This is a genomic window from Vibrio sp. KUL80, assembly GCF_059725495.1.
In genome coordinates, this window is record NZ_AP045841.1 from 230,687 (window position 1) to 461,372 (window position 230,686).

192 protein-coding genes, 12 tRNA genes, 6 rRNA genes, 1 other RNA gene, 4 pseudogenes and 1 riboswitch (2 of these 216 cut by a window edge) are annotated in these 230,686 nt (G+C 47.2%); of the genes and pseudogenes, 135 read left to right on the forward strand and 80 right to left on the reverse strand.

Features of this window, described 5'->3' with window-relative positions; all coding sequences use genetic code 11:
• Positions 1-944 (forward strand): annotated as a pseudogene (locus AC6I8U_RS01075) (ISAs1 family transposase); it begins 185 nt to the left of the window's first position.
• A gap of 128 nt (positions 945-1,072) precedes the next feature.
• Complete coding sequence (locus tag AC6I8U_RS01080; protein WP_498017511.1) at positions 1,073-2,242, forward strand: nucleotide sugar dehydrogenase; 1,170 nt, start codon at positions 1,073-1,075, stop codon at positions 2,240-2,242.
• A 126-nt stretch (positions 2,243-2,368) separates the two neighbouring features.
• Here the strand turns inward: AC6I8U_RS01080 and istB are convergent, their stop codons facing one another.
• The 8 genes from istB to AC6I8U_RS01120 form a co-directional block, all read right to left on the reverse strand.
• A complete protein-coding gene (gene istB, locus AC6I8U_RS01085) occupies positions 2,369-3,109 on the reverse strand; it encodes an IS21-like element ISVch3 family helper ATPase IstB (protein WP_498017512.1) in 741 nt (246 codons plus the stop codon).
• 10 nt (positions 3,110-3,119) lie between these two features.
• Positions 3,120-4,652 (reverse strand): IS21 family transposase, encoded by a 1,533-nt coding sequence (istA, locus tag AC6I8U_RS01090; RefSeq protein WP_498017513.1) that lies wholly within the window; start codon positions 4,650-4,652, stop codon positions 3,120-3,122.
• A 415-nt stretch (positions 4,653-5,067) separates the two neighbouring features.
• On the reverse strand, positions 5,068-6,375 hold the full coding sequence (locus AC6I8U_RS01095) for an ATP-binding protein (protein ID WP_498017514.1): 1,308 nt from the start codon (positions 6,373-6,375) through the stop codon (positions 5,068-5,070).
• A gap of 245 nt (positions 6,376-6,620) precedes the next feature.
• Positions 6,621-7,196 carry a hypothetical protein gene (locus tag AC6I8U_RS01100; protein WP_498017515.1) on the reverse strand — a complete coding sequence of 192 codons (576 nt, stop codon included), beginning with the start codon at positions 7,194-7,196 and terminating at the stop codon, positions 6,621-6,623.
• Positions 7,193-8,356 carry an Arm DNA-binding domain-containing protein gene (locus AC6I8U_RS01105; protein WP_498017516.1) on the reverse strand — a complete coding sequence of 388 codons (1,164 nt, stop codon included), beginning with the start codon at positions 8,354-8,356 and terminating at the stop codon, positions 7,193-7,195. Before AC6I8U_RS01105 ends, AC6I8U_RS01100 begins: the two co-directional genes overlap by 4 nt.
• Positions 8,357-8,743: 387 nt before the next feature.
• Complete coding sequence (locus tag AC6I8U_RS01110; RefSeq protein WP_498017517.1) at positions 8,744-10,105, reverse strand: hypothetical protein; 1,362 nt, start codon at positions 10,103-10,105, stop codon at positions 8,744-8,746.
• 54 nt (positions 10,106-10,159) lie between these two features.
• The gene (locus AC6I8U_RS01115) at positions 10,160-13,213 is read right to left on the reverse strand and encodes a hypothetical protein (protein ID WP_498017518.1); all 3,054 of its coding nucleotides are present in this window, start codon (positions 13,211-13,213) and stop codon (positions 10,160-10,162) included.
• A complete protein-coding gene (locus tag AC6I8U_RS01120; RefSeq protein ID WP_498017519.1) occupies positions 13,197-14,819 on the reverse strand; it encodes a hypothetical protein in 1,623 nt (540 codons plus the stop codon). The genes AC6I8U_RS01115 and AC6I8U_RS01120 overlap by 17 nt, the downstream gene beginning before the upstream one ends.
• Before the next feature lie 992 nt (positions 14,820-15,811).
• Here AC6I8U_RS01120 and AC6I8U_RS01125 point away from each other — a divergent pair.
• From AC6I8U_RS01125 to AC6I8U_RS01135, 3 genes are all read left to right on the forward strand, one after another.
• Entirely contained in the window at positions 15,812-15,982 is a 171-nt protein-coding gene (locus AC6I8U_RS01125) for an acetyltransferase (RefSeq protein WP_213970557.1), read from the forward strand.
• Positions 15,982-16,377: a type II toxin-antitoxin system death-on-curing family toxin gene (locus tag AC6I8U_RS01130; RefSeq protein WP_498017520.1), complete on the forward strand. Its 396-nt coding sequence runs from the start codon at positions 15,982-15,984 to the stop codon at positions 16,375-16,377. The genes AC6I8U_RS01125 and AC6I8U_RS01130 overlap by 1 nt, the downstream gene beginning before the upstream one ends.
• 1,106 nt (positions 16,378-17,483) lie before the next feature.
• A complete protein-coding gene (locus tag AC6I8U_RS01135) occupies positions 17,484-19,154 on the forward strand; it encodes an SWIM zinc finger family protein (RefSeq protein ID WP_498017521.1) in 1,671 nt (556 codons plus the stop codon).
• Positions 19,155-19,410: 256 nt separating this feature from the next.
• On the opposite strand, the gene brnA is transcribed toward AC6I8U_RS01135, so the two are convergent.
• Together brnA and AC6I8U_RS01145 are read right to left on the reverse strand one after the other, a co-directional pair.
• Positions 19,411-19,653 carry a type II toxin-antitoxin system BrnA family antitoxin gene (gene brnA / locus AC6I8U_RS01140; RefSeq protein ID WP_498017522.1) on the reverse strand — a complete coding sequence of 81 codons (243 nt, stop codon included), beginning with the start codon at positions 19,651-19,653 and terminating at the stop codon, positions 19,411-19,413.
• On the reverse strand, positions 19,640-19,906 hold the full coding sequence (locus tag AC6I8U_RS01145) for a BrnT family toxin (RefSeq protein ID WP_498018296.1): 267 nt from the start codon (positions 19,904-19,906) through the stop codon (positions 19,640-19,642). Before AC6I8U_RS01145 ends, brnA begins: the two co-directional genes overlap by 14 nt.
• A gap of 600 nt (positions 19,907-20,506) precedes the next feature.
• Between AC6I8U_RS01145 and AC6I8U_RS01150 the strand changes: the two genes are divergently transcribed.
• Positions 20,507-20,728, forward strand: coding sequence for a TA system antitoxin ParD family protein (locus AC6I8U_RS01150; RefSeq protein ID WP_498017523.1), 222 nt, complete (start codon positions 20,507-20,509; stop codon positions 20,726-20,728).
• Positions 20,721-21,008 carry a type II toxin-antitoxin system RelE/ParE family toxin gene (locus tag AC6I8U_RS01155; RefSeq protein ID WP_498017524.1) on the forward strand — a complete coding sequence of 96 codons (288 nt, stop codon included), beginning with the start codon at positions 20,721-20,723 and terminating at the stop codon, positions 21,006-21,008. Before AC6I8U_RS01150 ends, AC6I8U_RS01155 begins: the two co-directional genes overlap by 8 nt.
• 140 nt (positions 21,009-21,148) lie before the next feature.
• Here AC6I8U_RS01155 and AC6I8U_RS01160 read toward each other — a convergent pair.
• Positions 21,149-21,334: pseudogene (locus tag AC6I8U_RS01160) on the reverse strand (AAA family ATPase); the annotation flags it as partial.
• Between the two features lie 1,362 nt (positions 21,335-22,696).
• Here AC6I8U_RS01160 and AC6I8U_RS01165 point away from each other — a divergent pair.
• Positions 22,697-23,107, forward strand: coding sequence for an HI0074 family nucleotidyltransferase substrate-binding subunit (locus tag AC6I8U_RS01165; RefSeq protein ID WP_498017525.1), 411 nt, complete (start codon positions 22,697-22,699; stop codon positions 23,105-23,107).
• Positions 23,097-23,420 carry a nucleotidyltransferase family protein gene (locus tag AC6I8U_RS01170; RefSeq protein WP_498017526.1) on the forward strand — a complete coding sequence of 108 codons (324 nt, stop codon included), beginning with the start codon at positions 23,097-23,099 and terminating at the stop codon, positions 23,418-23,420. Before AC6I8U_RS01165 ends, AC6I8U_RS01170 begins: the two co-directional genes overlap by 11 nt.
• Positions 23,421-23,555: 135 nt before the next feature.
• Here AC6I8U_RS01170 and wecA (AC6I8U_RS01175) read toward each other — a convergent pair whose 3' ends face one another.
• Together wecA (AC6I8U_RS01175) and wecA (AC6I8U_RS01180) are read right to left on the reverse strand one after the other, a co-directional pair.
• Positions 23,556-24,635 (reverse strand): UDP-N-acetylglucosamine--undecaprenyl-phosphate N-acetylglucosaminephosphotransferase, encoded by a 1,080-nt coding sequence (gene wecA, locus AC6I8U_RS01175; RefSeq protein WP_498017527.1) that lies wholly within the window; start codon positions 24,633-24,635, stop codon positions 23,556-23,558.
• A gap of 204 nt (positions 24,636-24,839) precedes the next feature.
• Entirely contained in the window at positions 24,840-25,922 is a 1,083-nt protein-coding gene (gene wecA, locus AC6I8U_RS01180; protein ID WP_498017528.1) for a UDP-N-acetylglucosamine--undecaprenyl-phosphate N-acetylglucosaminephosphotransferase, read from the reverse strand.
• A 1,428-nt stretch (positions 25,923-27,350) separates the two neighbouring features.
• Here wecA (AC6I8U_RS01180) and AC6I8U_RS01185 point away from each other — a divergent pair.
• Positions 27,351-28,331, forward strand: a complete 981-nt coding sequence (locus AC6I8U_RS01185) for an alpha/beta hydrolase (protein WP_498017529.1) — start codon at positions 27,351-27,353, stop codon at positions 28,329-28,331.
• Between the two features lie 9 nt (positions 28,332-28,340).
• On the forward strand, positions 28,341-29,717 hold the full coding sequence (locus tag AC6I8U_RS01190; protein WP_498017530.1) for an MBL fold metallo-hydrolase: 1,377 nt from the start codon (positions 28,341-28,343) through the stop codon (positions 29,715-29,717).
• 49 nt (positions 29,718-29,766) lie between these two features.
• Here the strand turns inward: AC6I8U_RS01190 and AC6I8U_RS01195 are convergent, their stop codons facing one another.
• Positions 29,767-29,997 (reverse strand): hypothetical protein, encoded by a 231-nt coding sequence (locus tag AC6I8U_RS01195; protein ID WP_498017531.1) that lies wholly within the window; start codon positions 29,995-29,997, stop codon positions 29,767-29,769.
• Between the two features lie 520 nt (positions 29,998-30,517).
• Between AC6I8U_RS01195 and AC6I8U_RS01200 the strand changes: the two genes are divergently transcribed.
• From AC6I8U_RS01200 to AC6I8U_RS01280, 17 genes are all read left to right on the forward strand, one after another.
• Positions 30,518-31,708, forward strand: a complete 1,191-nt coding sequence (locus tag AC6I8U_RS01200; protein WP_498017532.1) for a UDP-N-acetylglucosamine 4,6-dehydratase — start codon at positions 30,518-30,520, stop codon at positions 31,706-31,708.
• 13 nt (positions 31,709-31,721) lie between these two features.
• Positions 31,722-32,870, forward strand: coding sequence for a LegC family aminotransferase (locus AC6I8U_RS01205; protein WP_498017533.1), 1,149 nt, complete (start codon positions 31,722-31,724; stop codon positions 32,868-32,870).
• Positions 32,867-34,036, forward strand: coding sequence for a UDP-N-acetylglucosamine 2-epimerase (neuC, locus tag AC6I8U_RS01210; RefSeq protein ID WP_498017534.1), 1,170 nt, complete (start codon positions 32,867-32,869; stop codon positions 34,034-34,036). Before AC6I8U_RS01205 ends, neuC begins: the two co-directional genes overlap by 4 nt.
• A gap of 38 nt (positions 34,037-34,074) precedes the next feature.
• Positions 34,075-34,923 carry a methionyl-tRNA formyltransferase gene (locus tag AC6I8U_RS01215; protein ID WP_498017535.1) on the forward strand — a complete coding sequence of 283 codons (849 nt, stop codon included), beginning with the start codon at positions 34,075-34,077 and terminating at the stop codon, positions 34,921-34,923.
• Positions 34,920-35,588 carry a PIG-L deacetylase family protein gene (locus AC6I8U_RS01220; RefSeq protein WP_498017536.1) on the forward strand — a complete coding sequence of 223 codons (669 nt, stop codon included), beginning with the start codon at positions 34,920-34,922 and terminating at the stop codon, positions 35,586-35,588. Before AC6I8U_RS01215 ends, AC6I8U_RS01220 begins: the two co-directional genes overlap by 4 nt.
• On the forward strand, positions 35,585-36,658 hold the full coding sequence (gene neuB, locus AC6I8U_RS01225) for an N-acetylneuraminate synthase (RefSeq protein ID WP_498017537.1): 1,074 nt from the start codon (positions 35,585-35,587) through the stop codon (positions 36,656-36,658). The genes AC6I8U_RS01220 and neuB overlap by 4 nt, the downstream gene beginning before the upstream one ends.
• Positions 36,651-37,298 (forward strand): acetyltransferase, encoded by a 648-nt coding sequence (locus AC6I8U_RS01230; RefSeq protein ID WP_498017538.1) that lies wholly within the window; start codon positions 36,651-36,653, stop codon positions 37,296-37,298. The genes neuB and AC6I8U_RS01230 overlap by 8 nt, the downstream gene beginning before the upstream one ends.
• A gap of 33 nt (positions 37,299-37,331) precedes the next feature.
• Positions 37,332-38,390, forward strand: a complete 1,059-nt coding sequence (locus AC6I8U_RS01235) for a nucleotidyltransferase family protein (protein ID WP_498017539.1) — start codon at positions 37,332-37,334, stop codon at positions 38,388-38,390.
• On the forward strand, positions 38,390-39,088 hold the full coding sequence (locus AC6I8U_RS01240) for an acylneuraminate cytidylyltransferase family protein (RefSeq protein WP_498017540.1): 699 nt from the start codon (positions 38,390-38,392) through the stop codon (positions 39,086-39,088). Before AC6I8U_RS01235 ends, AC6I8U_RS01240 begins: the two co-directional genes overlap by 1 nt.
• Positions 39,089-39,092: 4 nt before the next feature.
• Entirely contained in the window at positions 39,093-40,301 is a 1,209-nt protein-coding gene (locus AC6I8U_RS01245) for a glycosyltransferase family protein (protein WP_498017541.1), read from the forward strand.
• Positions 40,301-41,779: a murein biosynthesis integral membrane protein MurJ gene (gene murJ / locus AC6I8U_RS01250; RefSeq protein WP_498017542.1), complete on the forward strand. Its 1,479-nt coding sequence runs from the start codon at positions 40,301-40,303 to the stop codon at positions 41,777-41,779. The genes AC6I8U_RS01245 and murJ overlap by 1 nt, the downstream gene beginning before the upstream one ends.
• Before the next feature lie 7 nt (positions 41,780-41,786).
• Positions 41,787-42,599: an aldolase/citrate lyase family protein gene (locus tag AC6I8U_RS01255; RefSeq protein ID WP_498017543.1), complete on the forward strand. Its 813-nt coding sequence runs from the start codon at positions 41,787-41,789 to the stop codon at positions 42,597-42,599.
• Entirely contained in the window at positions 42,599-43,153 is a 555-nt protein-coding gene (locus AC6I8U_RS01260; RefSeq protein WP_498017544.1) for a sugar transferase, read from the forward strand. The genes AC6I8U_RS01255 and AC6I8U_RS01260 overlap by 1 nt, the downstream gene beginning before the upstream one ends.
• A 1-nt stretch (position 43,154) precedes the next feature.
• Positions 43,155-44,924 carry an asparagine synthase (glutamine-hydrolyzing) gene (gene asnB, locus AC6I8U_RS01265; RefSeq protein WP_498017545.1) on the forward strand — a complete coding sequence of 590 codons (1,770 nt, stop codon included), beginning with the start codon at positions 43,155-43,157 and terminating at the stop codon, positions 44,922-44,924.
• 4 nt (positions 44,925-44,928) lie between these two features.
• On the forward strand, positions 44,929-45,666 hold the full coding sequence (locus AC6I8U_RS01270) for a hypothetical protein (protein ID WP_498017546.1): 738 nt from the start codon (positions 44,929-44,931) through the stop codon (positions 45,664-45,666).
• A 281-nt stretch (positions 45,667-45,947) separates the two neighbouring features.
• Positions 45,948-47,870, forward strand: coding sequence for a nucleoside-diphosphate sugar epimerase/dehydratase (locus tag AC6I8U_RS01275; protein ID WP_498017547.1), 1,923 nt, complete (start codon positions 45,948-45,950; stop codon positions 47,868-47,870).
• Positions 47,870-49,036, forward strand: coding sequence for a nucleotide sugar dehydrogenase (locus tag AC6I8U_RS01280; RefSeq protein WP_498017548.1), 1,167 nt, complete (start codon positions 47,870-47,872; stop codon positions 49,034-49,036). The genes AC6I8U_RS01275 and AC6I8U_RS01280 overlap by 1 nt, the downstream gene beginning before the upstream one ends.
• 108 nt (positions 49,037-49,144) lie before the next feature.
• Here AC6I8U_RS01280 and rraA read toward each other — a convergent pair whose 3' ends face one another.
• Together rraA and AC6I8U_RS01290 are read right to left on the reverse strand one after the other, a co-directional pair.
• On the reverse strand, positions 49,145-49,660 hold the full coding sequence (gene rraA, locus AC6I8U_RS01285; protein ID WP_498017549.1) for a ribonuclease E activity regulator RraA: 516 nt from the start codon (positions 49,658-49,660) through the stop codon (positions 49,145-49,147).
• Between the two features lie 79 nt (positions 49,661-49,739).
• Positions 49,740-50,657 (reverse strand): 1,4-dihydroxy-2-naphthoate polyprenyltransferase, encoded by a 918-nt coding sequence (locus AC6I8U_RS01290; protein ID WP_498017550.1) that lies wholly within the window; start codon positions 50,655-50,657, stop codon positions 49,740-49,742.
• A 194-nt stretch (positions 50,658-50,851) separates the two neighbouring features.
• Here AC6I8U_RS01290 and AC6I8U_RS01295 point away from each other — a divergent pair, with 194 nt between their 5' ends.
• Positions 50,852-51,142, forward strand: coding sequence for a GIY-YIG nuclease family protein (locus AC6I8U_RS01295; RefSeq protein WP_498017551.1), 291 nt, complete (start codon positions 50,852-50,854; stop codon positions 51,140-51,142).
• Positions 51,143-52,605: 1,463 nt separating this feature from the next.
• On the opposite strand, the gene hslU is transcribed toward AC6I8U_RS01295, so the two are convergent.
• The 5 genes from hslU to priA all read right to left on the reverse strand — a co-directional run bounded on the left by hslU (position 52,606) and on the right by priA (position 59,177).
• Positions 52,606-53,940, reverse strand: coding sequence for an ATP-dependent protease ATPase subunit HslU (gene hslU / locus AC6I8U_RS01300; protein ID WP_252012695.1), 1,335 nt, complete (start codon positions 53,938-53,940; stop codon positions 52,606-52,608).
• A 213-nt stretch (positions 53,941-54,153) separates the two neighbouring features.
• Positions 54,154-54,696, reverse strand: coding sequence for an ATP-dependent protease subunit HslV (hslV, locus tag AC6I8U_RS01305; RefSeq protein ID WP_252012694.1), 543 nt, complete (start codon positions 54,694-54,696; stop codon positions 54,154-54,156).
• Between the two features lie 374 nt (positions 54,697-55,070).
• A complete protein-coding gene (locus AC6I8U_RS01310; RefSeq protein ID WP_498017552.1) occupies positions 55,071-55,616 on the reverse strand; it encodes an SPOR domain-containing protein in 546 nt (181 codons plus the stop codon).
• A gap of 81 nt (positions 55,617-55,697) precedes the next feature.
• The gene (gene cytR, locus AC6I8U_RS01315; protein ID WP_234495057.1) at positions 55,698-56,705 is read right to left on the reverse strand and encodes a DNA-binding transcriptional regulator CytR; all 1,008 of its coding nucleotides are present in this window, start codon (positions 56,703-56,705) and stop codon (positions 55,698-55,700) included.
• 270 nt (positions 56,706-56,975) lie between these two features.
• The gene (gene priA / locus AC6I8U_RS01320) at positions 56,976-59,177 is read right to left on the reverse strand and encodes a primosomal protein N' (RefSeq protein ID WP_498017553.1); all 2,202 of its coding nucleotides are present in this window, start codon (positions 59,175-59,177) and stop codon (positions 56,976-56,978) included.
• A gap of 283 nt (positions 59,178-59,460) precedes the next feature.
• On the opposite strand from priA, the gene rpmE reads away from it, so the two are divergent.
• Together rpmE and AC6I8U_RS01330 are read left to right on the forward strand one after the other, a co-directional pair.
• Complete coding sequence (rpmE, locus tag AC6I8U_RS01325; RefSeq protein WP_006071169.1) at positions 59,461-59,679, forward strand: 50S ribosomal protein L31; 219 nt, start codon at positions 59,461-59,463, stop codon at positions 59,677-59,679.
• Positions 59,680-60,007: 328 nt separating this feature from the next.
• On the forward strand, positions 60,008-61,267 hold the full coding sequence (locus tag AC6I8U_RS01330) for a malic enzyme-like NAD(P)-binding protein (RefSeq protein WP_042477146.1): 1,260 nt from the start codon (positions 60,008-60,010) through the stop codon (positions 61,265-61,267).
• A 267-nt stretch (positions 61,268-61,534) separates the two neighbouring features.
• Here the strand turns inward: AC6I8U_RS01330 and metJ are convergent, their stop codons facing one another.
• Entirely contained in the window at positions 61,535-61,855 is a 321-nt protein-coding gene (gene metJ / locus AC6I8U_RS01335) for a met regulon transcriptional regulator MetJ (RefSeq protein ID WP_006071165.1), read from the reverse strand.
• Positions 61,856-62,126: 271 nt separating this feature from the next.
• Between metJ and AC6I8U_RS01340 the strand changes: the two genes are divergently transcribed.
• From AC6I8U_RS01340 to metF, 3 genes are all read left to right on the forward strand, one after another.
• Positions 62,127-63,296, forward strand: a complete 1,170-nt coding sequence (locus tag AC6I8U_RS01340) for an O-succinylhomoserine (thiol)-lyase (RefSeq protein WP_498017554.1) — start codon at positions 62,127-62,129, stop codon at positions 63,294-63,296.
• A gap of 6 nt (positions 63,297-63,302) precedes the next feature.
• Positions 63,303-65,738, forward strand: coding sequence for a bifunctional aspartate kinase/homoserine dehydrogenase II (locus AC6I8U_RS01345; RefSeq protein ID WP_498017555.1), 2,436 nt, complete (start codon positions 63,303-63,305; stop codon positions 65,736-65,738).
• A 237-nt stretch (positions 65,739-65,975) separates the two neighbouring features.
• Positions 65,976-66,866, forward strand: a complete 891-nt coding sequence (gene metF / locus AC6I8U_RS01350; protein WP_042477154.1) for a methylenetetrahydrofolate reductase — start codon at positions 65,976-65,978, stop codon at positions 66,864-66,866.
• A gap of 77 nt (positions 66,867-66,943) precedes the next feature.
• Here the strand turns inward: metF and AC6I8U_RS01355 are convergent, their stop codons facing one another.
• The 3 genes from AC6I8U_RS01355 to argE form a co-directional block, all read right to left on the reverse strand.
• Entirely contained in the window at positions 66,944-67,483 is a 540-nt protein-coding gene (locus tag AC6I8U_RS01355; protein ID WP_042477158.1) for a PadR family transcriptional regulator, read from the reverse strand.
• Between the two features lie 458 nt (positions 67,484-67,941).
• On the reverse strand, positions 67,942-70,575 hold the full coding sequence (ppc, locus tag AC6I8U_RS01360; protein WP_498017556.1) for a phosphoenolpyruvate carboxylase: 2,634 nt from the start codon (positions 70,573-70,575) through the stop codon (positions 67,942-67,944).
• A gap of 182 nt (positions 70,576-70,757) precedes the next feature.
• Positions 70,758-71,897 carry an acetylornithine deacetylase gene (argE, locus tag AC6I8U_RS01365; RefSeq protein WP_446568971.1) on the reverse strand — a complete coding sequence of 380 codons (1,140 nt, stop codon included), beginning with the start codon at positions 71,895-71,897 and terminating at the stop codon, positions 70,758-70,760.
• Positions 71,898-72,065: 168 nt separating this feature from the next.
• Between argE and argC the strand changes: the two genes are divergently transcribed.
• The 3 genes from argC to AC6I8U_RS01380 all read left to right on the forward strand — a co-directional run bounded on the left by argC (position 72,066) and on the right by AC6I8U_RS01380 (position 75,189).
• The gene (gene argC / locus AC6I8U_RS01370; RefSeq protein WP_498017557.1) at positions 72,066-73,070 is read left to right on the forward strand and encodes an N-acetyl-gamma-glutamyl-phosphate reductase; all 1,005 of its coding nucleotides are present in this window, start codon (positions 72,066-72,068) and stop codon (positions 73,068-73,070) included.
• 14 nt (positions 73,071-73,084) lie between these two features.
• Complete coding sequence (gene argB / locus AC6I8U_RS01375) at positions 73,085-73,873, forward strand: acetylglutamate kinase (RefSeq protein WP_498017558.1); 789 nt, start codon at positions 73,085-73,087, stop codon at positions 73,871-73,873.
• 98 nt (positions 73,874-73,971) lie between these two features.
• Positions 73,972-75,189, forward strand: coding sequence for an argininosuccinate synthase (locus tag AC6I8U_RS01380; protein ID WP_042477170.1), 1,218 nt, complete (start codon positions 73,972-73,974; stop codon positions 75,187-75,189).
• A 98-nt stretch (positions 75,190-75,287) separates the two neighbouring features.
• On the opposite strand, the gene AC6I8U_RS01385 is transcribed toward AC6I8U_RS01380, so the two are convergent.
• A complete protein-coding gene (locus tag AC6I8U_RS01385; RefSeq protein WP_498017559.1) occupies positions 75,288-77,498 on the reverse strand; it encodes a DUF7151 family protein in 2,211 nt (736 codons plus the stop codon).
• A 466-nt stretch (positions 77,499-77,964) separates the two neighbouring features.
• On the opposite strand from AC6I8U_RS01385, the gene argH reads away from it, so the two are divergent.
• Together argH and AC6I8U_RS01395 are read left to right on the forward strand one after the other, a co-directional pair.
• Complete coding sequence (gene argH / locus AC6I8U_RS01390) at positions 77,965-79,839, forward strand: argininosuccinate lyase (protein WP_042502697.1); 1,875 nt, start codon at positions 77,965-77,967, stop codon at positions 79,837-79,839.
• Positions 79,840-80,215: 376 nt separating this feature from the next.
• Entirely contained in the window at positions 80,216-80,569 is a 354-nt protein-coding gene (locus AC6I8U_RS01395; RefSeq protein ID WP_042477174.1) for a RidA family protein, read from the forward strand.
• Between the two features lie 130 nt (positions 80,570-80,699).
• On the opposite strand, the gene AC6I8U_RS01400 is transcribed toward AC6I8U_RS01395, so the two are convergent.
• The gene (locus AC6I8U_RS01400) at positions 80,700-82,136 is read right to left on the reverse strand and encodes an IS1182 family transposase (protein ID WP_498017560.1); all 1,437 of its coding nucleotides are present in this window, start codon (positions 82,134-82,136) and stop codon (positions 80,700-80,702) included.
• Positions 82,137-82,255: 119 nt separating this feature from the next.
• Complete coding sequence (locus tag AC6I8U_RS01405) at positions 82,256-82,984, reverse strand: redoxin family protein (RefSeq protein ID WP_042477176.1); 729 nt, start codon at positions 82,982-82,984, stop codon at positions 82,256-82,258.
• A 163-nt stretch (positions 82,985-83,147) separates the two neighbouring features.
• Between AC6I8U_RS01405 and oxyR the strand changes: the two genes are divergently transcribed.
• Positions 83,148-84,035 (forward strand): DNA-binding transcriptional regulator OxyR, encoded by an 888-nt coding sequence (oxyR, locus tag AC6I8U_RS01410; protein WP_498017561.1) that lies wholly within the window; start codon positions 83,148-83,150, stop codon positions 84,033-84,035.
• 60 nt (positions 84,036-84,095) lie between these two features.
• Here oxyR and AC6I8U_RS01415 read toward each other — a convergent pair whose 3' ends face one another.
• Positions 84,096-86,744 (reverse strand): penicillin-binding protein 1A, encoded by a 2,649-nt coding sequence (locus AC6I8U_RS01415; protein WP_498017562.1) that lies wholly within the window; start codon positions 86,742-86,744, stop codon positions 84,096-84,098.
• Positions 86,745-86,890: 146 nt separating this feature from the next.
• On the opposite strand from AC6I8U_RS01415, the gene pilM reads away from it, so the two are divergent.
• From pilM to AC6I8U_RS01510, 19 genes and pseudogenes are all read left to right on the forward strand, one after another.
• Entirely contained in the window at positions 86,891-87,868 is a 978-nt protein-coding gene (pilM, locus tag AC6I8U_RS01420) for a pilus assembly protein PilM (protein WP_498017563.1), read from the forward strand.
• A 1-nt stretch (position 87,869) separates the two neighbouring features.
• Positions 87,870-88,511, forward strand: coding sequence for a PilN domain-containing protein (locus AC6I8U_RS01425; protein WP_498017564.1), 642 nt, complete (start codon positions 87,870-87,872; stop codon positions 88,509-88,511).
• On the forward strand, positions 88,511-89,089 hold the full coding sequence (locus AC6I8U_RS01430; RefSeq protein WP_498017565.1) for a type IV pilus inner membrane component PilO: 579 nt from the start codon (positions 88,511-88,513) through the stop codon (positions 89,087-89,089). Before AC6I8U_RS01425 ends, AC6I8U_RS01430 begins: the two co-directional genes overlap by 1 nt.
• Entirely contained in the window at positions 89,086-89,595 is a 510-nt protein-coding gene (locus AC6I8U_RS01435; RefSeq protein WP_498017566.1) for a pilus assembly protein PilP, read from the forward strand. Before AC6I8U_RS01430 ends, AC6I8U_RS01435 begins: the two co-directional genes overlap by 4 nt.
• 89 nt (positions 89,596-89,684) lie before the next feature.
• Positions 89,685-91,334, forward strand: a complete 1,650-nt coding sequence (locus AC6I8U_RS01440; protein ID WP_498018297.1) for a type IV pilus secretin PilQ — start codon at positions 89,685-89,687, stop codon at positions 91,332-91,334.
• A 185-nt stretch (positions 91,335-91,519) separates the two neighbouring features.
• Positions 91,520-92,038: a shikimate kinase AroK gene (gene aroK, locus AC6I8U_RS01445; RefSeq protein ID WP_042477283.1), complete on the forward strand. Its 519-nt coding sequence runs from the start codon at positions 91,520-91,522 to the stop codon at positions 92,036-92,038.
• 29 nt (positions 92,039-92,067) lie between these two features.
• Positions 92,068-93,153 (forward strand): 3-dehydroquinate synthase, encoded by a 1,086-nt coding sequence (gene aroB, locus AC6I8U_RS01450; protein WP_498017567.1) that lies wholly within the window; start codon positions 92,068-92,070, stop codon positions 93,151-93,153.
• 100 nt (positions 93,154-93,253) lie between these two features.
• Positions 93,254-94,753, forward strand: a complete 1,500-nt coding sequence (locus AC6I8U_RS01455; RefSeq protein ID WP_498017568.1) for an SPOR domain-containing protein — start codon at positions 93,254-93,256, stop codon at positions 94,751-94,753.
• Between the two features lie 157 nt (positions 94,754-94,910).
• Complete coding sequence (locus AC6I8U_RS01460) at positions 94,911-95,735, forward strand: Dam family site-specific DNA-(adenine-N6)-methyltransferase (protein ID WP_498017569.1); 825 nt, start codon at positions 94,911-94,913, stop codon at positions 95,733-95,735.
• Between the two features lie 80 nt (positions 95,736-95,815).
• Positions 95,816-96,493: a ribulose-phosphate 3-epimerase gene (gene rpe, locus AC6I8U_RS01465; RefSeq protein ID WP_042477203.1), complete on the forward strand. Its 678-nt coding sequence runs from the start codon at positions 95,816-95,818 to the stop codon at positions 96,491-96,493.
• A gap of 12 nt (positions 96,494-96,505) precedes the next feature.
• Positions 96,506-97,186 (forward strand): phosphoglycolate phosphatase, encoded by a 681-nt coding sequence (locus tag AC6I8U_RS01470; protein ID WP_128648105.1) that lies wholly within the window; start codon positions 96,506-96,508, stop codon positions 97,184-97,186.
• A gap of 172 nt (positions 97,187-97,358) precedes the next feature.
• Positions 97,359-98,375 carry a tryptophan--tRNA ligase gene (trpS, locus tag AC6I8U_RS01475; RefSeq protein WP_128648092.1) on the forward strand — a complete coding sequence of 339 codons (1,017 nt, stop codon included), beginning with the start codon at positions 97,359-97,361 and terminating at the stop codon, positions 98,373-98,375.
• A gap of 274 nt (positions 98,376-98,649) precedes the next feature.
• Positions 98,650-101,268 carry an ExeM/NucH family extracellular endonuclease gene (locus AC6I8U_RS01480; RefSeq protein ID WP_498018298.1) on the forward strand — a complete coding sequence of 873 codons (2,619 nt, stop codon included), beginning with the start codon at positions 98,650-98,652 and terminating at the stop codon, positions 101,266-101,268.
• A 141-nt stretch (positions 101,269-101,409) separates the two neighbouring features.
• Positions 101,410-101,991 (forward strand): aminodeoxychorismate/anthranilate synthase component II, encoded by a 582-nt coding sequence (locus AC6I8U_RS01485; RefSeq protein ID WP_498017570.1) that lies wholly within the window; start codon positions 101,410-101,412, stop codon positions 101,989-101,991.
• Positions 101,992-102,372: 381 nt separating this feature from the next.
• Positions 102,373-103,584, forward strand: coding sequence for an aspartate aminotransferase family protein (locus AC6I8U_RS01490; protein WP_498017571.1), 1,212 nt, complete (start codon positions 102,373-102,375; stop codon positions 103,582-103,584).
• A gap of 81 nt (positions 103,585-103,665) precedes the next feature.
• Positions 103,666-104,685, forward strand: a complete 1,020-nt coding sequence (gene astA, locus AC6I8U_RS01495) for an arginine N-succinyltransferase (RefSeq protein WP_446568985.1) — start codon at positions 103,666-103,668, stop codon at positions 104,683-104,685.
• Between the two features lie 100 nt (positions 104,686-104,785).
• Positions 104,786-106,251: pseudogene (gene astD, locus AC6I8U_RS01500) on the forward strand (succinylglutamate-semialdehyde dehydrogenase).
• 10 nt (positions 106,252-106,261) lie between these two features.
• A complete protein-coding gene (locus AC6I8U_RS01505; RefSeq protein ID WP_498017572.1) occupies positions 106,262-107,053 on the forward strand; it encodes a DUF1338 domain-containing protein in 792 nt (263 codons plus the stop codon).
• Positions 107,054-107,537: 484 nt separating this feature from the next.
• Positions 107,538-108,737, forward strand: coding sequence for an IS4 family transposase (locus tag AC6I8U_RS01510; RefSeq protein ID WP_498017573.1), 1,200 nt, complete (start codon positions 107,538-107,540; stop codon positions 108,735-108,737).
• Positions 108,738-108,880: 143 nt separating this feature from the next.
• On the opposite strand, the gene crp is transcribed toward AC6I8U_RS01510, so the two are convergent.
• The 5 genes from crp to AC6I8U_RS01535 form a co-directional block, all read right to left on the reverse strand.
• Positions 108,881-109,513: a cAMP-activated global transcriptional regulator CRP gene (gene crp, locus AC6I8U_RS01515; protein WP_004410522.1), complete on the reverse strand. Its 633-nt coding sequence runs from the start codon at positions 109,511-109,513 to the stop codon at positions 108,881-108,883.
• A gap of 243 nt (positions 109,514-109,756) precedes the next feature.
• The gene (locus AC6I8U_RS01520; RefSeq protein WP_042477219.1) at positions 109,757-110,626 is read right to left on the reverse strand and encodes a phosphoribulokinase; all 870 of its coding nucleotides are present in this window, start codon (positions 110,624-110,626) and stop codon (positions 109,757-109,759) included.
• A 127-nt stretch (positions 110,627-110,753) separates the two neighbouring features.
• Positions 110,754-110,966: a YheU family protein gene (locus AC6I8U_RS01525; protein WP_498017574.1), complete on the reverse strand. Its 213-nt coding sequence runs from the start codon at positions 110,964-110,966 to the stop codon at positions 110,754-110,756.
• 73 nt (positions 110,967-111,039) lie between these two features.
• Positions 111,040-112,017 (reverse strand): hydrolase, encoded by a 978-nt coding sequence (locus tag AC6I8U_RS01530; RefSeq protein WP_498017575.1) that lies wholly within the window; start codon positions 112,015-112,017, stop codon positions 111,040-111,042.
• Positions 112,014-113,402 carry an aminotransferase-like domain-containing protein gene (locus AC6I8U_RS01535; protein ID WP_498017576.1) on the reverse strand — a complete coding sequence of 463 codons (1,389 nt, stop codon included), beginning with the start codon at positions 113,400-113,402 and terminating at the stop codon, positions 112,014-112,016. Before AC6I8U_RS01535 ends, AC6I8U_RS01530 begins: the two co-directional genes overlap by 4 nt.
• Positions 113,403-113,529: 127 nt before the next feature.
• On the opposite strand from AC6I8U_RS01535, the gene AC6I8U_RS01540 reads away from it, so the two are divergent.
• The gene (locus AC6I8U_RS01540; RefSeq protein ID WP_498017577.1) at positions 113,530-114,126 is read left to right on the forward strand and encodes a LysE family translocator; all 597 of its coding nucleotides are present in this window, start codon (positions 113,530-113,532) and stop codon (positions 114,124-114,126) included.
• Here AC6I8U_RS01540 and AC6I8U_RS01545 read toward each other — a convergent pair.
• Positions 114,116-114,595, reverse strand: a complete 480-nt coding sequence (locus AC6I8U_RS01545; protein WP_498017578.1) for a TIGR02444 family protein — start codon at positions 114,593-114,595, stop codon at positions 114,116-114,118. The genes AC6I8U_RS01540 and AC6I8U_RS01545 overlap by 11 nt on opposite strands.
• Positions 114,592-116,514, reverse strand: a complete 1,923-nt coding sequence (locus tag AC6I8U_RS01550) for an ABC transporter ATP-binding protein (protein ID WP_234495082.1) — start codon at positions 116,512-116,514, stop codon at positions 114,592-114,594. The genes AC6I8U_RS01545 and AC6I8U_RS01550 overlap by 4 nt, the downstream gene beginning before the upstream one ends.
• 300 nt (positions 116,515-116,814) lie before the next feature.
• Between AC6I8U_RS01550 and kefG the strand changes: the two genes are divergently transcribed.
• From kefG to rplI, 8 genes are all read left to right on the forward strand, one after another.
• Positions 116,815-117,429, forward strand: a complete 615-nt coding sequence (gene kefG / locus AC6I8U_RS01555) for a glutathione-regulated potassium-efflux system ancillary protein KefG (RefSeq protein WP_498017579.1) — start codon at positions 116,815-116,817, stop codon at positions 117,427-117,429.
• Positions 117,413-119,209 carry a glutathione-regulated potassium-efflux system protein KefB gene (gene kefB, locus AC6I8U_RS01560; protein ID WP_498017580.1) on the forward strand — a complete coding sequence of 599 codons (1,797 nt, stop codon included), beginning with the start codon at positions 117,413-117,415 and terminating at the stop codon, positions 119,207-119,209. Before kefG ends, kefB begins: the two co-directional genes overlap by 17 nt.
• 33 nt (positions 119,210-119,242) lie before the next feature.
• Entirely contained in the window at positions 119,243-119,446 is a 204-nt protein-coding gene (locus AC6I8U_RS01565; RefSeq protein WP_042477233.1) for a YheV family putative zinc ribbon protein, read from the forward strand.
• A gap of 118 nt (positions 119,447-119,564) precedes the next feature.
• Positions 119,565-120,152, forward strand: a complete 588-nt coding sequence (slyD, locus tag AC6I8U_RS01570) for a peptidylprolyl isomerase (protein ID WP_042477236.1) — start codon at positions 119,565-119,567, stop codon at positions 120,150-120,152.
• Between the two features lie 85 nt (positions 120,153-120,237).
• A complete protein-coding gene (locus AC6I8U_RS01575) occupies positions 120,238-121,179 on the forward strand; it encodes an isoaspartyl peptidase/L-asparaginase family protein (RefSeq protein WP_252012649.1) in 942 nt (313 codons plus the stop codon).
• Positions 121,180-121,367: 188 nt separating this feature from the next.
• A complete protein-coding gene (gene rpsF / locus AC6I8U_RS01580; protein ID WP_042477242.1) occupies positions 121,368-121,757 on the forward strand; it encodes a 30S ribosomal protein S6 in 390 nt (129 codons plus the stop codon).
• Between the two features lie 77 nt (positions 121,758-121,834).
• A complete protein-coding gene (gene rpsR / locus AC6I8U_RS01585; protein ID WP_000090472.1) occupies positions 121,835-122,062 on the forward strand; it encodes a 30S ribosomal protein S18 in 228 nt (75 codons plus the stop codon).
• Positions 122,063-122,092: 30 nt separating this feature from the next.
• Complete coding sequence (gene rplI, locus AC6I8U_RS01590; protein ID WP_042477246.1) at positions 122,093-122,545, forward strand: 50S ribosomal protein L9; 453 nt, start codon at positions 122,093-122,095, stop codon at positions 122,543-122,545.
• A 107-nt stretch (positions 122,546-122,652) separates the two neighbouring features.
• Here rplI and AC6I8U_RS01595 read toward each other — a convergent pair whose 3' ends face one another.
• Positions 122,653-123,423, reverse strand: a complete 771-nt coding sequence (locus tag AC6I8U_RS01595; protein WP_234495086.1) for a DUF481 domain-containing protein — start codon at positions 123,421-123,423, stop codon at positions 122,653-122,655.
• Between the two features lie 178 nt (positions 123,424-123,601).
• Between AC6I8U_RS01595 and AC6I8U_RS01600 the strand changes: the two genes are divergently transcribed.
• Positions 123,602-124,996 carry a replicative DNA helicase gene (locus AC6I8U_RS01600; protein WP_156111084.1) on the forward strand — a complete coding sequence of 465 codons (1,395 nt, stop codon included), beginning with the start codon at positions 123,602-123,604 and terminating at the stop codon, positions 124,994-124,996.
• A gap of 12 nt (positions 124,997-125,008) precedes the next feature.
• Positions 125,009-126,100, forward strand: coding sequence for an alanine racemase (alr, locus tag AC6I8U_RS01605; RefSeq protein ID WP_498017581.1), 1,092 nt, complete (start codon positions 125,009-125,011; stop codon positions 126,098-126,100).
• Positions 126,101-126,202: 102 nt separating this feature from the next.
• Here the strand turns inward: alr and AC6I8U_RS01610 are convergent, their stop codons facing one another.
• Complete coding sequence (locus AC6I8U_RS01610; RefSeq protein WP_498017582.1) at positions 126,203-126,625, reverse strand: secondary thiamine-phosphate synthase enzyme YjbQ; 423 nt, start codon at positions 126,623-126,625, stop codon at positions 126,203-126,205.
• A 303-nt stretch (positions 126,626-126,928) separates the two neighbouring features.
• On the opposite strand from AC6I8U_RS01610, the gene pgi reads away from it, so the two are divergent.
• Entirely contained in the window at positions 126,929-128,581 is a 1,653-nt protein-coding gene (gene pgi / locus AC6I8U_RS01615) for a glucose-6-phosphate isomerase (protein ID WP_394153333.1), read from the forward strand.
• A 65-nt stretch (positions 128,582-128,646) separates the two neighbouring features.
• On the opposite strand, the gene AC6I8U_RS01620 is transcribed toward pgi, so the two are convergent.
• A complete protein-coding gene (locus tag AC6I8U_RS01620; RefSeq protein WP_498017583.1) occupies positions 128,647-129,120 on the reverse strand; it encodes an RDD family protein in 474 nt (157 codons plus the stop codon).
• A 192-nt stretch (positions 129,121-129,312) separates the two neighbouring features.
• On the opposite strand from AC6I8U_RS01620, the gene AC6I8U_RS01625 reads away from it, so the two are divergent.
• The 13 genes from AC6I8U_RS01625 to AC6I8U_RS01685 all read left to right on the forward strand — a co-directional run bounded on the left by AC6I8U_RS01625 (position 129,313) and on the right by AC6I8U_RS01685 (position 144,168).
• Positions 129,313-129,397, forward strand: a tRNA-Leu gene (locus AC6I8U_RS01625).
• 171 nt (positions 129,398-129,568) lie between these two features.
• On the forward strand, positions 129,569-130,510 hold the full coding sequence (locus tag AC6I8U_RS01630) for a hypothetical protein (protein ID WP_498017584.1): 942 nt from the start codon (positions 129,569-129,571) through the stop codon (positions 130,508-130,510).
• A gap of 104 nt (positions 130,511-130,614) precedes the next feature.
• Entirely contained in the window at positions 130,615-131,343 is a 729-nt protein-coding gene (locus AC6I8U_RS01635; RefSeq protein WP_419153432.1) for a hypothetical protein, read from the forward strand.
• Positions 131,344-131,490: 147 nt separating this feature from the next.
• The gene (locus tag AC6I8U_RS01640) at positions 131,491-132,741 is read left to right on the forward strand and encodes an HD-GYP domain-containing protein (protein WP_498017585.1); all 1,251 of its coding nucleotides are present in this window, start codon (positions 131,491-131,493) and stop codon (positions 132,739-132,741) included.
• A 618-nt stretch (positions 132,742-133,359) separates the two neighbouring features.
• A 16S ribosomal RNA gene (locus AC6I8U_RS01645) occupies positions 133,360-134,911 on the forward strand.
• Positions 134,912-134,975: 64 nt separating this feature from the next.
• A tRNA-Glu gene (locus tag AC6I8U_RS01650) sits at positions 134,976-135,051 on the forward strand.
• 285 nt (positions 135,052-135,336) lie between these two features.
• Positions 135,337-138,225 (forward strand): 23S ribosomal RNA (locus AC6I8U_RS01655).
• A gap of 129 nt (positions 138,226-138,354) precedes the next feature.
• Positions 138,355-138,470: ribosomal RNA gene (rrf, locus tag AC6I8U_RS01660) — 5S ribosomal RNA — on the forward strand.
• 368 nt (positions 138,471-138,838) lie between these two features.
• Positions 138,839-140,390: ribosomal RNA gene (locus tag AC6I8U_RS01665) — 16S ribosomal RNA — on the forward strand.
• Positions 140,391-140,469: 79 nt separating this feature from the next.
• Positions 140,470-140,545, forward strand: a tRNA-Ala gene (locus tag AC6I8U_RS01670).
• A gap of 374 nt (positions 140,546-140,919) precedes the next feature.
• A 23S ribosomal RNA gene (locus AC6I8U_RS01675) occupies positions 140,920-143,809 on the forward strand.
• 126 nt (positions 143,810-143,935) lie between these two features.
• A 5S ribosomal RNA gene (rrf, locus tag AC6I8U_RS01680) occupies positions 143,936-144,051 on the forward strand.
• Together the 16S, 23S and 5S rRNA genes with 3 tRNA genes alongside form the textbook arrangement of a ribosomal RNA operon.
• A 40-nt stretch (positions 144,052-144,091) precedes the next feature.
• Positions 144,092-144,168 (forward strand) — tRNA-Asp (locus tag AC6I8U_RS01685).
• Positions 144,169-144,355: 187 nt separating this feature from the next.
• On the opposite strand, the gene lysC is transcribed toward AC6I8U_RS01685, so the two are convergent.
• Complete coding sequence (lysC, locus tag AC6I8U_RS01690) at positions 144,356-145,705, reverse strand: lysine-sensitive aspartokinase 3 (RefSeq protein WP_498017586.1); 1,350 nt, start codon at positions 145,703-145,705, stop codon at positions 144,356-144,358.
• Positions 145,706-145,804: 99 nt separating this feature from the next.
• A riboswitch (Lysine riboswitch) is annotated at positions 145,805-145,979 on the reverse strand.
• Between the two features lie 215 nt (positions 145,980-146,194).
• Between lysC and AC6I8U_RS01695 the strand changes: the two genes are divergently transcribed.
• A complete protein-coding gene (locus AC6I8U_RS01695; RefSeq protein ID WP_498017587.1) occupies positions 146,195-147,313 on the forward strand; it encodes a pyridoxal-phosphate-dependent aminotransferase family protein in 1,119 nt (372 codons plus the stop codon).
• Positions 147,314-147,382: 69 nt separating this feature from the next.
• Here AC6I8U_RS01695 and AC6I8U_RS01700 read toward each other — a convergent pair whose 3' ends face one another.
• The 3 genes from AC6I8U_RS01700 to pepA all read right to left on the reverse strand — a co-directional run bounded on the left by AC6I8U_RS01700 (position 147,383) and on the right by pepA (position 152,376).
• Entirely contained in the window at positions 147,383-150,241 is a 2,859-nt protein-coding gene (locus AC6I8U_RS01700; RefSeq protein WP_498017588.1) for a valine--tRNA ligase, read from the reverse strand.
• Positions 150,242-150,339: 98 nt separating this feature from the next.
• Positions 150,340-150,795 (reverse strand): DNA polymerase III subunit chi, encoded by a 456-nt coding sequence (locus AC6I8U_RS01705; protein ID WP_498017589.1) that lies wholly within the window; start codon positions 150,793-150,795, stop codon positions 150,340-150,342.
• A 72-nt stretch (positions 150,796-150,867) separates the two neighbouring features.
• Positions 150,868-152,376: a leucyl aminopeptidase gene (pepA, locus tag AC6I8U_RS01710; protein ID WP_498017590.1), complete on the reverse strand. Its 1,509-nt coding sequence runs from the start codon at positions 152,374-152,376 to the stop codon at positions 150,868-150,870.
• A 191-nt stretch (positions 152,377-152,567) separates the two neighbouring features.
• Between pepA and lptF the strand changes: the two genes are divergently transcribed.
• Complete coding sequence (gene lptF / locus AC6I8U_RS01715) at positions 152,568-153,683, forward strand: LPS export ABC transporter permease LptF (RefSeq protein ID WP_042473175.1); 1,116 nt, start codon at positions 152,568-152,570, stop codon at positions 153,681-153,683.
• Positions 153,684-153,685: 2 nt separating this feature from the next.
• Positions 153,686-154,756 (forward strand): LPS export ABC transporter permease LptG, encoded by a 1,071-nt coding sequence (lptG, locus tag AC6I8U_RS01720; RefSeq protein WP_498017591.1) that lies wholly within the window; start codon positions 153,686-153,688, stop codon positions 154,754-154,756.
• A gap of 54 nt (positions 154,757-154,810) precedes the next feature.
• Here lptG and mgtE read toward each other — a convergent pair.
• The 12 genes and pseudogenes from mgtE to AC6I8U_RS01780 form a co-directional block, all read right to left on the reverse strand.
• A pseudogene (gene mgtE / locus AC6I8U_RS01725) lies at positions 154,811-156,168 on the reverse strand (magnesium transporter).
• Between the two features lie 123 nt (positions 156,169-156,291).
• A complete protein-coding gene (locus tag AC6I8U_RS01730; RefSeq protein WP_042473181.1) occupies positions 156,292-156,567 on the reverse strand; it encodes an HPr family phosphocarrier protein in 276 nt (91 codons plus the stop codon).
• A gap of 8 nt (positions 156,568-156,575) precedes the next feature.
• Positions 156,576-157,433: an RNase adapter RapZ gene (gene rapZ / locus AC6I8U_RS01735; protein ID WP_446570135.1), complete on the reverse strand. Its 858-nt coding sequence runs from the start codon at positions 157,431-157,433 to the stop codon at positions 156,576-156,578.
• Positions 157,434-157,451: 18 nt separating this feature from the next.
• Positions 157,452-157,898: a PTS IIA-like nitrogen regulatory protein PtsN gene (gene ptsN / locus AC6I8U_RS01740; protein WP_042473185.1), complete on the reverse strand. Its 447-nt coding sequence runs from the start codon at positions 157,896-157,898 to the stop codon at positions 157,452-157,454.
• A gap of 1 nt (position 157,899) precedes the next feature.
• Positions 157,900-158,187, reverse strand: coding sequence for a ribosome hibernation promoting factor (gene hpf, locus AC6I8U_RS01745; protein WP_042473188.1), 288 nt, complete (start codon positions 158,185-158,187; stop codon positions 157,900-157,902).
• Positions 158,188-158,212: 25 nt separating this feature from the next.
• Positions 158,213-159,679, reverse strand: a complete 1,467-nt coding sequence (locus tag AC6I8U_RS01750) for an RNA polymerase factor sigma-54 (protein ID WP_498017592.1) — start codon at positions 159,677-159,679, stop codon at positions 158,213-158,215.
• Between the two features lie 46 nt (positions 159,680-159,725).
• Positions 159,726-160,451, reverse strand: coding sequence for an LPS export ABC transporter ATP-binding protein (lptB, locus tag AC6I8U_RS01755; RefSeq protein ID WP_042473193.1), 726 nt, complete (start codon positions 160,449-160,451; stop codon positions 159,726-159,728).
• A gap of 8 nt (positions 160,452-160,459) precedes the next feature.
• Entirely contained in the window at positions 160,460-160,957 is a 498-nt protein-coding gene (gene lptA / locus AC6I8U_RS01760; protein ID WP_042473195.1) for a lipopolysaccharide transport periplasmic protein LptA, read from the reverse strand.
• On the reverse strand, positions 160,938-161,501 hold the full coding sequence (lptC, locus tag AC6I8U_RS01765) for an LPS export ABC transporter periplasmic protein LptC (RefSeq protein WP_252012629.1): 564 nt from the start codon (positions 161,499-161,501) through the stop codon (positions 160,938-160,940). Before lptC ends, lptA begins: the two co-directional genes overlap by 20 nt.
• The gene (gene kdsC, locus AC6I8U_RS01770) at positions 161,498-162,055 is read right to left on the reverse strand and encodes a 3-deoxy-manno-octulosonate-8-phosphatase KdsC (protein ID WP_498017593.1); all 558 of its coding nucleotides are present in this window, start codon (positions 162,053-162,055) and stop codon (positions 161,498-161,500) included. Before kdsC ends, lptC begins: the two co-directional genes overlap by 4 nt.
• A complete protein-coding gene (locus tag AC6I8U_RS01775) occupies positions 162,055-163,023 on the reverse strand; it encodes a KpsF/GutQ family sugar-phosphate isomerase (RefSeq protein WP_394150914.1) in 969 nt (322 codons plus the stop codon). Before AC6I8U_RS01775 ends, kdsC begins: the two co-directional genes overlap by 1 nt.
• 10 nt (positions 163,024-163,033) lie before the next feature.
• Positions 163,034-164,005 (reverse strand): calcium/sodium antiporter, encoded by a 972-nt coding sequence (locus AC6I8U_RS01780; protein WP_128650060.1) that lies wholly within the window; start codon positions 164,003-164,005, stop codon positions 163,034-163,036.
• 289 nt (positions 164,006-164,294) lie between these two features.
• Here AC6I8U_RS01780 and mlaF point away from each other — a divergent pair, with 289 nt between their 5' ends.
• The 8 genes from mlaF (at position 164,295) to AC6I8U_RS01820 (ending at position 169,679) form a co-directional block, all read left to right on the forward strand.
• Entirely contained in the window at positions 164,295-165,089 is a 795-nt protein-coding gene (gene mlaF / locus AC6I8U_RS01785) for a phospholipid ABC transporter ATP-binding protein MlaF (protein WP_498017594.1), read from the forward strand.
• A gap of 1 nt (position 165,090) precedes the next feature.
• On the forward strand, positions 165,091-165,879 hold the full coding sequence (mlaE, locus tag AC6I8U_RS01790; protein ID WP_252012623.1) for a lipid asymmetry maintenance ABC transporter permease subunit MlaE: 789 nt from the start codon (positions 165,091-165,093) through the stop codon (positions 165,877-165,879).
• A 29-nt stretch (positions 165,880-165,908) separates the two neighbouring features.
• A complete protein-coding gene (gene mlaD, locus AC6I8U_RS01795) occupies positions 165,909-166,394 on the forward strand; it encodes an outer membrane lipid asymmetry maintenance protein MlaD (RefSeq protein WP_128650063.1) in 486 nt (161 codons plus the stop codon).
• A gap of 4 nt (positions 166,395-166,398) precedes the next feature.
• A complete protein-coding gene (gene mlaC, locus AC6I8U_RS01800; RefSeq protein ID WP_446570131.1) occupies positions 166,399-167,037 on the forward strand; it encodes a phospholipid-binding protein MlaC in 639 nt (212 codons plus the stop codon).
• Complete coding sequence (locus AC6I8U_RS01805) at positions 167,037-167,339, forward strand: STAS domain-containing protein (protein ID WP_498018299.1); 303 nt, start codon at positions 167,037-167,039, stop codon at positions 167,337-167,339. Before mlaC ends, AC6I8U_RS01805 begins: the two co-directional genes overlap by 1 nt.
• 9 nt (positions 167,340-167,348) lie before the next feature.
• Entirely contained in the window at positions 167,349-167,603 is a 255-nt protein-coding gene (ibaG, locus tag AC6I8U_RS01810) for a BolA family iron metabolism protein IbaG (protein ID WP_042473211.1), read from the forward strand.
• Between the two features lie 9 nt (positions 167,604-167,612).
• Positions 167,613-168,878, forward strand: a complete 1,266-nt coding sequence (gene murA, locus AC6I8U_RS01815) for a UDP-N-acetylglucosamine 1-carboxyvinyltransferase (RefSeq protein ID WP_042473215.1) — start codon at positions 167,613-167,615, stop codon at positions 168,876-168,878.
• 72 nt (positions 168,879-168,950) lie between these two features.
• Entirely contained in the window at positions 168,951-169,679 is a 729-nt protein-coding gene (locus AC6I8U_RS01820; protein WP_446570129.1) for a 1-acylglycerol-3-phosphate O-acyltransferase, read from the forward strand.
• A 49-nt stretch (positions 169,680-169,728) separates the two neighbouring features.
• Here the strand turns inward: AC6I8U_RS01820 and AC6I8U_RS01825 are convergent, their stop codons facing one another.
• The 5 genes from AC6I8U_RS01825 to arcA all read right to left on the reverse strand — a co-directional run bounded on the left by AC6I8U_RS01825 (position 169,729) and on the right by arcA (position 174,256).
• On the reverse strand, positions 169,729-170,118 hold the full coding sequence (locus tag AC6I8U_RS01825; RefSeq protein WP_042473220.1) for a RidA family protein: 390 nt from the start codon (positions 170,116-170,118) through the stop codon (positions 169,729-169,731).
• A 129-nt stretch (positions 170,119-170,247) separates the two neighbouring features.
• Entirely contained in the window at positions 170,248-170,709 is a 462-nt protein-coding gene (pyrI, locus tag AC6I8U_RS01830) for an aspartate carbamoyltransferase regulatory subunit (RefSeq protein WP_498017595.1), read from the reverse strand.
• Between the two features lie 14 nt (positions 170,710-170,723).
• A complete protein-coding gene (gene pyrB / locus AC6I8U_RS01835) occupies positions 170,724-171,653 on the reverse strand; it encodes an aspartate carbamoyltransferase (RefSeq protein ID WP_042473226.1) in 930 nt (309 codons plus the stop codon).
• Positions 171,654-171,908: 255 nt separating this feature from the next.
• The gene (gene argF, locus AC6I8U_RS01840) at positions 171,909-172,913 is read right to left on the reverse strand and encodes an ornithine carbamoyltransferase (protein WP_498017596.1); all 1,005 of its coding nucleotides are present in this window, start codon (positions 172,911-172,913) and stop codon (positions 171,909-171,911) included.
• A 122-nt stretch (positions 172,914-173,035) separates the two neighbouring features.
• On the reverse strand, positions 173,036-174,256 hold the full coding sequence (gene arcA, locus AC6I8U_RS01845; RefSeq protein WP_042473228.1) for an arginine deiminase: 1,221 nt from the start codon (positions 174,254-174,256) through the stop codon (positions 173,036-173,038).
• 562 nt (positions 174,257-174,818) lie between these two features.
• On the opposite strand from arcA, the gene rraB reads away from it, so the two are divergent.
• Together rraB and AC6I8U_RS01855 are read left to right on the forward strand one after the other, a co-directional pair.
• Entirely contained in the window at positions 174,819-175,232 is a 414-nt protein-coding gene (rraB, locus tag AC6I8U_RS01850; protein ID WP_042473231.1) for a ribonuclease E inhibitor RraB, read from the forward strand.
• A gap of 110 nt (positions 175,233-175,342) precedes the next feature.
• Entirely contained in the window at positions 175,343-176,143 is an 801-nt protein-coding gene (locus AC6I8U_RS01855; protein WP_498017597.1) for a glycosyl hydrolase 2 galactose-binding domain-containing protein, read from the forward strand.
• A gap of 83 nt (positions 176,144-176,226) precedes the next feature.
• Here the strand turns inward: AC6I8U_RS01855 and mutS are convergent, their stop codons facing one another.
• Positions 176,227-178,788 carry a DNA mismatch repair protein MutS gene (gene mutS, locus AC6I8U_RS01860; protein WP_498017598.1) on the reverse strand — a complete coding sequence of 854 codons (2,562 nt, stop codon included), beginning with the start codon at positions 178,786-178,788 and terminating at the stop codon, positions 176,227-176,229.
• 147 nt (positions 178,789-178,935) lie between these two features.
• Here mutS and pncC point away from each other — a divergent pair, with 147 nt between their 5' ends.
• The 22 genes from pncC (at position 178,936) to luxS (ending at position 197,446) form a co-directional block, all read left to right on the forward strand.
• Positions 178,936-179,436, forward strand: coding sequence for a nicotinamide-nucleotide amidase (gene pncC, locus AC6I8U_RS01865; protein WP_394150909.1), 501 nt, complete (start codon positions 178,936-178,938; stop codon positions 179,434-179,436).
• A 203-nt stretch (positions 179,437-179,639) separates the two neighbouring features.
• Positions 179,640-180,677, forward strand: coding sequence for a recombinase RecA (recA, locus tag AC6I8U_RS01870; protein ID WP_498017599.1), 1,038 nt, complete (start codon positions 179,640-179,642; stop codon positions 180,675-180,677).
• Positions 180,678-180,754: 77 nt separating this feature from the next.
• Complete coding sequence (recX, locus tag AC6I8U_RS01875) at positions 180,755-181,219, forward strand: recombination regulator RecX (protein ID WP_446570123.1); 465 nt, start codon at positions 180,755-180,757, stop codon at positions 181,217-181,219.
• Positions 181,220-181,378: 159 nt separating this feature from the next.
• On the forward strand, positions 181,379-183,964 hold the full coding sequence (alaS, locus tag AC6I8U_RS01880) for an alanine--tRNA ligase (RefSeq protein WP_498017600.1): 2,586 nt from the start codon (positions 181,379-181,381) through the stop codon (positions 183,962-183,964).
• Between the two features lie 217 nt (positions 183,965-184,181).
• A complete protein-coding gene (locus AC6I8U_RS01885; RefSeq protein WP_498017601.1) occupies positions 184,182-185,369 on the forward strand; it encodes an aspartate kinase in 1,188 nt (395 codons plus the stop codon).
• 92 nt (positions 185,370-185,461) lie between these two features.
• The gene (csrA, locus tag AC6I8U_RS01890) at positions 185,462-185,659 is read left to right on the forward strand and encodes a carbon storage regulator CsrA (RefSeq protein WP_004415691.1); all 198 of its coding nucleotides are present in this window, start codon (positions 185,462-185,464) and stop codon (positions 185,657-185,659) included.
• 210 nt (positions 185,660-185,869) lie between these two features.
• A tRNA-Ser gene (locus AC6I8U_RS01895) sits at positions 185,870-185,962 on the forward strand.
• Positions 185,963-186,007: 45 nt separating this feature from the next.
• A tRNA-Arg gene (locus tag AC6I8U_RS01900) sits at positions 186,008-186,084 on the forward strand.
• A 27-nt stretch (positions 186,085-186,111) separates the two neighbouring features.
• Positions 186,112-186,204: transfer RNA gene (locus AC6I8U_RS01905), tRNA-Ser, on the forward strand.
• A gap of 69 nt (positions 186,205-186,273) precedes the next feature.
• Positions 186,274-186,350, forward strand: a tRNA-Arg gene (locus AC6I8U_RS01910).
• A gap of 102 nt (positions 186,351-186,452) precedes the next feature.
• Positions 186,453-186,529 (forward strand) — tRNA-Arg (locus AC6I8U_RS01915).
• Between the two features lie 79 nt (positions 186,530-186,608).
• Positions 186,609-186,685: transfer RNA gene (locus AC6I8U_RS01920), tRNA-Arg, on the forward strand.
• Between the two features lie 67 nt (positions 186,686-186,752).
• A tRNA-Arg gene (locus AC6I8U_RS01925) sits at positions 186,753-186,829 on the forward strand.
• Positions 186,830-186,897: 68 nt separating this feature from the next.
• Positions 186,898-186,974: transfer RNA gene (locus AC6I8U_RS01930), tRNA-Arg, on the forward strand.
• A gap of 409 nt (positions 186,975-187,383) precedes the next feature.
• Positions 187,384-187,641, forward strand: coding sequence for an oxaloacetate decarboxylase subunit gamma (locus AC6I8U_RS01935; RefSeq protein ID WP_042473248.1), 258 nt, complete (start codon positions 187,384-187,386; stop codon positions 187,639-187,641).
• A 36-nt stretch (positions 187,642-187,677) separates the two neighbouring features.
• Complete coding sequence (oadA, locus tag AC6I8U_RS01940; protein ID WP_498017602.1) at positions 187,678-189,468, forward strand: sodium-extruding oxaloacetate decarboxylase subunit alpha; 1,791 nt, start codon at positions 187,678-187,680, stop codon at positions 189,466-189,468.
• Between the two features lie 9 nt (positions 189,469-189,477).
• Entirely contained in the window at positions 189,478-190,608 is a 1,131-nt protein-coding gene (locus AC6I8U_RS01945) for a sodium ion-translocating decarboxylase subunit beta (RefSeq protein ID WP_234495114.1), read from the forward strand.
• 210 nt (positions 190,609-190,818) lie between these two features.
• On the forward strand, positions 190,819-191,769 hold the full coding sequence (locus AC6I8U_RS01950) for an NADP-dependent oxidoreductase (protein WP_498017603.1): 951 nt from the start codon (positions 190,819-190,821) through the stop codon (positions 191,767-191,769).
• The gene (locus AC6I8U_RS01955) at positions 191,763-192,218 is read left to right on the forward strand and encodes a YqaA family protein (protein WP_128649347.1); all 456 of its coding nucleotides are present in this window, start codon (positions 191,763-191,765) and stop codon (positions 192,216-192,218) included. Before AC6I8U_RS01950 ends, AC6I8U_RS01955 begins: the two co-directional genes overlap by 7 nt.
• Before the next feature lie 26 nt (positions 192,219-192,244).
• Positions 192,245-195,103, forward strand: coding sequence for a M16 family metallopeptidase (locus AC6I8U_RS01960; protein WP_498017604.1), 2,859 nt, complete (start codon positions 192,245-192,247; stop codon positions 195,101-195,103).
• Positions 195,104-195,208: 105 nt separating this feature from the next.
• On the forward strand, positions 195,209-196,798 hold the full coding sequence (gshA, locus tag AC6I8U_RS01965) for a glutamate--cysteine ligase (protein WP_498017605.1): 1,590 nt from the start codon (positions 195,209-195,211) through the stop codon (positions 196,796-196,798).
• A gap of 129 nt (positions 196,799-196,927) precedes the next feature.
• Complete coding sequence (gene luxS, locus AC6I8U_RS01970; RefSeq protein WP_498017606.1) at positions 196,928-197,446, forward strand: S-ribosylhomocysteine lyase; 519 nt, start codon at positions 196,928-196,930, stop codon at positions 197,444-197,446.
• A 108-nt stretch (positions 197,447-197,554) separates the two neighbouring features.
• Here the strand turns inward: luxS and ruvX are convergent, their stop codons facing one another.
• The 8 genes from ruvX to metK all read right to left on the reverse strand — a co-directional run bounded on the left by ruvX (position 197,555) and on the right by metK (position 204,105).
• Positions 197,555-197,980, reverse strand: a complete 426-nt coding sequence (gene ruvX, locus AC6I8U_RS01975) for a Holliday junction resolvase RuvX (RefSeq protein ID WP_234495117.1) — start codon at positions 197,978-197,980, stop codon at positions 197,555-197,557.
• Positions 197,981-198,045: 65 nt separating this feature from the next.
• A complete protein-coding gene (locus tag AC6I8U_RS01980; RefSeq protein WP_128649352.1) occupies positions 198,046-198,615 on the reverse strand; it encodes a YqgE/AlgH family protein in 570 nt (189 codons plus the stop codon).
• A gap of 32 nt (positions 198,616-198,647) precedes the next feature.
• The gene (gshB, locus tag AC6I8U_RS01985) at positions 198,648-199,595 is read right to left on the reverse strand and encodes a glutathione synthase (protein WP_234495118.1); all 948 of its coding nucleotides are present in this window, start codon (positions 199,593-199,595) and stop codon (positions 198,648-198,650) included.
• A gap of 13 nt (positions 199,596-199,608) precedes the next feature.
• A complete protein-coding gene (gene rsmE / locus AC6I8U_RS01990) occupies positions 199,609-200,340 on the reverse strand; it encodes a 16S rRNA (uracil(1498)-N(3))-methyltransferase (protein ID WP_128649346.1) in 732 nt (243 codons plus the stop codon).
• Positions 200,341-200,419: 79 nt separating this feature from the next.
• Entirely contained in the window at positions 200,420-201,127 is a 708-nt protein-coding gene (locus tag AC6I8U_RS01995) for an endonuclease (RefSeq protein ID WP_498018300.1), read from the reverse strand.
• A 69-nt stretch (positions 201,128-201,196) separates the two neighbouring features.
• The gene (locus AC6I8U_RS02000) at positions 201,197-201,706 is read right to left on the reverse strand and encodes a SprT family zinc-dependent metalloprotease (RefSeq protein WP_498017607.1); all 510 of its coding nucleotides are present in this window, start codon (positions 201,704-201,706) and stop codon (positions 201,197-201,199) included.
• Positions 201,707-201,778: 72 nt separating this feature from the next.
• Positions 201,779-202,573, reverse strand: coding sequence for a DUF2189 domain-containing protein (locus AC6I8U_RS02005; RefSeq protein WP_498017608.1), 795 nt, complete (start codon positions 202,571-202,573; stop codon positions 201,779-201,781).
• Between the two features lie 380 nt (positions 202,574-202,953).
• A complete protein-coding gene (gene metK, locus AC6I8U_RS02010) occupies positions 202,954-204,105 on the reverse strand; it encodes a methionine adenosyltransferase (RefSeq protein ID WP_234495121.1) in 1,152 nt (383 codons plus the stop codon).
• Between the two features lie 310 nt (positions 204,106-204,415).
• On the opposite strand from metK, the gene tkt reads away from it, so the two are divergent.
• The 5 genes from tkt to mscS all read left to right on the forward strand — a co-directional run bounded on the left by tkt (position 204,416) and on the right by mscS (position 211,271).
• Entirely contained in the window at positions 204,416-206,428 is a 2,013-nt protein-coding gene (gene tkt / locus AC6I8U_RS02015) for a transketolase (RefSeq protein WP_498017609.1), read from the forward strand.
• A gap of 156 nt (positions 206,429-206,584) precedes the next feature.
• Positions 206,585-207,610, forward strand: a complete 1,026-nt coding sequence (epd, locus tag AC6I8U_RS02020; RefSeq protein WP_498017610.1) for an erythrose-4-phosphate dehydrogenase — start codon at positions 206,585-206,587, stop codon at positions 207,608-207,610.
• A 152-nt stretch (positions 207,611-207,762) separates the two neighbouring features.
• A complete protein-coding gene (locus AC6I8U_RS02025) occupies positions 207,763-208,926 on the forward strand; it encodes a phosphoglycerate kinase (protein WP_498017611.1) in 1,164 nt (387 codons plus the stop codon).
• Positions 208,927-209,065: 139 nt separating this feature from the next.
• Positions 209,066-210,142 carry a class II fructose-bisphosphate aldolase gene (gene fbaA / locus AC6I8U_RS02030; RefSeq protein ID WP_498017612.1) on the forward strand — a complete coding sequence of 359 codons (1,077 nt, stop codon included), beginning with the start codon at positions 209,066-209,068 and terminating at the stop codon, positions 210,140-210,142.
• Between the two features lie 265 nt (positions 210,143-210,407).
• Positions 210,408-211,271, forward strand: coding sequence for a small-conductance mechanosensitive channel MscS (gene mscS / locus AC6I8U_RS02035; protein ID WP_042473269.1), 864 nt, complete (start codon positions 210,408-210,410; stop codon positions 211,269-211,271).
• A 37-nt stretch (positions 211,272-211,308) separates the two neighbouring features.
• Here mscS and AC6I8U_RS02040 read toward each other — a convergent pair whose 3' ends face one another.
• Both AC6I8U_RS02040 and AC6I8U_RS02045 read right to left on the reverse strand, forming a co-directional pair.
• A complete protein-coding gene (locus tag AC6I8U_RS02040; protein ID WP_498017613.1) occupies positions 211,309-211,806 on the reverse strand; it encodes a YbaK/EbsC family protein in 498 nt (165 codons plus the stop codon).
• Between the two features lie 6 nt (positions 211,807-211,812).
• Positions 211,813-212,433: a LysE/ArgO family amino acid transporter gene (locus tag AC6I8U_RS02045; protein ID WP_042496218.1), complete on the reverse strand. Its 621-nt coding sequence runs from the start codon at positions 212,431-212,433 to the stop codon at positions 211,813-211,815.
• Between the two features lie 121 nt (positions 212,434-212,554).
• Here AC6I8U_RS02045 and AC6I8U_RS02050 point away from each other — a divergent pair, with 121 nt between their 5' ends.
• Positions 212,555-213,451 (forward strand): LysR family transcriptional regulator ArgP, encoded by an 897-nt coding sequence (locus AC6I8U_RS02050; RefSeq protein ID WP_234495124.1) that lies wholly within the window; start codon positions 212,555-212,557, stop codon positions 213,449-213,451.
• Positions 213,452-213,559: 108 nt separating this feature from the next.
• Entirely contained in the window at positions 213,560-214,255 is a 696-nt protein-coding gene (locus AC6I8U_RS02055; protein ID WP_498017614.1) for an oxidative stress defense protein, read from the forward strand.
• 212 nt (positions 214,256-214,467) lie between these two features.
• Here AC6I8U_RS02055 and serA read toward each other — a convergent pair whose 3' ends face one another.
• The 5 genes from serA to zapA all read right to left on the reverse strand — a co-directional run bounded on the left by serA (position 214,468) and on the right by zapA (position 217,870).
• Positions 214,468-215,697, reverse strand: a complete 1,230-nt coding sequence (gene serA / locus AC6I8U_RS02060; protein ID WP_042473278.1) for a phosphoglycerate dehydrogenase — start codon at positions 215,695-215,697, stop codon at positions 214,468-214,470.
• Between the two features lie 292 nt (positions 215,698-215,989).
• The gene (gene rpiA, locus AC6I8U_RS02065) at positions 215,990-216,646 is read right to left on the reverse strand and encodes a ribose-5-phosphate isomerase RpiA (RefSeq protein WP_234495126.1); all 657 of its coding nucleotides are present in this window, start codon (positions 216,644-216,646) and stop codon (positions 215,990-215,992) included.
• A gap of 136 nt (positions 216,647-216,782) precedes the next feature.
• Positions 216,783-217,370, reverse strand: a complete 588-nt coding sequence (locus AC6I8U_RS02070) for a 5-formyltetrahydrofolate cyclo-ligase (RefSeq protein WP_498017615.1) — start codon at positions 217,368-217,370, stop codon at positions 216,783-216,785.
• A 3-nt stretch (positions 217,371-217,373) separates the two neighbouring features.
• A non-coding RNA gene (ssrS, locus tag AC6I8U_RS02075) (6S RNA) lies at positions 217,374-217,557 on the reverse strand.
• Between the two features lies 1 nt (position 217,558).
• A complete protein-coding gene (gene zapA, locus AC6I8U_RS02080; RefSeq protein WP_042473283.1) occupies positions 217,559-217,870 on the reverse strand; it encodes a cell division protein ZapA in 312 nt (103 codons plus the stop codon).
• Positions 217,871-218,145: 275 nt separating this feature from the next.
• Here zapA and AC6I8U_RS02085 point away from each other — a divergent pair, with 275 nt between their 5' ends.
• From AC6I8U_RS02085 to AC6I8U_RS02095, 3 genes are all read left to right on the forward strand, one after another.
• Entirely contained in the window at positions 218,146-218,727 is a 582-nt protein-coding gene (locus AC6I8U_RS02085; protein ID WP_252012599.1) for a YecA/YgfB family protein, read from the forward strand.
• 73 nt (positions 218,728-218,800) lie between these two features.
• A complete protein-coding gene (gene ubiH, locus AC6I8U_RS02090) occupies positions 218,801-219,952 on the forward strand; it encodes a 2-octaprenyl-6-methoxyphenyl hydroxylase (RefSeq protein ID WP_498018301.1) in 1,152 nt (383 codons plus the stop codon).
• Positions 219,953-219,959: 7 nt separating this feature from the next.
• Positions 219,960-221,180 carry an FAD-dependent 2-octaprenylphenol hydroxylase gene (locus AC6I8U_RS02095; protein WP_498017616.1) on the forward strand — a complete coding sequence of 407 codons (1,221 nt, stop codon included), beginning with the start codon at positions 219,960-219,962 and terminating at the stop codon, positions 221,178-221,180.
• 186 nt (positions 221,181-221,366) lie between these two features.
• Here the strand turns inward: AC6I8U_RS02095 and AC6I8U_RS02100 are convergent, their stop codons facing one another.
• The 3 genes from AC6I8U_RS02100 to ygfZ form a co-directional block, all read right to left on the reverse strand.
• Positions 221,367-221,573 (reverse strand): DUF1107 domain-containing protein, encoded by a 207-nt coding sequence (locus AC6I8U_RS02100; protein ID WP_042473288.1) that lies wholly within the window; start codon positions 221,571-221,573, stop codon positions 221,367-221,369.
• A 673-nt stretch (positions 221,574-222,246) separates the two neighbouring features.
• Positions 222,247-222,711, reverse strand: coding sequence for an aminoacyl-tRNA deacylase (locus tag AC6I8U_RS02105; RefSeq protein WP_498017617.1), 465 nt, complete (start codon positions 222,709-222,711; stop codon positions 222,247-222,249).
• Positions 222,712-222,714: 3 nt separating this feature from the next.
• A complete protein-coding gene (gene ygfZ / locus AC6I8U_RS02110) occupies positions 222,715-223,686 on the reverse strand; it encodes a tRNA-modifying protein YgfZ (RefSeq protein WP_498018302.1) in 972 nt (323 codons plus the stop codon).
• A 227-nt stretch (positions 223,687-223,913) separates the two neighbouring features.
• Between ygfZ and AC6I8U_RS02115 the strand changes: the two genes are divergently transcribed.
• The gene (locus AC6I8U_RS02115; RefSeq protein ID WP_042473291.1) at positions 223,914-224,174 is read left to right on the forward strand and encodes an FAD assembly factor SdhE; all 261 of its coding nucleotides are present in this window, start codon (positions 223,914-223,916) and stop codon (positions 224,172-224,174) included.
• A 446-nt stretch (positions 224,175-224,620) separates the two neighbouring features.
• Here AC6I8U_RS02115 and nadB read toward each other — a convergent pair whose 3' ends face one another.
• The gene (gene nadB / locus AC6I8U_RS02120) at positions 224,621-226,228 is read right to left on the reverse strand and encodes an L-aspartate oxidase (RefSeq protein WP_042473293.1); all 1,608 of its coding nucleotides are present in this window, start codon (positions 226,226-226,228) and stop codon (positions 224,621-224,623) included.
• Between the two features lie 372 nt (positions 226,229-226,600).
• On the opposite strand from nadB, the gene rpoE reads away from it, so the two are divergent.
• The 5 genes from rpoE to lepA form a co-directional block, all read left to right on the forward strand.
• Entirely contained in the window at positions 226,601-227,179 is a 579-nt protein-coding gene (gene rpoE, locus AC6I8U_RS02125; RefSeq protein ID WP_103882021.1) for an RNA polymerase sigma factor RpoE, read from the forward strand.
• Between the two features lie 14 nt (positions 227,180-227,193).
• Positions 227,194-227,820: an RseA family anti-sigma factor gene (locus AC6I8U_RS02130; protein ID WP_498017618.1), complete on the forward strand. Its 627-nt coding sequence runs from the start codon at positions 227,194-227,196 to the stop codon at positions 227,818-227,820.
• Complete coding sequence (gene rseB, locus AC6I8U_RS02135; protein ID WP_234495132.1) at positions 227,817-228,797, forward strand: sigma-E factor regulatory protein RseB; 981 nt, start codon at positions 227,817-227,819, stop codon at positions 228,795-228,797. Before AC6I8U_RS02130 ends, rseB begins: the two co-directional genes overlap by 4 nt.
• On the forward strand, positions 228,794-229,264 hold the full coding sequence (locus tag AC6I8U_RS02140) for a SoxR reducing system RseC family protein (protein WP_498017619.1): 471 nt from the start codon (positions 228,794-228,796) through the stop codon (positions 229,262-229,264). Before rseB ends, AC6I8U_RS02140 begins: the two co-directional genes overlap by 4 nt.
• A gap of 112 nt (positions 229,265-229,376) precedes the next feature.
• A protein-coding gene (gene lepA / locus AC6I8U_RS02145; protein WP_042473300.1) for a translation elongation factor 4 crosses the window boundary here: on the forward strand, positions 229,377-230,686 show its 5' portion. Its footprint extends 484 nt past the window's final position; the window shows 1,310 of its 1,794 coding nt (coding positions 1-1,310); its start codon is at positions 229,377-229,379; its stop codon lies beyond the right edge, outside the window.

Below are 230,686 nucleotides of genomic sequence, written 5' to 3' on the forward strand. Positions count from 1 at the left end.
TGATTTTAGTCATGATGGCGTTCCATCTACTTCGACGATAGCAAGAGCGATGAGTATGATTAGTGCAATTCGCCTACAAAAGTGCTTCATTGAGCGGATGAAAGATTGCCGCAGGCTAACCAAAGGTGAAGTGATTACCATTGATGGTAAAACCGTTAGGGGCTCTTATGATGACTCTCGTGGGCTCGGTGCTATTCACATGGTAAACGCTTTTGCGACTGAAAATGGTGTCAGTCTCGCACAGCATAAAGTTTACGAAAAAAGCAATGAGATCACTGCTATCCCAGAGTTGCTTGAACTTCTTGATATATCAGGCTGTTTGGTCACTATTGATGCGATGGGATGCCAGAAGAAAATTGCTCAAAAAATACTAATCAAAAATGCGGACTATCTACTTGCGGTGAAAGGCAATCAAGGTCGTTTAGAGCAAGCGTTCGATAATTATTTCGATATGAGCAAGTTACAAAAACACGATGGTGATTCTTACAGCACACAGGAAAAATCTCGTGGCAGACAAGAAACTAGACTGGCTCTCACGAATAAGGATTTAGGTGTTCTAGGTAACTTAGCGTTTGATTGGCCAGAGCTAAAAAACAATGGGTATCGTTGTCTCTGTAAGACAGGAAGAAGCGGTGGCGAAAGAGTCAGAAGTCACGGTGAGATACTACATTAGTTCGAAGGATTTAACTGCTAAGGAATTGTTAAATGCAACGCGTTCACATTGGTTGGTCGAGTCGATGCATTGGTCTCTAGATACAACATTTGGTGAAGATGGTAGCCGAAAACGCGCAGACGAGAGCGCAGAAAATTTTGCAAGGATCAGGCAGATGTGTTTGAACATGCTGAAGAGTGAAACGACTTTGAAAGCGAGTATTAAACACAAAAGAGCGATGTGTGCGATGGATTCTGAGTACCTTTTGAAGGTTCTGGCGAGCCTTTATTGACGGGGATGTTCATGAATTTTCCGTGCTTCCTCAGTCCTACCAATGAAGTGTCGCACTTATTATCTGAATTCGGGTGTACACATTACTTATTGAATTCAATATTACTTATTTGAAGTTGGCTTATTATTATGAAAATTACTATTGCAGGAACGGGTTACGTAGGCCTGTCTAATGCAATGCTGTTAGCTCAGCATTGTGAAGTGGTCGCATTGGACGTAATCGCGGAAAAAGTAGAGCTGCTAAACAATAAAAAATCTCCTATTGTGGATGCAGAGATTGAAGCATTTCTCAAAGAAAAAGAACTCAATTTCACAGCTACTTTGGATAAGGAGTTAGCCTATAAAAATTCAGACTATGTGATTATTGCTACACCAACAGATTACGACCCTGAGACTAACTATTTCAACACAAAATCGGTAGAAGCCGTCATCTCAGATGTACTCGAACTGAACCCAAATGCAACAATGGTAATCAAATCGACAGTGCCTGTAGGTTTTACTCAGTCGGTTCGTGAAAAGTTTGCTACTAATGACATTATTTTCTCGCCAGAGTTTTTACGTGAAGGTACTGCATTGTTCGATAACTTGCATCCTTCTCGTATCATTGTTGGTGAGCGCAGTGAACGTGCAGAAATTTTTGCAAATCTGTTGGTTGAAGGTGCAGAGAAAGAGAACATCGACGTTCTATTTACCGATTCGACTGAAGCTGAAGCGATTAAACTATTTTCAAACACTTATCTTGCAATGCGCGTGGCATATTTCAATGAGCTAGACACTTATGCCGAGACGCATGGCTTGGATAGCCGTCAAATTATCGAAGGTGTCGGCTTAGATCCTCGAATTGGAGTGCACTATAATAATCCGTCATTCGGTTATGGCGGTTATTGTCTTCCTAAGGATACTAAGCAGCTTTTAGCTAACTACCAAGAAGTGCCGAATAACCTAATTCGAGCGATTGTTGATGCTAATACCACTCGTAAAAACTTTATTGCAGACAGTGTTCTGAAGCGAAATCCAAAAACTGTTGGTATCTATCGCCTTATCATGAAGTCGGGCTCCGATAACTTCCGTGCATCAAGTATTCAAGGAATTATGAAACGCTTGAAGGCCAAAGGCATCGAAGTGGTGGTTTACGAGCCGGTCCTTCAAGAAAAAGAATTCTTCCATTCAGAAGTTTTGACTGACCTAGTGGAGTTTAAGTCTCGCTCCGATGTCATTGTTTCAAATCGCATGGCGCAAGAGCTTTTAGATGTGGAAGACAAAGTCTATACGCGCGACTTGTTTAATGGTGATAAATAATCCCCAACAAAAAAAGTCATATGTAAAAGAGAGGATCCTTCGTTATCTGCGTATTTCGGTGATTGCGATCGCTCGTTTCGGTTTATTCCGATCACCTGTGCCTGCCTTTTTTCTCTCTTCCTATTTCTACTCTAAGTGATCGGATTGCGCCAGTTTTCTCATTGACTCACCTCCCAGTTCTATTCGATGGCTATTGTGTACAAACCGATCCATTAGAGCGTCTGCAACGGTGGCATTACCGATCATGTTGTACCATTCCTTAACGGGTAGTTGGCTGATGACGATCGTACTGCTGTTTTGGTAGCGGTCTTCCAGCACTTCCAGAAGGTGGCCCGCATGCTCTTGAGTCAGTTTTTCCATTCCCCAGTCATCAAGGATAAGCAGTGCTTTTTTAGCCAGGGATTGAAGTTGCTTTTGATAGCTGCCATCCAGACGACCAGCGGTCAGGTCGTCCAGCAGTCGGCTTAGTCGGTAGTACCTTGCTGTTTGCTGTTGGTCACAGGCACTGGTTGCTAGTGCGCAGCCAAGATACGTTTTGCCTGCTCCTGTTGGGCCTGTGATCAAGATGTTCTGGTGTTTGTGTAGGTAACTGCCCGTTAGCAGTTCGCTCATCTTTTTGCGATTAAGATTTCGTCCTTCTTTGTAGATGAGTTGGCTCGGCTGAGCATCCACTCTGAGCTTGGCTTGCCGTTTTAGCCGTTGGATTTTGGACTGATTGCGGTTCAAGATCTCGCTTTCCAGAAGCAGGCTTAACCGTTCCTCGAAGTTCAGCTCTGCGTAGGTGGTCAGTTGCTCTTGTTGCTGCTCTAACGCTTTCGCAGCATGGCTCAAGCGCAGGGTTTTGAGTTGGTCGTTAAGTGCATTCATCTTTCTTCTCCTAGTGGTAACAGTTCGGGCCACGAACATTGCTATGAACGAGGTTTGGTGTGCTCTCTTTGTCTTTGCTTAGTTGGCCTTCACGATTGTTCTTCAGCAGATTATTGACGAAGGTGTAGTTGGGTTTTGTCAGCATCAGCGCATCTTTACAGGCTTGCTCTAGGCGCGATTCGCCATGCGTTTTACTCAGATTGAGCAACCCAAGGCAGGAACGATAAGACTGCTCTGGATGAGGCTTGGAGTTAAGCATCTTATTGACGACTTCTCGTGTGGCTGGGCCGATATTGGCTCCCCAGTTGAGCAAGCGTCCAGGCGACCACTTTTGATGTTGATGATTACTCGGCATATGCTCTGGTTGGGTGCTGTTTCCGCGCTCTCTTTGGCTGCGTGGATGCTGGGCGACCAAGTTACCTTGATGGTAGATCTGCACCAGACGGTTGGAGGCTTCCAGTTCGACATGGTGACCAACAAGTTGATGGGGAACCGAGTAGTAATGACGGCGATATTCGATGTGATAATCAGGCCCAACTTTGGCTCGCTTGGTTTCAGTATATAGATATCGCTGCTTAGGCAGAGGCTTTAACGCGGGTTTATCGAGTTTGTCGAACAGCGCTTTGCGGCTCGCACCATACTGCTTCATCTCACGTTCATTTAAGTCATTCATAAGCTCACGGATGGCGAGGTTCAGCTCTTTGAAGGTATGGAAGGTTTGATGGCGCAGCCGCATCATGATCCAGCGTTCCACTAGGAGCACGGCATTCTCTGCCTTGGCTTTGTCTTTCGGTTTGTAGGGGCGAGCTGGCATCACTGCGGTTTGGTAGTGGTTTGCCAGTTTTTGATAGCTGTCATTTAGTCTCGGCTCATAGCGATTGGGTTTGGTGACCGCGCTACGCAGATTATCGGGAACCAAGAGTCGTGGTACGCCGCCGAAGTGCTCGAACGCATTTGCATGCGCCTCTAACCAGTAAGACTTACCTTGACTCGGGAAGGCTTCAACATAGGTGTAATTGGACGCACCTAAGGTCGCCACGAACACTTCTGCTTCGCGCACTTCACCTGTATCAGGGTTGACCACTTGAAGCCGAGGCCCACAGTAATCGATAAACAGCTTATCACCTGCAACATGGAGCTGACGCATGCTGCGCTTTTGGGTTTTGAACCAACGAGTGAAGTGCTCGCAGAACTGAGTGTAAGCGTAAGCTTGTTCTTGATATTGCTCATGATACTCCTGCCAGAGCAGCATCTTCGTCATACCTTTACGTCTGAGTTCGACAGCGTATTGAGTGAAGTCTGGCATGACTTTGTCGCGATTGGCTTTCTTCGAGTGATACAGAGCTTTAGTGAGGTCTGCATCACTGCAACCTTCGGGCAAAGGCCAGCCAAGTTGGCTTTGTTTAAAGCGAGTCAGGAGTTCCGATATGGTGGAAGGGCCGAGTTTAAGGCAAGAAGCGATGCTGCGATTTGAAAGACCGCAATCGTACTTAAGGCGTAATACCTCTTTGATTTTGTTCATTGGAGTTCTCTTTTTTGCCATGGTCGCTTCCTTACCTTCTTGTTTAAGACGTAAAGAATAGCGAGCTATTGATCTAAAAGAGAAAAAGGAAGGATTTCGGACATTCCGATCGCGGTTTTCGCTATTCCGATCACCGATTTCGGAGTTAGGCTAAAAGTGATCGGATAATCGCGGAATCAGTGATCGGTTTAAACCGAAATGGGTGATCGGATAATCCCGAAATGACTGATCGGAATGCTCCGAAATATGCAGTTATCCTCTTCTTTATAATAACAGCAATAACTTAGTCTGATGAGTGTCTCAGTGCTGAGACGGAATTGAGACAGTTTTCATCTTTGTTAGCGAGCCTTTAGGTGGGAAATAGCCACCTATTGAGCTCACTGCTCAGCCTCACGGTATTTTAACAGCTTGCTACCCAGCTCTGTGTGAGCGGAACTTATCTCAAATCTTCTAAACTCATGCCCCGATAGCTGATGTTATAGTCTTTAAACTTCGCTAATAATTTTTGTGATTTGGCAATTAGTTGAACTTGACTGTAGCGCTTGATGTTTCGCTTCACCTCAATAAACACCACTTCTTTATTCATCTCATTAACGGCTACAATGTCAATTTCGTTTTGGTTGCCCTTTTCCCAATAGGTTCCAATTTGGTTGTACTCTCCGGATTCGGCGAGTTGCAATCTGATTACCCTTTCTAGCCATGCTCCGCTGTATTGTTCAAAGTCACGCTCAATCACTTGTTGTACATACCTTAAGTTGCCTACCTCCACGCTGCTTTGGTTTTTGTAGACGTAACGAAACCAAAAATTGAGAAAGGCGTCTTTTATTTGGTATTTTACGATGCGCCCACCAGGCTTGCTGAAAATGGGCACAATTCTTTCAATAATATCAAATTCTTCTTCCAGTTTTTTAAGCTGCGGACCAACGGAATACTGTAGTATAGATTCGATATCACTTCGGCTTGTTTTTCCTGAGGCAATCGCTTGTAGGATTGAGAAATAGTTACTTTGATCGCTCCCAAACTCTTCTGTCAATCGATACTTCCCTTCATCAAGGGTCAGTGAGAATTCACTGATCAACTGAGGCCATAAGGGCTCCGCGGGATCGCATTGCACGAGCCATTCAAGATATTTTGGTATTCCGCCACTAAAACAATACCATTGGAGCAATGCCTCAGGACTGAAGCATGAGTGATCATGCATCATTTCTTTGATAAATGTTGGCTTAAGAGGCTGCAGATTGATCCGGTGATCAGCTCGGCCAAAAAGGGGTTGTTTGCTGTTTTGAAACAGGTGCGTCATCATTGAATAGAGCGATCCACAGCAGATAAGGTGCATCTTGGAATCAAGTCTGTGGCTGTCCCACAGGTTTTGCATGTCCGAGAAAAAGCTAGAGTTTATTTTCTGAATATCTTGAAACTCATCGATGATCACCGTGATGGGCTGGGATTTTGCAAATGTTAGGAGGATCTCAAGGAGCGACTTTAAAGAATCGGGTTGACCGTAAATTTGCAGATTTAATTGAGTTTTTATTTGTTCGGCGAACTCCTCACAAAGAAGAGGTTCGGCTTTTCTTGAGACAAATAGATACACAACATTGGTTCCAGCAAACGCTTTTTTGAGTAACGTGGTTTTACCCACCCGCCTGCGTCCGACCATCATTGTGAGTTGGCTATGTTCCGTGTGCGCAATATCCGTCCATCGTTTCAGGCTTTGTAACTCAGACTGGCGGTTGTAGAATCTCATTACTTACCTCATTAGATTGTTTGTTTTTACTGTACTAATTATTACAGTAATTTTAAGTACGGTAAACTAATTATGGCTTAGCTGTCAGCGTCGATGTAAAAATGACCCTCCAGCGCCGATTTAAAATTGACCCACCTGAGGCAAACCATACGTTCGTAAAATGGACAAAGTGGTGGATTATGATCAAGCCACCACAATGCTCTCGTATCGTTACCATTAGTAAACCTCAGCAATTGAAGCTCCAATCACTCCCATGGCATGGGGAGCAAAAAGTAACGCCAAGACCCCATATGAAAGCAGTGTGCGGCCGCTTTGTATTGAAAGCAGACGCATGCTTTTTTCTCAAAAGTTGTGGCCAAGATCGAGCTGGCACTGTAGCAAAGCTGCGCGTCAGGTGAGCGCGAATATTCATGCAGAGCCAAAGACAAACTGCGGCAATAAATGAGATGGCGTCGCCAAAGTTGCCCTCTGTCCTGCGTGGTGTTCACTATCGCACCGTAATATTTGAGTAAAGGGAGCTCGGGGTGCGCAAGATGAAGCGCGATGTCTTCAAACGTGAGGTTGCGCGAGCCCAAAAGCGCGGCGGCGTGTCGTCCAATGGTGTCTTTCAGGGCGCTGTGACAGGACACGCGCTGCCAATAATACTGGGCCACTGCTTCAAGCTGCGATTGACCGGCAAGCGTGTTTAGCGCATCGGGCGTAGCTTGAAGCAGTGTATTGAGGTTGGGATGCTGAGCGCCCAGAGCAAAAGCACGAAGCGATTGGGAATCGTGCTGGGTGCGGTACAGCGCATCTGAGCCAAAAAAAGTTGGGATAGTCATACCTCACCTCCCATTAATGCATCGAAAGCGCGGCCATCTTGGCGCGACGCATTCGCCACATAAGGTGCGTACACCTCAAAGAGCAATTTGGTGTTGCTGTGTCCAAGCATGTGGGAGATATACAACGGATTTTCGTGCGCGGCGATGTGCAACACGGCCGCAGTATGACGCGTCTCATAGGGACGGCGTTTTTTAAGGCCCGCCTTGCAAAGCGTGGGGTACCACAGCTTTTCGCTGACATAATGCGTATCCAGTCCACCGCCATTTGGGTGGGGAAACACAAACGCGCGATTATTACCCTCAGACCGCTGTTGTTGACGTCTCAGCGCGTCATACACAGCCTCACTCATTCTTAGCTCTCGCCTTGATTTTGGCGTTTTTACTTCCCCTATCTCACCATTGACATAGTTTTGCCGGATACGTATCAAACGATGGTCAAAATCGATGTGCTCCCAGTACAAGCCGTGGATTTCACAGCTTCGAAGCCCAGTCCAAAACCGCACTAAGAAATAGTCGTGCCAGAGTGGGTCGACAGCGTCTAAAAACGTACGCACTTCTTCAATGGTCATGGGGCTCGATTCCGCCCGCTCTTCTTTGAGCGCTTTGTAGCGGCGAAATGGGTAAGCAAACTGATACTCTTCAGCGCCTAAACTCATAATGGCGATCATAGGCCATAATATGTGGTTAATGCGCTTGTTCGTTAGCGGCGTTTTTCCGTCCCGTCCACAGCAGTCTTTCAAATCGTGGCGAAAATACTCCACGTGAGAAAGCTTGATATCAACGATGAGCATATCGCCAAACTCGGCAATTAAGTAGCGATCAAGCGTATTGCGAACGGTGGCTTGATAGCTCGGCTTCCATTTCGCTTTGTTGCGCTCAAACCATTCATTGGCGTAGTTAGAAAAAAACGGGTAGTGATAGTCAGGACAGCGCTCGCGATGCAGCGCTTCAAATTTGGCAACTTTTTTACTGTCGGGGAAGTAGTCTCGGTATTGAAACGTGCCCAAATCCATCTCAGCGTTCATTTGTTTCAGCTGCACCTGGGCCGCGCGAAGGTTTTTGGGGGTGGCGAGCATTTTTGTACCTTCACGAAAGCGCACGCCAAAAATATGCAGATCGAACTGAAGTCGCCCATTCGGGCGGATGCGAATATGAGCCATGATGGCCTCCATCAAAAAAGCGATCCATCTCCCCTGCCGTTACGTTGGCGTGGAATAGATCTGTCCCTTACCGATGAAGTTCGCTAGAATGGCGCCATCGGCTGGGTCTCGTTAAACATCGTCGCAGCCGGTACGGGGTAGGGTGGTTGCCGCCACTCTGCCCCAACTGCTTGTTCACTTTATACTCACTTATCAAGCTATCACTTCAAAAACTGTATAAAGTTTCATCTATCACCTTAGTTTTATACTGGATTAATGTCCAGTATTATCTGTCTCATCTTGCCATTTTCTTTGGGTCCTTTGTTCAGTGGCAGTTGGTCAGCAGCAATTGGTCAGTGACAATGAGAAAGCGCAAAGGAACATAGCCTCACCAAGAAGCGCTCACATTCAGAACATACTTTCCAAATCGAGTTCAAGGTTTTGCTCTTTTGGCGCGGAAATGGATGAGTCATCCAGCCTATTTTCCTGATAATCAGCAATCAATTGCTCGATTTTTTTAAGGTTTTTTTTGTCGTCAATCAGCACAATAGGGAGCGATTGCGCCGGTGTTTTGTCTTTTGAATCTTTATAGAACCCAAGGAAATGCTCGCCTGAGTTGTCTTTATAGAGGCTGACTTTCGTCTGTTTCATGGTTGTGATATCTCGCACTTTCAAGTCAACAAACGCTTTGAGGTGAAACTGCACAACGCATTGCTCATTCGCATCAAGAGACAAGCTCGAGACTTGAATCGGCTTGATATGATTTCCTTCCTCGATGATGGACGTGATGTAGGATTGCGCTTTAGTTAACACGAACATGGCCATGTCGTAGGCTCGAATATCATCGTAACCACGAAGAGCCTCAACCTCGGTCTTGAATGGAACAAAATCAATGGTAAAGACTTCAATGACATCGGTTGTTGCCTCGACTAATTCTCTGAATTCATTGATCATCGTGAGCGAGATGAGGGAACATTGCTCCGAGGTTTTGATAAAGAGGTTATCGTTTTCTTGCACCAGAGCAACGCTGCGATCGGCGGTGTTGCCAATAGCCCGACCGAGCAATATCAACCCTTCTTCCGTACTTACAAAGCGGTGGTCAAGTTTGATCGGCATCTGAGCCGTTATGGTTTCAATTTTATTATCTCGCATGATTTTCAACTTATTCACACTCGGATCGAACTCAATCATTTGCAGTGGAATGTGCGGTTTCGCTTCCTCAAGCAACGTATGGCAGGTTGCCACAGTGACTTCCTGATAGTGTCGATGGCGGTCATTGCTGACAAACTGGACATGGCGCTCGAGCGCGGGTTGGGTTGTAATATCTCGTTGGCACGCGTGGCGCAATATGGCGGCATTGCGGGCATGGATATCTTGAGTCCGCGAGTCCAAAGGGAGTGACACCGCTTTGGTATCAAAGATAATGATGTGGGAGGTCATGGCTTTTGCGTTGTAGTGAATGGGGAGTGTGATGAATGGGTCGTTGGTAATGCTTTGCAAGGCTTGCGCACAATGGTACCAGTTAATGAAAACATCACCGGGCAACGAAAAGTCGCTCAGCTTCCGGTGCGTCTGAATCTCACTGTTCAGTTCAACGGAGGCAGAAGAGTAGTTCGGTTCACATCCACCAATGATCTCACAGCGGTTGTCATCGAAGTGGAATAAGAAACTGACCGCAAAGTCATCGCTTTTCTTTTGGATACGGTCTTTTATCTGTGCCAGCAGGGGTAACCGGTTACTCGGTATGTGAAGTGCGGTTTTTTGTATCATAGCGAATCCTTCTTAGGTGAAATGATCAATCCTGATATGTGCGATCTGGTCACATTAGGCTCTCGTCGTGCTCTGGTAATAGTGAATAAACTCATAAAGGTGTCGAAAGGTACCCATGGCCAAGTAGACGTTGGGTTTGAGTGTGACATCAATGTAAAAGCAAGAAGGGCCCTCTCCTTTGAGTCTCTTCACGATAATGTCGTCGCGTGGGTCTGCAAAATCGCGTTCAATGAGCTGTTTTTTTCTCTCTGGGTTTGTTTTTCGATTGTGCATTAAATGAAATGCGGTCTGAAGAAAGCCCCACTGCGGGCATTTGAACGCAATGCGAAAATCCTTAGCACGGTTTTGATTGCATGCCATGCCAACTCGAATGATGGCGCGCTCGCCATCGTCGACCCACTTCATCGTGTCTATGGCTTTCAGTGATTGTATCCATTTCTTGTCGACGTCTTGATGTTTGTGTTTGTTAGAGTGATGCCAAATCGTGCTGAGATCAGAGAACATGAGCGTCTTTTTATCTTCGTTAAATTGCTTGGCAAAGAGACTTTTAAGAACACTTTTTTGTATGACAGGAAAGGAGGAACTCTCCGGCTGACCCGCGGTAAGCTCTTTATCGACGAGCTCTGAGAGGAGCGTGCTGAGGTGCTTGTACTTTGTCTCGACAACAGGGTGTGTGGGTAAACGGTCTTTTTCGGCGCGCTTTAAAAACAGCCAATGTCGTAGGGTCTGCTCAGATAAGTACACCTCGGCCGTTTTGCGCTCTTTCACGCTCAAGGCTCGGTAATGGCCACTCATTTTAGCGATGTGGCGAGACAAATCGTTAGAGCCTTGTTTTAAGCCCAGCAGATAGCGCAGTTCATGACGGGAGTAGCATCGCTCGCGCTCTTGATGACCATGTTGACGATAGAACGGATACAACCACTCGATACCGTGTATGTAGTGTTTTCGAGTCGTATCGAACGACACATGACCTATCTCTCTTGCAAGCTCATCAAAAAGTAAGCTGTCGTTCATGTCAATAAAGGGTTGCCTTTCTAGCCAGTGCTGAAACCGATGATTGAGCGCCTTTTTGCTGACAAGCTTTTGAAGTGATATCGGTAAATTTGAGCAAGATCCATTGTAGCCAAAGGCCAAATGCAAGCCTTGTATCAAGGAGAGAAACGCGCCCGAATGTCTTAAGTGATGGAATCGTGCCTCAGAGCCTGCCACCGCTTTGATCGCGCGCGTGACCGGTAAGAGGTAATGCAACTGCCTCGAAGAAGGACGTTCATTCTCAAAGCCTATCAGTGGCGTCTGTGAGGAGCGATTATTGAGACCGTTACGCTCTGAAATGCGCGGCTTGATTTGAATGCACATCCGCACCAGAGTGGCAAACTCTTCGGGCAAATAAATACGAACCCAGCGCTGATGCTTGCTCTTTGTGTTGCCCTCGGCGGTATTGGTGATGTGCAAAGTGAAAGACCGACCATCGTGCTCGCAGGTGTAGATGTCTTTGATGCGAAGGCGGGTGATCTCTCCTCGGCGCAGTGTCGCAAAGTAACTTAATATGGCGGCGACGGCGCAAAATAATCGTTGAAAGAAATGACCTCGCCTATCTGATAGCAATGCGTCGACGATCTCATGTAATTCCTCTATCGAGATGCAGTTGGCGTCCACATTGACCTCGGATGTCGGGCTTTGAAGCTCGCTTAGGTCGATATGATCGGTGAGATCTTGGGTGCTCAAGAACTTAAAAAAACGCATCACTTTTTGCTGCGCACTGAAGGTGGCTAATCCGTCATACACGTCGTGCGCCCAATGCATCAGCGCAAGGTGATCGTGGGCTCGTTCAAACGACAAAGGATGGGGGTGAAGCAACGTTTGCAATGAAGAATAATCGGCGACCGTGCTTTTGGCTAGGTTGGTTTTGCGCGCGCCACCATCAAGTATCAAGCTTTTCACGAACAAACAGACGAGCTGAGGTAAGACATTGTCGATGTGCCACTGAGTGATCTGGTAGTGAGTAGGACGCTTGTTATTTTTGGTGTAGTCATCCACGAGTGCGCGATGTGGCCACTTTTTCGATGCGCTCTTCTCTCGCTTTTCATACCACCGTTCATCCCAATTTTGGCTATAAATATCGTTGAGTGCAGCCTTTTTTTCCTGTGCTGTGATGGTGTGCTTATCAAAGGCAACGTGACGTTGAGGGTAGGCGATGTCTTTTAGAAACATAGGAGGCACATCGTCTCGAAAATACCAGACCGCTTGCAGCAATAGATGAAGAGACGCGGGTGAAAAGTGTGCCGTCTGTTCGTTTGCGGCAGACGGTGGATGCGTGAGGTCGTGGCTACGGGGCAATGTACGGACGAGATGGACTAATCGGGTGGTGAACGACTGAGCATTGAGGGCTGTGTGGCTTTTTGAGGTTTGATGATAGTCACGCAGTGCGCGATACGCGAGTAGGGGTAAATGGTAACGAGTAAACGGTCTCGTTTGCTCTTTCGTCGTGTTGACATTGATGTGCTCTAACTTCAAATAGGTGTTTGCGCCACGTTGCTCGATACACGTTGGAGAGCTGACGGCTTGCAGCAGATAGTCCACTGGCAAGGGCGCCACTTCCATCGCAATGATAAGCCCCACCCACTCCGCGCAAAGCGCTTCACGTTTCTGATAAAAAGACTCAAGTGAGGCGTCATACGCTTCTATCAATGCGTGCGCGTCATGGGCGTAGGCGGTGATGTTCACAAACAGCTTGGCATCATGGTCAATGAGTTTTTTCTTCTCGATCTCAGGAACCTGCCACCCAAGTCGGTGGTGCAAATACACAAGGATGCATTGAAGTGCTTGTCGGTATTGCAAAGTATGCTTGAGTGGGAAGTGCTGCCAGCACATTCTTAGCTGAGAAAGCGTGTCTAATGTGACTTCTCTTGCGTGGTTTTGCGTGTTCGGCCAGTGTTCAAGTACCCACACAACGCTGCCGACACGTGCCACTAAATGATGGTTTTCAAGCGCGTAGTCAATGATGCGTTCGGGAGAGAGGGTTCGCAGCAGCGAAGAGTGTGATGACGTTTTGGTCATGTCATCACGTTTGTGGACATCAATGGTATTCGCATCAATGCACTCTGTCATAGCAAATGTCCTTGAGTTGAAAGTTGACCGTCAGTGCATTTAAGTGGCGAACAAGCTGCTGTCTATGCAAAGGGAACACGTTGTCGTTGCCGAGATCTTCCCCCATCGTCGCGTGCCCCAAAAGGCGATCTAATTGTGAGTTGGTTAATCGAACGTCGATGGAGACTAATGCGTATTGCGCAAACGCATGACGCAAGGAATAGGCATCAAAGGGGGCGTTGTGATGCTCTAAAAATTGATTTAAGAGACTCGCATTTACTGGCACAGCTTGCCGGTTGCCGTCAATCAAATGCCACAACAGTGCCGGCGTACCGTGCTGGCGTAAATCGAGATTCACTTTTGGAACCTGCTGCTTGAGTCTGCGTTTAAGTCGCCGGTAGTGAGAGATTTGCCGAGCGAGATGTTCATTGATAAGGATCTCGCGATACCGACCTTTGTCTTTGATCGTGGCCTTCTTACTCATGAAGTGGCGAGCCTGCTCAATACTAATATGATGCGTGGGCCGAGCGCCGGTACAAAGAATGAAGGTTAAGGCGAGGTGATAGGTACAAAGATTAAAGTAAGCAATGAAAGCCTCGGGACGGTCATACATGGATGGAGACTGCGTGTTTATCTCGTCGTGCAGTGTGTTGAAAAGGCGTTTAATGTTCGGCACGGCGGCCATTCGTTGGCTTCCGATCAGGATTGGCGTGTCGGTTGAGGTGGGTTTTGAATGACCTTGATGATAAGAAAGCTGGGGAATCGTATTTTGCTTCAGTTCTTTGGGCATATTGAGTGTTATTGATGCATCAATGAAGTGATGGTGCTCGGTGTTTTGATTGTTTTTTGCTTTCATGACGTACGTGAATTTTTCTTTCCATCCAAACTCATGTATCCCTTCTATCAAACGATCAATATAGCGGTTGTGTGCGTTGAAAATCTTTGCTCGAATTCTGTCGCTATTTTCGGTTTGATAAAAGCGAGCGCTTTTGTGATGTCTGGCTTGATGTAGCAGGACAAAGCGGGGTAGGGCGGAAAGCAAGTTATCATTGGCAATGCACACATTGAAATAGTTGATAAGATTATCCTTGCGCGCAACCGCGTGCTCGAGTTCGTGCAATCCATGGTATTTCCAACGTTTTTCAATAATGGCTTTGAGCTCTGACTTTCCCTTTTCACTGAGAAAAGGGCGTTCGTAGCCTTTTTTTGAAATGAAACGTTGAAAAAAGGCGTTGAACCGTGCTGGGACCGGTTGCCACAGATACACCGCCCCGTTTTTTGTAGGGTAGCCGAGGGCATATTCGACCCATGACGTTTTACCGTGCATGACGGTTCGAAAGGCATGCCTCTCGCAGGCTTGATGACCTCTAAGTCGATACAAGTCGGGAAGGTCGTAGTCAGAGATCTTGGCGCTCTTATCTTGTTTTCTCATTCTGGCGAGCTCTCCCGTAAACCAGAGATAAATAAAGGAGACAAAGAATGATTCTTTTTGATTGGTCGTTAATTGAGTGCGATTGAGATCTTTAAAAATACGAGTCAATGAGGTGAGAGTGGTGGCGATGGTCGGGTAGCGGCCACCGCTTTGCCGAGATCGGTTCTCACATTTTTCGTTCGCGATACGTCCCATAAACGCTCCTTCATTGTGGGAATAGACACTGCGCTGTCTGCGTCTCAATCGGTCACGCGGTGTTGTTGGCCATGAGCCCGCATTGAGGGCACTGAAATACCGTATATAGTATGTTCTTGCTGTTTTTACTCAACATCTAGTGTTTATTATAAGCGCGTTGGTGGTTTTTTCGCCAAGGGTGGAAAGGGGAATCGTGGCATAAAATTTTGATGGACATCACACATATTAACAAAAGTGGTCTCGATATTGAGATTGGCAGACAGAAAGGCGGTGTTTTGGATTGCTTTTGATTGGAGGGATGTTCATCTGGAATAACTTGAACAGTCGTGAACCCATTCCTTTTCCTCTCGTTATCGACAGCGGCAAGACCATTGCTGGGTCTCGCATCGGCGAATGATGGAGTGTATCGAGTGCATAGACAGGAATGATGCATGGGGGCATGGGCATGCCGTCGGTTGTGATGCGCACCGTCTCAAAAGCCCCTTAATCTCCCCTATTGTGTCTCAGGGTGAAATGCATTTCACTTTAAGGCTATGATTCAATTAGAGTTTTTTGCTACGGTTCCAAACCGTCCTAAGGGCTGACACCCTCGGTTTTTGATCCTTTTGATCAACATTTTTATTCTCAATTACAATAATTTAAACTCAACTCGCACGAGCAAGATCCTTTTTTGAGACAGTGGTTTGGTGCATAAAGTGTCTCAGCCGTTGATAAAGACGCAGTCATTGACGGTTGGGTAGCGATGGATTTGCAGCAATGCCTTATTCCAATCATAAAGGATTTAAACATAAACGCGTTATTGGATCAGAGAGGCGGGCGTGAATATAGGGGCGATGACGGTTAACCATCGTTTCAATGGAACTGAACGTGAATGGTCCCCATATAGCCTGAGACGTACAGATGCTGCCTTAGTAGAGATAAAAAGCCTTAAAGCATCTTAGGAAAAACAGTAGTATAATGTAGGAACTTAAGCTGTATGGAGAGAAAACGTCATGAGCAAAGACTTGACGGCCTATGGGGTGCCACAAGTAAAGCGACCGAAAGTCAAAGCGACCAAGCAATTAGACCTGAGTGGTATGCAGGGGCGGCAAATTGTACGTTCTGAAGCCAAGTTAGCGCTGCGAACGCATCGTAAGACGTTCACTAAACTAGCGGATATGTGATGGATATCATTTGTTTTCCATTCGAGCGGGTGATTGAAATCAATTCGTTTATATTAGCGACAGAGCCAGGTATGCAGGGTGAGGTAGATATACCAAAGCTACAAGGTGCATTAGGTCGGATTGACAATGCGATCGCATATGATGGTTTGGAAGATGTTTTCGATATTGCAGCTAAGTATGCGGCAAGCATTGCTGTCGCACACGACCTACCTGATGCAAATAAACGTACAGGGCTGATGGTTGCGCTTGAATATTTGTCACTTAATGAGTTTGAAATTGTCATCGATAACGCCCTACTTGCCGATGCTGTTAGAGATCTTTTACTTGGGGTATTATCCGAAGCGGATTTCGCAGATATTTTGTATGCACAGTACACAGCGGGACTTGAGCGTTAAATTAGGACTGAGCCACAGAAAATTACTTTCAGAGAGGGTTATAGCTGGATCAAGACTCTTTTTGATACCCCCTCCCAATAGGTAGTCCCTCGGTTTTTTATCCTTTTGATCAACCTTTTATTCTAAAATTACAATAATTTAAACTCCACTCGCACGAGCAAGATCCTTTTTTGAGACAGTAGTTTGGTGCATAAAGTGTCTCAGCCGTTGATAAAGACGCAGTCATTGACGGTTGGGTAGCGATGGATTTGCAGCAATGCCTTATTCAAATCATAAAGGATGAAAAAATAAGCGCGTGATTGGATCAGAGAGGCGGGCGTGAATATAGGGGCAATTACAGACTCGCCATCGTTTCAATGGAACTGAACGTGAATGGTCCCCATATAGCCTTAGACGTACAGATGCTGCCTTAGGAGTATAGAGGCACTCAGGAAGTTGCATTGGCCTTAAATGAAAAAACCGCCCATATGGACGGTTTCTATTCATTGTAAACCTCGCGGGTAAAAGGTTTACAAGGGTTTGTACTTGTTCGTTTGTGGGTCAAACTTCACAAGGGCACTCTTGACTTTGCCCTTACAGTGTTGCCCTAGTACGAACAAAAGTCAACATGTTCGGTTCTAAGTTGCTGTAATGGCATGAATAAATCTATCTGCTCATTATATATAAACCAATTGATTTTGTACGCTTTATCTACGGTAATCAGCCTTTCTAATTTGCGCAGGTTCTTACTGTATCTGGCTGACATTGACTTGGTTTAGTCGCTGATGGACACCACCAGTTTTAATGCTAGACGTTATTTGTGTTCTTGTGGAGCTGCGGTGCACAAGCGTTTTGTCGTGAAGTTTCTTCGCTATAAAAAAGCCACTGAGTGGAGGCTAATTCACAAGTATTTTACCGTGAAATTTTATGTTTTTCTATTTTTAAATCATAGGTTTGATCTGAAAAAGTTTGTGGCGAAATTAGTTGGTTTTGTAATACTCATCAAAGTACTTTTTGCCGCGAGGTGCTGTGTGAGAATGTAGAGGCAAGCATGCAACCTACTTTTAGATTGTGGTAAAAAAGAAAAGTATAAAGAAAAAGACAACGAGTGAGTGGAAGAAGAGACGTTGACATTTGATATTGACGAGCTGCGACAACGGGCGGGAAGCGCGACATTTGCTAAAGCGATCCAACTGGTAAAAAGCGAGAGTGTGCATCATTTGCGAGTGGAAGAGGGGGATGTGCTCGCGACCGTCGAGGGCACATTTCCTTATCAAGTCCAATTAATCAAAACCACTCCAATCATCTGTTATTGTACTTGCCCAGCGGCGGAGTATCAGGAAGTGTGTAAACATGCAGTGGCGGTAGCGATGCAAGCCAATGTGGCACCTCCAGAGACCAGTGATGAGAAAGCTATCCTATATCGCTACTTTGTTCAGCAATCACCACAAGCGCTGACGGAGATCATCCTAGACGGATTGAGAAAATCGGATGTGCAGTGGAACCGGTGGTTGACGTTGGCCCAGTTGGATGAAGATTCAGTGACACTTGCTCAGTTAACTCACCGTGTGGATGACGCACTTCCACAGGTTACGCTGTGGGGGTGGGGTGAATCCCAAGGCTATTTTGACGACGCAGACATCCAGTTGGAAGTCGTTTGGACAGCGCTTGAGTCGCTTTCGCCAGAAGAACAGTGGTCATTGATTCTTTATGTAATTGAACGCTTGAACTTGGTGCTGGAGGACATCGACGACTCTGACGGGGCCAGATCCGAGCTAGAGCGGATCATCAGTGAAAAAATGCCGGTGATATTTGAACAATTGGACTGGGGGGAGCGCCGAAAAGCCCATTGGCTGTTTGAGCATCTCACTCAGACTGAATTTGATGTATTTCCTGATCTCGAAGACGCCTTTTTTACCTGTTATGCGAGTAACGCGACTTTTCTTGCCCTTTGCCAACAGAGACTTGATGAACTCGTGGTCTCAGAAGGAGTCCGTTGGCGTGCCGAGCGCATTGCCGCGCCCTTAATTTACGTCGCCAGAGAGGCGGGGCATTGGCAAGAAGAAGTGCGGATCAACGCCCTACTGGCTGAGCGATGCCATCACTTTATCGAGCTAAGTCGCCTGTGCCTTCGTCATGATGAAGCGTTGGATGCGGAGCGCTGGTTGATGAAAGCGCGTCATGTCATCGAGCACGATTATGAGCGTGAGCGCTGCGACAGGCAGGAAGTTGAAATTAGAGAGGCGCTAGGCGAGTATCACAGTGCTTGGTCGCTGGCCAGGCGCCTCTTTAGTGCGTCACCAAGTTACCAGGAGTACCTAGCGCTGTGTCAGCTAAAAATGCGAGGTGATATTGATGACCCCACCTTTTTAACCCACGTTGAGCAGACGTTTAAAACCGCTTATGAGCCTCCCGAAGGGAGATATGTCTCCGCTAGAAGTGATGATTTACTTCGTTTCTACATAGAGCAGCGCCGCTTGGATGCGGCCTGTGCTTGGGTTGATACGCGCAAAGTGAGTACCGACGCATTGATTGAACTTGCCAATGAAGTGGTCACCGACAAGCCAGATACAGCTCTGATGTATTACTCTCGGGTGGTGTGTGTAACGATTGAACAAACCAATAATAGTGCTTACGAGCAAGCCCTCCGTTATCTACAATCTTTCGAAAAGCGGCTAGCACATTCGCCAGAAACGATGGCGCGCTTTCACGCCGAAGTTCGCCGCATCGCTCGGACGTACAAGCGAAAGCGAAACATGCTTGCGCTACTCAAGCAGCACTACGTACATTGTCTCTAACAGAAGATTGCCAATAGAGGATCTTATTAGGTGGAGGAGCAAAGCAAATAGCTCCAAACCCCATCAAGACTACAGGTACGATGGCTATCGTTTTGGGTTCAGTCCGAAGCGATAGTTGTATGCTTCAGTTAATGCTATAGGGAAAAGGGTGAGATGGAACGAGCAAGCACAGGTGTACTGGAGCAACACAGCCTCATACTGAAAAAGGCAACGATTCGATCTCGCTGCCTTTTGATGTTGGCTCTTAGTTAGGCGTTTAGCTTGAAGAGTGGGTATGGGCTACATTTTCAAGCCTTTCTGCCAACCAAATCTTTATGATCGACTGTCGTGTAACGCCTACTCGACTCGCTTCACGGTCTAATGACTCTAGCATCCATGCAGGAAAATCGACATTAACTCGTTTCTGCTTTTGCATAGGACGTTTTGCTTGAGATAAATCGAGATCACCTAAGATGTCTTCGTCACTATCAAATTTATTATCAAAATCATGTGCTTTCATACAGATTGACCTCCGCTTTGCGTGAACGTCTGACTGAAATGATCCTAATATTTAACCCACGATATGTAATGACACCAGACCAATGCTTGCCACTGAGCATACCGATAACTAAATATCTAGGCTCATCGCTTGTGTTTGCAGGGATCTCAATGAGATCAGAGTCGTTCCACAAACCTTGAGCTGTATAGAAATCAATTCCATGTTTTTCAAAGTTAGACCTGCTTTTACTTTCATCAAATTCAAACGTAATCATGAGTAAAAAGTATATCATTTTTACTCATTTGGCAAGTTGTACATTTTTTTAAGATGGTAGCAGCGGTTGACCGACGCCTTCCACTTGTAGAGGCTGAGGTAGTATGAAACCTTATTACTCTACTTGAGCTGTTTTTTGGCAGGGATGACAGTTTCAGTAGGATAGTTTGTTTTTCTAAATTTAATTTTTCATTTTAATTCGACTACTTAACCTAGTTTTAGCATGAAGATATTTTACTCGTGCACAACAAAAGCGAGCGTGTGATTGGATCAGAGAGGCGGGCGTGAATATAGGGGCGATGACGGTTAGCCATCGTTTCAATGAGACTGAACGTGAATGGTCCCCATATAACCTGAGACGTACAGATGCTGCCTTAATAGAGACAAAAAGCCTTAAAGCCTCTTAGGAAAAACAGTTTCGCTGTGCAGTGGGATCAGCGCATGAGCTCGAACGATATGCGCTTCATACAAGTCGAGCGTGGGTGTCGAGTAAGTCTCTGATGCAAGCTTTAGCTAAGCATAATAAAAGTGCTCCCATTTGAAATGTTTGTCGCAACTTACTACAGTAGTGGCAAGTTGGATCTATTTGTGAGGCTATATTATGGCAACTGTATGCGTACGTATCGATCAAGAGCTTTTTGAAAAAGCAGCGATTATGGCAAAAGCACTCAACCGAACTACGCCTAAGCAGATTGAGCATTGGGCGAAGATTGGTGAAATGATGGAAGACAACCCCGATCTGCCTTACGAGTTTGTAAAGCAAGCCATTATTGCGAAAGCAGAAAAAGAAGCGGGTAAGTCAGAGGCATACAGCTTTGACTAACATCACCTCGGTTCTCCAAACGCCCAGTTTTAAAAAAGCGGTAAAAAAGCTGCACAAGAACCAGAAAAAAGATCTCGATGATACTATTCGGGAGCTAATGAAAGATCCGTACTTGGGGGAGCAAAAGAAAGGCGATCTCTCCTTTCTGCGTGTACATAAGTTTAAAATGGTCAAGCAGCTCACTTTGCTTGGTTATAGCTACGAGGATGGTACAGTCACTTTAGAGCTGATGGCTCTCGGGTCTCATGAAAACTTCTGTCGAGATGTAAAAAGGTTCTAGCAAGTCTTTATTAACGGGAATTAACAATACGGCCGCCAGGTTTGCTCAAAATAGAAATACAGGACCCGTGTGTTTGACTCCTTAGTCTAATTCAGCGATAACACATCCTCCAAGCAAACCCCTTCGCAACAATTTACGTGTTAATCAGCATCGTTTATATGATCCAAAAGATATTCCGCAAAATAAAGCGGCACTACCATGTGGCCCTTCTCTATATGGCTTGAGCCTTGAGTGCCCGTTAGCTTTAGGGTTTTATGTGGAGAGTATTTGGTGATAAAGGACTGAAGTGACTTGGCTCGAGTGCGTTTGCCACTGTTTGGTTCGATAACACCGCTAGAAATCGCGCATGAAGAAGAGTCCTTATGGACGCCGCATGACTTTTGAGTCTAGCCGAGTAGACCAAAGCTTAATTGATCAAGTCCAAGCGCTGGTTAAGCAGAAACTAGGTTAACAAGGGCCGCTATGTGGCGGTTTTTCTAACGAAATATGCCCAGACAAAATATTTATTTAAGATTATGATTTATAAGATAAAGTTAGGGTGTTTTAAGAAAAAACAAGGGGGTTGTGCCCAGAAAAATACGACCGATTTATGCTAGTTCTTCGCCACCACTACCACTAATCAAATTGAGTCGTTAGCGTCAATAAATTGGTTTTCGTAACCTACTTTCAGGGTGCCCAGGTCACATCTGCTGCTTGACTGACTTCATACCAAAGCTTTTCTCCCCCCAAAATGCAAAGCACCAGATACCGCCTTACCTTCCGTTCAAAATGAGGGACGAGCAACGTTTTTAAGCCTTAGTATGTACTCAGTGATTAATGACGGTATGCATCTAAAATACGTGCAGATTTCACTCAATGAAGGTTGAGTTGGGGGGGTAAGTCCCTACCCGATATAATCAAGGTGATTGAAATGGAAACGATTGAGGTGCAAAAAACAAACTAAATGAATGTCCCAGATCTGATCGTAAGATTTTGATTGAGTTCATTCGACTTCAGCAACCAAGTCCCCATCGGTGATGAATCTGAAAAGAGCCGATTGACATCGTTGGTTTTACGTGTGAAGTTTGTATTTTGCTCTGTGGGGAGGTGTATAAAGGAACTCGGGGAGTTGCGCTGGCCTTAAATGAATAGAAACCGTCCATATGGACGGTTTCTATTCATTGTAAACCTCGCGGGTACAAGATTCACAAGGGATTGTACTTGTTCGTTTGTGGGTCAAACTCACAAGGGTGCTCAAATTTTGCCCTTATAGTATTGCCTCAATACGAACGAAAGTCAACATGAACGGTTCTAACTTGCTGTATTAAAATGAATAAATCTATATGCTCATGATATATCGACCAATTAATTTTGTACGCTTTATGTACGGTAATCAGCCTTTCTAATTTGCGCAGGCTCTTACTGTCTCTGGCTGACATTGACTTAGTTTAGTCGCTGGTGGACACCACCAGTTTTAATGCTAGACGTTATCTATGTTCTTGTGGGCCTGTGGTGCACGAGCGTTTTGCTGTTAAGTTTCATTGCACTGCTGCTTTGTAAGGGCGCTAGAATTTTAAGCGCTTCACACTAGTCGAGCTTGGGTGTCGGGTAAAAGACAGATGTCAGTGAAACGCTGATATTGCTTGATTGATTTGGTTGTTTAGGGCTCAATGTAGCGTCAAAGATTCTTCGACTTTTAGGTGATTACTATGAATTCGAATCCAGACCGCTGGAAGCAAAGACTGCAAAACTTGTTGAGAGCTCAACAAAGGCTTAGAAGGGCGTGTGCACAAGAGAGCTACAATGAGCTAGAACTGGCTGGACTTGTACAAACCTTTGAATTTTCTTTCGAGCTCACTTGGAAAACGCTTAAAGATTTACTTGAGTTCGAAGGCTTTGATGTCGCTTCCCCAAGAAGCGTGTTCCGCACAGCACTGGAGGCTAGGCACCTTTCTTCACAACAATGTGAAACAATGCTTGAGGCGCTAATAAAACGTAATTTACTGTCTCACACCTATGACGAGGAAAATGTTCTCGAAGCTCAAGCGCTGATTTTAGATTCGTTTTCACCTGTAATAGAGCAAATTACGCAGTATTTAAAGGTGAAAAGTGAACGATAATGATTTAACAGTGCCCACTTCGTTAGGCCTAAAACCTCATCATTACCAACTGATTAAGGATGTGGTTTTGAAGCACGAGTTGGTAACTCATGCTTGGATTTTTGGGTCAAGGGCGTTGGGAACGTACAGAGACAACTCTGATATCGATATTGCCATAGAAGGCACTGCAATCACATTGACGGTCGTTGCTGATATGCAAGATCGATTAGAGCAATCTTCACTCCCTTTCAAGGTGGATTTTGTTGTAAAGCATCGAATTACATCGAGTGAGTTACTCGCTCATATTGAAAACTATGGGCTTCAGCTTAAGTAGCTGCTTCAATACTTTTGAACCGTTCAAGCAGTAGTTTGAGCGTTGCTCGTTAACACGAATGCCTGAAGCAAAGCGCAGCTGAGAACTCGGCCTTTAACTTAAAGGGAGTCGAAGGCCGATTGATAGAGGTCGGGTTTACTTAGACTCTGCGGCCTCAGCTCCTACGTCTTGTCCCAGCTTGTTGCGCACAAAACGCGTAATACGCCAGATATACGACAGACACAACGCATATCCCACAAAACACGCAATAAATCCATAGAACATAATCGGCTCTGGGATCTGCGCCATCTCGCCATACAACCCAAACCCAGTCAGCGCCGAAGCAAGCACACAGATCGCCAGCAGTGTTTGTCTCGAGCTAAGCCCTAAACGCTGACATATATGATGCAGGTGCTCACGGTCTGGTTTAAACGGCGAATCACCACGACGAACACGGCGAATCATAATCGCCGCCATATCCATCAGAGGTAGTGCAATCAACCAAAGTGCTGTTACCGGTCGCATAATCGCACCCGACTCATCCTGGCTTCCGCTAAGAAGCAGCCAAATGACGGTAAAACCAATCATCATACTTCCCGCATCACCCATAAATACTTTACGCTTGCGTCCTAACAAACCTAGGTTCATACCGATATACGGCAGTGCGGCAGCGATAAAGATAAGGCAGAGTAGGCCAAGACCTGAGTGTCCGTCTTGATAAAGAAGAAATGCTAAAGCACCGAAAGAGACAATCGACAGCCCGCCAAGTAGCCCATCAATCCCATCCACCATATTGAACGCATTGATTGCGCCAATCACACCCAACACGGTAATCAACACTGCGAACCCACCTAGCTCGGTATGGCCCAAGCCAAACATGTTCCCTAGTGTATGCAGCTCAAGCTCTGCGAAATGCATCATGGCAAGTGAAAGTAGTGCTTGGCACAGCATACGAGACTTAAAGCTAATATCGTATTTGTCATCAACTGCACCTAACAGGGTGAGAGTACAGATAGAGAACAAAAACAAGCCTGCATGGTCAAGATCTATATCAAACGCGAGTACTGTGATGGTCACGGTGATACAGATTGAGATACCACCGACCAATGGCACTACGCCTTGGTGATGCTTTCTTACATTGGGTTTGTCAACAAGACCGATGACCTTCGCCAGTCGTCTTGCAAAAAATAACGTGATGAAGGCGGTGACCGCCACAAAGCCGAGGAGTAAAGTCATGTATCCTACTGAGTAACATTTTTTATGTAATTAGAAATTGTTGGGTTCTTTTTTTTGTGACCCATCGCTTAATGTTACTGGAGTTTTGGTCGTATATGAAGTTGGGCTTGCATATATTTTTTGCGTATTACTTCGATTTTCAGATAATACTGACCAATATCACGAATTGTGCATCTATATTCACATTGTGTTACTCATGATTAATCAGCCAGCAGAGGCTTCTTGAGGTTGATTTCGTCTCATTAGGCGAATGTAGGCGGTAAGGCGGAAGATCTTTGAAAGGCTCCAATAGTAGCCACCAAATAACGCCAAAAACAGATAGAACATGGTGGATTCTTGGGCATCAATCAGCTCGCCAATAATGCCTATTGAAGCAAACAGCGTAGCGATAGTCGTGATGATAAAGAGTGTCTGTTTGGAGTTAAATCCAACGCGCTGAAAAATATGGTGGAGATGCCCTCTGTCTGGTGTCATTGGTGATTGGCCTTTTTTGATGCGCCTAACCATAATAGTCACCATGTCCATAAGCGGGACGGCAATCAGCCATAGTGCTGTCACAGGGCGCACGGAATTATCAATGGTTGAGATGATGGATGATTCCGCTTGTTGGGTTAGGGTGAAGAGTAGCCATACCACCACAAAGCCAATCATCATACTGCCGGCATCGCCCATAAAGAGTCGATACTTGCGGCCGAGCAGACCTAAGTTAAAGACAAGGTAGGGACCAATAGCGCAAAGCAGTAGCGAACACAGTTGTAAGTGCGCCATATCACCTTGCAGTGCAAACAAGAGGCAAAGCGCGAGGAGTGTGACACTTGCTAAACTGCCAAGCAGACCATCAATACCATCTACCATATTAAAGGCATTGATAGCGCCGATAACGGCAATGATCGTTAACGGCAGCGATAGCCAATCAAACGTGACATAGCCAAAGCCAAAGGCACCGCCAAAAGTAACTAGCTGAACGTCTGCAATTAAAGCAATGAGAGTGGCGATAAAGGCCTGTACGATTAGACGACTTCGGCAGCTAAGGTCGTAGCGGTCGTCAAGGACGCCAAGTAGCACTAACCCTGCGATGGATGCCACAAGCAGACTTTGAAAGGGAATGATTTCGGGTATGAGTATGAGTGCGGCGCAAAATGATATGGCTATGGACACACCGCCTACGAGAGGGATCTGTCCTTTGTGTCGCTTACGTGAATCTGGGTTGTCTACCAAGCCTAGATAAGGCGCGAGTTTGTGTGCGATAAGCAACACTGCAAACGTGCTTATTACTACACTGATCATTTGCCAAGCCATAACTATTCCAACTGTTTTGCTGCTAACTCGCGGCCACGATTGTTGTTGTGTTTTGTTGTTTAAGCCGAACACTGTCCTTAGAAACCCGGTCATTCTGTTTGTTAGTACTCGGGTTGGTAGGGTGATTTGTGGTGGTCGCGATCCCTGTTTAACTAGGTTATGACGATCACATAAATATGCAAATGGGTGAGATGGCGGAATACTGTAGAGTGATGATTATAACTGGTTGAAAATTAAGCGGTTGGGAGACGGTAAAAGTGGGCTGGTTAATTTTTATGCATTTTTGTTTGTTGAGATCTTTGTCACAAGATATGTGAGTGTAGTTGCGTAGTGGGCTGGTGGTTGGTTTTTGGTTGGTCACGCGCGGTTGGAGATCCTCACTTTCGTGAGGATGACGGAGGAAGTAAGGGTGGTGGGGAAGTGAGAGTTACGGGTGGAAGTGAAGATTACGGGTGTTGGGTTAGGATGACGGATGTTGGGTGAGGGTATCTAGTCATGGGCGGGAGCGACAGTTGGGAGGTTGGTGTGTTTCAGGTTCTGTCATTCTCGTGAAGACGAGAGTCTTGTGAGGCGCGCGGTGCGGTTTGTTGGTGGGCGTGAGTGAGTCACTTGTGGTGGGAGATCCTCACTTTTGTGAGGATGACGGGGGAAGTGAGGGTTACAGGGGGAAATGAGGGTTACGGGTGGAAGTGAAGATTACGGGTGTTTGGTTAGGATGACGGATGTTGGGTGAGGGTATCTAGTCATGGGCGGGGGCGACAGTTGGGAGGTTTGGTGTGTTTCAGGTTCTGTCATTCTCGTGAAGACGAGAATCCTGTGAGGCGAGTGGTGTGGTTTGTTGGTGGGCGTGAGTGAGTCACTTGTGGGGGAAGATCCTCACTTTCGTGAGGATGACGGGGAAGTGAGGGGGGGCGGGGGGAAGCGAAGATTACGGGTGTTGGGTTAGGATGACGGATGTTGAGTGATGGATGTTGGGTGATGGATGTTGGGTGAGGGTATCTAGTCATGGGCGGGGTGACAATTGGGAGGCTTGGTGTGTATTAGGTTCCGTCATTCTCGTGAAAACGAGAATCTTGTGAAGCGCGCGCTGTGGTTTGTTGGTGGGCGTGAGTGAGTCACTTGTGGTGGGAGATCCTCACTTTCGTGAGGATGACGGGGGAAATGAGGATGACGGGGAAATGAGGATGACGGGGAAGTGAGGATGACGGCGAAGTGAGGGTTACAGGGGGAAATGAGGGTGGTGTGTATTTGGTGAGGGTGGGGAATTTAAATTAGAGAGTTATCTTTATTTTCAATGTTGCGTGTGTAAGCACTAACCTTTGAGTGCATCTTGCCTCGCAAATACAGGCTTCTTAAACGCAAATAACCAAGAAGCTTCGTATGCTCGATGGTTTTTATGAGCAATAAGGGGGCCGCATGTTATTTATCACTAACCGAATACCCATACAGTCAGCACGTTCTAAAATGAATCGTGCTATCTCATTTGATACTCAAAATACCGACATTTCAAAATGGCTCTATTTCTGCGAGCGACGTGGGGAGGGAGAATACGTTGAGATGCTCTCTTCCACGTTGTTCGCAAAACTCAAGGCCTTACCAGAACAAACCCAGCTACTTTTCTATCTACACGGATTCAATAACAACATGGAGCCGGAGGTGTTTGAGCGTAGTGCTCAGTTGCAAGTGTTACTGGATAAACAGCAACCTGGTCTGGCGCTCGTGATACCGATTATCTGGCCTTGTGATGATGACCATGTTGTCGCGATAGCGGACGACTACTGGGATGACCAAAAGGCAGCAGAGCACTCTGGTGTGGCGTTTGCTCGGTTGTTTTATAAGTTTGATATGTGGCGTCGAGAGGCTTCACAGCAGCAGTTTCCGTGTCTAAAGCGGATGAATGTTGTAGCGCACTCGATGGGAAATCGAGTGCTGAAAAGTGCCATGTCATCATGGGTAGAAGATGAGCGCCTTGGTGGTATGCCTCTTCTGTTTCGAAACGTGTTTATGGTTGCGGCTGATGTGGAGAATCACTGTTTAGAGGAAGGCGAAGATGGCCGACATATTGTCGATTCGGCGAAAAATGTGTTGGTGTTTTATGCCAGTGATGATCTCGCTATGTCGGCTTCGAAAGTTGCCAACCTCAAAAATATCACTGCATCGCGTCGTCTTGGAATGACAGGCCCTGAACAGCTCAGTGCTTTGCCAAAAAACGTGTTTGAGTTTGATTGTGACAGTTTCAATCAGCGTTTTGATTACCCCGTCGGACACAGTTATTTCTTGGTGAACAGTGAAGGAGAAGTGAGCCCAATTATTTCGCAGCTGGTGAGCGCAATGAAAAGTGGTGTCGTTGAGGGTGAGCGAAGCCAGGCATTGAGTGTGGTTGAATCAACGAGCTGAGGTAATGTTATGCGAAAGGAGAGTAAACAGATATCACTGACCGATGATGTTCATGCCACACACCATGGTGGTAAAAATTCCGTCACTGGATCGTGTCATGAATTGACTATCCATGGTGATGGGCTGCTAATTGATTGTGGTTTGTTTCAAGGAAGTGATACAGAAAATAAGTCGCTAGAGATAGAGTTTAAGACCTCACACATTCGTGCGTTAGTGCTTACTCATGCTCATATTGACCATATAGGTCGGCTACCGTGGCTGCTCGCTAAAGGGTTCCAAGGTCCGATCTATTGCACACACGCGACAGCGCACTTAGTACCGCTCATGCTTGATGACGGATTAAGGTTGCAGCTAGATTTAACCCGTGTTCAGCGAAGTCGCATTCTGGAGCGAATCAAGCGCCAACTTCGACCTATGGAGTATGGTTCTTGGGTGCCAATAAAATCTCAACAGCAAGGCTACTTCACTTACATTCGCCTTAGCCCCGCGGGACACATTTTGGGGAGTGCGTACGTTGAAGTTAAGCTGCCCAATCAAGAAATAGCGGTATTTTCTGGTGACCTTGGACCTAAGAGTACGCCGCTACTGCCAGACCCTCTGCCGCCAAAGCGGGCCGATTACCTTTTTATCGAAACCACGTATGGCAACAAGCAGCATGAAAGCGTTGAGGCAAGAAGTGAACGACTGCTCACTATTATAATGAAGAGCCTGCAAAATGGCGGGACTATTATTATTCCTGCCTTCAGTGTTGGCCGAACTCAAGAGCTGCTGTATGACATTGAATCTCTGCTGCACCAAAAACAGCTATCAGATTCTCTCCCCATCATCGTTGATTCCCCCATGGCTGCCAAGATAACGAAAGCCTACCGCCAGTATCGAAAGTTGTGGACCGCTGAGGCGAAAGGTAAACGTGATTCAGGGCGCTATCCGCTTGGGTTTCGTCAGTGCGTGGTCATCGATAGCCATAAAGAGCACATGGCGCTGGTGAATCGTCTCGCGTCGACCGGTGAGCCTGCCATTGTGATTGCTGCATCGGGTATGTGTATGGGCGGGCGCGTGATGGACTACTTACAAGCTTTGCTACCTGATGCCCGTAGCGATGTAATTTTTACTGGCTATCAAGCGAAAGGCACTTTAGGAAGGCAGTTACAAAATAAAGTGAAACGTGTTGAGATAGATAATGAGAGTGTTGCTGTACAAGCTTGCATACATACTATGTCGGGGTACTCAGCGCATGCTGATCAGCAGGATTTGATGGGCTACATAATGGGGTGTAAAGACCATTTGGAGCAGCTTCATCTTATTCATGGAGAGAAGTACGCGAAAGAGGCTCTGGTGGCGTGTATTTCACCCTACCTAGAGCCTTCTACTCGTATTGTTTACTAGCGTGTGTAGGCCAATTGCTTATTTCTAAGCGATACTGTACATGCGCGATTTAGTCAGGCATAGAGCGGCGCATGTCGTCCGATTTTTTGAAAAACCAAAATGAACCGATACAAAAGGAAAGTGCACCAAGTGATGCCAAAATGAGTTGGATATTATCGGTTGTTAACAGTGCGCCAATCGCCACCATTGCGATTGCAATCACAGCAAGTTCAAGAACGCGACCTGCGCCTTTGTTTTTATGACGAAACGACGCATAACGAAGGGTTAGAGCAAATGCCATTGAAGATACACTCCCAGTGTTAGTTGCTACTCACTTCTTCTGAGCAATGCTCATTCAGAGAGTGATGAATTTAACAGGTGATGCTAATAGAGTACGGCAGCGCGATTAATGTCATTAATTCAGCTTTCGAAAAGTGGAATCAACCTCTAAATAATAATATTGTCAATTGCAGGGGCGAACGAAAAATAGGCGAAGAATGGTCTGACTTTTTTTGAGGTAAGCATGTTTTTTGTCAAGAGAGCGTAACATCAGTTTGAGGAAGTGCACAACAGCAAGAGGGAGTAAAGTCAAATATATCGACCACTGACTGAGTAAGGCATTTTTGATTTGATGTGGCTGAAATGTCAGTGGCTGGAGGGCCATTTAGGGATATCGCACTACGGCTAATCCTAATGTACAATACACGGCTAAATATGGAGTCGCCTCTTCTCGTGAGGCACTAGCCTCAATGTAATATTGGTGTCGCTGCTATGTCTGGTGCGTTACGGCAGTATTTGTTGTTTTTAAAGGTGTTTTTCTTATGAACCAAATTTTGCCATTAATTGGCCGTGAGCAAGAATTGTTTGAACAGGATATTGATAAACATGATCAGGAACTTCGACGTATTGTTTCGGAATCTCGATTTCTTGTTCTAGGTGGCGCAGGCTCGATTGGTCAGGCGGTCACAAAAGAGATATTTAAGCGTCAGCCAAAGAAGCTTCATGTTGTTGATATTAGTGAAAATAACATGGTGGAGCTGGTGCGCGATATCCGCAGCTCATTCGGTTATATTCAAGGCGATTTTCAGACATTTGCTTTGGATATAGGGTCGATTGAATATGATGCGTTTATCAATGCGGATGGTGCATACGACTATGTTTTAAATCTATCTGCACTTAAGCACGTCCGAAGTGAAAAAGATCCATTTACCTTAATGAGAATGATTGACGTCAACGTGTTTAACACGGATAAAACGATTGAACAATCATTACAAAGTGGGGTAAAGAAGTATTTTTGTGTCTCTACGGATAAAGCCGCAAATCCAGTGAATATGATGGGCGCTTCTAAACGCATCATGGAGATGTTTTTGATGCGCAAGAGTGAGCAAATGGCGATTTCGACCGCTCGCTTCGCAAATGTCGCTTTCTCAGATGGCTCACTGCTTCACGGTTTCAATCAGCGTATCCAAAAACGTCAGCCTATCGTCGCCCCTAACGACATTAAACGCTACTTTGTTACTCCGAAAGAGTCCGGTGAGCTATGCTTGATGTCGTGTATCTTTGGCGAAAACCGTGACATTTTTTTCCCTAAGTTAAGTGAATCCTTGCACCTAATTTCGTTTGCAGACATTGCGGTGAAGTATTTAGCGCAGCTCGGTTACGAACCGCATTTATGTGGGTCGGAAGAAGAGGCTCGAAGTCTTGTTCACACGCTACCCAAGCAAGGTAAATGGCCTTGCCTGTTCACGGAGAGTGATACTACGGGTGAAAAGGACTTTGAAGAGTTTTTCACTGATAAAGAAGTGCTCGATATGTCGCGCTTTGACAATTTGGGCATTATCAAAAATGACCCAGACTATGACCCTGAATTGTTGTCGCTGTTCGAGCAAGAAATAAGTGACATGAAAGATCAAAAATCATGGACCAAGGAGCAAATCGTGGCGCTATTTTTCTCGATGATTCCTGATTTTGGGCATAAAGAAACTGGTAAGTACCTAGACAGTAAAATGTAACGGAAGGGAAGTCATGAATCCAACTCACATTGTTGAATTTGTACGTGATACCTACAAAACAGATGAATTTATCCCGCTTCATGCTCCTGCTTTTGATGGTAATGAGAAGCAATATGTGATGTCTACGATAGACAGCACGTTTGTCTCGAGTGTCGGTCGCTATGTTGATGAATTCGAAGCAAAGATGGAAGTCTATACCGGAACCAAGAAAGCGGTAGCGACGGTTAATGGGACCGCAGCCTTGCATGCGGCCTTGTATATGGCGGGCGTTGGTCGTGGTGATTTAGTTATCACACAAGCACTGACTTTTGTCGCCACTTGCAATGCTTTATACCACATGGGTGCCGAGCCGATATTTGTCGATGTGTCGCCGGTAAGCCTTGGTTTGTGTCCGAACGCGGTTGAAGCTTATTTGGCTGAGCATGCTGAACTAACTGAAAAAGGGTGTATTCATAGAAAGACTGGGCAGCATATTAAGGCTGTTGTGCCAATGCATACCTTTGGTCATCCCGTTGAGTTGGATGAGTTAATATCAGTGTGTCTGAAGTGGCAGCTTACTTTAGTCGAAGATGCCGCTGAGAGCCTGGGTTCATTCTATAAAGGTAAGCATACAGGGACGTTCGGTGAGTATGGCGCTTTTAGTTTCAATGGCAATAAAATTATTACAACCGGAGGCGGTGGTATGGTGGTTTGCCAAACGAAAGAGGCAGGTATGAAGACCAAGCATGTGACGACGACGGCAAAAGTCCCTCACCCCTATGAGTTTTATCATGATGAGCCCGGGTTCAATTATCGTATGCCGAATCTTAATGCGGCCCTAGGCTGTGCTCAAATGGAGTCATTGAGTGCATATTTGGCACAAAAACGTGAGTTAGCGATGGGCTATAAAGATTTGTTCGAAAACAGTGATTATATGTTTGTCGAGGAGCCAGATTATGCTTCATCAAACTATTGGTTAAATGCGGTAGTGTGTACATCGCAGCTTGAGAGGGACACGCTTATTCGAATCACGAATGATGCAGGTGTCATGACGAGGCCAATTTGGCAATTGATGATTAAACTCCCTATGTTTGCCAATGCCTTATGTGGAGATTTGACGCACTCGCGATATTTTGAGTCTCGAGTTGTTAACCTACCTAGCTCCCCTGTGAGGATTGGATGAAGAAGATAGCAATATTTACCGGAACAAGAGCTGAGTACGGTTTGTTGTATTGGGTTATTAAAGGGTTACATGAGTCCCCCGATGCAGAACTCCAGCTTTTTGCGGGTGGAATGCATTTGTCACCAGAGTTTGGTAAGACGATTAACCAAATCGAAAAAGATGGTTTCCCTATCACCGAAAGGCTGGAGTTCTTGCTCTCGTCTGACACGCCAGTTGGGATTGCCAAGTCTATGGGCTTAGCGCTTATTTCTGCTGCTGACGCGTTTGCGCGAAACCAACCTGATTTATTGGTGGTATTGGGTGATCGTTTTGAGTCTATGGCCATCTGCCAGGCCGCTATGGCTGCTCAAATTCCCATTGCACATATACATGGTGGGGAGACGACAGAGGGGTTGATTGACGAGGCCGTTAGGCACTCAATTACAAAAATGTCTCACATTCACTTCACTGCCACGGAAGAGTATCGACAGCGAGTCATTCAACTTGGTGAGCAGCCAGATCGAGTGTTCAATGTCGGCGCTCCTGGCATTGATAGTATTGTTGCGTTGGATCTACTTGATATTGATGAATTATCGCAATCTATCGAGTTTGATTTGACTAATGCGCCCTATATGGTTGTGACGCACCACCCTGTGACATTAAGTAATGATGGCGCTATTAGTGAGCTAGAAAATTTATTGAGTGCTCTTCGTCGTTATCCAACACACCGATTTGTTATCACTTACCCTAACGCGGATACGCATGGGCGTGCATTAATTAAGGTGTTGGATGAATTTAAAAGTGAGTTTCCTGATAGAGTATTACTCGTGACCTCGCTCGGGCAGTTACGTTACTTAAGCGCATTGAAGCATTGTGATTTGGTGATTGGTAATTCCTCTAGTGGGCTTATTGAGGTCCCTACATTTGGAGTACCAACGATTAATATTGGCGATAGGCAGAAAGGGCGTCTTGCAGGGCGAACGGTTGTACACTGTGAAGGCAGCGAAAGCTCGATCGTAAAGGCTATCGAGAAAGCGCGCAGTTCATTATTTAAGGCTCAATGTAAGTCTGAACAAAACCCTTATGGTAAGGGGGATAGCTCAGCTAAAATTCTAAACCAGTTATTAGAAGTGGATACTGCTAACCTTATTTACAAACAGTTTTATGACTTAGGGCAGGAGAAATAATGCGAGTTGGCTTTATAGGTTGCGTTGATTCGAGTCGAATGGCACTCGATACTCTACTTAAAGTTCCAGGACTAGATGTTGTAGCGGTCGTGACAAGAGAAAGTTCTTCTGTCAACGCAGACTTCTGTAATTTGACCGATCTTTGCATTGATCACGATATACCATACCATTTTGAAGAACCAAAGCAGAGACAGCTATCTACTGAATTTCTTCGCCAATTTAACCTAGATGTTATTTTCTGTGTTGGGTGGAGTTACTTGCTTGATGAAGAAGCGCTGTCAATCGCACCTTGTGGAGTTATCGGTTTCCATCCAGCTAAGCTTCCACAAAATAGGGGGCGCCACCCTATTATTTGGGCGCTGGCTCTAGGCCTGACTGAGACGGCTTCTACATTTTTTAGAATGGATAGTGGAGCGGATTCTGGTCCCATTGTTTCTCAGCAAATTATTAAAATAGACTCACAAGATGATGCCGCATCTTTATACAGTAAAATTCTTGTTGCGGCGCAGGCGCAAATTGAGAACATAGGTTTAGACTTGGTCGCCAATAGAGCACAGTTTGTCGAGCAGGATCATAGTCAGGCGACATATTGGAGAAAGCGCACTCGTAAAGATGGTCTCATTGACTTCAGAATGTCAGCTGTAGCGATTCACAATTTAGTGCGAGCCCTAGCGCCACCATACCCAGGTGCTGAGTTTCAGTGCGACGATGAGTACGTTACTGTAAAAAGCAGCCAGTTACTTGCACATGAGTACCCGGAAAATATTGAACCAGGAAGAATAATTGATACTACGTCGGATTCGATTGTGGTGAAAGCTTCTGGGCGAGAGGCGATTAAGTTAACGATAGCTGACAGTAAAAAGTTTAAAATAGGGCAGTATTTATGAAGAAGGTGTTGATCGTTGCCCCACACGCTGACGATGAGACATTAGGGTGTGGTGGCACCATTTTAAGGCTGCGCTCCGAAGGTTGCGAGCTTCACTGGTTATTGGTAACAGGTATGAGTGAGTCTGCTGGGTTTACTCAACAACAAATCACCATTAGAGCACGGGAAATTGAGAATGTTGCAAAGCGTTATGGTTTCTCGGGTGTACACGAACTTGGTTTACCGCCAGCGATGCTAGAGACTTTACCTCTTGGTGAGATTATTGGCCCAATATCCAATATCGTCTCTACTATTCAGCCTGAACTGGTATTTACAGTTTATCGCAATGATGCTCACAGCGACCATGAGATTGTGTTCGATGCTGTTATGTCTGCGACTAAATCATTTCGATATCCTTTTGTAAAAAAGGTTATGGCTTATGAAACGATGTCTGAAACTGAGCATGGCTTTAAGCCCGAAGATGGCGGTTTTCGACCGAATATCTTCGTCGATATTTCAAGTACATTGTCAGGCAAACTCGACATATTGGAAATGTTTGAGTCGGAAGTTCACGACTTTCCGTTTCCTCGCTCTAGAAAGGCGCTTGAATCTTTAGCTTATGTTCGAGGTACTCAATGCAATGCTGAAGCAGCTGAGGCGTTTATGCTCATTAAGGAAATATTATGACACTGATTATTGCTGAGGCGGGTGTCAATCACAACGGTAGTGAAGAACTCGCATTCAAATTAGTAGACGCGGCGCATAAAGCTGGTGCGGATGTCGTTAAATTTCAAACTTTTAAAGCGAAGAATCTCGTAACAGAAGAGGCTAAGCAAGCCAAATACCAGGTCGCGAATACCAAGAAGGAAGAGTCTCAGTTGGCTATGCTTAGCCGGCTAGAGCTATCTTATGAGGCCCATCATAAGCTGTTGGCACATTGTGAGTCGCTCGGTATTGAGTTTTTATCTACGGCATTTGATCAAGAGAGTCTTTCATTCTTAGTGGAAGATCTTGGCCTGAAGCGATTGAAGCTGCCTTCAGGAGAAATTACTAACTTCCCTTTAGTGCTGGACCACGCACGTTCGGGTTGTGATCTCATTGTATCAACGGGAATGGCGACACTCGCTGAAGTTGAACAGGTGTTAGGTGTTATTGCATTTGGTTATGTTGCTGATAAGGAGCAAACCCCAAGTGAGCTCGCTTTCCAAATGGCCTATGCATCAAGCGAAGGACAGAAAGCTCTCAAAGAAAAGGTGACATTACTGCACTGTACAACTGAATACCCAGCGCCCTTTGATGAGATAAACCTGAAGGCTATGGATACTTTACAACAGTCTTTTGAGTTACAGGTTGGATACTCGGATCACAGCAAAGGCAATACGGTGCCTATTGCTGCTGTTGCTCGAGGTGCTTGCTTGATAGAAAAGCACTTCACTCTAGACAAGAATATGGAAGGCCCTGACCACAGAGCATCGTTAGAACCGGATGAGCTAACTGAAATGGTGACCTCAATTCGTCAGGTTGAACTAGCGCTGGGTAATGGTGTTAAAAAACCTACCTTGTCTGAGGTGAAAAATAAGCCGATTGTTCGAAAAAGTATCGTAGCATGCGCAGCGATTAAGGCGGGTGAGGCGTTTACTAAGGAGAACTTGACAATAAAACGTCCGGGTGACGGTTTATCTCCAAGTCAATACTGGTCTCTGCTAGGCACTGTAGCAACCAAGGATTACCGCTCGGGAGAGCTTATCGTTGGATAATGTTGAGCGACAACCCATCATTATGATAGGGGCTGGTGGCCATGCTACCGCTCTAATGGATATCCTGATAGAGCAAGGTAGAGAGGTGGTTGCTTTTGTAAGCCCTGACAAACCGGTATCCCCTTTGTTTGAAACAATTAGGCACTTAGATTGTGATGCAAAAGTGCTAAGTTATTCAGCAAAAGGGGTAAGGCTAGTAAATGGTATTGGTCAGTTGCCAAACTCCAGGGTGAGACTTCGAGTTAGCCAATACTTCCTAGCTAGAGGCTATCATTTTGAGACGGTCATAGCGGACTCAGCTCTCGTTTCTAAGCACTCCGTCATTGCTGATGGGGTACAAATTTTTCCAGGTGCCATTGTAAATACTGGTTCTAAAGTTGAGAGCATGTCGATTGTTAATAGTCGAGCTATCGTTGAGCACGATTGCCTCGTCGGTAGCAACAATCATATTGCTCCGGGAGCTATATTATGTGGCCAAGTGAAAACGGGTGATAATGTCTTTGTGGGTGCTGGTGCCACGGTGATTCAAAATATTGAAATTGCTTCGGGAAGTACAATTGGAGCGGGCGCCGTCGTTACTCGAAATCTTGAACAAGGGCAAATGTGTTTACCTTGTAAGTCTTTGTATATTAGTAATTAATTGTAGTAAATCGTATTGTTGGGAATGTAGTTCATGAGTCACTGTTGGGAAAATGTTTTAATCGCCCCTACCAAGTCACTTCGCGATGCTTTAGAAATCATTAACACAGAAGCGCTGCGGATTGTCGTGGTCGTTGATGACGCCAATCGACTTTTGGGGGTTGCTACTGATGGTGATATTCGCCGAGGTATACTTGATGATGTACCTCTGTCAGCAAGTGTTGCATCAGTTATGAATACGAACGCTACGACTGCTGATGTGAGCACTTCAAAAGAGGTGCTGGCAAAGATAATGGAAAAAAAGGGTATCCTATCTATTCCATTGTTGAAAGATGGCATCGTTGTTGGGCTAGAAACACTTCATGGCGCTCTGAGCCAACCGAATTATGAAAACCCAGTTTTTATTATGGCTGGAGGATTCGGCACACGATTGAGACCCCTTACAGATGACTGCCCGAAACCTATGCTGAAAATAGGTGGAGTGCCGATTTTGGAGACAGTGCTTCGAAGCTTTATTCGAGCTGGTTTTGTTAATTTTTATGTTTCAACGCATTATATGCCCGAACAGATTGAAGCACACTTTGGCGATGGTCAACGTTTCGGTGTAAGTATTAGCTATGTCAATGAAAAAGAGCCTCTTGGAACTGGAGGGGCTCTAGGTTTGTTGCCAGATGCTCTTTCTGACGACTTGCCATTAATTATGATTAATGGTGATGTTCTAACAAAGGTCGATTTTGAGAGGTTGCTTGAATTTCACAACGAAAACCAAGCAGACGCTACCATGTGTGTTCGCGAGTATGATTATCAAATCCCTTATGGCGTTGTTGAGGGTGAGGGAAACATGATTACCAAAATGGTTGAAAAGCCAATCCAACGTTTTTTTGTGAATGCAGGTATTTATGTAGTTGCACCAAGTATTTTCAAGGCCGTGCCTAAAAATGTCAAAATTGATATGCCTACACTTCTTGAGCAACAGATTAGTAATCAACAGTCTGTGCTGATGTTCCCTATTCATGAATATTGGTTGGATATCGGTCGTATTGATGACTTCAATCGTGCTCAAACTGATATTCATACCTTAGGATTGCTTTAATGATTCACGGTCAAAGAGTCTTTGCCATAGTACCAGCAAGGGGCGGCAGTGTAAGACTACCAAGGAAAAACGTACTTCCGTTGGCAGGTAAGCCGCTCATAGCTTGGACTATTGATGCCGCATTGGGTAGTCAATATGTCGATGATGTGTTTGTGAGCACCGATGATACAGAGATAGCGGCGGTTGCCGCTGATTGTGGAGTGCCGGTGCCTGAGCTTAGACCTGAGGTGCTTGCCACAAACACAGCCACAACAAAAGATGTGGTTATTTATACACTTAACCAATTTGGGCAAAATAGCGACATTGTTGTACTGCTTCAACCAACTTCTCCACTTAGGAACTCTCAACATATTGATGAAGCTCTAGAGTACTATTTTGAAAAGAGGGCCACCTCAGTTGTTTCGGTAGCTCCTTGTGAACACTCGCCACTTTGGGCAAATGTTTTGCCAGCTGATGGTTCAATGGGAAGCTTTTTGAAAGATGGTGCTGCGGCGCGATCTCAAGATTTAGAGCAGTATTATCGACTTAACGGTGCGCTTTATATCTATGATGCAGATGAGGTGAGGCAAACGAAGGAGCTTGCATATAAAGATACGACCTATGCTTATCAGATGCCATCTGAGTGCTCGATTGATATTGATAATCAATTGGATTTCGATATTGCGGATTTTTTGATTAGAAAATATCAAGGAAGGTAACGGTTTGAAGAAACAAATACTGATGGTCTGCTACGGTGGTGGGCATGTCACGATTGTTGAGTCGCTTTACCAAAGACTTAAGCAAGACTATGCAGTGACTATATTGGCATTGACTATGGCTGCTCCTTATTTGAAAAGTAGAAATGTACCTTATGTTACGTTCAGCGATTTTAAGCATCTGTACGACCCTGCTGTTGAAAAGTATGGAAAAAAACTTGCTAGGGGCATTGCTTCAAATGGTCCGGTAAGTCTCGAGGACAGTATTTTTTACATGGGATGCTCTTTTTTTGATCTAGTTGAAACATGCGGTGAGCAACAAGCGGATGCTCTTTTTCAGAAACAAGGTAGGGCGGTGTTTTACCCTGAAGGTACACTTGAGCGCATTATTGCGGCTCTAGAGCCCGATATTGTTGTTACTACTAATGCCCCTAGAGCGGAGAGAGCCGCGCTATCCGCTGCGAAAAAACACTCTATTCCATCGCTATGCATTAATGATGGTATCTGGATTGAAGGTGGAACTTCTGGTGTGCTTGATGTTGCGAATGATGGTCTAGCTGATACCATCTGTGTGCTCTCAGAGCCTGTTAGACAGAGTATCATTAGTCGAACTACGAACCCAAACGCTCAGATTGTTGTTACAGGTACCCCAGTATTCGACGGTGTAAAGCAAACTCAACGCCAACCTGACGGTTCGAAGACGCGAATTTTATTCGCTGACTGTCACTTGCCTGCAAGTTTACCTCAATATCCAGGCTTTGAAGCTGACGGTAGTTTTGGGGATAGAGTACGTAAAGAACTGAATGAACTCGCAGAAAAGCATTTGTGGGAAGTCTATTTTAGACCTCATCCAAATCAAGACGTCGATTACTCCTTATATCCAAACATTAAGGTTTCAGACAGAAATGATCCATTGCATGATCGATTAGCTCATAGTGATGTGGTCGTCACCAACATAAGTACCGTGGGCTTAGAAGGCAGGGCTATGGGGCTTGGTTTAGTGAGTCTTGAGGGTACAGTTTACAATCAGTTTAACTCGTATTTTAACCTTGGCATGTCTAGCCCTGTGTTTGACGAAGAGGACTTGTATCCAGCTATAATCAATGAGCTGGATAAACTGAGCGATGATTTTGTTCTCTATGACGGTGTTGCTGTGAATAACATTTCTGATGAAATTGAAAAGCTGTTGTTTTCCTCGCTAGCCGATACTAAATAATGAACGTTAAAAACATCGCATTAAGTGCAGCTATTGTCTCTTTCGGGCTTCTGATCGGTCGAATCAGCGGCTTTTTCAGAGAAATAGTCATAGCCAATGCCTATGGAGCGACCGAGCGCAGTGACTTCATCGTTATTTTGCTCACGACACCAGATTTTTTGGTGAGCTTATTGATGGGCGGCGCCTTAAGTATGGCGCTTATCCCAGAGTTCAAGCGCCTAGAGCAGTCTAGTGCGAAAGCGCTGTTTCAGCAGGTCAGTTCCATCATGCTTCTGCTTGGTTGCGTGCTAGTTGCCGTGGGGTATCTGTTTAAGGGGGAATTGCTAGGCTCATTAGCGCTTGGTATGGACAATAATTTTGTCGAACATAATCAAGGTATGTTCTTTTTAAGCTTGTTGGCGTTACCGTTTTCTTTAGCGACAGGAGCTTCTTTGGCTTACCTGAACGCGCAAGAGCGATTTACGGTGACCTCGCTTGGCACATTGATTGTTAATTTGACTATTATTGTCGCCATTGTTCTCACAGTCAGTCTTGGGGGAGGGTTTGCCTACATTGCGCTGAGTGTGGTTGCTGCTGCTTTGCTGCGCTGGCTATCTCAGGTGGTTTCAATTGGAAGTTTCCCTCTTTTCATCTCCCATCGAATGGAATGGCTCATTACTCCAGAGTTGGTAAAGCGCTATGCTTATGCCTTGTTTTCCGGGGGGATTATTTTTGCTCTTCCCGTTGTTGTCAGAACGGTAGCTTCGATAGAGGGAGAGGGGGCACTCTCTTTAGTCAACTACACGATCAAGCTAGTAGAATTGCCACTTATCGTATTATCGACGGCATTTAGTATCGTTTTACTACCAAAACTGTCGGGTGTCTATGCCGACGGTGACGAAGTACGATTCTTCAAGATGGCCTCAATTGTCGTTTGTTTGGTACTATTTATGTCGTTGTTAGTACTGATTCCATTGCGTGAGCATAGTGAACTGGCCGCTCAAGTTGTATATGGGTGGGGGGCGCTCAGAGAAGAGCAACTTGTAAGCATAGGTCGCTATTTGTCACTCTATGCATGGTGTCTACCTTTTCAGTGTATAAACGGGATATTGTTAGCGATTTATTCTGCGAGAAGAGATACGAAAACGCCATTCTTGATTACAACGTTGCTAGGTGGGGGCTTCTTTGGCTTTTTACTACTCTATCAACCGAGTATTTCGCAGCTGCTGTATAGCTTGGTGTCATTTTACGCAGCGATGACCTTGAGCCTTATCGGGATGATAAAAAGAAAACATCAATATTGGTTGTTTTCCGGTATTTCGAAACTGACTGTTGCCGGCTTAGGTGTCTTAGCGCTGGTTTACGTGTCAGTTTTGGCGAGCAAAAGCTGGGTGCTGAGCTTTGCGCCTTTGGTGAGTGTGACATTAGTAGGCGTGTCAATAGGCCTCATCATGGTGAGCGTACTCTTGTTGATTAAACGAAGAATGAGTAAGTGGTAGAGATAAAATGAAGTTGATGTTTATCACCAATAAGGTGGATATTGCACGCTTTGCCGTTGATTGTCAGATTGAGCGTATTTTCGTTGATCTTGAGATAATGGGTAAGTTTGAGCGTCAAGGGCATTTAGATACGGTTATTAGCCAACATTCCATGAAAGACGTGGGTGATATCCGACATGCTGTTCCAGAAGTCGAACTGTTAGTCCGTATTAACCCTCTGCACGATGGGACCTCTACGGAGGTGGATAACGCAATTGATAATGGCGCTGATATTATTATGCTTCCGATGTTTGAAACCGCAGCAGACATTGATGCAGTTGGTAGAATGATCGATGGCAGAGCAAGGTTTATTCCCCTAATTGAAACGAAAGCCGCAGCTGAGAACCTAGCCGATTACGTCGAGAGCCCGTATTTTGATGAGTGCTACATTGGATTAAATGATCTCCATAGGCAGCTCGATATGACGTTTATGTTTGAGCTTCTATCGTCAGGGTATGTTGAAAAGTTGACCAGTAGAATAAGAGGCGCTGGTAAGAAGTTTGGTTTTGGGGGAATTGCTCGAATTGGTGAGGGGACGTTACCTGCGCGATTAGTGTTGGCGGAGCACGTCAGACTGGGCTCTTCTGCAGTGATTTTGTCTCGAGCGTTTCATCAGCGCTCTCAGACGCTTGCCGAGCTACAATCTAAAGTTGAGCTTCGGAGCGAAGTTGAGAAATTGTATCGGGAGCTTGACTCTTTGGAAAAGAGAAATCAGCAAGAAATTGAGAGTGACCGCCAAGCTCTAGTTAGTATTGTGGAACAGATAGCGAAAGAGATGTGATGAAGAAAGTGTTTGATGTTTTCGTGTCAGTCATGGTTTTGCTGTGTTTGTCACCTGTCCTTGTCGTAGTGGCAGTGCTCATCATGATAGATGACCCTGGTACGCCATTCTTCCGTCAAAAACGTGTGGGTATCAACGGAAAAACGTTTGGTATGTATAAGTTTCGCAGTATGAAGCTCAATGCTTCTGAAACAGGGCCTTACTACACACAAGCTAATGACCCAAGAATCACGAAGGTTGGCCGTTTTATTCGTCGTACGAGTATCGACGAGCTACCGCAACTATTAAATGTGTTGTTTGGCGACATGAGCATTGTCGGTCCTAGACCTGACGTTCCGGTACAAGAGCAAAATTACACACAAGAACAGTGGAAAATGCGTACGAGTGTAAAACCCGGAATCACTGGGCTTGCACAAGCAACAGTTCGTTCCGATGCGACCCATGAACAGCGCACTCTATTAGACTTACAATATGTGCGTGAACATAGCTTCATGCTAGATATGAAAATAATCTTGATGACGGTGCAACAGATCATCAAAAAAGGCGGCAACTGATATGTGTGGAATTTTTGGTTACTTCGATTTTTCGAATCGCTCAATTGATGACGCTAGAGTCAAAGCGATGGGAGATGTGATTTATTATCGTGGTCCAGATGGAATGGGCTATTATCACGCTGATGGGCGAGCTCTCGGCAATCAGCGCCTAGCCATATTAGACATTGCGCACGGGCAGCAGCCTTTTTACTCTGAAGACCAACAAGTTATCGTCGTTCAAAACGGTGAGATCTTTAACCACGTTGAGCTTGCAAAAGAACTAGAGGGTACGAAGTTCGCCTGTAAGACAACCTGTGATACTGAGGTAATTCTTCAGCTCTATCTAAAATACGGTATCGACTTTATACCTATGCTAAATGGTATGTTTGCTATCAGTATTTATGACAAACGTATCGACAAGATGTTTCTGATTCGAGATCGAGTCGGGGAGAAGCCATTCTATTACCACCAAGATGAAGGACGGCTTACGTTTGGCTCTGAAATTAAGTCTATTTTAGAGGTTGGAGTTGAACGCCAACTCAACCACCAAGCGCTAGATAGCTTTATCTCATACAACTATGTGGTGCCACCATTGACGATGTTTAAAGGTGTATTCCATGTAATGCCGGGAACGTACCTTACGGTATCAAATGGACATGTTGACGAGACTGTATGGTGGGACTTAGCGGCAGTGCAACCAGAAGTTAAGTCAGAATCCAAATGGATTGAGCAACTTAACACCACAATTGATGATGCGACAAAAATACGCCTTAGAGCCGATGTTCCCTTCGGCGCGTTCTTATCGGGTGGTGTCGATTCTAGTACTGTAGTTGGCTTTATGAGTCAGAATCTTGCTCGCCCTGTAAAAACGTTTTCTATAGGATTCCATGATAAAAAATATGATGAATCCCCTTTTGCGCAGATGGCTGCTGATAGGTTTGGTACTGAGCATGTCTGTGAAAAGGTAGAGGCCAATCTTCTCGGTTTGTGGAGTAAAGCGACTTATCATTGTGACCAGCCGCATGGCGATGTTTCGTTTATGCCAACTTATAAAGTGGCGGAACTTGCCTCACAGCAAGTCAAAATGGTTCTAACGGGTGATGGTGCAGATGAACTGTTTGCTGGTTACGATAAGTACAAGCATTTTTTCGCACAGGATTTGAACGGTCTCAATGATAGTGAGTTCCAGATAAAGTATCTGGAGAGTATTTCTTTATTTCAGCAAGGACAGAAGACAGAGCTATACAGCGACGCAATGAAGCAAGCTGTTACCGGTTTTGACAGTCATGAATATGCTGTTGAGTTGTTTGCCAGTGTAAAGCATCACGACAGAATTAATCAGGCGCTTTATGTGGATACAAAGCTTCTATTGTCAGGAAACAACCTAGTAAAACCTGATCGCATGGGGATGGCTGTATCTATTGAGAATCGCGCTCCTTTCTTAGATTTTCGAATGATCGAGCTCGCATTCTCTATTCCTGGTCCCCTAAAGCTCAATGACGGAGAAACAAAGTACATTTTCAAAAAATCTGTTTCTAGTTTAATCGGTGAAGAATTAGCGTACAGAAAGAAGCAAATGTTTACAGTGCCTATTGGTAATTGGCTGAAACACGAGCTAAAAGATATGGTTAATGACTTATTGTTCAGTGACAAAGCGCGCTCAAGAGGGTTGTTTGACGAAGAGTACGTGAGCTGGCTGTATGAAAAGCACTGTTCAGGTGAAGAGAACCATACGCGAGAAATACGCGCACTTATGGCCGTAGAGCTTTGGTTCAGAGAGTTCTTAGATTAATTGCATGAGTAGTAAAGATTTTCCAATAAGCAGCACGGAGAAGGCTGCAGTCGTTTTGTGTCTTTTGGGGGGGCTGGCTCTTGGTGATTATTCGATGCCAGCACAAGTAAAAGATTTTATATTTAACTTCAATGAAGCTTGGTCTGGCGGGGAGATGTACTATCACGTCCATGTCATCCGCTTCTTAATGTTGCTGCCACAAGTTATTCTGAGTTGGGTCACTGGGCTAAACTACGATTTAGCGTTTTATTTATCCGTGCCCATACTACTTCTGGGTTTGTTCAAGTATTTGAGGGAATGTGCCATTCATTTGCTTGGTCGGTTTGAAAAATATTATGCGTTGCTCTGGCTTACTATCGGTTTTTTGGTTATCCATGCTAATGGTCGCGTTTTGTATGCCTTCATTGCTATAACCCTGCTCCTAAAGGTGACGTACGAGATGGTGGAAGGGAGACCAATTAAGAGCATCGATATTATTGCGTCACTCTTCCTATCTAGTATTAGCAGCGGTGTCAGTATTATTGTTTTCACCTGCTTTATATCTAATCTGCTTTTCATCAAGTCTAATAACACTAGCTTCAAGAAGAATAGTCAAAAAGTAAAGCGGTGCCTTTGCGCGTTCATTCCAATTTTAGCAATATGGTTAATCAAGAACCTATTGTACTTTTTTGAAGATACTTCTTTCTGGGAGGGAGTGGAAAAACTTCTCTCTCACGGCTGTTTAAGCTTAGTCCGACAATGATTATCGTGGCGTTTGCTGCTATGTTGATTGCCATATGTGTACTTTTGAAACATAAAAGCTTGGTGCTCAATACGCTATCACTATGCCCTCCGTTGTTGCGTTATACTGCGCTTATCGGCTTCTTATTTATGGCCGGGGGACTCTTTGGCATTCTAACGATGTTATCGGCGATTCCCGTTTACCTTCTTGGGTTAATGTGGGTAATAGATAATTCGATGCGTGGGAAGCTCAAGCTTAGTTGAGCTGAGTTTTTAATATGATTTACTTAGGTTGATGTTCTTATGCTGCCTCCTTTTACTGTGACCAGACGGTTGAAAGATACCTTTTTGTTCCTTTCTGATTTGGTTTTAGTCAATGTTGCTTTCTGGTTAGCACTGTACACCAGATTCTATCAATTAGAGTTTTTGATGGATCACGACGCCTACATATTGACGTCATTGGTTATAAGTGTGGTTTTCATTGTTACTGGAGCGGTGATTGGTACTTATCAACAGATAATGCGACTTTCCTTCGAAAACCTGCTCAAAATGCACTTTATAGCAATTTTAGTGACTGCTTTCGCAATGGTTGCTTATACCTATTTTAACAAAATCATGTTGCCTAGGACGGTTCCGATTCTGTTCTTTGCTTTCTCTCTGATTTTTCTTATTTTTTCTCGTTTTATTGCCGCATACTTTATTGCTCTATTCCAGAGAGATGACAGGCAGAGTGTTATCGTTTATGGGGCAGGGTTAGCTGGGCGGCAACTTATAAGTATGCTCCAGAAAGGTCATACTTATAATGTGAAAGCTATTATCGATGATGACAAAAAGCTACACAAACGATCTATGCTTGGTGTTAGAGTCTATGGACGCAGTGCAATGACGTCGTTAATCGAGCGCCAAAAAGTGAGTAAAATCATCTTTGCTATTCCATCGATATCAAAGGGAAAACGAAAGGAAGTATTCTCTTTTTTATCTCAGTTTGATATCAATGTGCTCTCTATTCCTAACTTTGATGATTTGGTTAATGGTGTCGTCACTATCGACAGTCTAAAAGAAGTCAGTGTAGATGATCTGTTGGGACGAGATAAAGTTATGCCTAACAAGGCATTGCTCGAGCGCAATATCAAGGGACAGGCCGTCATGGTTACTGGGGCTGGGGGATCAATTGGGTCGGAGCTTTGTCGGCAAATAGTAAAGTTCAAGCCAAGTACTATTGTTCTGTTTGAAGCTAGCGAGTTTTCTCTATATAAAATTGATAGGGAGCTTAGGCAGCTAAACTTGGAGCCTTCTATCAATATCGTTCCTCTGCTCGGTAATGTGCAAAATCAACAACGATTGGTGCAAACCATGCGCTCTTTTGCTATCAATACCGTCTATCATGCAGCGGCATACAAGCATGTTCCTCTTGTGGAATATAATGTGGTTGAAGCTGTTCAGAACAACGTGTTCGGAACGTATTACACGGCTTGTGCTGCTATTGAAGCGGGCGTGGATGCGTTTGTGCTCATTTCAACAGATAAAGCGGTTCGCCCAACAAATGTGATGGGTACGACAAAGCGTTTAGCCGAGCTTGGTTTGCAGGCATTAGCCAAAGGCTATCAAGTTGAACACTCTACGATGCTTTCGATGGTAAGATTCGGTAATGTACTGGGCTCTTCCGGTTCGGTGATCCCGTTATTCAAGGCGCAAATAGCAAAAGGTGGTCCGGTTACAGTTACGCACAAAGACATCATTCGCTACTTTATGACAATTCCTGAGGCTGCTCAGCTAGTCATTCAAGCTGGTGCTATGGCAAAGGGAGGTGATGTATTTGTGTTAGACATGGGTGAGCCTGTACGTATTGCAGATCTTGCGAAGAACCTCATCCATTTATCAGGTTTAGAGGTCAAAGGTGACCATAACCCTGAGGGCGATATTGAAATTCTCTATACTGGACTTAGACCGGGTGAGAAGCTGTTTGAGGAGCTGCTTATCGGAGATAGTGTGACTCAAACGTCACATTCGCGAATCATGACAGCACAAGAATTATCAATGAGTGAGTCTGAGTACAGTGAGCTCTTAGACTTACTTATGCAAGCTTCGAATGACTATGACTTGCAACGACTGCGTGAGCTTATGCTCTCTGCTCCCACAGGCTTTATTCCGACTGATGGTATCGGGGATTTGGTTTGGCAGCAGGAACAATCAATTCAATCACAAATTAACTGTAAGACGGAATAATGAAAATAGCGGTTGCTGGAACAGGCTATGTAGGCCTATCAAATGCGATGTTACTGGCTCAGAATCATGAGGTAGTGGCGGTTGATATTAATGCTGAGAAAGTTGAGATGCTATGCAATGGGCAATCGCCGATTGTTGATGCTGAGATTGAGGCATTTCTAAAGCGTGACGATCTGAACTTCACTGCGACGCTGGATAAAGCGCTAGCGTACTCTGGTGCAGAGTATGTAATTGTTGCGACGCCAACAGACTATGACCCGCAAACCAATTACTTCAATACTGGCTCTGTAGAGGCGGTGATTAAAGATGTCTTGGCGGTAAACAAAGATGCTGTGATCGTTATTAAATCGACGATTCCTGTGGGTTATACATCTCGCGTTCGTGAAGAGCTGGGCACAGAGAATGTCTTTTTCTCGCCAGAGTTTCTGCGTGAGGGCAGCGCGCTCTACGATAACCTCAACCCTTCTCGCATCATCATTGGCGAGCGCAGTGAGCGAGCTAAAGTGTTTGCAGACATGCTGGTGGAAGGTGCGCAGAAAGAAGAGATTGATGTGCTGTTCACTGACTCCACTGAGGCCGAAGCGGTGAAGCTATTCTCAAACACGTATCTGGCGATGCGTGTGGCCTACTTTAACGAGTTAGACTCTTATGCTGAAGCCTTGGGTCTGGATACGCGTCAAATCATCGAAGGCGTCGCGCTTGACCCACGAATTGGTGGTCACTACTGTAACCCTTCGTTTGGCTACGGCGGCTACTGCTTACCGAAAGATACCAAGCAGCTTTTGGCGAACTACCAAGAGGTACCAAACAATATTATTGGTGCTATCGTGGATGCGAACCGCACTCGTAAGGATTTCATTGCTGAATCGATCCTAAAGCGCGAGCCGAAAGTTGTTGGTGTTTACCGTCTTATCATGAAGTCTGGTTCTGATAACTTCCGTGCTTCGAGCATTCAGGGCATTATGAAGCGCCTGAAAGCGAAAGGCATCGAAGTGATTGTGTATGAGCCTGTATTGAAAGAAGAGCACTTCTTCCATTCGCGCGTGGTTCGCGATGTGGATACGTTTAAACAGGAAGCGGATTTGATTATCTCGAACCGTATGTTGCCTGAACTCGAAGACGTAGCTGAAAAGGTTTATACGCGAGACCTGTTTGGTAACGATTAATCTCTGCTGGTTTAATAGCTGAAAGAGTTAATGTAAAAACGGGAGCCAAATGGCTCCCGTTTTTTATGGACTTCAATAAGTTGTTAATCGATGCGAGACAGAGGCTTGTTACTCTTCGATCTCATCAGACTCTTCATCGAAACTCACATCCAGAGGCTCTTGAGATAAGATGATGCCGGTATTGTCGGCATACACATAGTCTTCTGGTAGGAAGGTTACGCCACCAAAATTCACTGGCACATCGACTTCACCAACATCAGACTGAGCGGCGCCAACAGGAATAGAGGCGAGTGCTTGGATACCCAAATTCATATCTTCGAGCTCGTCTACTTCGCGTACGCAGCCGTAAACTACAATACCTTCCCATTCGTTGTCTTCCGCAAGCTGGGCTATCTCAGCGTCAATCAGCGCTTTTCGTAGCGAACCACCACCGTCGATAAGCAAAACGCGACCTACGCCATCTTGCTCTAGCATCTCGCGAATTACCCCGTTGTCTTCAAAACACTTTACCGAGGTAATTTGACCTGCAAACGAGGCTCTGCCGCCAAAGTTACTAAACATTGGTTCAACAACGTCTACTTGATCTAAGTAGATATCACATAGGGCTGAAGTACTGTATTCCATGGCGACTCTTCTATGCAGTTTACAAAAAGTATAAATCGAGTATATCGGGTGAATAGGTCAATGCAATGACAAGGCTCAATTAAGTGATCAGAGTTTGAGCTATAACCACTCCAGAAAACAGGATATTAGTAACTAATGAGCACTTCACCACGATAGGCATCATAGGGGCGATTTGCGCTGGTTGCGTTGTTTGCCATACGGCTTTGCCGTGTTTGAGTACGACCACAAGACTGAGCACAAATGGCAGGCTAATCCAAAGCGGTGACTGCTGAACCGATAGGTAAATAGCAAAAGCCGCTACCGCAGCCATAAGTAGAATAAAGTGATACAGCTTCGCTTTGTGCTCACCTAGTCGAACGGCGACGGTGCGTTTGCCACACGCGCTGTCATTTTCGATATCACGCATGTTGTTGACGTTGAGAACCGCAACCGCCAGCAGTCCGCAGCCAATTGCTGGTAAGAATAGCAAGGTATCGAGGTATCCAGTGTGCAGGAAATAGGTACCAGAGACGCCTAGTAAGCCAAAGAAGATAAAGACGGAGATATCGCCAAGACCAACGTAACCATAGGGCTTGTTACCTACGGTGTAGGCGATAGCCGCAGCGATGGCTAACACGCCCAGCCCAATAAAGGCGAGAATGTTCTGCAGTGACTCAAGGGCATGCAACACCAAAAATAGACCGGAAGCGATAGTCAGTACAACATTCAAAATAATCGCTTTTTTCATGTCTTGCTGCGTGACTTCACCAGACTGTATCGCACGCATTGGACCGAGACGGTTTTCGTTGTCGGTGCCTTTTACCGCATCACCATAATCGTTAGCGAGGTTGGACAAGATTTGCAACAGCGTGGCCGTGAGCAGGGCGAGCACTGCAACACTCCATGACATCTCTCCTTTGGAGAAGGCGAGGGCGCTACCTGTCACAATCGATACCAGCGCAAGTGGAAGCGTTTTAGGTCTGGCGGCGTCTAACCAGATTCGAAAAGATGAGTTCATGTGCGATTTTTAGTTTAACAGTTTGTTTTAGTATACGGGAAAAGCAGAACAGGCTAAACACGCGTGAACTATAAGGTCGTAGTATGAGATTAGTATGATATTGGGAAAGGCGTGAAGTGCGCCGTAAATCTAATTCCAGAAACACTTTAGCATGGATGTGTTTTAACCCAATCAAAAGGAAAAAAGGATTTAGTATGACAAAGCAACCATGCGTCTACATTACCACTTCAAAGGGTCGCGGCGTTATTTATATTGGAGTCACTTCAAACTTACAGCAACGTATGTGGAAGCACAGGCATGGCGTGACGGATGGATTTGTTAAAAAGTACAATGTCAGTTTGTTGGTTCACTACGAACTCTTTGATTCAATGGAAGATGCCATAGCACGCGAAAAACAGCTTAAACATTGGAATCGAGAATGGAAAAACGAACTAGTGACGAGTAACAATCCCTATTGGCGAGATTTGACAACAGATTTGTGGTAGCCGTTGTCAACTCCACCACGTTCGTTATCTTCACTACTCTTGTTATCTTCATATCTCCGTCACCCTCGCCATATTTCCTACCTACGCCATACTCCCTACCTACGTCATCTTCACGAAAGTGAAGATCTCCCAACGCGCGTGACTAACACGATAGTGACTCGATCCTAAAGTACTGTGGTGAGAGGGTCTGCGTACACGGCGTAGTCGGTGCGCGCTGTAAAAGATCCCCTTTTTCAAGGGGATGACGACCTATTTTTTCTTGTTTATATCATAAGTTCCATGAGCTTTATTCTCGCAGCCCTTCACTCGAACCTTAATCGCCGATTTCACCACCGTCACTATACTCAGCTACCTTGCTATCTTCGCCACTTTCGTCATCTTCACGAAAGTGAAGATCTCCCGACGCGCATGACTAACATAATAGTGACTCGATACTAAAGTACTGTGATAAAAGGGTCTGCGTACATGGCATAGACGGAGTGCGCTGTAAAAGATCCCCTTTTTCAAGGGGATGACGACCTATTTTTTCTTGTCTATATCATAAGTTCCATGAGCTTTATTTTCGCAGCCCTTCACTCGAACCTTAATCGCCGATTTTACCACCGTCACTATACTCAGCTACCTCGCTATCTTCGCCACACCCGTCATCTTCACGAAAGTGAAGATCTCCCAACGCGCGTGACTAACATAATAGTGACTCGATCCTAAAGTACTGTGATGAGAGGGTCTGCGTACACGGCGTAGTCGGAGTGCGCTGTAAAAGATCCCTTTTTCAAGGGGGATGACGACCTATTTTTCTTGTCTATATCATAAGTTCCATGAGCTTTATTTTCGCAGCCCTTCACTCGAACCTTAATCTCCGATTTCACCACCGTCACTATACTCAGCTACCTCGCTATCTTCGCCACTTTCGTCATCTTCACGAAAGTGAAGATCTCCCAACGCGCGTGACTAACATAATAGTGACTCGATCCTAAAGTACTGTGATGAGAGGGTCTGCGTACACGGCGTAGTCGGTGCGCGCTGTAAAAGATCCCCTTTTTCAAGGGGATGACGACCTATTTTTTCTTGTCTATATCATAAGTTCCATGAACTTTATTTTCGCAGCCATTCACTCGAACCTTAATCGCCGATTTCACCACCGTCACTATACTCAGCTACCTCGCTATCTTCGCCACTTTCGTCATCTTCACGAAAGTGAAGATCTCCCGGCGCGCGTGACTAACATAATAGTGACTCGATCCTAAAGTATTATGACTACAGGGTTCTGCGTACATGGCATAGACCGTACGCGCTTCAAAAGTTCATCTTTTTCAGGGGGATGACGGAAGTTTGATAAGTGAATAGTAGAAGGTGCTTAGACGACAATAGTAGAAATAGATTTTAGGATGAGTTCCAGTCTATATACTTGAATCGAAAACGGCGCTCGAAGAAAGCGCCGTTTAAAGTAAGCCTATAAACCACTACAAAATAAAGCGGCTCAAATCCTCATCTTCCACAAACTCACCAAGCTTAGACTTCACATAGCCAGAGTCGATCACCAGCTTAGAGCCAGGCTTGTCTGTTGCTTCAAATGAAATCTCATCCATTAGGCGTTCCATAACGGTATGTAGACGTCGAGCGCCGATGTTCTCGGTGGTTTCGTTAACTGTCCATGCTGCATCTGCGATCTGTTGGATGCCGTCGGTTGTGAACTCTACGTCCACTTCTTCGGTCTTCATCAGGGCAATGTACTGCTCCGTTAGCGACGCTTTTGGCTCAGTTAGGATGCGTTTGAAGTCATCGCTGCTTAGCGCTTCTAGCTCAACGCGGATCGGTAGACGACCTTGCAGCTCAGGAATAAGATCCGATGGTTTAGCCACTTGGAATGCACCAGATGTAATAAACAGAATGTGGTCTGTTTTCACCATGCCGTGCTTGGTAGAAACCGTGCTGCCCTCGATAAGAGGCAGTAAGTCACGCTGTACACCTTCACGAGACACATCAGGGCCAGACGCTTCGCCGCGCTTACAGATTTTGTCAATCTCATCGATAAACACGATGCCGTTGTTTTCAACGTTGTAGATCGCTTGTTCTTTTAGCTCTTCTTGGTTAACCAGCTTCGCCGCTTCTTCTTCTGTTAGCGCTTTGAATGCTTCTTTAATCTTTAGTTTGCGCTTCTTCTTAGTGTCGCCACCAAGGTTTTGGAACATGCTTTGCAGCTGATTGGTCATCTCTTCCATACCAGGAGGAGACATGATCTCCACACCCATCTGCGGAGCCGCAGTCTCGATGTCGATCTCTTTGTCGTCTAGCTTGCCTTCACGCAGTTTCTTACGGAAGATCTGACGTGTATTCGATGAAGTCTCTTCAGGTTGCTCGTTTTGACCCCAAGCATCACGCGCTGGTGGCAGTAGGGCATCAAGGATGCGCTCTTCAGCTTGCTCTTCTGCACGGAATTTTACTTTTTCCATCGCTTGCTGGTGGGTCATTTTGATCGCTACATCGGTAAGATCGCGGATGATGGTCTCCACTTCTTTACCCACGTAACCCACTTCAGTGAATTTGGTCGCTTCTACCTTGATAAACGGTGCATTGGCAAGTTTAGCTAGGCGGCGCGCAATCTCGGTTTTACCCACACCTGTTGGACCGATCATGAGGATGTTTTTTGGTGATACTTCGACACGCAAGCTCTCTTCAAGCTGCATGCGACGCCAGCGGTTACGCAGGGCAATAGCCACAGAGCGCTTTGCTTTGTCTTGGCCAATGATGTGGCGGTTTAACTCATGAACAATCTCGCGAGGAGTCATCTCAGACATAATCAATTCCTTACAAAACTTCTGACTTTAAATCTCGTCAGTTTGAAATTCGACTCATGACCTAGTTAGTTTCAGTGTCATGCTTAAAAGCACGTCATTCCTGTGAAGACAGGAATCTACTCAAAGGCTTGGTGCTTGCTAACAATAGATCCCCGCTTATGCAGGGATGACGTACTTCGTCAGCAGCCTGGGAAATTCTATTTTTAGTCGACGTTACTTGTTTTCTGAAGCGTCGCTATCGAGTTCTTCAATTGTGTGGTGATGGTTAGTGAAGACACATATATCACCAGCAATCTTTAGGGCTTTTTCTGCGATTTCACGTGCATCGAGCTCTGTGTTTTCAAGTAGTGCTGTCGCAGCCGCTTGTGCAAAGTTACCACCAGAGCCAATTGCAATTAGGTCATTCTCTGGCTGCACGACATCACCGTTACCAGTGATGATAAGCGAAGCGGTTTCATCGGCAACGGCCAATAGTGCTTCTAGCTTACGAAGTGCGCGGTCGCTGCGCCAATCTTTAGCAAGCTCAACCGCGGCTTTAGTCAGGTGACCTTGATGCATTTGCAGTTTGCTTTCAAAGCGCTCAAATAGAGTAAACGCGTCAGCGGTACCGCCAGCGAAGCCTGCTAATACTTGGTTGTTGTAGAGTCTACGAACCTTACGGGCATTCCCTTTCATTACGGTGTTGCCAAGGGATACTTGTCCATCACCAGCGATCACGACTTTGTTATTACGGCGTACAGATACAATAGTAGTCACGACGTTTGCCTCTTATTGGTTTTAATTCGGTTATGGAATGGATATGTGGACGCAAGGAATGGAATTCAAGGGAGGGAAGAGCGGGACTGGGGAAAAGATGGCTCTAGGCCCTAGGGAAGTGTTTAACTTAGGGGGCGAGAAAAATAGCCTCTACACGAAGCAAGAAATATCATCACATTATATCGTCATCTCCTTGAAAAAGGAGATCTCCCACAGCGCTTAGCAAACTCGATTGATTTGAGTGAGTCAAGCGCTTCAGGAGATCTTCACTTCCGTGAAGATGACGGAGTGGGCGTGAAGAAGCTGAGTGGGTGTGAAGATGCGGTGGTGAAGATAACGAAGCAATGGTGAACGTTATTGAGCCGCGGAGGAGCTTACTGCGCTTCTTTCCAAATAGCACAAGGTTCAATCTTAGCGCGCTGCAACTTATGCTTATCACGCTCGGCATCACGCTTTAGTTTGTATGGTCCAAGTACCACTCTAAACCAGCTGCTGCCTTCTTTTTTGCGGATCTGGCTAGAAATGCCCTGGAAGGCGATATCGAGCTTACGTGCCTCGGCTTGGGCCAAGGTTTTGTAAGCGCCACACTGCATGATGTATGGGATCTTAGAGACCACCTGCTCTTTAGCTTGTACCTCAACCTCGCGCTTTGGCAGCGTTTCGACGTAGTCCCATTTCTCTTCAGGAGGCGGTGGAATCGGCTTAGCTTGCTTTGGTTTCGGCTTAGCGGGCTTGGTGACTGTGGGTTGTGGCTTTGGTGGCTCTGGGTCATTACTGAGTATGTATAGCCCGTAGCCAAACGCGCCGGCTAAGATAATTGCCAGCAGACCACTGCGCCACGGTTTTTTACCGGAAGTCTTCTTTTTTGCAGGTCGGCGGCTGGTGCCTTTGCCCCGTCTTACATAGTCTCGGTTTGCCACTTAGATAGGTTCTGATTGAAATAACTTACTGACCTCATGGTAAATTCCACAAGGTCAAGTTGCAAGTCAGTATCGTGCTAACTACAGGATTCTTGGAGGAGCCGCACTGTCGCGGATCACAAGTTCTGTATCCAGAAGACGAGAGCCCGCTCTTACATCGGCGCCTTTTAGCACTTCGAGCATCATGTACATAGCCTGTCGCCCAATCTCATAGCGAGGCTGTGAGACCGTCGTTAGCGGTGGATCGCAGTACTGAGCAAATTGGATATCATCGAAGCCGACGACCGAGAGGTCTTGAGGCACACGCAGCCCTAATTTCTTCGCTTCTTGCATAGCACCAATCGCCATCACATCATTGTGACAGAATATTGCGGTTGGTGGCTCTGGCAGTGCCAAAAGGGTTCGAACAAGTCTAGCACCTGCTTCAAAGGTGAAATCACCCTTCACGGTGTACGCTGGGTTCATTGGCAGGCCGGCACGGCGCAGCGCTTGCTGGTAGCCTTGCTGTCTAAAGCGGCATAAGAACGCTGAGTCTGGACCGGCAATTTGAGCGATTCGCTTATGCCCAAGGTTTGAGAGATAGTTCACCGCTTCAAACGCAGAGGTCAGGTTATCAATGTGAACGGTTGGCAGCTCAAGCTCAGGCGCAAACTCACACGCCATGACGATTGGTGGCAGGTTCTTTTGCTCTGGCTTACTGATGTCGAAAGGAAGATCCGTTCCTAACAGCAACATACCATCAGCTTGTTTGGTGAATACGAGGTTCACAAACGAGGTTTCACGTTTTTTCGACTGACCGCTGTCCCCCAGTAATACGAGATAGCCATGCTCCATAGCGGCATCTTCAATACCACGAATGATCTCGGAGAAATATGGGTCACAGATGTCAGGTACAATCGTCACAATGGTTTTAGATTCATTTCTGCGAAGATTGCGTGCGAGTGAATTTGGAGAATAGCCAGCTTCTAAAACCGCATCTTCAACTCGCTTTCGAGTAGACGATGAGACTTTTTCTGGGTTCATCAGAGCTCTTGATACCGTAGCCGTAGAGACGCCTGCAAGCTGGGCAACATCCTTCATTGTCGCCATAAACGTTTGTCCTCTTTTAAATGTCTAGACCTATCGAATAACTATTATTATTTAGTGCTATGTTTCGCGATGGGTTATTGCTGTGTTAAATGTTTAATTTATCTAATAAATAGATTTTCAAAATCCGTTTTTATAATCATGAACTAATAATAAATATTATTCATTTATCGAATGAAAGTTACGGTCTGATTAACAGATTTTGCAATACAATTGTGAAGCATATCACAACTCGCGGCGGTTATCGTTTTGTTATTAATCAAATTTTACTGATTAACTTAAATCTTGTGGCTCGATATCCAACGACCAGCGTACCTTTTTCGCGAGCGGTAATTGCGCGATAACCGGCTTGGCTGCGGTGATGATTTTTTGCATCTGTGGTCTTGAGGGCACTTGAAGCATGAGTTGCCAGCGCGCTTTTCCTGCGCGTTTGGCTATTGGTGCTGGGGTCGGTCCTAGTACCATACAAGCGCTATCAAACAGTGGATGAGCTTCTAATGAATAGCGGACCTGACGCAAGAAGGTCTCAACATCATTGCTGTTATTGGCCTCGGCGCGAACTAAGGTTAAGAAGCTAAACGGAGGCAGCTGTGCCAGTTTACGCTCTTCAATCACGGTCTCGGCAAAATGGCGATAGTCTTTATGAAGTAGGCTTTGCAGCAGTGGGTGCTCTGGGTGGTGCGTTTGCAGCAGCACTTCTCCGGGCTTGCTTGCGCGTCCGGCACGTCCAGCTACCTGAATAAATAGCTGCGCTAAACGTTCTGAAGCGCGAAAATCGCTGCTATAAAGAGACCCGTCTACGTCAAGCAGTGCGACTAATGTGACGTTAGGGAAATGGTGCCCTTTGGCCAGCATCTGGGTACCGATTAAGATCTGGTACTCATTGTTCTTGATGGCATTGAGCGCGGCTTCTAGGCTGCCTTTGCGTCTGGTGCTGTCTCGGTCAATACGAATGGTATTGTATTCGGGAAATAGGCTTTCTAGCTGAGCTTCAAGCTGCTCTGTACCTACACCGACGGTAACCAGTTGATGCGAGCCGCAGCCTTCACACTGATGAACGATAGGGCGCTGTGAGCCACAATGGTGGCAGCGGATCTCGTTACTCGACTGATGATAGGTGTAATAAGCGTCACAACGGTGACACTCTGCTGTCCAGCCACATTCGTGGCACATCAGGGCAGGGCTAAATCCACGGCGATTGAGGAACAGCATCACCTGGTTGCCTGCTTCTAAATGGCGGCGCAGCTCAGCAATCAGTGGCGCTGATAATCCAGCTTCCAGAAACTGACCTTTGACGTCAATGACCTTATTGGTCGTCGGCACCGCAAGGCCTGCTCGTTGGCTCAGTATTAAATGATGATACTTGCCCGCCAGTGCATTTTGCAGCGTTTCGATAGACGGCGTGGCAGAGCCAAGAATAATTGGGATCTGCTCTTTGTTAGCACGCATCACCGCGACGTCACGGGCATGGTAACGCAGACTGTCTTGCTGCTTGTATGAGGTATCGTGCTCCTCGTCGACAATAATAATGCCGAGGTCGGCAAATGGCGTGAGTAGCGCCGAGCGCGTACCGATAACAATACCCGCTACTTTGTCGCGTGCACTTAACCACGCGTTGAGTCGCTCAGTATCATTAAGACCAGAGTGGATAACCTCAATGGGCACATTAAAGCGTTTACGAAAGCGATTAATGGTTTGCGGCGTTAAGCCAATCTCCGGCACCAACACCAAAGCTTGCTGTCCGCGCTCCAGTATGGGCTTAATCATCTGCAGGTAGACTTCGGTCTTGCCTGAACCCGTGACCCCTTCAAGCAAGTAGCATCCAAACTCAGTCTGACTGTTGACCGACGCTATCGCCACGGCCTGTTCGGCATTTAAGCGAAGATCGATAGGATCGTTGCAGATCGCCTCTGGCCAATGAGTTTGCTGGGTTTGTCTCTCTATCGACGTGATCCAGCCTTTTTCTGTCAGTGTCTTGAGTACGCTAGTGCTGACGTCACTGTCGATAAACAGCTGATGCGAACACGGACCAGATTCCAACATATGCATGACTTTGGCTTGCTTCACCGCTCGCCCAAAGCCGGACATTAATTGAGTCTTGCCAGCTTCTGTGATCTGCCACTCCACGGTTGCGGCAAATTCAGCAGGCTTGCCTTTTCTAAGGGCTGCGGGTAGCGCGTTACTCAAGGTGTCGCCGAGTGGATGCTGGTAATAAAGGCTGCACCATGAGATAAGGTCAAAAAGAGGCTTAGACCAAACGGGAGCCGTATCTAACGCCGCCTTTATCGGCTTGAGTTTGTCTATCGGAAACTCAGACTCATGACTAAATTGCATCACAATACCGACGAGCGTTTTTGGTCCAAATGGTACAGACACGCGCCCGCCAACCACAGGAAAAAGGTGAGCAGGGACGAGGTAGTCAAACTGTTTATCAAGTGGGACGGGAAGAGCCACTCGAGCGACATTTGGGCGCATAGTTAGGTCGATATTGATAAAGAAGACGTCTATTCTAACGGTATGGGTCGCCTTGTATAGACTGGATAATCAATTTATCGGCTAAGGCTCACCGAAGGTGGCGAAAAAAGTCGCAATTTTAGTTGATTCCCTTGGCACTATTCATTACTATACTGCGCCTTGATGGCATGGCTTCTTGCTTTCATATTGAAATGCAAAGCGATGGTATCATCTATTTATTAACTACGTGTGGTGTCCGGCTTAGAATCGGATGGCGACACGGCCTAAATTATTGAGGTTTCCCATGAAAGCTGGTATCCACCCAGAATACAAAGCTGTAACAGCAACTTGCTCTTGCGGCAACACATTCGAATTCAACTCTACTCTAGGTAAAGATTCTATCCACCTAGACGTATGTGATAAGTGCCACCCATTCTACACTGGTAAGCAACGTATCGTTGATACTGGCGGCCGTGTTGATCGCTTCAACAAGCGTTTCGGTGCTCTATCTAGCAAGAAGTAATGATTACTTTTGCAGATTAAAAAAGGACGCTTCGGCGTCCTTTTTGCTTTTTAGCTGTTTGTTTACCTGTCAACATCCGCTTGCATAACGTGCTACCTATCTCTACTTTTTTCTTCGCTTCATCACTTCCATCCATTCAAAAGCCTAATAAACTCGCGTAGTATTAGTTCGTCAGAGTAATGAACATCAGAGATACCTCCTCTCCGTTCAAATGTCCCCACTCTGTGTGTGTAACCCTTTAGAAGCAACGCGAATAAAAATAAACGGGCTTATACTCATAATTACATCTAAGTAACTAATCAGTCTTATAAAAGCAGGATAGCTAACCATGTCCGATGACCATCAAATTGACGAATTTCGCCAGCAAGCGCTTGATTACCATGCCAACCCTGTACCTGGAAAAATCGAAGTAGCATTAACTAAACCCGCCAACTCAGCCGCTGATCTCGCACTGGCCTACAGCCCTGGTGTGGCAGAACCTGTACGTGAAATCGCGCAAAATGCCGAGAATGTTTATAAATACACTGCGAAAGGCAATATGGTTGCAGTGATCTCTAACGGTACCGCCATCCTAGGTCTTGGTAACCTAGGTCCAATGGCGTCTAAGCCAGTTATGGAAGGTAAAGCGTTACTGTTTAAACGCTTCGCGGGTCTAGATTCCATTGATATCGAAGTAAAACACCGCACTATCGATGAGTTCGTAGATACTGTTGCGAACATTTCAGACACCTTTGGTGGTATCAACCTAGAAGATATTAAAGCGCCAGACTGTTTTGAGATTGAACGACGCCTAATCGAACGTTGTGATGTGCCGGTATTCCACGATGACCAGCACGGCACGGCGATTGTTACTGCAGCAGGTATGCTCAACGCTATCGAGCTTCAGGGTAAAGATCTAAAAGAAACTACGATTGTCTGTCTAGGTGCAGGCGCGGCGGCGATCGCGTGTATGGAGCTGTTGATCAAATGTGGCGCGATGCGTGAGAAGATCTACATGCTGGATCGCAAAGGTGTGATCCACACTCGTCGTGACGATCTTAACGAATACAAAGAGCTGTTTGCCAACAACACAGATAAGCGCACGCTAGAAGATGTGATTGAAGGTGCGGACCTATTCCTAGGTGTATCCGGTCCTGATCTGTTGCCACCAGAAGCGCTTAAGCTGATGGCGGACAAGCCAATCGTATTTGCGTGTTCAAACCCAGATCCAGAAATCAAACCTGAGCTTGCTCATCAGGTTCGTGATGACCTAATTATGGGTACAGGTCGTTCAGACTACCCGAACCAGGTAAATAACGTGCTGTGTTTCCCGTTTATCTTCCGTGGCGCTCTTGATGTGCGTGCGAGTGAGATTAATGATGAGATGAAACTGGCAGCGGTAGAAGCGATTCGTGAGCTAGCGAAAGAGCCAGTACCACAAGACGTACTGAATGCCGCAGGTGTTGAGGCGTTGACCTTTGGTAAGGACTACATCATTCCAAAGCCAATGGACCCGCGTTTGCTTCCTCGTGTGGCTAAAGCGGTAGCGAAAGCAGCAGTTGAATCTGGTGTGGCGCGTATTGAGTTGCCTGATAGCTATATGGCTTAATAGTTCAACAGCTTATTGTTAGCTCTGCACTGTTTAGTTTCGCTGTTGCTCATCATCCAGTCTCATTTTCGTCATCCCCTTGAAAAAGGGGATCTTTCATAGCGAGTGACTCACACAAATTGAGCACCATACGCGCTGATAAAGATCCTCACTTTCGTGAGGATGACGAATGAAAAAGGATGACGAGAAGAGGTGCTAGTAATAGCACGAACTTAAAGTAATAAAAAAGACGGTATCAATACCGTCTTTTGTATTTCCGTTTAATACTTACTCTTCATCAAACGCTTCAAACTCAATCCCCATCGCCGTCATCAGCTCTTTCGCTTCTGTTGGGATATCATCAGGACGGTCTTTTCTTAAATCTTCGTCGGTCGGAAGCGGCTGGCCAGTGTACGCGTGCAGGAAAGCTTCGCACAATAGTTCACTGTTGGTTGCATGGCGTAGGTTATTGATTTGGCGACGAGTACGCTCATCGGTCAATACCTTTAGCACCTTCAGCGGGATAGACACTGTGATTTTTTTTACTTGCTCGCTTTTCTTACCGTGCTCCGCATATGGGCTAATGTATTCACCATTCCAATCTGCCATTACACACCTTCGCTCTGTTAATCATAAATAGTAATAATAAGAATGCTGCAATTTTAGCGGGATTTACTGCCATAAGCAAAGACATATAGACGTCTAGAAGTGTTGACGTCTCACATTTTGGAAAGTAAAGTGGGACAACGAATGTGGACATTTATTTTAATGCAATGTTAATTCTTTAACGTTTGTGGCGTTTGCCGGTTCCCATATTACCGGTAAAAGTAGACACTGTGGTTACACCAACTAGCCATGCGATCTGAGAAAGGAAGTTTCTATGAGCAATCGGAAGCCAGCGACAATAGCCGTACGTACTGGTATCGAATCGGATACCCAGCATCACGCTGTGGTGCCACCTATTTATCTCTCTACTAACTATGGTTTCCCTGCGTTTGGGGAAGTGCCGACTTACGATTACACCCGCTCAGGAAACCCAAACCGAGGTTTGTTGGAAACCGCTCTGTATGAGCTGGAATCCGGTAAAGGCGCGGTAGTGACTAACTGTGGTACTTCTGCACTCAACCTTTGGGTGTCTGCTTTCTTAGGTCCAGAAGACACGATTATTGCTCCCCATGACTGTTATGGCGGCACGTACCGCTTGTTCAACACGCGTGCGCAAAAAGGGGACTTCAAGGTTAACTTTGTCGACCAAAGTGACGAGCAAGCCTTCGATGCCGCGCTTGAGCAAAAGCCAAAACTGATCTTACTTGAAACGCCGTCTAATCCACTTGTGCGCGTTGTCGATATTGCCGCCGTGTGCGAAAAAGCGAAAAAGGTCGGTGCGCTGGTAGCGGTAGACAACACCTTTTTGACACCAGTGTACCAAAAGCCTCTCGAGCTTGGCGCAGACTTTGTGATTCACTCAACGACCAAATATATCAACGGTCACTCTGACGTGATTGGCGGTGTGGTGATCACTAAAACCGAAGAGCATGCTGAAGAGCTCGCATGGTGGGGCAACTGCATCGGTGCGACGGGCACGCCATTTGATAGCTACATGACGCTGCGTGGTATTCGTACCCTTGGCGCTCGCATGCGCATCCATGAAGAGAGCTCGCAACAGATCCTAGATTTTCTTAAGCCGCAACCATTGGTGAAAGTGATTTATCACCCAAGCCTGCCTGAGCACCCAGGTCATGAGATTGCCAAGAAGCAGCAATCTGGCTTTGGCTCTATGCTGAGCTTTGAGTTTGCTGGTAGCTTTGAGCAGCTTAAGTATTTTGTTGGTGAGCTAGAGCTATTCTCGCTCGCTGAGTCTCTTGGCGGCGTCGAAAGTCTGATTTGCCACCCTGCTTCTATGACGCATCGTGCGATGGGTGAAGAAGCGTTAGCCGAAGCGGGCGTTTCTCAGCAGCTACTTCGCCTTTCGGTTGGTCTAGAAGACGCGCAAGATCTGATTGATGACCTTGCCCAAGCGTTTGAGAAAGCATCTGCATTTAGAGGATAAGCCGGCATGAGTCAAAGCAGTACCCTGAATAACAGACAAGGTAAGCAGTTGCACAAATTTGGCGGCAGCAGCTTAGCAGACCCTGAATGTTATCGCCGAGTGGTCTCTATCTTAAAAGACTACTCTAATGAAGAAGACCTTATTGTGGTCTCGGCGGCGGGTAAAACCACTAACCGTCTCATCGAATTTCTAGATGCGCTCAATAAAGATGGGCGTATCGCTCACGAGCACCTGCAGGCGCTTCGACAGTTTCAGATTGAGCTGGTGGAGTCACTACTAACAGGTGAAGAAGCCGAAGGTCTGGTCTCTCAGTTACACGACGAATTTAGCACGCTTGGTGAGCTTAGCTATCCGCTCACAGACGCTGAGCGCGCATCGGTATTAGGGCACGGCGAGGTGTGGTCTTCACGCCTATTGGCAGCACTGCTTAGACAGAGCGATTTGCCTGCAGTGGCACAAGACGCAAGAGCCTTCCTTCGCGCTGAGTTCGGCACTCAGCCAGAGGTAGACCGCGCTAAATCATACCCGCTAATCAAAGAAGTATTGGCGCAGCATGCGCATCACCGTGTGGTGATCACTGGCTTTATGGCACAAAGTGAATGCGGCGAAACCGTGCTGCTGGGTCGTAATGGTTCTGACTATTCAGCTACTGTCATTGGCGCATTGGCGGAAGTGTCATGCGTGACGATATGGAGTGATGTGGCTGGTGTATACAGTGCGGATCCACGTGTGGTGAGCGATGCATGTCTATTGCCTCTGCTGCGTTTAGATGAAGCCAGCGAACTGGCTCGTCTTGCAGCACCTGTGTTGCACAGCCGCACGCTTCAGCCTGTTGCTCAAAGTGCGATGGACTTGAATCTACGCTGCAGCTATCAATCTGAGTCTGGTTCAACACGCATTGAGCGTGTGCTTGCATCAGGGCGCGGCGCAAAAATCATCACGTCACTCGATGAAGTTCTGCTTATTGAACTGGCATTTGGTGCGGGTCACGACTTTGAGCGTGCACAGACTGAAGTGCTTAATAGTCTTAAGCGTGCACAATTGGCACCGTTAGCGTTCGAAGCGCAGGCGGACCAATCTCGACTTCGTCTTGCTTATACCGCTGAAATTGCCTCTGGCGCGCTTACTGAGCTGCAAGACCTGGCGATTGAAGCTGAGATTAAGCTCAAAGAAGGCTATTCCATGCTGGCTGCGGTAGGGGCGGGCGTGACTAAAAATGCCAACCACTGCTTTGGCTTCTATCAGCAACTTAAACATGCGCCAGTTGAGTTTATTTCAGAAGCTGAGTCTCAGTTGAGTCTTGCTGCTGTGCTACGTAAGTCAGACATTCAACCTCTCGTGAAATCGGTCCATACTCAGCTATTCCAAGCGCAAAAGCGTGTTGCGGTGGCTCTGTGTGGTAAAGGCAATATTGGCTCAAGCTGGCTATCACTATTTAAAGAGCAGAAAAGCGAGCTCGAGAAACGTCGTGGTATGAGTTTCAACTTAGTCGCGGTTATCGATAGCCAAACCTATTGGTTTGATGAAGATGGCATCGACGAGCAGCAGGTACTTACGCGTTACGAAGACGAAGCGATTGAATACCAGGGTGATATCTGGTTACAACGCCTAGCGGCACTCCAAGGCTATGATGAAGGCGTGGTGTTAGACGTGACGGCGAGTGCGGCACTGGCGGAAAGATACGTCAGCATCGCAGAGCATGGTCTCCACCTCATCTCAGCGAACAAGGTTGCGGGCTCTGCTCCAAGTAATGACTATCACGCCGTGCAAGATGCGTTTTCGAAAACCGGTCGACACTGGCTCTACAACGCCACTGTGGGCGCAGGGTTACCAATAAACCATACCGTTCGCGACCTGCGTGAAAGTGGTGATGACATCGTTGCGCTTTCAGGGATTTTCTCGGGCACCTTGTCGTGGTTGTTCCAGCAGTTTGACGGCTCTGTACCTTTTGCAGAGCTTGTCGACCTAGCGTGGCAGCAGGGCTTAACCGAGCCAGATCCTCGCTCAGATCTCGATGGCTCTGATGTGATGCGTAAGCTAGTCATCCTGGCTCGTGAGTCAGGACTCGATATCGAGCCTGACGCCGTCGAGGTGGAGTCTTTGGTGCCTGAAGAGCTTGCTGAGCTATCACTCGAGGGCTTCTTTGAAAAAGCCACGCTGCTTAGCGAAATCTTGCAAGAGCGTTTAGAGAAGGCTCAACGTGAAGACAAAGTGCTGCGTTATGTTGCTCGTTTAGATCGACAAGGTAAGGCTCGTGTAGGGATTGAAGCGCTGTCAAAAGAGCATGCGCTGGCAAACCTTCTGCCTTGCGACAATATCTTTGCGATTGAGAGTAAGTGGTATAAAGACAATCCGCTGGTTATCCGTGGTCCTGGTGCCGGTCGAGAAGTGACTGCAGGGGCGATTCAGTCGGATTTGAATTTGATGTCGAGCTTCTTCTAAACAAAAACAGGGAAACGAGAAATCGTTTCCCTGTTTTTGTTTGTGATCTTCAATTTCCCTAACTCTCCACATGAAAAAAATTCATAATCCCTCTATTGACTTTAAAACCCATTCATTTCATTCTGTAGACATATAGACGTCTAAACGTCAAAAATTAAAAAATCATCATTTAAAGACAGACAGGTTTTAATCTGAGATTGGATGGGATAACCAATCTTGGTGATTAGGGAGAGGACCATGGGATACACACACGCAGGCCACATTGATGCTTTGAACCAGAATATTGCTGAGCTATCGGACAATATTAATGTTTCATTCGAGTTCTTTCCGCCGAGCACGCCGACAATGGAAGAGACGCTGTGGAAATCGGTTCATCGCCTAAAAACACTCAAGCCTAAGTTTGTCTCAGTGACTTACGGTGCTAACTCTGGTGAGCGTGACCGTACGCACTCTATCATCAAAGAAATTAAATCAGAGACAGGCCTTGTGGCAGCGCCGCACCTAACTTGTATTGATGCGTCACGTGATGAGCTTATCGATATCGCCGAAGATTACTGGGCGAATGGCATTAAGAACATCGTTGCTCTGCGTGGTGATATTCCAGAAGGCGGCGGTCAGCCAGACATGTATGCGTCTGACCTAGTTGAACTACTAAAATCTCGCCATGATTTTGATATTTCAGTCGCTGCGTTCCCTGAGGTTCACCCAGAAGCGAAGAGTGCACAAGCGGATCTTCTTAACCTAAAGCGTAAAGTGGATGCGGGTGCGAACCGTGCGATCACTCAGTTCTTCTTTGATGTAGAGAGCTACCTACGCTTTCGTGACCGCTGTGTAGCGGCTGGTATCGATGTAGAGATTGTTCCAGGTATTCTGCCTGTGACCAACTTTAAACAAGCGTCACGCTTTGCAGCGATGAACAAGGTGAAAGTACCAGGTTGGATGCAAAAACAGTTTGAAGGTCTAGATGACGACCTAATGACTCGCCAATTGGTGGGTGCGAGCCAAGCGATCGATATGGTGCGTGTACTGAGCCGTGAAGGTGTAAAAGATTTCCACTTCTACACCCTAAACCGCGCAGAAATGACTTACGCACTGTGCCACACACTCGGCGTTCGCCCTGAAGCATAACCGAGAGTTTTAGTCCCAAACAAAAAACGCCAGTCTTTGTAGACTGGCGTTTTGCTATGCGTTGAATCAGTAGTTGATTACGCGAGTGCTTCTAGCTCAGCAAGCGCTTCTTCGGCCCAGTCTAACCATGCTTGACGTGCAAGTAGGTTGCGACGAAGAGTCAGACGCTCAAGGCGTGCGTGCTTCTCTAGCGTGCTTGGTGTTGCGTAGTAGGCTGCTTCAATCTCACGGTAGTGTGCAACCAGCTTTTTAGACTCTTCGATAAGCTCTTCGAGTTGGATGCGGAACGCCGCTGAAGGCTGAACTGCACAAGCCGCTAGCTTCGCTGAGAACTCATCACGAACGGTTGGGTGTACGGTTGGTTGCTCAAACCACTCGCCAAGCGCCCCGCGGCCAGCGTCAGTGATTGAGTAAACCTTACGGTCTGGTTTGCCTTCCTGAGGCTCAAGTTTACAGGTAACGAGGGCTTTATCAGCCATCTTGTTTAGCTCACGGTAAACCTGCTGGTGGCTTGCCTTCCAGAAGTAACCGATGCTAGCAGAAAATTCCTTAGTAATGTCGTAGCCAGTCGCGTCACGAGTGCTTAGGACAGTAAGGATAACGTGTGGTAGTGACATGTCTTAAATCCAAATGGTCAAAATCTTAGTAATAGTTATATTGTTCTTATAAGTGCGTTTGCGGTTAACCGTGTGAGCACCGAGCAAGCGCCCTGGAATCTGCCGTGATTCCGGGAAACTCGCGCAAAGTGCATTTGTCTCGCAAAGAGCTATGCGTGTTACAAAGCACTGTGTATCGCACAAAAGAACAGCGCACCGCACAAATGTGGGCACTAATAACCGTGTTTAAAGCCTTTGTCACCTAGACAGCCACATGAACATGTGACCCGCGCTGCTGACGTCGTGTTTTTTTATTTATCGAACAGCGGAATGTAATTATATCTGAATTATATAAGCAAAAAGTGGAATAGAATGCGATACCACTTCAAAAAACTAACAAAACTCTCAGTAAGTATGCCAGTAAAAAGAAAAGGCCGCAATGTGCGACCTTTTGTCTCTTTTGTAAAATAATATATCGTTTAGCCAGTATTTCGCATACCAGCCGCGATGCCAGCGATGGTTACCATCAGTGCTTCTTCTAGCTCAGACTCGGTTTCTTCGCTTTGACGAGTACGATATAGCAGCTCGGCTTGCAGCATGTTGAGAGGCTCAACATAGATGTTGCGCAGGCGAATCGATTCTTGACCCCAAGGGTCGCTTTGCATCAGGTGGTTGTGGTTTTCTACGTTCAGTACCGCAACAATGTCTTTTTGCAATTGACCACGCAGCTTGTCACCAAGCGGCAGCAATTCTGGATCCGCTAGACGCTTGTCGTAGTATCGAGAGATTTCCATATTACACTTGGTGTAAACCATCTCTAGCATGCCTAGACGCGTTGAGAAGAATGGCCATTCGCGACACATCTCTTCAAGCAGTGCTTGGTGACCTTTATCGATAGAGTATTGAATTGCCTCACCAGCACCAAGCCATGCAGGAAGAACCAGACGGTTTTGGCTCCATGAGAAGATCCATGGAATCGCACGCAGGCTTTCTACGCCGCCATTCGGGTTACGTTTCGCAGGGCGAGAGCCAAGAGGCAGTTTGCCCAGCTCCAGCTCAGGCGTTGCTTGGCGGAAGTAAGGAACAAAGTCCGGCTCGCCGCGAACCACTTTACGATACGCATCGCATGATACTTCAGAGAGCACTTCCATTAGGTCGCGCCAATCTTGTTTCGGCTCTGGTGGCGGCATTAGGTTCGCTTCCAGAATTGCACTTGCGTATAGGTTAAAGCTGTTAACCGCAATTTCAGGTAGACCCAGTTTAAAGCGGATCATCTCGCCTTGCTCAGTCACACGCAGGCCGCCTTTTAGGCTCTTAGGTGGCTGAGATAGCAGGGCTGCGTGTGCTGGCGCACCACCACGACCAATCGTACCGCCACGGCCGTGGAATAGGGTGATGTCGATACCCGCTTCTTCACCAACTTCAACCAGTTTTTCCATCGCGCTGTACTGTGCCCAGCCTGCCGCCATCACGCCGGCGTCTTTTGCTGAGTCAGAGTAGCCGATCATGACCATTTGATGGTTTTGGATGTAGCCACGATACCAGTCGATATCGAACAGCTGCTTCATCACTGCTTCAGAGTTGTTCAGGTCATCAAGGGTTTCAAACAGTGGGCAAACGTCCATACGGAACTTACAGCCACACTCTTGAAGAATAAGGTGCACAGCTAGCACGTCAGAGGCCGTGCGGGCCATAGAGATAACATAAGCACCAAACGCTTCACGTGATTGTGATGCAATCACTCGGCACGTATCGAGCACTTCTTGAACTGGCTCTGAAGGTTCCCAATCGCGTGGTAACAATGGACGCTTTGAGCTTAGCTCGTTGATAAGGAAAGAAACCTTGTCTTGCTCGCTCCACTGGTCGTAGTCGCCTAGACCAAGGTGGCGCGTTAGCTCAGAGATAACATCTGAGTGACGTGTGCTTTCTTGACGGATATCGAGACGTACTAGGTGAACACCGAACGCCTTCACGCGGCGAAGAGTGTCAAGTAGTGAACCATCGGCAATGATGGCCATACCACTTTCACGAAGTGACTTGTAGCAAGCCATGAGCGGTTCCCATAGCTGGGAGATGTCTTCAAGGATTGGCTTGTTCGGCACGTCTTGTTGATTGATTTGTGCTTCTAGCACTTCCAATGTATCAATCAATAGCTTACGAACTGGTTTCAAAATGGCGCGGTATGGTTCGTGTTCGTCACCTGCAAGGTCACGAACCTGATCGTTACACTTAACCATAGAAAGCTCAGTGATAAGCTCTTGGAAATCTTTTAGATAAAGCTCAGCCGCTTTCCAGCGAGACAGTAGCATCACTTCACGCGTGATTTTATGCGTCACGAATGGGTTACCGTCGCGATCACCACCCATCCAAGATGAGAAGTGTACTGGGCGTGCATCGATCGGCAGTCCTTCGTCTAAATAGCCTTTTAGGCGCTCGTCAAACTCACGCAAGAACTCAGGAACCGCATCCCATAGTGAGTTCTCAACCACGGCAAAGCCCCATTTCGCTTCATCAAGCGGCGTTGGGCGCTGCTGACGGATCACATCTGAGTGCCAACTTTGCGAGATGAGCTGCTCCAGGCGACGTTCGGTTTTCTTGCGCTCTTTATCAGACAGCTCGTTAAGCTCTAGCTTAGAAAGACACTCGTTAATTTTGACCAGCTTGTTGATCATGGTACGGCGAGTGATTTCTGTTGGGTGAGCGGTCAGTACAAGCTCGATGTTGAGATCGCGAACGGCCTGAACGGTATCAAACTTGCTGACATCTTGCTGGCTAAGTTTAGAAAATAGGGTGTAGATTGGGTCTGGTTCACACACATCGGCTTCGCAGCTGCGCGAGATCGTATGGTATTGATCGGCGATGTTGGTGAGGTTTAGGAACTGGTTAAATGCGCGAGCGACTGGGGTCAGTTGCTCATTTGGCAGGTTTTTAATCTCTTCAATGAGAATGTCACGATCGGCTTCATTGCCTGCGCGTACTACGGATTTAGAAAGCTTACGAATCTTCTCCACTTTCTCTAGGATCTCGTCTCCATGCGCTTCCCTGATGGTGTTACCCAACAGGTGCCCTAGCATCCTAACATTGCTCTTCAATGGGGCATATTTTTCGTTCATAGTCGTCCTGCCTTGTAATTTAACTACATCCGTTATTCCTTATCAGCCTCACAATCTAGCGAAAAATGTTAGTGCGAGTCAAATAAAGTAAACCAAGTTTGCATTTATCGTGCTGGCACGAAAAACGCACACTTGGTCGAGTTAAAAGGTTGAATTGTTGAAAATTTATTACAGAATATCGATCACTCGAAGCAATATTGGCGCATTGCTTTGGCTAAAATATCTATGGTCGGGTCAATAAAATCAAAGCTTAAGAACTCATCTGGCTGGTGAGCTTGGTCTATTGAGCCTGGGCCGAGCACCAAGGTTGGGCACAGCTGCTGCAAAAATGGTGCTTCAGTACAATAGTTAACCGTTTCTGATGGGGTTTCACACAATGTTTCCATTCCACCAACAAATGGGTGTTTATGATCGCACTCATAGCCAGGAATTGGCTCGTGTAGCGCGGTAATGGTTAAGCGCCCCGGCCATTTCGCTTCCACTTCTTTGAGTGCATCACGCAATAGGTTATCTAAACCATCTAAGCTGATACCCGGCAGCGGTCTCACATCGTAATGCAGTTCACAGCAGCCACAGATCCGGTTAGCGCTGTCACCGCCATGAATATGGCCAAGGTTAAGGGTAGGGCTAGGGATGGCGAAACCAGGGTGGTGATACTCTTTCACTAGCTTGTCGCGCAGTTTCATCATTGCGTACATGACTTCATGCATGATTTCGATGGCGTTAACGCCCAATGCCGGGTCTGAAGAGTGACCCGATTTACCCGTCACTCGAATCGCATTGGCTACATGACCTTTATGGCCACGAATAGGCACTAGGCTGGTGGGCTCGCCAATAATGCAGTAATCCGGTTTGAACGGTGCGTTGTCGGTAAAGTGTCTTGCACCCAGCATCGTGGTTTCTTCATCACAGGTTGCCAGCACGTAAAGTGGTTTGGTTTGCTTGCTCCAGTCGATTTTCTTGACGGCTTCGTAGATAAACGCGAAGAAGCCTTTCATATCTGCAGTGCCCAAGCCGTAGAAGCGGTTGTTGGCTTCGGTCAGATCATGCGGGTTGAAACTCCAGCGACCTTCATCAAATGGCACGGTATCACTGTGACCTGCCAATAGTAGACCGCCTTCGCCTTGCCCCTTCTTGGCAATCATATTGAACTTGTTCGGTTCAACCTCGATAACCTCAACCTCAAAACCTAGGTCTTTCATCCATGTCGCCAGCTTCTCAATAACTTTCTCATTGCCATGATCCCAGCTTGGGTCCGTGGAGCTAATCGAAGGTGTGCTGATCAGGCCTTTATAGACCTCTAAAAAACTAGGTAATTGCATATTATCTTCGCTTCTACTGTTGACAGATTAATCTTAAGACTGTAAAACACATATTAAATCATAATTAATGAATAAAAAATCAATTAATGGCATTTTTTCTATATTTATAATCATTAATTGCAAGTTTTACTAACAACGTTAAATCGACTTACTTACGGAATCAGAGTCATGCTAAAAACCACTATTATTGGCGCATCAGGATACACAGGAGCGGAACTGGCTCTCATGGTGACCAAACACCCAGAGCTCACGCTATCAGGTTTGTACGTGTCCGCCAATAGTGTCGATGCACGCAAGCCGATTTCTCAGTTGCACGGTAAGTTGGCAGGCTTAGTTGAAATGCCAGTACAGCCGCTGGTCGATGTGCAAAAAGCAGCAGGCGAGTGTGACATTGTATTTTTGGCAACAGCCCACGAGGTGAGCCATGATTTGGCGCCAGTGTTTTTAGCACAAGGTTGCCAAGTGTTTGACCTATCAGGCGCTTACCGCGTGAAAGCCGATGACTTTTATACCACCTTCTACGGCTTTGAGCATCAGCACGAAAACTGGTTGGACAAGGCGGTGTATGGCCTTGCAGAGTGGAACGCAAAAGAGATTGAAAGCGCGCAGCTCGTGGCAGTACCAGGTTGCTACCCAACCGCTTCACAGTTGGCAATTAAACCGCTGCTAGAAGCTGGTCTTGTCGATAGCACTATGTGGCCAGTTATCAACGCAACGAGTGGTGTCTCTGGCGCAGGACGTAAAGCGTCGATGACCAACAGCTTTTGCGAGGTTAGCCTTCAGCCTTATGGGATTTTTAATCACAGACACCAACCAGAGATTGCAACGCATTTGGGTTGTGATGTGATTTTTACTCCGCATTTAGGCAATTTTAAGCGTGGCATCTTGGCGACCATCACCATGAAGCTTAACGATGGCGTGACTGCGGAGCAGGTTGCATCAGCATTTGCAACGGCTTACGAAGGCAAGCCAGGTGTGCGCGTTAAAGGGGAAACTATCCCAAGAATTCAAGATGTTGAGAACACACCGTTCTGCGATATCGGTTATAAGGTTCAAGGCCAACACATCATTGTGGTGTCGGCAATTGATAACCTGCTAAAAGGTGCATCGAGTCAAGCGATGCAGTGTTTGAACATCAAAAATCAGTTTGCACAGCTAACCGCGTTGGTTTAGTCGAGGAGAGCAGCATGAGTCAGCAAAATACACCATTAGTGATCAAGTTGGGCGGCGCGGCACTGTCGTGCTCAGATACGCTTGGACAACTATTTAAGGCTATCTCTGATTACAGCCAGCAGGCGCAGCGAAGCATCGTGATTGTTCACGGTGGCGGTTATCTGGTAGACGACCTAATGAAGAAGCTCGACATTCCTACTGTTAAGAAGCAAGGTTTGCGCGTGACACCTTATGATCAAATCCCTTTGATTGCGGGCGCGCTAGCGGGCACAGCAAACAAGCTACTGCAAGGTGATGCAATTAAAGCGGGTCTTAATGCGGTAGGTTTGAGCCTTGCTGACGGTGGTCTTTGTGAAGTGACTGAACTCGATCCTGAACTTGGCGCGGTAGGCGATGCTAAGCCAGGTAACCCAGCGGTTTTACAGGCGATTTTAGCTGCAGGTGCATTGCCAATTATTAGCTCAATCGGTCTTGATAGCCAAGGTCAGCTGATGAACGTTAATGCCGACCAAGCAGCAGTCGCAGTGGCTGGTGCATTGGACGCAGAATTAGTGCTGTTATCTGATGTAAGTGGCGTGTTGGATGGCAAAGGCCATCTGCTACCAAGCCTGACGAAGCAAGAAGCGGATGCGCTGATTGAAGGCAAAGTCATTACCGATGGCATGATTGTTAAGGTACAAGCCGCACTGGAAGCGGCTAACGACCTAGGTCGACCAATAGAAGTGGCGACATGGCGATACCCAGAAAAATTAGTCGAATTGTTTGCAGGTAAGAGTATCGGCACACAGTTCGTCCCAAACTGAATTATCAGAAAGTAAACCAAATTTACGATTAACGAATTTAAAGTGAAGTAACCCCGAGAAGCTGACCGCCAAAATCAGGCTCGGACAAGGAGAGAGACATGAGTAAACCATCTGTAAAAAAAGTTGTTGTTGCCTACTCTGGCGGTCTAGATACGTCAGTGATCATCCCATGGCTAAAAGAGAACTACGACTGTGAAGTTGTGGCATTCGTTGCTGATGTAGGTCAAGGCGAAGAAGAGCTTGTGGGTATCGAAGAAAAAGCGAAAGCATCAGGCGCATCTGAGTGCTACATCGCTGACCTGAAAGAAGAAATGGTCGCTGACTACATCTTCCCAACACTCAAAACGGGTGCGTACTACGAAGGTAAGTACCTACTAGGTACATCAATGGCGCGTCCGATTATTGCTAAGGCTCAGGTAGAAGTAGCGCGTAAAGTGGGGGCTGATGCACTGTGTCACGGCTGTACAGGTAAAGGTAATGACCAAGTGCGTTTCGAGGGTGCATTTGCAGCTCTTGCCCCAGACCTAACCGTGATTGCGCCTTGGCGTGAGTGGGATCTCGTCAGCCGTGAAGAGTGTCTAGATTACCTAGCGGAGCGCAACATCCCTTGTACTGCTTCACTCACTAAGATCTATTCACGTGATGCAAACGCATGGCACATCTCTACAGAGGGCGGCGTTCTAGAAGATACATGGAATGCGCCAAACGATGATTGCTGGGCATGGACAGTGGATCCTGAGCAAGCACCTGATCAAGCAGAATACGTGACGCTAGAAGTAGCAAAAGGCGAAGTAGTTGCCGTTGACGGTGAGAAAATGACGCCATACAACGCTCTGGTTTACCTTAACGAGAAAGGCGTGAAGCACGGCGTTGGTCGTATCGACATCGTTGAAAACCGTTTGGTCGGTATGAAGTCTCGTGGCTGCTACGAAACCCCAGGGGGCACAATCATGATGGAAGCACTGCGTGCGGTTGAGCAGCTAGTGCTAGACAAAACATCGTTTGAGTTCCGTGAAGAGCTAGGTGTGAAAGCCTCACACCTTGTTTATGACGGTCGTTGGTTTACACCCCTTTGTAAGTCTATCTTGGCAGCGTCGGAAGAGCTGGCACAAGACGTGAACGGCGAAGTTGTGGTTAAGCTATACAAAGGTCAGGCAATTGTGACTCAGAAACGCAGCGTAAACAGCCTGTACTCAGAAGAGTTCGCAACGTTTGGTGAAGATGAAGTGTACGACCAAAGCCATGCTGAAGGCTTCATCCGCCTTTACTCGCTATCAAGCCGTATCAGAGCATTGAACGAAGCAAAGAAAAAGTAGCGTTGGTTGACCGTTTTTAACGTTCAATAGAAAGAAGCCCTCAGTTGTGTCGACCAACTGAGGGCTTCTTTTTTTAGAATTACCTAATAGTACAACAACTAGTTACTTTGCTGTGTTTCTACATACTGGTAGGCAATACTGATGTTTTCCCCTTCATTGGGGATAGCTGATCCGGTAAACACTATTGATTTTGATAGTGGGTAATACTGCCAACCGTCGGCTGAGTCTCTATCGACAGAAACGCCAGCAACTTTGACCGCGATAGATGAAGAGAGTATTTGCTTCGTTTTAGCTTGGGTCAGTTCGTAACCTGCACTTGATGCCCCTGCATTTTGAGCCATCGTTTCAACAAATGAACCATATTCATCGGTTACATTGATGTTGAGTGTTTTACCTAATGTTCTAGTAGCGAGATCATCATACTGGCTGTACGATGCATCGTTAGGGTTTACAATAGAATACACGCGATAACCCTTATCAACGAAAATGTTACTGTCTACATCAAACTTCCCATTGATCGATGTTGGATATTGGCTCGGCTCATCACTCATGATGACTACGGATAATGATGCCCCCGCCCTTGGATAGCCAGCGGCTTCAACTGTCCCACCGGGTAGCAACGCCTTCTCAGAGTAATAAATCCCCCTTTCGGTAGCACTACCCCATGTGCCAGGTTTGAAGTCTTGGGCTATTTGCGCAATATCATTGGTGAAACCTTCGCCGCGTAACTCATCAGTATCCGTAGTGATTGTACCTACCATGAAATCGACACTGGCGTTTAGCATTGTGTCAGTAAAGGCTTTGGTTAGGTCACTAATGGCTTGTTGCTCATCAGACATGCTTCCTGAGTTATCGATAACAAACAAGAAATCTGCTTTGGACACTGTCTGATTCACGGCAGTAAAACTATCGTTTTGCAATAAGAGTTTTGCCTGCTTAGATGAGGTAATGCTTTCTGATGTAGTCGACACTATAAGGTCCGAATATAGAGTTGCTTTGTCTTTTGCTACTAGTGTTGACGTAAGGACCGCTCCACCCGAATCAGGAGCGTAGCTTAGTGTGATGTCTAGCTGATATTCTTTTGCTGCGATCTCTGTTGCAGCAGGAACAAGGGCACTAGCAGTACCGCCGACTTTGTCGATAGCAGTCTGTTGGATCAGTGTTTGCAGCAATGCTGTTAGTGTTTCTTCGGTGCCTAGTGTGATTTTGTATGATGCATTGATATCACCATTTTCAAGAATAGTTTGTGAGGTTTGCACTAACGGGGACCAGCCTGAGAGCTGAGACGCAAACGCGCTCATCATTGACTGTAGCACGACTTCTGTACTTAATCCTTTATCCAATGTTGTCCTCTCCGCTACGAAGCCAGCAAGCTGAGTGTCTTCAGGTGTCGGTATCCCGCCAGACATGGCGGCTGCGCTAGTTGGTTGAGGTTTGGCATAGATAATACTACCGTAAACATCGCCGGTTAGTTGACTGGTGTTGTATCCCTCAGGAAGGAAAACCTGCTTAGTGTTTAAAGACACTGCTTGGGTTGGAGCAGGGGCATCAGCAACAGTAATTTGAACATCTTTATGTTGGACAATGCTCTGTCCCTGTTCGTTAGTTGTGTTGATCTCAAGTGTGTAAGTTTCTGTTCCGGAGATAGCACCCGCTGTAATGGATAGAATGTTCGGTGCATTAACATCTTGTGGTGTCAATACATTACCTCGACTGTCCTTCCATACAAGAGTGTCATTATCGGTCATATTGGATACCGTAGCTGTTAATGTCGTAGTTGAACCTGTGGCCACAATCGCAGGGTTTGCTGTGATAGCGTTGATCACTGGACTAGGTGCGAAGTCAGCACCTAAGCTACATAAGATTTCGTTTTCTAAAACTTCGCTACTATCGAGCAGTCCATTGTTGTTTTGGTCGATGCCTACGAGGACTTGTTGGCCTCCAGCGGAGCATCGATTATCGTCTTTTGAAATAAGAACAGTAGAAACAAGAGCTTGATCAAATATTTCATCGCCTTCGTCTGAAGTCTCGCCGGTACCATCATTGCATATTGTTTTGTTTGAAACGTATTCAATTTCCTCTAGCGTTCCATTTTCATTTTCGTCGTAACCAGCTAGAACTTTTAGACCACCAAAGGCACATTCGGCGCTATCCAGCTCGAGCTTCTCCACTAGCACGACTGCATCTTTTGGTTCAGGGGCTCCAGCACTTGGTGCGCCATCCGAAGCGTCATCACCACATCCCGTAATCAAGAGCGTCGCTATTGCACTAGCCAAAAGCGTTTTGTTATATGTTTTTGTAGTATTCATTCTGATTTCCCTATTATTTGAATTAGCAACCAGTAGTTATAAAATCGGAACCGACATCACCAATTTAAGTTGCAGTGCGTTATGATGCACATCGATTGTTGAGTGTTCTATAGAGAAATTAATAACGTGTGATGTATATCTTGAATTGTTCAATTTGTTGATAAAATTACATTTTATTTGTGAATGGTTTGGGTTGTATTGAGTTGCTTGCTGATTGTTTTAGAGATGAAGAGTATTTTCTACCGATGGTCGTGAGAGGGATAGAAAGGATACATGAACAACCCTATGAATATTTATGTAAAAAATATGAATTTTTACTTTATTTTTAATTCGGTTTGTCGTACCTTGAACCCTATCAACAAAGACACTGAGTTGCATTCAATTCACTCAGCGAGAATAGCGGTTTATTCTTACAATAAGTAACCACAGAAGCAGCGACGCAGACTGAGCAGTTAGGAGAGACACGATGGCATTATGGGGCGGAAGATTTACCCAAGCAGCAGATACGAGATTCAAAGACTTTAATGATTCATTGCGCTTTGATTACCGACTTGCTGAGCAAGACATTGTTGGCTCAATTGCTTGGTCAAAGGCATTGGTTTCGGTGGGTGTTCTTACTGAAGATGAACAGCAGAAGCTAGAGCTAGCACTGAACGAGCTTAAACTCGAAGTGATGGAGAATCCAAAACAGATCCTAAGATCGGATGCGGAAGATATCCACAGCTGGGTTGAGCAACAGCTGATTGGCAAAGTCGGCGACCTAGGTAAGAAGCTGCACACCGGTCGTTCTCGTAACGACCAAGTGGCGACCGACCTGAAACTTTGGTGTCGTCAGCAAGGTCAGCAACTTCTGCTTGGTCTCGACAGACTGCAATCGCAAATGGTTGAGGTCGCAAGAGCCCACCAAGATACCGTTCTTCCTGGTTATACCCACCTTCAACGCGCTCAGCCTGTGACGTTTGCTCATTGGTGCTTGGCTTACGTTGAGATGTTTGAGCGTGATTACTCGCGCTTGGATGACGCCATTAAACGTTTAGATACTTGCCCTCTGGGTTCAGGTGCGCTAGCGGGTACGGCTTACCCAATGGATCGTGAGCAGCTTGCTCATAACCTAGGCTTCAGAAGAGCAACCCGCAACAGCTTGGACTCGGTATCTGATCGTGACCATGTGATGGAGCTGATGTCTATCGCCTCTATCTCTATGCTGCACCTATCGCGTCTGGCTGAAGATATGATCTTCTACAACTCAGGTGAGTCGAACTTTATTGAGCTTGCGGATACTGTGACGTCTGGATCTTCTCTGATGCCTCAGAAAAAGAACCCAGATGCCCTAGAGCTTATCCGTGGTAAAACTGGTCGTGTCTACGGCTCGCTAGCTGGCATGATGATGACAGTGAAAGCACTGCCACTTGCGTACAACAAAGATATGCAAGAAGACAAAGAAGGTCTATTTGATGCACTCGACACTTGGAGTGACTGCATGGAAATGGCCGCGCTGTGTTTCGATGGTATCAAGGTAAACGGCGAGCGTACGCTAGAAGCGGCGAAGCAAGGTTATGCTAACTCTACCGAGCTTGCGGATTACCTAGTTGCTAAAGGTATTCCATTCCGTGAAGCGCACCATATCGTCGGTGTTGCGGTAGTCAGTGCGATTGCCAAAGGCTGCGCACTCGAAGAGCTCTCCATTGAAGAGCTCAAAGAGTTCTCGCCAGTGATTGAGAACGATGTTTACGACATCTTGACGATTGAGAGTTGTCTAGAGAAGCGTAATGCTCTTGGTGGTGTAGCGCCGCAGCAAGTCGCTTACGCGGTAGACCAAGCAGAGAAACGTCTCACAGCGCGTGATAACTCGGCGGTGAAAGTGCGCTCTGCTCGCCTGACGGACATTGATGCGCTAGAGAGCATGGTGGCTTACTGGGCGAACCTTGGTGAAAACCTACCTCGTAGCCGCAATGAACTGGTGCGTGACATTGGCTCGTTCGCCGTCGCAGAGCATCATGGTGAGGTTACCGGTTGTGCGTCGCTCTATGTGTATGATTCAGGACTGGCTGAGATCCGCTCTCTAGGTGTTGAAGCGGGCTGGCAAGGTCAAGGGCAGGGCACAGCGATTGTTCAGCACTTGGTAGAGAAAGCACGTAAGATGGCGATTAAGAAAGTGTTCGTTCTGACTCGTACGCCAGAGTTCTTTATGAAGCACGACTTCATCCCAACATCGAAGACGCTGCTGCCTGAGAAAGTGCTGAAAGACTGTGACCAATGTCCACGACAGCATGCTTGTGATGAGGTAGCGTTGGAAGTGAACTTGGTAGAGCAAATTATTGCCAAGATGAACGTTGCGTAACTTGTTGAAAAATAGGCGAGTAACGAAAAGATCGGAAAAGTTTTAAAAAAAGTTCATTTTTCTGGGAACAAACAAGAAAAGGCACGGTCTATTAAAGTACCACTGCTTTTTCTTAGAAGAATCTAAGAAGGCCCCGAGTCAAGGTTGACTACGGGGCTTTTTTCTTTTTAGTGCTTTTCAAATCTCTTCCCCTTTCAATCTAAACTTCGCACTGTCGATGAATCTAAACATTTGCTTTTACCAGTAGCGGAGAAAAACTGCGGTTCGCCAAGCATGTCACAATGTTCGCGTGTTGCTTGCGCTTGGTATCCGATAGAATAGGCCTTCCTGTTTCAGCCCTATCGTTTGGATAGCCAAATAAAAGAGCAATAACATTATGATTGAACGCCTTCATACTAAAGAGCGCATGAGCCGCATCGTTAAGCACAATGGCACTATCTACCTTTGTGGTCAGGTGTGTGCAGATGCCACTAAAGACATTACTGAACAGACGCAAACCATGCTCGATAAGGTCGAGGCTCTGCTACTTGAAGCGGGCAGCGACAAAGAGCACATGCTGTCTGCGACCATCTATCTTAAAGACATGCAAGATTTCCAAGCAATGAACGCGGTATGGGACGCATGGGTACCCGCAGGCCATGCGCCAGCACGCGCTTGTGTGACTGGAGATATGGCTCGTGAAGCACTGCTGGTGGAGATCTCTGTGATTGCTGCTGAGATTGCTAGCTAGCCATAAGTTTGCAGAAAAACAAAAAATGCGAGCCCATTTGGCTCGCATTTCAGATTGATGACGAACCCCACTTTTTAAGGTGGGGTTCTTTTCTATGAGCGACCGTAGGTCGCGATCGCGATATTTTTTGTCAAGTAACCTGCGGGGCGTTAGTGTTCTTAAAATGGCGTACGTAAGCGAGGATTTGCGCTATTTCACTTCGATTTAGGCCGAGTTTACGCAGATAGTTCACCACCAACGCTATCTTTTTGATGTTTTGAGCAGTTGCCGCCATCCAGCACTGCATCTGTACCTTGGCTAGCCCTCTAAAGCGAGCGTATCGATGACCGTGATGTTGTTTTGCATCCGCGAAGCTTCTCTCTACCGTTTCGCTTCTGCGCCTGTAAGTTTTCTTTCCATAAGCAGAGAGTCGCATCTGGTTGGCTCTCTCCATCGCTTCCGTATAGATATGCCTTGTGATGACCTTCTTCATGTTTTTACTTTGAGTGCAGTCATCTCGCATTGGGCAGAACGCACATTCTTTAGGGTCTGAGTGATACTCCCTGTAAGCATCGCGTGACGTCGTCTTGTAGATAAGTTTCTGTCCGTTGGGGCAACGATAGCTGTCTTTTTCTTTGTTATAGGTAAAGTGTTTCTTCTTGAAGGCATTCTTTGTTCGTGATGGTCTGCGATAGCCGAACACGCCAAGTATCCCTCGACGCTCAAGAGATTCAGCAACAGGGGCCGTGAAGTAACCAGCATCAAGACCAACGGCGATAGGATTGAGATTAAACTGTTCAAGCGTGTGGTCGAGGCGGCGGATGTAAGGTTGGGAGTCATTGACATTCCCCGCGGTCGCGTGGGTATCAACGATGATGCCATGCTGACCATCGACGGTGCGGTGGTCGAGATAGAAGAACCCTTGCGGCTTATTATCTCGGGTCATGAAGCCACTTTCTGGGTCAGTCGTGCTGCTCTTCGTGTTCTTAGCTTTCTGTTCAGCAGTCCGTTCTTTTAGCGGCTTCTTTCCCTCTTTTGCTCGGTCTAGTGCAACGTCTTCATCTAACATCTCTAAATAGGTACTTGCTCGGACTGCTGTTTGTCTATTGGTGTGCTTGTTTTTGTTCGCGTTCGCTTTGAGGTGAGTGCTGTCAGTAAAGAGCTCTTGTCCAGCGACTAAGCCTTTCGCCATCGCTTGTTGAACAATGTTAATAAAGATTCGTTCGAAGACATCCGTACCATTGAATCGACGGATACGATTTTGACTGAGTGTCGAGGCATGGATGACTTTTTCGGTTAGGGACATGCGAAGGAACCAACGATACGCGACATTCACTTCGATTTCTTTGACAAGCTGACGCTCGCTTTTTACGCCGAAGATGTACCCCAGAAGGATAATTTTGAATAAGCGGACAGGGTCTACTGGCGGTCGGCCATTGTCCTTGCAATAGAGGTGGGCCACTTCATCACGGATGAATTCAAAATCGATAGCAGAGTCAATTTTACGCACAAGATGGTCTTTGGGAACAAGTTGTTCCATCGTCACCATTTCGAGTTCGTACTGTTGTGGAGAGGGTTCTTGGAGCATGTAGGAGTATCCCTATTTCGATACTCCTATTAGATCAAAGGTCTAGCTTGAAAGCTAGACCTTTGTCAGCAGTCTGAAATGCGAGCCCATTTGGCTCGCATTTTTTATGGGTAGGAAGTTTAGCCTAGGTAAGCTTCTAGCTCTTCGCTGCCACCAATGTGCTTACCACCGATAAACACTTGTGGCACGGTTGTGCGGCCGCTCACTGCACGCAACGTCACAGTAGTCGCGTCTTTACCCAGTACGATTTCTTCATACTGAAGGTTGTGGTCAATCAGGTTTTGCTTCGCTTTCATGCAGAATGGGCAACCTGGCTTAGAGAATACTGTGATCGATTCTTGAGTCTTGTAGCTTGGCGCGATGTAGTTCAGCATCGTATCTGCATCAGAAACCTTGAACGGGTCGCCCGGCTCATTTGGCTCGATAAACATCTTCTCTACCACGCCGTTTTTCACCAGCATGCTGTAGCGCCATGAGCGTTTGCCAAAGCCAAGGTCATTTTTCTCAACCAGCATACCCATACCGTCGGTGAAGTCGCCGTTACCATCAGGAATGAAGGTAATGTTTTCTGCTTCTTGATCTGATTTCCATGCGTTCATAACGAAGGTGTCGTTTACCGATACACATAGGATTTCATCAACGCCGTGGTCCTTGAACACAGGGAACAGCTCGTTGTAGCGCGGTAAGTGGCTTGAAGAGCATGTCGGTGTGAAAGCACCTGGTAGGCTGAACACAATCACGGTCTTGTCTTTAAACAGCTCATCTGTTGTCACGTTGACCCACGCATCACCCTGACGAGTTGGGAATGTCACTTGAGGTACTGCTTGGCCTTCTTTAGATGCAAACATACTTATGTCCTTCTGGATAATTAAATTCTTGTGAGTCTAGCGTTGCTAACAGAGAGTAGCGTCTATCGCTTTGTTTCGTTGGGACCATTATCAAAAAAATGGTTTGATAGTTCTAATCGTTTATTGTTATGGTATCGATAGTCAATTTCTATCGGAGTAAGCGATGAACATTCGTGATTTTGAATACCTAGTGGCACTTGCTGAGCACAAGCATTTTCGTAAAGCAGCGGAAGCCTGTTTCGTGAGTCAGCCAACACTGAGTGGTCAGATCCGTAAACTGGAAGATGAGATTGGTACCTCTTTGTTGGAGCGTAGTAGCCGTCGCGTGTTGTTTACCGATGCAGGCTTACAATTGGTTGAGCAAGCAAAGCGTGTGCTTAAAGAAGTCAAAACGTTTCGCGAAATGGCGGCGGGTCAAAGTGGCGAGATGATGGGCCCTATGCATATCGGGTTTATTCCGACGGTGGGACCTTACCTTTTGCCGCGTATAGTGCCTCAGCTGAAAGAGTCGTTTCCTGGTCTTGAGCTGTTCCTGCATGAGGCTCAAACGCATCAATTGGTCAGACAGCTTGAAGAGGGTAAGCTCGATTGCTTAGTGTTAGCCTCTGTGCCAGAAACCGCACCGTTTAAAGAGATTGAAGTCTTTAACGAACCGATGAGCATTGCCGTGCCATGCGACCACGCTTGGGCGAAGCGCGACCATGTAGAGATGGATGAACTGAAAGGGCAAACCGTGCTGTCACTTGGCGACGGACACTGCCTGCGAGATCAAGCTCTTGGTTTCTGTTTTGCAGCTGGCGCAACTGATGATGAACGATTCAAGGCAACCAGCTTAGAAACGTTGCGTAACATGGTCGCGGCGGGGGCAGGCATTACTTTGCTGCCTGAATTGTCTCTGCCTAAAGAGAAAGAAAAGGATGGCGTGTGCTACGTGACTGCCGTGAACCCGACGCCGTCTCGCAGTATTGTGCTGGCCTATCGACCTGGCTCACCACTGCGTGCGCGTTTTGAGAAGTTGGCGGAGTCGATTAGCAGTTATCTTGGCGAGTAGCGCTGAAATTTAGATATTAAAAAAGGGGCTTGGCGCCCCTTTTTGCTTGTTAAGTCCAATCTAGAACAGACTCTCACCGCCAGACTCATCATTCGAGTACAAGGTGTCCGTTAGACTCTCCTGCACGTACTCTTTTGGCTCAGTCCCAATCTTAAAGTATTCAAACATGGTCGAACCATCGGTCTTGTTGGTGAGAAGACCAGAGTCACGGTCGATACGCACGCGAGTGATATCATTTGGTACTTGCTTAGCGACTACCTCATGACCCTCGAGCGCCATGCCCATAAAGTCTACCCATGCAGGCTGAGCCGTTTTCGCCCCAGCTTCTGCACCAGTAATCTGTTCTTTACCTAAGTTAGGGTTCGCTGTTGTGCGACCAAGCTTTCTTTGGTGGTCATCAAAACCAACCCAAGCCGTCGCTACAATACCCGGACCATAACCGTTGTACCACGCGTCTTTAGAGTCGTTGGTGGTACCTGTTTTACCGCCCACATCGCGGCGCTTAAGTTTTTGAGCACGCCAACCAGTACCGTTCCAACCAGTGCCTTCACGCCAGTTACCACCGCCCCAAACGTTGCTGTAGAGCATTTCACGCGTCAGGAACGCCGTTTGCTCTGAGATAACCTTCGGCGCATAGCGCGGCTCGTTGGTTTCAGTTAGGTCTTCTTCGTTAAATTGAGCGATATCCAGTGGTTCGATTTCAGACGCATTAGTGGCTTCTTCAATGCTTGGCGCTGCCTCATCGTTAGCCGCTGTAGCGAACTCAGGAGCTTGCATATCCGGACAGTTTTGATGACAAACGACTTTTGGATTGGCTTCAAATTCAACCTTACCAAATGGGTCTTCTACCTTGCTGATGTAGAACGGCTCTACATAGTAGCCACCGTTAGCAAACACAGAGAAACCTTGTGCCATTTGAACCGGCGTCAAGCTACCAGCACCCAGTGCAATGGTCTCAGAGCGAGGAAGCTTAGACTTATCAAAACCGAATCGAGTCAGATAATCACGAGTCTCATCCAGGCCGACTTCACGCAGTACACGAACCGCCATGACGTTCTTAGACTGTGCCAGACCGATGCGAAGACGCGTTGGACCTGTGTACGTCGGTGGCGAGTTTTTCGGGCGCCAAGCAGTGCCAGCACTCTTATCCCACTTGTTGATTGGCGCATCGTTAACTAGGCTCGCTAGCGTCATACCTTTATCCAGCGCTGCGGCGTAGATAAACGGCTTGATACTAGAACCCACCTGTCTAACAGATTGCGTTGCACGGTTAAACTTACTGTGTACGAAGTTAAAACCGCCCACGAGCGATAGCACCGCACCATTCTCGGGATTAATGGCAACGAAGGCCGTGTTTGCATTTGGTACCTGGCTCAAACGCCAAGTGATGGCAATCGGCTCAGCAACTTGATCGTCTTCAGTCTGCGCCTCTTTTTCTTCTGGAGACACATCTGGCGTGATATCAAGATCAGCGGCACGCACCCACACCTGTTCACCAACCGCAACGACGTCGCTCGGTGCTTTCGGTGCTGCACCTTGGCGATCATCGGTTCGGAACTTACGCGCCCAGTTCATGTTCTCCCAGCTGATGGTCTGCTCACCATAGCTCTTCACATAAACCGTCGCGGATTGGTCTGCAACGCCAGTCACAACCGCTGGGCGAAGCTCGCCATAGGTAGGCTCACGTCTCAGGTGCTTAGCAATCTCTTCGTTGGTCATGGCTGTTTGACCAGCCTTCCACAGTACTTTTTCAGCGCCGCGGTAACCGTGTCGCTCGTCGTAGTCTAGAAGGTTTTTAATCGCAGCGACATGACCCGCTTTTTGCAGCTTAGAGTCAATGGTGGTGGTGATACGCATGCCAGATTCGTAAGCTTCTTCACCATAACGACTCACCATCCAAGCGCGCGCAATCTCTGCGACATAAGGAGCACTAAGTTCAATTTCTGCGCCATGGTATTGAGAAATAATTGGCTCAGCACGAGCCTCATCAAACTCAGCCTGCGTGATGTATTTTTCAGACAGCATACGTGATAGCACCACGTTACGGCGCTGAGTAGCACGCTCAATAGAGTAGATAGGGTTCATGGTTGATGGTGCTTTAGGAAGACCGGCAAGTACCGCAATCTCACTGAGTGTGAGCTGATCAAGGTTGCGACCGAAGTAAGCCTGTGCTGCTGCGCCAAAACCGTATGAGCGGTAGCCCAAGAAGATCTTGTTAACGTACAGCTCCATGATCTCTTGCTTTGTTAGCAACTGCTCAATGTGAACGGCGATGAAGATCTCTTTCACTTTACGCATGATCTTCTTCTCATTAGATAAGAAGAAGTTACGAGCTAGCTGCTGCGTGATGGTACTCGCACCCTGTGAGGCACTACCTGACGCGATAACGGCAACCGCAGCACGGGTAATACCTATCGGGTCGAAACCAAAGTGGTCGTAGTAACGGCTGTCTTCCGTCGCAATGAGGGCGTCGATTAGATCTTGTGGGATCTCGTCGTAAGATATTGGGATTCTGCGCTTTTCGCCAAATTGTGCGATCAGCTTCCCATCTTGGCTAAACACCTGCATTGGTGTCTGGAGTTGGACATCTTTTAAGGTCGCGACGTCAGGCAATTCTGGTTTTACGTAGTAGTAAAACCCAAAAATTGTTCCGACTCCAAAGAGTATGCAAATCAATGCAAAAACCAACAGTCTCTTTATGAACTTCACCGAGATTTCCCTGATTAATTAAGGTTACGAGTAGGTAATTACTTGTAGGCTAGGACAAAAATATACCTATAGGGTTAATTAACGCTTATTTGAGCGTCAATCTCAACCTTTTCGCGTTGTTTATGTATTTGTTGAGGTTATTTTTCATGGCAAGAAAATGGATTACGGGGATTGATATAGGCCACCACAGCGCCAAGGCTGTTGTCTTGGTTCGCGATGGGGTGAGCCTCACCCTAGTAAACCATCTGGAGCTCAACGGATGTGATGCTATTTTCTCCGATCCTCACACCCTTAAACATCAGGATAGTGTTAAGAAACTTAAAATTCTCCGAAAGATTGCCCCGTTAATACGCAGTAACGCAGCGATAGTTGTGCCTGAAAGTGCCGTGATCAGTAAGGTGGTGAGCTTAGAGGCAGGGCTTGAAGGGCAAGAGCAGGTTTTTGCAATCGAACAGGCGATGAATCATCAAACGCCGTTTCCTATTGATGATATCGCTCTAGATTTTGTCCAAGAAGTGCCAGAGCAAGGTGCGAACAGCGACGCCTATCGAGTTCATGTGACCAAGAAATCTATGGTATCCAATTGGAGTCAAACCATCGCTAAGCTGGGGTTTAAACCCCAGCTGATGGATACTACTAATGGCGCCATACGTGGTGCTCAGAGTTGGCTGGTCACTCAAGCGTCATCCCTATCGAATTTTGCCGTCTTAGAGCTTGGTCATCAGCATGTTACTTTGCTTCCTCCCACAGGCGTATCGCCTGACCTTGCTAAGTCTTGGTCGATAGATACACAAGATACCTTGCAATTTAACCCATCCGCGCGTTTTAAATCCAATTCTGAAGTGGTGTTTGAGTCAGTAGCAAGCCGAGTCGCCTCTCAGCTTCAACTTTATCGCTCTGTTGTAGGCATAGACTCGATATCAGGCGTTCTACTCATGGGCGGGCATGCGATGGAGGAAGGGTTAGCCGGTGTTGTCGCTAAACACTTATCGTGCGAGGTAAAGGTTGCTGATTATTCGACCTTGAGTTGTCTCAAGAGTAAACGCAGTGAGCGGTTGCCTGCGAGTTTTTCGGCAGCATTTGGCGTTGCGATTAATGGCCTTGACTGGTTGGCGAGTCATTAACATGGCGCTGATCAACCTACTGCCGTGGCGAGAAGAGCAGCGCAACCAAGGTCGCCAGAGACTCATGTTGATGCTGATTACAGCAACGTTATTTGGCTATGTTAGTGCTTACTTCGCCATGGTTAAGACGGAAGGAGAGGTGAGCGCTCAGCGAGATCGAGTCGATTATCTGCAAACGGCAATCCAAGGTTATCGAGATGAGATAAAAGCGCTCTCGATTGCCACCAAGGAGCTCGAGACACTGGAAGCAAGACTGGATTATGTAGAGAAGCTTCAACGTCAGCGGCATCAAACCATTGCCGTCATGAACCTGCTCCCCACCTTGATTCCTGAGCAAGTTTATGTCGATAAAGTTCGGATGGAAGGGGTGAGTTTTAAGCTCAGCGGGATCGGTGAGAGTACGGCTGTACTCGCGCAAATGCTTGACCGGTTTGAGCAATCGAAGGTGATCAATAGTGTTGAGATGCACTCTATTGTTCACAACCGAGAACGATTTGGAAACAAATTCCAATCCTTTCAGCTCTCTTTTCACCTTGATAGTGAGGCGCTTTTGTTATCGGTATTGAAAGAGAAGGTCTCGCAAGAGCAGGCATCGAAAGAGCGGGTATCGAAAGAGCAACAAATACTAGATGGTGAACACTAATGTCATTGGATTTCGATTTAGACGACATTATCGATTGGTCATTAGGTCCACAGCTGCTGTTGGCCGCGTTAATCTTGCTGGTATCCACAACGCTGAGTACGTGGTTTTTGGTCACGCCTAGCTATGAAGATCTGAGTTATTACAAGCAGCAAGAGAGCCAGCTAAAGCAAGAACTAGAGGTGGTCGCACGTAGAGCGGCAATGTTACCGATTGCGGCTAAGCAGATTAAGGATTTAACCATTCACTACGAGCGATTAATGAAGCAGCTACCTGCTCAGCAAGAGCTAGCAAGCGTGCTAGCTGCGATGAATGAGCAAGGCTTGAATAACCATTTAACCTTCACACGCATCAACTGGGGTAAGCGAAAACCTCAGCAATTTTTGCTCAAGCTACCTATCGATATCGAACTGACTGGGAGTTATGACGACATCGGTCGATACACACAAGCCATTGCCGAGCTTCCAAGAATAGTATTGATTGAAAACGCTGAGTGGCAGCGAGTGAGCCTTGAGAGCAGTACGTTGCACTTTCGTGTGAATGCGTCGACTTATCAATACGTTCAGGAGCGCTTCGAATGAGAAACCCTAGGTGGACATTATGGCTTATCACGACGCTACTCGGTGGTTGTAATGCCCATCAAGACTCATTGGAGAGTTTTATTGTCATGATGGAAGCGAAAACCGAGCAACAGCACGTCTCAGAGCGCTTACTAAAACCCGCTGAACTCGTTGAATTCAATAGTTTTCACTCTCGCTCGCCATTTGATTTACCCAAAACGGCGCTTGTTCAAACGCCAGACCGAAATAAAAGTTGCTGGCAACCTAGATCAAGAACTAAGCAAGGGTTGGAGTTATTTCGACTCGATGAGCTGCAAGTAAAAGGTGTGATGAGCAAAGGTGGAAAGATGAGTGGTCTGGTGATGTTGCCTAATCGTCGAGTGGTTCAAGTTGAGGTCGGGCAGTATCTAGGCGAGAACAACGGCAAGATTGCAAAGATCACCGATAGTGGGCTGATCATCGGCGAAACCTTATCCGATGGGTTAGGTTGTTGGTATCAGCGTCAGATTAAGTTGGCGATGAGGTAGTGGAGAAGGCAGTGCAGTATCACGTTAATTTTGGGGCTCGATATCTAGTCATTGCTCTGGCGTTAGTTTTGTTTGGCTTGGTATCCAGTATGGCAAATGCCAACAATCTAGAGCGCGTATCCTTTGAGGTGGATGACAAGCGTCAGGGCGTCATTGTTATTGAGTTATCTGATAACGCTATTGCGGTGGATGTCGCTGGGGCTGAGTATGGTCTCGATATCATGCTCCAACAAACCTCGGTGGGCGCTGAGCAGCTGTCGATTTATGATGTAACCGATTTTGCCACATTGGTGAACACGATAGAGGTATTCGATGAAGCGCCACACGCTCGCCTTCAAGTTTCCTCAACCCAAGCTGTCGACTATCAAACGATGGTAAGAGGGAATCAGCTTCGAGTGACCGTTATTCCACTCACTCAAGAGAAAGCCGATGAGAAAGCGCTCGAAACCATCAACAAAGGGCAACTGACCTCGATTAACTTTCAAGATATGCCGGTGCGCAACGTGCTTCAGCTTCTTGCCGATTACAACGATTTCAATCTAGTCGTATCCGATACGGTGCAAGGCAATCTCACATTGCGATTAGATAGCGTGCCTTGGACAGACGTTCTGGACATTATCTTACGAGTGAAGGGGCTTGATAAGCGAGTGAAAGGGGACGTAGTGTTGGTCGCTCCCAAGGCTGATTTAGACAGGCAGGAGAAGCAAGCGCTTGAAAAGAACCGACTGACTGAGCAAATAGGGCAACTCGAGTCGCAGATCGTCAAGATTCACTATGCTAATGCGTCGGATGTCGCTGCCATGATCGGTGGCGAAGGGGCGGTGAGTATGCTCTCTGAAAGAGGCTCTGTCGCGATTGATGAGCGGACCAACTCCCTACTGCTACGTGAGTTACCGAGCAACATTAAAGTGATTAAATCGATCATTGCCGAGCTCGATGTACCGGTTAAGCAGGTACAGATAGAAGCGCGTGTTGTGACGATCAAAGAAGGTAATGTTGAAGAGCTTGGTATTCGTTGGGGTGTCAGTTCGACCAATGGCAATACGACAATTGGTGGCTCTATTGAGAGTAACCTGGCCGCTGCGGGTATTGGTGATGGGAGCCTTGAAATCGATGATATTCTGAACGTAAACCTGCCTGCCATTTCCGACAATGCATCGAGCATCGCCTTTCAAGTGGCAAGTCTAGGTTCAAACACCTTACTCGACTTAGAACTCTCGGCCCTACAAAACGAGTCAAAAGCAGAGATCATTTCAAGCCCAAGGCTTATCACCACCAACAAGAAATCCGCCTACATTGAGCAAGGAACTGAGATCCCATACCTCAAATCCACTTCAAGTGGCGCAACTGCGGTAGAGTTTAAAAAGGCGGTGCTCTCGCTTACCGTCACCCCACAAATTACGCCGGACAATCGACTCATTTTAGATTTGGACGTTACCCAAGACCGCGTTGGTGAAGTGCTGAAAACCCTTGAAGGAGAAACGGTCGCAATCGATACTCAACGAATTGGCACCCAAGTATTAGTCAACAATGGCGAAACAGTGGTTTTGGGAGGAATTTATCAACATTCCTTTTCAAATAAGATAGATAAAGTGCCGCTTCTCGGTGATATTCCGGGTTTAGGTGCATTATTTAGACGAACCTACGAAAATATCGGCAAGAATGAGTTATTAATCTTTGTCACGCCACAGATCATTACCCCTACACCCGTCGTGGCTGAGCGTGGTAACTCATTGTAATTTAGCCAGTAATTGAAAATGACTAAAAATAAAGTTGCATTCAAGTCACCTTACCTTGATAATTTCGGGTCTTATCACGACTTATCTGTGAGGAATCGGTGCCACAAGCCCTTTTTTCCGAGGCTCCTTATCGGTCTTTTCTTGTGGCGATGTCATTGAATTAACGTTGTAAATTAATGCTGAACATGGCTGAGAAACGTAATATTTTTCTTGTTGGCCCTATGGGTGCCGGCAAAAGTACAATCGGTAGACACCTAGCTCAACAACTTCATATGGAGTTTGTTGATTCTGATACCGTAATTGAAGAGCGCACAGGCGCAGACATCGCATGGGTGTTTGACGTTGAAGGCGAGGAAGGTTTCCGTAAACGCGAAGAAACCGTTATTAATGATCTAACCGAGCAGCAAGGTATTGTACTTGCTACTGGTGGTGGTTCTGTAAAGAGCAAAGACAACCGTAACCGTCTGTCTGCTCGCGGTATCGTTGTTTATCTAGAGACTACTATCGAAAAACAACTAGCTCGCACAAACCGCGACAAAAAACGTCCACTACTTCAAACGGATAACCCACGCGAAGTACTAGAGAACCTAGCGGACGAGCGCAATGATCTATACAAAGAAGTGGCGGACTATGTTGTTCGTACTGACGATCAAAGTGCAAAAGTGGTAGCCAACCAAATCGTAAAAATGCTAGAAGAAGGTTAATCAAACCTTTTTTATTAGGAGAGCAAACCATGGAACGGATTACGGTCGATCTTGGTGAGCGCAGCTACCCAATTTCAATTGGTGCCGGGTTATTCAAAGACTCGGCTCAATTTGCCCAAATTCCAGACGGAAAATCGGTGGTGGTGATTACCAACACCACAGTTTCCCCTCTATATGCTCAAACCATTCTTGAACCGCTTGATAGCAAAGGGTGTAAGACCTCACTGCTAGAATTGCCGGATGGTGAGCAATATAAATCGTTAGACACCTTCAACACCGTGATGACCCATTTGCTTTCCGGCAACTATGGTCGTGACGTGGTGGTCGTTGCTCTTGGTGGCGGCGTGATTGGTGACCTAGTCGGCTTCTCTGCCGCTTGTTATCAGCGCGGTGTTGATTTTATTCAGATCCCAACGACTCTGTTGTCTCAAGTCGACTCGTCAGTGGGTGGCAAGACTGCAGTCAACCATGAGCTGGGCAAGAACATGATTGGTGCTTTTTATCAGCCTCAATCTGTCATTATCGATATCGAGTGTTTGAAAACCCTTCCAGAGCGAGAGTTCGCTGCTGGCATTGCAGAGGTTATCAAGTACGGCATCATCTACGATCCGTCTTTCTTTGAATGGCTTGAAGAGAATCTCGACAAGCTGTATGAACTCGATCAGCAAGCACTGACCTACGCGATTGCACGCTGCTGTCAGATCAAAGCTGAAGTGGTTGCGCAAGACGAGAAAGAGTCTGGTATTCGTGCGTTATTGAATCTAGGTCATACATTTGGTCATGCGATTGAAGCAGAACTAGGGTATGGTAAATGGTTACATGGAGAAGCGGTCTCTTCAGGTACGGCAATGGCGGCGCATACTGCACAGCTGCTTGGTGATATTACACCAGAGCAGGTAACTCGTATCATTAGTCTGCTTGAGCGTGCCAAGTTGCCGGTGCACACACCAGAATCAATGAGCTTCGATGATTTTATGAAGCACATGATGCGCGATAAGAAGGTGCTTTCAGGCAAGCTTCGTTTGGTGTTGCCAACGTCTATCGGTACCGCTCAGGTCGTCTCTGACGTACCAAGTGACTTGATCAAGCAAGCAATCGATTTGTGTCGACAGTAATGTCGTCTCATTAAGCCTTAGTTAGGCTGATGACGCTTATATGAGAAGAGGCTCCATTGTGGGGCCTTTTTTAGTTTGGATGGGTGTAAATAGGAAACGAATGAGTTTGTCCTACGAATTGCGAGTGCTTGAACTCGACTCGCAGACACAATTACTTGAGCGAATGCAGCTGTTAACTCAGTTTGCATCGAACTTTGTTGTCGTCAAAGGAGAAGCCGGAGCCGGTAAAACGTGGTTGGCACATCGCTTCTTGGAAGCGTGGTCGCACGACAAAAACCAATCGCTGGTCACCTGTCTTGCGAATCAAGAAGACGAGGTGAATCGCGGCAACATCTTAAGGCAGTTGTTTCCTCAATCGATGTACAGCACAACAGATTCTCTCAACGACAGTGTCGAGCGTATTTTAGAGGGCGAGTCCTGTAACATCGTGATTGTGGTAGATAATGCCCATCACGCCTCGCAAGCACTGCTGGCTGAACTGTGGTTGTTGTTCACCGCGGCCCAGCACACCCCGAAGCAAAATATTAGTATTGTACTGTTTACCGCTAGTGACTCCGTGTCGAGCAAGCTTTCCCGGCTAAGCCATGGTATGGAAGCGAAGCCCGTTGAGCTGGATGTGGATGAGCTGTCGGACGCGGAAGCAGAGCAGTTTTTTGACAGTTTAGTGCTTCGCTATCTTGATGAAAGCGTTGAAAAAAGAACCAAAAGCGCGTTTACTAATACCAGACCACTTCCCGGAGAGATTTTGGCGCTAGGAGAGCACAAGGTGGAAAAGAAAGTGATTATTCGTTCTTTAGTCGGTTCGCCGGCTAAGATTGCAGCCACAATCGCAGTGATTCTGTTACTGCTGTTTTTGGGCTACCGTTGGCTCCTGCAGTCACCAAAACCAAGTGTTGAGCCGCTAGAGCCAGCATCGAGCGAGCAAACGGTCATCCCGACCCTAGATCAGCCACAAGATGCGGCGACGCTCGAGCAAGCAGAAAAGGCCAATCGAGAGATGCCTGATGATCTAACAGCAACGGATGATTCGTTGGCACTGCCTCCGACAGTAACGTCAGAAACCGCGAGTGTGGGCGAAGAGGAGTCAGGTGAGCGTGTTGTTATTACCTCCGATGTCGTTGATGCCCTGCTTGAGGATAAAACGGACATTGCTGCTGAGAAAGCCACGGAAATACAACAAGCGGTGGATAGTGCCAGCTCTAGCGCTCAGCAAGCGACTCGCTCACCACAAACGCCACCAGAAGAGACTGTGGTCGAGATAGAAGAGACCGAAGCGCTGCAAACGCCAATTACCTTCTCTTTTGCGAGAGACCAGCTCAATGCACTGCCATCGAATAGTTACACGCTGCAAATCGCGGCAATGACCGAGATGGAAGACTTGCAGCTGTTCCTAAACCAGCACACCTTCGATAAGCCAATTCGTGTCTACCCGACGCTGCGCGGTGAGGAAAAGTGGTATATCGTTACCTACGATAACTTCCCAAGCATTCAATCGGCTCGAGATGCGGCAGATAATCTGCCTAGTGAGATTAAGTCTCTGGGTCCTTGGCCAAAAGCGATGAGCCAAGTGAAACGAGAAATTGAACGCTGGGCTGAATAAGCTTCGACCTAGTCGCGTGTGAGCGAGTTAACGGCGATTCAGTCAACATTTACACCAAGCGCTGTTGACCTTTCTACCAGAAAGGTCAACATAACAATTTGAATTATGATATATTCCCCAGCCTTAATTTTTGGGGTGGCAGTAAATAGAGCAAGTAATGAAGAAGCAACGTGCCTTTCTTAAGTGGGCTGGTGGAAAATATGGCTTGGTTGAAGACATTGAAAAGCATCTGCCAGACGCTAGAAAGTTGGTAGAACCCTTCGTTGGTGCAGGCTCTGTTTTTCTGAATACGGATTATGAGCAATACCTGCTCGCCGATATTAACCCCGATCTTATCAATCTTTACAACCTGCTTAAGACGCAGCCAGACCAATACATTGCTGAGGCAAAACGTCTGTTCACTCCAGAGCACAATCGTAAAGAAGTCTATCTCGATATTCGCGCTCAGTTTAATCAAACCGACGATGTTATGTTTCGCTCGGTGGCATTCCTGTACATGAACCGCTTTGGGTTTAACGGCTTGTGTCGTTACAACAAAAAGGGTGGCTTTAACGTACCGTTTGGTTCTTACAAAAAGCCATACTTCCCAGAAAAGGAGATGGAGTTTTTTGCGGAGAAAGCGAAGAAAGCGACCTTTGTGTGCGAGGGTTACCATGAGACCTTTAAACGCGCTCGTAAAGGCAGCGTGATTTACTGCGATCCACCGTACGCACCGCTCTCTAATACGGCCAACTTTACCTCTTACGCAGGTAATGGTTTTACCTTAGATGACCAAGCTGCGCTGGCGGATGTGGCGGAGCACGCGGCATTTGACCGTGGCATTCCAGTGCTGATCTCCAATCATGATACGACATTAACGCGACGCTTGTATCATGGTGCTCAACTCAATGTGGTCAAAGTGAAACGTACCATTAGTCGTAATGGTGCCGGGCGCAATAAAGTCGATGAATTATTGGCGTTATTTGAGCCGCGAGATCAATAACTCCTCGTTAGGGGCTAGGATTTAATCAACCGCTTCGGTAGAATTGCGCACGCTTGCAATCCATTTCACTGAGGTTAGGTATGAAAGATTTTCTTATTGCTCCATCCATTCTCTCTGCAGACTTTGCTCGTCTGGGTGAGGATGTCGAAAAAGTACTCGCTGCGGGTGCTGACGTCGTTCACTTCGATGTGATGGATAATCACTATGTGCCTAACCTAACGTTCGGCGCGCCAATCTGTAAAGCGCTGCGCGACTACGGCATCACGGCTCCTATCGACGTTCACCTGATGGTGAAACCAGTCGACAACATCGTACCTGACTTCGCGAAAGCAGGCGCAAGCATGATCACTTTCCACGTCGAAGCGTCTGAGCACGTTGACCGTACGCTTCAGCTCATCAAAGAGCACGGCTGTCAGGCGGGTGTGGTATTAAACCCTGCAACGCCGCTTTCTTGCCTAGATTACATTATGGACAAGGTAGACCTGATTCTACTGATGTCAGTAAACCCAGGCTTTGGCGGTCAGTCATTCATCCCATCAACGCTAGATAAGCTGCGTGAAGTTCGTAAGCGTATCGATGCATCAGGTCGTAACATTCGTCTAGAGATTGATGGTGGCGTTAAGGTGGATAACATCCGCGAAATCGCTGAAGCAGGTGCAGACATGTTTGTTGCGGGTAGCGCTATCTTCAATCGTCCTGATTACAAAGAGGTGATTGACGAGATGCGAGCTGAACTTGCGAAAGTAGAAAGCAAGTAACGGGCAGTCATGATGAGCACAATTAAACTCGTTGTATTCGATCTCGATGGTACGCTTCTCGACAGCGTGCCTGACCTTGCCCTAGCGGCTGACCAAGCGGTTCAAGAGCTTGGTTACCCGGCGGTAACAGAAGAGCAAGTTCGTGACTATGTTGGCAATGGCGCTGACATCTTGATTGGTCGTTCGCTGAGCCAAAGCATTGAGGTTGACTCAAGCTTGTCTCCAGAACTACTCGCGAAAGCACGTGTTCTGTTCGATGATTTCTATAAAGCGAGTGGTCACAAACTTAGCCACCTATACCCAGCAGTGCACCAAACGCTGGATACCTTGGTTGCAAACGGTATCACTGTCGCTCTGCTAACCAACAAACCATCAAAGTTTGTTCCAGAACTACTCGAGCAGCACAAGCTGGATAAATACTTTAAGCATGTGTTGGGTGGCGACGCGTTTGAGAAGCGCAAACCTGATCCGATTGCTCTGCATTGGCTAATGGAGCAAGAACAAGTCTCTGCCGACCAAGTACTGATGGTTGGCGATTCAAAGAATGACATCCTTGCGGCACGCAACGCGGGTTGTCACGCGTTTGGTTTGACCTATGGTTACAATCACGGTGAGCCAATTGCCAATGCCAAGCCTGATTTTGTCGCTGACATTGTGTCGGACGTGCTAAAAGCGGTCGGTATCGACGCTTAACTTCCTTAACATGCCGTGAAGCCAGTGTCTTTGGGTCTCTGCGCCATAAACACTTAGCTATAAAACACTGGCAAAATACTCGCCAATGAGTACACTGCTAAAACCGCGTTAGAATAACGCGGTTTTTCATTCTCCTAAATTATCTCGTCAAGAAGTCAAAGGAATCATAATCATGAGCAAACCCATTGTATTAAGTGGTGTTCAGCCGTCAGGTGAACTAAGTATCGGTAACTACTTGGGTGCTCTACGTCAATGGCAACAAATGCAAGACGACTATGACTGCCAGTACTGCGTTGTTGACCTTCATGCCATCACGGTTCGCCAAGATCCGAAAGCGCTGCATGAAGCAACTCTAGACGCACTAGCAATCTGTCTTGCGGTTGGTGTTGATCCAAAGAAGAGCACGCTATTTGTTCAGTCACACGTACCAGAGCATGCTCAACTTGGTTGGCTTCTTAACTGCTACACCCAAATGGGTGAACTGAATCGTATGACTCAGTTTAAAGACAAATCTCAGCGTTATGCGAACGATGTGAACGTCGGTCTATACGATTACCCAGTTCTAATGGCTGCGGATATCCTGCTATACGGTGCGCATCAAGTGCCTGTAGGCAGTGACCAGAAGCAGCACCTAGAGCTAGCGCGTGACATCGCGACTCGTTTTAACAACATCTACAGCCCTGAATCGCCAATCTTTGAAGTGCCAGAGCCGTACATTCCAACGGTGAATGCGCGTGTAATGAGCCTGCAAGATGCGACTAAGAAGATGTCTAAGTCGGACGACAACCGTAAAAACGTGATCACACTGCTAGAAGAGCCAAAGTCGATTCTTAAGAAGATCAACAAGGCACAAACAGATACTGAGACGCCGCCACGCATTGCCCACGATTGGGATAACAAAGCGGGTATCTCTAACCTAATGGGTCTGTACTCAGCAGCAACCGGTAAAACGTTTGAAGAGATTGAAGCGCAATACGCAGGCGTTGAAATGTACGGTCCATTTAAGAAAGATGTCGGTGAAGCACTCGTCGCTATGCTTGAGCCAATTCAGTCTGAGTATCGTCGTATTCGTGAAGATCGTGCCTACATGGATGAAGTGATGCGCCAAGGCGCAGAGAAGGCATCTGCTCGCGCGGCAGAGATGCTAGCGAAAGCGTACAAAGCGGTGGGTTTTGTCGCTCGTCCATAGGTGTAACGCACTTAACTATTGATAATTAAATCATTGAATTTAAAGCCCCTTGGTTCGCCAAGGGGCTTTTTTTGTGCGTATTTACTTATCCTGTTGATAGTTTGGCACAGGTGGCAAACTTGGTACTTTAAATTTGATCGATATCTCAGTTAACTGAATGTTCATTATTCATTTGCAATAAAAATGACAACACTCGTCTCGAAAATAGCAAGCTTATATACAACAAAGTGCAATCATGGCAACGGACAGATTGCCATTCAATTCGAGGTGAATGATGACACGCACAAACAAAAAGCAGTGGTTGGCGTTAGCTGTCTCATCCGCATTAGCGGCTGGGGCGCACGCCGAAATTTTTATTTCTCAGTATGTTGAAGGTGGTGGCTATAACAAAGCCGTTGAGATAGCGAACTCAGGTGACAGTGATGTCACTTTGACTGACTATCAACTGGCAAAGTCACCGAATGGTAACGGCTCTTGGGACTCGCTCGACCTATCGAGTTACACCATTCCCGCGCATTCGGTATTGGTGTTTGCAAACTCCAAGGCTGATGAGGCAGTGCTGGCGCTAACGTCGGTTGCAACAACTCATCAAGCGCTGAACTTTAATGGCGATGACCCTATTGCTCTGTTGGATAGCAATGGGCAAGTGCTGGACATGGTTGGCGCGATGGGCGAGACCTTCGGCAAAGATAAAACCCTAGTTCGCTACCAAAATGCCTATCAGCCATCGAGTGTCTACATTGCGCAGCAATGGGCAACGTTAGCAAAAGATGACCTTACCGGACTGGGGGAGCTCGAAGCTCTTGAGCCTCCGCAAGCCTTTCAGTGTCTAGATAATGGTCATGACCCGGTATTTACCGCGATTCAGGCGATTCAAGGAGAGGGGAGTCGCTCGCCATACATCAATGGCTACCCTTATATCACGGACGAGCAGTTCTTTGTTCAAGGCGTGGTATCCGCAGTCAGTACGGGCATTAACCAAGGCTTCTATTTGCAGGCTCTAGAAGATGATCATAACCCGCTGACATCAAATGGGTTGTATGTTTACACCCAGTCTAATCCAAGTCTTGCGGCTGGAGATGTGGTGTGTGTTCGCGGGCAAATCCAAGAGTTTTATGGTCAAACACAGCTAAAACTCAATGATCAAGATTGGGTAAAACAGGGTGAGCAGACAGCGCCTGTAGCGACACAGGTTGAGGTGTTGGCATCCGATGAGAACTTTGAACAAACCCTTGAGCGCTACGAGGGAATGTTGGTGAATCTGCCGCAAGCTCTCGATATGCGCGTCAGCCGCACCTTTGGCTATGACTATTCTGCTCGTCGCAATAACATGGTGCTGGCCCACGAGAGGGTGAATCTGCATCCGAACCAAAAATACGCGGCTGGATCGGATGAGGCTAAGGCGCAGAGTGAAGATAACTCACTACGCCGTTTATTCGTCGAGTCACCGACGCCAGCCGCCAATGGCGTGGTACCTTACTACCCAGAGTTTGGTCGCAGCGATGTGGACCAAGATGGCAGCACTGAGGACTACATTCGCATCAACGATACCCTATTTGGTATCGAAGGTGTGATTGGCTACAGCTATGGCGACTATCGCTTGTACGTGACCAGCACCATCTCTAAGGATAATTTTGTTCGTAATACGCCGCGTACTGAACAGCCTAACCTCGCTGAGCAACCTTGGAATAAAAAAGATCTGCGCGTTGCAACCTTTAATGTACTCAACTATTTCACTTCACCATTTGGCGGCGACGAGAACCGTTTTGGCAGTAATCGCGGGGCGAGCAATCTAGGTGAGTTCGAGGTACAGCAAGAGAAAATCTTACAAGCTCTGCTGCGTTTAGATGCCGACATCATTGGGTTGATGGAAATTGAGAACAATGGTTTTGGCGATAACGGTGCTATCGCTCAGTTGGTGAATGAGCTGAACTCGCGAGTGGATAATCGCAAACAGCGCTACGAGTTTGTGCCTGTCGACAGTAACCAAGATGGTGTAATTGATGCCTTAGATGCAGTGGGTACCGATGCGATCACTACGGGTGTTATCTATCGTCCAAGCAAGGTAAAACTCAAACAGGTCAATGTGATAGAGATGCCGCGCCAAGTCGCCCCAGAGGTGTTGGATGATGATGGCAAAGTGATCGAAGATGGTAAGAACTATCAGCGTAATACCCTAGCACCAACCTTCAAGGTGAAGGGGGGCAAAGAGAAGCTGACCGTGGCAGTGAATCACTTTAAGTCAAAAGGCTCCAAATGTTGGGAAGATGCGGCTCCCGAGTCTGAGGGTGGGCAAGGTGGTCAAGACATCGATCAGCAAGGCTCATGTGAGGCATTTCGCGTAGCGGCAGCAGTGGCATTGGGTGATGCGCTTGCTCAAATTAAGGGGCATAAGGTGGTGTTAGGTGATTTCAATGCCTACGGCAAAGAAGACCCAATGCTGGTACTGACAGACTATACGGCTGAGCAATATGGCAAAGTCATTCGCGCTGCTCGCAATACCTTCATTGGAGAAGATGAGCAGTTTGGTGACCAAGGGGCTGTTATCGACCATAGCTATGGCTTTATCAACGTGCTGGGTGAGATGCACCCTGACGGTTGGAGCTATTCTTACAATGATGAAGTAGGTGCGCTAGACCATATTCTTATTAGCCCTAGTTTATCAAAGCGCGTGGTTGATGCGACCGAATGGCACATCAATGCGGCGGAATCGACCTTGTTTGATTATAACGATGAGTACAAAGGTGATCTGCCTAAGCATCAAGATCATTACCGCTCGTCAGATCATGATCCAGCTGTCATTGATCTCAATATAAATGGCGGCTCCGTTGGGGTCTTTGCTCTGTCTGTGCTTGGTCTTATGGGATGGCGTCGTCGACAGCTAAGTCGCTAACGCATTCTAATCAAATCTAACGCATACGCGGTGGGACCTTAGGTCTCGCCGCGGTTTTCTACCGATTTTTTCTTGCCTTTCTGCCACCATGTTGCAAAATACCGCCTTATTTTTTGCAAACTCAATGTGACCGCGAGCGCTATGCTACTCATCATCGATAACTACGACTCCTTTACCTTTAACCTGTTTCAGTACTTCTCTGAACTGGGCGCTGAGGTGAAAGTGGTACGCAATGATGAGATTGATATTGCAGGTATTGAGGCATTAAACCCTACCCACTTGGTGATTTCCCCCGGCCCTTGCACGCCCAATGAAGCAGGGATCTCGCTTGAGGTGATCAAACACTTTGCTGGCAAATTACCACTGCTTGGCGTCTGCTTAGGTCATCAGGCGATTGCACAGGTGTTTGGTGGCGAGGTGGTACGTGCAAGACAAGTCATGCACGGTAAGACATCGCCGATTCGACACACGGATCAGAGTGTGTTCTCAGGACTCAACAATCCCCTCACCGTGACGCGTTACCACTCGCTCATTGTTGATCGTGACAGTCTACCTGATTGCTTTGAAGTGACCGCTTGGACCGAGCTTGAGAATGGTGAGTTCGACGAAATCATGGGGTATCGTCATAGGAGCCTCAACATCCACGCAGTACAATTCCACCCAGAATCCATCAAGACTGAGCAAGGGCACGAGCTTTTGCGTAACTTTCTGTTGCAGAAATAGTCGATCTAGATCACTCTTTTTTGTTTTCTTATCCCTCATAAGTTTAACTTATGGCTTTGCAAGTTTATTCGCTTTTACTGATGTGAAGCGAGTGAACACCTTACCTGAGCAGTTTCTTCGCCTCTTCGTCAAAAAACACTTCATTCAAATTCATTTATGATGCATAAATACTCATAAGGCGATATTGAATCCGGCGCAAAGTGCGCCTAAAAAGATTTTTTCACTATTGCTATGGTTAAATAAATGTAAATACAATGCTGCATCTGTGGAAAGTCGATAGAAAATGTTCTGTCGCCGATGGAAAGAGAAGGTTCCCCTAAAGCCGCCTTGTTGAAGGCAAACCTCTTTTCACCCACACGCAGTAATAAGAAGGAATGTGTTATGACAACGGAAAAAGCGGTAACTCGTGAGTGGTTCGATGAGGTAATGGTACCTTGTTATAACCCGATGGAGATGATTCCAGTTAAGGGCGAGGGTGCACGTGTTTGGGATCAGCAAGGTAACGAGTATATCGATTTTGCTGGTGGTATTGCGGTGAGCTGTCTGGGTCATTGCCACCCTGCTATGGTCAACGCCGTGACTGAGCAAGCCAACAAAATTTGGCACCTAAGTAACGTAATGACCAATGAGCCAGCGCTGCGTCTTGCGAAGAAACTCACCGAAGTGAGCTTTGCTGAACGTGTGTTCTTTGCTAACTCTGGTGCAGAAGCAAACGAGGCAGCGCTTAAGCTTGCTCGTCGCTGGGCTGCGGATGTACATGGTGCTGAAAAGTCAGAAATCATCGCCTTTAACCAAGGCTTCCACGGCCGTACCTTCTTTACGGTAACGGTGGGCGGTCAAGCAGCCTACTCTGATGGCTTTGGTCCTAAGCCTGGTGACGTGACACACATTCCTTACAACGATATCGCTGCGCTTGAAGCGCAAATGTCGGATAAAACCTGTGCGGTCATGATGGAGCCGCTACAAGGTGAGGGCGGTATTGTTTCTCCGCAACCTGAATTTGTTCAGGCTGTTCGTGAGCTTTGTGATAAGTACAATGCGCTGCTTATCTTTGATGAAGTGCAAACAGGTAACGGTCGTACTGGTCACTTCTACGCTTACCAAGGTCTTGGTATTACGCCTGACATTCTAAGCACGGCTAAATCATTAGGTGGCGGTTTCCCTATCGGTGCCATGCTAACAACAGAGAAGCTGGCAGCCCACATGAAGGTCGGAACTCACGGTTCGACCTATGGTGGTAACCCGCTAGCATGTGCGGTAGCAGAAGCGGTCGTTGATGTAGTGTCTCGTAAAGATGTACTTGAAGGTGTTGCGGAGCGTGAGGCATGGTTCCGTGAAGGTCTTGAGAAGATTAATGCCAAATACGGCATCTTTGGTGAGATCCGTGGTAAAGGCTTGCTACTTGGCGCTGCGCTTAACGAAGAGTGGCAAGGTCGCGCTCGTGATGTTCTGGTGGCTGCAGGTCAACAAGGCTTGATGGTGCTGGTCGCCGGTGCCAACGTGGTGCGTTTCACGCCATCACTGGTTATCACTAAGCAAGAAGTTGAAGAAGGATTAGCTAAGCTAGACAAGGCCATTGGCACACTAGTTTAAGCAGACAGCCGAGAAAACGGCTATTTGATGCTCTCTCGGATTTGGATGTTCCGAGAGAGTCTGCGTCAGGAGGGATTATTGATGCTTGTTGTTCGTCCTATCTCTATATCTGATTACGATGCACTGCATACTTGCGCCGTAGAATCAGGTCACGGTTTTACTTCTCTTCCCGTTAATGAAGAGCTACTGACAAACCGAATTACCCACTCTGAATACAGCTTTGCTAAGCAAGGTGTCACGTCGCCTACCGACGAAGGCTACCTGATGGTTGGTTTCGATACTGAAACCGGCGAAGTCGCAGGGACAACGGGTATTGAAGGTGCGATTGGTTGGGATGTTCCTTTCTACTCTTATCACATCAGTACAGTGGTGCACTCATCACCGAAGCTGAACGTGAATAACGTGGTGAAGCTACTGACGTTTGGTAATAACTACACGGGCTGCAGCGAGATCTGTACCTTGTTCTTGCGTCCAGAATTTCGTGGTGGTTTGAATGGTCGCCTGATGTCTAAATGCCGCTTCTTGATGATGGCAGAGCACCCAGAACGTTTCTCAAAGACTATTTTTGCTGAGATGCGTGGTGTGTCGGATGCAGAAGGCAACTCTCCGTTTTGGAAGTGGCTTCAAGAACACTTCTTCTCTATCGACTTTACCTTAGCCGACTATCTCACTGGTATTGGTAAGAAAGGCTTTATTGCCGATTTAATGCCAAAACTACCGATTTACATCAACCTACTGAGCAAAGAGGCTCAAGAGGTTATCGGTCAGGTGCATGAGAACACGCGTCCAGCGTTGAAACTGCTTGAGAACGAAGGTTTTACCTGTCGCAACTATGTCGACATTTTCGATGCGGGTCCAACCGTGGAATGTGACCTTCGCAATATCCAAGCGGTGCGCGATTCATTCCGTGCCAAAGTATCGGTTTCTGAGCATACCAGCTCGCAAGACTATCTGATTGCTAACACCTCATTTGAGCATTTCCGCGCAACTGCAGCTAAAGCCGCGTTTGATGCGGAATCTGGCACCGTATTGCTTTCTCCTGAAGCGGCCGATGCACTTAATGTTGCTGAGGGCGACATGGTTCGCATGTTGGCGCAATAAACGAGCTAGCGCGTTACTAGATCAGCAATAAGACAAACCGCAATAAGCATAAGATGGCCGCTCACAGCGGCCACATTTCAAAGACCAAAGGAATTTCACTATGTCTCAACAAACTCAATGGATCTCGGGTAACTGGGTGGCAGGTCTCGGTGATGCGTTTCAGTCACTGTCGCCATACGACAATAACATCATCTGGGAAGGTCAATCGGCGACACCTGAGCAGGTAGAGCAGGCGGTATCTTCTGCTCGTAAAGCGTTTGTTGAGTGGAAAAAAGACCGTTCGCTGAGCGTGAGGCTATTGTGCTGGCGTTTGCCGACAAGGTTAAAGAGCGTAGTGAAGAAATCGCCATTGCGATTGCCAAAGAAACCGGCAAGCCGCTATGGGAAACGCGCACTGAAGCGGGTGCAATGGCTGGTAAGATTGCCATTTCGATTCGTGCCTACCACCAACGTACTGGTGAGAGCCAACGCGAAGCTGCTGGAAACCAAATTGTCCTCCGTCACAGGCCCCTTGGTGTTATGGCAGTGTTTGGCCCTTATAACTTCCCTGGTCACCTACCGAATGGTCATATCGTACCGGCCTTATTGGCAGGGAACACGGTAGTCTTTAAGCCTTCAGAGCAAACACCACTGGTGGGTGAAATCGCGATGAAGATTTGGGAAGAGGTGGGATTGCCTGCAGGTGTCATTAACCTGGTTCAAGGTGGAAAAGAAACCGGTATTGCTCTTGCTGATTCAAAGGGCATCGATGGTGTGCTGTTTACGGGTAGTGCTAACACAGGTCATATTCTTCATCGTCAATTTGCGGGTCAACCTGGTAAGATGCTGGCGCTTGAGATGGGCGGTAACAACCCACTTGTTGTCAGTGAAGCGTTTGGTGATGTGGATGCAGCGGTGTACACCATTTTGCAATCAGCCTACATCAGTGCTGGACAGCGTTGTACCTGCGCACGACGCCTTTATGTGCCATTTGGTGAAAAAGGTGATCAATTAGTAGAAAGCTTAGTGTCAGCCATTAATAAGATCCGCATTGATGAGCCGTTTGCAGAGCCTGCACCATTTATGGGACCGCAGATCTCAGAGCAGGCCGCAGACCATATTATTGCTGCGCAAGCTGAACTGGTGAAGCTAGGCGGTAAGAGCTTAGTCGAAGCAAAACGCTTGAATGCGGCGTTTGTAACCCCAGCACTGCTAGATGCGACAGATATCGCGGAGCTTCCAGATGAGGAGTACTTTGGGCCGCTACTGCAACTGGTGCGCTACGAGACCCTAGAGCAAGCTGTTGAACTTGCTAACGACACTCGATTTGGTCTGTCGGCAGGTCTTATTTCAGAGCGCGATGAGGAGTGGCAGTATTTCACAGACCACATTCGAGCAGGCATTGTAAACCGTAACCGTCAGCTCACAGGTGCGAGCGGTGATGCGCCATTTGGTGGTCCGGGCGCTTCTGGCAACCTTCGTCCAAGTGCGTTCTACGCAGCAGATTACTGCGCTTACCCTATGGCATCAATGGAAGGCGATAACACCGTTCTTCCTGCGACGTTGAGCCCTGGCATTGAACTATAAGGATCTGGTTATGACTGTTGACGCGTTATTTGGCCATTTGTGGCAAGACTACATTACTCGCTTATGTCCTTCAGCTCACAAGGTTCATGACTTGCTGAGAGAAGATGAGTCTCTAATCAATGACCATATTGCTCTGCGAACCTTTAATGTCGCACCGCTGGGTATCGACACGCTGGCTAAGCCGTTTCTAGACCTTGGTTACGAGGTGAGTGGTCAATACGACTTTGAATCCAAAAAGCTGACTGCGATTCACCTGGAGCATAGCGACGCTTTGCTTCCTAAGGTGTTTATCAGTGAATTGCGAGTAGAAGAGTGCTCTAAATCGCTACAAGATATCGTGGCTAAGCTAGTGGCTCAGGTGGACAGCGCTAAGCTATCTTCTGCTGAGTTCTTATATGGTGGCCGCTTGTGGGATCTAAGCTATCAAGACTTCCAAACACTGGCACAAGAGAGCGAGTATGCCTCATGGCTTGCCGCTCATGGTTATGGCGCGAATCACTTTACGGTGAGCGTGAACCAGCTTGATCGCTTTGCAGAGGTTGTTGGTGTAAACCAGCACCTTCGTGATGCAGGGTTTGCGATAAATGAATCAGGTGGTGAGGTAAAAGGCTCACCAGAGGTTCTTTTGGAGCAATCCTCGACGATGGCAGACAAAGTGTCCGTGGCATTTACTGATGGTGACCAGGTGATTCCTGGTGGCTTCTATGAGTTTGCTAAGCGCTATCAGTTAGCCGATGGCAGTTACTACCAAGGTTTTGTTGCTGCATCGGCGGACAAAATTTTTGAGAGTACGCATCAGTAACGATAAACCCCACAGCGCCGTCATTCCATTAGCCGTGCGCCTACGCAGGCAGGAATCTACTCGAGGCTTGGTACGCGCTTAAAGAAGACCCCTGCCTGCGCAGGGGTGACGATAGTTTTGGGTTAGTAGTACTCTCAAAACTCGTCATCCCTTCAACACGCGTCATTCCTGTGTAGGCAGGAATCTACTTGAGGCTTGGTGCGCGCTTTAAGAAGACCCCTGCCTGCGCAGGGGTGACGATAATTTGGGGTTAGAAGTACTCTCAACGCTCGTCATTCCACTGGTCGTGCGCCCGAGTATTGAGGCTTAGTGCGCGCTTGAAGAAGACCTCTGCCTGCGCAGAGGTGACGATAATTTGGGGTTAAAAGTACTTTCAACACGCGTCATTCCTGCGTAGGCACTGACGAATCCCCAAAAAATGACAAGCATGGCGAGTTGTGATCTTATGTAATCGCCAAAAAACAAAAGTACAACTCACGATGCCATGCTTATTACTAAATTTTGCCACAAAACCCTCCACCAATCTCTAGCTGATTTCAATCAAGCTAGGGTAAATTCATTACTGACCGCTAGTAACGCACTTATTCGTTCTAATGAGTTGAGTCTGACGGCTATCGGTCGTTGTCTCGAAGGCTTAACCTCCGTTAAACACAAAATCAAACGTATCGATAGACTTCTCGGTAACCAAAAACTCCATAGTGAACGAGATAGTATTTATCGAGCCTTGTTCAAAGGCTTATTCGCTAAGCTTCCGTGCTATGTGGTTGCAGTAGATTGGAGTGGGTGTTGTAACCGTGAACATTGGCTTCTAAGAGCTAGCTTGCTAGTAGATGGTAGGGCCATTCCTATCTACAACACGGTCGTGACGCAAGACAACCAAGAGAAGGAACATATCCATAATCAATTTCTCGACGTTTTAGCTACGATGCTTCCCGCCAACAAAACTGTCTATATCGTCACAGATGGCGGATTTAAGACACCGTGGTTCAAAAAAATAGAGAGCCTCGGCTGGTATTATCTCGGTCGAGTACGTGGTCGGATTTTTGGAAAAGTTGATGGTAGCTCATGGTGTTCAGTTTCAGAGCTTGGAAAAAATGCGAACATAAAGGCTAAAAAGCTGGGTGATGGGTTACTTGGAAAAACATCGAAGAGCCAAGTATCGTGCTCTTTTGTTAGCTACAAGGGGAAAGCAAAAAACCGGCATAAGATAAAACAACGAAACAAAGGTATTTATCCTGACGCAGAAAGGACATATAAGTCCATTGCGAAAGAGCCTTGGATATTAGTAACCAACGACTCGAAGTTAAGTCCAATGAAAGCTGTGATTTACTACAGCAAAAGAATGCAAATCGAACAAAACTTTAGGGATGATAAAAGCCAACGCTATGGGTTTTCTTGGCACCACAGCCAGACACAGAACTCAGAGCGGATCTCCATACTTTGTTTGATTGCTTGTATCGCAACTCTCGTTTTATGGGTGATCGGTTTTGCGTCTGAAAGGAAAGGTATTAATCAAAAATATCAAGCAAATACGACTAAATCAAAACGTGTTTTGTCATTCCTAACGCTAACCAAAAACATGATATTAGATACAAGCAAAGCACAGTTGATTCGATTATTTAGCAGTGGGTTGGCGATACTCTCAAAAAACTATCTGAGAATTATCGACCAACCGTTGTTCTGAAAAATGGGGATCCCTCAGTGCGTAGGCAGGAATCTACTCGAGGCTTGGTGTGCGCTTTAAGAAGACCCCTGCCTGCGCAGGGGTGACAATATAAAAACAAAAAAGCCACCCGAAGGTGGCTTTTTAAATCTTGCGACGCGCTCTTAGCGAGTACCGTAAACCACGATAGTTTTACCGTGTGCAGAAATTAGGTTCTGCTCTTCTAGCATCTTAAGAATACGACCTACTGTTTCACGAGAACAACCAACGATTTGGCCAATCTCTTGACGAGTGATCTTGATTTGCATGCCGTCTGGGTGAGTCATTGCATCTGGTTGTTTCGCTAGGTTTAGTAGCGTCTGTGCAATACGACCCGTTACGTCTAGGAACGCTAGGTCACCTACTTTTTGGCTAGTCACTTGTAGACGACTTGCCATCTGAGCAGATAAGCGCATTAGAATGTCTGGGTTAACTTGGATAAGCTGACGGAACTTCTTGAATGAGATTTCCGCAACTTCACAAGGTGATTTTGCTCGTACCCATGCTGTACGTTCTTGGTCTTCTTCGAACAGGCCTAGTTCACCAATGAAGTCACCTTGGTTAAGGTAAGACAAGATCATCTCTTTGCCTTCTTCATCTTTGATAAGTACCGCTACAGAACCTTTTACGATGTAGTAAAGCGTCTCTGCTTTTTCGCCCGCGTGGATTAGCGTGCTCTTCGATGGATACTTGTGAATGTGGCAGTGTGAAAGGAACCACTCTAACGTTGGGTCGGTTTGAGGTTTACCTAGAACCATATATCTTACTTCCTCTGCAGGGTATGCTTGCTGCTTTCCATATTTGTTAGCAAGCCCGTTTGTTAAGACTTACTAGCATAAAAGCACTTTGAAGATGGCGCAAGCGATCTTCTGTTTCAAAGAAATAGTATCCTTTTTTGCGCCACTTTTCTTGATTTTAATCGTGTCATAAGCCCATTTATCTATACAAAACTGTGCACATGATCACGGTATAAAAAATCATCGAGATTCGGCTCACAAAACCTAACCTATTTTGCCGGTTTCTATGAGCTGTTGAAGTATTGGCCTGACGATTAATTCCATCGCAAAACTCATCTTACCCCCAGGGACCACTATGGTGTTGTGGCGAGACATAAACGAGCCATCAATCATGGCGAGCAGGTAAGGGAAGTCGACATTCTTGATACCACGCAGGCGAATTACCACAAAACTTTCATCCAAGCTCGGAATGCCTTTAGCGTTGAGCGGGTTGGAGGTATCGACGGTGGGTACACGCTGGAAGTTGATGTGAGTGCGTGAAAACTGTGGCGTGATATAGCTTAAGTAGTCATCCATTGAACGAACAATCGAATCGGTGACCGCTTCTCTTGAGTGACCGCGATCACGGGTATCTCGCACGAACTTTTGAATCCACTCGAGGTTAACGATAGGCACCATGCCAATCAGCAGGTCAACGTGCTGAGCGGCATTCACATCACCGTCGACGACGCCACCATGCAGGCCTTCATAAAACAGCACATCGCTATTTTCTGGCAGGTCTTGCCATGGGGTAAAGGTGCCTGGCATTTGATTGTAGGGTACGGCTTCATCAAAGGTATGCAGGTAGCGGCGAAACTGCCCCGTACCATTTTGCCCATAGTTGCGAAAAAACTCTTCTAGAGCAGGGAAGTCGTTGGCTTGAGGACCAAAGTAACTGATGTGTTTGCCTTGCTCTTTCGCCTTGCGGATCTCGATATCCATCTCTGGACGAGTAAAGCGGTGAAAACTGTCACCTTCAATAAACGCGGGCTTGATGCTCATCATGTTGAACATCTTGCGGAATGCTTCTGACGTTGTTGTCGTTCCAGCTCCAGAGGAGCCCGTTACAGCAATGATCGGGTGTTTTGCTGACATAACACTTCCTGTGTATTTGTAATTGTCGTTATAAATTTGCTAACTCACATAAGGAGTTAGACCTTATGGGCCAATTTCAGTTCAATAGCCTTTCAATATAGCAGTTACTTACATCGCTACCGAAAAATTACAACGAGCGACGAGATTTAATGTCGACAGTCTCGTGCAGCTCAGAGAACACGATGACGGCTTCTCCGCTTTCGAGTTGGCTGCGAACATGGCGAATCTTGTCGTCTAGCGACACTTCCGACTCACCATAGTCGGTGCCTTCGCGCAGCACGAACTCTTTAATAAGGTTGTCCAGCGTATCTGCATCAATTTGTTGCCATGGGATGATCATAAATACCTCTCAATTCTATGACCGCAGGATTATACCATTGCTGATTCACAAAGGGAGTGGTTGCTCTTTTCGGCTAGTCAATCAGATGCTGGTAGTAACTTGGCAGGGTCTCTTCTAGCCAAAAACGCGGGCGCCTGAGACTGCCAGTCATAAAGCCGACATGACCACCACGTTCAAGCAACTGGTAGTCGATATGGTTTGGAAGTGTAAAGGTTGGAATGACCTCGTGTGTCATAAAGGGGTCATCCTTGGCATGAATAAACTGAGTCGGTACCGCGATTTCTCGTAGGCGAGGTAGACCAGAGCAGCGCTGATAATAGTCATCGGCACCCTTGAACCCATGCAGAGGTGCTGTGATCAAATCATCGAACTCGTAGAGTTTTTTCATGTTCTTGATGCGCTCTTCGGTCAGCCCGAGAACTTCACTCAGTAGATGAAGTTTGTTAAGCGCATTCTTTTTCATTGAGCTGAGCAGGTAAGAGCGATAGACCTTGGAGAAGCCTTGCTCTATACGTCTCGCGCACGCTGCGAGGTCGAGCGGGGCAGAGATGACGGTCGCACCATCCAGCTTAGTATCATTGCCATAGTGAGCAAGATAGTTGGTGAGCATATTGCCGCCAAGGGAAACGCCTATGGCAACCTTTTTACTATTTGGGTAACGATGATCCAAAAGCTCAATGAACTGTCTTGCGTCACCAATCTCACCGGAATGATAAGCCCTGGCAAGTCGATTTGGGTTCGGCCCACAGCCGCGAAAGTGCATCATGACAGACAGCCAACCCTGCTTAGCGAACGCGTGCATCAGACCGTTGGCGTAGGGGCTGTAAAAGCAGCCTTCTAAGCCATGGAATAGAATGAACACAGGCTTGCTTTGGGCACTTTCTCCATGGGGATCTTCACTCCATGCCAACTCGACAAAATCCCCATCTGGGGTGTCGAGTGTTTCCCAAATTGGCTCAAACAAAGCTTTGCGGCGCACAAAGCGTGGGATAAGCGTTTGGATGTGTGGATTGGCTAGCCCTTTGGCGGCGATAAAGTGTTTGCTGCTCATAACGTAAATTCACTTACGGGATTGGATAGTAGTAATGTTTTTAAAGTATCTACGCCTAATTGTAGCTGCTCGATCGTTTGAGGTGAGCTCAGCGACAGGCGCACCGCAGGCGCGACTGAACCGCCAGGAGGTGCGAACAGCTCGCCTGATTTGACGATAACCCCTTGCTCTGCCGCTCTGCTGACGAACTCACTCAGTCGCCAGTGCTCAGGTAGAGTTAGCCAAACATGAAACCCACCTTGCTGGTAACGAAGGTTAAACTCACTCAGTGCGTCTACTGCAACAGCGATACGCTTTTTCATCTCATTGTGAATGATGGTGAGGTTGCGCTCGGCATCACCTGAGGTCAGCATCTCACAGGTTAGGGCCGTGAGCAGCGGGCTTATCATCCAGCTATGGTTTTGCAGTGTCATCACGAGGTGCTGATAAAGCTTTTCTGGAGCGCTCATATAACCCACTCGCAAACCCGGTGCGAGACACTTTGAGAAAGCACCAATATGGATAACCCGCTCAGGCGCGAAGTTCACCATGGGCGCTGGGGCTTTTTCTAACAGCAGGCCGTTTATTTCATCTTCAATCACGTAGACATCATAGGACTCACAGATACGCAAGATATCGCGGCGGCGCTCTTCAGGCATAATGGCGGTGGTTGGGTTTTGCAGCGTTGGCGTTAAGTAGATAAAACGCGGAGAGTAGCGTTGGCAGCAAACCTCTAGAGACTCTGGCGTGATACCGAACTCATCCATATCTACGCCTTTGAGCGTCAACTGATTCTGACGCGCCAAGCTGATCACGCCAGGGTAGGTGTACTTTTCGACTAAGACGGTATCGCCTGCGCGAGTGAAGGTGTCGAGCACCATTTGAATCGCATGCTGAGCGCCTGAACTAAACAACATTCGATGTGCGGCGAGCTTGATGCCTTTTTCATTGAGCCATTTGGCGACAGTGCTGCGGTGTGCATCAAGTCCAGCGGGTGGTTGATAGAGCATCAACTGGTTGAGGTGCGAGTTCGAGCTTGAGATACGCTGCATGGCTTGTTTCAGCATATCGCCTCTGTCGAGCAGAGGCGGAATGTTATAGCCAAAATTCATTTCGCCTTGTGCCACTGTGCTTTGCTCGAACACCCAGCTTGGTTTATTGGTATCGGAGACATAGGTGCCCGCGCCGACTTTAGCTTCCACCAAGCCCCTTCGTTCTACCTCCGCATAGGCTCGGGTAATCGTGCCTACCGTGACATTGAGCTTGTCTGCCAGCCAGCGATGGGTGGGCAGCTTACTGTTTGCTTTAAGATCGCCCTCTTCGATCATCGTGGCGATCTGATCGGCGATCTGCTTGTAGATCGGCGCTGGATCTTGCTTGAATACGGTAATTGTCTCGATTGTCATGGTGACAATAAATCCTTTGCGTCTGATTTATGGCTTTGTTAGGGTTATTTTGAGCTCGCATTAACAATAAATCAACGTATTTGTGAAAATTGTACCGATACAATTTTGTAGCAATAGGAGAAAAAGGATGGATTGGTCATTTTTGCTATCAGTGGCACTATTCGCAGTGGTCATGACGGGGACGCCGGGTCCTAACAATGTCATGTTAACGGCGTCGGGCGCTAATTTTGGCTATGTTAGATCGATCCCGCACTTTCTTGGGATTGGCCTAGGTCTGATCAGCTTGATCTTGTTGAATGGTGCCGGTCTCGGCGTGATCTTCCAAACCTACCCTATGATTCAAGAAGTTCTCAAATGGCTGGGCAGCGCCTATTTGCTATATTTGGCTTGGCGAATTCTCACCGCTGGGATCAACAAAGGAGAGTCTGATAGCAAAGCCAAACCTATGACCTGCTTTGAAGCCATGACATTTCAATATTTGAACCCAAAAGCTTGGGTGATGTCGGTCACCGCCGTGAGTTCGTTTGCATTGAGCGGTGACTACTATTGGTGGTCGCTGGTGGGGATATCGGTGATCTTTTTGCTGGTTCAGATACAAACGTCGTCGGTATGGGTAGGCTTTGGCACCTTTATTCGCCGCTGGCTGGCCACACCGACTGCGTGGCGCCGCTTTAACTCCAGTATGGCGCTGCTTACTGCGTCATGTGTGGTGTTTATTTGGTAGCGAGTTCGCTGACGGGTTTGGCGAAGACAAGCCTTAGATGCTCAGCGCCAAGTTGGCGACAGTAGCCGAGTACGAGTGCTTCACCTTGCTGCGGACTGAGCGTTAACGCATTAATGCAATCAACAAGGTCGGATTGCTGCTGCTTCTCAAGGCTAAGTTCAAACTCAAGCGCTTCACGATAGAGACTATCAACCACACTGTGTTTGAGTTGGCGGCGAATATCACGAAATTGATGCAGCAGTTTTTCCGTGCGACCGAGACAGGATTGAACATGATGCCAATCCTCGGCATTGAAGCGAAGTGCCTGTTCGTCCAGACACTTCAGTAGCAACAGCAGATTGACGTTGCCGTGGTAGTGATTTTGCAGATTTAAGCACGCCTCTTTTACCTCACGCACCCCATAGTATTGCAGACTGAACTGCCATAGGTGATCAAAAGTGAGGTTTGAAGATGCGTGCTCGCGGGTCATGACTGATTGAATTCCTGTTCCATCTGCTCAAGAACTTCTTGCTGCGCCATCCAGTCCATTTCGACTTCTTCAAGTTCGGATTTGCTGGAGGCTTGCTTGGCAAGTACTTCATTGAGTTTAGCTTTATTTTCCGCATCATACAGAGAAGTATCAGACAATTGCTCCTCTGCCTCAGCGATGAGGGCGGATAACTTATCCATTTTTTCCTCAAGCTTTGTCAGTGTTTTGCGAATTGGCGCGGTTTGCTTACGAAACTCGGCGTCTTTACGTTTTTGCTCTTTCTTTGCTGCTGCACTGTTATTGGAGGTTTTGTCTGGCTCATTGGCTTGAGCCTCTTTACGCTCGATCTTTTGTTGTTCGGTCAGCCACTTATAGTAGTCCACCAAGTCACCATTAAATGGCGCTACCTGACGGTCGTGCACTAGGTACAAGTCATCCGTGGTGGCGCGCAGTAGGTAGCGATCGTGGCTGACGATGACCATGGCACCCTCAAAGGTTTGCAGTGCAAGCGTTAAGGCTTGGCGCATATCCAGATCAAGGTGGTTGGTCGGTTCATCGAGCAGCAATAGGTTTGGCTTTTGCCACACGACAAGCGCTAATACCAGTCTGGCTTTCTCGCCACCAGAGAACGGCGCGACTTTTTCAAGCGCTTTATCCCCTTGGAAACCAAAGCTACCCAAATAGTCACGAAGCTGCTGCTCGGTATGCTGCGGTGCGATCTGCATCATGTGTTGCAGCGGTGTCTCTTCTGGGTGCAGGGTTTCTAGTTGGTGCTGGGCAAAGTAACCAATCTTAACGCCTTGAGAGTAATTAAGATCGCCCCCTTTGGCCCCAAGCTCGCCTGACAGCAGTTTGATCAGCGTGGATTTACCCGCGCCGTTACGACCCAATAGACCAATTCGGCTACCTGGAACCAGATTTAGACGGATCTTCTCAAGAATGATGTTGTCATCGTAACCCGCCGAAACGTCATCCATCATGATGATTGGATTTGGCAGTGCCGCAGGCTCTCTGAACTCGAAGCTAAATGGATTATCAAACTGAGCAGGCAGCACTTTTTCCATACGCTCTAGTGCTTTAATACGGCTTTGTGCTTGGCGTGCTTTCGATGCTTTGTAGCGGAAGCGGTCGATGTACTTCTGCATATGCGACATCTGCTTTTGCTGCTTCTGGTATTGAGCCTGTTGCAGGATGAGTTTTTGCGCGCGCTGCTCTTCAAACGACGAGTAGTTGCCTGTGTACTCGTTTAGCAGTTGATTCTCGATATGGATAATACGGCCGACGATTGGGTCAAGGAAGTCTCGGTCGTGCGAGATCAAGACAAGTGTACCTGGGTAGCTTTGTAGCCAGCGCTCAAGCCACATGACGGCGTCTAAGTCCAAGTGGTTGGTCGGCTCATCGAGCAGCAGTAGATCTGAGCGGCACAATAGCGCCTGCGCGAGGTTAAGGCGCATACGCCAACCACCCGAGAACTGGGTCAGATTCCACGTCATCTGCTCTTGGCTAAAACCAAGACCATCTAGAAGCTCTGCTGCGCGAGCACGGATGCTGTAGCCGCCAATGACTTCGATTTTGCCATGCAGTTCAGCAACCAGAGTGCCGTTGTCTTGCTGCTCAGCGTCGACCAGCTTTTGTTCCAGTGCACGATACTCACGATCGCCATCAATTACGTATTCAATCGCGGTTCGCTCTAGTGCTGGGGTTTCCTGTGCAACCCAAGCGAGCTCCCAATGGGCTGGCTGACTAAAAGAGCCTGCATCAATGGAGAGTTCGTCTTTGAGCAGCGCAAAAAGAGTGGATTTACCACAACCGTTTTTGCCGACTAGACCCACTTTGTCACCAGGGTGAATGGTGGCAGAGGCTTGATCGAGCAGTGGTTTACCGCCGCGAAGCAATTGAATATCAGAGAAGGTGATCATAAGGAAACAACTAGCTAGTGATTGAAATTTCGACCCACGAATACTATGGGGAAAGCAGCGAAATGTCGATCATTATCCCTTGTGAGAAGTCATAAATAGCAAGGCAATCAGAGGCAAACTAACCTGCACGAACGGTGAAGTTTGGTATATGATGGAACAAACTGATAACAAAAACAGAATGATTTCAATAACAATCATCACTGTCTACCCTTAAAGATTAGGGTAAACAAGAGTGACTGACTCTCGATGTTACGAGAGAGCAGTTTACGAAGCCGTAAGTATGGAGATGGTTTTCAAGGAATGACGTCAGAATTACAACACTCAAACCAATCCCCAAAAGTTCTGGTGATCTATGCGCACCCAGAGCCGCAAAACTCTATCGCCAATCAGGTGATGCTCAAGAAAATCCAGTCACTGGATAATGTCACCCTGCGTGATTTGTATGCCCTGTACCCTGATTTCTTTATTGACGTCAATGCTGAGCATCAGATGCTACTTGATCACGATGTGATTGTGTTTCAGCATCCACTTTATATGTATTCCTGCCCATCGCTGCTCAAAGAGTGGATTGACCGAGTGCTGGGCAAAGGCTTTGCGTTTGGTGATGATTGTGCGTTGGAAGGCAAGTATTGGCGCAGCGTGATCACGACAGGCGGTAAAGAGTCGGCCTTTAGCCAGTCTGGCTACAACAAGTACCCACTTGAGCAGATATTGCAGCCGTTTGAGCTGAGCGCAGCCTTGTGCAAAATGCACTGGATGGAGCCGTTGGTTCTCTACTGGTCTCGCCGTGTGGATGACATGGATCGCTATCAGCATGCCGAGCTTTATAGGCAGTGGTTAATGCACCCCTTCGATGAGTCTTTGATGATGTCGTCGCTGACGGTAAAGGAGGCGGCTGATGGCAATGGCGAATGATTTTCTACAGAGCAGCGTGATATTTCTTTCGGCGGCGGTGGTGGCTGTGCCGATTGCCCAGCGCTTTGGGTTAGGAAGTGTGCTGGGTTACCTGCTGGCGGGTGTGGCGATTGGTCCATGGGGGCTCGGTCTCATTAGTGATGTGGATGAGATCCTTCACTTTGCTGAATTTGGCGTGGTGCTGCTGCTGTTTCTAATTGGTCTCGAGCTAAATCCCAAGAAGCTGTGGCAAATGCGGGTACCGATACTGGGCCTTGGTGGCGCGCAGGTGTTAGTCACTACCTTAGTCTTGTCCGCCATCGCCTCGCTGTTTGGACTCACATGGCAGACAAGCTTAGCCATAGGGATGGCGCTAGCACTCTCTTCCACTGCGATTGCACTGCGGGTGATAGAAGAACAAGGATTGGCGGGCGGCGAAACGGGTCAGTCTGGCTTTGCAGTACTGCTATTTCAAGATATCGCCGTGATCCCAATGTTGGCGCTGCTTCCGGTACTGGCAGGTAACACAGCAGGTAACTGGGATGACATTCTGTGGATGTTAGCGGGTGTGCTCGGACTGCTCGTTGGTGGTCATTACCTCATTCGACCATTATTTCGCTATGTGGTGATGAGCGGCGTACGTGAGCTGTTTACCGTGGCGGCGCTGCTGCTGGTGGTGGGTATTGCCGCCTTCATGCAAAAGCTGGGTTTATCGATGGCACTCGGCACCTTCTTAGCTGGGGTGCTACTTGCAGAGAGTGAGTATCGCCACGAGCTAGAGATAGCTATTGAGCCCTTCAAAGGTCTATTGCTGGGCCTATTCTTTATCGCTGTGGGCATGGCAGTCAATTTAGGGCTACTGGTCTCTGAACCACTTAAGGTTCTACTTGCGGTTGTTTCTCTAGTGGTTATCAAAGGCTTGCTGCTTTACGTGTTGGCGCGTCTATTTGGTATTCGCCCGAAAGCGCGCAGTAAGATGGCGGCTATTTTGAGTCAAGGTGGTGAGTTTGCTTTCGTTATTTTCACTGCTGCCAGTGCTCAGGGTCTGTTGCCTGCTGAAGAGTCGGCTTTCCTGCTAGTCGTAGTGAGCTTATCCATGGTGACCACGCCACTGCTTTTGATGGGACAGAAAAAGTGGTTTGAGAGATCGCTGAATCAAGAGCAAGAAACCACCATTAAAACCGATGTTGAAGATAGGCAGCCACGAGTCATCATTGCGGGCTTCGGTCGCTTCGGACAAATTGTTGGTCGCTTGATGTACGCCAATAAGGTCAAAATCACCGTACTAGAGAGTGACGCGAGCCAAATTCATCTGCTGCGAAAGTACGGCTATAAGGTGTTTTATGGTGATGCTACACAGCTAGACCTATTAAGGGCAGCAGGTGCCCACAAAGCGGAAGCCATTATCGTCTGCACGGATTCTCCAGAAGAGATTATGGAAGTGGTGGATATGTGTCATCAGCACTTCCCGTCGCTTAAGGTGCTGGCGCGAGCTCGCAGCCGCGTAGAAGCGTATCAGTTAATCAACCATGGTGTGGATCGCTATTCTCGAGAGACCTTCTTAGGGGCGCTTGACTTAGGGCGTCAGGCGCTGATTGAGCTAGGATTTCACCCTTATGAGGCCAAACGCGCAGAAGCGCACTTTAAAAAACTGGATAATGCCATGCTCAAGGAGCTGTTGCCGCAACACAGTGAAGACAAAGAACTGGCGCAGCGCTCAAAAGAAGCTCGTAAAGAGCTCGAAGAGATCTTTGGCCGTGAAATGGAAAACGACCGCCAGTCCCGAAACTTTTGGGATTAGGTGACGAGCGTCGTCTGGATAGTAGGAAGTAACATGAGCAGTATTAAGAAACGATTTATCGCAGGGGCAAGCTGCCCGAAATGTTCCACACAAGACAGCCTACGCTGGTGGATCGAAAACAATGTTGAGTGGGTAGAGTGCGTAGATTGCGAGTTCACTGAGCAGCGAACCCCTAAAGCTGTAGAAAAATCTGAACGAAGTGATGAAGAATTAATCGGCATTTTTAAGCCGGAATGATTGAGTTTCTATTTTCTATCCCCATAATATGCTCACACGCCGCCTAACGGCGGCATTGTTTTTATAAGATTAGGCGAAGTCAAATGTCTAGTCTTAGTGCCAATCCTTTGGAGTATCCATGAAAATTGCTAACAACGCAGTAGTAAGCCTAGCGTACCAAGTAAAAACTGAAGACGGTGTGGTTGTTGACCAAGCAACTGTAGAAGCACCTCTAGATTACCTACACGGCCATAACAACCTAATCACTGGCCTAGAGAAGGAACTTGAAGGTAAAGAAGCAGGCGACAAGTTCACTGCAACTGTTTCTCCAGAAGAAGCGTACGGCGAGCACAATGACGCGCTAGTTCAGCGTGTTCCAGCTAACGTATTCCAAGGCGTTGACACAATTGAAGTAGGTATGCGTTTTCTAGCGGATACTGACCAAGGTCCAATCCCTGTAGAAGTTACAGAGGTAGATGGCGATGAAGTTGTGGTTGATGGTAACCACATGCTAGCGGGCCAAACGCTTACGTTTGACGTTGAAGTGGTAGCACTTCGCGAAGCAACAGCAGAAGAAATCGAGCACGGTCACATTCACAAAGCTGAGCACGGCGGCTGCTGTGGCGGCGAAGGTCACGGTGAAGAAGGTGGCTGTTGTGGTGGCGAAGGCCACGGTGAGAAGAAAGAAGACGGTTGCTGCGGTGGCGGCGGTTGTGGTTCTCACTAATCACACGCTTTTCAAAGGCCTCCCATTGGGAGGCCTTTGTCGTTTATAGTACTTGGAAACAGAACGAATAATAAGGAAGTGATGTATGACTCAGCCTTTTGCTATCGCTATTCATGGTGGTGCCGGTACGATTTTAAAAACGCAGATGAGTGATGAGCTCAAGCAAGAGATACTTGATGCATTGAGCAAATCGGTACAGGCAGGCGCTGCGGTTCTTGAAGCAGGAGGTGATGCTCTCGATGCCACGGTTGCAGCGGTAAAGGTGATGGAAGATTCGCCCCATTTTAACGCGGGTAAAGGCTCGGTATTGACGCACGACGAGATGGTGGAGATGGACGCATCTGTGATGCACGGCGCGCAGCAAGATGCGGGTGCCGTGGCGGGCGTAAGGCATATCAAAAACCCGATTGCGCTTGCTCGTGATGTGATGCGCGATAGTGATCACGTGCTCTTAATTGGCGAAGGCGCGGAAAAGTTTGCTTTTGAACAAGGTCATGACTACACCGAACAAGATTACTTCTTTACTGAGAGGCGCTATGAACAGCTTCAATCGATGAAAGAAAAAGGGCTGTTTGCGCTATCAGAATCCAAATACCCCGATGATAAGAAATACGGCACAGTCGGTGCGGTCGCGCTTGATAAGCAGGGCAACCTCGCCGCAGCGACCAGTACCGGCGGTGTAACCAATAAGAAATATGGTCGTGTGGGTGATACCGCCATCATAGGTGCGGGTACCTACGCTGAGAACAATAATGTCGCGGTTTCAACCACAGGTATGGGCGAGTATTTTATTCGCAAAACGGTGGCGGGAGAGGTGGCAGCACGCATGCGTTATCTTGATGAAGATGTACACACGGCGTCTGAGACCATTATTCAAGGTGAGCTGAAAACGATGGGCGGAGAGGGCGGCTTGATCGCCATTGATGCCAACGGCGATGTCCACTTTGCGATGAACAGTTCTGGCATGTATCGAGCCTCTGTTGGCGTGGATGGGGCATTAACGGTGAAGATTTATGCTGATGAATAGCAAGGCTTTTTGCACCTAAGCAGCACTGCATAATTTCCGTGGTTGTTTCACCTCTAAAATTGCTTGCTTATTGCCCGCCCTTTCTGTAACATTCGCGGTCCTTAATTCTCGGTCTTTTTTATTAGTTCCTTGCTTCCTCTGGACGACCGAGCCAAACGTGGAAGCTAATAATCCGTAAGGAGCAACCAATGCGTCATTACGAAATCGTATTCATGGTGCACCCTGATCAAAGCGAGCAAGTTGCTGGCATGATCGAGCGTTACACTGGTTCTATCACTGAAGCTAACGGTACTATCCACCGTCTAGAAGACTGGGGTCGTCGTCAACTGGCTTACCCAATCAACAAGCTTCACAAAGCTCACTACGTTCTAATGAACGTTGAAGCTCCACAAGAAGCTATTGATGAGCTAGAAACTGCTTTCCGTTTCAACGATGCAGTTCTACGTAACATGATCATGCGTACTAAAAAAGCTGTTACTGAGCCTTCTATCATGCTTAAGCAGAAAGAAGAGCGTTCTGAGCGTGCTCCACGTCGTGAAGAGCGTACAGAAGCTAAGCCAGAAGCATCTGCAGAGTAATTCGTTACTCACTTAGTACTTGGTAGTGGTTATCCATTACCGACATCAAGACTTTAATTTAGATCAGGAGATAGCCCATGGCTCGTTTCTTCCGTCGTCGTAAATTCTGCCGTTTCACTGCAGAAGGCGTTCAAGAGATTGATTACAAAGACGTAGCAACTCTTAAAAACTACATCACTGAAGCTGGTAAAATCGTACCTAGCCGTATCACTGGTACAAGCGCTAAATATCAGCGTCAGCTAGCGCGCGCTATCAAGCGTTCACGCTACCTAGCTCTACTTCCGTACACTGATAAGCATCAGTAATCGGCACCGTTTAGAAAAGAGGATTAAACAATGCAAGTTATTCTACTTGATAAAATCGGTAACCTAGGTGGTCTTGGCGATACAGTTAATGTTAAATCTGGTTACGCTCGTAACTTCCTTATCCCACAAGGTAAGGCTGTAATGGCAACTAAATCTAACGTTGAAATGTTCGAAGCTCGTCGCGCTGAACTAGAAGCTAAAGTTGCTGAGCAACTAACTGCTGCTGAAGCTCGTGCTGAAAAAGTTAACGCTCTAGAAGCTGTTGTTATCGCTTCTAAAGCTGGTGACGAAGGCAAACTATTCGGTTCTATCGGTACTCGTGACATCGCTGACGCAATCACTGCTGCAGGCGTTGAAGTTGCTAAGAGCGAAGTTCGCCTTCCTGAAGGTGCTCTACGTACAACTGGTGAGTTCGAGATCAGCGTTCAACTTCACTCTGAAGTTTTCGCGCAAATCGCACTACAAGTTGTTGCTGCTGAGTAATTTCAGTTACAAGAACACGAAAAACACCAGCCTCGGCTGGTGTTTTTTTTTTGCTCATTTTCTATTAGTGCAAGACCGAGTTTGTCTTTGATAGAAAGCTAAGAAAGCTAGAAAGCGAAAAGTAGATTAACAGTAAAGATTGAATCGCGTTTGCTTAAGGTAGGGCTAGGTACCTTGGTATGGTATTTACTGTCATAAGCAAGCTTAAGGGCGATGGTCTCGGTAATGTCGTTGGTGACGTTTAACTCCGTATCCATACGCGTGTTGCTTTGACCTGCAGTGACGGTAAGTTTGGTGGCGACTGTTAGGTTATCCAGTGGGTTCCAAGAGAAATTAATGTTACCGCGCACAATGGCTTCTTTCACAATATCCTTGAAAATGATCTCATCATCATCGATTTCATCAACGTTAGGCTCTTGATAACGAAAGCCTGGACCAAATTCGGCTTCAAGCAAAACTGAATCTGTATTAAATAACTGGTAACCAAAACCGCCCGAAACTGTATGGTCTTCAAAGTAAGAGCTGTAGCGAGATGTAAAACCGTTATAGTTTCCGTATAGATAGGTCCTTGGGCCCAACTTATAGTCGCTCTGCAGCAAATAGTTTTGTTGATTCTTGTCCTCTTCCCCATTTTTGTACAATTGATAGTACTTCCACTCACCATTGGTACGGTGTCTACCCTCAGTATATTCAGCGCCAACACGAGCGTTTAGCGATTGAGAGTCGGTATTACCTGAGTGCGCCTGATAGCCAAACTCGACTTCAGTTTTTAGAGGTGAGGGTGGTGTGTCTTCGTTGTCACCAGAAGGCGTGAACTCTTCAGCATAGATCGCCGGCGAAGCAAGCAGCACTAAACTAAATATCAACTTCTTGGACACGAAAACCTCATGGCATGGGGAAATGGGCAGGGGATTATATGTGTCGCATATTCGTTCATCGTCAGCGATAGGTCAAATTTTGATTCATGATTCATCGTTTTAGTCGCGTTTTCTTTGCTTTAGCCCACACTTACTTGAGTATATAATGGTGGGTCTTAGTGTGTTATCGAGTAAGGTCATGGCGGATATCCGAAATCAAAAAAGTAAAGATGCTCAAGTGGACTCAGTGAAGGTTCCTCCTCACTCCTTAGAGGCGGAGCAATCGGTCTTAGGTGGTTTGCTGCTGGACAACCAGCGTTGGGATACCGTGGCAGAAAAAGTCATCAGTAGCGATTTTTATAGTCGACCGCACCGTTTGATATTTGAAGGTATCCAAGCGATCCTCGAAGAGAATCACCCTCTTGACTTGATTACTCTCTCCGAGCATCTAGAGCTTCGAGAGCAGCTTGATGATGTGGGTGGCTTTGCATACCTAGCGGATTTGGCGAAGAACACGCCAAGTGCAGCCAATATCAATGCCTACGCGGATATCGTGGCTGAGCGTGCTTTGGTGCGCAACTTGATTGGTGTGGCGAATGAGATTGCTGATGCTGGCTATGACCCTCAAGGTCGCTCATCAGAAGACCTTCTCGACATGGCAGAGAGTAAAGTCTTTAAGATTGCTGAAGATCGCACCAATGAAAACGAAGGCCCTCAAAACGTCGATAACATTCTAGAAAAAACCCTAGAGCGTATTGAGATCCTCTACAAAACACCGCAAGACGGTGTGACGGGCGTGACCACGGGCTTTAATGACCTCAACAAGAAGACTGCCGGTCTACAAGGCTCTGACTTGATTATCGTTGCGGCGCGTCCTTCTATGGGTAAAACCACGTTCGCAATGAACCTGTGTGAGAATGCGGCGATGTCGAGCGACAAGCCTGTACTTATCTTCTCACTCGAGATGCCTTCAGAACAGATCATGATGCGTATGCTCGCCTCACTTTCTCGTGTTGACCAAACCAAGATCCGTACTGGTCAGCTTGATGATGAGGATTGGGCAAAAATCTCCACCACCATGGGCATGCTCATGGAAAAGAAGAATATGTACATTGATGACAGTTCAGGTTTGACTCCGACAGAGGTGCGCTCGCGTGCTCGTCGAATTGCACGTGATCATGGCGGTCTTAGCCTCATCATGGTCGACTACCTTCAGTTGATGCGTGTACCCTCTTTATCTGACAACCGTACCCTAGAAATCGCCGAGATTTCTCGCTCTCTCAAAGCGTTAGCGAAAGAGTTGAATGTGCCTGTTGTGGCGCTGTCTCAGCTTAACCGTTCCTTGGAGCAGCGTGCTGATAAGCGTCCGGTAAACTCGGACCTTCGTGAATCGGGCTCTATCGAGCAGGATGCCGACCTTATCATGTTCATCTACCGCGATGAGGTATACCACCCAGACAGTGCACTCAAGGGGATTGCGGAAATCATCATAGGTAAGCAGCGTAATGGTCCTATCGGTTCGGTGCGCTTGACGTTCCAAGGTCAATTCTCTCGCTTTGATAACTACTCCGGTCCTGCGTTTGATGAAGAATAGTAAGGGTTCGGCATGAGTTACATGAAAGCAGCGACAGCGCATATCAACCTAGATGCGTTGGCTCATAATCTAGCGCGCATTAAGCACAAAGCGCCAAACAGCAAAGTGATGGCTGTGGTTAAGGCAAATGGCTATGGTCATGGCTTAAGACATATTGCTAAGAATGCTGAGGGTGCGGATGCCTTTGGTGTTGCGCGTATTGAGGAAGCACTGCAGCTAAGAGCGAGCGGCGTTGTAAAGCCTATCTTGTTGTTAGAAGGGTTTTATTCGGCGAACGATTTACCCGTATTAGTTACCAACAATATTCAAACTGTGGTTCATTGTTACGAGCAACTTGATGCGTTGGAGCAGGCGGAGTTAGAGGGACCCGTTGTTGTCTGGCTTAAAGTCGACAGCGGCATGCATCGCCTCGGCGTTCGTGAAGAGCAATATCAAGAGTTTGTCGAGCGTCTGCATCGCTGTGATAACGTGGCAAAGCCGCTGCGTTACATGAGCCACTTTGGCTGTGCCGATGAGCTTGATAATCCAATGACGAAACAGCAGATTGAGCTGTTTCTCTCGCTTACCGAAGGCTGCAATGGTGAACGCTCAATGGCAGCATCTGCTGGCCTGCTAGAGTGGCAATCAAGCCAGCTCGATTGGGTTCGCCCAGGCATCATTATGTATGGTGTGTCTCCATTTGGAGATAAAACAGCGGCCGATATGGGCTTTAAGCCTGTGATGACCCTAAAGTCTCATCTGATTGCCGTCCGTGACGTGAAAAAAGGTGAGAGTGTTGGTTATGGTGCCACCTGGACCAGCGAGCGAGACACCAAAGTGGGTGTGATTGCGATCGGTTATGGCGATGGCTACCCACGCACGGCCCCTAATGGAACCCCGGTATTGGTGAATGGTAGAAAAGTGCCTATCGCGGGGCGCGTATCGATGGATATGCTTACCGTGGACCTAGGTCCGGATGCTTTGGACCGAGTAGGTGATGAAGCCATCCTGTGGGGCGAAGAACTACCTTCTGAAGAGGTCGCAGACCACATCGGTACTATCGCTTATGAACTAGTGACCAAATTGACTTCACGTGTCGAAATGAGCTATAGCGATAAAAGCTAGACTCTATATGTCACACCAAAGAATCACAGCTGATTAAATCGTCATCCCCGCGCAGGCGGGGATCTTCTTACCGCGATCTGCGAACCAAGCTCTGCCTAGTTATCAAACCTGCCCCTGCAACGTCGCAATAACCCGACGCTCACCACCAAAATCTCGATGCTCCCCCAAGTAAATGCCCTGCCATGTTCCTAAAGCTAATCGACCATTGCTAATCGGAATCGACACACTCGCACCAAGCAATGAGCTCTTAATATGAGCTGGCATGTCATCACTCCCTTCATAGGTATGTCGGTAGTAAGGGGCGTTTTCAGGTACGTAGCGGTTAAAGTGGCTCTCCATATCTGTGCGTACCGTTGGGTCGGCGTTTTCATTCAGGGTTAAACTTGCTGAGGTATGTTGAATGAAAAGATGTAGCAAACCTACAGAGTAGTCGTTCAGTTGTGGCAATTGTTGTTCAATTTCATCAGTAATTAGATGAAAACCACGTTTTTTCGCGCTGAGGTAAAGGGTCTTTTGTTGCCACATAATCACTCCTCTGTATTATAGTGCTATGCATATATAAGGTGTTTACTAAATTTGTTTACATTGTGAACCGATACGTGACCTAACTCAAGGAGCGTACAGGCGCTCTGGTTCATAATTACGCCTGAAAATTTATTACTAAACAAAGCCACGGCTTTGTGAACAACATACAAGATTGTAACGACGAGTGATCATCAAAGGCACTCGTCTGTATTTAGAATATACTGTTTATTATTCGCTAAACTGGGGGTTCCTTTTCCTTGGGGGGATTGGGAATAAAACCGACTAAAAATTGGGATAGAGACCATGTTGAAAAACATCAATCCAACGCAAACTGAAGCTTGGAAAGCACTGACAGCGCACTTTGAATCTGCGCAAGATATGGATTTAGCAGAGCTATTTGCACAAGACGCTGATCGCTTTGGCAAATTCTCTACACGCTTCGGCTCTGACATTCTTGTTGATTACTCAAAAAACCTAATCAACGAAGAAACAATGAAGAACCTTTTTGCTCTAGCGAACGAGACTGAGCTTAAAGGCGCAATCAAAGCGATGTTTGCAGGCGATACCATCAACCAAACGGAAGGTCGTTCTGTTCTTCACGTTGCACTGCGTAACCGCAGCAACACGCCAATCATGGTGAATGGCGAAGACGTAATGCCAGCGGTAAACGCGGTTCTAGAGAAGATGAAAGGCTTCTCTGAGCGCATTATCTCTGGTGATTGGAAAGGTTACACTGGCAAAGCCATTACTGACGTTGTAAACATCGGTATCGGTGGCTCTGACCTTGGTCCTTACATGGTGACTGAAGCGCTAGCGCCATACACAAACCACCTAAACATGCACTTCGTGTCTAACGTTGATGGTACTCACATCGCAGAGACTCTGAAGAAAGTTGATCCTGAAACAACGCTATTCTTGGTCGCTTCTAAGACATTCACGACTCAAGAAACCATGACAAACGCGCACTCTGCACGTGACTGGTTCCTAGCGTCTGCATCAGATGAAGCACACGTTGCTAAGCACTTCGCTGCGCTATCGACTAACGCAACGGCTGTTGCTGAGTTTGGTATCGACACAGACAACATGTTTGAGTTCTGGGACTGGGTCGGCGGTCGTTACTCACTTTGGTCTGCAATCGGTCTTTCTATCATCCTAGCGGTTGGCTACGACAACTTTGTTGAGCTACTAGCAGGTGCTCACGAGATGGATAAGCACTTTGCTGAGACTGATCTAGAAAGCAACATCCCAGTACTGCTTGCTCTTATCGGTATTTGGTACAACAACTTCCACGGCGCTGAATCAGAAGCGATTCTACCGTACGACCAATACATGCACCGCTTTGCTGCGTACTTCCAGCAAGGCAACATGGAGTCTAACGGTAAGTTTACTGACCGTAACGGTGACGCAGTAGACTACCAAACGGGTCCAATCATCTGGGGTGAACCAGGTACTAACGGTCAGCACGCGTTCTACCAGCTAATCCACCAAGGCACTAAGCTTATCCCTTGTGACTTCATCGCACCTGCGATCTCTCACAACCAAGTGAGCGACCATCACCAGAAGCTAATGTCTAACTTCTTTGCACAAACTGAAGCACTAGCGTTCGGTAAGTCAAAAGAGACAGTAGAAGCAGAATTTGCAAAAGCAGGTAAGAGTGCGGAAGAAGTGAAAGATCTTGTACCATTCAAGATCTTTGAAGGTAACCGCCCAACGAACTCAATCCTAGTGAAGCAAATCACACCTCGTACTCTGGGTAACCTAATCGCGATGTACGAGCACAAGATCTTCACACAAGGTGTTATCTGGAACATCTTCAGCTTTGACCAATGGGGTGTAGAGCTTGGTAAGCAACTGGCTAACCAAATCCTACCTGAGCTAGCAGACGACAGTGAAATCTCGTCTCACGACAGCTCAACCAACGGTCTAATCAATGCATTTAAAGCGTTCAAAGCGTAATCATTGAAACCAGAACTAAAAAAGGTGCCGAATGGCACCTTTTTTATTTATTCTCGATTAGAGTGTTACTTCGCTTTGGGTAACACCACAACCTTAGTCTTCGCCCAAATATCGTGAAAGCCACGCTTTTGCGGGTCGATAGGAACGGCAAGGTTTGATAGTCCAAAAGCAGACGTCGCGAGTCTAATAAGCGCTTGAGTCACAGTGATTCTACCGCCTTCAAGGTTCTGCACTTCAATCTTCCAGGCTCTCATGCCAAGCGTCTGACCTGCTCGGGTCCAAAAGAATACGATAAAGTAGATCCAAACAAACGCGAGATAAGCGGTGTACACAGGGCTCCAAAACGGATGGTTTCCGAGAAGATCACTGGCATCAGCATAAGGAGCGTAGGAGATAAGCCCGGCAGCAACCAGAGCTTCCATTATCGCAACAACAACACCGCCAGCCATCATGACCACAGCAAGAATAATTAGGCTATCGTAGAACAGCGCACCAAGCCTGCGAAAGAATCCTGCAGGTGGGAGAGATTGGGTTTCCATTGAGACAAACTTCCATAACTTAAACTCGCCACAGCATAGCGATTTCAATGCCAGGGGGAAAGCCTTGCTCATCGCATTGCTTCACATTGTGGTGAAAATAGCAGCAAACAATAGAATATTCAGCGTTTTGCTCTTGCGCGATCTAAATGCTTACGTATAATGCCAAACATCAAAGGACGTCAGTCCAAAGATGCCGGTGTGGTGAAATTGGTATACACGACGGATTCAAAATCCGTTGCCTTCGGGCGTGGCGGTTCAAGTCCGCCCACCGGTACCATATTTAAACAACAAAGCCTCGACGAAAGTCGGGGCTTTGTTGTATCTGGACCTATCACAAACCCTTTTCATTCTTATGAGAGTGTTTCTCTCATGTCTTATTCTTAGCGGTCTTCGTTTGTCTCAACCACGGCTAAGCGCTAGAATCTAGCTATCAGAGAGGAGAATTACTGTGAGCGCAAAATTTACCTATCTCGCTTGGCAACAAACCAATCTAGAAGCGAGCCATAAGTTAGTGTTGTTGAAGTTGGCTGACTTGTGTGGACAGGACGGCTCTGTAGCTGTTGCGCTTGCGGATGTCGCAAAAGAGTGTTTGCTCGGAGAGTTTGGTTTTGCCGATGTGCTCACTGCATTGTCGCAAAAAGGATTGCTCGAGAAGGGGCGAGTGGAGTCAATTGGCTCTCGTCAGATTCATCACCTAACGCTTTCTTTATCTGAGCCGAATAGCTTACCGGTAATTGAAACGTCAATGGCACACGATAGCCAACCGAAGACGCCTGTGGTAACAACACCACAAGCCTCTAGTGCGCCACCGTGGACGTATCATCCAATGAACCTCTATAAGGTACCGGTAGCAAGTCGCGATAACCTCTGGCAGCGTTTTATTCGAGAACGAGACGTTCGTAATATGAATGATGTACGACGCGATGCCATTTTACGTGATTGGCTTGAAATGATGAAAGGGTCGGGTGGCTTTCAAGAGTACTTTGAAAATACTCATAGCCAAAATGAACGACCTGCACCGAGTCGACGGCGCTCTAGTGCTCCCTCTAATGCTAAATACATTTCGACCCATGATTTGCAGGAAAACGAGATTGCAGAGTGGGCGATGCAATCCATTTTGCATTCGGGCATGGCTGCCGATCCGCATCTGTTCTGGGAGAAGTTTGTAGTCTATTACAAAGCGCGAGCGAATGAGTTTCTGTCAGTTACCCAGATGCTCAATAAGTTGAGACTCTGGATAGTGAATGAGAAGCAAGCCGAAGATAGACGCAGGCAAGCGGATGAAAGACGACGACAGTCGTTCCAGCAAAGCCAAAAGTCGGGTGAAGTGAGCCCATCAGAAGAGTTTCGTGAATACCTGCGTGGGCAAGGTAAGAATCCTAATTTTTGATAAGATACCGTGTGTGCGGTTCTTGAGGTAAAAGGTTCGATATGAGTACGGGCAATAAGCCAAAAAATTTAGATTTTGGTGCAATGGAAAAAAAGCTCCGTGAAATGGGAGTAAGCAGTAATCTAGAACACTTGAAGTCTGCAAAATCCCAGTCTTCACGCCCAGAGTCTGCGCCAAAGACAGAAGTTCAAGTCGCTAAGCCTCAAGCATCTCACCCGGTAGAGTCACGTCCTGTTACAACCGGCTCTCGCGCCGTGATGCAAACAGACACTGAAACTGAGCGACAACCAAGCGATTGGTGTAACTACATTTTTGGTACTTTGCTGAGTATTTATGAGTCGACATGGATTAAGTCCTACGGTCGACGCCCAACGGGGCGCTTTTTGGATTTTGCAGATAGTCTGACAGAGTCAGAGTTAATGCGTGTAATTCAGCATTGTCGTGAGCGTTTGCAAGCTGGTGAAAAGTGGCCACCTATCATGGGGGAGCTAGCGTTACTCAAGAGTCAGTTGACAGAATCTGAGTCGCTTGAAGCCATGAACCGTGTGGTAAGTAAGACACCTAAGAATCAGATTGAAAAGTGGATCATGCAAAACAAAGGCTATGAACTACGTCGCTTGCCACAATCGATTATCGTCAAACGCTTTAAAGAGTTCTACCGCGAGGCGATGAGCTTGCAAGAAAAGGGCAAGTTAGTCACCGAGGTACCTAAAGGGCTGCCAAGTCAGTCGGTCAAAAACTTGGTTGATTTGAAGCGCGAAGAGTATGAAAGTCAGCATGGTAAGAAGCTAGACCCCCGGATTCAAGCGATCCTAGATCGTAAATCACAGTAGTGAAAGTGCCCACATCGACAGTGGGCATTTTTATTGATAGTGCTATTAGTTATATCACTGAATCACATTTTATTGATAAAGGGATGAACTAAGCTTCGAACTTCTTTAAACTTGCCGCGTGTTTTTCAGCCAAATTGCAGTAAAGTTGTGGCAAGTATCAAAATATCTGTGGATCGAATTCAACCCGGACTCCATATCAAGATACCGCTCAAATGGAATGAGCACCCTTTCCTTTTTAACGTGTTTAAGGTTAAGTCTGATCAGCAAGTTCAAGTTATCAAGCAACTAGGCTGTAAGTATGTTTACGTCACGCCTGAACTGAGTGATTCGCTTCCTTTACCGGTCCAAGAAGCTTCGTCAAAACCTATCGATGAATCAGCAAAAACGGAATCGGATATGCTTTGGCAAGAGAAACAAAAGCGTATTGAAGAATTGTCTGCTTATCGCCGAAAAGTCTCACGTTGTGAGAAGGAGTTTGACCGCTCTCTTGCTCGTATTCGTAATCTTATGACCAAACTTAGAAGTCGTCCCAAACAAGCAGCAAAAGAGGCGCAGCAGCTTGTTGATGATATTGTAGAGTCACTGTTGTCTCAAGATGATGTCACGCTGCACCTTATGGGCAGCAAAACTGAGTTTGAAGACCTCTACTTTCATTGCTTGAACGTATCGATTTTAGCCATGATGATAGCCAAAGCTAAAGGAATGGATGCGGCTTCAATCAAGATGGTCGCAATGGGGGCGCTGTTCCATGATATCGGTAAAGCCAAGATCCCATCTGCCATTCTGCGTAAAGCCACTCCACTCACTGAGCCAGAGTCTAATTACCTAAAGCTACATACTAAGTATGGTAAAGACATCGCTATTGCCATTGATACACTACCTGAAGAGGTTATCACCGTTATAGAGCAGCACCACGAACTGCTGGATGGCACTGGGTACCCAAATGGTTTGAAAGGCGAAGAAATTGATGCCATTACACAGATTGTCTCAGTAGCCAATGCTTTTGATAATCTGTGTCATCATCAAAATCCGACTGAGAAAAAAATCCCCTACACGGCGTTATCCTATCTCTATAAGAAGGGTAAGCAGCATTACAACAATGAGAACCTCAATATACTTATCAAGTATATGGGGGTCTATCCACCGGGCACGGTAGTTAAACTGTCGAATGACATGGTGGGGCTGGTTGTTTCAATTAATAGTGGCAGCCTTCTTAACCCCAACGTTTTAATGTACGACCCGACGGTACCTAAGCTTCAGGCACCGATCATCGCCCTAGAGAATAAAGACTTGAAGATCGAGTCGGTTATACATCCGGAGAGACTACCCGAAGAGATCCGAGAGTATTTGAATCCGCGCGCTCGAATCTCTTATTACTTCGAAGAGCAAGCTAACTAGTTTGTTATCCAGTTCTATAACTCACGGCTTATGGGTGACTGGTAGGAACTATTATTCAGTGACTTGTCTCTTTATACCTTATCCTGTGCTTTGGAAAAGCAAGAGAGAGAATGGGTGGCTGTTCGAAAGTTAACTATATAAATGCCAAATTTACGGCACTTAGTATGTTTTTTCTTCAAACACGTCATTTTTGAATTTTTTATCAAGAAAAGGCTTGCCAAGCTGAATCGGTTCTCTATAATGCGCATCCACTGACACGGCAGAGCCCACAAGGGTTCAAGACGATAGTCAGTAAGGCATTCAGCTTACAAGATGGTCTTCTAGTTAGATTTGAAAAAATCAAAAATAATTAGAAAAAAGTGTTTGACACTGAGAATCATCTCGCTAGAATAGCCGCCTCTTCAGACGAAACGCAGCAGCGAGCAGTTGAAGAGATGTTCTTTAAAAATATAGACCTATCAATCTGTGTGGGCACTCGTTGATGATAATCAAATTAGAAGCTTCGGCTTCAAATTAGGTTTCAATGAAACGAAGTGACCATTGAATCGAAAGATTCAGCACAGTCAATTCAAACATTACTTATGTAATGTTCAGTATTCATTGAGCCGACAAAATCTTAAATTGAAGAGTTTGATCATGGCTCAGATTGAACGCTGGCGGCAGGCCTAACACATGCAAGTCGAGCGGAAACGAGTTAACTGAACCTTCGGGGGACGTTAACGGCGTCGAGCGGCGGACGGGTGAGTAATGCCTGGGAAATTGCCCTGATGTGGGGGATAACCATTGGAAACGATGGCTAATACCGCATAATAGCTTCGGCTCAAAGAGGGGGACCTTCGGGCCTCTCGCGTCAGGATATGCCCAGGTGGGATTAGCTAGTTGGTGAGGTAATGGCTCACCAAGGCGACGATCCCTAGCTGGTCTGAGAGGATGATCAGCCACACTGGAACTGAGACACGGTCCAGACTCCTACGGGAGGCAGCAGTGGGGAATATTGCACAATGGGCGCAAGCCTGATGCAGCCATGCCGCGTGTGTGAAGAAGGCCTTCGGGTTGTAAAGCACTTTCAGTCGTGAGGAAGGCGGTGTAGTTAATAGCTGCATCGTTTGACGTTAGCGACAGAAGAAGCACCGGCTAACTCCGTGCCAGCAGCCGCGGTAATACGGAGGGTGCGAGCGTTAATCGGAATTACTGGGCGTAAAGCGCATGCAGGTGGTTAGTTAAGTCAGATGTGAAAGCCCGGGGCTCAACCTCGGAACTGCATTTGAAACTGGCTAACTAGAGTACTGTAGAGGGGGGTAGAATTTCAGGTGTAGCGGTGAAATGCGTAGAGATCTGAAGGAATACCGGTGGCGAAGGCGGCCCCCTGGACAGATACTGACACTCAGATGCGAAAGCGTGGGGAGCAAACAGGATTAGATACCCTGGTAGTCCACGCCGTAAACGATGTCTACTTGGAGGTTGTGGCCTTGAGCCGTGGCTTTCGGAGCTAACGCGTTAAGTAGACCGCCTGGGGAGTACGGTCGCAAGATTAAAACTCAAATGAATTGACGGGGGCCCGCACAAGCGGTGGAGCATGTGGTTTAATTCGATGCAACGCGAAGAACCTTACCTACTCTTGACATCCAGAGAACTTAGCAGAGATGCTTTGGTGCCTTCGGGAACTCTGAGACAGGTGCTGCATGGCTGTCGTCAGCTCGTGTTGTGAAATGTTGGGTTAAGTCCCGCAACGAGCGCAACCCTTATCCTTGTTTGCCAGCACTTCGGGTGGGAACTCCAGGGAGACTGCCGGTGATAAACCGGAGGAAGGTGGGGACGACGTCAAGTCATCATGGCCCTTACGAGTAGGGCTACACACGTGCTACAATGGCGCATACAGAGGGCGGCCAACTTGCGAAAGTGAGCGAATCCCAAAAAGTGCGTCGTAGTCCGGATTGGAGTCTGCAACTCGACTCCATGAAGTCGGAATCGCTAGTAATCGTGGATCAGAATGCCACGGTGAATACGTTCCCGGGCCTTGTACACACCGCCCGTCACACCATGGGAGTGGGCTGCAAAAGAAGTGGGTAGTTTAACCTTCGGGAGGACGCTCACCACTTTGTGGTTCATGACTGGGGTGAAGTCGTAACAAGGTAGCCCTAGGGGAACCTGGGGCTGGATCACCTCCTTATACGAATAGATTATTGCGATGAGTGTTCACACAGATTGATTGGTTTATAGATTTAAGACACCGTGTCCCGTTCGTCTAGAGGCCTAGGACACCGCCCTTTCACGGCGGTAACAGGGGTTCGACTCCCCTACGGGATACCATCTTTAAGTGTTTTCTCTATCGAGAATTCTTAAAAATGGTTACTTCATTACGAAGTGATTAGCTCTTTAAAAATTTGGAAAGCTGACAGATAACAATTTGATTGATTGTTATCTATTAAAAGTTCTCAAATCCTATATCGAAAGATGTAGGTACCAACACACATTCAAGTGTTCTTGGGAATTACGAAAGTAATTCATATTTGAGTCCGGCAAAATCGAGTCTGCATCATGTATAAAAATTGCAGACAACTTTGGTTACGTAACAAAGACCCTTTGGGGTTGTATGGTTAAGTGACTAAGCGTACACGGTGGATGCCTTGGCAGTCAGAGGCGATGAAAGGCGTAATAACTTGCGATAAGCTCAGATTAGGTAGTAATAACCTTTGAGTCTGAGATCCCTGAATGGGGAAACCCACCTACATAAGTAGGTATCGCTGAGTGAATACATAGCTCAGCGAGGCGAACCGGGGGAACTGAAACATCTAAGTACCCCGAGGAAGAGAAATCAACCGAGATTCCGAAAGTAGCGGCGAGCGAAATTGGATTAGCCCTTAAGCTTTTAATGAGACAGGTGAAGGCTCTGGAAAGTGCCGCGATACAGGGTGATAGCCCCGTAACCGACATCTCATCATCAGTGAAATCGAGTAGGGCGGGACACGTGATATCCTGTCTGAATATGGGGGGACCATCCTCCAAGGCTAAATACTACTGACTGACCGATAGTGAACCAGTACCGTGAGGGAAAGGCGAAAAGAACCCCTGTGAGGGGAGTGAAATAGAACCTGAAACCGTGTACGTACAAGCAGTAGGAGCCTCTTCGTGGGGTGACTGCGTACCTTTTGTATAATGGGTCAGCGACTTATATTCAGTGGCAAGGTTAACCGTTTAGGGGAGCCGTAGGGAAACCGAGTCTTAACTGGGCGTTCAGTCTCTGGATATAGACCCGAAACCAGGTGATCTAGCCATGGGCAGGTTGAAGGTTGAGTAACATCAACTGGAGGACCGAACCGACTAATGTTGAAAAATTAGCGGATGACTTGTGGCTAGGGGTGAAAGGCCAATCAAACCTGGAGATAGCTGGTTCTCCCCGAAATCTATTTAGGTAGAGCCTCGGACGAATACTACTGGGGGTAGAGCACTGTTAAGGCTAGGGGGTCATCCCGACTTACCAACCCTTTGCAAACTCCGAATACCAGTAAGTACTATCCGGGAGACACACGGCGGGTGCTAACGTCCGTCGTGGAGAGGGAAACAACCCAGACCGCCAGCTAAGGTCCCAAATTATAGCTAAGTGGGAAACGATGTGGGAAGGCTTAGACAGCTAGGATGTTGGCTTAGAAGCAGCCATCATTTAAAGAAAGCGTAATAGCTCACTAGTCGAGTCGGCCTGCGCGGAAGATGTAACGGGGCTAAGCTATAAACCGAAGCTGCGGCAATATACTTTGTATATTGGGTAGGGGGAGCGTTCTGTAAGCCGTTGAAGGTGGACTGTAAGGTCTGCTGGAGGTATCAGAAGTGCGAATGCTGACATGAGTAACGATAAAGGGGGTGAAAAACCTCCTCGCCGGAAGACCAAGGGTTCCTGTCCAACGTTAATCGGGGCAGGGTGAGTCGACCCCTAAGGCGAGGCCGAAAGGCGTAGTCGATGGGAAACGGGTTAATATTCCCGTACTTCTTACAATTGCGATGGGGGGACGGAGAAGGCTAGGTGGGCCTGGCGACGGTTGTCCAGGTTCAAGTGCGTAGGCTTGAGAGTTAGGTAAATCCGGCTCTCTTTAAGGCTGAGACACGATGTCGAGCTACTACGGTAGTGAAGTCATTGATGCCATGCTTCCAGGAAAAGCCTCTAAGCTTCAGATTGTAAGGAATCGTACCCCAAACCGACACAGGTGGTCGGGTAGAGAATACCAAGGCGCTTGAGAGAACTCGGGTGAAGGAACTAGGCAAAATGGTACCGTAACTTCGGGAGAAGGTACGCTCCTCGCGGTGAAGTCCCTTGCGGATGGAGCTATGGGGAGTCGCAGATACCAGGTGGCTGCAACTGTTTATTAAAAACACAGCACTGTGCAAAATCGTAAGATGACGTATACGGTGTGACGCCTGCCCGGTGCCGGAAGGTTAATTGATGGGGTTAGACTTCGGTCGAAGCTCTTGATCGAAGCCCCGGTAAACGGCGGCCGTAACTATAACGGTCCTAAGGTAGCGAAATTCCTTGTCGGGTAAGTTCCGACCTGCACGAATGGCGTAATGATGGCCACGCTGTCTCCACCCGAGACTCAGTGAAATTGAAATCGCTGTGAAGATGCAGTGTACCCGCGGCTAGACGGAAAGACCCCGTGAACCTTTACTACAGCTTGGCACTGAACATTGACCCTACATGTGTAGGATAGGTGGGAGGCTTTGAAACTAGTACGCCAGTATTAGTGGAGCCGTCCTTGAAATACCACCCTTGTAGTGTTGATGTTCTAACGTCGGCCCCTTATCGGGGCTGCGGACAGTGCCTGGTGGGTAGTTTGACTGGGGCGGTCTCCTCCCAAAGAGTAACGGAGGAGCACGAAGGTGGGCTAATCACGGTTGGACATCGTGAGGTTAGTGCAATGGCATAAGCCCGCTTGACTGCGAGAATGACAATTCGAGCAGGTGCGAAAGCAGGTCATAGTGATCCGGTGGTTCTGAATGGAAGGGCCATCGCTCAACGGATAAAAGGTACTCCGGGGATAACAGGCTGATACCGCCCAAGAGTTCATATCGACGGCGGTGTTTGGCACCTCGATGTCGGCTCATCACATCCTGGGGCTGAAGTCGGTCCCAAGGGTATGGCTGTTCGCCATTTAAAGTGGTACGCGAGCTGGGTTTAGAACGTCGTGAGACAGTTCGGTCCCTATCTGCCGTGGGCGTTGGAAGATTGAAGGGGGCTGCTCCTAGTACGAGAGGACCGGAGTGGACGAACCTCTGGTGTTCGGGTTGTGTCGCCAGACGCATTGCCCGGTAGCTAAGTTCGGAATCGATAACCGCTGAAAGCATCTAAGCGGGAAGCGAGCCCTGAGATGAGTCTTCCCTGGCACTTTAAGTGTCCTAAAGGGTTGTTCGAGACTAGAACGTTGATAGGCAGGGTGTGTAAGCGTTGTGAGGCGTTGAGCTAACCTGTACTAATTGCCCGTGAGGCTTAACCATACAACACCCAAAGGGTTTTGATGGACTCAAAGTAGAACATTGAATGTGAGTTCAGAACTTTTAAAATCAGCTTTCCAGATATTTTGGTTTTTAGCTTTTTCGAAAAGCTGAAAACCAAAGCAGAATTTGCTTGGCGACCATAGCGTTGTGGACCCACCTGACTCCATGCCGAACTCAGAAGTGAAACGCAATAGCGCCGATGGTAGTGTGGGGCTTCCCCATGTGAGAGTAGGACATCGCCAGGCTCCTATTTATTTTCACTTTTTTGAAAAGTGAAGACAAAAGGTTCGACTTTGCTTATTTGATAAGCAAGTCACCATAGAGTTCTAAAATTTCTTAGAATTTTATGTTGACTTTCAAAGTAGAAAGCGTATTATACGCGTCCTGCTTAAGTGCTAAGGTACTGAAAGCTCTCTCTTTTTAGAGAATTGCTCTTTAACAATATAAACCTATCAATCTGTGTGGGCACTCGTTGATGATAATCAAATTAGAAGCTTCGGCTTCAAATTAGGTTTCAATGAAACGAAGTGACCATTGAATCGAAAGATTCAGCACAGTCAATTCAAACATTACTTATGTAATGTTCAGTATTCATTGAGCCGAACAAAATCTTAAATTGAAGAGTTTGATCATGGCTCAGATTGAACGCTGGCGGCAGGCCTAACACATGCAAGTCGAGCGGAAACGAGTTAACTGAACCTTCGGGGAACGTTAACGGCGTCGAGCGGCGGACGGGTGAGTAATGCCTGGGAAATTGCCCTGATGTGGGGGATAACCATTGGAAACGATGGCTAATACCGCATAATAGCTTCGGCTCAAAGAGGGGGACCTTCGGGCCTCTCGCGTCAGGATATGCCCAGGTGGGATTAGCTAGTTGGTGAGGTAATGGCTCACCAAGGCGACGATCCCTAGCTGGTCTGAGAGGATGATCAGCCACACTGGAACTGAGACACGGTCCAGACTCCTACGGGAGGCAGCAGTGGGGAATATTGCACAATGGGCGCAAGCCTGATGCAGCCATGCCGCGTGTGTGAAGAAGGCCTTCGGGTTGTAAAGCACTTTCAGCAGTGAGGAAGGCGGGTACGTTAATAGCGTGCTCGTTTGACGTTAGCTGCAGAAGAAGCACCGGCTAACTCCGTGCCAGCAGCCGCGGTAATACGGAGGGTGCGAGCGTTAATCGGAATTACTGGGCGTAAAGCGCATGCAGGTGGTTAGTTAAGTCAGATGTGAAAGCCCGGGGCTCAACCTCGGAACTGCATTTGAAACTGGCTGACTAGAGTACTGTAGAGGGGGGTAGAATTTCAGGTGTAGCGGTGAAATGCGTAGAGATCTGAAGGAATACCGGTGGCGAAGGCGGCCCCCTGGACAGATACTGACACTCAGATGCGAAAGCGTGGGGAGCAAACAGGATTAGATACCCTGGTAGTCCACGCCGTAAACGATGTCTACTTGGAGGTTGTGGCCTTGAGCCGTGGCTTTCGGAGCTAACGCGTTAAGTAGACCGCCTGGGGAGTACGGTCGCAAGATTAAAACTCAAATGAATTGACGGGGGCCCGCACAAGCGGTGGAGCATGTGGTTTAATTCGATGCAACGCGAAGAACCTTACCTACTCTTGACATCCTCAGAAGAGACTGGAGACAGTCTTGTGCCTTCGGGAACTGAGAGACAGGTGCTGCATGGCTGTCGTCAGCTCGTGTTGTGAAATGTTGGGTTAAGTCCCGCAACGAGCGCAACCCTTATCCTTGTTTGCCAGCACTTCGGGTGGGAACTCCAGGGAGACTGCCGGTGATAAACCGGAGGAAGGTGGGGACGACGTCAAGTCATCATGGCCCTTACGAGTAGGGCTACACACGTGCTACAATGGCGCATACAGAGGGCGGCCAACTTGCGAAAGTGAGCGAATCCCAAAAAGTGCGTCGTAGTCCGGATTGGAGTCTGCAACTCGACTCCATGAAGTCGGAATCGCTAGTAATCGTGGATCAGAATGCCACGGTGAATACGTTCCCGGGCCTTGTACACACCGCCCGTCACACCATGGGAGTGGGCTGCAAAAGAAGTGGGTAGTTTAACCTTCGGGAGGACGCTCACCACTTTGTGGTTCATGACTGGGGTGAAGTCGTAACAAGGTAGCCCTAGGGGAACCTGGGGCTGGATCACCTCCTTATAGGAATAGATTATTGCGATGAGTGTTCACACAGATTGATTAGGTTTGTAAGTTAAGAGTAAGGAAACCTTTTCCAGATGGGGCTATAGCTCAGCTGGGAGAGCGCTTCGCTGGCAGCGAAGAGGTCTGCGGTTCGATCCCGCATAGCTCCACCATCTTTAAGTGTTTTCTCTCGAGAATATTTAAAAATGGTTACTTCATTACGAAGTAATTAGCTCTTTAAAAATTTGGAAAGCTGACGAATAGCTTAATTGGTTTTTACTTTTGAAAAAGTAAAACAAAACAGCTCAAGGCTGTTGATTAAGTTGTTCAATTAAAAGTTCTCAAATCCTAACTTTCTTTGAAATATAAGAGAATTAGGTACCAACACACATTCAAGTGTTCTTGGAATTTGAGTCCGGCAAAATCGAGTCTGCACATGTATAAAAATGCAGACAACTTTGGTTGTTTACCAGTTTGTCTTCACTTTTCAAAAGTGAAAGCAAATACACAATCTCATGGTTTCATCTGAAACTCTTTGGGGTTGTATGGTTAAGTGACTAAGCGTACACGGTGGATGCCTTGGCAGTCAGAGGCGATGAAAGGCGTAATAACTTGCGATAAGCTCAGATTAGGTAGTAATAACCTTTGAGTCTGAGATTCCTGAATGGGGAAACCCACCTGCATAAGCAGGTATCGCTGAGTGAATACATAGCTCAGCGAGGCGAACCGGGGGAACTGAAACATCTAAGTACCCCGAGGAAGAGAAATCAACCGAGATTCCGAAAGTAGCGGCGAGCGAAATTGGATTAGCCCTTAAGCTTTTAATGAGACAGGTGAAGGCTCTGGAAAGTGCCGCGATACAGGGTGATAGCCCCGTAACCGACATCTCATCATCAGTGAAATCGAGTAGGGCGGGACACGTGATATCCTGTCTGAATATGGGGGGGACCATCCTCCAAGGCTAAATACTACTGACTGACCGATAGTGAACCAGTACCGTGAGGGAAAGGCGAAAAGAACCCCTGTGAGGGGAGTGAAATAGAACCTGAAACCGTGTACGTACAAGCAGTAGGAGCGGGCATTGTCCCGTGACTGCGTACCTTTTGTATAATGGGTCAGCGACTTATATTCAGTGGCAAGGTTAACCGTTTAGGGGAGCCGTAGGGAAACCGAGTCTTAACTGGGCGTTCAGTCTCTGGATATAGACCCGAAACCAGGTGATCTAGCCATGGGCAGGTTGAAGGTTGAGTAACATCAACTGGAGGACCGAACCGACTAATGTTGAAAAATTAGCGGATGACTTGTGGCTAGGGGTGAAAGGCCAATCAAACCTGGAGATAGCTGGTTCTCCCCGAAATCTATTTAGGTAGAGCCTCGGACGAATACTACTGGGGGTAGAGCACTGTTAAGGCTAGGGGGTCATCCCGACTTACCAACCCTTTGCAAACTCCGAATACCAGTAAGTACTATCCGGGAGACACACGGCGGGTGCTAACGTCCGTCGTGGAGAGGGAAACAACCCAGACCGCCAGCTAAGGTCCCAAATTATAGCTAAGTGGGAAACGATGTGGGAAGGCTTAGACAGCTAGGATGTTGGCTTAGAAGCAGCCATCATTTAAAGAAAGCGTAATAGCTCACTAGTCGAGTCGGCCTGCGCGGAAGATGTAACGGGGCTAAGCTATAAACCGAAGCTGCGGCAATGCATTTATGTATTGGGTAGGGGAGCGTTCTGTAAGCCGTTGAAGGTGGATTGTAAGGTCTGCTGGAGGTATCAGAAGTGCGAATGCTGACATGAGTAACGATAAAGGGGGGTGAAAAACCTCCTCGCCGGAAGACCAAGGGTTCCTGTCCAACGTTAATCGGGGCAGGGTGAGTCGACCCCTAAGGCGAGGCCGAAAGGCGTAGTCGATGGGAAACGGGTTAATATTCCCGTACTTCTTACAATTGCGATGGGGGGACGGAGAAGGCTAGGTGGGCCTGGCGACGGTTGTCCAGGTTCAAGTGCGTAGGCTTGAGAGTTAGGTAAATCCGGCTCTCTTTAAGGCTGAGACACGACGTCGAGCTACTACGGTAGTGAAGTCATTGATGCCATGCTTCCAGGAAAAGCCTCTAAGCTTCAGATTGTAAGGAATCGTACCCCAAACCGACACAGGTGGTCGGGTAGAGAATACCAAGGCGCTTGAGAGAACTCGGGTGAAGGAACTAGGCAAAATGGTACCGTAACTTCGGGAGAAGGTACGCTCCTCGCGGTGAAGTCCCTTGCGGATGGAGCTATGGGGAGTCGCAGATACCAGGTGGCTGCAACTGTTTATTAAAAACACAGCACTGTGCAAAATCGTAAGATGACGTATACGGTGTGACGCCTGCCCGGTGCCGGAAGGTTAATTGATGGGGTTAGACTTCGGTCGAAGCTCTTGATCGAAGCCCCGGTAAACGGCGGCCGTAACTATAACGGTCCTAAGGTAGCGAAATTCCTTGTCGGGTAAGTTCCGACCTGCACGAATGGCGTAATGATGGCCACGCTGTCTCCACCCGAGACTCAGTGAAATTGAAATCGCTGTGAAGATGCAGTGTACCCGCGGCTAGACGGAAAGACCCCGTGAACCTTTACTACAGCTTGGCACTGAACATTGACCCTACATGTGTAGGATAGGTGGGAGGCTTTGAAACTAGTACGCCAGTATTAGTGGAGCCGTCCTTGAAATACCACCCTTGTAGTGTTGATGTTCTAACGTCGGCCCCTTATCGGGGCTGCGGACAGTGCCTGGTGGGTAGTTTGACTGGGGCGGTCTCCTCCCAAAGAGTAACGGAGGAGCACGAAGGTGGGCTAATCACGGTTGGACATCGTGAGGTTAGTGCAATGGCATAAGCCCGCTTGACTGCGAGAATGACAATTCGAGCAGGTGCGAAAGCAGGTCATAGTGATCCGGTGGTTCTGAATGGAAGGGCCATCGCTCAACGGATAAAAGGTACTCCGGGGATAACAGGCTGATACCGCCCAAGAGTTCATATCGACGGCGGTGTTTGGCACCTCGATGTCGGCTCATCACATCCTGGGGCTGAAGTCGGTCCCAAGGGTATGGCTGTTCGCCATTTAAAGTGGTACGCGAGCTGGGTTTAGAACGTCGTGAGACAGTTCGGTCCCTATCTGCCGTGGGCGTTGGAAGATTGAAGGGGGCTGCTCCTAGTACGAGAGGACCGGAGTGGACGAACCTCTGGTGTTCGGGTTGTGTCGCCAGACGCATTGCCCGGTAGCTAAGTTCGGAATCGATAACCGCTGAAAGCATCTAAGCGGGAAGCGAGCCCTGAGATGAGTCTTCCCTGGCACTTTAAGTGTCCTAAAGGGTTGTTCGAGACTAGAACGTTGATAGGCAGGGTGTGTAAGCGTTGTGAGGCGTTGAGCTAACCTGTACTAATTGCCCGTGAGGCTTAACCATACAACACCCAAAGGGTTTTGATGGACTCAAAGTAAGAACATTGAATGTGTATTTAGACTTTTAAATCAGTTTTCCAGATTTATTGTTTTCAGATTTTCAGAAAATCTGAAGGCAAAACAGAATTTGCTTGGCGACCATAGCGTTGTGGACCCACCTGACTCCATGCCGAACTCAGAAGTGAAACGCAATAGCGCCGATGGTAGTGTGGGGCTTCCCCATGTGAGAGTAGGACATCGCCAGGCTTTAAATTTTGGACACTTGCATTAGCGAGTATGCCACTGCGGAGTGGTAGTTCAGTTGGTTAGAATACCGGCCTGTCACGCCGGGGGTCGCGGGTTCGAGTCCCGTCCACTCCGCCACTTATTAAGAAGCCTCGTCGAAAGACGAGGCTTTTTGCTATCTGCAAAATACTAAGCCCTAGACTCGGCGCCCTCGTCGAATTACTAGGGCTTTTTTACGCCTATAGCTTTTTGAAGTTCAATCATTCGCCATTCAATAGATACAAAAAAGGCGGTATTTCTACCGCCTTTGTTCAATGTTTATCACCTATTCAAACAAGTCTTCATGCAATGCTTTTACCGCATCTTTAGCTTCGCCTTCATCGAGTAGGAAGCAAAGGTTATGCGGGCTAGCGCCATAGCAGATCATGCGAATATTGAAGCTGTCTAGAGTATCGAATACTTCCGCAGCAGAGCCCTTGGTTTCACTCATCTGGTTGCCGATAAGCGCGACAAGGCTAAGCCCTTGTTTAACCTCAACAGTACAAAGCTGCTCTAGTTCTTGCTGTGCTTCAAGTGGGAGCTCTGGTGCACCGCCACCCGTATCAGTTTGATCAAGTGTTAGAGAAACACTGACTTCAGAAGTCGTTACTAGGTCAACAGAAATCTTGTGCTTAGCAAGCACCGTAAATACGTTTGCCAAGAAGCCATAGGCTTGGAACATACGAGGGTTGCGTAGCGTGACCATGGTTTGGTTATTGCGCAGAGCTAGCGCGCGGAATAGAGGTGCGCTCTCTACGGTTTGTCGTACCCAAGTGCCACCTTCTTGTGGTGCTTTTGAGGAACCAACAAAGACTGGGATCTGGTGGCGAAGCGCTGGCAGTAGTGTAGAAGGGTGAAGAATTTTAGCGCCGAAATTTGCCATCTCAGAGGCTTCACTGAAGCTGATCTCTGGGATTGGACGAGCGTTTGGTGCTATACGTGGGTCGGTTGTGTAGATACCAGGTACGTCGGTCCAGATTTCAAGACCTGCAGCTTCTACGGCTTCAGCGATAAGTGCCGCGCTGTAATCACTACCACCACGACCTAATGTCGTTGTCTCGCCATCTTCATCAGAGCCGATAAAGCCCTGTGTAACTACAACATATTGCTTGCAAAGAGGAACCAGCTTCTCGCTAGCTGCTGCTTTGGTTGCTTCGATGTTTGGTTCTGCTTTACCGTAATCACTGTCTGTCTTAAGCGCTTCACGAATATCAAAACGCACCGCATCGATACCACGCTCTTGCATTAGGCGAGTAAGGATGTGTGTCGACATACGTTCACCGCATGCCACTAGGTGGTCGGTAAGCTTTGGAGTTGCTGCAATGCAAGCGGCTTCCGATAGCGTCGCTACCTTTTCGATCAGAGCGTCTACACGTGCTTCAATAGAGCTGACATCATTAAGCTTTGACATGATGTCGGTATGGATATCGCGAAGCTTGCTAATGAGCTCAGCACGACGAGTCTCGTCCTTAACGCCGTTTGCAAGTTCAACCAAGATGTTGGTCACGCCTGAACAAGCGCTGCTAACTACCAACTTGGTTTGCGGGTTATTTTCGATGATTTCGGCACAACGGCTCATGGCTTCGAAGTTGGCGACGCTAGTTCCGCCAAATTTAGCTACATTGAATGCGCTCACAGTGATTCTCCAGGACTTCCAGTTAAAGTTTATGGTTGGTAACCCAACATCCGATGTTTGAAGAGAGAAATAGAGCAGAGGAATATGAATATTAGAATAGACCTCAGAAGCTCTTCACCAATTCTTGGTGACAGTTAAAGGGATTCAGCCCATTTAACCGACAAACTAAATCCGACAATTTTAGTTCATCTCGGCACTGCTCCCCATGAGTGAATTGTATTGAAGTTGCGGCTTCACAAATCACTTGCCTGGGCAGTGCTCCTCTTCCGCTGTAGCATCGAGAACGTCAATGAAAACGATTGGCTACAGATAGTGTGTTTATTCAACGTTTTTGCGTGTCAAAAGTCAATGGATGTTTATGCATTTCACATGAAAAACTTGAGTAGTTGGATGTTGCAAAAATGTTGTTTTTTCGCCATTGTAGATCGCATTGACGTCCAAAGTGATGTTTTTCCCAACAACTACAATAACCTAATAGGACAATAGCCCATGACCATTTCAAGCTTTGTGCCCCCTCACCGAACCCTAATGGGACCTGGCCCATCTGATATTTATCCGCAAGTGTTGCAGGCTTTAAGCCGCCCTACGATAGGTCACCTTGATCCGCTTTTTATCGGGATGATGGATGAGTTGAAGGTGCTATTGAAATACGCATTCCAAACAGAAAATGATTTCACAATCGCGGTCTCAGCCCCTGGCAGTGCGGGTATGGAAACTTGCTTTGTAAACCTAGTTGAGCCGGGTGATAAGGTTATCGTCTGTCGCAATGGCGTGTTTGGTGAGCGCATGCGTGAGAATGTGGTTCGCTGCGGTGGTGAAGCCATTGTAGTGGATGATGAGTGGGGAGCACCTGTTTCGGTATCGAAAGTCGAACAGGCGATAGCTGAGCATCCTGATGCGAAGATACTTGCGTTTGTGCACGCTGAGACCTCTACTGGTGCAGTGACTGATGCTAAAGCGTTAGGTGCGCTTGCTAAGCAGCACAACATGCTATCTATTGTGGATGCAGTAACCTCGCTTGGTGGTGTTCCACTATTGGTAGACGAGTGGCAGTTGGATGCCGTTTACTCAGGTAGCCAGAAGTGTTTGTCTTGTGTTCCTGGATTGTCACCAGTCACCCTGTCTCCTGCAGCCATTGAAGTGATTAAGTCCCGACAAGCGCCTGTTCAGAGCTGGTTCTTGGATCAGAGCTTGGTGTTAGGTTATTGGAGTGGGGAAGGTAAGCGCAGTTATCACCACACAGCACCAGTAAACAGCCTTTACGCGCTTCATGAGTCCTTGGTGCTTTTGAAAAACGAAGGCCTAGAAAATGCGTGGCAGCGCCATCAAGATATGCATATGTTGCTACGTGAAGGGCTCGAAAACCTAGGACTGAGTTTTGTGGTTGAAGAGCAAAGTCGTCTGCCGCAGCTTAATGCTGTCTATCTCCCTGAGGGCGTGGATGATGCTGCGGTAAGATCGCAGCTGTTAGAAGAGTACAACCTTGAGATCGGTGCAGGTCTTGGTGCGCTCGCTGGAAAAGCATGGCGTATTGGCTTGATGGGTTATGGCGCTAGAAGAGAGAACGTCGCGCTTTGCTTGAAGGCTCTGGAGACTGTGTTGAAGTAAGCCCAGTCCTTCAAACATAAAAAAGCCGAGAGTGTTACCACTCTCGGCTTCTGTTTTTAGACTTGCTAATTACAGCGCAGCAATAGTTTGCTTTTGCTCTTCAAGCTTAACTAGCGTCTCTTTGTAACCTTCTAGCTTCTCACGCTCTTTGGCCACAACCGCTTCAGGTGCTTTTGCTACGAAGCCTTCGTTGCCTAGCTTACCTTCGATACGCTTGATCTCGCCTTGAGTCTTAGCGATCTCTTTCGCTAGACGATCCAGCTCAGCATCTTTGTCGATCAGGCCCGCCATTGGAATCATTAGCTCAGACTTACCAACCAGTGCCGTTGCACACGCTGGCGTTTCTTCGCCTTCAGCTAGTACCTTGATGCCTTCTAGTTTAGCAAGCGAAGCGAGTACCGCTTTGTTTGCTTCTAGGCGTGCTGCGTCTTTCTCGTCAGCAACTTTCAGCATCACATCCAGACCTTTGCTTGGTGCAATGTCGTACTCTGCGCGAAGGTTACGGATGCTAGTGATGAATGCTTTCACCCACTCGATGTCATCAAGCGCTTCTTGGTTGAAGTTCGCTTCTTCAAACTGAGGCAGAGCTTGAAGCATGATCGTGTCGCCTTCAACACCATCTACTAGCGGCTTGACGCTTTGCCAGATAGTTTCAGTGATGTATGGCAGTACTGGGTGAGCGAGACGAAGTGTCTTCTCAAGTACGGTGATCAGCGTGCGACGTGTACCGCGTTGCTGCGCTTCGTTACCTTTCCATAGAACTGGCTTAGTTAGCTCTAGGTACCAGTCACAGAATTGGTTCCAGATGAACTCATAGATAGTGTTCGCTGCCATGTCTAGACGGTAGTTGTCTAGGTGAGCGTTAAACTCTTTTGCTGCTAGCTCAAACTGAGACTCGATCCACTTGTCTGCTAGTGAGTACTCGATGTCACCTGCGCCGAAGCCACAATCTTGGTCTTCAGTGTTCATCAGTACGTAACGGCTTGCGTTCCACAGCTTGTTACAGAAGTTACGGTAACCCTCAAGACGCTTCATATCCCAGTTGATATCACGACCGGTAGACGCCATTGCTGCAAGAGTGAAGCGAAGTGCATCAGTACCGTATGGTTCAATGCCATCTTCGAATGTCTTACGAGTGTTCTTCTCAATCTTCTTCGCTAGTTGAGGCTGCATCATGTTACCAGTGCGCTTCTCAACCAGAGACTCTAGGTCGATACCATCAATCATATCGATTGGATCAAGCACATTACCTTTTGACTTCGACATCTTGTCGCCGTTCTCGTCACGGATTAGGCCGGTAACGTAAACTGTCTTAAATGGTACTTGTGGCTTACCGTTTTCATCTTTACAGAAGTGCATGGTCATCATGATCATGCGCGCAACCCAGAAGAAGATGATGTCGAAACCGGTGACCAGTACGTCTGACGGGTGGAAGGTTTTTAGATCTTCTGTATTTTCTGGCCAGCCTTGTGTACCGAATGTCCATAGCGCTGAAGAGAACCAAGTATCCAGTACGTCATCGTCTTGACGCAGTACAACAACTGGAGCCAAACCGTTTTTCTCACGAACTTCTTCTTCAGTGCGACCTACGTAAACATTGCCGTCGTTGTCGTACCATGCCGGGATACGGTGACCCCACCATAGCTGACGAGAGATACACCAGTCTTGAATGTCGCGCATCCAAGAGAAGTACATGTTTTCGTATTGCTTAGGTACGAACTGGATTTCGCCGTCTTCAACGGCTTTGGTTGCTGTTTCAGCAAGAGGGGCAGTGCGAACGTACCATTGGTCGGTTAGCATTGGTTCAATAACCACACCACCACGGTCACCGTAAGGAACCGTTAGGTCGTGATCTTTGATCTCATCAAGAAGACCCAGCTCTTCGAATTCTGCCACGACAGCTTTACGAGCAGCAAAGCGCTCCATGCCGTGGTATTTCGCTGGAAGCTCTGTTGAGTAAGCATCGCTTGCTTCACCGTTAGTGTTAAATACTTCAGCGGCGTCACGGATGTTGGCATCGAAGGTTAGGATGTTGATCATCGGTAGTTGATGACGTTTACCTACCTCGTAGTCATTGAAATCGTGTGCAGGTGTGATCTTCACACAGCCCGTGCCTTTTTCCATATCGGCATGCTCGTCACCCACGATAGGGATGCGGCGATCCACGATAGGAAGCAGGATTTCTTTACCAATAAGATCTTTGTAGCGCGGATCTTCTGGGTTGACGGCAACGCCAGTATCACCAAGCATGGTTTCTGGACGTGTGGTTGCAACAACGATGTAGTCTTTGCCTTCAGCGGTCTTAACGCCATCCGCTAGTGGGTAGCGGAAGTGCCACATGTGGCCTTTTTTGTCTTTGTTTTCTACTTCTAGATCTGAGATTGCCGTGTGTAGTTTTGGATCCCAGTTAACTAGACGTTTACCGCGGTAGATGAGGTCGTCTTCGTATAGGCGAACAAATACCTCTTGAACGGCGTTGGACAGGCCGTCATCCATAGTAAAGCGCTCGCGATCCCAGTCTACAGAAGCGCCTAGGCGACGAAGCTGTTTAGTGATCGTGCCACCAGACTCGCCTTTCCATTCCCAGATTTTGTCGATGAATGCATCACGACCGTAATCGTGCTTAGTTTTGCCTTCTTCTGCAGCGATTTTGCGCTCAACAACCATTTGCGTTGCGATACCTGCGTGGTCGGTACCTACCTGCCAAAGGGTGTTTTTGCCTTTCATGCGCTCAGCACGGATCAGAGTATCCATGATGGTGTCTTGGAAAGCGTGACCCATGTGTAAGCTACCAGTGACGTTCGGTGGCGGGATCATGATGCTGTATGATTCTTTAGATGTGTCACCGTGTGGCTTAAAGTAGCCTTTCTCTTCCCAAGTCTGGTACAGAGCTTGTTCGATAGATTGTGGGTTATATGTCTTTTCCATAGCTTTCTTGGATACTTACTTTAATCTGTGAAAGAAATTTGCCAAACCTTATAAATAAACGAGAGTGTGTCGCGCTTACTTATAAGGATTGACCTTGATTAGGATTCTGAATGCTGAATCTCAATGGTTTGAAGCTGATAGCCCGCTTGACGGTAAATTTTATACCTTTCTCGCGCAACTTGCTTAGCTTTTTCTTCGCAAGGGACGAAGTCTACCACTTGACCAAAGGAGTTCGCAAAGGTTGCGTGACTATTGGCTATATTTATTACCAATTGACGGTTCCAACTGGGTTTAAGCCCCTCAAAACCGATTTCAACAGGCGTGCCATTCTTGGGCCCTTCACCCACCAAATTATGGGCAATGAACTGCTCTGGCGAGACTTGCCAGAAGAATTCTGCCACCGCTTCCGCATGCTGCCTATCGATGCAATTGATGTAGAGTTTGGCACCTTGCCCCACGAAGTGACGACTGAGAAAGTGCACATAAGCAAACCAGCCTTGCTGTGTCGCTTGCTCAGAGTCTTCTCCAATAATGTAAAACGTTGCAGTATTCATATCGTAACTTCTGTATACAGAGGGTTTGCTGGTGCCCAAAACTAAAAAAGGGCCTTGCGGCCCTTTTCTTGATTACTCTTCAGTCTCTTGGCCACTGCGGTTAAGCAAGAATTGGACAAGCATTGAGACTGGACGGCCTGTAGAGCCTTTCGCTTTACCTGACTTCCACGCGGTACCAGCGATATCTAGGTGAGCCCAGTGATACTTCTTCGCAAAGCGCGATAGGAAGCAGCCAGCAGTGATAGTACCGCCAGGGCGGCCGCCGATGTTTGCCATGTCTGCAAACGGGCTAGCGAGCTGTTCTTGGTACTCGTCAGCCATAGGTAGACGCCAAGCACGGTCACCTGCTTGCTCAGAAGCGTTAACCAGCTCGTGAGAAAGTGGATTGTGGTTAGAGATAACACCGCTGATGTGGTGACCCAGAGCAATAACACAAGCACCAGTTAGCGTTGCCACGTCAACGACACACTCAGGCTCGTAGCGCTCAACGTACGTTAGTGCGTCACACAGTACCAAACGACCTTCCGCATCCGTGTTCAACACTTCAACCGTTTGACCGGACATGGTTGTTAAGATGTCGCCAGGGCGGTAAGCGTTGCTGCCAGGCATGTTTTCACAACCTGCTAGTACCGCTACGACGTTAATTGGTAGGTTCAGCTTCGCTAGCGCTTTCATGGTACCGAATACAGACGCTGCACCACACATGTCGTACTTCATCTCATCCATACCTTCACCCGGTTTTAGTGAGATACCGCCTGAGTCGAACGTTAGACCTTTACCAACAAGCACGATAGGTTTCGCGTCTGGATCTGGGTTGCCCTTATATTCCATGATGGACATCATAGACTCGTTCTTAGAGCCACGACCTACCGCTAGGTAAGAGGTCATACCCAGTTTTTCCATCTCTTGCTCACCAATGATCTTAGTTGTCACGGTGTCATAGTCATCTGCAAGACGACGAGCTTGAGAGGCTAGATAAGCAGGGTTGGCAATGTTTGGTGGCATGTTGCCAAGGTCTTTTGACGCTTTCACACCAGATGAGATAGCAAGACCGTGGGCGATCGCTTTTTCGCCTAGGTTTAGTTCACGGCGAGTTGGTACATTGAATACTAACTTGCGCAGCGGACGACGAGTTTCTGGCTTGCTGCTCTTGAACTGGTCAAATGTGTAAAGACCATCTTTGGTTGCTTCAACGGCTTGACGCACTTTCCAGTACGTATCACGACCTTTAACGTGAAGTTCTGTCAGGAAGCACACCGCCTCCATTGAACCTGTTTCGTTGAGCGTGCTGATGGTTTTTTGGATAATTTCTTTGTATTGGCGCTCGCCAAGCTCACGCTCTTTACCACAGCCTACGAGAAGAACACGCTCTGATAGTACTCCTGGTACTTGGTGAAGAAGAAGCATTTGGCCCGGTTTACCTTCAAGGTCACCACGGCGAAGCAGCGAGCTGATATAGCCATCACTGATTTTGTCCAGCTGCTCTGCAACTGGAGAGAGACGACGTGGCTCGAAAACACCAACGACAATGCACGCACTGCGTTGTTTCTCTGGACTGCCACTTTTTACACTAAACTCCATGCGTACTCCTACATCCTAAAGACAAATAGAACTAAATGTTAGATAATCGATTATTAGTGTTTGAAATTTATGTGCCAATTCGGCCTATAATCTAAAGATAAGAATCGATCAAAAAAGTAAAAAATAAAAGGTTTACCCGAAAACTATAGCGATTCAATCAAAAAAACAAGTTTTGTATAGGTGTTTTCACTGTGATTATTGTTAGATATTTGATCAGAGAAACAGTTAAGAGCCAGTTAGCCATCTTTTTCGTGCTCTTTCTCGTGTTTTTCAGTCGTCAATTTATCCAAGTGCTTGCTGACGCGTCAGATGGAAGTATTCCCGCTGGGCTCATCATGACGTTAGCGGGTATCAGTATGCCAACCATGGGGCTTTTGATGTTCCCGTTGAGTATATACATAGGCATATTGGTAACTTTTGGGCGTCTATACGCTGAAAGTGAAATTACCGTTATGAATGCCACGGGCATTGGCAACAAATTCCTTATTCGTGCCGCTATGTATCTAGCGGTTATTACCACGACGTTGGCCGCTGTGAACGCATTTTGGCTCGCGCCATGGACTCAAGAACAAGAAGTACAGATTCGTGAGAAGCTGGCGTCTGAAAACTCAGTTGAACTGCTGCAAACAGGCAGTTTTCAACGCACACCAGACGGCTCTTCGGTCGTGTTCATTGATGATATTCGCAATCGCAAACTAGAAAATGTGTTTGTGGCACAGCTTAGCCCTCGTGATTCTGTATTACCGAGTGTGATTTCGGCGAAGTCGGGGGATGTGAAGGAGCTTAGTGATGGGCGACAGATCATCGCGCTATACGATGGCGTTCGCTACGAAGGTGTTCCCACTCGTTTGGAATACATGATTACCGACTTCTCGGAATACGAAGGGGTGATAGGCCAACGAGAAGTTCAGCAAAGAGGGCGTTCTTGGATGGCGATACCAACGCTCGACCTTATCAGTGATCCGACACCGAAAGCACAAGCTGAGCTGCACTGGAGGATTTCACTTGTGGTTTGTATCCCTCTGCTCACCATGCTGGTGGTGCCTTTATCTGCTGTGAATCCACGACAAAGCAAGTTTGCTAAAATGGGACCTGCGATCTTTGTTTATTTTGCGTATTTTATGGCAATCAGTGCGATGAAGTCTGCGTTAGAAGATGGCGCATTTCCAACGTATATTGGTCTGTGGCCCGTCAACTTTGCCCTGTTGGTGGCAGCGATAGGCGTTAACACATGGGATACCGTACCTGTCCGACGATTCAGAGAAAACTGGCGTCGTAAGCGGTTTAAGAAGCAAGAGGTAGCCTAAGCGTGTTTAGAATCTTAGACGTCTATGTTGGTCGCACTATTATCACCACCATTTTATTGGTGCTGTCGGTCTTTGTTGGTTTGTCAGCGGTGATTAAGTTTGTAGAGCAGTTGCGTGCGGTAGGTGAGGGCAGCTATGACATGTTGTCTGCTGTCTATTTTGTGTTGCTGAGTATGCCGCGTGATATTGAGCTGTTTTTCTCAATGGCCGCATTATTAGGCTCGCTGGTGGGCCTAGGTATGCTTGCGAGTAGCTCAGAGCTTGTGGTCATGCAGGCCGCGGGTATTTCAAAAGTCCGCATCGGCTTCTCCGTACTGAAAACCGCTCTTCCCCTTATGCTTGTGGTGATGGCTCTCGGTGAATGGGGGGCGCCAACGACACAGCAAATGGCTCGTGACTTAAGGCTTGAGGCGATATCGGGCGGCAGTATTGTTTCAGTCCGCAACGGGGTTTGGGCTCGTGATGCCAATGATTTTATTTTTATTTCTAAGGTCGATGGGCAATCGATCGAAGGACTGAATTTATGGCGCTTTGATACTGATAAACATCTGACCACGACCATTTATGCCGATAGTGCCGATTACTTAGGTGATAACCTTTGGGAGATGCATGGCGTTCATGTGACTGACATGGCGAATGATGTTGTGTTGAGTAAAGAGACCAAGGAGACACAAGAGTGGCGTACGTCACTGGTACCCGATAAGTTGGCGATCGTGACTGTTGACCTTAATGAGCTACCTTTAAGTGGGTTGTGGGACTATACGCAATATTTGAAAGCGTCCGAGCAAGATGCTTCTCGTTATGAGCTCGCTTTCTGGCGTAAAGCGACGCAGCCTATTTCCGTTGCAGTTATGATGTTGATGGCACTGTCTTTTGTATTTGGACCACTTCGTAGCGTTACCATGGGCGCACGTATACTTTCGGGGGTTGTTGCTGGCTTTACCTTCTATATTTCTAGCGAGTTCTTTGGTCCCGTTAGCTTGGTTTATGGCATCTCACCGTTGTTTGGTGCGTTAGGGCCAAGCTTAGTGTTCTTGACGATTGCATTGCTGTTATTGAGAAGAAAACTCTAGCCACTCATCACTGTTTTAAATTCATTAAAAAAGGCTCCTTGCGGAGCCTTTTTTCTAACTGATCATTATGGTTGCGAGACCAAGGAATACCGATAAACCGACAACATCTGTGATGGTCGTTAACGCCATCCCACCTGCTAATGCAGGGTCAATGTTCATTTTCTTGAGAAGAATTGGGATAGTTACGCCTGCAACCCCAGCGACCAATAGGTTGGTCATCATTGCTGCAGAAATGATACCGCCTAACATCCAGTCGCCTTTCCAAGCAACAACAATACCACCAATGATCAGTGCCCACAGTATGCCGTTGAGAAAACCGATAGCGGCTTCTTTCAGTAATAGCTCTCGGCGGTTACTGTCACCAATGTGCCCGAGCGCCAATCCACGGATTACAAGTGCCACGGTTTGGTTACCGGCAACTCCACCCATTGAAGGCACGATCGTCATCAAGACGGCAATGGCTGCCATTTGCTCTAGCGTTGCTTCAAACATATTTGAAACCGAGGCAGCAGCAAGTGCAGCGAGTACGTTAGCCCCTAACCATACACTACGACGCCTTGCCGATTTAACCACTGGAGCAAAAGTGTCCTCATCATCATCCATACCCGCCATACTCATCATTGAGTGTTCTGCGTCTTCACGAATGATATCAACCACATCATCGATGGTGATACGACCGACGAGGTGATGTTCACTATCGACAACCGGTGCGGAGACCCAGTCACGACGTTCGAACAGCGATGCCACATCAGAGTCACTGGTTTCGACGTGAATCGCTTCATCGGCATCGTCCATGACGTCACTGACTTTGATATCGGGCTGAGTGGTTAACAAAGTGGTCAACGAAAGGTGACCAATCAGCATATCGTCTTCGTCAATAACATACAGCGCATCAGTGGCTTCTGGAAGCTCCCTTTCATACGCAAGTAACGCAATACCACATCGACATCAACATCACTACGAATGGTAATGAAGTCGGTATTCATAATACCGCCAGCGGTATCCTCGGGGTATGACAGTGCGGTTTCGACGCGCAGTCGGTCGACGGCATCCATCTGTGAAAGAACTTCGCGAGAGACATCGTCAGGAAGGCTACGTAGGACGTATGCAACGTCATCGGTATCCATGCCCTCTGTCGCTTCTGCAAGCTTCTCTGGCGCCATTTTAGAGACAAGGGCGTCTTTTACATCCTCGTTGAGTTCATCGAGGATTTCACCATAGTCTTCAGGATCGGTAAGTTGCCACAATACCTCACGGCTTTTTCGTGGAGAGGCCTCTAAAAGGTGGGCAATATCTTCAGGCTCCATGTCCTGAAGTTGTCTACGAACGAATACGAAGCGGCCGTTTTCCAGCGCTTCAGTGACTTCTTGGAGGGTTTGGTGAGCTTGATCGAATTCTATTTGCTCTGCCATGGATGCCCCCTACACTCAACTGCTTTTTAATGTACTGAATATTAGCCTAATTCTGCTTGTTAATTAATAAGAAGTTATGAATGAGGAGAAAGTTTTTGTCATGAGGGTGGGAGTGTTTAGATGTTACTCATCTTCATCGAAGCGATGCTCGACTAGGTCGCATACCGCATTGAGCGCTTGCTCTGCTTGAGTGCCTGTCGCTTTAATGGTGATATTTTCACCTTGAGCCGACTCGAGCATCAGAAGACCCATGACGCTATCGGCCGTGGCTTCTTTCTGTTCGTGGTTACATATCGTCACTGTGGCATCAAAACTCTGTGCAAGTTCAACCAGTTTAACCGCTGCGCGGGCATGTAGACCAAGACGGTTAAGAATAAGAACAGTGCGTGAGTGAGACATGTAACTTCCTATTTGTTTTTTTCTAGCGAGGCGTGACGGATTTTGACTTTGTGCCCAAGCTGTTCGAAGTACTCACCAATTTGTTGAGTAATGTAGACTGAGCGATGCTTACCACCGGTGCAACCAATCGCAACCGTAAGGTAACTGCGGTTGTTTTTTTCTAACAGAGGAAGCCAGCGTTCAACGAACCCTTGGATTTGCTGCTTTAGTTCGATGACGTCTGGATAAGACTCAAGGAAAGACTTAATCGGAGCGTCGAGCCCAGTCATTGGACGCAGTTCTGGCTGCCAGTGTGGGTTAGGTAGAAAGCGCACATCAAACACATAATCAGCGTCGCTTGGCATACCGAACTTAAAGCCAAAAGATTGGAAGACCATGACCAGCTCTTTCTTCTCTCGACCTTCTAGTTGAAAGCGTATGGTTTCACTTAAATCATGAATCGACTGCTCACTTGAGTCGATAATGAAATCTGCTTGCTCTTTGATTGGGGCAAGGAGAGAGTGTTCTAGGTCGATAGCTTGTTCTAGAGACAGCTTGTCTTCTCTTTGTGAAAGCGGGTGAATTCGACGAGTTTCACTGTATCGAGTGAGTAGCACTGATTTGCTGGCATCCAAAAACAGCAGCTTTACATCATGCTTGAGACTAAGTTGGTCGAGTGTCAGTGATAGCTGAGCTAGGTTCTTGGGTAAGTTTCGAATATCAATACTTACCGCGACACTTTGCTGAGTATCTTGCGTTGAATCGACAAAAGGGCCGAGAAGGTCGACGGGAAGGTTGTCGACGCAGTAGTAGCCAGAGTCTTCTAACACACGAAGAGCGACACTTTTGCCCGCTCCTGAGTGTCCACTTACCACAACCAAACGCATGTCAGCTTTCTTCCTTGATTAGTGACTAACGATGATGTCGTAAAGCTCTTGGTCACTTTGAGCATTACGAAGTTGTTTTAACACGGCTTTGTCGTTAAGACGTTCAGCCATGCAAGAAAGCGTCTTTAGATGCTCTTTGCATTGCGCGTCTGGCACAAGCAGGGCGAACATAAGATCGACCGGACGATTGTCAATGGCATCAAAGTCGACGGCATCTTGGCATTGCAACAATACGGCGACGGCTTTATCGCTGTCTTGCATACGAGCGTGAGGAATGGCGATTCCATTGCCGATACCGGTACTGCCCACTTTTTCGCGGCTGAGCATACACTCGAACAGTTCCGTTGAGTTTTGTCCAGTGTGCTCTGCGGCGATCTCACTAATGATTTCTAGGGCGCGCTTTTTGCTCGTACAAGGGACTGCACTTTTGGTGCAGTCCAATGTTAATACTTCACTTATTTGCATTTTAGTGATTACTTAATTTTTCTTTATGCTTATTCAGCTGTCTAGTTAGCTTATCTACTAACGAGTCAATCGCAGCATACATACTCTCATCATTGGAGGCTGCGTGAATTTCAGCTTGATTTACGTGGAGCGTAGCTTCGGCGATCTGGTTTAGTTTTTCAACTTTTAAAACCACATGAATGTTATTTATATGCTCAAAAAAGCGCTCGAGCTTCTGAAATTTACTGTGAACGTAGTCTTGCATTGAATCAGTGAGATCAACATGGTGGCCTGTAATTTGAATTTGCATAGACTTTCCTTCTTAGTTAATGACCTTAAAGTAGGCGTTTTCGCTGACTGGAAGGGGCGATGCCCAGAGATTCACGGTATTTCGCTATGGTTCGCCTAGCGACCTGAATTCCTTGGTCAGCGAGTTGAGCTGCGATTTTACTATCGCTCAATGGCTTGGCTGGGTTTTCCGCAGCGACAAGCTTCTTGATTAGGGCGCGGATGGCAGTTGATGAGCATTCGCCACCATTGTCTGTCGACACATGACTGGAGAAGAAATATTTGAGCTCAAAAATGCCTCGCGGAGTATGCATATATTTTTGTGTGGTGACTCGAGATATGGTGGACTCGTGCATGTCGACGGCAAGCGCGACGTCATTGAGCACCATAGGTTTCATGGCCTCTTCACCGTATTCAAAGAAGTCGTGTTGATGCTCTACAATGCACTTCGCTACTTTGAGCAGCGTTTCATTGCGGCTCTCTAGGCTTTTGATTAGCCATTTGGCCTCTTGAAGGTTTGAGCGAATATACTGGCTGTCTGCACTGTTGCCAGTACCTAGCTGAGCATATTGTTGGTTCACCTTGAGCTTAGGCACGCTGTCAGGGTTGATCTGTACCACCCATTTTCCGCGGTCTTTAAATACGGATACGTCAGGAACGACATATTCTGTTTCATCTGGGGTAATTTTGCTACCGGGTCTTGGGTCGAGCTGTTGAATCAGTTTTAGAACTTCGCGAAGCTCTGCTTCTTTGAGCTTGGTTTCTTTGATAACGAGTTTGTAATCTCGGTTACCTAACTGGTCAATGTGGTGAGTAAGCACTAACTTGGCTTCAGCTAACCACGGTGTATCCTCTGGGAAGGTAGCAAGTTGTAGTAGTAGGCAGTCCTGAAGATTGAGCGACGCGATACCGAGTGGATCAAACTGCTGTATGCGTTTGCGAACCGCTTCGACTTCATCAAGCTCGACATCTTCAATATCGACACTCTCAAGAATATCTTCACATGATAGGGTGAGATATCCGTAGTCATCTACCGCATCGATAATAGCGAGTGCAATGGCACGATCGGTCTCTGAGAAAGGCGTTAAATCGAGTTGCCAGACAAGGTAGTCCTGCAGTGACTGTGTTGTCTCACCCTGATAGATCGGCATATCATCATCAACGGCGATACCTGTGTTACCCGTATTGGCACTGTAGACGTCGTCCCATGTGGTATCCATCTCGAGCTCATTGGAAATCTCTGATTTTTCAATCTGTTCAGAGCTATCTTTGAGATCAGGTTCGCTAGTGACCTCTGCAGTCGTGCCCTCATCTTTGCTGTCTGAGCTCGCTTTCTCTTCGCTGTTCGATTCTTCTGAAGATTCTTCGACATCGAGAAGAGGGTTTGAGTCCAGTGCCTCTTGGATCTCTTGCTGCAAATCGAGCGTGGACAACTGCAGCAAGCGAATTGCTTGTTGCAACTGAGGCGTCATTGCTAACTGTTGACCTAGCTTGAGTTGTAATGAGGGTTTCATGCAGTATTATGGGCCTATTATAAATATTGTATCCGTGCCTATTAAATCATAGTCTGAATTGTTCACCGAGATAAACCTGTTTTACGTGTTCATTATTGAGAACATCTTCAGGACTTCCTTCAGCGATCAAGTGACCTTGACTTACGATGTAGGCTTTTTCGCAGACATCTAGCGTTTCACGCACATTGTGGTCGGTGATAAGGACACCCAACCCTCTGTCGCGCAAGTGTTCAATGATTTTCTTTATATCAATTACTGAGATTGGGTCAACCCCAGCAAATGGCTCATCGAGCAGAATAAACTGCGGGTTTGCAGCCAGAGCTCTAGCGATTTCTACCCGTCTTCTCTCACCACCGGAGAGGGCCATGCCTGCGCTTTTGCGGATATGCTGAATATTAAACTCATCAAGCAAATCTTCCAGTCGGTCCTGTCTTTGCTCTTGAGTGAGCTCATTACGGGTTTCAAGAACCGCCATAATGTTGTGCTCAACACTCAGCTTACGGAAGATGGATGCTTCTTGAGGTAAGTAGCCAATGCCCATTTTGGCGCGGCTATGCATAGGCAAAATGCTGATGTCATTGTCATCGATAGTGATCGTGCCTTCATCGCGAGCGACCAGACCAACGATCATGTAAAATGAGGTTGTTTTACCTGCGCCATTCGGGCCAAGCAGACCGACAATTTGACCTGACTCTACAGATAGGCTTACATCGGATACGACCTTGCGGTTTTTATAGCTTTTCGCCAAATGCGCGGCTTTAAGTAACGCCATACTGGACTCTACTTCTCTTGAACTTGTTGTGGTTGAAGAACCGTGGATACACGCTCGTTGGCGTTGCCATCAGCAACCAGCTTTTGTGATGAAATTCGGTACTTAATTGTAGTACCTCGGATGACACTGTCGTCTTGAGACAGCATAGCTTGTTGCTTCATCGTGAGCTGATCGTCTTTTAGGGAGTAGTGAAGCTCTTTCGCTTCGCCGTATAGGGTTTTACCGTCGTCAGTCAACTGAGAAAAGGTGGCGAGATCACCAAACCCTTGGATCACTTGAATCGCCCCAGTTTGTGCCTCTCGAGTAACGACAATTTTGTCGGCGTTGATGTTAATACTGCCTTGTTTTAACTTCACATCACCTGCAAAGGTCACTTGATTGCTTTTCATATCAAGCTGCTGCGTGTCTGAGTCAATGTATACCGGTTGTTCAGTATCCGTTGATAGCGCCAGCGCCGCTGTCGGAAGCAACAAACACAGGCTGAGACTAAGGTGCGAGAGTTTCATATTTGCTATTCACTTTTTTATACAGTTCCGCGAGGTGGTTAGCGAAGTTTCCTTTCATCGCTTCGCCTTGCGTTTCAAATTTAGGGCCCAGCATAATGACTTTGCTGTCAGCCCAAAAATCACGATTTTCGAGTTTGATACTCATTTGCTGGGTAGACAAGGTGTCAAAGCCAGAGTCTGCCAGCAAGTTTTGTGCGACGACATTCGTATACAGCGTCAGGACTTCTTGTTTGTCCAGCACGGCTTTCTCGGCGGATATTTCCCACTCTTGCGTTTCTCCGTTGGCGAAAATACGCAGAACGGGTTGCTGAAATACCGTTTCTCCTTTCTTGGAGAAGTGCTCAAGGTGTGCAGAGCTGATGCTGTAGCTGCGCACGCCAGTGTCGCTGTACGAAATGTTGTGTAAGTTTGTGCCGCTAAAAGCGGGCAGTTCGATATCTGGCTCTATTTGGATGACATTCGAGTCATCCTTGCTGTACAGGTAGTAAGTACTGCCTGCCGCAATAATTGCAAGTAAACTGTAAAGAATACGAGATAAACTCATATACTTAGACCCTTGTGAAGCTCAAGTTCTCCCTTTGATTCTAGGATCAGATCACAGATTTCCCTAACCGCGCCGTGTCCGCCATGAATAGAGGTGACATAATCAGCCTTTTTCGCGAGCAAAGGATGCCCATCAGCAACACAGATACCTAACCCAACTTGCTCCATGACAGGCCAGTCGATTAGGTCATCACCAATGTATGCCGTGTTCTGAGCATCGATGTTCAATTTTTGACAGATGTCTTGATACGCCACTACTTTGTCATCTTGTCCTTGGTAAATCAATGAGATACCCAAGGCTTTCATTCGGTTCTCGACAATCTTAGAGCTGCGACCAGTGATTATGGCAACTTGGATGCCTGCGCTCATTAGCGCTTTGACACCATAGCCATCACGGGTATGAAAGGTTTTAAGTTCTTCGCCATCGTTACCCATGTAGATAAGGCCGTCAGAAAATACACCATCAACGTCGCAAATCAAAAGCTGAATGCCTGCTGCCTTGTCAACGATGCTTTTGTTGATTGAACCGTATAAGGTTTCGACTTGTTCTGACACTACATCACTCCTGCTTTGAGTAGATCGTGCATGTTTAATGCACCCACTACTTTATTATCGTCTAGTAGTACCAGACCATTTATGTTCTTTGATTGCATCAAGTTCAGACCTTCGGCAGCAAGCATGTTTGGCGTTGCTGTCGTTGGATTGGCAATCATTACTTCACCAATCGTGGTTTCATGAATATCCACTCGGCGGTCTAAAATTCGGCGTAAGTCACCGTCGGTGAATATACCAAGCAATGCATTGTTCTCGTCAACGATGGTCGTCATACCCAGACCTTTGTTGGAAATCTCGAGTAGGGCGTCTCTCACTAGCATAGTCGGGTTGACCATAGGTAGTGCGTCTCCAGAGTGCATGATGTCGCTGAGTTTGAGAAGTAGTTTGCGACCAAGCGCGCCACCAGGATGAGAGAGTGCAAAGTCTTCTTCGCTGAATCCACGGGCCTCAAGCAGAGCGATAGCCAAAGCATCGCCCATAACAAGCGTCGCAGTTGAGCTAGAGGTTGGCGCTAAACCTAATGGGCAGGCTTCTTTAGGCACGGTAATCTGTAAGTGAAAATCAGACAATTTACCCATGGTTGAAGCCGGCTTGCCAGTCATGCTCACCGTGGTGATCCCTAAGCGTTTGAACACTGGGAACAGGCTGATGATCTCATGAGCCTCACCAGAATTAGAGATAGCAATCACCAGATCATGCGCTTCTATCATACCCAGATCGCCATGGGCAGCTTCACCCGGATGGACAAAAAATGCGGATGTACCTGTACTGGCGAGTGTTGCAGCGATCTTTTTACCGATATGCCCCGACTTGCCAATTCCCATCACAATGACTTTGCCTTTGTGCTCTAAGATGGCGCGACATACCGCTTCAAACTGCTCATCGAAATAGCGCTCTAAGTGCACTAATGCTTGAACTTCGGTATCTAAAACTCGCTTTGCACTGCGAATAAAATCAAAATCAGACATGCTGCTGCTCCTACGCCGCCATGTTTGCGAACAGGTAGATTTGGTAGCCTAAGAAGAGGATAAACAAGATTCCCCCTTCAATACGGTTGATGCTTTTCGACTTACCTAGCGCCATAACGACCAGTAATAAAGACAAGCCTAGCATGACCCAAAAATCACGCCCCATAGCGTGCTCACTGAGCACTGATGGGTTTAGAATGCCCGGGATGCCCATTACCGCTAGGATATTAAATACGTTTGAGCCGATGATATTACCGACCGCCATATCATCTTCGCCCTTGAGTACGCCTGCTAGCGACGCGGCAAGTTCAGGTAAGCTAGTACCGATCGCGATAATCGTCAGACCGATAACAAGGTCGCTCATACCAAAATATTGTGCAATGGTGACAGCGCTGTCCACCAAACGATCGGCGGCTAACGGCAAAACGATGAGACCGATAACCACCCACATAGCGGCTTTGCCGTTACTGACGCCTTCTGGGACTTCAGATTCTTGGTCGTCTAGTAGAGCATCATTATTACCTGTCTCTCGTTCAGCTTTACTGATTCGTAGCATGGCCAAGATAAAGGCAGCGAATAGGGCAAACAGAATCACACCCTCTAGGAAACCAAGGTGGCTATCCCATAAAATAAGGCCTGCTACTAGTGTGACCGCAATCATCAGTGGGAGTTCGCGTCTCAGAACCGCAGAAGAGATAGAAAGCGGCTTGATCATGGCGGTAATGCCGAGGATAAGTGCGATGTTGGCAATGTTCGAGCCGAGGACGTTACCCACAGCGGTGTCCGTCTTTCCGTCTAATGCTGCTGTTGCTGAAACCATCATTTCTGGCGCGGAAGACCCCATTGCCAGAATCGTCATACCAATCACTAAAGGCGAGATACCAACATTGCGTGCCAACGCTGCAGCACCAAACACCAGTTTATCCGCGCTCCATACGAGAAAAACCAGTCCAATAATCAGAAACACCACGGCTTCGAGCATGTTTAAATCCACTTATTTTTTTCTGAGACATTTGGCGGCTAATTTTGACGCTTTGTCATCCAAAATGGAAGCTAATCAATAAATAAAATACCGATAGCGCTCGGAATTGCGTACCTTTAAAAGTACAGGCAAAGCGTTTGCCGTTTTTTAGAGTGACCTCTCTTATTCCCTAATCACTGTGAATTTGTTGAATTGTTTATACAACTGAATGAAGCTTAGGGTTTTAATTGCACGCTTGTATCATTACTATGGAGAGTCACTGAGTTTGAAATTCGAGATAGGGAAGTCTATGTCAAACAACGACTTGGTTTCGATTAGCGGGTTGTCTTTTTCTCGTGGCTCACGTGTCATTTTCGATGACATTGAGCTGCATGTTCCAAAAGGAAAAGTCACCGCGATTATGGGACCATCAGGGATCGGCAAAACAACACTACTGCGCTTGATAGGTGGGCAATTGATGCCCGACCAAGGCGAGGTGTGGTTTGACGGTGACAACATTCCTACTCTGTCTCGCAAGCGCCTCTATCAAGTTCGCAAAAAAATGAGCATGTTGTTTCAGTCAGGTGCGCTGTTTACTGATTTGACTGTGTTTGACAATGTTGCCTTTCCATTGCGGGAGCACACCGCTCTTGATGAATCCATGATTCGCACGCTGGTGTTGCTCAAACTTGAAGCGGTGGGTCTGCGAGGTGCGGCGGAGTTAATGCCAAGTGAACTCTCTGGTGGCATGGCTCGGCGTGCCGCTCTGGCTAGAGCCATCGCACTCGACCCTGAACTTATCTTGTACGATGAGCCTTTTGTTGGCCAAGACCCGATTACTATGGGGGTGTTGGTTGAGCTTATTCGCAAACTCAATAACGCGCTCAATGTCACCTCTGTTGTGGTCTCACACGATGTGCCTGAAGTCATGTCGATAGCAGACTGGGTGTACCTGTTAGCGAATGGCAAGATTGTGGCGAAAGGGACGCCAGATGAGCTTCGCAACAACCCCGATCCTCAGATTCAACAATTTCTCAATGGTGACGCGGATGGTCCAGTGCCGTTTCGCTTCCCTGCCATGCCCCTAGAACAGGAGCTCTTCTAATATGACGACACCTAGTCTGTGGATTCAGAAAGTTGGTCAACGAGCGCTCTCTATCGGTTATGCCTGGGGGCGCGCTACGTTTATGTTGCTCGGTGTGCTGCTATCCAGACCACAACCTAAAAAGCATTTTCCCTTATTAGTGAAACAGCTTCACAACGTGGGCGTGCAGTCCTTGGCGATCATTATGGTCTCAGGACTATTTATAGGCATGGTACTGAGTTTACAAGGTTATGTAGTGCTGGTGGATTATGGCGCTGAAGGCAGTTTGGGTCAGATGGTGGCACTCTCATTGCTTCGTGAGCTTGGTCCAGTGGTCACTGCGTTGCTGTTTGCTGGACGAGCTGGCTCGGCGCTTACAGCTGAAATTGGTTTGATGAAGGCAACAGAGCAGCTATCGAGTTTAGAAATGATGGCGGTTGATCCTCTTAAGAGAGTGATAGCACCTCGTTTTTGGGCGGGCGTGATCTCTATGCCACTGCTCGCGATGATCTTTATGTCCATCGGCATATGGGGTGGACAGCTAGTGGGTGTTGACTGGAAGGGCATTGATCACGGCAGCTTTTGGTCTGCGATGCAGTCTTCCGTGGAACTTGGACGAGATATTGGTAATAGCGCAATTAAATGTGTGGTCTTTGCCATCACAGTAACTTGGATTGCGCTGTTTAACGGGTATGACGCGACGCCGACCTCTGAGGGTATCAGTCAAGCAACGACTCGCACTGTGGTGCATTCTTCCCTCGCGGTGCTCGGATTGGATTTTGTTCTTACTGCCTTAATGTTTGGCAACTAAGCTTAAAGCAATAATTAAAGGAACTCTTGATGCAACAGACAAGAAAGTTGGAATTGTGGGTAGGCAGTTTTGTGTTGTTGGGCCTTGGCGCAATCTTGTTTATGATTTTTCAGGTTGCTGACGTGAAGAGTCTTGGTTCGGGTGACACTTACACTCTGGAAGCAAGATTCGACAACATAGGCAGCCTTAAAGTGCGCTCACCAGTAAAAGTTGGCGGTGTGGTTATTGGGCGTGTGAGTGATATCCACCTCGACAAAGAGTCATTTTTACCTGTGGTTAGCCTGTCGATCAGCAGTGATTACCAGTTTCCAGAAACGTCAAGCGCGCAGGTACTGACCTCTGGTCTGATAGGCGAACAGTACATCGGCTTGGTCCCTGGTTTTGTATTTGACGATGAAGGCTACCTAGCGGATGGCGACCGTATTGAAGATACAAAGTCGGCATTAGTGCTTGAAGATATGATAGGCCAGGTGCTCTACAGCATTGGAGGTTCTGATGAGACAAGTAAGGAGTAACGCCATGTTTAAACGGTTTATTTTGATGGTCTCTGCGCTGTTTATGTCATTGAATGTGATGGCAACAGAGATTGATGCGACACAGCCTTACGATATGATAATGAAGGTGTCCGACAAGGCATTTTCACGCTTGGGAGCAGAGCAAGATAAAATTCAGGCTGATCCTGACTACCTCAAAGTGGTGGTTGAGGAAGAGCTGATGCCCTATGTGAATTATCGCTATGCGGCGCTTAAACTGCTGGGTCCTAACCTCAAGGGAGCCAAGCGTGAAGATGTGCTCGAGTTTATCGAGGCATTTCGTGCCTATTTGGTGACCTCTTATGCTCAGGTTTTGACTCAGTATACTGGGCAAGACGTGAAGTTTGGTCCCGAGCCTAAGATCGACGACAAAACCACAATTATCGGCGTCAAGGTTACCATTATGGACTCCCCAAGACCGAACATAAATCTTGAGTTTAAGCTTCGCAAAGATAAGAAAACCGGTGAGTGGAAAGCCTTTGATATGATTGCTGAAGGTATTAGCTTACTGTCTAGCAAGCAATCCGAGTGGAATACTAAAATTCGCCAAGAAGGCGTGCTGTCCGTGGCGAAAGAGCTCGAACAGTTAGCGAAGGCACCTATTCGTTTTGAAGGTAGTAAGTAATCGTGGTAGCGAAATTAGAACAGCGTACTGACACAACGCTTGCTCTGGTGGGTAATATTGACCGCGACACCGTGCCCGAGCTTTGGCGCTCGATTCAAACGGTTTCTTTCACTCAGCCAGAGGTTAAGTTGGAGCTTGAACAGGTCGAACGCTTCGATTCTGCAGGATTGGTGATGTTAATCCACTTATTAGAGCATGCAAAAAATCGAAAGTGTCATATAATGCTCAGCTTCGTGCCCGATGAGCTGAACATACTGTTTCAGCTATATAACGTTGAATCAGTCATAGAGAAACACATTTAGGAGTATCTTGTGGATAGCACAAAAGTACAGGAACTATTACAAAACGCGTTGAACCTAGAAGAGCTGCACGTCAAAGGCGAAGGCAGTCACTATGAAGTTATCGCGGTAGATGCTCAATTTGAAGGCATGAGCCGAGTTAAAAAGCAGCAGATGATCTATGGTCCTCTGATGGAATACATTCAGCGTAATGACATCCACGCAGTTTCAATTAAAGCCTATACTCCAGAAGAGTGGGCTCGTGATAAAAAGCTGATGTCTCTGTAAGGTTTATTAATGGATAAGTTTCGAGTTATTGGATCGGATGCTCCGCTGACAGGCGAAGTGTCGATCTCTGGTGCTAAGAACGCAGCACTACCAATTTTGTTTGCATCTATCCTGGCTGAAGAGCCAGTTGAGGTAGCGAACGTTCCCCATCTTCGCGATATCGATACGACGATGAAACTGCTTAGCCGCCTTGGCGCAAAAGTACGTCGTAATGGTTCGGTTCATGTTGATGGCAGTGAAATCAATGAGCTATGTGCTCCTTACGATCTGGTTAAAACCATGCGTGCATCGATTTGGGCATTAGGCCCACTTGTGGCGCGTTTTGGTAAAGGTCAAGTATCGCTGCCAGGTGGCTGTGCTATCGGTGCCCGCCCTGTGGATCTTCATATTCATGGTCTGGAACAGCTTGGCGCAACGATCACGCTAGAAGACGGCTACGTAAAAGCTGAAGTCGATGGTCGTCTGAAAGGCGCTCATATCGTGATGGATAAAGTCAGTGTTGGTGCGACCATCACTATCATGTGTGCAGCGACGCTTGCTGAAGGCACAACTGTGTTAGATAACGCAGCGCGTGAGCCTGAGATTGTCGACACGGCCGATTTCCTAAATAAGCTTGGTGCGAAAGTGACAGGTGCAGGTACCGACACCATTACTATTGAAGGTGTTGAGCGTCTATCGGGTGGCAAGCACACGGTAGTGGCTGATCGTATCGAAACAGGCACCTTCTTGGTTGCTGCTGCGGTATCGGGTGGCAAAGTAGTATGTCGTAATACCAGTGCACACCTACTTGAGGCCGTGCTAGCGAAGCTAGAAGAAGCGGGCGCTGATATTGAGACCGGGGAAGACTGGATCTCGCTTGATATGACAGGTCGTGAGCTCAAAGCCGTCTCGATTCGTACCGCGCCACACCCAGGCTTCCCAACCGACATGCAAGCACAGTTCACGCTGTTGAACATGATGGCGAAAGGCGGTGGTGTGATCACGGAAACTATCTTCGAAAACCGCTTTATGCATGTGCCAGAGCTAATGCGTATGGGCGCAAAAGCAGAAATCGAAGGCAACACAGTGATTTGTGGTGACGTCGATTCTCTGAGCGGCGCTCAAGTGATGGCGACAGACCTTCGTGCATCTGCAAGCCTAGTTATCGCAGGCTGTATTGCTCATGGTGAGACGCTGGTGGATCGCATCTATCACATCGATCGCGGTTATGAGCGCATCGAAGACAAATTGTCAGCGCTCGGTGCCAACATTACTCGTGTCGCGGGCGATGAATAACAACATTTAAGATTCAATTAGCCGAAATCCAAGGGTTTCGGCTTTTTTATGAAGCCATTGTCGGAGAACAAAATGGTTGCTTTACTTCGCTGCATCGCAGTGGCTATTTTCGCTGTAGTGATGTTTGTATTTGGTTGTGGCTACTGTCTACTTAGCCCGAGAAACCCAAAACACGTATTTACCTTTGGTCGTTACTTTGGTGCCATGTCTAAAATCCTTGGCGTTAAGCTCGACCTTCGTCTTCCAGAAGATGCATACAAGCGTGGTCAGCACATCTATATCGCCAACCACCAAAATAACTGGGATCTTTTTACGGTATCTTCAGCGGTGACACCAAACGTTGTGACCGTTGGTAAGAAGAGCTTACTTTGGATGCCGCTTTTCGGTCAGCTTTACTATCTAACGGGTAACATCCTGATTGATCGTGCTAACCGCAGTAAGGCAAAAGGTACGATTGACCAAGTGGTTGATAGTATGAAGAAGAGTAACTTGTCGGTATGGATGTTCCCGGAAGGGACGCGCTCGCGCGGTCGCGGTTTGCTACCGTTTAAAACAGGTGCGTTCCACGCAGCAATTGGCGCCGACGTGCCAATCATCCCTATCGTGTGTAGCAGCACAGGACACCTGAAGCTTAATAAGTGGGATAACGGACATATCATCGTAGAGATGTTGCCGCCAGTCTCAGTAGAAGGCTACGGAAAAGAGGACGTACGCAAACTTGCCAATGTCTGCCGTGAACAAATGGTAGAGAAACTTGCCGAGTTAGATGCCGAAGTCGCTGAACTGAACGCCAAGAAATAACGAAAAAGGGTTGCCAATGGCAACCCTTTTTTCTATTCAAGCAGAGCGATTATTTGCGAACCGCGATCGCTTCAATTTCAATTTTCACATCTTTAGGAAGACGAGCAACCTCAACACAAGAACGTGCTGGGTAGTTTGCTACTTCGTGCTCATCAAAGAACTTGCCGTATACTTCGTTAACCGTGCCGAAATCGTTTAGGTCTTTCACGAATACTGTCATTTTAACGATGTCAGAAACAGTTAGGCCAGAGGCTTCAACCACAGCTTTTACGTTGTCTAGAGACTGACGTGCTTGCTCTGAAATGTCGTCAGACACTTCACCCGTTTGAGGGTTTACTGGGATTTGGCCTGAAGTCAGTACCATGTTGCCTAGGTCAACACCTTGAACGTAAGGACCGATTGCTGCTGGTGCAGATTCTGTATGAAGTACTTTTGTCATCGTTTTATCCATTATGATGGGATTAGTAAGAGGTCTAGACTGCCTCTAGGACAAATAAAAATCAAGCCTACGATGTTTAGAAATATCGTAGGCTTGAATATCTATTAACAAGGATTTCGTGAGCGGGTTCTATCGCTCAGTCACAATCTCGCGCGAGTAGACTTTTTCGCAGTATTTACACTTTAAGCGAATGTCATCGTGCTTCTCGAATACCTTAAAGCTGCTGTCGACGGGCTCGTTGTGAGTAATACAGTTACTGTTTGGACACTCGAATATGCCAGTTATCGTTTCTGGTAGTTCTAGAGCCAGCTTTTTACACACTTCGTAGTTTTCAATCTGATTGACCGTTGCGTGTGGCGCATACAAAGCAAGCTTGTTCGCCTGCTCTTCGGTAACGAATACGTTTTCAATCTTGAGCAGGTCTTTACTGCCCAGTGCCGAAGAAGGCAGGTTCAAGCCGATGGTGACGCGCTGCTTCGATTGGTCCATTGCAAATAGTTTAAGCACTTTAATGCCGATGTTTGCAGGGATGTGGTCGATGACAGTACCGTTCTTGATTGCTTCAACTTGCAATTGTGTTTCTTTAGCCATGACTGAATCTCTCCTTAAAGTGCTTCGTTAAGTACAAGGGCAAGCAGTGCTTCACGTGCGTACACGCCATTCTCTGCCTGTTGGAAGTAATAAGCGTAAGGCGTTTTATCAACGTCTACGGTGATTTCATCCACGCGAGGCAGTGGGTGTAGCACTTTAAGGTTGTTACGTGCGTCTTTTAGCGTTTCTGCAGACAGAATATACGCCGACTTAATATGAGCGTATTCTGACTCGTCAAAGCGCTCTTTTTGTACGCGAGTCATGTACAGAATATCAAGCTCAGGAACAACGCTGTCAATATCCGTGTGCAGGCTGTATTGGATACCTGCCTCTTCTAGCTCTTCGCAGATGTAATCTGGCATCGCTAACGCTTCTGGTGCAATGAAGTAGAAGCGAACATTGTTGAACTTCGCCAGAGCTTGCGTGAGTGAGTGAACCGTACGGCCGTATTTTAGGTCACCAACAAACGCCACGTTGATGTCATCAAGGCGACCTTGAGTTTCATAGATAGAATACAGATCGAGTAGCGTTTGCGTTGGGTGTTGGTTCGCACCATCACCGGCGTTGATAACAGGCACACCGTTCGAGAACTCAGAGGCTAGACGCGCTGCGCCTTCTTGTGGGTGGCGCATGACAAATGCGTCAACATAGGAAGAAATGACCTGCACAGAGTCTGCAAGAGTCTCACCCTTTTTCGCTAGAGAGGTGTTACCGCCACTGTCGAAACCAATCACATCACCACCGATGCGCTGGATAGCCGTTTCGAATGAAAGTCGGGTACGTGTCGATGGCTCGAAGAAGCAGCTTGCCACGACTTTATTCTTGATTAACTCAGGTTGAGGGTTGGATTTCAGTTGACCCGCTGTCTTTACGATGAGCTCTAGCTCTTCACGTGACAGTTCCGGAATCGAGATAATGTGCTTTTGATAGAGCGTATTCGCCATGTTTATCTTCCCTATAGTTACAACCAGACCAGATTTAACAGCCATAAAAAAGCCCCCCATGATGGGAGGCTTAGAATTCGATAGGAAATAATAACGGTGCATGATAAGCAAATTGCTTATCGAGAGTGTGTTGTGATGTCAAACTCGCTTGCGCCATTAATCGTTCCCCAGACAAATTGCGAGGAATTATACGCCCAAATTTTGGGAGCGCAAGCGATTACATCAAACATTTAGCGTCAATTAGTGTGATATTTATTAACTGCCTAATGTAGCAACCATGACCGCTTTAATAGTATGCATACGGTTCTCTGCTTCATCAAAAACGATTGAATATTCAGACTCGAACACATCATTGGTCACTTCAAGGCCATTAAGTCCATATTTATCCGCAATTTCCTTACCTATAATCGTCTGATCATCATGGAATGCCGGCAAACAGTGCATAAATTTTACGTTTTTATTGCCGGTTGCTTTAATCATATCCATGTTGACTTGGTACGGTTTCATCAAGGCAATTCGCTCATCCCAAGCCTCGGCAGATTCACCCATCGAGACCCAAACGTCGGTGTAGAGGAAGTCACAATCGGCGACACCCGCTTGAACGTCTTCGGTCAACGTGATGGATGCGCCAGTTGATAGGGCAATAGTTTGGCATTCATCAACAAGGCTTTGCTCTGGCCAAAATGCTTTTGGCGCGACAAGGCGAATATCCATACCCATCTTTGCTGCGCCAACCATGAGTGAATTACCCATGTTGTTGCGTGCATCGCCAAGGTAAGCAAATTTCATCTGATGCAGTTGTTTGCCTTTGCCGTGCTCGAGCATAGTGAGAAAATCGGCAAGTATCTGAGTTGGGTGGAACTCATTCGTCAAACCATTCCAAACAGGGACACCTGCGTGCGCGCCTAACTCTTCGACAATCTCCTGACCAAATCCACGGTACTCGATACCGTCGTACATACGACCCAATACACGCGCGGTATCTTTCATTGACTCTTTGTGGCCAATTTGCGAGCCAGACGGGCCAATGTAAGAGACCTGAGCGCCTTGATCAAAGGCAGCGACTTCAAAAGCACATCGGGTACGGGTCGATGCTTTTTCGAAGATCAGCGCAATGTTTTTGCCGATGAGTTTTTTCTGTTCTGTGCCAGCGTATTTGGCGGCTTTGAGTTCTTTCGACATATCGAGCAAGAATTGAATCTCTTTAGGAGAAAAGTCGAGAAGTTTTAGAAAGTTCCTATTTCTTAAGTTGTAAGCCATGGTCCGTACCTCTGAATTAGTTTTCGATTTTATTTATACATATAAATTCTTATTTTGTGAATATTTATTTTAATTAAATGCAAAAAAAGCCCCTTTATAGGGGCTTTTGTAAATAGTTATGTTTAAATGCCATCGCGTTCAATAGGGCAGCTCATGCAGCGAGCACCACCACGCCCTCGTCCAAGTTCGTTCCCCGGAATGGTAAGAACTTGAATCCCAGCTTTGTCATATTTCTCGTTTGTGTAGACATTGCGCTCATAGCCAATCACAACACCTGGCTTCACGGTAAGAACGTTGTTGGCATCGTTCCACTGCTCGCGCTCTGCTTCGTAGTTGTCACCGCCGGTTGTGATGATCTTGAGCTGATCCACATCCAGAGCACTTTCGAGCGCTTTGAGATAATTCGGTAGCTTCTCGACCTGCATTTGCCCATTGTTTGATGCTGTAAGTCGCCACGTATCCAACTTGTCATTGATGATCTCTGGATAGACAGAGAAGGTATCGACATCCATATGGGTCATGACGGTATCGAGGTGCATACAAGAGCGATGCTTCGGTAGGTCGATAGCGATTACCTGGCTAGCTTGACCAGATTTAAATAGGTTCGCAGCCAAGTTTTCGACACCTTGTGGTGTCGTGCGCTCAGAGATACCAATCAGAACTGCCCCTTTACCTATGACAAGAACATCACCGCCTTCAATATTAGCGTTATCGTAGTGCAGATCTTCGTCGCCAAAGTATTTAATGAAATCTTGCCCAGCAAAGGTCGGGTGCCAACGATAGATAGCACGCAGATGGTTAGTCTCGCGCTGACGTGCAGGCTTCATCATTGGATTGAGCGACACGCCACCATAAACCCAGCATGATGTGTCACGGGTAAATAGGTGGTTAGGTAGCGGCTCGATCACGAAATCGAGCGGCTTGCTCATTTTCTGAAGAATAGAAGGGGTCTTCAGAGGCAATTCTGAGTAAGCCAGTCCACCCAGCAACACTGTCGCTAGATGTTCGTTGTCCATCTGTGACAGATATTGACGGATTTCATTGGCAAAGATTGGCCCATAGCGAAAATCTGAAATTTGTGTCTCTAAAAGCCAGGTTTTGGCTTGCTCGACCGCAAGCGTTTCAACTAACAAGTCATGAAGTAACAACACCTCGACATCTTGGCTGCGTAGCGTATTGGCAAATGCATCATGCTCTTCGCCTGCGGCTTCTACCGCGAGTACATCATCAAAGAGTAGCTCATGGCAGTTAGATGGGGTGAGGTGGGTTAGGGCTCTTTCTGGACGGTTTAACAAAACACGTCGTAATTGACCGACTTCCGAGCCGACGTACAACTTACTCATTACGATTCCTTTCAGCTTTAACTGCCGCTATTTATGACAAGCTTGTTATCAAGATGCAAGTTAGCATGGCAGTTAAAATTACTGTAAATACATACTTAAACCATAATATTTATTGATGTCAGCTTTGTTAACAGATAATGATGGAACTGTTTTGTGAGTAGAAAAGCCGAGCTTGATGCGTGAATATGCAGAGTGTTTTGAGAGTCTTTATTGATTTTTAATTGGTGTTTTGTGCATAAAAACACGGGCTTTAGGTAAAATACAGCAGCTAAACGAATAAACCTTGTTATCTAACGCTTTGGTAAGGACATGCGGATATGCATTTCAATCTCATAATGTTTCGTTGATGAATCGTAACAATCGTCATCACAAATGGCTGAATCGCCACGGACAGTTTCCAGAGATAGAGAAATGTTAAAATTATGTTTATGTGATCTAGATCGAGTTTCGTCGTTTGGAGGAAAGACAAAAATAGTCAGGAAAGATCTCGTTTTGATCTTTCGATCTCCGCTGACTTCTCGTATCATTCATGCCGTTAACCTATTTATAGCTGGAGCACTTTATGTCTCAACAAGATGAGTATATGTCCGTTGAAGAACTGATCGAATTTCAGAAGGAAGAAACTCGCGATATCATTCAAGCACTAATTGAAGATGGAAGTGATCCAGAAGCACTTTACGAGATCGAGCACCACCTATTCGCAGAAGACTTTGATCGTCTAGAGAAAGCGGTAGTTGAAGCGTTCAAGATGGGTTTCGAAGTTCTAGAAGCAGAAGAAACCGAAGATGAAGACGGCAACAAGTTGCTTTGCTGTGATGCGACCATGGAGTCGGCGCTTAATGCAGAACAAATTGATGCGCAGGTAGAGAAGTTGGTTCACCTAGCAGAGAAGTACGACATCATTTATGATGGTTGGGGTACTTACTACGAAGGTGAAGATGCACTTTACCCTGAAGAAGATGATGAAGACGAGTAACTCCTCTTCTAGAGAAAAGGTCAGCTAAGCTGACCTTTTTTGATCACGCTATCTTTCCAAAAACGATTTGATTATACTGCGCTAAATATGATCTGGGTCAAACTTAGCGAATGAAGATAAATCTCGACGGCCTCTGGCAACTCTCTCCCCTTACGGATCTTTCTATTCCTCAAGATGATCTGACGTTTCCCGGCCCATTAAGCCAAGTATTACCTGATCATCTATCAGAGCCATCCATTATCGAGCAAGAGTGGCACTTGATGCACGACTTTGTACTGACCGAGCAGCAACTCGCCAATCCGGCGGTGGATTTGGTGATTGGTGGCGTGGATTACTATGCGGAAGTTCGAATCAATGGGCGAGCAGTGATAGATTGTGATGGCAGTGAGACGACCTATCGTAAAGAGGTCAGAGCCCACCTTCAGGAAGGACCGAATCGCGTTGAAATCTTGTTTCTTGAGTTCGATGAGGATGACTTGCTGGTTGATATGGATAAGGCCCCAACCTGCTCACTTGTCCAAGAAAAAACGCGTACCGATGAGCGTATGGGTGTTTGGCAAATGCCGTATCTTCAGTTTATTCCTCACGTGCGCCTTGAGCATGTGGCAATGGAGCAGATATGGCACCATGGTGGCGGCTGCGAGTTTAAAGTCGACCTACATTACCAAACCTTTCGTGCTGGGCTTGTTTCTGCCTCTGTTCAGTTCAATGGCATGACGTATTTTCTGCCTATAGATGTTCGTGCTAATCAGGCATCGGCGCTGTTTCAGATAGAAGCTCCTAAGTATGCGAACCCTGAAGCTCCTAATAAAGACGACTTATATAACCTAGTTGTTGAACTTGATGGTCAACAGCAAGAGTTTGACGTTGCACTCAGCGAGCAGCTATGTGTCACTCACGTAGCATTATGACGTTTGATTGGACGGGCGGCGCGTAGCGAGCCTATGATTCCTCCCCTTTATAAGGGGAGGCTAGGAGGGGTAGCAGCGCGCTCCTAAAGCAACTGCTTCAACCGATACAACTCTTCCAACGCTTGACGCGGCGTCAAATCATCCGGATTAATCTGCGCCAGTGCTTCTTCCACTTCGCTTGGCTCAGGAATCAAACTTAGCTGATTAGCAATATCGACTTGTGGCGATTCTGCGCGAGCAGGGTTTTGTCCAATTTGCTCTAGCTGCGTCAGTTTTTGGCGCGCGTTCTTAATCACTGCTTTTGGCACACCAGCAAGGCCAGCAACGGCCAAACCGTAAGACTTACTAGCTGCACCTTCTTGAACCGCGTGCATAAACGCAATCGAATCACCATGCTCAACCGCATCCAAATGAACATTAGCAAGGTTAGGAAGCTGATTCGGCATCTCTGTTAGCTCGAAGTAGTGTGTCGCGAAGAGCGTCATCGCGCCAACCTTGGTTGCTAACCATTCCGCACTGGCCCAAGCGAGCGAAAGACCATCGTAGGTGCTAGTGCCACGGCCAATCTCATCCATCAACACTAGGCTGTTTTGCGTGGCGTTGTGGAGAATGTTCGCCGTTTCTGTCATCTCCACCATAAAGGTTGAGCGACCCGATGCAAGATCATCAGAGGCACCGATGCGGGTAAAGATGCGATCTAATGAGCCAATTTCTGCCGATTCAGCGGGCACATAACAGCCAATGTGAGCCATTAGAGCAATAAGCGCAGTCTGTCGCATGTAGGTCGATTTACCACCCATGTTTGGACCTGTAATGATCAGCATTTTACGCTCAGGGCTAAGCGCGATTGGGTTGGCAATAAAAGGCTCATCCATGACCTGCTCTACCACAGGATGACGACCAGATTGGATCTGAATACCCGCTTTTTCGCTCAGCGTTGGGCGGCAGTAATCTAAGCTCTCTGCGCGCTCTGCTAGGTTTTGCAGTACATCCAATTGAGACAGCGCAGACGCAAGGTTTTGTAACTGCTCTAAGCTTGGGAGTAACAAATCGAACAGCTCTTCCCAAAGCTTTTTCTCAACGGCGAGAGCCTTAGATTTTGAGTTCAGTACCTTATCTTCATGCTCTTTGAGCTCAGGAATAATGTAGCGCTCAGCATTTTTTAGAGTTTGCCTACGAACGTAGTGTGGCGGCACTAGATGGCTTTGACCACGGCTCACCTGAATATAGAAACCATGCACATTGTTGTAGCCAACTTTTAACGTGTCGATACCGTGGCGGTCACGCTCATCATGCTCAAGCTTTTCGAGGTACGCGGTAGCACCGTTGGCGAGGTCGCGCCACTCATCGAGCTCAGCATTGTAGCCATCGGCAATCACACCGCCGTCACGAATAACGACCGGAGGGTTCTCTTTGATCGCTCGCTCAAGCAAATCAGCCATCGACTCCATGGGTGCAGAATAGTCAGCCAGCTGTTTGAGATAAGGGTGGGCCACGGTCTCAAGACTTATCGCCAGTTCTGGTAGCTGTTGTAGCGCGCTTCGTAAACGAGCCATATCACGAGGTCTTGCCGAGCGCAGTGCTAGCCTTGCCAAGATACGTTCGATGTCACCGATCTGCTTGAGCGTTGGCGCAATCTCGGTATAGAGCGCGTCTTGCTTGAGCTCAGAGATGGCATCCAAACGATAGTTCAGTGTTTTTTGGCAGCGCATAGGTTGATGGATCCAGCGCTTTAGCATTCGGCTACCCATGGCTGTTGCGGTGTGGTCTAGCACCTCCGCTAGCGTGTTTTCATGGCCGCCAGACAGGTTTTGGGTTAACTCAAGGTTGCGCCTCGTGGCCGCATCGAGAATGACCGATTGATCTTGACTGTCTAGAGTCAACGAGCGGATGTGAGGAAGCGCGGTACGTTGGGTGTCTTTTACGTATTGGATCAAACAGCCTGCCGCACATAAACCTAATACACAGTTCTCGACACCAAAGCCGACAAGATCTTTGGTACCAAACTGTTGGTTGAGCTGCTGACGCGCGGTATCGATCTCAAACTCCCACACAGGGCGACGACGATTGCCATTGCGACTTGCCATGATATCAACAGGTTCAAAGTCTTCAGGAAACAAGAGCTCTTTAGGCGCAGTGCGCTGCAGTTCAGCTAGCATGGCTTCTTCTGTACTGGGTTCACAAAGTTGAAAACGACCAGAGGTAATATCCAGAGTAGCGTAGCCAAATTTGCCATTTTGGTGATAGATTGCGGCAATAAGATTATCAAGCCTTTCCGAGAGCAGAGCTTCATCTGAGACAGTGCCGGGCGTAACGATGCGCACGACTTTTCTCTCAACCGGACCTTTGCTGGTGGCAGGATCACCGACTTGCTCACAAATTGCTACCGATTCGCCAAGCTGGACCAGCTTAGCTAAGTAGCCTTCGACAGCATGAAAAGGAACACCTGCCATAGGAATAGGCTCACCCGCGGAGGCGCCGCGCTTGGTCAGTGAGATATCGAGCAATTGAGATGCGCGTTTCGCGTCATCGTAAAACAGCTCGTAAAAATCGCCCATTCGATAGAACAGCAAGATATCTGGATTCTCTGCTTTTAGCTTCAGATATTGCTGCATCATTGGTGTGTGTTTTTGTTCCGCTTTCACTGTCACTTCTTTGCTACTCGTTTTTCATTGCCGCCTAGGATACGTGAAAGCGGCGAGAGCGAAAAGGGCAGAGTCGTCACTGATATCACGTAAGCGCAGGTATTAAACCCAATTAAGTCCCACACGAAGGACTAGGAGTTGTGTCAAATGCAAAACATATCTGAGTTAAGTGCCAACCTAGGTCAATTACTGCAACAGAGAGATCAGGTTTTAGTGACCGCTGAATCCTGCACAGGTGGGGGCGTGGCAACCGCGATTACCGATATCGCAGGCAGCTCTGCGTGGTTTGACCGAGCGTTCGTCACCTACAGCAACGATGCCAAGATGGAAATGATTGGTGTGAAGTCAGAAACGCTTGGGAAGCATGGCGCTGTGAGCGAACCTGTGGTGATTGAAATGGCGCAAGGAGCACTATCTCATTCAAACGGAACCCTAAGTGTCGCAATCAGTGGTATCGCTGGACCCGGTGGAGGCAGTGAAGAGAAGCCAGTCGGAACCGTATGTTTTGCATGGGCATCTTCTCAGGGCTGGCAGAAGGTAGAAACCTGTTTGCTAACGGGTGACCGAGCGAGTGTTCGTTTACAGGCAGTAGAGCATGCACTAAGAACGTTACACACCCATGTTCTTGAAGATGAGCCGTTTAGCTAAGCCTATTGAAATATAAAGAGTCTTGGTGAAGTCACACTGAGGTCACAAAAAAATCTTCATACAGGTATAGACACTGTATGAATAAACAGTATAATAAAATACATCTTGCGATGAATTGAACGCATCGCTTACCTGATTAAAACAGCTCAAGCACGTAAGTTGCCTAAAGCGTATATCCGTAAAGGATAGTTGTGGAGAAAGTAATGGACGAGAATAAACAGAAGGCGTTAGCCGCTGCATTAGGTCAGATTGAAAAACAATTTGGTAAAGGCTCAATCATGCGCCTTGGTGATAACCGTACCATGGACGTAGAAACCATTTCAACGGGTTCACTTTCTCTAGATATCGCACTAGGTGCAGGTGGTCTGCCTATGGGTCGTATCGTAGAGATCTACGGTCCAGAATCATCAGGTAAAACAACACTTACCCTTGAATGTATTGCTGCCGCTCAAAAAGCAGGCAAAACCTGTGCGTTCATCGATGCTGAGCACGCCCTAGACCCTGTCTACGCGAAGAAGCTAGGTGTTGATATTGATGCGCTGTTGGTTTCTCAGCCAGATACTGGTGAGCAAGCGCTTGAAATCTGTGATGCTCTTGCACGCTCTGGTGCGATTGACGTGATGGTTGTCGACTCGGTTGCTGCACTAACACCAAAAGCGGAAATCGAAGGCGAAATGGGTGACAGCCACATGGGTCTGCAGGCTCGTATGCTTTCTCAAGCTATGCGTAAGCTTACTGGTAACCTAAAGCAGTCTAACTGTATGTGTATCTTCATCAACCAAATCCGTATGAAGATTGGTGTGATGTTTGGTAACCCAGAAACTACCACGGGTGGTAACGCGCTTAAGTTCTACGCCTCTGTACGTCTTGATATCCGCCGTACTGGCTCTATCAAAGAAGGCGATGAGGTGGTGGGTAACGAGACTCGCATTAAAGTCGTTAAGAACAAGATTGCAGCGCCATTCAAACAAGCAGAAACTCAGATCCTATACGGTCAGGGCTTCAACCGTTACGGTGAGCTGGTTGACCTAGGTGTTAAGCACAAACTGGTTGAGAAAGCAGGTGCTTGGTACAGCTACAATGGCGATAAGATTGGTCAAGGTAAAGCAAACGCATGTAAGTTCCTGCGTGAAAACCCAGAAGCGGCACAAGCGATTGATAGCAAACTACGTGAGCTACTGCTAACGCCTGAGATTGTTGAAGAAGCAGAAACTGGTGAAGCGCCGGCAGAAGAGCTATAAATCTGCAATTGAATTAAACAAAGCCCTGCACTGCGGGGCTTTGTTGTATCTGTTTTCCTATCAAATTATTAGTCTCTATGTATCAACGAAAGCCACCGACCCTGTCCGCTAATGAAGCTGCGATCCAACTGTTAAGTCGCCGAGATCATGGCGAGTATGAGTTGTACCAAAAGCTTGCCTTCAAAGGCTATGAGGAATCCGAGGTTGAAGCCGCGATAGAGCTATGTAAGTCATATCGATATCTTGATGACCTGCGCTTTGCCAAAAGCCAGGTAAGACAGCATGTCTACAAAGGTCATGGTGAACGTCGAATTCGTCAAGAGCTGAATCAAAAGCGCGTCTCAGAGTCGGTCGTGAATGAAGCCTTGATGGAAGAAGAAGTCGATTGGTTTGAGCTTTGTAAAACCACAGCTGAGAAAAAGTTTCGTCACGGAAAAGCCAGCGATCCCAAAGAATATGCCAAGCAAGTGCGATTTCTACAGTATCGAGGCTACTCTTTTGACCAAATAAACTACGCACTAGATTCACTAGAAAGTGAATAACACCTGCCTGCCACTGCCCGCAAATACTTGTCCTGACTTGAATAAAGTTTAATTTCCTTCCGTTTGTTGCCTTTTTTACCAGAAGACTAGGCGAATCCTTACTCATGGGGTTACAATATGCCCCCAAAATCTAACTCGAATTATTTCAGGAAGAGCTGCATGTACATGAGCACAGACGAGGTTCGCAACGCGTTCCTTAAGTTCTTTGAGAGCAAAGGGCACCAAATCGTAGACAGTTCATCGTTGGTTCCACACGATGACCCAACTCTGCTTTTCACAAACGCCGGTATGAACCAGTTTAAAGACTGTTTCCTTGGCCTAGAAAAGCGTAACTACACTCGTGCCACTACGGCCCAGCGTTGTGTTCGCGCTGGTGGTAAGCACAACGACCTTGAGAACGTAGGCTTCACTGCTCGTCACCACACTTTCTTTGAGATGCTGGGTAACTTCAGCTTCGGTGATTACTTCAAAGAAGATGCCATCAGCTTTGCTTGGGAATTCCTAACAGAGACGCTAAAACTGCCAAAAGATCGCCTGCTGGTTACGGTTTATGAAACAGACGACGAAGCATTCGAGATTTGGAACAAGCAAGTGGGCGTTCCTGCAGACCGCATCGTTCGTATCGGTGATAAAGAAGGCGGTAAAGCGTACGAGTCAGACAACTTCTGGCAAATGGGTGACACTGGTCCTTGTGGTCCATGTACAGAAATTTTCTATGATCACGGTGAGCATATCTGGGGTGGTCGTCCTGGTACTCCAGAAGAAGACGGTGACCGTTTCATCGAGATCTGGAACAACGTATTCATGCAGTTCAACCGTCACGCCGACGGTACTATGGAGCCGCTACCAAAACCATCGGTAGATACAGGTATGGGCATCGAGCGTATCTCTGCAATCATGCAAGGCGTTCACTCAAACTACGAGAACGATGTATTCCAAACGCTAATCAAAGCAGCAGCAGAAGTGATCGGCTACGAAGACCTTTCGAACCAATCACTGCGCGTTATTGCTGACCACATTCGTTCTTGTTCATTCCTAATCGTTGACGGCGTAATGCCATCAAACGAAGGTCGTGGCTACGTGCTTCGTCGTATTATCCGTCGTGCAGTACGTCACGGTAACAAGCTAGGTGCACAAGGTGCCTTCTTCTACAAGCTAGTTGGTACCCTAGCATCAGTAATGGGTACGGCAGGTGAAGAGCTTAAGAAGCAACAAGCCGTTGTAGAAAAAGTACTGCGTATCGAAGAAGAGAACTTCGGTCGTACTCTTGAACGTGGTATGACAATCCTGACTGAAGCGCTTGATAATCTTGGCGACGAGAAAGTGCTAGATGGCGAAACCGTATTTAAACTTTACGATACCTACGGCTTCCCTGCTGACCTGACTAACGATGTGGCTCGTGAGCGCGAGTTTGCTATCGATGAAGAAGGTTTTGAGAAGGCGATGGAAGCTCAGCGTCAACGTGCGCGTGAAGCTGGCCAGTTCGGTACTGACTACAATGCTGCGATCAAAGTTGATACCGATACTGAGTTCTGTGGTTACACAGGCACAGAAGGCAGCAGCACAGTGGCAGCTATGTTTGTTGAAGGCAATGAAGTGGAAGCACTCTCTGCTGGCGACAAAGCGATTGTGGTTCTTGAAGAGACACCGTTCTACGCAGAGTCGGGCGGTCAATGTGGTGACGCTGGCGTTCTGAAAACATCAGCGGGTCTATTCAAAGTGGAAGACACTCAAAAGCTAGGTAACGCAATTGCACACCACGGTGAGCTGGTTGAAGGCGTACTTGCTAAGGGCGATGAAGTGGCAGCGACTGTGGATGCAGAGCGCCGCGCGGCTATCTCGCTAAACCACTCAGCTACGCACTTGTTGCACGCAGCACTGCGTCAAGTTCTGGGTGAGCACGTAACGCAGAAAGGCTCGCTAGTGAAGCCTGATAACCTACGTTTTGACTTCTCTCATCTTGAAGCGATGACCAAAGCGGAAATCAAACAAGTTGAGCGTCTTGTGAACGCACAGATCCGTACTAACCATGTGATCGAAACCAACGTTATGGACATTGAGTCTGCGAAAGCAAAAGGCGCGATGGCTCTGTTTGGTGAGAAGTACGACGATGAAGTTCGCGTTCTGTCTATGGGTGAATTCTCAACTGAGCTTTGTGGTGGTATCCACGCAAGCAACACTGGTGACATTGGCCTATTCAAGATCACCTCTGAGGGTGGTATTGCTGCGGGTATCCGTCGTATTGAAGCGGTAACAGGTGAAGCGGCTCTGGATGCGATTGAAGCGACAGCGGCACAGTACGAAGCGAAACTTGGCGATGCGGCAAGCAAAGCGAAATCTCTTGAAAAAGAGATTGCTCAGCTTAAAGACAAGCTAGCAGCTGTAGAAAGCGCCAATATCATGGGTAAAGTAGAAGAGATCAATGGTACTAAGGTACTGGTTGCTGCTCTTGAAGGTGCTGACAGTAAGAACCTACGTACCATGATGGACAACGCTAAGAACCAAATGGGCAGCGGTATTGCATTCATTGCCAATGTTGCTGATGGCAAGATTGGTTTGATCGCAGGTGTGACCAAAGACCTAACTGGCAAAGTAAAAGCGGGCGACCTAGTTAAGATGGTGGCTGAGCAAGTTGGCGGTAAAGGTGGTGGTCGCCCAGATATGGCGCAAGCAGGCGGCAGCGATGTCGATGCGCTTCCAGAAGCGTTGCAATCTATCCGTGGTTGGCTTGAAGAGCGTCTATAACTCTTAAGTAAGAACCTCTAAATGCCCAATCAATGTTTGTTGATTGGGCATTGTTGCTTTTGGTCACTACCTATTCAGTGAATCAATTGCACAGTGCAGAACTGCACATCTATTTAATAGGCGAGGTACATGGCGTCGCCTAATACAGGGAGCGGTCACTCAAGACCGTAATTTCAAAATTCGACAACACTATGTTGTCTTGGGAAGGTGAAGACTGGTGAAAAGACCACTAATCGTGCAAAAGTTCGGTGGAACTTCTGTTGGCTCTGTTGAGCGTATCCATAGCGTTGCAGAGCATGTAATTCGAGCTAAACAAACCGGCAATCAAGTGGTTGTCGTTGTCTCAGCGATGTCAGGTGAGACCAACCGTTTGGTTGAACTTGCCAAACAAGTAGACAAAGTGCCAAACGTCAGAGAGCTGGATGTATTGCTCTCTGCAGGTGAACAGATTTCTATGGCACTGCTGTCGATGACGTTGAGCAAACTTGGACACGCGGCGATATCTCTGACCGGTGGCCAGGCACGAATTATGACCAACAATAATCACAACAATGCCACGATTAGTCATATTGATACCAGTGTCATCGATGAACACCTAGCGCAGGACAAAATTGTGATTGTCGCTGGATTCCAGGGCATAAATGAAGTCGGCGATATAACGACATTGGGACGAGGTGGCTCTGATACAACAGCGGTCACCCTAGCGGGTGCCTTAAAGGCACAAGAATGCCAAATATTTACCGATGTCGACGGCGTTTATAGCTGCGACCCTCGAGTCGTCAAAAACGCGCAGAAGCTCGATACCATCGATTTCCCAACTATGCACGAAATGGCCCACAAAGGCGCCAAAGTGCTCCATCTTCCTTGCGTGGCTTATGCGTGGCAAAATCATGTGCCGCTGCGTGTGCTTTCTAGCTTTGACGCAGGAGAGGGGACATTAGTGGCGGGTAAAGAGGCTAAACCTGGGATCTGTGGTCTAGCAATACAGAAACAGGTGGTGTCACTACGTATCTGTGAAGAACATGTCGATGTTGTTGATAAGCAAAAGCAGATGTTGGGAGTGGAAGAAAGCCACTGGGTGACAGATTTGACCTACAGTCATTTGTTGGTGAAAACAGATTGCCGTGACAAGCTAAAATTAGTCATTGAAGACAAGATAGTTACAGAGCAGGACGTCTCACTTCTGACACTTGTGGGGTCAAATGCCGCAGAGCAAGCGTCACAATATCAACAACTTCTCAACTTATCAGACATATCTGTTCTACACTTTTGTGAAGATACGCACTCAATTACACTCGTTCTCGAGCCAGGGGCTATCGACAAAGCGGCTAACGTACTGCATGATAACTACATTATCGCCAGTGGATCCGTTGAGAGAGAAGAAAAACAGGTACATTTGGGGTAAATACTTTTCAGAAGATAGTTTACGAAAATATAACTTTTGTTGGATAATAAGTTTTGTAGCAAGATAATTAGAGAATACTCAAGGAGCTAAGAATGCTGATTTTGACTCGCCGTGTTGGTGAAACGTTGATGATTGGTGATGAAGTCACTGTTACTGTATTGGGTGTTAAAGGCAACCAAGTTCGCATTGGTGTTAATGCTCCAAAAGAAGTGTCAGTGCATCGTGAAGAGATCTACATGCGCATTCAAGCGGAGAAAGGAAACGGTAACGTTGCATCAGGCAACTACTAATCCTAACTAGAGAGGGCTGGCAATTTGCCGGCCTTTTTGTTGCGTGAAATTTGCCATAAAACAGAGGCACCAAGGCGAATTTTGCTTAGGAAAGCTACGATTAAATGGTGGTTTGGTTAATTTGCCAACGCTTAGTCTGTTTTTTCCTATTTTTACCAAGAAAATGTTTGACTTATTTTTGGTAAATCGTAATATGTGCCTCCGCAAGACGGTGAGGTGGCCGAGAGGCTGAAGGCGCTCCCCTGCTAAGGGAGTATACGGTTTGTAGCCGTATCGAGGGTTCGAATCCCTCCCTCACCGCCATTCTTGCATTGTGTTGTATGACACTGTTCTTATTGAACATATTGCGCGCTCGTAGCTCAGCTGGATAGAGTACCTGGCTACGAACCAGGCGGTCGAAGGTTCGAATCCTTCCGAGCGCGCCATTTCTCTCCTCGGAGTGAAATACATGTGGTGAGGTGGCCGAGAGGCTGAAGGCGCTCCCCTGCTAAGGGAGTATACGGTTTGTAGCCGTATCGAGGGTTCGAATCCCTCCCTCACCGCCATTTATTGACTGTTTCAGTCAATTTTTTTGTTCAAAAAGAAATTAAATGTGATATGCTTCACAACCTTGCGCGCTCGTAGCTCAGCTGGATAGAGTACCTGGCTACGAACCAGGCGGTCGAAGGTTCGAATCCTTCCGAGCGCGCCATTCTCTCTTTTTGTTGAGGATGCCCTTTGGGAAAGGACTTTCTCTTATAGAGAAAAAGGGTAATGCCCTGTAACGTCAAATGACAATGCGAAAACTTATTGCGCGCTCGTAGCTCAGCTGGATAGAGTACCTGGCTACGAACCAGGCGGTCGAAGGTTCGAATCCTTCCGAGCGCGCCATTCTCTTTGAAAGAGCGTTCTTTTTGAAAGAGACAGGGGAAGCCCTGCATCGTTAACTGACAACACGAAAATTTGTTGCGCGCTCGTAGCTCAGCTGGATAGAGTACCTGGCTACGAACCAGGCGGTCGAAGGTTCGAATCCTTCCGAGCGCGCCATTCATTCTACTTTGTAGAGAAAAGGGTAATGCCCTGCGGTGTCGAATGACAATGCGAAAACTGTTGCGCGCTCGTAGCTCAGCTGGATAGAGTACCTGGCTACGAACCAGGCGGTCGAAGGTTCGAATCCTTCCGAGCGCGCCATTTTCTTTCTTTACAGAGACCTAGGGTATTGCCCTGCAGCGTCGAATGACAATGCGAAAACTTGTTGCGCGCTCGTAGCTCAGCTGGATAGAGTACCTGGCTACGAACCAGGCGGTCGAAGGTTCGAATCCTTCCGAGCGCGCCATTCTTTAGAAACCTCGCTTCGGCGGGGTTTTTTATTAACAAAATTTTATCATATCAATAACCTTATTATTACAACGCAATGTTTTTAAACGAAAAATTGCGGTAATTTTAAGCGTGTCCCAGTTTTTCAACTTTAGTTTGTTTATGTTGAGATCTCATGTGAGGTCATAGTATGAAGTTCTGTGTAAGCCTAAATACACCATAAATTGTCGTGTGCATCATAGTTTTTCATTCGAATGACGTTTTAATGACGGCGTAAGATTAAACAAAATTGACAAACTTTCACCAATCGAGATAATCCTAGACCTCTTGCAATGGATCGATGCAAGGCCATTGTGAGTCAATCAGTGAGCAGTGACGCCACAAAAACGATTGAGTAACTTGTCAGGATGACAAAGAAAGGAAGCAACATGACTAATATTGGAAGCCTGCTAGGAGATGCAGCCACCCTCATGCTAACGGGTATGGCCGTGGTATTTGTATTCCTAACAATCCTCGTTTATCTCGTTCGGTTAATGTCAAAATTGGTACCAGAAGAAGTACCAGAACCGATCGCAGTTCCTACTCAGAATAAAACCCAACCATCCCCCTCAAATGGTGTTAGCCCGAATGTGGTGGCAGCAATTTCTGCCGCTGTCCATCAATACCGCACTTCGGCCGCTAAATAGATTGAGTTAAAAAAGCTTAAAAAGGAGTTTATGAGCATGTCTAAACCACTTGCTATCACGGACGTGGTACTTCGTGACGCCCACCAATCTTTGTTTGCTACGCGCATGCGTATTGAAGATATGTTACCGATCGCAGCTGAGCTTGATAAGGTTGGCTACTGGTCCCTAGAAACGTGGGGGGGAGCGACCTTTGATGCCTGTATTCGATTCTTGGGTGAAGATCCATGGGAGCGTTTGCGCGAGCTGAAAAAGGCCATGCCGAACACACCTATGCAAATGCTGCTTCGTGGTCAAAACCTACTGGGTTATCGCCACTACGCAGATGACGTTGTTGAAAAGTTTGTTGAGCGTGCACACGCCAATGGTATGGATGTGTTCCGTATCTTTGATGCGATGAATGATGTTCGTAACTTTGAAAAAGCAGTGAAAGCAGCCGTTGATGTCGGCGCGCACGCTCAGGGCACGCTGTCTTATACGACAAGCCCAGTTCACAACACCGATACTTGGGTCGATCTTGCTAAGCGTCTTGAAGACTTAGGCTGTCACTCTCTATGTATTAAAGATATGTCAGGTCTGCTAAAGCCTTACGAGGCAGAAGAGCTGATTTCTCGCATCAAAGCATCTTGTGAAGTGCCTCTTGCGCTGCACTGCCACGCGACAACGGGTTTGTCTACTGCGACAGCAGTGAAAGCGGTAGAAGCTGGGGTCGATATTCTAGATACTGCAATCTCGTCGATGAGCCAAACCTATGGTCACACGCCAACAGAAACTGTTGTCGCGATGCTACAAGGTACTGAGCGTGACACTAACCTAAAACTCGAGCAGATTGAACCTATCGCCGCTTACTTCCGCGAAGTTCGCAAGAAGTATGCGAAATGGGAAGGACAGTTGAAAGGTGTGGATTCTCGCATCCTAATTGCTCAGGTGCCTGGTGGCATGCTGACCAACATGGAAGGTCAGCTAAAAGAGCAAGGTGCCGCGGATCGCATCGATGAGGTTCTAGAAGAGATCCCACGCGTTCGTGAAGATCTTGGCTTTATTCCTTTGGTAACGCCAACCTCGCAGATCGTCGGTACTCAGGCGGTTATCAACGTACTGACTGGTGAGCGCTATAAGAGCATCACTAAAGAGACTGCCGGTGTTCTTAAAGGCGAATACGGTAAAGCGCCAGCGGAAGTCAACGCTGAGCTTCAAGCAAAAGTGCTTGAAGGTGGTGAAGCGATTACCTGTCGCCCAGCCGATCTACTCGAAGCTGAGCTACATACGCTGACTGATGACTTGTTACAGAAAGCGAAAGCAGAGGGCATTTCTCTAGCAGAAGACACTGTGGATGATGTTCTTACTTACGCACTTTTCCCACAAGTTGGCCTTAAGTTCCTGAAAAATCGTCATAACCCAGATGCATTTGAACCAGCTCCAGGTAAAGAAGAAGCGAAGCCTGCTGCGCCTGTAGCAGCGCCAGCAACGTCTGCTCAAGGTATCGAAGCATACAGCGTGAAGGTCGATGGTCAGGTTTATGATGTTGAAGTGGGACCAAAAGGTGAACTGACGTCAGTAACACCAGCAACCGCTCCTGCGGCCGCTGCACCAGCGCCATCGCCAGCAGCAACCAATGTTGAGGCGGTATCTGCGCCGCTAGCGGGTAACATCTTTAAGGTTAATGTCGCTTCTGGTGCGCAAGTTCAAGAAGGCGATGTGCTATTGATCCTCGAAGCGATGAAGATGGAAACGGAAGTTCGCGCAGCGCAAAGCGGCGTGGTTCAAGATGTACACGTTAAAGAAGGTGATGCCGTTGTTGTTGGCGCACCTCTTGTTAGCTTAGCGTAAGGGAGCACCATGGAAGGATTGATGACCTTATGGTCAGAAACAGGGATCGCTAACTTTGAATTCGGCCAGATCTGCATGATCTTGGTCGGATGCATCTTGTTGTACTTGGCGATTCGCAAAGGGTTTGAGCCGCTGCTCCTATTGCCAATCGGCTTTGGTGCCGTGTTAGCAAATATCCCTAATGCGGGCTTCACTGAGCCGGGTGGTCTGCTGTACTACGTCTACTATATCGGAATTGAATCGGGTGTATTCCCACTGCTCATCTTTATGGGCGTGGGTGCGATGACGGACTTTGGTGCTCTTATTGCTAACCCGAAAACGTTATGGTTAGGCGCAGCGGCACAGTTTGGTATCTTTGCGACCTTATTTGGCGCGATATTGCTGAACTACGTACCAGGTATGGAGTTTTCCATGCAGGATGCGGCATCAATCGCCATCATCGGTGGTGCCGACGGCCCAACCGCGATTTTCTTAGCGAGCCGACTGTCTCCTGATTTGCTTGGGGCAATCGCGGTTGCAGCATACAGCTACATGGCATTGGTACCAATCATTCAGCCGCCAATCATGAAGGCACTTACCACGCCTGAAGAGCGTACTATCAAGATGGCTCAACTGCGCCACGTTAGCAAAGGCGAGAAGGTTCTGTTCCCTCTTGCCGTGCTATTGATGACGATTCTGTTTTTGCCATCGGCAACGCCACTGGTTGGCATGTTCTGTCTTGGTAACTTGATGCGTGAAGCGGGTGTTGTCGATCGACTATCGAAGACGGCGCAAAATGAGCTGATCAACATAGTCACCATCTTCTTGGGTCTGGGTGTGGGTTCTAAGCTTCAAGCTGAGCAGTTCCTGAACTTCGAAACCTTGGGCATCTTGGCACTTGGTGCAGTGGCATTCAGTATCGGTACTGGCGCGGGTGTATTGATGGCGAAGCTCCTCAATAAGTACTCAAAAGAAGATATTAACCCTCTTATTGGTGCAGCAGGGGTTTCTGCCGTACCAATGGCGGCGCGTGTAGTAAACAAAGTAGGTTTGCAGGCTAATCCGCAAAACTTCCTACTGATGCATGCAATGGGACCAAACGTCGCAGGCGTATTGGGCTCTGCCGTTGCTGCGGGTATCTTGTTAGCCCTCGTTGGCTAGCACCTACAACTGCATTTGATAAACAAAAGGGAAGCGCGAGCTTCCCTTTTTGCATTATTAGCTCAGTGTCTCTGGCGACTTACCGGAATCAAACGCACAGCTAAAGTGATTGAATTTGTTACATACTTGCTATTGAGTGATGAAAAGTTAATCTAGACTCAACTATGGAAATCGTTACTATGAAGTCTTGATTAGGAAGAGGAAGCTGCAATGAAGTGTAAACAGATCGTGATTCCAGAATTTGGTTCAGCAGAGGTATTGGCGTTTCAAGAGATTGAGGTTCCACAGCCTCAGGCAGGAGAAGTTCTGGTAAAGGTTGCCTACTCAGGAATCAATCCGATTGATGTGAAAACTCGTGCAGGTCTTGGTTGGGCGGCTGCAGAGAACAAAGACAATCTTCCTTGGGTTCCCGGCTATGACATCGCCGGTTCGATTGAAGGACTGGGCGAGGGTGCTAATGAGTTCGAAATAGGGCAAGAAGTCGTTGGCTTTATCGGTTTCCCTGTTCGAGGTGGTGGCTACAGCCAGTACGTATGTGTTCCTGAGTCAGAGTTAACTCCGATTCCTAATTCCGTCACACTTGAAGCGGCCGCAGCGTTGCCGCTGGCAGGTCAAACCGCTGCACAAGCAATCAATAAAGCACAAGTTCAAGGAGGGGAACGAGTGTTGATTTTAGCGGGTGCAGGTGGTGTCGGTCATATCGCCGTTCAAATCGCTGTCGCAGCAAAAGCAGAAGTGTATACCACATGCAGTGAGCGTAATCTTGATTATTTGGCCACCTTGGGCGCGCATGCCATTAACTATGAGTTTGCACCGGCATCCGAGCGTGTAAGTGACGTCGATGTGCTTATCGATCTTGTTGGTGGTGATACGGCTTTAGATGCGCTGAAATGTTTGAAAGATAATGCGCGAGTCGTGACGATCCCTACGATTACCGCAGAGCTAGTGTGTGAAAAAGCCAAGCTTCTTGGCTTTGAAGCAAGTGGTATGTTGGTATCGCCAGATACTAAACAGATGGAAACCTTACTTTATATGGTGGGCGTTGGGTTGCTGAAAACGGAGATCCAACAAGTCTACCCTTATCAACAAGTGGTGGCTGCTCATCAGCAGGTAGAAACCAGCCGTACGCGCGGTAAAGTACTTCTTAATATGCAATGCTAGAAACGTTTTCTCAATTCCTTGCGGAATCTTGGTTCGCCGACTCCGCTCTCGCTGTTCTTTTTATCTCTGGATTTTTAAGTGCAACACTTCTCCCTGGCGGATCTGAAGCAGGTCTTATTGCTACATTGAGCCTGCAACAGTATTCGCCCGTATGGGTTATTATCGTCGCCACGATAGGTAACACCTTAGGTGGTCTCACTAATTATTGGATAGGGATTTGGTTACCAAATCGAACTCAAAACGAGAAGCATGGTCATAAAGCCATGGCTTGGCTACAAAAATATGGGTATTGGAGCTTGTTATTTAGCTGGCTACCCGTCATTGGCGACCCTCTCTGTTTAGCGGCAGGGTGGCTAAGAATGAAATTTCTGCCTTGTGTTGTTTTGATCGCTATAGGTAAGGCTCTGCGCTATATGGTGCTTACGGCCTTGTTCTACGGTCTATTCTAGTTTTCTCGATCTTTTAAGGAGCTCTTATGAGAAAGATCTGGCTCGGCTTAGTGTCGGTGGTCTTTGTTTACGGTTGTAGCAATAGTGACTTTTCGACCCAAAGCGATAGCGCACTCCCTCCGGGTATCACCCTTGTTGAGGAGATGAAAGCCGATCCCGACCGGGTGATGATCCCATACTCCAAGTACAAGCTGGATAATGGTTTGACCGTCATTTTAGCGCCTGACGATTCAGATCCTCTTGTGCACGTCGATGTGACCTACCATGTCGGCTCTGCACGTGAGGAGATCGGTAAGTCTGGGTTTGCTCACTTTTTCGAACATATGATGTTCCAGGGCTCTGAGCATGTTGGCGATCAACAGCATTTCAAGATCATCACGGAGGCTGGTGGTACCTTAAACGGTACAACGACTCGAGACCGAACTAATTATTTCGAAACGGTTCCGTCCAATCAGCTGGAGAAAATGTTGTGGCTTGAAGCCGACCGTATGGGCTTTTTGCTTGGCGCTGTCTCGCAGCGTAAGTTTGAGATTCAGCGTGATACCGTCAAAAATGAACGCGCCCAGAACTTTGATAACCGCCCTTACGGTCTGATCTGGGAGCGTATGGGGGAGGCGATGTTCCCTGAAGGCCACCCATACTCTTGGCAACCGATTGGCTATGTTGAAGATCTCGATCGCGTGGATGTCAACGATCTGAAGGCCTTCTTCTTACGCTGGTATGGTCCAAACAATGCCGTGCTCACTATCGGTGGTGATATCGATAAAGCGCAAACACTCGAGTGGATTCACAAGTACTTTGGCTCGATTCCAGAGGGGCCAAGCGTAGAAAAAGCACCAAAACAGCCGGCAGTTCTCCCTGAAGATCGCTACATCACACTCGAAGATCGCATCCGCCAACCTATGGTGGTGATTGGCTGGCCAACGACGAGTTACCGCGGGGCGGAAGATCAAGTGGTTCTCGATGCGATGGCGGATGCTATCGGTGGTGGCACCAACGGTTTGCTGTATCAGAAGTTAATCAAAACGCAGAAAGCCCTCGATGCTGGTGCGTTTAGTGACTGTAATGAACTCGCGTGTAATTTCTACGTGTATGCCATGGGCGCCTCTACAGACAAAGATAGCTTGAAGTCTCTTTACAACGACTTGTTAGCGACGCTAGATGAGTTTGATAAACAAGGCATCAGTGACGAGCGACTCAAGCAAATCACAGGGCTTTCAGAAGCCGGTGCCGTATTCGCACTGCAAAGCGTAAAAGGCAAAGTGACGCAACTTGCTGCGAATGAAACCTTCTATGGTCAGCCGGATCGCATCGAGCAAAAACTCGAGCAAATTCGCTCCGTGACATCGGAAGAGGTAAGTGCCGCTTACAAGACCTTTATTGAAGACAAACACAAAGTCACCTTGAGTGTTGTCCCAAGAGGGCGAACCGACATAGCGGTGAAACCGGCAACGTTCGTGACGCCAGCGCGCACTCTGCCTGAATATAAAAAGGTAACCGAGGCCGATCTTGAGCTGCGCCGTCCGGTTGATGATTTTGATCGCAGCGTTATGCCTCAGGTAGCGGAAGGGGTTGCGGCGAAAATGCCTGAGCTGTATCAAGTTCACTTCGACAATGGCAGTGAGTTATTGGGCACTGAGACCAGTGAAACGCCAACGGTTGAGATCCACTTCCAGATGCCAGCGGGCAGTCGCTATGTTCCTAAGGGCAAAGAAGGGCTTGCTGGCCTTACAGCTGCCATGATGGAAGAGGGTACAGCAACACGCACGGTTGAGCAGCTTCAAGCAGAGCTCGATAGTTTGGGGAGCCGGATTGGATTCAGTGAAGGCGCGTACACGACACGAGTTTCTGTGTCTGCTCTGGAGCGCAACCTACCACAAACCTTAACCTTGCTTGAGGACATCTTGTTCAATCCTGCGATGAAACAGGAAGACTTCGACCGTCTCAAAGCACAAACGTTAGAGGGCTTAGTGTATCAGCATCAAAAACCTAGCTGGATGGCATCGCAAGCTACCCGTGATGTGCTCTATGGTGACTCAGTCTTTGGTCGCTCATCAGACGGCAGTACCGAGTCCATATCGTCTATTACTCTAGAGGATGTGAAAGCCTTTTATCGCGATCACTACACGCCGCAAGGAACCCAAATCGTCGTGGTTGGCGATATCTCAGAGAAGAAGATCACCGATCAGTTAGCGTTCTGGTCACTATGGCAAGGGCAAGCAGCACCGCTTATCGCACCTGAGGTCATTCCATCTCAAGGTGAGCAGCGAATTTATCTTGTCGATAAACCATCTGCACCACAGAGTATTGTACGTATGGTGCGTCAAGGCCTACCGTTTGATGCAACGGGCGAGCTTTACCTAAGTCGTCTAGCAAACTTTAACCTGGCAGGTAACTTCAACAGTCGCATCAATCAGAACCTCAGAGAGGACAAAGGCTATACCTATGGTGCCAGCGGTTATTTTGCTAGCAACCGTGAAGTTGGCGCGATTGTGTTTAGTGCTCAGGTTAGAGCTGATGCAACCCTTGCTTCTCTCGAAGAGATGATTGCTGAGCTGAAAAACTACAGTGAAAATGGCATGACGGACGAGGAGCTCTCTTTCATGCGCCTCGCAGTGGGGCAACAAGACGCATTGACTTATGAAACACCGAGTCAAAAAGCCAGCCTGCTTTCGTCGATTTTAACCTATAGTTTGGATAAGGATTACCTTAAGCAGCGTAATGAGATTGTCACCACCGTCGAAAAAGAGACCCTCAATACGTTGGCAGCGAAGTGGTTTGACCCAAGCCAATATCAACTGATAGTGGTCGGTGATGCCAAGCGTTTAAAACCACAACTAGAGAAATTGAATATTCCAATTACAGAGCTTGAAATCTCTCAATAGCATGACCATATAGGGAGGATGGGTGATCTGACGGAGAACAAGGTTTGCTGTCTGTCGGTGCATCCCCCCTTCAATTGGAATAACAAACTATAAGCGAATCGCATTGTGACTAATTTTGCTAAGCGACTGGATCAAGTTGCTAAAGATGAGACCGTTTTCCGTCAGTTTGGACGCGGTGTGGAACGGGAATCGCTACGTTACACCGACGATGGTCGATTAGCGACAACACCTCACCCTAAGGCGTTAGGCTCAGCCTTCACTAATGAATACATCACGACGGACTTTTCAGAGTCGTTATTGGAGTTTATTACCCCAGTGTCGCGTGATGTTGATACGCTGATCAATCAGTTGTCCGATATTCATCATTTCACGCAAACTAAGCTCGGTGACGAGAAGCTTTGGCCTTTGTCTATGCCTTGCTATGTTGGTTCAGAAGATGACATCGCCTTAGCGCAGTACGGCAGCTCAAACTCAGGTCGTATGAAGACACTATACCGTCAGGGACTTAAGCACCGTTATGGTAGCTTGATGCAGATTATCTCTGGCGTGCACTTTAACTTCTCTTTTCCTGAATCGTTCTGGGATGCATTATTTGGTGAGCAAGACGAGAAAACTCGTCAAGATGCCAAGTCAGAAGCTTACTTTGGGTTGATCCGTAATTACTACCGCTTTGGCTGGTTGATTCCTTATTTCTTTGGTGCGTCTCCTGCTATTTGTTCTTCTTTCTTGCAAGGCAAAGAGACGAAGCGTCCGTTTGAAAAAGTGGGTGGGACCTTATATCTACCAAAGGCGACGTCGTTAAGGCTAAGCGACCTTGGTTATACCAACAGCGCTCAGAGTGCATTGAAGATTGGTTTTAATGGACTAGAGCAATACCTAGAAGGCCTTAATCAGGCGATTCATACCCCATCACAAGACTTCGCCAAAATTGGCGTTAAAGTAGATGGTGAGTACCGTCAGTTGAATGACTATGTGCTGCAGATAGAGAATGAGCTTTACGCGCCAATCAGACCAAAGCGTGTCGCCAAAAGCGGTGAAAAACCGTCAGAAGCACTATCTCGCGGTGGTGTTGAATACATCGAGGTCCGCTCTTTAGACGTGAACCCGTTTAGCCCAATTGGGATTACCGCGGAGCAGATTCGCTTCCTCGACTTGTTCCTAACTTGGTGCGCGCTCAAAGATTCTGAGCCTATGGACAATTGTGAGCTAGAGTGCTGGCGTGAGAACTGGAACAAGGTCATTGTTGATGGTCGCCAAGTTGGTCTTCAGCTACAAATAGGCTGTCACGGTGAAGTTCTCGATAGCCAGTCTTGGGTAAAACGCGTCTTTGCTGATCTTCGTGAGATTGCCAAGCATATGGATTCAGCACACGGTGGTAACGAGTACGCTGCAGTATGTGACAAGCTAGAAGCGTGGAACGAAAATCCTGAACTTTCTATCTCAGGTCAGCTACTGGCGAAAACCAAAGAGCTAGGCGGACTTGGGAAAGTGGGCTGCGAACTGGGTAAAGAGTACCGTCAGAAGAATCTTTCTCACGAATATAAAGCGTATTCGACTCAAATAATGGAAGATGAGGTCACTCGTTCGGTTTCAGCTCAAATGAGCATTGAATCGGCGGATACCGTTAACTTCGATGACTTCTTGTCTGATTACTTTGCTTATCTATCACCAGAGCAAGCTCAAGTCGCTAACTAAGCTTGCTAACTGAGATTGCGCAGCGATACTGTGCCACTTACAATCACGCTAAAGACATTGCTCTACAAGACATAGTTCTCACGGTTTTAGCCAAGGTTGAAACCGTGAGTAAACCAAGGAGAAAATATCATGCCACTACTGGATAGCTTTACGGTAGACCACACTAAGATGCACGCTCCAGCGGTACGCGTTGCGAAAACAATGCAAACCCCTAAAGGCGACACGATTACTGTTTTCGACCTACGTTTCACGATCCCAAACAAAGACATCTTGTCTGAGCGCGGTATTCACACACTAGAGCACCTATATGCAGGCTTCATGCGTGCACATCTGAATGGTGATCAGGTTGAGATCATCGATATCTCTCCAATGGGTTGTCGTACTGGTTTTTACATGAGCTTGATTGGTACGCCATCTGAGCAGCAAGTTGCTGACGCTTGGCTAAATGCAATGCAAGATGTACTGAAAGTCGAGAGCCAGAACAAGATCCCTGAACTTAACGAGTATCAATGTGGTACTGCAGCGATGCACTCACTGGATGAAGCGAAAGCGATCGCAGAGAAGATCATTGCAGCGGGTATTCAAGTGAACAAGAACGATGAACTTGCATTGCCTGAGTCTATGTTGCAAGAGCTGAAAGTAGACTAATTGAATTAGGTCGCGCGCTTTGAGTCTATCCCTGCCTGCGCAGGAGCGCGGCTAGCGGAAAATAAAAAAGGATGGCATTTGCCATCCTTTTTTGTGTTTAAAGCCGCTTTAAGCCCACTGCGCCTCAAACCAGCTCTCTAAGATCACCACCGCTGATTGGCAGTCGACATTGCCTTTTGATAACGCCTTGTAACCCCCCATCTCAAACAGCTCCGAACGAGCTTCGGCGGTAGACAGTCTTTCATCGTGCATTTCCACTTGGAAACCGAACCGACCATGTACACGGTTGGCAAACTTCTTGGCGCGAGCGGTGATTTCATCAAGTGCTTTGCCTCGTACGTCGGTGGGTAGACCCACGACGATGAGGTCAGGTTGCCACTCTTTTAGCATGGCTTCGATGTCATCCCAGTTTGGAATGCCGTCTTTGGCTTTGAAAGCCTTTAGTGGGCTTGCTGTGCCAGTGACCTCTTGGCCTATAGCACTACCAATACTCTTGGTGCCGAAATCGAAAGCAACGATGGTTCTGGATGTCATAATTTCTCTGTTTGTGAACGCAATGGTCTTGTTTAGACGAATCTCTAGCTTTCCCCAAATAGGGTCTATGCGTGACCAACATCTGTTGAAAGCTGAGCGATATCGAACCCTAACATACCGACAGCGCTACTCCAACGTTCTTCAACCGGGGTATCAAAGATCACGCTTGGGTCGGCCTCTATGGTGAGCCACGAGTTTTCAGCTAGCTCGGTTTCCAGTTGCCCTGCACTCCAGCCAGAATAGCCTAATGCGACGATATAGTTGTCCGGCTGAGCGTCAGTGCCGAGTACGGCCAGAATATCCTTAGACGTGGTAACAGATACCGTGTCGGTGATCTGGATACTGGATTGGTACTGATCTTTAGGATTATGAAGGATAAAACCACGATCTTCAGAAACGGGCCCGCCGTTTAACACGGGCTCGTCGAGGCTTTTGCTGTGTGTCGTTTGCGAGGCGATAGGAAGCTCAGTTTGCACTTGCTTAAGCATGTTTGCGACAGTGACATCGATAGGGGTGCTGATCATGATCCCCATCGCGCCATCTTCATTGTGCTCACACACATAGATGACGCTGCGTTGGAAATATGGATCCTTCATCCCCGGCATTGCCACGAGAAAGTGGTTGGCTAAGTTCATGATCGCCTCTCCCAATAGACTTCTACAATTGGCTACTTGCCTAAACGGCGCTCGATAGCGTCCATTAGCTTGCCAGTAATAGAGATGTCAAAGGCGGCTTCAATTTCACGAATGCACGTTGGGCTAGTCACGTTGATCTCAGTAAGTTTGTCACCGATGACATCCAGACCTACAAATATTAAGCCCTTCTCTTTCAAAGTGGGAGCTACCGCCTCGGCAATTTGCTTGTCTGTCTCACTTAAGGGACGAGCCTCACCACGGCCACCGGCCGCAAGGTTGCCACGAGTTTCCCCTTTAGCTGGGATGCGCGCCAGGCAGTACGGCATTGGTTCACCATCCACCACGAGAATACGTTTGTCACCATTGCTGATATCAGGAACAAACGTCTGCGCCATAGCGTAGTTTTGACCATGGTTAGTCAGGGTTTCGATGATCACAGATACGTTCGGATCGTCTTGCTTAACACGGAAGATAGAAGCGCCGCCCATACCATCAAGTGGTTTCAGGATGACATCGCCATGCTGATCACGGAACTCTTTAATCTTCTCTGCTTTGCGCGTTACGATAGTCGTTGGCGTTAGCTCAGGGAACCATGCTGTGAAGAGTTTCTCGTTGCAGTCACGAAGGCTTTGTGGCTTGTTAACGATTAGCGTGCCTTTCTCTTCTGCGCGCTCCAAAATGTAGGTCGCGTAGATGTACTCTGTATCGAATGGAGGGTCTTTACGCATCAATACGGCATCTAGCTCAGACAGCTCAATGGTTTGCTCAGAAGTAAATTCGTACCAGCCGTTAGGGTCTTCTTTAAGCGTCACGACTTTTGTATCGGCAACCGCTGTGCCTTGATCTAGGTGTAGGTCATTCATCTCCATATAGTGGATTTCATAACCACGACGCTGTGCTTCCAGCATCATTGCAAAGCTTGAATCTTTTTTGATGTTGATGGACGAGATAGGGTCCATCACGATACCGAGTTTGAGCATTATTTTTCTCCCGTTAACCTAAATCGCCAAAGCGTACTTGAAGTGCCGTAATAGCGGTCAGTGCCGCCGTCTCAGTTCTAAGTACACGAGGACCAAGCAGGGTTTCTTCGAATTGATATTGTTCTGTCATTTCAATTTCTTGCGCTGACAAGCCACCTTCTGGACCGATAAGAAGACGAACCTTATTCACGGGCTCTGGCAAGGTATTAATTGAGTATTTTGCTCTTGGATGAAGGTTGAGTTTGAGCGCCTCAGATGGCTCTGCACACCACTCCTCTAGCGACATGATTGGGCGAATCACAGGGATAGTATTACGTCCACACTGCTCACAAGCGCTAATCGCTATCTTTTGCCACTGTTGCAGCTTTTTCTCAAAACGCTTGGCATCGAGTTTCACGCCGCATCGTTCTGAGATGAGAGGCGTAATCGTGTTCACACCTAACTCAACGGACTTTTGGATGGTGAACTCCATCTTATCGCCGCGAGAAATAACTTGTCCGAGATGCAAATCGAGTGGTGACTCTATGCTCGACTCGACCTTCTCTTGAATATCCACGTCGACGTTTTTCTTCCCTACGCTGGTAATCGTCGCAGGAAATTCATGGCCACTACCGTCGAATAGCAGAACCTCTTGACCCTCTTTCATACGCAATACTCGGCCAATGTGCCCTGCGGCATCATCACTTAGGGCGAGAGTGCCTAAAGATTGAATCGTTTCAGGGTGATAGATACGAGGTATACGCATAACAATTTCCAAAGAACAAACAGTATTGAGGTATAAGATGGATGCCAGCCCTCGAAATTACAAGGGCTCGGCTAAGGAATTAGCTCTGATTTTTACACGCTTCGGCGACAAAAGGATTATCGTTGCCCTGAATGCGGCGGACACGCTCGTTTCGAGTGCACTCCCAGTTATCGACAGGGTAGCTTTTGTTCCAAGCTTTCATTAGCTTAGCTTGCTGTTTAGATAGTCTAAACCCGTACTCTTGACTCATGTAAAGGTAAGTTCGAGCAATAGACCCTCGCGCGCGTTCAGGCGGCATCGCTTTGCGCTGCTTGAAGTTTACTTGCATTTCGCATTGGCCATAGCTGACACCATCGACCCCATTCCACTGCGAAAAGTTGTAGTTGGAACGATCACCGTTGACTTCACCAATGGCCGGTGTGAGGTTATGTAGGTCGGCTTCCATCAGTTTGAACTGTTTGTCGTTGCGTGTGCAGTTCTTGCGCCCGCCATCTTGCCAACATTGACGCTGGTGGCCAAACTGCCAAGCAGGCACCACGTGTTCCCACTCAATGCGATTTGCGCGCTTTTCTTGTTTGCGAACCTGATAACCGCATGCAGAAAGGTCTGGTACGCCTTTCTTACCGTTCCATTGAATATCACAGCCGCAATAGAAGCTCACAGGATGGTCGGCATAGATTTTTACCGCTTCTTTCTTCGCTTTACTAAAGCTACTCGGTGGTGCACCAACTGCTGTGATTGGAACGGTGGTAGCCAATAGAGCGATAGAAATGATAAAGCAGCGCATCATAGTAAGGTCTAAAAAAGGTTGAGATAACCTAGTGTAACTCGCAAAAAAGACCTTAGCTATCGATAGTTAGCTCAGTTGTTTTCCTGTGTACTCTATAGTTTGGCCGCACTTTCGACAGCGGTAGTTGGCTTGTTGGCGCAAGACCTTATTGTGGCGTCGTATGGTCACAGCAAATGTGTCGCATTGGCAGCGGTACTCAAACGTGCGTCCCTGTACAGACTGGATATTGAGTGAGTGTGTGGTGTTTGGTGCAATATGGAATACTTGGTTCATGACCATCTGCCACTCTTTGCCATGCGGGCGCACGCGACCGAACAGCGCGAAGGTAATTAAATGAGCGACTTCATGGGGAATGACTTCGTCGATAAACGCCTGTTGATTCTCGACAAAAAGCACTGGGTTTAAACGGACCTCCCAGGTCTGTAGATACGCTTTACCTGCGGCTTTTCCGCGCAGCTTGTAGTTGAGCGCTGGGACGGGGAAGTCTCTTTCAAAGTAGTGACGTGCACGCTCAATACAACGAGACAGTGTTTTTAAAGCAAGATAGTGAAGCTGCTCTGATAATTCTGCATCCACGAAGTTCAATCCAAACAAAAAGCGCCCAAACAGGGCGCTATTCTACTTAGGATGTGATGTTATGCCAACGCATCAGACATGATGCTTCTTCTTGATGGTCTCATGGTAAGCATGCCATGTTCCGTAGCCGAGAATCGGCATAGTTACGATCATTCCGATCCCGTAGGTGGCAAAGCCAATTAAAATACCGCCGCAGATGATAAGAGCCCACACAATCATGGCTGGAACGTTGGATTTCACCGCATTAAAGCTGGTGAAGACCGCAGTCATGATGTCGACTCGACGCTCCATCATAAGAGGGATCGAGAAGGCAGATATGCTGAAGATAACCGCTGCGATAACCGCGCCAACAACACTGCCGGTAATCAAAAACGGCGCGAACTCAGTTAGGGGAGCACCTTGCACTGATGGGTAGAGCGCATGTAACAGCGCAGCGATACGCATCCAAAATATCATCGCTACCGCGAGTAACACGGCAAACGCCCATTGTGACGTCGAGTTGCGACCAATCGCTTTCATAGAGTGAAACAGGCTCGGTTTGTGCCCTTTTTCTCTCTCCCAAGCGGCATCATAAAGACCCAGCGCCAAGAAAGGCCCGATAAGCACATAAACGACGAGGCTTGGCATAATGACGAGGTGTGTACCTTGCCATTGCACCAATAGAACGATCACGACCGCAGCTGCGGTAAAGCAGAGCCCGTAGAAAGCACTAATGATTGGCATACGTATGAGGTCATGCAAGCCGAGCGCAAGCCAGTGGAATGGGGCTGATACACTCAGTTGGTTGCACGGAATGGTTTTAGCGTAATCTTGATCCCTGACTTCATGTTTCTTCTGGAAGTCATCAGAATTTACAGTTCGAGGCATATGTCCTCCCTGATTGACAAACTGGCCTTCGTTTTATCAGGGCATGGCGCTAATGGTCGCGGTGTTAAAGCGAGCAGCGACTCTCGCCGCCGTTGACGTGTCACTGCCAGCTTACCGTTATTAGCGTCTTCCCCTCTTAAGTGCTCTGTTTTGCATACGAACAAACCGAGCAAATTGGTCTATTCGCAAGGGCACTTTTGATTAACTATTGACCGTGTTACAGGAAAACACAATTTTCAAAAGGGTATTAAATCAAAGCCACTTGAGTTGAAGTTAACAACTTTGTAACAAAGTGTTTGAAAAGACAGGATTAAAAAAATAAAAAAGCCCTCAAAAAAATTTGAGGGCTTTTTTGGAGTAAATACTCAGACTAAGAGTAATTACAGACCAGCGAAATCACGTAGGATTGCCGCTTTGTCTGTCGCTTCCCAAGGGAACTCTTCGCGACCGAAGTGACCGTATGCTGCAGTCTTCTTATAGATAGGTTGCAGCAGGTTTAGCATCTCTTGCAGGCCGTATGGACGCAGGTCGAAGTTTTGACGAACTGCTTCTACGATGATGTCGTGAGAAACTTTTTCAGTACCAAACGTCTCAACCATGATAGATGTTGGATCAGCAACACCGATTGCGTAAGACAGTTGGATCTCACAACGGTCAGCCATACCAGCCGCTACGATGTTCTTCGCTACATAACGTGCTGCGTATGCTGCAGAACGGTCAACTTTTGATGGATCTTTACCAGAGAATGCACCACCACCGTGACGAGCTGCGCCGCCGTAGGTATCAACGATGATCTTACGACCCGTTAGACCACAGTCACCCATAGGACCACCGATTACGAAACGACCGGTTGGGTTGATGAAGAAGTTGGTTTCTTTGTTGATCCACTCAGATGGTAGTACTGGCTTGATGATCTCTTCCATTACTGCTTCACGCAGATCCGGTGTTGAGATTGAATCACAGTGCTGAGTTGAAAGAACAACCGCATCGATACCAACGATCTTACCTTGGTCGTATTGGAACGTTACCTGAGACTTAGCGTCTGGACGTAGCCAAGGTAGAGTGCCGTTCTTACGTACTTCCGCTTGCTTTTGAACAAGACGGTGAGAGTAAGTGATAGGTGCTGGCATTAGGATGTCAGTTTCGTTCGTTGCGTAACCGAACATGATGCCTTGGTCGCCTGCGCCTTGCTCTTTTGGATCTTCTTTATCAACACCCTGGTTGATGTCTGGAGACTGCTTACCGATGGTGTTTAGAACGGCACAAGAGTCCGCGTCAAAACCCATGTCAGAGTGAACGTAGCCGATTTCGCGAACGGTTTCACGAGTTAGCTCTTCGATGTCTACCCATGCTGAAGTGGTGATCTCACCACCCACCATCACCATGCCAGTCTTAACGTAAGTTTCACAAGCAACACGTGCTTTTGGATCTTGTTCTAGGATTGCATCAAGAACCGCGTCAGAGATTTGGTCTGCGATTTTATCTGGATGGCCTTCTGATACTGACTCAGAAGTAAACAGGTGCTTAGCCATGAGAGCTCCAATTACTGTTTTTAAGCGAGTGTCGAATCACTCACTTGTAATAAATTCAATGATATATAGTAGGTGTATCTACATCTAGACGTCTATTCTAGTCATCAATGTTCGATTAGCAAGCGATTTTTGCTTTTAACATATAGCCAAACGTTTGCCTATTTTGCGCGTGGATCGCCACATTCCGGCGACATTATTCGGCGATAATGCCAAAAAATGACGGTAAATCGTTTGCAGAGACTATATGGCTTTGCGACAATAGCCGCCGCTGATTATTCAATCAGTCTATGAAAAACTTGGAATTCGCTTAATGCACTCAGGAGCAGACATGTCTTCTCGTAAACAACTCGCTAATGCAATCCGCGCGCTAAGCATGGATGGTGTTCAACAAGCTAACTCAGGTCACCCAGGTGCACCAATGGGTATGGCAGATATCGCTGAAGTTCTTTGGCGTTCTCACCTAAATCACAACCCGTCAAACCCAGAGTGGGCTGACCGCGACCGTTTCGTACTGTCAAACGGCCACGGCTCAATGCTGATTTACTCTCTGCTTCACCTAAGCGGTTACGAGCTATCAATTGACGATCTTAAAAACTTCCGTCAACTGCACTCAAAAACACCAGGTCACCCAGAGTACGGCTACGCACCAGGTATCGAGACGACGACTGGTCCTCTAGGTCAAGGCATCACTAACGCGGTTGGTATGGCGATTGCTGAGAAATCTCTTGCAGCGCAATTCAACAAAGAAGGTCACGATATCGTTGACCACTTCACTTATGTATTCATGGGTGATGGCTGTCTGATGGAAGGTATCTCTCACGAAGCGTGTTCACTAGCGGGTACCCTAGGTCTAGGCAAGCTGATCGCGTTCTGGGATGACAACGGCATCTCTATCGATGGTGAAGTGGAAGGTTGGTTCTCTGATGACACACCTAAGCGCTTCGAAGCATACGGCTGGCACGTAATCCCTGCAGTAGACGGTCACGATGCTGACGCGATCAATGCAGCGATTGAAGCGGCAAAAGCGGATCCACGTCCAACACTTATCTGTACTAAAACCATCATCGGTTTTGGTTCACCAAACAAAGCGGGCTCTCACGACTGTCACGGTGCACCACTAGGTCACGACGAAATTGCAGCAGCGCGTGAATTCCTAGGTTGGGAACACGGTCCATTCGAAATCCCAGCAGACATTAAAGCTGAGTGGGATGCAAACGAAGCGGGTAGCGCAAAAGAAGCAGCTTGGAACGAGAAGCTAGCAGCTTATGAAGCGGCTTACCCAGAACTTGCGGCTGAGTTTAAGCGTCGCGTGAACGGTGAGCTTCCAGCTCAGTGGGAACAAGAAGCAAGCAAGATCATTGCTGACCTTCAAGCAAACCCTGCAAACATTGCATCACGTAAGGCGTCTCAAAATGCACTAGAAGCGTTCGGTAAGATGCTTCCTGAATTCATGGGCGGCTCTGCTGACCTAGCGCCATCAAACCTAACCATGTGGTCTGGTTCTCAGTCGCTAACGGCTGATGATGCGTCTGGTAACTACATCCACTACGGTGTGCGTGAGTTCGGTATGACAGCGATCATCAACGGTATCGCGCTACACGGTGGTTTCGTACCATACGGTGCAACCTTCCTAATGTTCATGGAATATGCTCGTAACGCAATGCGCATGGCAGCACTGATGAAAGTGCAAAACATCCAAGTTTACACTCACGACTCTATCGGTCTGGGTGAAGATGGTCCAACGCACCAACCAGTTGAGCAAATTGCATCACTACGTGTAACGCCAAACATGAGCACATGGCGTCCATGTGACCAGGTTGAGTCTGCAGTGGCTTGGAAATACGCGATTGAGCGTAAAGACGGTCCGACGTCGCTTATCTTCTCTCGTCAAAACCTAACACAGCAAGATCGTGACGCTGAGCAGCTAGCAAACGTTGCTAAAGGTGGTTACATCCTGAAAGATTGCGAAGGCACGCCTGAGCTGATCCTTATTGCGACAGGTTCTGAAGTTGAGCTAGCAACAAATGCTTACGCTGAGCTAATTGCTGAAGGTAAGAAAGTACGCGTAGTGTCTCTTCCTTCTACTGACGTCTTTGACGCGCAAGATGAAGCATACCGTGAAGCGGTTCTTCCAGCGGAAGTAACTAAGCGTATCGCGGTTGAAGCGGGTATTGCGGATTACTGGTACAAGTATGTTGGCTTCGGTGGCAAGATCATCGGTATGACGACATTCGGTGAGTCTGCGCCAGCAGGCGAGCTATTCAAGATGTTTGGCTTCACGACTGAAAACGTTGTGAACACAGCAAAAGAGCTGCTTGCATAAGCACCTTTCTTCTTGAAATGAAAAACCGAGCACTAGTGCTCGGTTTTTTTCTGGGTCGAGAAACGCATTGTCACCAGCTTACAACTCTTGATGCGAAAGCAACCGTTATCGGTTACCATGCAAGCCTTTATCACGTGAACAAAAAGGCGTAATGCGATGCTAAGAGTGGCAATTAATGGCTTTGGACGCATTGGACGGAATGTACTCAGAGCGCTGTACGAAAGCGAGAAGAACGACCAAATTAAAGTCGTCGCCGTTAACGAGTTGGCGCAACCTGAAGCGATGGCTCACCTGCTTCAATACGATACCAGTCATGGTCGTTTTGATAAGAAGGTTTCTCATGACCAAGAGCATTTGTACCTTACGCATAAAGATGGTCAGTTCGACACCATTCGTATTTTGCATCTTGAGGACATCAGCCTGTTACCGTGGAAAAACCTAGAGGTTGATATCGTATTAGATTGCACTGGTGTATTCGGTAGCCGCGCTGATGGCGAGAAACACATCGAAGCTGGCGCAAAGAAGGTATTATTTTCTCATCCAGGTAGCAATGATCTTGATAACACCATTATTTTCGGTGTTAATCACCATACACTGACCAAAGATCACACCATCGTCTCCAATGGTTCTTGCACCACAAACTGTATCGTGCCGGTTATTCAAGCGTTAGATGAAGCCTTTGGTATCGACTCTGGGACTATCACCAGCATTCACTCTTCAATGAATGATCAACAAGTTATCGACGCCTATCATGGCGATCTCCGCCGTACTCGCTCAGCCAGTTTATCCATTATTCCGGTGGATACGAAACTCCATAAGGGCATCGAACGCATCTTTCCGAAATTTTCTAACAAATTTGAAGCAATTTCTGTAAGAGTGCCAACAATTAACGTCACCGCTATGGATCTTAGTGTAACTATAAATACGAATGTGAAAGTTAATGACGTAAATCAAGTCATTATTAACGCTTCTCGGTGTACATTAGACGGCATTGTTGACTATACTGAAGCACCGCTGGTTTCCGTGGACTTTAACCACGACCCGCACAGCGCCATTGTTGATGGGACACAGACTCGAGTGAGTGATGGTCGTCTAGTCAAAATGCTGGTGTGGTGTGACAACGAGTGGGGCTTTGCTAACCGCATGTTAGACACCGCGTTAGCAATGCAAGCGTCTCAGTAGTATCAAGGGCGCTCTTGGGGAAAAATATTAATTTCGAAGGTTGAAATTAATATTCATGAGCCCAATATAAGTAAGCAGTTGATGAATTCTAAAACTTGGCAAGAAGCCGGGTTTCAAAAACTTTATTTATTTTTTAGTTGAGAGGACTAAACATGTCTGTAATCAAGATGACTGACCTGGATCTAGCAGGTAAACGCGTATTTATCCGTGCTGATCTGAACGTACCTGTTAAAGACGGTAAAGTAACATCTGACGCTCGTATTCTTGCGTCTCTACCAACCATCAAGCACTGCCTAGAAGCTGGCGCTAAAGTTATGGTTACGTCTCACCTAGGTCGTCCTACTGAAGGCGAGTACGCAGAAGAATTCTCTCTACAACCTGTAGTTAACTACCTAAACGACGCACTTGAGTGTGAAGTTAAGCTTGCTAAAGATTACCTAGATGGTCTAGAGCTTAACGCTGGTGAGCTAGTTGTTCTTGAAAACGTTCGCTTTAACAAAGGCGAAAAGAAGAACGAAGAAGAGCTATCTAAGAAATACGCTGCACTGTGTGACATCTTCGTAATGGATGCATTCGGTACTGCTCACCGTGCGCAAGCTTCAACTCACGGTGTTGGCATGAACGCGCCTGTAGCGTGTGCTGGTCCTCTACTAGCTAACGAACTAGACGCACTAGGCAAAGCAATGGACAAGCCTGCTCGTCCAATGGTTGCTATCGTTGGTGGTTCTAAAGTATCGACTAAGCTAACGGTTCTTGAGTCACTATCTAAAATCGCTGACCAACTTGTTGTTGGTGGTGGTATCGCGAACACGTTCATCGCTGCAGCTGGCCACAACGTTGGTAAGTCTCTATACGAAGCAGATCTAGTAGACACAGCTAAGAAGCTAATGGATGAGTGTGCAATTCCAGTTGCGACTGACGTTGCATGTGCAAAAGCATTCGACGAGAACGCAGAAGCTGAAATCAAGCACGTATCTGAAGTTCAAGACGACGACATGATTTTCGACCTAGGTCCAGACTCAACAGCTGAACTAGCAAAAATCCTGAAAGATGCTAAAACTATCCTATGGAACGGCCCTGTTGGCGTATTCGAATTCAAGAACTTTGAAGCGGGAACAGAAGGCATTTCTAAAGCGATCGCTCAATCTGAAGGTTTCTCTGTAGCGGGTGGTGGTGACACGCTAGCAGCTATCGACAAGTTCGGTATCAAAGCTGACGTTTCTTACATCTCTACAGGTGGCGGTGCTTTCCTTGAGTTTGTGGAAGGTAAAGTACTACCAGCAGTAGCAATGCTTGAAGAGCGTGCTAAAGCATAATTATCTTTTTTATTAAGCGGACTGATTGGTCCGCTTTTATCTATGCTGCAATGGCTGGTTAACTTTGATACAATGCCGCCCGTTGTGAGCAAACGATTGCCAATATTTATTTAAAACGACAGAAAATAGGACTTATTCCATGTCTAAGATCTTCGACTTCGTAAAACCAGGTGTTATCTCTGGCGATGACGTACAGAAAGTATTTGAAGTTGCTAAAGAGAACAACTTCGCTCTTCCTGCAGTTAACGTAGTGAACACTGACTCTATCAACGGTGTTCTTGAAGCTGCAGCTAAAGTTAAAGCTCCAGTTGTAGTTCAGTTCTCTAACGGCGGTGCTGGCTTCTTCGCTGGTAAAGGCGTTAAGCTTGAAGGTCAAGGTGCGCAAATCCTAGGTGCAGTTGCTGGTGCAAAATACGTTCACGCAGTTGCTGAATCTTACGGTGTTCCAGTGATTCTTCACACAGACCACGCTGCGAAGAAACTTCTACCATGGATCGACGGTCTTCTAGATGCAGGTGAAGAGTTCTTCGCTCAAACTGGTAAGCCTCTATTCTCTTCTCACATGATCGACCTTTCTGAAGAGTCTCTAGAAGAGAACATCGAAATCTCTGCTAAGTACCTAGCTCGCATGGCGAAAATGGGTATGACTCTAGAGATCGAACTAGGTTGTACTGGTGGTGAAGAAGACGGCGTAGATAACTCTCACATGGACGCATCTGAGCTTTACACTTCTCCAGAAGACGTAGCATACGCATACGAGAAACTAAACGCTGTTAGCCCACGTTTCACTATCGCTGCTTCTTTCGGTAACGTACACGGTGTTTACAAGCCAGGTAACGTTGTTCTAACTCCAACTATCCTACGTGACTCTCAAGCATACTGTTCAGAGAAGTTCGGTATCGCACCTAACGCTCTAAACTTCGTATTCCACGGTGGTTCTGGTTCTACTGAAGCAGAGATCCAAGAGTCTATCGGCTACGGTGTTATCAAAATGAACATCGATACTGATACACAGTGGGCAACTTGGGACGGTATCCGTTCTTACGAAGCTGAGAACCACGATTACCTACAAGGTCAAATCGGTAACCCAACTGGTGAAGACGCGCCAAACAAGAAGTACTACGATCCACGCGTATGGCTACGTGCTGGTCAATCTTCAATGGTTGCTCGTCTAGAGAAAGCTTTCGCTGACCTAAACGCTATCGACGTACTATAAGATTAAATCGCATAAGATTTAACTGATAGTAAGATGAAAAAAGTCGCTCTTTGGAGCGGCTTTTTTTGTGTCTGATGAAAATTGTGTGATTGATCTGAAAAAAACTGGCATTAACGCATATGTTTGCGTAACCTTTTGTTAAGTAATGTGTATTGATATTGATTTCCTGTATGCATTGCTGATTACGGCGCGCCTTTGCTAATAGAACAGTGGTATTAGCTAAGACTCGCTTTGCCCAATTCGTTTTATTTAAGAGGTACGCAATATGGCTGGTGAGTCAGTTGATATCGAAACTCCGCTCGTGGATAGCCTGTCGCATGCAGAAAAATGGCTAACCAATAACTCTGATCTTCTGATCCAGTACGGTGTAAACATCATCTCTGCACTGCTTATCCTATTTATCGGTAACATTATCGTTAAAGCGATAGCGGGCAGCGTCGCTAAGCTGCTGCACAAGAAGAAGATGGATAAAGCCGTCGTTGAGTTTATCCATGGGATTGTACGCTACACCTTATTTGTCATCGTACTCATTGCTGCATTAAGTCGCATCGGCGTACAAACCGCCTCAGTGGTTGCGGTCATCGGTGCTGCCGGTTTAGCTATCGGTCTTGCTCTGCAAGGCTCGCTTTCTAACTTTGCCGCGGGTGTGCTTATTGTTGGCTTCCGTCCGTTTAAGTCAGGTGACTACGTAGAGATTGGTGGTGTAGCGGGTTCAGTGGATTCTATCCAGATCTTCCAAACTATCCTTACCACACCAGACAACAAGATGGTTGTGGTTCCAAACGCATCGGTCATTGGCTCTCCAATCACCAACTATTCACGTCATGCGACTCGTCGTATCGACCACGTGATTGGCGTGTCTTATGGAGCGGACCTGAAGAAAACTCAAGAAGTGATTCGTAAGACGCTAGAAGCGGATGAACGTATCCTTAAAGAGCCAGGTATTACCGTGGGTGTCGTTGCACTTGCTGATTCTTCAGTGAACTTCGTGGTTCGTCCTTGGGTTCGCACTGAGCAATACTGGGACGTTTACTTTGATACGCTACAAGCGATTAAAGAAGCTCTGGACGCCGAAGGTATCGAAATTCCATTCCCTCAGATGGATGTGCACTTGAACAAAGTGGACTGATTGCTCCGGCGTTAACATCAGATGTAAAAAGGAGAAGCTAGGCTTCTCCTTTTTCTATTTCAATGATTTGGTTTGGAACGCTATCTAACACCTGCTTGAGAGCATTGCCGTCAATACCAAATGTCCACTCAGGCTTACCTGGCGTATAAAGGATCTCTTCGGCATCAAACAAACGGCTATCGACAACGATAGAGATGTCATCGGGCAAGCCGATAGGACAGACAGCCCCAGGAACACAGCCGATTTGTTCAATCATTTCTTCATTGCTACAGATAGAGGTGCGTTTGCCGAGCGCTTGTTTTAGCTGCGCTTTGTCTAGCCTTGAGTCTTTATCGGTTAGGAACAGAGCAAACCCTCCGCCTTTCTTTTTCAAAAATAAGCTCTTGCTATGCAGCCCGGTCCAGCCAAGCTCTTTCGCTATACGAACATCAGTTTCAAAATCCAGAATAGGCTCATGTTGCCACTTGGAAAAGGAGACGGATAACTGCTCCAAAAGCGCGACGTTAGCGAGGTAGATGGCTTCGGTTCTGTCCATCAAGACTTACTCCATTAATCCTTTTGTTAGTAACAGAGCAATAGTAAACATCATTGCCGCCACCGCCAAGTCGATACCCTTTTTAACTTTAGGTTTTGATAACGTTGGACCAAGTTTAGCAGCGCCCATCGATAGGGAATAGAACCAAACGAATGACGCGAGTACCGTACCAATAGCAAAAGCAATTCGGTCATTGCCCTCAAATTGGCCACCAATGGAGCCAAGGATAACAACCGTATCTAGATAGAGATGTGGGTTCAACACCGTTACCGCTAGGGCACCCAGCACCACTGTACGTCTTCCGCGTGCTAATACCTCGCCTGACGACTCTTTTGCTGCTGGTGCTTTAAACGCGCTGCGCAGTGATAACAAACCATAACCGGTTAAAAAGGCGATACCACCTAAAGTAACAGCGGTAAGCAACAGCTCATTTTGCGATAAGATCGCACCGCCACCAAAGATACCCAGTGAGATGAACGTCATGTCTAGCAGGCTGCACACCGTTGCTGTTGTCAGGTGGTGATTGCGTTTAATCCCCTGATTTAATACATAAGCGTTCTGAGCGCCAATTGGGATAATCATCGTTGCGCCCAATCCGAAACCTTGAAGAAGCACCCAAAAATTCACTTTAATTTCCTCACCACTGCATAAAAGAGAGCGAGAGAATAGCGATTCGATTATGATTAGGATAGTTAATAATATTAATGAGAAATAAGCTTAGCTAATGGCTGTTTTGAGAGGTTAAAAGATGCGCGGATTAGACTACAAATGGATAGAGGCACTGGATGCCATTGTTGAGCAAAAAAGCTTCGATAAAGCGGCTGAACACCTATATATCTCTCAATCTGCCGTATCCCAACGCGTGAAGCAACTGGAAAAATGGTTAGCGCAACCGGTATTGGTTCGCGAGCAACCACCGCGTCCAACCGCAGTCGGTAAAAAGCTGTTAGGTCTTTATCGTCGAGTGCGCTTACTTGAGCAAGAATTGGTGCCGGAGCTTGCTGCGGATCTTGGCGATAAACCCTTATCGGTGTCCCTAGCCACCAACGCAGACAGTCTCGCCACTTGGTTACTTCCAAGTCTGTTTCCTCTGCTCGAATCTAAGCGTGTTGAACTCGACCTTATTGTTGATGATGAAGGTCGAACCATAGAAAAGCTGAAAAATGGTGAAGTGGTGGGCGCTATCAGTCTCGAGCCACAATCAATCCCTGGCTGTGTAGCGGACTATTTGGGGCGTGTGGATTACCTTTGCGTGGCGAGCCCAAGCTTTATTAAGCGCTACTTTAGCCAAGGCGTGAATCGTGAAACCTTGATGAAAGCGCCAGCGGTTGCTTACGACCAGCATGATAAGATGCATCAGAAGTTTGTTAACCAGCACTTCAATATCATGCGTGGGAACATACTCAAACATACAGTGCGAAGCTCAGAGGCGTTTGTGAAGTTGGCTGTTGCTGGTGTTGCGTACTGTCTGATCCCTAAGCTTCAAATCCAAGAAGAGCTCGAGTCTGGCGCTTTGATTGAACTGACGCCCAACATCCTACTTTCCCACCAAATCTACTGGCACCATTGGCAGCTTGAAAGTGGTGTGTTGAGTGAGGTGTCAGACGCCATTATCGGTCACGCTAGGCAGTTTTTGCCACAATAGTGTCAGACAGCGTTTGGTCAATGTTCTGTCAGCTTTTAGATGTTTGGGAACCTATAGTCTATACCTATGCCTAATATTGAGTATGTGAAAATAAGACGAGGAGTCTTCATGAAACAGTCTTTAGTTGTTGGTAGTTTGGTGGTCAGTTTATTCGCGGCGCCAGTATTTGCGAGTCAGCCTGAATTTGCTCATATTTCTACGACAGGCTACGGTGAGATCCAGGCCACACCAGATATGGCTGAGTTTTCCGTTCGAGTGGTGCAGTCACAGATGGATGCCGATCAAGCTAAGCAAGGCGTAGATGCCGTCGTCGACAAATTTCTTGATGGCTTAACCAAGAATGGTATCGACAAAGCGGACATCCAAAGCTCAAACTTGTATCTCTCGCCGCAGTATCACTACCCAGAAAAAGGCAAGCCTGAATTGATTGGCTATCGCGCCTCTCGCACGGTGACGGTTCAGGTGATGGATCTCGATAAGCTTAATAACTACTTAGACCTTGCTTTAGAATCTGGAATCAATCAGGTCGACAACATTCAACTCAAAGTGAAAGACGAAGGGCAGTATCAAGAAGCGGCTCGCATGGCGGCGATAAAAGATGCGCAAAGCAAAGCGTCTTCATTGGCGAAAGGCTTTGAACAGCAGCTTGGGAACGTGTGGCGTATTGAGTACCGTCAGCAGATGAACCAGCCGGTGGTTATGCGCGCGATGGCGATGGATAGTAAGGCGGAGTCTAATAGTTATCAGGACTCGGTGATTACGATTCGTGATCGAGTGGATGTGACTTATCGGATTGGTGAGTGATGGTTTTTGGGGTAGCTAGAGGCTAGGGAGTCTACTTGAATTGCATAATTTGTTGTAAGTTCAGCGCATTATACCCCCTCTAGCTCCCCCTATATTAGGGGGAGAACTTAGGCTAGCTCCTGTCGTCGCATCGCCTTTTAGCAAAGCGGCGCGTAGCGAGCATTGGCTCCTCCCCTTAAAAGCGGGAGGCTGGGAGGGGGAAAGCTCTTATCTTAGTGAAGAATACGCGCTCTCAACGTCCCTTCAATCTGCTTCAACTTAGCCAACGCTTCTTCCGAACGCGCCGTCTCAACATCAATCACTACGTAACCGATATCTGCAGAAGTCTGCAGGTACTGACCCGCGATGTTGATCCCTTCATCCGCAAAGATGGTGTTGATTTGCGTTAGGATACCCGGGCGGTTTTGGTGAATGTGTAGTAGACGAGAACAGTCAGTGTGCTCTGGCAGTGATACCTCTGGGAAGTTCACGCTTGATAGCGTTGAGCCGTTATCTGAGTATTTCGCTAGCTTACCAGCAACCTCAACACCAATGTTCTCTTGTGCTTCTTGTGTAGAACCACCAACGTGCGGTGTAAGGATCACGTTGTCGAACTTCATCAGTGGAGACTCAAACGGGTCTGCATTGGTTTTCGGCTCTTCTGGGAACACGTCAATTGCTGCGCCAGCAAGGTGACCGCCTTCTAGAGCGTCACAAAGGGCAGGGATATCAACCACAGTACCGCGCGCAGCGTTGATAAAGATTGAGCCAGGCTTCATGCGTTCGAACTCTGCCGCGCCCATCATGTTCTTGGTACCTGCGGTTTCTGGAACGTGAAGTGAGATCACGTCACACTTATTCAGTAACTCAGTCATGGTGTGCACTTGAGTCGCATTACCAAGAGACAGTTTGTTCTCGATGTCGTAGAAGTAGACACGCATACCCAAGTTTTCAGCAATGATACCCAATTGAGTACCAATGTGACCGTAACCGATAATACCAAGGCGCTTACCACGGGCTTCATAAGAGTTGTCTGCACTCTTCTTCCAGATACCACGGTGTGCAAGTGCATTCTTTTCTGGAATACCACGAAGTAGCAATAGAATCTGACCTAGTACTAATTCAGCTACACTTCGCGTGTTAGAGAACGGTGCGTTGAAGACAGGCACACCGCGCTTGGCAGCGGCTTCAAGGTTAACTTGGTTGGTACCAATACAGAAACAGCCAATCGCCACCAGTTTCTCTGCCGCGTTGATCACCTTGTCGGTTAGGTTAGTACGGGAGCGAATACCGATAAAATGCACGTCTTTCACCGCTTCCATTAGCTCTTCTTCTGGCAGAGAGCCTTTGTGGTAAGTGATATTGGTGTAACCGGCAGCTTGTAGAACCTCTACAGAAGATGGATGCAAACCTTCCAGCAGAAGAATCTTAATCTTGTCTTTTTCCAGTGAAACTTTGGCCATTGAACTCATCCTTAACATGGGAAATTTGGGCTAAATTGGCGCACATTTGACAGTGAGAATATCAGGGAGGGAGCTTCCAACTGCTTGAGGCAAACGTTTTCCTTGTGCGTCTTGTGACCAATAAAGTAACAAAAAAGTTTAACGATGGGTAAGAAAATTACGGAATAAGGCATAATTTTCTTATAGGAAAACGAAAAAACGGCACCAAGGGTGCCGTTTGTAGTCAAATGACGTAATCACGTTCAATATATCGGCCAGCTATAAGTCTGGCGACAACGTGAATGTGGGGTCATTAATCTTCGATTTTTGCGCCTTCTGGCGTACCTGTGATGATCACGTCGGCACCACGGTGTGCGAACAGACCCACAGTAACAACACCCGCTAGTGCGTTAATGCTGTCTTCCATCGCTTTTGGATCAGTGATTTGCATACCGTGTACATCTAGGATGACGTTGCCGTTATCCGTTACAACGCCTTCACGATATACAGGGTCACCACCAAGTTTTACTAGTTCACGAGCCACGTAAGAGCGCGCCATTGGGATGACTTCAACTGGAAGAGGGAACTTACCCAATACGTCTACAGCCTTAGTACCGTCAACAATACACACGAACTTGTCTGAGATAGCGGCAACAATCTTCTCACGAGTTAGCGCCGCACCGCCGCCTTTGATCATGTCGCGAGTTGCGTTGATTTCATCAGCGCCATCGACATACACATCGAGCGCAGCCACATCGTTACAATCGAAAACTTCGATGCCAAGCGCTTCTAGCTTCTCAGTAGAAGCGATAGAGCTTGAAACAGCACCTTTGATGTCTTCTTTAATTGTGCCTAGTGCATCAATAAAGTGGTTAACAGTAGAGCCAGTGCCGACACCGACAATGCTGCCTTTTTCAACATACTTTAGTGCCGCCCAACCAGCAGCTTTCTTCATCTCGTCTTGAGTCATGGTGAAATCCCAGTTTTTAGAATTAAGGTGAAAATGCGGGCGAATTATATATCAAAATCATTAAAAAATGAGCGTAAAGTTGGCGAAATGAAGAAAATCGCCAAAAAACAGCAATCGTTTGCTCGGTGGAGGGGATTTACCAGCGCCAGATCTTGCTCGGTGTCATGATGGTACTAAGAGGAATGTCCCAGGACTCGGTTGGAAGCGCGCTTACCTGCTGACAGTCGTGCGCAAGTCCAATCGCGATAGGACCAGTTGACTTTGACTCCCAGGGTGCCAACGTTCGATCATAGTAACCCCCACCCATACCTAAGCGTTGACCCTGCTCGTCAAAGGCGACGAGTGGCGTAAAAATGATATCGAGGTCAGCGACAGGACAAATCATTTGCTTATCAAGGCGCGGCTCGAGGATTCTATATTGGTTGTAGACCAGAGGCGTTGTCGGTGCGTAACGCAGAAACAACAATTGGCCCTTGGAAAAAGGGTGAATCACGGGAAGGTAGGTGTCGATGCCTTGCTGCCAGCACCATTCAATCATTGGCTGGGCATCTAGCTCACCATCGGTGGCAAGATACAGGGCTATCTTTTTCGCTCGGCTAAGTTCTGGTAACTGCTTAGCACGTTCGACTAACTCATCAGAGTATCGGATTTGTTGATCTGAACTGATGGCTTGGCGGCGACCTCGAATCAAGGTTCGAATTTGCTGCCTAGTCGATAATGACATTAGGAATACCCCAGAGTGCCGTTGAGGATTGTGGCCCTTGAACCAGCTGGTTCAAGGCGGATCAGCAATGGTAACCGTAGGCTTCTCGGTACGGGCCGAGCTTGCTCAATAGCTATCAAGTACTAACCCTTTGGTATTGCTTATCGGCTCAGGGACTTAAATCCACTGACGCACACCCCAGGGTAAAATTAGGCTTGCTGTCCTTGCTTTACTTTGCTGATGGCATCATCAAGTGATGCCGCGAGCTGCTCCATGCGCTCGTTCATTTCAGTCACTTCTTGAAGTGACTCATTACTGCGGTTGTTAAGCTCATACGACATGTTAAGCGCCGCGATGGTAAGCAGTTTCAACTCGTTGGTTACTTTAGTCCTTTCGGACATTTCTTGCAATCGGTTATCCAAGTCTTTCGCTGCTTGAACAAGGGTATCTTTCTGATCTGCAGGACAATTTACCCGAGTCAGTTTACCCAATATTTCAACTTCGACAGCTTGATTTTCCATAATGACAAGAACTCTTTTAAGTATCACCAATAGCGGTAATGTTGAGGGAGAAACTATAGGTAAAGCCACATTAAGATTCAAGCTTTTCCGGTGACTCAGTGTCAAATGCGTGGCTAATCACACACGAAATCGACAATTCGCACAAAAGCTATTCAGAAACGAGCGCGACACCATTTCCGCCAAGTGTGTGAAGTGGTAGCATGGCACATCAAATTTGAATCAAGGTAGTCTGTTCTTTTTACCGCTGACTACCCTACAGGACAACGAGTATCGTTATGAGTGAATCAACACTACCCGATTACATTGCGGTGGCGACAGAGCTACAGCAGGCAGGACTTGCCGTTTCCCCAGCAGAACTACACGGCCTATTGGTCGGTATGTTGAGTGGTGGTTTAGGGCTAAAGGATGACAGCTGGCAACCGTTATTGTTTGATTACACCAATGATGGACTCGGTTGGCCGCAATCATTATTGACTCGCTCAAGAGAGCTTCTTGATCTTTCTATCAAAGAGCTTACGGCTGAGCAGAGCTTTGAGCTCGCACTGTTTATCCCTGGTGAAGGTGTGGAAGCCGATCTGTTCGAACAAGCAGATGGGCTCAGCGAGTGGGTCAATCACTTCATCTCTGGCTTGGGGCTTATTAATGCTCAGCTTGCTAAGGCATCGGCGGACACCAAAGAAGCGCTCGCTGACCTAGAAGAGATCGCAAGATTAGGCATCGATGAAGATGATGATATGGAAGAGCAGGCACAGTTGCTTGAGCAGGTTATTGAGCATGTTAAAGCGTGCGTTCTGACCATCCATGCTGAGTTTGGCGTAAAACCAAGTAAAGAATCAGAGACACCTACCATCCACTAAGGTCGGAGAGGGTTTGGCTACAAGGAGAATATCCGTGCCCAAAGAGTATGATGTTGTTATTGCTGGTGGAGCTATGGCAGGCGCAACGCTTGCCATGGCGCTAGATTCCAGCACTAATCATGCGTTAAAGATTGCGGTCGTCGAGCCATATGCGCAAGGTAATGCCGCTCACCCGGGCTTTGATGCTCGCTCTATTGCTCTGTCTTATGGCAGTGTCGAACTTCTGAAACGTTACGACCTTTGGCGTCTCATCGAGGATCACGCTACGCCGATCACACATATTCATGTTTCAGACCGAGGTCATGCTGGAATGACTGACTTCCATGCTGATAAAGAAGGTCTGGATGCGATGGGTTATGTTGTTGAATTAGCTGAAGTTGGTCAGCGTTTTAGCGATGAGCTAGCCACTCGCTCCCACATCGATTTGTTCTGTCCAAGCGCAGTAACACACCTTGTTCAGCAACAAGGCGAAGTAGTTCTTGACCTCACCTCTGACGAAGGTGACCAGCAGCTTCAAGCTAAGCTGGTGGTTGCCGCCGACGGTGCAGATTCTGCAATTTGCCAAGCGGTTGGACTAGGACAAGAGATTCGAGATTTCAATCAAGTTGCCGTTATTGCGAATGTGCTGACTAGCGAGGCACCAAACGGTCGAGCGTTTGAACGATTTACCGAACATGGTCCATTGGCCTTGCTCCCAATGTCACAATCGCGCAGCTCACTCGTTTGGTGTTTGCCTCCAGAAGAGGCAGCGGATGTACAATCACTCTCAGAGTCGGCGTTTCTTGAGAAACTGCAACAGGCATTTGGGTGGCGTTTGGGGAGGTTTACTCGCGTAGGCTCTGTGGTTAGCTATCCACTTTTGCTCAAACACCGTCCGCAAATCGTGAGTCATCGAGTAGCTGCGGTAGGCAATGCGGCACAAACTCTTCACCCGATAGCAGGGCAAGGCTTCAACCTGGGAATTCGCGATATTGCGACTCTGGTCGATTCGTTACTGGAAAACCTTAAAGATGTCGGCGATTACGCTAATCTAACAAGGTTCCAGGCACAACGTCAGTCGGATAGAGAGCTGACGATAACCATGACATCAGGTTTGGTGCATGTATTTTCCAACGATTTGCTCACGCTTCGCGTAGCTCGAAATCTTGGATTGGCAATGATGGACAATTTCCCACGTCTGAAGACGCCAGTGTTCAACCGAGCGTTGGGCGTGGTGAAAAGGTAAGGCAAAGATGCAAAGTTTTGACATCGCCATTGTAGGTGGCGGAATGGTGGGGCTGGCGCTAGCGCGTGCCCTAAAAAATACCGGAATTCGAATTGCAATTGTGGAAGGCTCTCAACCTTCCAAAGATTTGAGTGGAGACCCAGATATTCGCGTCTCCGCACTTAGCCGCGCGAGCGAAACCATATTAAAAAATCTGGATGCATGGGAAGCGATCCAAAGTCACCGCTGCGCACCCTACCAGGCGATGGAAGTGTGGGAGCAAGATAGCTTTGCACGTATTGAATTCTCTGCCAGCCAAATGTCTCAACCGAACCTCGGTCATATTGTTGAGAATCGTGTGATTCAGTTAGCGCTGCTAGAACAGGTGGAACAGCAAAGTAACGTGACGCTATTTATGCCGCACCGCTGTCAATCGATGGCGATTGGTGAGAGCGAGGTTTGGACCACACTGGATAACGGTCAGTCCTTTACGAGCAAACTCATCGTTGGTGCAGATGGCGCCAACTCTTGGGTTCGAAAGCAGCAAGATATTCCTCTGACGCATTGGGATTATGGTCATAGCGCTTTGGTTGCGAATATTTCGGTAGAGGATCATCACCAGCGTGTCGCTCGACAGGTGTTTACCTCTCAAGGCCCACTGGCTTTCTTACCTATGGTGGATGATAACCTGTGTTCCATCGTGTGGTCGACAGAGCCAACGCGAGCAGAAAAACTCGCAAAGATGTCAGATGCTGAGTTCAATAAAGCGTTGACTGCTGAGTTTGATAGCCGTTTAGGTTTATGCCAAGTTCAGTCTGAGCGACGCGTTTTCCCGCTGACCATGCGTTATGCTCGAGATTTTGCAACTGAGCGCGTTGCTTTGGTGGGTGATGCGGCGCATACGATCCATCCATTAGCAGGGCAGGGGGTTAACCTTGGGCTGCTTGATGCGGCGAGCCTAGCACAGGAACTGCTTAAACTATGGAGCTCAGGACAAGACTTGGGTCGCAAACGTCATTTAAGAGAATACGAACGCTGGCGTAAAGCCGAGGCGGCGAAAATGATTGCCGCTATGCAAGGCTTTAAGGACCTGTTTGAAGGCGATAACCCAGCCAAGAAGTTATTCCGTGGTATCGGTATGAGCCTAGTAGGGCAATTACCGGGGGCAAAACAGGAAATTATGAGTCGTGCATTGGGGATGCGAGGTCGCTTACCTGAGCTTGCAAAAGCGGTTGTGAATCAAGATTAATCGTAGTCTCTGATCCAAAAGCAAAAGGACAGCATGAATGCTGTCCTTTCTTAATTCGGTTGTGTTTTTCTAATGCGCTGATTCCAATGAGCCTATGCTTGCGAGCCTATGTTTAGGAGCTCGGGTCTAACGCGATGCTGCCTTGATGTTGATGAGAGCGCAGCGAGATTATGACTAAACTTTCAGCTATGCGTAGGCGCACCTCAGTTTCATCACTTCTTGATTTACTTCTTTTACGGCTTGAAAGTGGCGTTTCTCTGCACGCTCTGGGATGATCAGTTTGCCGTTATCGAACTCAAAGCCACCGAGTCCATAGATGTAGATCTTTCCTTTAAACAATCGACTTATATGTTTAGCAATCATACCTGGCGTATAGCGCTTAAACAGTCTCATTTAGCCTTCCTTATCGTGTTACCTAGCATTGTCTTAGCTCGAGAATTATAGATAAAACCCTAGCTAAATTGTGTGATTGAGAGGGCTTAATTCGTCCTCTATCTGGGTCACTTTTTGGTTTTGTGGTGCGTTTTGCAATTCTTCCGCTTGCCAGCCTATTCCGCGTGATACCTAGCACAAAAGCGCGTTGTGGGGGCTTCCATTTATTTCGGTATCCTGTTTCAGATAGGCTAGTCACTAGCAAACGAGAATCAACATTATTCTCCAGTCGTTAGTGAGGGAGAAATGCGCACGTTTGCTATTGCTTACGGATTAATAGACCGGAGAAATCAGAAAAAGTTGTCACCAGACATAAACTTTTACAGATTGAGCGAGGGCGATAAAGTCGATACTAGCAGGTAAAAAAAAGCCCGCACAGCGGGCCAAATGTCACAGATGCATTACACAAAAGTGGAGTTACTGCACTAGGCAGAGATTCACTCTAGTGTGATATTCAGTTCGTCGTGACGATGAACTGAACACAAAACCACCATATCGTAATTTTTACTCTGTGACTATTTATGCTGAATAAATGTATAACTTTTCATTAAGGTAAGTGATAAAACTCGACGGTTCTCACAGTTCCTTGCGCAGAGTAAACAAAATATTACATAAGATCCCGTTTAATTGGGCGCTAACGAATGATGTCACCCCATATTGGAGAGCAGTTCTGAACCAGATCGCTAAGAGCGAGCTCAATGCCCGCAATGCGCTCACCACTGCTAATTGTCACTGTGGGTGTAGTTTGGAGAGAATGATCAAAGAGAACTGGCATTGGGGTCTTGATAAGTAGGGGAGTGACTGTCCCTATTTGATATCCGGTTAGCGACTCAATTTCTTTGCTATCGACACACGTCATACGTCGGGACTGGAGCTGTGCTCGTACTTTCTTTGGGTCAATTTGGCGATCACCCGGGCAACACGCGAGGGCATATTGATTGCCCATGTCTCTGAGTACCATGGTTTTCACCATCATATTGGGCTTGATACCACGTAATAACGCCGCATCTTCAATGGATACGGCCTCTCTAGATTGCATAAGGACACGAAACGCAATGCCGTTTCGTGTCAGATACTCAGTAATCGGGGTGTTGATCATCTCTTATTCTTCATCCAGCGGATAAGGAGGAAGTGTGAGCGATAGACGACTTTCTGGCTGAGACGATAGACGGAACTCAACATCTTGCTCAAGGTTGTTGTTGACGATAATAGAGGCAAGCAGGGTGTTGTCATCGTATTGGAATGTGGCTAGGACATCGCCCGCTTTACGCCAGTTTTCGCCAACCGAACGTTCAATAACGATTTCGTCACCGTCTGCGACCGGCGTTGGTAATGTGCCTTTTACCGTTGCCAGCATGCGCTTGTTGATCCCACGGTATTTTGCTCTTGCTACGGTTTCTTGACCTGTATAACAACCCTTGCTGAAACTTATACCATCCAGTGCTTGCAGGTTAAACGCCTGAGGAATGTGTTGGCTTTGCATAGCATCCGTTAGTGTAGGCAGGCCCTGCTCGATATCGAACTTGGTCCATAGTGATTCTTGAACCCAGGTAAGCGAATCCTGGCTTTGTAGCGCTGAGACAAGCTCAGTATCAGCCAGAACAAACCATCTATCATCGGATACTTTTACCGCAGTACTGTCGTTGTGTTGTCTTACGTCGCCGCCCGCTGGGAAGTGCTGCTCGACCCAAGCGGTAGCCTGCTCGCCCAGCACGCCAAAGCAGGCTTTATCACTTTGGGTAAATTCCACCTTAGAAAATACCGCATACTTTTTCAGTTCTGCGAGTTCTTGAACCATTGCGCTCTGAGGTTGAAACATTGCGTAGCCTTGCTCGGTATGAAATAGGCGGAAAATACTCCACACTTTGCCTTTGGCATCACAATGCGCGCCCAATGTTGACTGCTGAGGCTCAAGCGAGACCACATCACACGTTACTTGACCTTGAAGATAAGACTTGGCATCGTCTCCCGATAACTCAATGGCGCCCCATGACGTTAGCGGCGTAAACATTAATGAAGGTAGCGTTGTCTCTGGCGTTAAAGATAGTGCTTGAATGCTTGGTTGCCATTCCATAGATTGTGATCTCATTGTTAAACATAGTGGCTATGTTAATCCTCACCGTGGCATTTGTCAGCTTAAACTGCGCAGGATAAATGGGGTGAGGACGAGAGAAGCAAATAAGATTGAGTGTGTTGCACGAAATCTTGTGAGCAAAGTTGAGTTTGTGTGATACAGAGTGTGGTGGGGCATGCACTTGCTTGTTACACTCGGCTCATATTGAGTAGTAGATGGAGATTAGAATGTACTCTAGTGAAGAAAAAGCGCGCATCAAGTGGGCGTGTCGTAGAGGTATGTTGGAGCTCGACGTGGTAATTATGCCTTTCTTTGAGGAGTGCTTTGATACTCTCAACGATCAAGAGCAACGAGACTTCGTATCCCTGCTAGAATGCGATGATCCTGACCTGTTTACCTGGGTCATGGGGCATGGACGTAGCGAGAATCTTGGCCATGCGTCAATGGTCGACAAAATCGTGGCACATAACCTAAGCAAAGTGCGTTAATTCTGTTGTCTGGGGGGCAGGCATCGACTCATCACCTTGACCTGCTCCTTCATTTTTCTGCTTTCCCCTTCTATATTGATATCAGTATCAGGCTATTCCTCTGTAGCCTAATCGTCTTCTCGCCTATTCCTTTGGTCATTGTGCCAGTTGTTTTTATTTTTGTTATGACCTCTTCAATGCTCAGGCCCTGTGTTGTTGGACGGCTGCTGTTTAAAGACGAGGTTTGGTATCTAAACAGTGAGGCGCTGAGAAACGTACAGTTTAGTCTCGCGTTATCGCCCTGTGTGATTGCGATAAAAGATAATCGACATGGTTGGCGTCTTATCTGGCGCTCATCAGCTTGTGAAACCAGTTATCGTCACTTAATCGTGAGCATAAAAAAGCAGCCGATGTAGCGGCTGCTTTTAAAGATAGCTGAGTCGAATCAAGGATTCGTTGGGCGCTCGTTACTCATTAGGTGTCAGAATAGTTGGCCCGCTGTTCTCTAGCATATCTGGGTAATCTAGCGTGTAGTGAAGACCACGACTTTCTTTACGCTGCATCGCACAACGAACCATCAGCTCTGCAACTTGAAGAAGGTTACGAAGCTCGAGTAGGTTGTTGGATACCTTAAAGTTGCTGTAATACTCGTGCGTCTCTTGCTGAAGCATTTGAATACGACGCAGCGCTCTTTCTAAGCGTTTGTCGGTGCGAACAATCCCCATGTAATCCCACATAAATAGACGCAACTCGTGCCAGTTATGCTGAATGATAACCTCTTCATCAGAGCAGCTGACTTGGCTTTCATCCCAGTCTGGAATAGCATCAACCACGCTCGCATCGTCAAATTTGGTCAGGATATCTTTCGCCGCTGCCCAGGCATACACCACACACTCGAGCAGTGAGTTAGATGCCATACGGTTGGCGCCGTGAAGGCCAGTGTAGCTCACCTCACCAATGGCGTATAACTGGTCGAGATCGGTTTGACCGGTTTTATCCACCATGACGCCACCACAGGTATAGTGAGCGGCAGGAACGATAGGGATCGGCTCCTTGGTCATGTCGATACCCAGATCTTGCAAGCGCATGTGAATGGTCGGGAAGTGTTTAATAATGAACTCTTCTGACTTGTGGCTGATGTCTAGGTACATGCAATCTGCGCCAAGGCGCTTCATTTCGAAGTCAATAGCGCGAGCGACTACATCACGCGGCGCAAGCTCTTCACGCTCATCAAAATCAGGCATGAAACGAGTGCCATCTGGGCGTTTTAGGTAAGCCCCTTCACCACGCAGTGCTTCTGTAAGCAAGAAGTTACGCGCGTCTGGGTGGAAAAGGCACGTTGGATGGAATTGATTGAACTCTAGGTTCGCAACGCGGCAGCCTGAGCGCCATGCCATCGCGATACCATCACCCGATGATACATCAGGGTTTGAGGTGTATTGGTAGACCTTAGAGGCACCGCCTGTCGCGAGGACCACGAACTTAGCGCGCACGGTTTCAACGTGTTCTTGGTTTCGGTTCCAGATATAAGCCCCGACAACCTTGTCTTTGCGCCCGCCTACTTTATCTTCGGTAATAAGATCGAGTGCATTATAGCGTTCGAAGATCTCAATGTTTGGATGGCTTAATACATTGTCTTGAAGTGTTGTTTGCATCGCCATGCCTGTGGCGTCAGCCGCGTGCAGAATTCGGCGATGGCTATGACCACCCTCACGAGTTAAGTGGTAACGAGGGGCTTCGTCTTTGGCTGTTTCAACTTGGTCAAATGGAACGCCACCGTCGATGAGCCATTGCACACACTCTTTCGCGTTCTCAGCGATAAACTGCACGGTATCTTGTTCGCACAGCCCTGCACCAGCAATATTGGTGTCATTGACATGAGACTCTATGCTGTCGGCTTCATCAAAAACAGCTGCAATACCACCTTGGGCGTAGTAAGTTGCCCCTTCACTTAGCGGGCCTTTACTTAAAACAATAACCTTCGCGCGCTCAGCAACTCGAAGCGCAAGAGAAAGACCAGCGGCGCCACTTCCTATGACTAAAACATCACAAAGATGTTCTCGGTTTGTGTTCATAATTCTATTAAAATCCTGACCTATAGTAGAGCTAGCAAACTCTACTCAGCTAAAAGTGCACGATAGGAAGCTGCCTAATGCAGCTGGCGAAGGGCACTTGCTATGAGGATTACCACCTTGAGTAACACATTGAAAAACTCGTTGTGTTGCGGCGTTAAGTAATCCATTCTAGAGAATTGACCCCATTGTAGTTGACGCCAAATCACATTGTGAATGATAAATAACAAAAAAATGCAGAAATTTTGGAACTTTCCAAATTGCATAGAGTCACAATAGTGCTCATGTTAGCGGTGGTGTCAAGACTACATTATGCATAATTAATACTCATATCTGAGAAGGTAAGAGTAATAACGAATAGGAGTGAACGCTCGCATGAACGAGCAGCCGACCGATCAGGTGTTGATTGAGCGCGTTCAAAGTGGAGATAAACAAGCATTTAACCTATTGGTTTTGCGCTATCAAAACAAGGTTTGCAATCTCATATCAAGATACGTGAGCAATTCGGGCGATGTAGCGGACATAGCCCAAGAAGCATTTATTAAAGCGTATCGAGCGATCCCGACGTTTAGAGGCGAGAGTGCCTTCTATACTTGGTTGTATCGCATAGCAGTGAACACCGCAAAAAACCACATAGTGGCACAGAGTCGAAGACCGCCTGCCAGCGATGTGGATGCAGAAGATGCCGAATTTTTTGAAACCGGTAACGCTTTGAAAGAAATTTCGAACCCTGAGAACTTAACGTTGTCGAACGAATTGAAGCGAACAGTTTTCGCTGCAATTGAAGCGTTACCAGAAGACTTAAAGACTGCGATGACCTTACGTGAGCTTGATGGTTTGAGCTACGAAGAAATCGCAGAAGTAATGGATTGCCCAGTAGGAACGGTGCGTTCGCGCATCTTCCGTGCTCGTGAAGCGGTAGAGAAGAAGATTAAGCCTCTTCTTCAACGCTAAAACTAGTTACAACTATGGTGAATATAATGGCTGACAAACAGAAGCTTTCAGCATTCATGGATGGAGACCTGATCGATGACGCGTTAATTGAAGCGTTAGAGAACGATCAGGAGAGCAAAGAAGCCTGGCAAAACTATCATCTGATCGGTGATGTGATGCGAGGTGATGAGCCCCAGAGTCTGGATTGGAACATCGCTGAAAGTGTGGCGCTAGCTCTTGAAGGTGAGCCTGCGCATCAAAGCGTGAACACCGAAACGGTTACTCCGATTGAATCACAACCAACGCCTTCACAGGCGAAGCGTCAGTTGCCAGCGTGGCTCACGCAGTTTGGTCAAGTGGGTATTGCGGCGTGCGTATCCATGGCTGTAATTTTGGGTGTTCAACAGTTCTCTGGCCAAGATGCAACGCAGCCAGAGATTGAGCAACTTCCTGTTTTACAAACGATTCCATTTGCCGGTAGTGCAGAGCCAGTGAGCTTGACTCGTGACTCAGTCGCTAAGACGAGTTCAAACGAAAGCGCTAACGTGCAAGAGCAGCGTCGTCGCATTAATGCGTTGCTGCAAGACTATGAGTTGCAATTACGCTTAAACAGCGAAGACCACGCCTCGCTGAATACGGATACAGAATCGGTAATTGAATGAAAAAACTTCTGACCAGTTCGTTATTGCTGTTCAGTTTGTTTGCTAACTCGGCCTTTGCAGAAGAGGAATCTTCTGTAGAGGCTTTGTTGCATCAGATGAATGAAGCCAGTCAGCAATTGAACTACGAGCTGTCTTATATCCTTATCAAAAAGAGCAGTATCGAACCTCTGCTCTATCGTCATGCGACTCATGAAGAGCAGCAGCTCGCCCACTTAGTTTATTTGAGCGGCCCTGTCCGAGAAGTTATCCGACGCGGCAACGAAGTCAGCTACATCGAACCTGGTGTCGATCCATTTACGATTGAGTCGGGTAAGATGGTGGCTCCATTGATGCCACTATTAAACAGTGACATCAAGAAGCTGAGTCAATACTACGACTACGTCAGAGTTGGGCGTGCTCGAGAGGCTGGCGCTGCAGCGCAGGTGTTCCGAGTGGTGCCAAAAGATGGCCTGCGTTATTCCTACGTATTGTGGGTGGACGAAAAGAGCAAATTACCACTGCGCGCCGATCTATTGGATCGTGATGGCGAGATCTTAGAGCAGTATCGCGTGATCTCTTACAGCATCAACGATCACATTGCGACTATGCTGAGCTCACTGGATGAGGTTCAGCTTCCGGCTGTGTTGTCTCTTCCAAAAGGCAACATCGAGAATACGTTCTGGCAGGTGGGTTGGGTGCCAAGTGGTTTCAATCCGAAAGACTTGAATCGCTACCGAATGATAGCCTCTGAAGATGTGGTGGAAAGCCAAATGTACACCGATGGGTTATTTAGTTTCTCGGTCTATGTGTCTGAGCGTGACAGTAACTCTATGAAAGGGCAACTGATTCGCCAAGGGCGCCGCACCGTACACAGCATAGTGACCGGCGATAAACAGATCTCTGTTGTTGGCGACATTCCTCCAGCCACTGCGCAGCGTATCGCACAATCTGTTAAACTGAATAAAGTACAGCAAGCAGATGAAGGCGTAACCCCATGATGACCGCTCTTGCAACGGTGACCTCGGTGACAAGCCGTGGTCATCGTTACCAAGTCGAATTGAGCTGCGATCAGCAAACCAGTTGCAGCTCTTGCCAATCAAAAAACAGTTGTGGAACCGGCATTGTCACCAAAGCGGTCGGTAACAAACAGCTGAACTGGCACCTACTGACCTCCAAAACCGTCAACCCAGGCGATGTTGTCGAAATCGCGTTTCCAGAGAAAAGTCTGCTGCAATCGGCAGCATTGATCTATTTATTGCCGCTACTGTTTCTGTTTTTGGGAGCGATGGCTGGCCAGTTGTGGTTGGCGCCCTTGCTTGGCGACAGTGAGCTGGTGGTGATTGGTTTTTCAGCAATTTCTGCCTACCTTGGCTTCAGACTTGCGAAAAAATGGGTATCACCGATGGAAGCGGCATCGCATCAACAGGTTGAATTGGTGCGGGTGCTCGGGCAGTCCATTGCCTAAATAAGGTGCGAACCGCAACGAAATTGGGTAGAATCTGCCAACTTAATTGAAATGCGTGTTTTTTCCGCTATTTCATTCCCTAATTGTTTAAGAGTTTAGCTACACCAAATCTATGAAGCACATTCGTAACTTTTCTATTATCGCCCACATTGACCACGGTAAATCGACGCTGTCGGACCGTTTGATCCAAGTTTGCGGCGGCTTAAGCGACCGTGAAATGGCGGCACAGGTTCTTGATTCTATGGATCTAGAGCGCGAGCGCGGTATCACTATTAAAGCTCAGAGTGTTACTCTGGATTACACGGCGAAAGATGGGGAAACCTATCAGCTAAACTTTATCGATACTCCAGGACACGTTGACTTCTCATACGAAGTATCACGTTCATTGGCGGCTTGTGAAGGTGCGCTACTGGTGGTTGATGCGGGTCAGGGCGTTGAAGCTCAGACACTCGCTAACTGCTACACCGCAATTGAAATGGAACTTGAAGTGGTTCCAGTTCTCAACAAGATCGACCTTCCAGCAGCAGAGCCAGAGCGCGTAGCTGAGGAGATCGAAGAGATCGTCGGTATCGACGCGATGGAAGCGGTTCGCTGTTCAGCGAAGACCGGTCTAGGTGTAGACGACGTTCTTGAAGAGATCGTAAAAGCGATTCCTGCGCCAGAAGGCAACCCAGACGATCCACTGCAAGCACTTATCATTGACTCTTGGTTCGATAACTACCTTGGTGTTGTTTCTCTAGTACGTATCAAAAACGGCGTGCTGAAGAAGAATGACAAGATCAAAGTAATGAGTACCGGCCAGGTTTGGGGGGTTGACCGTATCGGTATCTTCACACCTAAACAAGTTGATACGACTGAGTTAAATACTGGTGAAGTAGGCTGGGTTGTATGTGGTATTAAAGACATCCTTGGCGCGCCAGTGGGTGATACACTGACTACAGCTAAGAATGGCTGTGAAGTGGCACTACCAGGCTTCCAAAAAGTTAAACCACAGGTATACGCAGGTCTATTCCCAGTATCGTCTGATGATTACGAAAACTTCCGTGATGCACTAGGCAAACTGAGCCTAAACGATGCGTCACTGTTCTATGAGCCAGAGAGCTCAGCTGCACTTGGTTTTGGTTTCCGTTGTGGCTTCTTGGGTATGCTTCACATGGAGATCATCCAAGAGCGTCTAGAGCGTGAATACGACCTAGATCTGATCACGACAGCGCCGACGGTAGTCTACGAAGTCGAGAAAACGGACGGTTCACTGCACTATGTTGATAGCCCAGCGAAACTGCCGGCAACCAACGATATTGAAGAGATCCGTGAGCCAATCGCGCGTTGTAATATCCTAGTACCATCAGATTACTTAGGTAACGTGATTACGCTTTGTGTTGAGAAGCGCGGTACTCAGGTAGATATGGTTTACCACGGTAA

Coding starts and splice junctions, on each gene's coding strand:
- AC6I8U_RS01080 (WP_498017511.1), top strand. CDS start 1,073: ATGAAAATTACTATTGCAGGAACGGGTTACGTAGGCCTGTCTAATGCA.
- istB (WP_498017512.1), bottom strand. CDS start 3,109: ATGAATGCACTTAACGACCAACTCAAAACCCTGCGCTTGAGCCATGCT.
- istA (WP_498017513.1), bottom strand. CDS start 4,652: ATGGCAAAAAAGAGAACTCCAATGAACAAAATCAAAGAGGTATTACGC.
- AC6I8U_RS01095 (WP_498017514.1), bottom strand. CDS start 6,375: ATGAGATTCTACAACCGCCAGTCTGAGTTACAAAGCCTGAAACGATGG.
- AC6I8U_RS01100 (WP_498017515.1), bottom strand. CDS start 7,196: ATGACTATCCCAACTTTTTTTGGCTCAGATGCGCTGTACCGCACCCAG.
- AC6I8U_RS01105 (WP_498017516.1), bottom strand. CDS start 8,356: ATGGCTCATATTCGCATCCGCCCGAATGGGCGACTTCAGTTCGATCTG.
- AC6I8U_RS01110 (WP_498017517.1), bottom strand. CDS start 10,105: ATGATACAAAAAACCGCACTTCACATACCGAGTAACCGGTTACCCCTG.
- AC6I8U_RS01115 (WP_498017518.1), bottom strand. CDS start 13,213: ATGACAGAGTGCATTGATGCGAATACCATTGATGTCCACAAACGTGAT.
- AC6I8U_RS01120 (WP_498017519.1), bottom strand. CDS start 14,819: ATGGGACGTATCGCGAACGAAAAATGTGAGAACCGATCTCGGCAAAGC.
- AC6I8U_RS01125 (WP_213970557.1), top strand. CDS start 15,812: ATGAGCAAAGACTTGACGGCCTATGGGGTGCCACAAGTAAAGCGACCG.
- AC6I8U_RS01130 (WP_498017520.1), top strand. CDS start 15,982: ATGGATATCATTTGTTTTCCATTCGAGCGGGTGATTGAAATCAATTCG.
- brnA (WP_498017522.1), bottom strand. CDS start 19,653: ATGAAAGCACATGATTTTGATAATAAATTTGATAGTGACGAAGACATC.
- AC6I8U_RS01145 (WP_498018296.1), bottom strand. CDS start 19,906: ATGATTACGTTTGAATTTGATGAAAGTAAAAGCAGGTCTAACTTTGAA.
- AC6I8U_RS01150 (WP_498017523.1), top strand. CDS start 20,507: ATGGCAACTGTATGCGTACGTATCGATCAAGAGCTTTTTGAAAAAGCA.
- AC6I8U_RS01165 (WP_498017525.1), top strand. CDS start 22,697: ATGAATTCGAATCCAGACCGCTGGAAGCAAAGACTGCAAAACTTGTTG.
- wecA (WP_498017527.1), bottom strand. CDS start 24,635: ATGACTTTACTCCTCGGCTTTGTGGCGGTCACCGCCTTCATCACGTTA.
- wecA (WP_498017528.1), bottom strand. CDS start 25,922: ATGATCAGTGTAGTAATAAGCACGTTTGCAGTGTTGCTTATCGCACAC.
- AC6I8U_RS01185 (WP_498017529.1), top strand. CDS start 27,351: ATGTTATTTATCACTAACCGAATACCCATACAGTCAGCACGTTCTAAA.
- AC6I8U_RS01190 (WP_498017530.1), top strand. CDS start 28,341: ATGCGAAAGGAGAGTAAACAGATATCACTGACCGATGATGTTCATGCC.
- AC6I8U_RS01195 (WP_498017531.1), bottom strand. CDS start 29,997: ATGGCATTTGCTCTAACCCTTCGTTATGCGTCGTTTCGTCATAAAAAC.
- AC6I8U_RS01200 (WP_498017532.1), top strand. CDS start 30,518: ATGAACCAAATTTTGCCATTAATTGGCCGTGAGCAAGAATTGTTTGAA.
- AC6I8U_RS01205 (WP_498017533.1), top strand. CDS start 31,722: ATGAATCCAACTCACATTGTTGAATTTGTACGTGATACCTACAAAACA.
- neuC (WP_498017534.1), top strand. CDS start 32,867: ATGAAGAAGATAGCAATATTTACCGGAACAAGAGCTGAGTACGGTTTG.
- AC6I8U_RS01215 (WP_498017535.1), top strand. CDS start 34,075: ATGGCACTCGATACTCTACTTAAAGTTCCAGGACTAGATGTTGTAGCG.
- AC6I8U_RS01220 (WP_498017536.1), top strand. CDS start 34,920: ATGAAGAAGGTGTTGATCGTTGCCCCACACGCTGACGATGAGACATTA.
- neuB (WP_498017537.1), top strand. CDS start 35,585: ATGACACTGATTATTGCTGAGGCGGGTGTCAATCACAACGGTAGTGAA.
- AC6I8U_RS01235 (WP_498017539.1), top strand. CDS start 37,332: ATGAGTCACTGTTGGGAAAATGTTTTAATCGCCCCTACCAAGTCACTT.
- AC6I8U_RS01240 (WP_498017540.1), top strand. CDS start 38,390: ATGATTCACGGTCAAAGAGTCTTTGCCATAGTACCAGCAAGGGGCGGC.
- murJ (WP_498017542.1), top strand. CDS start 40,301: ATGAACGTTAAAAACATCGCATTAAGTGCAGCTATTGTCTCTTTCGGG.
- AC6I8U_RS01255 (WP_498017543.1), top strand. CDS start 41,787: ATGAAGTTGATGTTTATCACCAATAAGGTGGATATTGCACGCTTTGCC.
- AC6I8U_RS01260 (WP_498017544.1), top strand. CDS start 42,599: ATGAAGAAAGTGTTTGATGTTTTCGTGTCAGTCATGGTTTTGCTGTGT.
- asnB (WP_498017545.1), top strand. CDS start 43,155: ATGTGTGGAATTTTTGGTTACTTCGATTTTTCGAATCGCTCAATTGAT.
- AC6I8U_RS01270 (WP_498017546.1), top strand. CDS start 44,929: ATGAGTAGTAAAGATTTTCCAATAAGCAGCACGGAGAAGGCTGCAGTC.
- AC6I8U_RS01275 (WP_498017547.1), top strand. CDS start 45,948: ATGCTGCCTCCTTTTACTGTGACCAGACGGTTGAAAGATACCTTTTTG.
- AC6I8U_RS01280 (WP_498017548.1), top strand. CDS start 47,870: ATGAAAATAGCGGTTGCTGGAACAGGCTATGTAGGCCTATCAAATGCG.
- rraA (WP_498017549.1), bottom strand. CDS start 49,660: ATGGAATACAGTACTTCAGCCCTATGTGATATCTACTTAGATCAAGTA.
- AC6I8U_RS01290 (WP_498017550.1), bottom strand. CDS start 50,657: ATGAACTCATCTTTTCGAATCTGGTTAGACGCCGCCAGACCTAAAACG.
- AC6I8U_RS01295 (WP_498017551.1), top strand. CDS start 50,852: ATGACAAAGCAACCATGCGTCTACATTACCACTTCAAAGGGTCGCGGC.
- hslU (WP_252012695.1), bottom strand. CDS start 53,940: ATGTCTGAGATGACTCCTCGCGAGATTGTTCATGAGTTAAACCGCCAC.
- cytR (WP_234495057.1), bottom strand. CDS start 56,705: ATGGCGACAATGAAGGATGTTGCCCAGCTTGCAGGCGTCTCTACGGCT.
- priA (WP_498017553.1), bottom strand. CDS start 59,177: ATGCGCCCAAATGTCGCTCGAGTGGCTCTTCCCGTCCCACTTGATAAA.
- rpmE (WP_006071169.1), top strand. CDS start 59,461: ATGAAAGCTGGTATCCACCCAGAATACAAAGCTGTAACAGCAACTTGC.
- AC6I8U_RS01330 (WP_042477146.1), top strand. CDS start 60,008: ATGTCCGATGACCATCAAATTGACGAATTTCGCCAGCAAGCGCTTGAT.
- metJ (WP_006071165.1), bottom strand. CDS start 61,855: ATGGCAGATTGGAATGGTGAATACATTAGCCCATATGCGGAGCACGGT.
- AC6I8U_RS01340 (WP_498017554.1), top strand. CDS start 62,127: ATGAGCAATCGGAAGCCAGCGACAATAGCCGTACGTACTGGTATCGAA.
- AC6I8U_RS01345 (WP_498017555.1), top strand. CDS start 63,303: ATGAGTCAAAGCAGTACCCTGAATAACAGACAAGGTAAGCAGTTGCAC.
- metF (WP_042477154.1), top strand. CDS start 65,976: ATGGGATACACACACGCAGGCCACATTGATGCTTTGAACCAGAATATT.
- AC6I8U_RS01355 (WP_042477158.1), bottom strand. CDS start 67,483: ATGTCACTACCACACGTTATCCTTACTGTCCTAAGCACTCGTGACGCG.
- ppc (WP_498017556.1), bottom strand. CDS start 70,575: ATGAACGAAAAATATGCCCCATTGAAGAGCAATGTTAGGATGCTAGGG.
- argE (WP_446568971.1), bottom strand. CDS start 71,897: ATGCAATTACCTAGTTTTTTAGAGGTCTATAAAGGCCTGATCAGCACA.
- argC (WP_498017557.1), top strand. CDS start 72,066: ATGCTAAAAACCACTATTATTGGCGCATCAGGATACACAGGAGCGGAA.
- argB (WP_498017558.1), top strand. CDS start 73,085: ATGAGTCAGCAAAATACACCATTAGTGATCAAGTTGGGCGGCGCGGCA.
- AC6I8U_RS01380 (WP_042477170.1), top strand. CDS start 73,972: ATGAGTAAACCATCTGTAAAAAAAGTTGTTGTTGCCTACTCTGGCGGT.
- AC6I8U_RS01385 (WP_498017559.1), bottom strand. CDS start 77,498: ATGAATACTACAAAAACATATAACAAAACGCTTTTGGCTAGTGCAATA.
- argH (WP_042502697.1), top strand. CDS start 77,965: ATGGCATTATGGGGCGGAAGATTTACCCAAGCAGCAGATACGAGATTC.
- AC6I8U_RS01395 (WP_042477174.1), top strand. CDS start 80,216: ATGATTGAACGCCTTCATACTAAAGAGCGCATGAGCCGCATCGTTAAG.
- AC6I8U_RS01400 (WP_498017560.1), bottom strand. CDS start 82,136: ATGCTCCAAGAACCCTCTCCACAACAGTACGAACTCGAAATGGTGACG.
- AC6I8U_RS01405 (WP_042477176.1), bottom strand. CDS start 82,984: ATGTTTGCATCTAAAGAAGGCCAAGCAGTACCTCAAGTGACATTCCCA.
- oxyR (WP_498017561.1), top strand. CDS start 83,148: ATGAACATTCGTGATTTTGAATACCTAGTGGCACTTGCTGAGCACAAG.
- pilM (WP_498017563.1), top strand. CDS start 86,891: ATGGCAAGAAAATGGATTACGGGGATTGATATAGGCCACCACAGCGCC.
- AC6I8U_RS01425 (WP_498017564.1), top strand. CDS start 87,870: ATGGCGCTGATCAACCTACTGCCGTGGCGAGAAGAGCAGCGCAACCAA.
- AC6I8U_RS01430 (WP_498017565.1), top strand. CDS start 88,511: ATGTCATTGGATTTCGATTTAGACGACATTATCGATTGGTCATTAGGT.
- AC6I8U_RS01435 (WP_498017566.1), top strand. CDS start 89,086: ATGAGAAACCCTAGGTGGACATTATGGCTTATCACGACGCTACTCGGT.
- AC6I8U_RS01440 (WP_498018297.1), top strand. CDS start 89,685: ATGGCAAATGCCAACAATCTAGAGCGCGTATCCTTTGAGGTGGATGAC.
- aroK (WP_042477283.1), top strand. CDS start 91,520: ATGGCTGAGAAACGTAATATTTTTCTTGTTGGCCCTATGGGTGCCGGC.
- aroB (WP_498017567.1), top strand. CDS start 92,068: ATGGAACGGATTACGGTCGATCTTGGTGAGCGCAGCTACCCAATTTCA.
- AC6I8U_RS01455 (WP_498017568.1), top strand. CDS start 93,254: ATGAGTTTGTCCTACGAATTGCGAGTGCTTGAACTCGACTCGCAGACA.
- AC6I8U_RS01460 (WP_498017569.1), top strand. CDS start 94,911: ATGAAGAAGCAACGTGCCTTTCTTAAGTGGGCTGGTGGAAAATATGGC.
- rpe (WP_042477203.1), top strand. CDS start 95,816: ATGAAAGATTTTCTTATTGCTCCATCCATTCTCTCTGCAGACTTTGCT.
- AC6I8U_RS01470 (WP_128648105.1), top strand. CDS start 96,506: ATGAGCACAATTAAACTCGTTGTATTCGATCTCGATGGTACGCTTCTC.
- trpS (WP_128648092.1), top strand. CDS start 97,359: ATGAGCAAACCCATTGTATTAAGTGGTGTTCAGCCGTCAGGTGAACTA.
- AC6I8U_RS01480 (WP_498018298.1), top strand. CDS start 98,650: ATGACACGCACAAACAAAAAGCAGTGGTTGGCGTTAGCTGTCTCATCC.
- AC6I8U_RS01485 (WP_498017570.1), top strand. CDS start 101,410: ATGCTACTCATCATCGATAACTACGACTCCTTTACCTTTAACCTGTTT.
- AC6I8U_RS01490 (WP_498017571.1), top strand. CDS start 102,373: ATGACAACGGAAAAAGCGGTAACTCGTGAGTGGTTCGATGAGGTAATG.
- astA (WP_446568985.1), top strand. CDS start 103,666: ATGCTTGTTGTTCGTCCTATCTCTATATCTGATTACGATGCACTGCAT.
- AC6I8U_RS01505 (WP_498017572.1), top strand. CDS start 106,262: ATGACTGTTGACGCGTTATTTGGCCATTTGTGGCAAGACTACATTACT.
- AC6I8U_RS01510 (WP_498017573.1), top strand. CDS start 107,538: ATGCTTATTACTAAATTTTGCCACAAAACCCTCCACCAATCTCTAGCT.
- crp (WP_004410522.1), bottom strand. CDS start 109,513: ATGGTTCTAGGTAAACCTCAAACCGACCCAACGTTAGAGTGGTTCCTT.
- AC6I8U_RS01520 (WP_042477219.1), bottom strand. CDS start 110,626: ATGTCAGCAAAACACCCGATCATTGCTGTAACGGGCTCCTCTGGAGCT.
- AC6I8U_RS01525 (WP_498017574.1), bottom strand. CDS start 110,966: ATGATCATCCCATGGCAACAAATTGATGCAGATACGCTGGACAACCTT.
- AC6I8U_RS01530 (WP_498017575.1), bottom strand. CDS start 112,017: ATGAGCAGCAAACACTTTATCGCCGCCAAAGGGCTAGCCAATCCACAC.
- AC6I8U_RS01535 (WP_498017576.1), bottom strand. CDS start 113,402: ATGACAATCGAGACAATTACCGTATTCAAGCAAGATCCAGCGCCGATC.
- AC6I8U_RS01540 (WP_498017577.1), top strand. CDS start 113,530: ATGGATTGGTCATTTTTGCTATCAGTGGCACTATTCGCAGTGGTCATG.
- AC6I8U_RS01545 (WP_498017578.1), bottom strand. CDS start 114,595: ATGACCCGCGAGCACGCATCTTCAAACCTCACTTTTGATCACCTATGG.
- AC6I8U_RS01550 (WP_234495082.1), bottom strand. CDS start 116,514: ATGATCACCTTCTCTGATATTCAATTGCTTCGCGGCGGTAAACCACTG.
- kefG (WP_498017579.1), top strand. CDS start 116,815: ATGACGTCAGAATTACAACACTCAAACCAATCCCCAAAAGTTCTGGTG.
- kefB (WP_498017580.1), top strand. CDS start 117,413: ATGGCAATGGCGAATGATTTTCTACAGAGCAGCGTGATATTTCTTTCG.
- AC6I8U_RS01565 (WP_042477233.1), top strand. CDS start 119,243: ATGAGCAGTATTAAGAAACGATTTATCGCAGGGGCAAGCTGCCCGAAA.
- slyD (WP_042477236.1), top strand. CDS start 119,565: ATGAAAATTGCTAACAACGCAGTAGTAAGCCTAGCGTACCAAGTAAAA.
- AC6I8U_RS01575 (WP_252012649.1), top strand. CDS start 120,238: ATGACTCAGCCTTTTGCTATCGCTATTCATGGTGGTGCCGGTACGATT.
- rpsF (WP_042477242.1), top strand. CDS start 121,368: ATGCGTCATTACGAAATCGTATTCATGGTGCACCCTGATCAAAGCGAG.
- rpsR (WP_000090472.1), top strand. CDS start 121,835: ATGGCTCGTTTCTTCCGTCGTCGTAAATTCTGCCGTTTCACTGCAGAA.
- rplI (WP_042477246.1), top strand. CDS start 122,093: ATGCAAGTTATTCTACTTGATAAAATCGGTAACCTAGGTGGTCTTGGC.
- AC6I8U_RS01600 (WP_156111084.1), top strand. CDS start 123,602: ATGGCGGATATCCGAAATCAAAAAAGTAAAGATGCTCAAGTGGACTCA.
- alr (WP_498017581.1), top strand. CDS start 125,009: ATGAGTTACATGAAAGCAGCGACAGCGCATATCAACCTAGATGCGTTG.
- AC6I8U_RS01610 (WP_498017582.1), bottom strand. CDS start 126,625: ATGTGGCAACAAAAGACCCTTTACCTCAGCGCGAAAAAACGTGGTTTT.
- pgi (WP_394153333.1), top strand. CDS start 126,929: ATGTTGAAAAACATCAATCCAACGCAAACTGAAGCTTGGAAAGCACTG.
- AC6I8U_RS01620 (WP_498017583.1), bottom strand. CDS start 129,120: ATGGAAACCCAATCTCTCCCACCTGCAGGATTCTTTCGCAGGCTTGGT.
- AC6I8U_RS01635 (WP_419153432.1), top strand. CDS start 130,615: ATGGGAGTAAGCAGTAATCTAGAACACTTGAAGTCTGCAAAATCCCAG.
- AC6I8U_RS01695 (WP_498017587.1), top strand. CDS start 146,195: ATGACCATTTCAAGCTTTGTGCCCCCTCACCGAACCCTAATGGGACCT.
- AC6I8U_RS01700 (WP_498017588.1), bottom strand. CDS start 150,241: ATGGAAAAGACATATAACCCACAATCTATCGAACAAGCTCTGTACCAG.
- AC6I8U_RS01705 (WP_498017589.1), bottom strand. CDS start 150,795: ATGAATACTGCAACGTTTTACATTATTGGAGAAGACTCTGAGCAAGCG.
- pepA (WP_498017590.1), bottom strand. CDS start 152,376: ATGGAGTTTAGTGTAAAAAGTGGCAGTCCAGAGAAACAACGCAGTGCG.
- AC6I8U_RS01730 (WP_042473181.1), bottom strand. CDS start 156,567: ATGTCTCACTCACGCACTGTTCTTATTCTTAACCGTCTTGGTCTACAT.
- rapZ (WP_446570135.1), bottom strand. CDS start 157,433: ATGCGTTTGGTTGTGGTAAGTGGACACTCAGGAGCGGGCAAAAGTGTC.
- ptsN (WP_042473185.1), bottom strand. CDS start 157,898: ATGCAAATAAGTGAAGTATTAACATTGGACTGCACCAAAAGTGCAGTC.
- hpf (WP_042473188.1), bottom strand. CDS start 158,187: ATGCAAATTCAAATTACAGGCCACCATGTTGATCTCACTGATTCAATG.
- AC6I8U_RS01750 (WP_498017592.1), bottom strand. CDS start 159,679: ATGAAACCCTCATTACAACTCAAGCTAGGTCAACAGTTAGCAATGACG.
- lptB (WP_042473193.1), bottom strand. CDS start 160,451: ATGGCGTTACTTAAAGCCGCGCATTTGGCGAAAAGCTATAAAAACCGC.
- lptA (WP_042473195.1), bottom strand. CDS start 160,957: ATGAAACTCTCGCACCTTAGTCTCAGCCTGTGTTTGTTGCTTCCGACA.
- lptC (WP_252012629.1), bottom strand. CDS start 161,501: ATGAGTTTATCTCGTATTCTTTACAGTTTACTTGCAATTATTGCGGCA.
- AC6I8U_RS01775 (WP_394150914.1), bottom strand. CDS start 163,023: ATGTCTGATTTTGATTTTATTCGCAGTGCAAAGCGAGTTTTAGATACC.
- AC6I8U_RS01780 (WP_128650060.1), bottom strand. CDS start 164,005: ATGCTCGAAGCCGTGGTGTTTCTGATTATTGGACTGGTTTTTCTCGTA.
- mlaF (WP_498017594.1), top strand. CDS start 164,295: ATGTCAAACAACGACTTGGTTTCGATTAGCGGGTTGTCTTTTTCTCGT.
- mlaE (WP_252012623.1), top strand. CDS start 165,091: ATGACGACACCTAGTCTGTGGATTCAGAAAGTTGGTCAACGAGCGCTC.
- mlaD (WP_128650063.1), top strand. CDS start 165,909: ATGCAACAGACAAGAAAGTTGGAATTGTGGGTAGGCAGTTTTGTGTTG.
- mlaC (WP_446570131.1), top strand. CDS start 166,399: ATGTTTAAACGGTTTATTTTGATGGTCTCTGCGCTGTTTATGTCATTG.
- murA (WP_042473215.1), top strand. CDS start 167,613: ATGGATAAGTTTCGAGTTATTGGATCGGATGCTCCGCTGACAGGCGAA.
- AC6I8U_RS01820 (WP_446570129.1), top strand. CDS start 168,951: ATGGTTGCTTTACTTCGCTGCATCGCAGTGGCTATTTTCGCTGTAGTG.
- AC6I8U_RS01825 (WP_042473220.1), bottom strand. CDS start 170,118: ATGACAAAAGTACTTCATACAGAATCTGCACCAGCAGCAATCGGTCCT.
- pyrI (WP_498017595.1), bottom strand. CDS start 170,709: ATGGCTAAAGAAACACAATTGCAAGTTGAAGCAATCAAGAACGGTACT.
- pyrB (WP_042473226.1), bottom strand. CDS start 171,653: ATGGCGAATACGCTCTATCAAAAGCACATTATCTCGATTCCGGAACTG.
- argF (WP_498017596.1), bottom strand. CDS start 172,913: ATGGCTTACAACTTAAGAAATAGGAACTTTCTAAAACTTCTCGACTTT.
- arcA (WP_042473228.1), bottom strand. CDS start 174,256: ATGAGTAAGTTGTACGTCGGCTCGGAAGTCGGTCAATTACGACGTGTT.
- rraB (WP_042473231.1), top strand. CDS start 174,819: ATGTCTCAACAAGATGAGTATATGTCCGTTGAAGAACTGATCGAATTT.
- AC6I8U_RS01855 (WP_498017597.1), top strand. CDS start 175,343: ATGAAGATAAATCTCGACGGCCTCTGGCAACTCTCTCCCCTTACGGAT.
- pncC (WP_394150909.1), top strand. CDS start 178,936: ATGCAAAACATATCTGAGTTAAGTGCCAACCTAGGTCAATTACTGCAA.
- recA (WP_498017599.1), top strand. CDS start 179,640: ATGGACGAGAATAAACAGAAGGCGTTAGCCGCTGCATTAGGTCAGATT.
- recX (WP_446570123.1), top strand. CDS start 180,755: ATGTATCAACGAAAGCCACCGACCCTGTCCGCTAATGAAGCTGCGATC.
- alaS (WP_498017600.1), top strand. CDS start 181,379: ATGTACATGAGCACAGACGAGGTTCGCAACGCGTTCCTTAAGTTCTTT.
- csrA (WP_004415691.1), top strand. CDS start 185,462: ATGCTGATTTTGACTCGCCGTGTTGGTGAAACGTTGATGATTGGTGAT.
- AC6I8U_RS01935 (WP_042473248.1), top strand. CDS start 187,384: ATGACTAATATTGGAAGCCTGCTAGGAGATGCAGCCACCCTCATGCTA.
- oadA (WP_498017602.1), top strand. CDS start 187,678: ATGTCTAAACCACTTGCTATCACGGACGTGGTACTTCGTGACGCCCAC.
- AC6I8U_RS01945 (WP_234495114.1), top strand. CDS start 189,478: ATGGAAGGATTGATGACCTTATGGTCAGAAACAGGGATCGCTAACTTT.
- AC6I8U_RS01950 (WP_498017603.1), top strand. CDS start 190,819: ATGAAGTGTAAACAGATCGTGATTCCAGAATTTGGTTCAGCAGAGGTA.
- AC6I8U_RS01955 (WP_128649347.1), top strand. CDS start 191,763: ATGCTAGAAACGTTTTCTCAATTCCTTGCGGAATCTTGGTTCGCCGAC.
- AC6I8U_RS01960 (WP_498017604.1), top strand. CDS start 192,245: ATGAGAAAGATCTGGCTCGGCTTAGTGTCGGTGGTCTTTGTTTACGGT.
- luxS (WP_498017606.1), top strand. CDS start 196,928: ATGCCACTACTGGATAGCTTTACGGTAGACCACACTAAGATGCACGCT.
- ruvX (WP_234495117.1), bottom strand. CDS start 197,980: ATGACATCCAGAACCATCGTTGCTTTCGATTTCGGCACCAAGAGTATT.
- AC6I8U_RS01980 (WP_128649352.1), bottom strand. CDS start 198,615: ATGAACTTAGCCAACCACTTTCTCGTGGCAATGCCGGGGATGAAGGAT.
- gshB (WP_234495118.1), bottom strand. CDS start 199,595: ATGCTCAAACTCGGTATCGTGATGGACCCTATCTCGTCCATCAACATC.
- rsmE (WP_128649346.1), bottom strand. CDS start 200,340: ATGCGTATACCTCGTATCTATCACCCTGAAACGATTCAATCTTTAGGC.
- AC6I8U_RS01995 (WP_498018300.1), bottom strand. CDS start 201,127: ATGCGCTGCTTTATCATTTCTATCGCTCTATTGGCTACCACCGTTCCA.
- AC6I8U_RS02005 (WP_498017608.1), bottom strand. CDS start 202,573: ATGCCTCGAACTGTAAATTCTGATGACTTCCAGAAGAAACATGAAGTC.
- metK (WP_234495121.1), bottom strand. CDS start 204,105: ATGGCTAAGCACCTGTTTACTTCTGAGTCAGTATCAGAAGGCCATCCA.
- tkt (WP_498017609.1), top strand. CDS start 204,416: ATGCACTCAGGAGCAGACATGTCTTCTCGTAAACAACTCGCTAATGCA.
- epd (WP_498017610.1), top strand. CDS start 206,585: ATGCTAAGAGTGGCAATTAATGGCTTTGGACGCATTGGACGGAATGTA.
- AC6I8U_RS02025 (WP_498017611.1), top strand. CDS start 207,763: ATGTCTGTAATCAAGATGACTGACCTGGATCTAGCAGGTAAACGCGTA.
- fbaA (WP_498017612.1), top strand. CDS start 209,066: ATGTCTAAGATCTTCGACTTCGTAAAACCAGGTGTTATCTCTGGCGAT.
- mscS (WP_042473269.1), top strand. CDS start 210,408: ATGGCTGGTGAGTCAGTTGATATCGAAACTCCGCTCGTGGATAGCCTG.
- AC6I8U_RS02040 (WP_498017613.1), bottom strand. CDS start 211,806: ATGGACAGAACCGAAGCCATCTACCTCGCTAACGTCGCGCTTTTGGAG.
- AC6I8U_RS02050 (WP_234495124.1), top strand. CDS start 212,555: ATGCGCGGATTAGACTACAAATGGATAGAGGCACTGGATGCCATTGTT.
- AC6I8U_RS02055 (WP_498017614.1), top strand. CDS start 213,560: ATGAAACAGTCTTTAGTTGTTGGTAGTTTGGTGGTCAGTTTATTCGCG.
- serA (WP_042473278.1), bottom strand. CDS start 215,697: ATGGCCAAAGTTTCACTGGAAAAAGACAAGATTAAGATTCTTCTGCTG.
- rpiA (WP_234495126.1), bottom strand. CDS start 216,646: ATGACTCAAGACGAGATGAAGAAAGCTGCTGGTTGGGCGGCACTAAAG.
- AC6I8U_RS02070 (WP_498017615.1), bottom strand. CDS start 217,370: ATGTCATTATCGACTAGGCAGCAAATTCGAACCTTGATTCGAGGTCGC.
- zapA (WP_042473283.1), bottom strand. CDS start 217,870: ATGGAAAATCAAGCTGTCGAAGTTGAAATATTGGGTAAACTGACTCGG.
- AC6I8U_RS02085 (WP_252012599.1), top strand. CDS start 218,146: ATGAGTGAATCAACACTACCCGATTACATTGCGGTGGCGACAGAGCTA.
- ubiH (WP_498018301.1), top strand. CDS start 218,801: ATGGCAGGCGCAACGCTTGCCATGGCGCTAGATTCCAGCACTAATCAT.
- AC6I8U_RS02095 (WP_498017616.1), top strand. CDS start 219,960: ATGCAAAGTTTTGACATCGCCATTGTAGGTGGCGGAATGGTGGGGCTG.
- AC6I8U_RS02100 (WP_042473288.1), bottom strand. CDS start 221,573: ATGAGACTGTTTAAGCGCTATACGCCAGGTATGATTGCTAAACATATA.
- AC6I8U_RS02105 (WP_498017617.1), bottom strand. CDS start 222,711: ATGATCAACACCCCGATTACTGAGTATCTGACACGAAACGGCATTGCG.
- ygfZ (WP_498018302.1), bottom strand. CDS start 223,686: ATGGAATGGCAACCAAGCATTCAAGCACTATCTTTAACGCCAGAGACA.
- AC6I8U_RS02115 (WP_042473291.1), top strand. CDS start 223,914: ATGTACTCTAGTGAAGAAAAAGCGCGCATCAAGTGGGCGTGTCGTAGA.
- nadB (WP_042473293.1), bottom strand. CDS start 226,228: ATGAACACAAACCGAGAACATCTTTGTGATGTTTTAGTCATAGGAAGT.
- rpoE (WP_103882021.1), top strand. CDS start 226,601: ATGAACGAGCAGCCGACCGATCAGGTGTTGATTGAGCGCGTTCAAAGT.
- AC6I8U_RS02130 (WP_498017618.1), top strand. CDS start 227,194: ATGGTGAATATAATGGCTGACAAACAGAAGCTTTCAGCATTCATGGAT.
- rseB (WP_234495132.1), top strand. CDS start 227,817: ATGAAAAAACTTCTGACCAGTTCGTTATTGCTGTTCAGTTTGTTTGCT.
- AC6I8U_RS02140 (WP_498017619.1), top strand. CDS start 228,794: ATGATGACCGCTCTTGCAACGGTGACCTCGGTGACAAGCCGTGGTCAT.